At 70.4% G+C, this 230,686-nt stretch carries 208 protein-coding genes, 10 tRNA genes, 1 other RNA gene and 1 riboswitch (1 of these 220 running past the window's edge); of the genes, 150 read left to right on the top strand and 69 right to left on the bottom strand.

Annotated elements, in window-relative coordinates:
- The first annotated feature begins 235 nt into the window (after nt 1-235).
- The 19 genes from rho (at nt 236) to IE231_RS05310 (ending at nt 21,129) form a co-directional block, all read left to right on the top strand.
- Nucleotides 236-2,356 (top strand): transcription termination factor Rho, encoded by a 2,121-nt coding sequence (rho, locus tag IE231_RS05400; RefSeq protein ID WP_189692905.1) that lies wholly within the window; start codon nt 236-238, stop codon nt 2,354-2,356.
- A 97-nt stretch (nt 2,357-2,453) separates the two neighbouring features.
- Nucleotides 2,454-3,527 (top strand): peptide chain release factor 1, encoded by a 1,074-nt coding sequence (gene prfA / locus IE231_RS05395; RefSeq protein WP_189692904.1) that lies wholly within the window; start codon nt 2,454-2,456, stop codon nt 3,525-3,527.
- Nucleotides 3,524-4,513, top strand: a complete 990-nt coding sequence (locus tag IE231_RS05390; protein ID WP_189692903.1) for a N5-glutamine methyltransferase family protein — start codon at nt 3,524-3,526, stop codon at nt 4,511-4,513. The genes prfA and IE231_RS05390 overlap by 4 nt, the downstream gene beginning before the upstream one ends.
- Before the next feature lie 54 nt (nt 4,514-4,567).
- Nucleotides 4,568-5,323, top strand: coding sequence for an L-threonylcarbamoyladenylate synthase (locus IE231_RS05385; protein ID WP_374189409.1), 756 nt, complete (start codon nt 4,568-4,570; stop codon nt 5,321-5,323).
- A gap of 68 nt (nt 5,324-5,391) precedes the next feature.
- A complete protein-coding gene (locus IE231_RS05380; RefSeq protein WP_189692901.1) occupies nt 5,392-7,323 on the top strand; it encodes a glycosyltransferase in 1,932 nt (643 codons plus the stop codon).
- Nucleotides 7,324-7,326: 3 nt separating this feature from the next.
- A complete protein-coding gene (locus IE231_RS05375) occupies nt 7,327-8,862 on the top strand; it encodes an MraY family glycosyltransferase (protein ID WP_189692900.1) in 1,536 nt (511 codons plus the stop codon).
- A gap of 111 nt (nt 8,863-8,973) precedes the next feature.
- Nucleotides 8,974-9,453 carry a hypothetical protein gene (locus tag IE231_RS05370; RefSeq protein WP_189692899.1) on the top strand — a complete coding sequence of 160 codons (480 nt, stop codon included), beginning with the start codon at nt 8,974-8,976 and terminating at the stop codon, nt 9,451-9,453.
- A complete protein-coding gene (locus IE231_RS05365) occupies nt 9,446-9,736 on the top strand; it encodes an AtpZ/AtpI family protein (protein ID WP_189692898.1) in 291 nt (96 codons plus the stop codon). Before IE231_RS05370 ends, IE231_RS05365 begins: the two co-directional genes overlap by 8 nt.
- A gap of 88 nt (nt 9,737-9,824) precedes the next feature.
- On the top strand, nt 9,825-10,625 hold the full coding sequence (atpB, locus tag IE231_RS05360) for a F0F1 ATP synthase subunit A (protein ID WP_189692897.1): 801 nt from the start codon (nt 9,825-9,827) through the stop codon (nt 10,623-10,625).
- Nucleotides 10,626-10,708: 83 nt separating this feature from the next.
- Complete coding sequence (atpE, locus tag IE231_RS05355) at nt 10,709-10,912, top strand: ATP synthase F0 subunit C (RefSeq protein ID WP_066498570.1); 204 nt, start codon at nt 10,709-10,711, stop codon at nt 10,910-10,912.
- A gap of 55 nt (nt 10,913-10,967) precedes the next feature.
- Complete coding sequence (locus IE231_RS05350) at nt 10,968-11,516, top strand: F0F1 ATP synthase subunit B (RefSeq protein ID WP_189692896.1); 549 nt, start codon at nt 10,968-10,970, stop codon at nt 11,514-11,516.
- Nucleotides 11,516-12,337 carry a F0F1 ATP synthase subunit delta gene (locus IE231_RS05345; RefSeq protein WP_189692895.1) on the top strand — a complete coding sequence of 274 codons (822 nt, stop codon included), beginning with the start codon at nt 11,516-11,518 and terminating at the stop codon, nt 12,335-12,337. The genes IE231_RS05350 and IE231_RS05345 overlap by 1 nt, the downstream gene beginning before the upstream one ends.
- 109 nt (nt 12,338-12,446) lie before the next feature.
- Complete coding sequence (gene atpA, locus IE231_RS05340; protein WP_189692894.1) at nt 12,447-14,084, top strand: F0F1 ATP synthase subunit alpha; 1,638 nt, start codon at nt 12,447-12,449, stop codon at nt 14,082-14,084.
- Nucleotides 14,085-14,162: 78 nt separating this feature from the next.
- Nucleotides 14,163-15,053, top strand: a complete 891-nt coding sequence (locus IE231_RS05335; protein ID WP_189692893.1) for a F0F1 ATP synthase subunit gamma — start codon at nt 14,163-14,165, stop codon at nt 15,051-15,053.
- A gap of 68 nt (nt 15,054-15,121) precedes the next feature.
- Complete coding sequence (atpD, locus tag IE231_RS05330; protein ID WP_189692892.1) at nt 15,122-16,573, top strand: F0F1 ATP synthase subunit beta; 1,452 nt, start codon at nt 15,122-15,124, stop codon at nt 16,571-16,573.
- Between the two features lies 1 nt (nt 16,574).
- Nucleotides 16,575-16,856, top strand: coding sequence for a F0F1 ATP synthase subunit epsilon (locus IE231_RS05325; RefSeq protein WP_189692891.1), 282 nt, complete (start codon nt 16,575-16,577; stop codon nt 16,854-16,856).
- A 10-nt stretch (nt 16,857-16,866) separates the two neighbouring features.
- Entirely contained in the window at nt 16,867-17,298 is a 432-nt protein-coding gene (locus IE231_RS05320) for a DUF2550 domain-containing protein (RefSeq protein ID WP_189692890.1), read from the top strand.
- A gap of 7 nt (nt 17,299-17,305) precedes the next feature.
- Nucleotides 17,306-18,625 carry an alpha/beta hydrolase gene (locus IE231_RS05315; RefSeq protein WP_189692889.1) on the top strand — a complete coding sequence of 440 codons (1,320 nt, stop codon included), beginning with the start codon at nt 17,306-17,308 and terminating at the stop codon, nt 18,623-18,625.
- A complete protein-coding gene (locus tag IE231_RS05310) occupies nt 18,610-21,129 on the top strand; it encodes an MprF family protein (RefSeq protein WP_229866506.1) in 2,520 nt (839 codons plus the stop codon). The genes IE231_RS05315 and IE231_RS05310 overlap by 16 nt, the downstream gene beginning before the upstream one ends.
- Nucleotides 21,130-21,248: 119 nt before the next feature.
- On the opposite strand, the gene IE231_RS05305 is transcribed toward IE231_RS05310, so the two are convergent.
- The 3 genes from IE231_RS05305 to nucS form a co-directional block, all read right to left on the bottom strand.
- Nucleotides 21,249-21,452, bottom strand: coding sequence for a cold-shock protein (locus IE231_RS05305; protein ID WP_189692888.1), 204 nt, complete (start codon nt 21,450-21,452; stop codon nt 21,249-21,251).
- A gap of 301 nt (nt 21,453-21,753) precedes the next feature.
- Nucleotides 21,754-23,019: an N-acetylglucosamine-6-phosphate deacetylase gene (locus tag IE231_RS05300; protein ID WP_189692887.1), complete on the bottom strand. Its 1,266-nt coding sequence runs from the start codon at nt 23,017-23,019 to the stop codon at nt 21,754-21,756.
- A 50-nt stretch (nt 23,020-23,069) separates the two neighbouring features.
- A complete protein-coding gene (gene nucS, locus IE231_RS05295; protein ID WP_189692886.1) occupies nt 23,070-23,765 on the bottom strand; it encodes an endonuclease NucS in 696 nt (231 codons plus the stop codon).
- Between the two features lie 52 nt (nt 23,766-23,817).
- On the opposite strand from nucS, the gene IE231_RS05290 reads away from it, so the two are divergent.
- On the top strand, nt 23,818-24,162 hold the full coding sequence (locus IE231_RS05290; protein ID WP_189692885.1) for an Rv1322 family protein: 345 nt from the start codon (nt 23,818-23,820) through the stop codon (nt 24,160-24,162).
- A 30-nt stretch (nt 24,163-24,192) separates the two neighbouring features.
- Nucleotides 24,193-25,008, top strand: a complete 816-nt coding sequence (locus IE231_RS05285; RefSeq protein WP_189692884.1) for an alpha/beta hydrolase — start codon at nt 24,193-24,195, stop codon at nt 25,006-25,008.
- Between the two features lie 68 nt (nt 25,009-25,076).
- On the opposite strand, the gene IE231_RS05280 is transcribed toward IE231_RS05285, so the two are convergent.
- On the bottom strand, nt 25,077-26,393 hold the full coding sequence (locus tag IE231_RS05280) for an AI-2E family transporter (RefSeq protein ID WP_445977848.1): 1,317 nt from the start codon (nt 26,391-26,393) through the stop codon (nt 25,077-25,079).
- Between the two features lie 151 nt (nt 26,394-26,544).
- On the opposite strand from IE231_RS05280, the gene IE231_RS05275 reads away from it, so the two are divergent.
- From IE231_RS05275 to IE231_RS05240, 8 genes are all read left to right on the top strand, one after another.
- On the top strand, nt 26,545-28,326 hold the full coding sequence (locus tag IE231_RS05275; RefSeq protein ID WP_229866505.1) for a DUF8094 domain-containing protein: 1,782 nt from the start codon (nt 26,545-26,547) through the stop codon (nt 28,324-28,326).
- A 97-nt stretch (nt 28,327-28,423) separates the two neighbouring features.
- A complete protein-coding gene (locus IE231_RS05270) occupies nt 28,424-29,407 on the top strand; it encodes a tetratricopeptide repeat protein (RefSeq protein WP_189692882.1) in 984 nt (327 codons plus the stop codon).
- A gap of 115 nt (nt 29,408-29,522) precedes the next feature.
- Nucleotides 29,523-30,305: an ABC transporter ATP-binding protein gene (locus IE231_RS05265; RefSeq protein WP_189692881.1), complete on the top strand. Its 783-nt coding sequence runs from the start codon at nt 29,523-29,525 to the stop codon at nt 30,303-30,305.
- Nucleotides 30,290-31,912 (top strand): transporter, encoded by a 1,623-nt coding sequence (locus tag IE231_RS05260; protein WP_189692880.1) that lies wholly within the window; start codon nt 30,290-30,292, stop codon nt 31,910-31,912. Before IE231_RS05265 ends, IE231_RS05260 begins: the two co-directional genes overlap by 16 nt.
- Before the next feature lie 157 nt (nt 31,913-32,069).
- The gene (gene nagB, locus IE231_RS05255; protein WP_189692879.1) at nt 32,070-32,852 is read left to right on the top strand and encodes a glucosamine-6-phosphate deaminase; all 783 of its coding nucleotides are present in this window, start codon (nt 32,070-32,072) and stop codon (nt 32,850-32,852) included.
- Nucleotides 32,853-32,958: 106 nt separating this feature from the next.
- Entirely contained in the window at nt 32,959-33,267 is a 309-nt protein-coding gene (locus IE231_RS05250) for a DUF3039 domain-containing protein (RefSeq protein WP_229229450.1), read from the top strand.
- 8 nt (nt 33,268-33,275) lie between these two features.
- Entirely contained in the window at nt 33,276-34,730 is a 1,455-nt protein-coding gene (locus tag IE231_RS05245; protein ID WP_189692877.1) for an MFS transporter, read from the top strand.
- Complete coding sequence (locus IE231_RS05240; RefSeq protein WP_189692876.1) at nt 34,727-36,592, top strand: DEAD/DEAH box helicase; 1,866 nt, start codon at nt 34,727-34,729, stop codon at nt 36,590-36,592. The genes IE231_RS05245 and IE231_RS05240 overlap by 4 nt, the downstream gene beginning before the upstream one ends.
- A 62-nt stretch (nt 36,593-36,654) precedes the next feature.
- Here IE231_RS05240 and IE231_RS05235 read toward each other — a convergent pair whose 3' ends face one another.
- Together IE231_RS05235 and IE231_RS05230 are read right to left on the bottom strand one after the other, a co-directional pair.
- Entirely contained in the window at nt 36,655-37,245 is a 591-nt protein-coding gene (locus IE231_RS05235) for an isochorismatase family protein (RefSeq protein WP_189692875.1), read from the bottom strand.
- A gap of 57 nt (nt 37,246-37,302) precedes the next feature.
- Nucleotides 37,303-38,631, bottom strand: coding sequence for a nicotinate phosphoribosyltransferase (locus tag IE231_RS05230; protein ID WP_189692874.1), 1,329 nt, complete (start codon nt 38,629-38,631; stop codon nt 37,303-37,305).
- Nucleotides 38,632-38,702: 71 nt separating this feature from the next.
- Here IE231_RS05230 and clpS point away from each other — a divergent pair, with 71 nt between their 5' ends.
- Genes clpS through rdgB form a run of 6 tightly spaced genes read left to right on the top strand, consistent with a single transcriptional unit; the run spans nt 38,703 to nt 42,793 of the window.
- Nucleotides 38,703-39,020 carry an ATP-dependent Clp protease adapter ClpS gene (gene clpS, locus IE231_RS05225; RefSeq protein WP_189692873.1) on the top strand — a complete coding sequence of 106 codons (318 nt, stop codon included), beginning with the start codon at nt 38,703-38,705 and terminating at the stop codon, nt 39,018-39,020.
- Complete coding sequence (locus tag IE231_RS05220) at nt 39,013-39,600, top strand: DUF2017 domain-containing protein (protein ID WP_189692872.1); 588 nt, start codon at nt 39,013-39,015, stop codon at nt 39,598-39,600. Before clpS ends, IE231_RS05220 begins: the two co-directional genes overlap by 8 nt.
- On the top strand, nt 39,593-40,558 hold the full coding sequence (gene murI / locus IE231_RS05215; protein ID WP_189692871.1) for a glutamate racemase: 966 nt from the start codon (nt 39,593-39,595) through the stop codon (nt 40,556-40,558). Before IE231_RS05220 ends, murI begins: the two co-directional genes overlap by 8 nt.
- The gene (locus tag IE231_RS05210; RefSeq protein ID WP_189692870.1) at nt 40,555-41,352 is read left to right on the top strand and encodes an MBL fold metallo-hydrolase; all 798 of its coding nucleotides are present in this window, start codon (nt 40,555-40,557) and stop codon (nt 41,350-41,352) included. The genes murI and IE231_RS05210 overlap by 4 nt, the downstream gene beginning before the upstream one ends.
- 53 nt (nt 41,353-41,405) lie before the next feature.
- Nucleotides 41,406-42,170, top strand: a complete 765-nt coding sequence (rph, locus tag IE231_RS05205) for a ribonuclease PH (RefSeq protein ID WP_236663159.1) — start codon at nt 41,406-41,408, stop codon at nt 42,168-42,170.
- Complete coding sequence (gene rdgB / locus IE231_RS05200; protein ID WP_189692869.1) at nt 42,167-42,793, top strand: RdgB/HAM1 family non-canonical purine NTP pyrophosphatase; 627 nt, start codon at nt 42,167-42,169, stop codon at nt 42,791-42,793. Before rph ends, rdgB begins: the two co-directional genes overlap by 4 nt.
- Nucleotides 42,794-42,902: 109 nt before the next feature.
- Here the strand turns inward: rdgB and IE231_RS05195 are convergent, their stop codons facing one another.
- Nucleotides 42,903-43,682 carry a DedA family protein gene (locus IE231_RS05195; RefSeq protein WP_229866529.1) on the bottom strand — a complete coding sequence of 260 codons (780 nt, stop codon included), beginning with the start codon at nt 43,680-43,682 and terminating at the stop codon, nt 42,903-42,905.
- Nucleotides 43,683-43,751: 69 nt separating this feature from the next.
- Between IE231_RS05195 and IE231_RS05190 the strand changes: the two genes are divergently transcribed.
- Together IE231_RS05190 and IE231_RS05185 are read left to right on the top strand one after the other, a co-directional pair.
- Nucleotides 43,752-44,813, top strand: a complete 1,062-nt coding sequence (locus IE231_RS05190) for an exonuclease domain-containing protein (RefSeq protein WP_189692867.1) — start codon at nt 43,752-43,754, stop codon at nt 44,811-44,813.
- Nucleotides 44,814-44,965: 152 nt separating this feature from the next.
- Nucleotides 44,966-45,565, top strand: coding sequence for a DUF4395 domain-containing protein (locus tag IE231_RS05185; RefSeq protein ID WP_189692866.1), 600 nt, complete (start codon nt 44,966-44,968; stop codon nt 45,563-45,565).
- 60 nt (nt 45,566-45,625) lie between these two features.
- Here IE231_RS05185 and IE231_RS05180 read toward each other — a convergent pair whose 3' ends face one another.
- Nucleotides 45,626-46,636 (bottom strand): ADP-ribosylglycohydrolase family protein, encoded by a 1,011-nt coding sequence (locus IE231_RS05180; RefSeq protein WP_189692865.1) that lies wholly within the window; start codon nt 46,634-46,636, stop codon nt 45,626-45,628.
- A 152-nt stretch (nt 46,637-46,788) separates the two neighbouring features.
- Here IE231_RS05180 and IE231_RS05175 point away from each other — a divergent pair, with 152 nt between their 5' ends.
- On the top strand, nt 46,789-48,039 hold the full coding sequence (locus IE231_RS05175) for a chloride channel protein (RefSeq protein ID WP_229866504.1): 1,251 nt from the start codon (nt 46,789-46,791) through the stop codon (nt 48,037-48,039).
- A gap of 9 nt (nt 48,040-48,048) precedes the next feature.
- On the opposite strand, the gene IE231_RS05170 is transcribed toward IE231_RS05175, so the two are convergent.
- The gene (locus IE231_RS05170) at nt 48,049-48,522 is read right to left on the bottom strand and encodes a MarR family winged helix-turn-helix transcriptional regulator (protein WP_189692864.1); all 474 of its coding nucleotides are present in this window, start codon (nt 48,520-48,522) and stop codon (nt 48,049-48,051) included.
- A 176-nt stretch (nt 48,523-48,698) separates the two neighbouring features.
- Here IE231_RS05170 and IE231_RS05165 point away from each other — a divergent pair, with 176 nt between their 5' ends.
- The 3 genes from IE231_RS05165 (at nt 48,699) to IE231_RS05155 (ending at nt 54,098) form a co-directional block, all read left to right on the top strand.
- Nucleotides 48,699-49,742: an MIP/aquaporin family protein gene (locus tag IE231_RS05165; protein ID WP_189692863.1), complete on the top strand. Its 1,044-nt coding sequence runs from the start codon at nt 48,699-48,701 to the stop codon at nt 49,740-49,742.
- A 61-nt stretch (nt 49,743-49,803) separates the two neighbouring features.
- A complete protein-coding gene (locus IE231_RS05160) occupies nt 49,804-50,967 on the top strand; it encodes an exonuclease SbcCD subunit D (RefSeq protein WP_189692862.1) in 1,164 nt (387 codons plus the stop codon).
- A complete protein-coding gene (locus IE231_RS05155; RefSeq protein WP_189692861.1) occupies nt 50,964-54,098 on the top strand; it encodes an AAA family ATPase in 3,135 nt (1,044 codons plus the stop codon). Before IE231_RS05160 ends, IE231_RS05155 begins: the two co-directional genes overlap by 4 nt.
- A gap of 60 nt (nt 54,099-54,158) precedes the next feature.
- Here the strand turns inward: IE231_RS05155 and IE231_RS05150 are convergent, their stop codons facing one another.
- Complete coding sequence (locus tag IE231_RS05150; protein ID WP_189692860.1) at nt 54,159-54,875, bottom strand: IclR family transcriptional regulator; 717 nt, start codon at nt 54,873-54,875, stop codon at nt 54,159-54,161.
- Between the two features lie 301 nt (nt 54,876-55,176).
- Here IE231_RS05150 and IE231_RS05145 point away from each other — a divergent pair, with 301 nt between their 5' ends.
- The 3 genes from IE231_RS05145 (at nt 55,177) to IE231_RS05135 (ending at nt 58,069) form a co-directional block, all read left to right on the top strand.
- The gene (locus IE231_RS05145) at nt 55,177-56,541 is read left to right on the top strand and encodes an MFS transporter (protein WP_189692859.1); all 1,365 of its coding nucleotides are present in this window, start codon (nt 55,177-55,179) and stop codon (nt 56,539-56,541) included.
- 214 nt (nt 56,542-56,755) lie between these two features.
- Nucleotides 56,756-57,229 (top strand): hypothetical protein, encoded by a 474-nt coding sequence (locus tag IE231_RS05140; RefSeq protein WP_189692858.1) that lies wholly within the window; start codon nt 56,756-56,758, stop codon nt 57,227-57,229.
- Between the two features lie 54 nt (nt 57,230-57,283).
- A complete protein-coding gene (locus tag IE231_RS05135; protein ID WP_189692857.1) occupies nt 57,284-58,069 on the top strand; it encodes an alpha/beta fold hydrolase in 786 nt (261 codons plus the stop codon).
- Nucleotides 58,070-58,108: 39 nt separating this feature from the next.
- Here the strand turns inward: IE231_RS05135 and IE231_RS05130 are convergent, their stop codons facing one another.
- Nucleotides 58,109-59,095: an AraC-like ligand-binding domain-containing protein gene (locus IE231_RS05130; RefSeq protein WP_189692856.1), complete on the bottom strand. Its 987-nt coding sequence runs from the start codon at nt 59,093-59,095 to the stop codon at nt 58,109-58,111.
- The gene (locus IE231_RS05125) at nt 59,092-59,781 is read right to left on the bottom strand and encodes a TetR/AcrR family transcriptional regulator (protein WP_189692855.1); all 690 of its coding nucleotides are present in this window, start codon (nt 59,779-59,781) and stop codon (nt 59,092-59,094) included. Before IE231_RS05125 ends, IE231_RS05130 begins: the two co-directional genes overlap by 4 nt.
- Before the next feature lie 101 nt (nt 59,782-59,882).
- On the opposite strand from IE231_RS05125, the gene IE231_RS05120 reads away from it, so the two are divergent.
- The 3 genes from IE231_RS05120 to IE231_RS05110 all read left to right on the top strand — a co-directional run bounded on the left by IE231_RS05120 (nt 59,883) and on the right by IE231_RS05110 (nt 64,365).
- Nucleotides 59,883-61,910, top strand: a complete 2,028-nt coding sequence (locus IE231_RS05120) for a primary-amine oxidase (RefSeq protein WP_189692854.1) — start codon at nt 59,883-59,885, stop codon at nt 61,908-61,910.
- A 201-nt stretch (nt 61,911-62,111) separates the two neighbouring features.
- Nucleotides 62,112-63,638: an APC family permease gene (locus tag IE231_RS05115; protein WP_189692853.1), complete on the top strand. Its 1,527-nt coding sequence runs from the start codon at nt 62,112-62,114 to the stop codon at nt 63,636-63,638.
- Between the two features lie 118 nt (nt 63,639-63,756).
- On the top strand, nt 63,757-64,365 hold the full coding sequence (locus IE231_RS05110) for a DnaJ family domain-containing protein (RefSeq protein WP_189692852.1): 609 nt from the start codon (nt 63,757-63,759) through the stop codon (nt 64,363-64,365).
- A gap of 109 nt (nt 64,366-64,474) precedes the next feature.
- Here the strand turns inward: IE231_RS05110 and IE231_RS05105 are convergent, their stop codons facing one another.
- The 6 genes from IE231_RS05105 to IE231_RS05080 are packed head-to-tail and all read right to left on the bottom strand — an operon-like array spanning nt 64,475 to nt 71,203.
- Nucleotides 64,475-65,314, bottom strand: coding sequence for an HpcH/HpaI aldolase family protein (locus IE231_RS05105; protein ID WP_189692851.1), 840 nt, complete (start codon nt 65,312-65,314; stop codon nt 64,475-64,477).
- The gene (gene hpaH, locus IE231_RS05100; protein WP_189692850.1) at nt 65,299-66,084 is read right to left on the bottom strand and encodes a 2-oxo-hept-4-ene-1,7-dioate hydratase; all 786 of its coding nucleotides are present in this window, start codon (nt 66,082-66,084) and stop codon (nt 65,299-65,301) included. Before hpaH ends, IE231_RS05105 begins: the two co-directional genes overlap by 16 nt.
- A gap of 4 nt (nt 66,085-66,088) precedes the next feature.
- A complete protein-coding gene (gene hpaD / locus IE231_RS05095; protein WP_189692849.1) occupies nt 66,089-67,255 on the bottom strand; it encodes a 3,4-dihydroxyphenylacetate 2,3-dioxygenase in 1,167 nt (388 codons plus the stop codon).
- 49 nt (nt 67,256-67,304) lie between these two features.
- On the bottom strand, nt 67,305-68,855 hold the full coding sequence (gene hpaE / locus IE231_RS05090) for a 5-carboxymethyl-2-hydroxymuconate semialdehyde dehydrogenase (RefSeq protein ID WP_189692848.1): 1,551 nt from the start codon (nt 68,853-68,855) through the stop codon (nt 67,305-67,307).
- 60 nt (nt 68,856-68,915) lie between these two features.
- The gene (locus tag IE231_RS05085; protein ID WP_189692847.1) at nt 68,916-69,638 is read right to left on the bottom strand and encodes a GntR family transcriptional regulator; all 723 of its coding nucleotides are present in this window, start codon (nt 69,636-69,638) and stop codon (nt 68,916-68,918) included.
- Entirely contained in the window at nt 69,635-71,203 is a 1,569-nt protein-coding gene (locus tag IE231_RS05080; protein ID WP_189692846.1) for a fumarylacetoacetate hydrolase family protein, read from the bottom strand. Before IE231_RS05080 ends, IE231_RS05085 begins: the two co-directional genes overlap by 4 nt.
- Nucleotides 71,204-71,385: 182 nt before the next feature.
- Between IE231_RS05080 and IE231_RS05075 the strand changes: the two genes are divergently transcribed.
- A complete protein-coding gene (locus IE231_RS05075; RefSeq protein WP_189692845.1) occupies nt 71,386-71,901 on the top strand; it encodes a hypothetical protein in 516 nt (171 codons plus the stop codon).
- A 30-nt stretch (nt 71,902-71,931) separates the two neighbouring features.
- On the opposite strand, the gene IE231_RS05070 is transcribed toward IE231_RS05075, so the two are convergent.
- From IE231_RS05070 to IE231_RS05050, 5 genes are all read right to left on the bottom strand, one after another.
- A complete protein-coding gene (locus IE231_RS05070; RefSeq protein ID WP_189692844.1) occupies nt 71,932-72,750 on the bottom strand; it encodes an alpha/beta fold hydrolase in 819 nt (272 codons plus the stop codon).
- A gap of 15 nt (nt 72,751-72,765) precedes the next feature.
- Nucleotides 72,766-73,095, bottom strand: coding sequence for a biotin/lipoyl-containing protein (locus IE231_RS05065; RefSeq protein WP_189692843.1), 330 nt, complete (start codon nt 73,093-73,095; stop codon nt 72,766-72,768).
- Complete coding sequence (locus tag IE231_RS05060) at nt 73,088-74,152, bottom strand: alpha-ketoacid dehydrogenase subunit beta (protein WP_189692842.1); 1,065 nt, start codon at nt 74,150-74,152, stop codon at nt 73,088-73,090. The genes IE231_RS05065 and IE231_RS05060 overlap by 8 nt, the downstream gene beginning before the upstream one ends.
- On the bottom strand, nt 74,145-75,284 hold the full coding sequence (locus tag IE231_RS05055; protein ID WP_374189408.1) for a thiamine pyrophosphate-dependent enzyme: 1,140 nt from the start codon (nt 75,282-75,284) through the stop codon (nt 74,145-74,147). The genes IE231_RS05060 and IE231_RS05055 overlap by 8 nt, the downstream gene beginning before the upstream one ends.
- Before the next feature lie 206 nt (nt 75,285-75,490).
- Nucleotides 75,491-76,828: an amino acid permease gene (locus tag IE231_RS05050; RefSeq protein ID WP_229866503.1), complete on the bottom strand. Its 1,338-nt coding sequence runs from the start codon at nt 76,826-76,828 to the stop codon at nt 75,491-75,493.
- Between the two features lie 322 nt (nt 76,829-77,150).
- Between IE231_RS05050 and IE231_RS05045 the strand changes: the two genes are divergently transcribed.
- The 6 genes from IE231_RS05045 to IE231_RS05020 all read left to right on the top strand — a co-directional run bounded on the left by IE231_RS05045 (nt 77,151) and on the right by IE231_RS05020 (nt 83,749).
- Nucleotides 77,151-77,621 (top strand): Lrp/AsnC family transcriptional regulator, encoded by a 471-nt coding sequence (locus tag IE231_RS05045; protein ID WP_189692840.1) that lies wholly within the window; start codon nt 77,151-77,153, stop codon nt 77,619-77,621.
- Between the two features lie 153 nt (nt 77,622-77,774).
- A complete protein-coding gene (locus IE231_RS05040) occupies nt 77,775-78,659 on the top strand; it encodes an NUDIX hydrolase (RefSeq protein WP_189692839.1) in 885 nt (294 codons plus the stop codon).
- Nucleotides 78,656-79,957, top strand: a complete 1,302-nt coding sequence (gene nadA, locus IE231_RS05035) for a quinolinate synthase NadA (RefSeq protein ID WP_189692838.1) — start codon at nt 78,656-78,658, stop codon at nt 79,955-79,957. The genes IE231_RS05040 and nadA overlap by 4 nt, the downstream gene beginning before the upstream one ends.
- A complete protein-coding gene (gene nadB / locus IE231_RS05030; RefSeq protein ID WP_229866502.1) occupies nt 79,954-81,660 on the top strand; it encodes an L-aspartate oxidase in 1,707 nt (568 codons plus the stop codon). Before nadA ends, nadB begins: the two co-directional genes overlap by 4 nt.
- On the top strand, nt 81,657-82,583 hold the full coding sequence (nadC, locus tag IE231_RS05025; RefSeq protein WP_189692837.1) for a carboxylating nicotinate-nucleotide diphosphorylase: 927 nt from the start codon (nt 81,657-81,659) through the stop codon (nt 82,581-82,583). Before nadB ends, nadC begins: the two co-directional genes overlap by 4 nt.
- Entirely contained in the window at nt 82,580-83,749 is a 1,170-nt protein-coding gene (locus IE231_RS05020) for a cysteine desulfurase family protein (protein ID WP_189692836.1), read from the top strand. The genes nadC and IE231_RS05020 overlap by 4 nt, the downstream gene beginning before the upstream one ends.
- A 53-nt stretch (nt 83,750-83,802) precedes the next feature.
- Here IE231_RS05020 and IE231_RS05015 read toward each other — a convergent pair whose 3' ends face one another.
- The 6 genes from IE231_RS05015 to IE231_RS04990 form a co-directional block, all read right to left on the bottom strand.
- Complete coding sequence (locus IE231_RS05015; RefSeq protein WP_189692835.1) at nt 83,803-84,324, bottom strand: GtrA family protein; 522 nt, start codon at nt 84,322-84,324, stop codon at nt 83,803-83,805.
- 72 nt (nt 84,325-84,396) lie between these two features.
- Complete coding sequence (locus IE231_RS05010; protein WP_189692834.1) at nt 84,397-85,926, bottom strand: amino acid permease; 1,530 nt, start codon at nt 85,924-85,926, stop codon at nt 84,397-84,399.
- 84 nt (nt 85,927-86,010) lie between these two features.
- A complete protein-coding gene (aspA, locus tag IE231_RS05005; RefSeq protein ID WP_189692833.1) occupies nt 86,011-87,486 on the bottom strand; it encodes an aspartate ammonia-lyase in 1,476 nt (491 codons plus the stop codon).
- 77 nt (nt 87,487-87,563) lie between these two features.
- A complete protein-coding gene (locus IE231_RS05000) occupies nt 87,564-88,622 on the bottom strand; it encodes an asparaginase (protein ID WP_189692832.1) in 1,059 nt (352 codons plus the stop codon).
- A 109-nt stretch (nt 88,623-88,731) separates the two neighbouring features.
- On the bottom strand, nt 88,732-89,478 hold the full coding sequence (locus IE231_RS04995) for a FadR/GntR family transcriptional regulator (RefSeq protein ID WP_374189407.1): 747 nt from the start codon (nt 89,476-89,478) through the stop codon (nt 88,732-88,734).
- 67 nt (nt 89,479-89,545) lie between these two features.
- On the bottom strand, nt 89,546-90,256 hold the full coding sequence (locus tag IE231_RS04990) for a DUF1684 domain-containing protein (RefSeq protein WP_189692989.1): 711 nt from the start codon (nt 90,254-90,256) through the stop codon (nt 89,546-89,548).
- Nucleotides 90,257-90,324: 68 nt separating this feature from the next.
- On the opposite strand from IE231_RS04990, the gene IE231_RS04985 reads away from it, so the two are divergent.
- Together IE231_RS04985 and IE231_RS04980 are read left to right on the top strand one after the other, a co-directional pair.
- Nucleotides 90,325-91,182 carry a hypothetical protein gene (locus tag IE231_RS04985; protein ID WP_229866500.1) on the top strand — a complete coding sequence of 286 codons (858 nt, stop codon included), beginning with the start codon at nt 90,325-90,327 and terminating at the stop codon, nt 91,180-91,182.
- A gap of 23 nt (nt 91,183-91,205) precedes the next feature.
- Nucleotides 91,206-92,009 (top strand): transglutaminase-like domain-containing protein, encoded by an 804-nt coding sequence (locus IE231_RS04980; protein WP_189692831.1) that lies wholly within the window; start codon nt 91,206-91,208, stop codon nt 92,007-92,009.
- A 12-nt stretch (nt 92,010-92,021) separates the two neighbouring features.
- On the opposite strand, the gene IE231_RS04975 is transcribed toward IE231_RS04980, so the two are convergent.
- From IE231_RS04975 to bcp, 7 genes are all read right to left on the bottom strand, one after another.
- Nucleotides 92,022-92,501: a MarR family winged helix-turn-helix transcriptional regulator gene (locus IE231_RS04975; protein ID WP_229866499.1), complete on the bottom strand. Its 480-nt coding sequence runs from the start codon at nt 92,499-92,501 to the stop codon at nt 92,022-92,024.
- Nucleotides 92,498-93,601 (bottom strand): LLM class flavin-dependent oxidoreductase, encoded by a 1,104-nt coding sequence (locus tag IE231_RS04970; RefSeq protein ID WP_189692830.1) that lies wholly within the window; start codon nt 93,599-93,601, stop codon nt 92,498-92,500. Before IE231_RS04970 ends, IE231_RS04975 begins: the two co-directional genes overlap by 4 nt.
- A 102-nt stretch (nt 93,602-93,703) precedes the next feature.
- On the bottom strand, nt 93,704-96,892 hold the full coding sequence (locus IE231_RS04965) for an efflux RND transporter permease subunit (RefSeq protein ID WP_189692829.1): 3,189 nt from the start codon (nt 96,890-96,892) through the stop codon (nt 93,704-93,706).
- 85 nt (nt 96,893-96,977) lie between these two features.
- Complete coding sequence (locus tag IE231_RS04960) at nt 96,978-98,468, bottom strand: malate:quinone oxidoreductase (RefSeq protein WP_189692828.1); 1,491 nt, start codon at nt 98,466-98,468, stop codon at nt 96,978-96,980.
- Between the two features lie 123 nt (nt 98,469-98,591).
- Entirely contained in the window at nt 98,592-100,256 is a 1,665-nt protein-coding gene (locus IE231_RS04955; protein WP_189692827.1) for an ABC transporter substrate-binding protein, read from the bottom strand.
- Nucleotides 100,257-100,280: 24 nt separating this feature from the next.
- Nucleotides 100,281-100,362, bottom strand: a tRNA-Leu gene (locus tag IE231_RS04950).
- Between the two features lie 42 nt (nt 100,363-100,404).
- Nucleotides 100,405-100,899, bottom strand: a complete 495-nt coding sequence (bcp, locus tag IE231_RS04945; RefSeq protein ID WP_189692826.1) for a thioredoxin-dependent thiol peroxidase — start codon at nt 100,897-100,899, stop codon at nt 100,405-100,407.
- 179 nt (nt 100,900-101,078) lie between these two features.
- On the opposite strand from bcp, the gene IE231_RS04940 reads away from it, so the two are divergent.
- Nucleotides 101,079-101,151 (top strand) — tRNA-Lys (locus tag IE231_RS04940).
- Nucleotides 101,152-101,334: 183 nt separating this feature from the next.
- Here the strand turns inward: IE231_RS04940 and IE231_RS18415 are convergent.
- Together IE231_RS18415 and IE231_RS04935 are read right to left on the bottom strand one after the other, a co-directional pair.
- Nucleotides 101,335-101,466 carry a hypothetical protein gene (locus IE231_RS18415; RefSeq protein WP_255429900.1) on the bottom strand — a complete coding sequence of 44 codons (132 nt, stop codon included), beginning with the start codon at nt 101,464-101,466 and terminating at the stop codon, nt 101,335-101,337.
- Between the two features lie 73 nt (nt 101,467-101,539).
- Nucleotides 101,540-102,001, bottom strand: a complete 462-nt coding sequence (locus IE231_RS04935) for a hypothetical protein (protein WP_189692825.1) — start codon at nt 101,999-102,001, stop codon at nt 101,540-101,542.
- A gap of 178 nt (nt 102,002-102,179) precedes the next feature.
- Between IE231_RS04935 and ilvD the strand changes: the two genes are divergently transcribed.
- From ilvD to IE231_RS04840, 19 genes are all read left to right on the top strand, one after another.
- The gene (gene ilvD, locus IE231_RS04930; RefSeq protein ID WP_229866498.1) at nt 102,180-103,964 is read left to right on the top strand and encodes a dihydroxy-acid dehydratase; all 1,785 of its coding nucleotides are present in this window, start codon (nt 102,180-102,182) and stop codon (nt 103,962-103,964) included.
- A 326-nt stretch (nt 103,965-104,290) separates the two neighbouring features.
- Nucleotides 104,291-106,165, top strand: coding sequence for an acetolactate synthase large subunit (locus tag IE231_RS04925; RefSeq protein ID WP_189692824.1), 1,875 nt, complete (start codon nt 104,291-104,293; stop codon nt 106,163-106,165).
- Between the two features lie 2 nt (nt 106,166-106,167).
- A complete protein-coding gene (gene ilvN / locus IE231_RS04920; RefSeq protein ID WP_189692823.1) occupies nt 106,168-106,680 on the top strand; it encodes an acetolactate synthase small subunit in 513 nt (170 codons plus the stop codon).
- 48 nt (nt 106,681-106,728) lie between these two features.
- Nucleotides 106,729-107,754, top strand: coding sequence for a ketol-acid reductoisomerase (gene ilvC / locus IE231_RS04915; protein ID WP_189692822.1), 1,026 nt, complete (start codon nt 106,729-106,731; stop codon nt 107,752-107,754).
- A gap of 151 nt (nt 107,755-107,905) precedes the next feature.
- A complete protein-coding gene (gene serA, locus IE231_RS04910) occupies nt 107,906-109,495 on the top strand; it encodes a phosphoglycerate dehydrogenase (RefSeq protein WP_189692821.1) in 1,590 nt (529 codons plus the stop codon).
- Between the two features lie 153 nt (nt 109,496-109,648).
- Nucleotides 109,649-111,208, top strand: coding sequence for a methionine--tRNA ligase (metG, locus tag IE231_RS04905; RefSeq protein ID WP_189692820.1), 1,560 nt, complete (start codon nt 109,649-109,651; stop codon nt 111,206-111,208).
- A 52-nt stretch (nt 111,209-111,260) separates the two neighbouring features.
- Nucleotides 111,261-112,310, top strand: coding sequence for an acyl-CoA dehydrogenase family protein (locus IE231_RS04900; protein ID WP_189692819.1), 1,050 nt, complete (start codon nt 111,261-111,263; stop codon nt 112,308-112,310).
- The gene (locus tag IE231_RS04895; protein WP_189692818.1) at nt 112,304-113,683 is read left to right on the top strand and encodes a PIG-L family deacetylase; all 1,380 of its coding nucleotides are present in this window, start codon (nt 112,304-112,306) and stop codon (nt 113,681-113,683) included. The genes IE231_RS04900 and IE231_RS04895 overlap by 7 nt, the downstream gene beginning before the upstream one ends.
- Before the next feature lie 13 nt (nt 113,684-113,696).
- Nucleotides 113,697-114,413 (top strand): glycosyltransferase family 2 protein, encoded by a 717-nt coding sequence (locus tag IE231_RS04890; protein WP_229866497.1) that lies wholly within the window; start codon nt 113,697-113,699, stop codon nt 114,411-114,413.
- Between the two features lie 97 nt (nt 114,414-114,510).
- Entirely contained in the window at nt 114,511-115,563 is a 1,053-nt protein-coding gene (locus tag IE231_RS04885; protein WP_189692817.1) for a 3-isopropylmalate dehydrogenase, read from the top strand.
- 120 nt (nt 115,564-115,683) lie between these two features.
- Nucleotides 115,684-116,796, top strand: coding sequence for a branched-chain amino acid aminotransferase (locus tag IE231_RS04880; protein ID WP_189692816.1), 1,113 nt, complete (start codon nt 115,684-115,686; stop codon nt 116,794-116,796).
- 63 nt (nt 116,797-116,859) lie between these two features.
- Nucleotides 116,860-117,648, top strand: coding sequence for a fumarylacetoacetate hydrolase family protein (locus IE231_RS04875; RefSeq protein WP_189692815.1), 789 nt, complete (start codon nt 116,860-116,862; stop codon nt 117,646-117,648).
- Between the two features lie 116 nt (nt 117,649-117,764).
- The gene (gene gltX, locus IE231_RS04870) at nt 117,765-119,288 is read left to right on the top strand and encodes a glutamate--tRNA ligase (protein WP_189692814.1); all 1,524 of its coding nucleotides are present in this window, start codon (nt 117,765-117,767) and stop codon (nt 119,286-119,288) included.
- Entirely contained in the window at nt 119,281-120,111 is an 831-nt protein-coding gene (locus IE231_RS04865; RefSeq protein ID WP_229866496.1) for an HAD family hydrolase, read from the top strand. Before gltX ends, IE231_RS04865 begins: the two co-directional genes overlap by 8 nt.
- Before the next feature lie 119 nt (nt 120,112-120,230).
- A tRNA-Gln gene (locus IE231_RS04860) sits at nt 120,231-120,302 on the top strand.
- Between the two features lie 61 nt (nt 120,303-120,363).
- Nucleotides 120,364-120,436: transfer RNA gene (locus IE231_RS04855), tRNA-Glu, on the top strand.
- A gap of 56 nt (nt 120,437-120,492) precedes the next feature.
- Nucleotides 120,493-120,565, top strand: a tRNA-Glu gene (locus tag IE231_RS04850).
- A gap of 162 nt (nt 120,566-120,727) precedes the next feature.
- Nucleotides 120,728-122,506: a dynamin family protein gene (locus tag IE231_RS04845; RefSeq protein WP_374189414.1), complete on the top strand. Its 1,779-nt coding sequence runs from the start codon at nt 120,728-120,730 to the stop codon at nt 122,504-122,506.
- Complete coding sequence (locus IE231_RS04840; protein ID WP_189692813.1) at nt 122,503-124,119, top strand: GTPase; 1,617 nt, start codon at nt 122,503-122,505, stop codon at nt 124,117-124,119. The genes IE231_RS04845 and IE231_RS04840 overlap by 4 nt, the downstream gene beginning before the upstream one ends.
- Before the next feature lie 111 nt (nt 124,120-124,230).
- On the opposite strand, the gene IE231_RS04835 is transcribed toward IE231_RS04840, so the two are convergent.
- Together IE231_RS04835 and IE231_RS04830 are read right to left on the bottom strand one after the other, a co-directional pair.
- A complete protein-coding gene (locus IE231_RS04835) occupies nt 124,231-124,758 on the bottom strand; it encodes a DUF1697 domain-containing protein (RefSeq protein ID WP_189692812.1) in 528 nt (175 codons plus the stop codon).
- An 18-nt stretch (nt 124,759-124,776) separates the two neighbouring features.
- Nucleotides 124,777-125,496: an IclR family transcriptional regulator gene (locus IE231_RS04830; RefSeq protein WP_189692811.1), complete on the bottom strand. Its 720-nt coding sequence runs from the start codon at nt 125,494-125,496 to the stop codon at nt 124,777-124,779.
- Nucleotides 125,497-125,655: 159 nt separating this feature from the next.
- On the opposite strand from IE231_RS04830, the gene leuC reads away from it, so the two are divergent.
- From leuC to IE231_RS04800, 6 genes are all read left to right on the top strand, one after another.
- Nucleotides 125,656-127,095 carry a 3-isopropylmalate dehydratase large subunit gene (gene leuC, locus IE231_RS04825; protein WP_189692810.1) on the top strand — a complete coding sequence of 480 codons (1,440 nt, stop codon included), beginning with the start codon at nt 125,656-125,658 and terminating at the stop codon, nt 127,093-127,095.
- A gap of 15 nt (nt 127,096-127,110) precedes the next feature.
- Nucleotides 127,111-127,710: a 3-isopropylmalate dehydratase small subunit gene (gene leuD, locus IE231_RS04820; protein WP_189692809.1), complete on the top strand. Its 600-nt coding sequence runs from the start codon at nt 127,111-127,113 to the stop codon at nt 127,708-127,710.
- 164 nt (nt 127,711-127,874) lie between these two features.
- The gene (gene murA, locus IE231_RS04815) at nt 127,875-129,200 is read left to right on the top strand and encodes a UDP-N-acetylglucosamine 1-carboxyvinyltransferase (protein ID WP_189692808.1); all 1,326 of its coding nucleotides are present in this window, start codon (nt 127,875-127,877) and stop codon (nt 129,198-129,200) included.
- A gap of 83 nt (nt 129,201-129,283) precedes the next feature.
- Complete coding sequence (locus IE231_RS04810; RefSeq protein WP_189692982.1) at nt 129,284-130,003, top strand: lysophospholipid acyltransferase family protein; 720 nt, start codon at nt 129,284-129,286, stop codon at nt 130,001-130,003.
- A gap of 92 nt (nt 130,004-130,095) precedes the next feature.
- Nucleotides 130,096-131,094, top strand: a complete 999-nt coding sequence (locus tag IE231_RS04805; RefSeq protein WP_189692981.1) for an NAD(P)H-dependent glycerol-3-phosphate dehydrogenase — start codon at nt 130,096-130,098, stop codon at nt 131,092-131,094.
- Between the two features lie 4 nt (nt 131,095-131,098).
- Entirely contained in the window at nt 131,099-132,223 is a 1,125-nt protein-coding gene (locus IE231_RS04800) for a D-alanine--D-alanine ligase family protein (protein ID WP_189692807.1), read from the top strand.
- 45 nt (nt 132,224-132,268) lie between these two features.
- Here IE231_RS04800 and IE231_RS04795 read toward each other — a convergent pair whose 3' ends face one another.
- Nucleotides 132,269-132,850, bottom strand: a complete 582-nt coding sequence (locus IE231_RS04795; protein WP_189692806.1) for a DUF3515 family protein — start codon at nt 132,848-132,850, stop codon at nt 132,269-132,271.
- An 89-nt stretch (nt 132,851-132,939) separates the two neighbouring features.
- On the opposite strand from IE231_RS04795, the gene IE231_RS04790 reads away from it, so the two are divergent.
- The 6 genes from IE231_RS04790 to IE231_RS04765 all read left to right on the top strand — a co-directional run bounded on the left by IE231_RS04790 (nt 132,940) and on the right by IE231_RS04765 (nt 138,516).
- On the top strand, nt 132,940-133,959 hold the full coding sequence (locus tag IE231_RS04790) for a thiamine-phosphate kinase (RefSeq protein ID WP_189692805.1): 1,020 nt from the start codon (nt 132,940-132,942) through the stop codon (nt 133,957-133,959).
- A gap of 22 nt (nt 133,960-133,981) precedes the next feature.
- Nucleotides 133,982-134,965, top strand: a complete 984-nt coding sequence (locus IE231_RS04785; protein WP_189692980.1) for a DAK2 domain-containing protein — start codon at nt 133,982-133,984, stop codon at nt 134,963-134,965.
- Nucleotides 134,966-134,969: 4 nt separating this feature from the next.
- Nucleotides 134,970-137,180, top strand: coding sequence for an ATP-dependent DNA helicase RecG (locus IE231_RS04780; RefSeq protein WP_189692979.1), 2,211 nt, complete (start codon nt 134,970-134,972; stop codon nt 137,178-137,180).
- Between the two features lie 18 nt (nt 137,181-137,198).
- Entirely contained in the window at nt 137,199-137,795 is a 597-nt protein-coding gene (gene rsmD / locus IE231_RS04775; protein WP_189692804.1) for a 16S rRNA (guanine(966)-N(2))-methyltransferase RsmD, read from the top strand.
- On the top strand, nt 137,792-138,247 hold the full coding sequence (locus tag IE231_RS04770; RefSeq protein WP_189692803.1) for a hypothetical protein: 456 nt from the start codon (nt 137,792-137,794) through the stop codon (nt 138,245-138,247). The genes rsmD and IE231_RS04770 overlap by 4 nt, the downstream gene beginning before the upstream one ends.
- A gap of 77 nt (nt 138,248-138,324) precedes the next feature.
- Complete coding sequence (locus IE231_RS04765; protein WP_189692802.1) at nt 138,325-138,516, top strand: hypothetical protein; 192 nt, start codon at nt 138,325-138,327, stop codon at nt 138,514-138,516.
- Between the two features lie 14 nt (nt 138,517-138,530).
- Here IE231_RS04765 and IE231_RS04760 read toward each other — a convergent pair whose 3' ends face one another.
- Together IE231_RS04760 and IE231_RS04755 are read right to left on the bottom strand one after the other, a co-directional pair.
- A complete protein-coding gene (locus IE231_RS04760) occupies nt 138,531-139,343 on the bottom strand; it encodes a spermidine synthase (protein ID WP_189692801.1) in 813 nt (270 codons plus the stop codon).
- A complete protein-coding gene (locus IE231_RS04755; protein ID WP_189692800.1) occupies nt 139,340-140,551 on the bottom strand; it encodes an aminotransferase class I/II-fold pyridoxal phosphate-dependent enzyme in 1,212 nt (403 codons plus the stop codon). The genes IE231_RS04760 and IE231_RS04755 overlap by 4 nt, the downstream gene beginning before the upstream one ends.
- A gap of 67 nt (nt 140,552-140,618) precedes the next feature.
- Here IE231_RS04755 and coaD point away from each other — a divergent pair, with 67 nt between their 5' ends.
- The 7 genes from coaD to ftsY all read left to right on the top strand — a co-directional run bounded on the left by coaD (nt 140,619) and on the right by ftsY (nt 148,716).
- Nucleotides 140,619-141,101 carry a pantetheine-phosphate adenylyltransferase gene (gene coaD / locus IE231_RS04750; protein ID WP_189692799.1) on the top strand — a complete coding sequence of 161 codons (483 nt, stop codon included), beginning with the start codon at nt 140,619-140,621 and terminating at the stop codon, nt 141,099-141,101.
- A gap of 171 nt (nt 141,102-141,272) precedes the next feature.
- Complete coding sequence (locus IE231_RS04745) at nt 141,273-141,803, top strand: YceD family protein (RefSeq protein WP_189692798.1); 531 nt, start codon at nt 141,273-141,275, stop codon at nt 141,801-141,803.
- 30 nt (nt 141,804-141,833) lie between these two features.
- Complete coding sequence (rpmF, locus tag IE231_RS04740) at nt 141,834-142,037, top strand: 50S ribosomal protein L32 (protein WP_066498296.1); 204 nt, start codon at nt 141,834-141,836, stop codon at nt 142,035-142,037.
- 17 nt (nt 142,038-142,054) lie between these two features.
- The gene (gene rnc / locus IE231_RS04735; protein WP_189692797.1) at nt 142,055-142,786 is read left to right on the top strand and encodes a ribonuclease III; all 732 of its coding nucleotides are present in this window, start codon (nt 142,055-142,057) and stop codon (nt 142,784-142,786) included.
- A gap of 1 nt (nt 142,787) precedes the next feature.
- Nucleotides 142,788-143,747, top strand: coding sequence for a bifunctional DNA-formamidopyrimidine glycosylase/DNA-(apurinic or apyrimidinic site) lyase (gene mutM, locus IE231_RS04730; protein WP_189692796.1), 960 nt, complete (start codon nt 142,788-142,790; stop codon nt 143,745-143,747).
- Between the two features lie 60 nt (nt 143,748-143,807).
- Complete coding sequence (gene smc / locus IE231_RS04725; RefSeq protein ID WP_189692795.1) at nt 143,808-147,434, top strand: chromosome segregation protein SMC; 3,627 nt, start codon at nt 143,808-143,810, stop codon at nt 147,432-147,434.
- Between the two features lie 52 nt (nt 147,435-147,486).
- A complete protein-coding gene (ftsY, locus tag IE231_RS04720; protein WP_189692794.1) occupies nt 147,487-148,716 on the top strand; it encodes a signal recognition particle-docking protein FtsY in 1,230 nt (409 codons plus the stop codon).
- Between the two features lie 48 nt (nt 148,717-148,764).
- Here ftsY and IE231_RS04715 read toward each other — a convergent pair whose 3' ends face one another.
- Nucleotides 148,765-149,997, bottom strand: coding sequence for an MFS transporter (locus IE231_RS04715; protein ID WP_189692793.1), 1,233 nt, complete (start codon nt 149,995-149,997; stop codon nt 148,765-148,767).
- 161 nt (nt 149,998-150,158) lie between these two features.
- Between IE231_RS04715 and IE231_RS04710 the strand changes: the two genes are divergently transcribed.
- From IE231_RS04710 to IE231_RS04695, 4 genes are all read left to right on the top strand, one after another.
- A complete protein-coding gene (locus IE231_RS04710; RefSeq protein WP_189692792.1) occupies nt 150,159-151,550 on the top strand; it encodes an ammonium transporter in 1,392 nt (463 codons plus the stop codon).
- Complete coding sequence (locus IE231_RS04705) at nt 151,547-151,885, top strand: P-II family nitrogen regulator (RefSeq protein ID WP_189692791.1); 339 nt, start codon at nt 151,547-151,549, stop codon at nt 151,883-151,885. Before IE231_RS04710 ends, IE231_RS04705 begins: the two co-directional genes overlap by 4 nt.
- A 208-nt stretch (nt 151,886-152,093) precedes the next feature.
- On the top strand, nt 152,094-153,518 hold the full coding sequence (locus IE231_RS04700; protein WP_189692790.1) for an ammonium transporter: 1,425 nt from the start codon (nt 152,094-152,096) through the stop codon (nt 153,516-153,518).
- Entirely contained in the window at nt 153,515-153,853 is a 339-nt protein-coding gene (locus IE231_RS04695; RefSeq protein WP_189692789.1) for a P-II family nitrogen regulator, read from the top strand. The genes IE231_RS04700 and IE231_RS04695 overlap by 4 nt, the downstream gene beginning before the upstream one ends.
- 39 nt (nt 153,854-153,892) lie before the next feature.
- Here the strand turns inward: IE231_RS04695 and IE231_RS04690 are convergent, their stop codons facing one another.
- Nucleotides 153,893-155,419 (bottom strand): glucose-6-phosphate dehydrogenase, encoded by a 1,527-nt coding sequence (locus IE231_RS04690; protein WP_189692788.1) that lies wholly within the window; start codon nt 155,417-155,419, stop codon nt 153,893-153,895.
- A gap of 141 nt (nt 155,420-155,560) precedes the next feature.
- Here IE231_RS04690 and ffh point away from each other — a divergent pair, with 141 nt between their 5' ends.
- Nucleotides 155,561-157,141, top strand: a complete 1,581-nt coding sequence (gene ffh, locus IE231_RS04685; protein ID WP_189692787.1) for a signal recognition particle protein — start codon at nt 155,561-155,563, stop codon at nt 157,139-157,141.
- Nucleotides 157,142-157,257: 116 nt separating this feature from the next.
- On the opposite strand, the gene thiC is transcribed toward ffh, so the two are convergent.
- On the bottom strand, nt 157,258-159,021 hold the full coding sequence (gene thiC, locus IE231_RS04680; protein WP_189692786.1) for a phosphomethylpyrimidine synthase ThiC: 1,764 nt from the start codon (nt 159,019-159,021) through the stop codon (nt 157,258-157,260).
- Nucleotides 159,020-159,127, bottom strand: a riboswitch (TPP riboswitch). It overlaps the preceding gene by 2 nt.
- A 31-nt stretch (nt 159,128-159,158) precedes the next feature.
- On the opposite strand from thiC, the gene IE231_RS04675 reads away from it, so the two are divergent.
- From IE231_RS04675 to IE231_RS04595, 17 genes are all read left to right on the top strand, one after another.
- A complete protein-coding gene (locus tag IE231_RS04675) occupies nt 159,159-160,319 on the top strand; it encodes an amidohydrolase family protein (RefSeq protein ID WP_189692785.1) in 1,161 nt (386 codons plus the stop codon).
- Complete coding sequence (locus IE231_RS04670) at nt 160,316-161,200, top strand: VOC family protein (protein WP_189692784.1); 885 nt, start codon at nt 160,316-160,318, stop codon at nt 161,198-161,200. The genes IE231_RS04675 and IE231_RS04670 overlap by 4 nt, the downstream gene beginning before the upstream one ends.
- A gap of 94 nt (nt 161,201-161,294) precedes the next feature.
- The gene (locus tag IE231_RS04665) at nt 161,295-161,756 is read left to right on the top strand and encodes a hypothetical protein (RefSeq protein ID WP_189692783.1); all 462 of its coding nucleotides are present in this window, start codon (nt 161,295-161,297) and stop codon (nt 161,754-161,756) included.
- 162 nt (nt 161,757-161,918) lie between these two features.
- Nucleotides 161,919-162,341, top strand: coding sequence for a 30S ribosomal protein S16 (gene rpsP, locus IE231_RS04660; protein WP_189692782.1), 423 nt, complete (start codon nt 161,919-161,921; stop codon nt 162,339-162,341).
- 1 nt (nt 162,342) lies between these two features.
- Entirely contained in the window at nt 162,343-162,585 is a 243-nt protein-coding gene (locus IE231_RS04655) for an RNA-binding protein (protein WP_189692781.1), read from the top strand.
- A gap of 122 nt (nt 162,586-162,707) precedes the next feature.
- The gene (gene rimM / locus IE231_RS04650; RefSeq protein WP_189692780.1) at nt 162,708-163,217 is read left to right on the top strand and encodes a ribosome maturation factor RimM; all 510 of its coding nucleotides are present in this window, start codon (nt 162,708-162,710) and stop codon (nt 163,215-163,217) included.
- Complete coding sequence (gene trmD / locus IE231_RS04645; protein ID WP_189692779.1) at nt 163,218-164,042, top strand: tRNA (guanosine(37)-N1)-methyltransferase TrmD; 825 nt, start codon at nt 163,218-163,220, stop codon at nt 164,040-164,042.
- Between the two features lie 231 nt (nt 164,043-164,273).
- Entirely contained in the window at nt 164,274-164,633 is a 360-nt protein-coding gene (rplS, locus tag IE231_RS04640) for a 50S ribosomal protein L19 (RefSeq protein WP_189692778.1), read from the top strand.
- Nucleotides 164,634-164,676: 43 nt separating this feature from the next.
- A complete protein-coding gene (lepB, locus tag IE231_RS04635; RefSeq protein ID WP_189692777.1) occupies nt 164,677-165,342 on the top strand; it encodes a signal peptidase I in 666 nt (221 codons plus the stop codon).
- A 98-nt stretch (nt 165,343-165,440) separates the two neighbouring features.
- Nucleotides 165,441-166,094: a signal peptidase I gene (lepB, locus tag IE231_RS04630; protein WP_306341557.1), complete on the top strand. Its 654-nt coding sequence runs from the start codon at nt 165,441-165,443 to the stop codon at nt 166,092-166,094.
- Nucleotides 166,095-166,171: 77 nt separating this feature from the next.
- Complete coding sequence (rnhB, locus tag IE231_RS04625; RefSeq protein WP_229866494.1) at nt 166,172-166,825, top strand: ribonuclease HII; 654 nt, start codon at nt 166,172-166,174, stop codon at nt 166,823-166,825.
- A gap of 4 nt (nt 166,826-166,829) precedes the next feature.
- Nucleotides 166,830-167,150 (top strand): DUF2469 domain-containing protein, encoded by a 321-nt coding sequence (locus tag IE231_RS04620; protein ID WP_189692774.1) that lies wholly within the window; start codon nt 166,830-166,832, stop codon nt 167,148-167,150.
- Between the two features lie 154 nt (nt 167,151-167,304).
- Nucleotides 167,305-167,661, top strand: coding sequence for a YraN family protein (locus IE231_RS04615; protein ID WP_189692773.1), 357 nt, complete (start codon nt 167,305-167,307; stop codon nt 167,659-167,661).
- Entirely contained in the window at nt 167,661-169,229 is a 1,569-nt protein-coding gene (locus tag IE231_RS04610; RefSeq protein WP_189692772.1) for a YifB family Mg chelatase-like AAA ATPase, read from the top strand. The genes IE231_RS04615 and IE231_RS04610 overlap by 1 nt, the downstream gene beginning before the upstream one ends.
- 53 nt (nt 169,230-169,282) lie before the next feature.
- Nucleotides 169,283-170,476: a DNA-processing protein DprA gene (gene dprA, locus IE231_RS04605; protein ID WP_189692771.1), complete on the top strand. Its 1,194-nt coding sequence runs from the start codon at nt 169,283-169,285 to the stop codon at nt 170,474-170,476.
- Between the two features lie 175 nt (nt 170,477-170,651).
- The gene (locus IE231_RS04600) at nt 170,652-171,548 is read left to right on the top strand and encodes a tyrosine recombinase XerC (RefSeq protein WP_189692978.1); all 897 of its coding nucleotides are present in this window, start codon (nt 170,652-170,654) and stop codon (nt 171,546-171,548) included.
- Nucleotides 171,549-171,729: 181 nt separating this feature from the next.
- Nucleotides 171,730-172,233 (top strand): DUF3145 domain-containing protein, encoded by a 504-nt coding sequence (locus IE231_RS04595; RefSeq protein WP_189692770.1) that lies wholly within the window; start codon nt 171,730-171,732, stop codon nt 172,231-172,233.
- Between the two features lie 92 nt (nt 172,234-172,325).
- Here IE231_RS04595 and fabF read toward each other — a convergent pair whose 3' ends face one another.
- From fabF to aceE, 6 genes are all read right to left on the bottom strand, one after another.
- Nucleotides 172,326-173,561 (bottom strand): beta-ketoacyl-ACP synthase II, encoded by a 1,236-nt coding sequence (gene fabF / locus IE231_RS04590; RefSeq protein WP_189692769.1) that lies wholly within the window; start codon nt 173,559-173,561, stop codon nt 172,326-172,328.
- Nucleotides 173,562-173,656: 95 nt separating this feature from the next.
- The gene (locus IE231_RS04585) at nt 173,657-173,902 is read right to left on the bottom strand and encodes an acyl carrier protein (protein WP_189692768.1); all 246 of its coding nucleotides are present in this window, start codon (nt 173,900-173,902) and stop codon (nt 173,657-173,659) included.
- Nucleotides 173,903-174,006: 104 nt separating this feature from the next.
- A complete protein-coding gene (locus IE231_RS04580) occupies nt 174,007-175,068 on the bottom strand; it encodes a beta-ketoacyl-ACP synthase III (protein ID WP_189692767.1) in 1,062 nt (353 codons plus the stop codon).
- Nucleotides 175,065-176,018, bottom strand: coding sequence for an ACP S-malonyltransferase (locus IE231_RS04575; protein WP_189692766.1), 954 nt, complete (start codon nt 176,016-176,018; stop codon nt 175,065-175,067). The genes IE231_RS04580 and IE231_RS04575 overlap by 4 nt, the downstream gene beginning before the upstream one ends.
- Before the next feature lie 109 nt (nt 176,019-176,127).
- Nucleotides 176,128-177,366: a PucR family transcriptional regulator gene (locus IE231_RS04570; RefSeq protein ID WP_189692765.1), complete on the bottom strand. Its 1,239-nt coding sequence runs from the start codon at nt 177,364-177,366 to the stop codon at nt 176,128-176,130.
- Between the two features lie 188 nt (nt 177,367-177,554).
- On the bottom strand, nt 177,555-180,296 hold the full coding sequence (aceE, locus tag IE231_RS04565) for a pyruvate dehydrogenase (acetyl-transferring), homodimeric type (protein WP_189692764.1): 2,742 nt from the start codon (nt 180,294-180,296) through the stop codon (nt 177,555-177,557).
- A 442-nt stretch (nt 180,297-180,738) separates the two neighbouring features.
- On the opposite strand from aceE, the gene IE231_RS04560 reads away from it, so the two are divergent.
- The 4 genes from IE231_RS04560 (at nt 180,739) to gnd (ending at nt 183,657) form a co-directional block, all read left to right on the top strand.
- Nucleotides 180,739-181,155, top strand: a complete 417-nt coding sequence (locus IE231_RS04560; protein ID WP_189692763.1) for a DUF3052 domain-containing protein — start codon at nt 180,739-180,741, stop codon at nt 181,153-181,155.
- Nucleotides 181,152-181,655 carry a peroxiredoxin gene (locus IE231_RS04555; RefSeq protein WP_189692762.1) on the top strand — a complete coding sequence of 168 codons (504 nt, stop codon included), beginning with the start codon at nt 181,152-181,154 and terminating at the stop codon, nt 181,653-181,655. The genes IE231_RS04560 and IE231_RS04555 overlap by 4 nt, the downstream gene beginning before the upstream one ends.
- Nucleotides 181,656-181,759: 104 nt before the next feature.
- Nucleotides 181,760-181,832: transfer RNA gene (locus IE231_RS04550), tRNA-Val, on the top strand.
- 385 nt (nt 181,833-182,217) lie between these two features.
- Nucleotides 182,218-183,657, top strand: coding sequence for an NADP-dependent phosphogluconate dehydrogenase (gnd, locus tag IE231_RS04545; protein ID WP_189692761.1), 1,440 nt, complete (start codon nt 182,218-182,220; stop codon nt 183,655-183,657).
- A 78-nt stretch (nt 183,658-183,735) separates the two neighbouring features.
- On the opposite strand, the gene IE231_RS04540 is transcribed toward gnd, so the two are convergent.
- The 4 genes from IE231_RS04540 to msrA form a co-directional block, all read right to left on the bottom strand.
- Nucleotides 183,736-185,376 (bottom strand): purple acid phosphatase family protein, encoded by a 1,641-nt coding sequence (locus IE231_RS04540; protein WP_189692760.1) that lies wholly within the window; start codon nt 185,374-185,376, stop codon nt 183,736-183,738.
- Between the two features lie 200 nt (nt 185,377-185,576).
- On the bottom strand, nt 185,577-186,155 hold the full coding sequence (epsC, locus tag IE231_RS04535; RefSeq protein WP_229866525.1) for a serine O-acetyltransferase EpsC: 579 nt from the start codon (nt 186,153-186,155) through the stop codon (nt 185,577-185,579).
- Between the two features lie 42 nt (nt 186,156-186,197).
- Nucleotides 186,198-187,133, bottom strand: a complete 936-nt coding sequence (gene cysK / locus IE231_RS04530) for a cysteine synthase A (protein ID WP_189692759.1) — start codon at nt 187,131-187,133, stop codon at nt 186,198-186,200.
- 88 nt (nt 187,134-187,221) lie between these two features.
- Entirely contained in the window at nt 187,222-187,746 is a 525-nt protein-coding gene (gene msrA / locus IE231_RS04525) for a peptide-methionine (S)-S-oxide reductase MsrA (RefSeq protein ID WP_189692758.1), read from the bottom strand.
- Nucleotides 187,747-187,800: 54 nt separating this feature from the next.
- On the opposite strand from msrA, the gene IE231_RS04520 reads away from it, so the two are divergent.
- Nucleotides 187,801-188,775: a Nif3-like dinuclear metal center hexameric protein gene (locus tag IE231_RS04520; RefSeq protein WP_229866493.1), complete on the top strand. Its 975-nt coding sequence runs from the start codon at nt 187,801-187,803 to the stop codon at nt 188,773-188,775.
- A gap of 21 nt (nt 188,776-188,796) precedes the next feature.
- Nucleotides 188,797-189,531 (top strand): zinc ribbon domain-containing protein, encoded by a 735-nt coding sequence (locus tag IE231_RS04515; RefSeq protein ID WP_189692757.1) that lies wholly within the window; start codon nt 188,797-188,799, stop codon nt 189,529-189,531.
- Between the two features lie 21 nt (nt 189,532-189,552).
- Here IE231_RS04515 and IE231_RS04510 read toward each other — a convergent pair whose 3' ends face one another.
- Nucleotides 189,553-190,317, bottom strand: a complete 765-nt coding sequence (locus IE231_RS04510; RefSeq protein ID WP_189692756.1) for a YaaA family protein — start codon at nt 190,315-190,317, stop codon at nt 189,553-189,555.
- A 60-nt stretch (nt 190,318-190,377) separates the two neighbouring features.
- On the opposite strand from IE231_RS04510, the gene rnpB reads away from it, so the two are divergent.
- The 3 genes from rnpB (at nt 190,378) to IE231_RS04495 (ending at nt 192,709) form a co-directional block, all read left to right on the top strand.
- Nucleotides 190,378-190,761, top strand: an RNA gene (gene rnpB / locus IE231_RS04505) — RNase P RNA component class A.
- Between the two features lie 213 nt (nt 190,762-190,974).
- On the top strand, nt 190,975-192,456 hold the full coding sequence (locus tag IE231_RS04500) for a glyceraldehyde-3-phosphate dehydrogenase (RefSeq protein WP_189692755.1): 1,482 nt from the start codon (nt 190,975-190,977) through the stop codon (nt 192,454-192,456).
- Between the two features lie 52 nt (nt 192,457-192,508).
- Nucleotides 192,509-192,709: a hypothetical protein gene (locus IE231_RS04495; protein WP_189692754.1), complete on the top strand. Its 201-nt coding sequence runs from the start codon at nt 192,509-192,511 to the stop codon at nt 192,707-192,709.
- A gap of 83 nt (nt 192,710-192,792) precedes the next feature.
- Here IE231_RS04495 and def read toward each other — a convergent pair whose 3' ends face one another.
- The 3 genes from def to orn all read right to left on the bottom strand — a co-directional run bounded on the left by def (nt 192,793) and on the right by orn (nt 194,398).
- Nucleotides 192,793-193,473 (bottom strand): peptide deformylase, encoded by a 681-nt coding sequence (gene def / locus IE231_RS04490; protein ID WP_189692753.1) that lies wholly within the window; start codon nt 193,471-193,473, stop codon nt 192,793-192,795.
- A 100-nt stretch (nt 193,474-193,573) separates the two neighbouring features.
- A tRNA-His gene (locus tag IE231_RS04485) sits at nt 193,574-193,646 on the bottom strand.
- A gap of 116 nt (nt 193,647-193,762) precedes the next feature.
- Nucleotides 193,763-194,398, bottom strand: a complete 636-nt coding sequence (gene orn / locus IE231_RS04480) for an oligoribonuclease (RefSeq protein ID WP_189692752.1) — start codon at nt 194,396-194,398, stop codon at nt 193,763-193,765.
- A gap of 105 nt (nt 194,399-194,503) precedes the next feature.
- Between orn and mptB (IE231_RS04475) the strand changes: the two genes are divergently transcribed.
- Nucleotides 194,504-196,069 carry a polyprenol phosphomannose-dependent alpha 1,6 mannosyltransferase MptB gene (gene mptB / locus IE231_RS04475; RefSeq protein ID WP_189692751.1) on the top strand — a complete coding sequence of 522 codons (1,566 nt, stop codon included), beginning with the start codon at nt 194,504-194,506 and terminating at the stop codon, nt 196,067-196,069.
- An 18-nt stretch (nt 196,070-196,087) separates the two neighbouring features.
- Here the strand turns inward: mptB (IE231_RS04475) and IE231_RS04470 are convergent, their stop codons facing one another.
- Nucleotides 196,088-197,305 carry a glycosyltransferase 87 family protein gene (locus tag IE231_RS04470; protein ID WP_189692750.1) on the bottom strand — a complete coding sequence of 406 codons (1,218 nt, stop codon included), beginning with the start codon at nt 197,303-197,305 and terminating at the stop codon, nt 196,088-196,090.
- Between the two features lie 263 nt (nt 197,306-197,568).
- Between IE231_RS04470 and mptB (IE231_RS04465) the strand changes: the two genes are divergently transcribed.
- Both mptB (IE231_RS04465) and IE231_RS04460 read left to right on the top strand, forming a co-directional pair.
- Entirely contained in the window at nt 197,569-199,092 is a 1,524-nt protein-coding gene (gene mptB, locus IE231_RS04465) for a polyprenol phosphomannose-dependent alpha 1,6 mannosyltransferase MptB (RefSeq protein ID WP_189692749.1), read from the top strand.
- Nucleotides 199,089-201,872 carry a beta-galactosidase small subunit-related protein gene (locus IE231_RS04460; protein ID WP_189692748.1) on the top strand — a complete coding sequence of 928 codons (2,784 nt, stop codon included), beginning with the start codon at nt 199,089-199,091 and terminating at the stop codon, nt 201,870-201,872. The genes mptB (IE231_RS04465) and IE231_RS04460 overlap by 4 nt, the downstream gene beginning before the upstream one ends.
- Here IE231_RS04460 and IE231_RS04455 read toward each other — a convergent pair.
- Nucleotides 201,873-201,945, bottom strand: a tRNA-Arg gene (locus IE231_RS04455).
- 185 nt (nt 201,946-202,130) lie between these two features.
- Here IE231_RS04455 and IE231_RS04450 point away from each other — a divergent pair.
- Both IE231_RS04450 and ettA read left to right on the top strand, forming a co-directional pair.
- Entirely contained in the window at nt 202,131-202,766 is a 636-nt protein-coding gene (locus IE231_RS04450; protein ID WP_189692747.1) for a single-stranded DNA-binding protein, read from the top strand.
- 118 nt (nt 202,767-202,884) lie between these two features.
- Complete coding sequence (gene ettA, locus IE231_RS04445; RefSeq protein ID WP_189692746.1) at nt 202,885-204,567, top strand: energy-dependent translational throttle protein EttA; 1,683 nt, start codon at nt 202,885-202,887, stop codon at nt 204,565-204,567.
- A gap of 71 nt (nt 204,568-204,638) precedes the next feature.
- Here ettA and IE231_RS04440 read toward each other — a convergent pair whose 3' ends face one another.
- Entirely contained in the window at nt 204,639-205,535 is an 897-nt protein-coding gene (locus IE231_RS04440) for an acyl-CoA thioesterase (RefSeq protein ID WP_189692745.1), read from the bottom strand.
- A 71-nt stretch (nt 205,536-205,606) separates the two neighbouring features.
- Here IE231_RS04440 and IE231_RS04435 point away from each other — a divergent pair, with 71 nt between their 5' ends.
- Together IE231_RS04435 and IE231_RS04430 are read left to right on the top strand one after the other, a co-directional pair.
- On the top strand, nt 205,607-206,107 hold the full coding sequence (locus IE231_RS04435; protein ID WP_189692744.1) for an acyl-CoA thioesterase: 501 nt from the start codon (nt 205,607-205,609) through the stop codon (nt 206,105-206,107).
- A complete protein-coding gene (locus tag IE231_RS04430; RefSeq protein ID WP_189692743.1) occupies nt 206,104-206,775 on the top strand; it encodes a DUF8185 domain-containing protein in 672 nt (223 codons plus the stop codon). The genes IE231_RS04435 and IE231_RS04430 overlap by 4 nt, the downstream gene beginning before the upstream one ends.
- Nucleotides 206,776-206,826: 51 nt before the next feature.
- On the opposite strand, the gene IE231_RS04425 is transcribed toward IE231_RS04430, so the two are convergent.
- The 4 genes from IE231_RS04425 to pepN form a co-directional block, all read right to left on the bottom strand.
- Nucleotides 206,827-207,219, bottom strand: a complete 393-nt coding sequence (locus tag IE231_RS04425; RefSeq protein WP_229866492.1) for a globin — start codon at nt 207,217-207,219, stop codon at nt 206,827-206,829.
- Nucleotides 207,212-207,883, bottom strand: coding sequence for a mechanosensitive ion channel family protein (locus IE231_RS04420; RefSeq protein ID WP_229866523.1), 672 nt, complete (start codon nt 207,881-207,883; stop codon nt 207,212-207,214). The genes IE231_RS04425 and IE231_RS04420 overlap by 8 nt, the downstream gene beginning before the upstream one ends.
- A 151-nt stretch (nt 207,884-208,034) precedes the next feature.
- On the bottom strand, nt 208,035-208,505 hold the full coding sequence (locus IE231_RS04415; protein ID WP_189692741.1) for an OsmC family protein: 471 nt from the start codon (nt 208,503-208,505) through the stop codon (nt 208,035-208,037).
- A gap of 39 nt (nt 208,506-208,544) precedes the next feature.
- Nucleotides 208,545-211,100 carry an aminopeptidase N gene (gene pepN, locus IE231_RS04410; RefSeq protein ID WP_189692740.1) on the bottom strand — a complete coding sequence of 852 codons (2,556 nt, stop codon included), beginning with the start codon at nt 211,098-211,100 and terminating at the stop codon, nt 208,545-208,547.
- Nucleotides 211,101-211,237: 137 nt separating this feature from the next.
- On the opposite strand from pepN, the gene IE231_RS04405 reads away from it, so the two are divergent.
- From IE231_RS04405 to IE231_RS04360, 10 genes are all read left to right on the top strand, one after another.
- Nucleotides 211,238-212,209: a hypothetical protein gene (locus IE231_RS04405; RefSeq protein ID WP_189692739.1), complete on the top strand. Its 972-nt coding sequence runs from the start codon at nt 211,238-211,240 to the stop codon at nt 212,207-212,209.
- A 39-nt stretch (nt 212,210-212,248) separates the two neighbouring features.
- Nucleotides 212,249-212,731 carry a ribose-5-phosphate isomerase gene (locus IE231_RS04400; RefSeq protein WP_189692738.1) on the top strand — a complete coding sequence of 161 codons (483 nt, stop codon included), beginning with the start codon at nt 212,249-212,251 and terminating at the stop codon, nt 212,729-212,731.
- Between the two features lie 6 nt (nt 212,732-212,737).
- Entirely contained in the window at nt 212,738-213,652 is a 915-nt protein-coding gene (locus tag IE231_RS04395) for an Fpg/Nei family DNA glycosylase (protein ID WP_189692737.1), read from the top strand.
- Nucleotides 213,653-213,688: 36 nt separating this feature from the next.
- Nucleotides 213,689-213,759: transfer RNA gene (locus tag IE231_RS04390), tRNA-Gly, on the top strand.
- Nucleotides 213,760-213,866: 107 nt separating this feature from the next.
- Nucleotides 213,867-213,941 (top strand) — tRNA-Pro (locus IE231_RS04385).
- 66 nt (nt 213,942-214,007) lie between these two features.
- Complete coding sequence (gene tig, locus IE231_RS04380; protein ID WP_189692974.1) at nt 214,008-215,393, top strand: trigger factor; 1,386 nt, start codon at nt 214,008-214,010, stop codon at nt 215,391-215,393.
- A gap of 230 nt (nt 215,394-215,623) precedes the next feature.
- On the top strand, nt 215,624-216,244 hold the full coding sequence (locus tag IE231_RS04375; protein WP_189692736.1) for an ATP-dependent Clp protease proteolytic subunit: 621 nt from the start codon (nt 215,624-215,626) through the stop codon (nt 216,242-216,244).
- Between the two features lie 36 nt (nt 216,245-216,280).
- Nucleotides 216,281-216,940 (top strand): ATP-dependent Clp protease proteolytic subunit, encoded by a 660-nt coding sequence (locus IE231_RS04370; RefSeq protein WP_189692735.1) that lies wholly within the window; start codon nt 216,281-216,283, stop codon nt 216,938-216,940.
- A gap of 138 nt (nt 216,941-217,078) precedes the next feature.
- Complete coding sequence (clpX, locus tag IE231_RS04365) at nt 217,079-218,362, top strand: ATP-dependent Clp protease ATP-binding subunit ClpX (RefSeq protein ID WP_189692734.1); 1,284 nt, start codon at nt 217,079-217,081, stop codon at nt 218,360-218,362.
- Between the two features lie 29 nt (nt 218,363-218,391).
- Entirely contained in the window at nt 218,392-218,997 is a 606-nt protein-coding gene (locus tag IE231_RS04360) for a mycothiol-dependent nitroreductase Rv2466c family protein (RefSeq protein WP_189692733.1), read from the top strand.
- Between the two features lie 322 nt (nt 218,998-219,319).
- On the opposite strand, the gene valS is transcribed toward IE231_RS04360, so the two are convergent.
- The gene (gene valS, locus IE231_RS04355) at nt 219,320-221,935 is read right to left on the bottom strand and encodes a valine--tRNA ligase (RefSeq protein ID WP_189692732.1); all 2,616 of its coding nucleotides are present in this window, start codon (nt 221,933-221,935) and stop codon (nt 219,320-219,322) included.
- Nucleotides 221,936-222,024: 89 nt separating this feature from the next.
- On the opposite strand from valS, the gene IE231_RS04350 reads away from it, so the two are divergent.
- The 6 genes from IE231_RS04350 to ndk all read left to right on the top strand — a co-directional run bounded on the left by IE231_RS04350 (nt 222,025) and on the right by ndk (nt 229,109).
- Nucleotides 222,025-222,375 carry a DUF488 domain-containing protein gene (locus IE231_RS04350; protein ID WP_189692731.1) on the top strand — a complete coding sequence of 117 codons (351 nt, stop codon included), beginning with the start codon at nt 222,025-222,027 and terminating at the stop codon, nt 222,373-222,375.
- Nucleotides 222,376-222,384: 9 nt separating this feature from the next.
- Nucleotides 222,385-223,170, top strand: a complete 786-nt coding sequence (locus IE231_RS04345) for an SDR family oxidoreductase (protein WP_189692730.1) — start codon at nt 222,385-222,387, stop codon at nt 223,168-223,170.
- A 285-nt stretch (nt 223,171-223,455) separates the two neighbouring features.
- Nucleotides 223,456-226,845 carry an isoleucine--tRNA ligase gene (gene ileS, locus IE231_RS04340; RefSeq protein ID WP_374189405.1) on the top strand — a complete coding sequence of 1,130 codons (3,390 nt, stop codon included), beginning with the start codon at nt 223,456-223,458 and terminating at the stop codon, nt 226,843-226,845.
- Entirely contained in the window at nt 226,842-228,206 is a 1,365-nt protein-coding gene (locus tag IE231_RS04335) for a bifunctional folylpolyglutamate synthase/dihydrofolate synthase (RefSeq protein WP_189692729.1), read from the top strand. The genes ileS and IE231_RS04335 overlap by 4 nt, the downstream gene beginning before the upstream one ends.
- Nucleotides 228,206-228,643 (top strand): DUF4233 domain-containing protein, encoded by a 438-nt coding sequence (locus IE231_RS04330; RefSeq protein WP_189692728.1) that lies wholly within the window; start codon nt 228,206-228,208, stop codon nt 228,641-228,643. Before IE231_RS04335 ends, IE231_RS04330 begins: the two co-directional genes overlap by 1 nt.
- 46 nt (nt 228,644-228,689) lie before the next feature.
- On the top strand, nt 228,690-229,109 hold the full coding sequence (ndk, locus tag IE231_RS04325; RefSeq protein WP_189692727.1) for a nucleoside-diphosphate kinase: 420 nt from the start codon (nt 228,690-228,692) through the stop codon (nt 229,107-229,109).
- Nucleotides 229,110-229,221: 112 nt separating this feature from the next.
- Here the strand turns inward: ndk and IE231_RS04320 are convergent, their stop codons facing one another.
- The gene (locus IE231_RS04320; RefSeq protein WP_189692726.1) at nt 229,222-229,881 is read right to left on the bottom strand and encodes a vitamin K epoxide reductase family protein; all 660 of its coding nucleotides are present in this window, start codon (nt 229,879-229,881) and stop codon (nt 229,222-229,224) included.
- 469 nt (nt 229,882-230,350) lie between these two features.
- Here IE231_RS04320 and IE231_RS04315 point away from each other — a divergent pair, with 469 nt between their 5' ends.
- Nucleotides 230,351-230,686 carry the beginning of a ribonuclease E/G gene (locus IE231_RS04315; RefSeq protein WP_189692725.1) on the top strand. Its footprint extends 3,147 nt past the window's final position, so 336 of the gene's 3,483 nt are visible here — the first part of the coding sequence; its start codon is at nt 230,351-230,353; its stop codon lies beyond the right edge, outside the window.

Genomic DNA, 230,686 nt, shown 5'->3' with positions numbered 1-230,686 from the left:
ATCCAGCTTCCCGGTCTGGGTGCCGCCCCTCCAGCTCTGCAGCCGGTCTCGCTGTTCACGGCTGTCCCGTAGACAGCACCCAAGACCCCGCACGCTCGGGGCGGGCTGAATGATTACAGCCCTGCCCGGCCATCTGGCCCCGCAGTGCACCAGCCTGGCCGCTGCTCTAGCCGGCGGCCACGACCACGATGCGTCGGCCACGAGTGCCGTCGCATCGATTCCGGAAGGACCGTCCGTGACACAGACCACTGAGCTGAACCCAGCAGTGGAAGCCTCCTCCGCGTCGGAGTCCAAGGGGATCGCCGGCCTCAAGCTTGCGCAGTTGCAGGCCCTGGCGTCCCAGCTGGGCATCACCGGTGGCTCCCGCATGCGCAAGGGTGACCTCGTCGCAGCGATTACCGCACACCAGAAGGGCGAGCCCGTGGGCCGCCCGTCCCAGCAGCGCCGCAGCGCTGCCGAGGCTCCGGTCCAGGGCGCGCTGCCCGAGACCCAGGCCGTGGACGCCCAGACCGCTCCCGCTCCGGCGTCCGCTCCCGCTCCTGCGGCCGCTTCCGCCCCGGCGCCTGCTGAGCCCGAGGCTGCCCCCCGTGCACGCCGCACGCGCCGCCGCGCCGGCAGCGACGGGATCGTGACCCCGGCCGCTGGTCCGGTTGCCGAGGAGACCGCTCCGGCGGCAACGGCTCCGGCAGCGACTGAGGCGCCCGCGCCCGTCCAGCACGAGGAGCCCACGGCGCAGCCGCAGGCAGCGGCAGGCGAGCAGGCCTCCGAGCAGGCGACCCGTCCGAGCCGCACGCGCAACCGCAACCGCCGCGCCGAAGCCTCCGAGGCGACCGCCGAGGCCCCTGCCTCCCGCGAGGAGCGCAGCGAGTCGGCCGAGCAGGCCCCCAAGGAGCAGGCCGAGGCGCCGGCTCGCCATGACCAGTCCGGCGAGGGCCGCGGGCGCCGTGGCCAGCAGGAGCACGGCCAGCAGGAGCGCCGCCGCGACGAGGGCGACGGCGAGGAGGGCGGCTCGCGCCGGTCGCGCCGTAACCGCCGTGGCCGCGACCGCGACGACTCCCAGCAGGCCCACCAGGGCGGCCGCAACGAGCGCTTCCGTGACCGCAACGAGCGCCGCCGCGGCCGCAATGCGGGCCCCGAGGTCGACGAGACCGAGGTGAGCGAGGACGACGTCCTCCTTCCCGTGGCCGGCATCCTCGACGTCCTCGAGAACTACGCCTTCATCCGCACCTCGGGCTACCTCCCGGGCCCGAACGACGTCTACGTCCCGCTCACCCAGGTCAAGAAGCACGGCCTGCGCAAGGGCGACGCGGTCGTGGGCGCGATCCGCGCCCCCCGCGAGGGCGAGGACAGCCAGGGCGGGGGCCAGGGCGGCCGCCAGGGCCATGGCAACCGCCAGAAGTTCAACGCCCTCGTGCGCGTCACGAGCGTCAACGGCAAGAGCCCCGAGGAGATGAAGGGCCGCGTCGAGTTCACCAAGCTCGTCCCCCTCTATCCCTCCGAACGCCTGCGCCTCGAGACCGACCCGAAGAAGATCGGGCCCCGCGTGATCGACCTCGTGGCCCCGATCGGCAAGGGCCAGCGCGGCCTGATCGTCTCCCCGCCCAAGGCCGGCAAGACGCTCATCCTGCAGTCCATCGCGAACGCGATCACCACGAACAACCCCGAGGTGCACCTCATGATGGTGCTCGTGGACGAGCGCCCCGAAGAGGTCACGGACATGCAGCGCTCGGTGAAGGGCGAGGTCATCGCCTCGACCTTCGACCGTCCCGCCGATGACCACACCACGGTCGCCGAGCTCGCGATCGAGCGCGCCAAGCGCCTCGTGGAGATGGGCATGGACGTCGTGGTGCTCCTGGACTCGATGACCCGTCTGGGCCGCGCGTACAACCTCGCGGCGCCCGCCTCGGGCCGCATCCTCTCCGGCGGCGTCGACTCGGCCGCGCTCTACCCGCCGAAGCGCTTCTTCGGCGCGGCGCGCAACATCGAGAACGGCGGCTCGCTGACGATCCTCGCCACCGCGCTCGTCGAGACGGGCTCCAAGATGGACGAGGTCATCTTCGAGGAGTTCAAGGGCACCGGCAACATGGAGCTCCGCCTCTCCCGCGCCCTGGCAGACAAGCGCATCTTCCCGGCCGTGGACGTCAACGCGTCCGGCACGCGCCGTGAGGAGAATCTGCTCTCCCCGGAGGAGGTCAAGATCATGTGGCGCCTGCGCCGCGTGCTCTCCGGCCTCGACACGCAGCAGGCCCTCGAGCTGCTCACCACGAAGATCCGGGACACGAGCTCGAACGCCGAGTTCCTCCTCCAGGTGCAGAAGACGACGCTCGCCGGCAAGGGCGAGAACGACCGCCACTAGCGCCCCAGACGGCGGCCGGCGCCCGTGACCACGGGCGCCGGCCGCCGTCGTCGTGCTGCATCCCTCTCCCTCCCACCCCTTCGAAAGGCCCCCAGACATGTTCGAGTCCGTGCACGGGCTTCTGGACGAGCACGCCGAGCTCCAGAAGCGCCTCAGCGACCCCGCGGTCTACCAGGACCAGGCGCTCGCGCGGAAGCTCGGCCGGCGCTCCGCGGAGCTCAACGGCATCGTCGAGGCCTACAACCGCTGGAAGCAGCTCGGCGACGATCTCGACGCCGCCAGGGAGATGGCCGCGGAGGATCCTGACTTCGCCGCCGAGGTGCCGGACCTCGAGGCAACGCACGAGGCGGCGCAGGAGAAGCTGCGCCGCCTCCTCATCCCGCGTGACCCCAACGACGCCCGCAACGTGATCCTCGAGGTCAAGGGCGGCGAGGGCGGCGACGAGGCCGCGCTGTTCGCCGCGGACCTGACGCGCATGTACACGCGGTACGCGGAGTCGAAGGGCTGGAAGACCGAGGTGCTCTCCTCCACCGAGTCGGATCTCGGCGGGTACAAGGACATCCAGATCGCCGTCAAGGGCTCGTCCAACGACCCGGCGGAGGGGGTGTTCGCGCACCTGAAGTACGAGGGAGGCGTGCACCGCGTCCAGCGCGTGCCCGTGACGGAGTCGCAGGGCCGCATCCACACTTCCGCGGCGGGCGTGCTCGTCTTCCCCGAGGTCGATGAGCCCGAGGAGATCGAGATCGGCGCCAACGACCTCAAGATCGACGTCTACCGCTCCTCCGGCCCCGGCGGCCAGAGCGTCAACACGACGGACTCGGCCGTGCGCATCACCCACCTCCCCACGGGCATCGTCGTGGCCATGCAGAACGAGAAGTCGCAGCTGCAGAACCGTGAGGCGGCCATGCGCGTGCTCCGCTCGCGCCTCCTCGCGCACCAGCAGGAGCAGATCGACGCCGAGAACGCCGAGGCCCGCAAGTCCCAGGTGCGCACGATGGACCGCTCGGAGCGCATCCGCACGTACAACTACCCCGAGAACCGGATCGCCGACCACCGCACCGGATACAAGGCGTACAACCTGGACGCCGTGATGGACGGCGACCTGGGCCCGGTCATCCAGTCCTGCATCGACATGGACGAGCAGCACCGCCTCGAGGCGCTCGGCGAGTGACCGACCGGGACGGTCCCGGGTCAGAGGACCTGGGCGCACTCGTGCGCCGCGCCGCCGCACTCCTCGCCGAGGCCGGATGCCCGAGCCCCCGCGTGGACGCGGAGATCCTCGCCGAGCACGTGCTCGCCCGGAGCCCCAGGAACCCCCTCGGCGACGGCGGACTCGGCCGCCTCCGGGCCCTCGCCATGGCCGGCTCGTGCGTTCCGGAGCCCGTCGTGGCGGAGTTCTGGGAGCTCGTCTCCGAGCGGGCCCGCCGCGTCCCGCTGCAGCACCTCACGGGCACCGCCCACTTCCGCCACCTCGCCCTGGCCGTGGGCCCCGGGGTGTTCGTGCCCAGACCCGAGACGGAGGGCGTGGTCCAGATTGCGCTCGACTGGATCGCCGAGCACTTCCCGCACGCGGCGCACCTCCCGCAGGCGGCGCACGACGGCGCCGGCGCGCCGTCCGCCGATCGCGCCCCGCGCGCCCGGCCGGTCGTCGTCGACCTCGGGACCGGCTCAGGAGCGATCGCGGCGTCGATCGCGCACGAGGTGCCCGGCGCCGTCGTGCACGCCGTGGAGCTCTCCGAACTCGCGCACGCGTGGGCGTCGCGCAACGTCGCGCTGCCGGAGGTCGGCGGTCGCGTGCACCTCGTCCTCGGTGACCTCCGCACGGCGTTCCCCGAGCTCGAGGGGACGGTCGACGTCGTCGTCTCGAACCCTCCGTACATTCCGCCGGGCATGGTCCCGCGGGAACCCGAGGCGGCCCTGCACGACCCCGAGATGGCGCTGTACGGCGGAGCCGAGGGCGGCCTCGAGCTCCCCCTGGCGGCGGCGGCCCGCGCCGCCCGCCTCCTGCACCGTGGCGGCTTCTTCGTCATGGAGCACGCCGAAGTCCAGGCCGAGCGGATCGCCCAGCTGCTGTCTGCGGACCCAGCATGGTCCAGAGTCCGTTCCCATCGGGACCTCAACGGCCTCCCACGCGCCACGAGCGCCGTCCGGGCCTGACCGACGGGCCCCCGCTGGCCGGCCGACCACGCCGCGCGTGGAAGAATGGAGGCCGTGACAACCGCGACCTACAACTGCACCGACCCTGAACAGCGCGCCGAAGGCCTCGCCCACGCCCAGCGCGCGATCGCCCAGAAGCAGTGCGTCGTGATGCCCACCGACACGGTCTATGGCATCGCCGCGGACGCCTTCTCGGCGCAGGCAGTCGCCACGCTCCTGGCCGCGAAGGGCCGCGGCAGGTCCATGCCGCCGCCCGTCCTCATCCCGCGCCTGCAGACCATGGACGGCCTCGCCACCGAGGTCCCCGCCGCCGGAAGGGCCTTGGCCGAGAAGTTCTGGCCCGGCCCCCTCACGCTCATCCTGCACGCGCAGCCGTCGCTCACGTGGGATCTGGGGGAGACGAAAGGCACCGTGGCGCTGCGCATCCCCGACGACGAGCTCGCGCAGGCCCTCCTCACCATCACGGGGCCGCTCGCCGTATCGAGCGCCAACCGCACCGGCCATGCCGCTGCCCAGACGGCCTCCGAGGCCCGCGAGCAGCTTGCCGAGAGCGTCGAGGTGTACCTCGAGGAGGGGTTCCGGCCGGTCAACGGCTCAGGACCGGGGGGAGCGGCCGGGCTCCCGTCCACCATCGTGGACTGCACGGCCGATCGGCTGCGCGTGGTGCGCCAGGGCGCGCTGAGCCTCGAGGCCCTCCGCGAGGTGGTCCCGGACGTGCTGGGCCTGGGCGAGGAGCCCGAGACATCCGAGGAGCCCGAGACATCCGAGGAGCCGGAGGCGCCCGCTGGCGACACCGCACCGAACGCCTAGTCCGCCTCCTGCCATTCGGTAGGGTCGTACTGCCACCCCAGATTCCTTCCCCAGAGGTCGCCTCCAGCATGAGCACACTTCCCCCCGGCGGTACCGGCGCGGGCGCCGACGCCGCGGCGACGGCGGACAGGCCCCGCGTCGTCGCCGTCGTTGTCAGCTACAACCGCCGTGAGCTCCTCGCCCGTTCGCTCGAGGCTCTCGCGGCGGGGGAGCGGCTGCCGGAGGCGCTGGTCGTGGTCGACAACGCCTCCACCGACGGCTCAGCCGAGTACCTCGCCGGGCTCGAGTTCCCGTTCGACTACGAGCTCGTGCGGCTCGGCGCCAACACAGGCGGCGCAGGCGGCTTCGCTGCCGGGATGGCGGCGGCACTCGCGCACCACAGCCCCGACCTCCTCTGGGTCATGGACGACGACACCGTGGCCCAGCGCGGAACCCTCGCCGCGGCGGTGCGCCTCTGGAGCGCCTACCCTGCGACCGACCGCCCGGCGTTCATCGCCAGCCGCGTCGTCTGGACCGACGGCCGGGACCATCCGATGAACACGATGCGCGACCGCTGGGACGCGACGGACGAGGACCGCGCGTTCGCTGCCGCCCATCACGCACGGGTGATCCGGTCTGCCTCCTTCGTCTCGCTGTTCGTCGACGCGGACGCCGTGCGCGCCCAGGGCCTGCCCGTTGCCGACTACTTCCTGTGGAACGACGACTTCGAGTTCACCATGCGCCTCGGGCGTCGCCGGTTGGCGCTCGCGAGCCTCGACTCCGTGGTGGAGCACCACACGAGGATCTTCGACTCGTTCACGGTCGACGTGGGGGAGCGGTTCCGCTTCGAGGTGCGCAACAAGGTCTGGACATTCTTCCGGTCGCCGGCACTCGCTCCGGCCGAGAAGGCCCTCTACGGCGCCTCGACGGTGCGCCGCTGGGGCCGCATGGTGCTCGGAAGCCCACGGCCTCAGGTCGTGCTCCGCGCGGGGCTCGCGGGGCTGCGCGAGGCGGTGGACCACCCCCCGCGTCCCACGCGTGAGGTCCTGGCCGGCGCGGGCGGACTCCCGGCAGACGCGCTCCAGCCCCGTCCGACGGCCTCACGTGCGGTCAAGCCCGTGCCCGGCCCGACAGACTCCGACCCGGGCCACCCGCCCTTCTCAGTCCTGCTGCCCGTCTACGCGGGAGACGCGGCGGAGCGCGTCCGCCGAGCGATCCAGTCCGTGACCGTCGACCAGACTGTGGCACCTGACGAACTCGTGATCGTCCGCGACGGCCCGGTCGGGACGGAGATCGAGCGCGTGATCACGGAGGCCGAGAGCTCCGCCGAGCACCCCGCCGTCGTGCTCCGGCTCCCCAGCGGCGTGGGGCTCGCCGAGGCGCTCGACACGGGACTCGCGCACTGCCGCCACGAGATTGTGGCGCGCATGGACGCGGACGACGTCGCCCTGCCGGAGCGCTTCGAGCGGCAGCTGGCGCTCCTGTCGCAGGGGTACGACATTGTCGGCTCGGCGATCGCCGAGATCGGCGACGACGAGTCGCTGCCCCTGGCCAGCCGGCCGGTCCCCGTCTCGCATCGCGAGGTCATGGCGCAGCTGGGCCTGCGCACTCCGTTCAACCACCCGAGCGTCATGTACAGGGCCACGGCGGTACGGGCCGCCGGCGGCTACGCGGGCGCCGAGGGCATGGAGGACTACTGGCTCTGGGCCCGCATGCTCAACAGCGGCAGCCGTGGGGCGAATGTCCCCGAGGCGCTCGTGCTGTACCGGGTCAGCGACGGCGCCTACTCGCGCCGTGGCGGGATCCGCATGCTCGAGGCCGAGCTGCGCCTCCAGCGCCGACTGCTCGACGCCGGATATGTCGGTCCCGCCACGTTCGCCCGCAACGTCCTCGTCCGCGGCGCATACCGGCTCGTGCCGACCCAGCTGCGCAAGCGCAGCTACCGCAAGGCATTCACCGAGCAGCCGGCGCAGCCTGGGGCCGGAGCGGCCCCCGCAGCCCGCGGAGAGACCGTCGGCTGACGCATGTTCCTCTATGTCCTCATAGCGATGCTGGCTGCGGTCGTCACCTACGCCTTGACGGGGGTCGTCCGCGTCCTCGCGCTCCGCTGGGGCATCGTCTCTCCCGTGCGGGAGCGTGACGTCCACACGCGCACGGTGCCGAGGCTCGGCGGCCTCGCCATGCTCGCAGGATTCGCCGTCGCGTTCTGGGCCGCCTCGCAGACGCTGTGGGTGCGCCAGATCTTCATGGACACGGCACAGCCGTGGGCCGTCCTCGGGGGCGCGGCGCTGATCGTCGCGGTGGGGGCTGTCGACGACGTGGTGGACCTGAACAGCTGGGTCAAGCTCGTGGGCCAGATCGCCGCCGCCATGGTGGTTGCCGTGTGGGGACCGCGCATGACGTTCCTGCCCTTGGGTTCGATCCCCCTGGACCCGCCCTGGCTCCAGATCGGCCTGACCGTGTTCGTCATCGTGCTCACGGTCAACGCGATCAACTTCGTCGACGGCCTGGACGGCCTTGCCGCGGGCGTCGCGGCGATCGGGGGCGTGGCGTTCTTCCTGACCGCGTACTGGGTCCACCGCAATGCCGTGCTGCCCAACTACACGGACCTGGCGACCCTGCTCATGGCGCTCCTGGTCGGCATCTGCCTCGGGTTCCTGCCGCACAACGCCCACCCCGCCAAGATCTTCATGGGGGACTCCGGGTCCATGCTCCTGGGCCTGCTGATGGCCACGGGGGCCGTGGTCGCGACGGGGCAGGTCGCCTCGGGCCTGTACGACCGAGCCGAGGGCATCCCCACGTTCATCCCGGTGGTCCTGCCGATCGTGGTGCTCGTGCTTCCCTTCCTCGACCTCGTCCTGGCCGTCCTGCGGCGCACCGCGAGCGGACGCTCGCCGTTCTCGGCGGACCGTGGCCACATGCACCACAAGCTCCTCGACCTCGGCTACACCCACCGGCAGGCCGTCGCGGTGATGTACCTGTGGACCACGTTCGTCGCGTTCGGCGGAGTCGCCTACGCCTTCGTGCCCTGGGCGCCGCTCACGGTCGCGAATGCCATCGTCCTGCCCGCGCTGGCCTTCCTCACGCTTCACCCCTGGGCCCGCGACACGGTGGGGGCCGCCCAGAGCCGGCCAGCGTGGATGCGACCGAGTGCCTGGCTCCGGCGGTTCACCCTGCCCTTCGCTGCGTCGGCGGCAGCGAGCACCGGGCTCGGCTTCGCCGGGATCGCCTCGGGCGGAGTACCGATGGTCTATCCGACCTTCCTCGGGCTCGCCGTCGTCATCGCGTGCTGCGGGCTGTCCGTGCTCATCCTGCACTTCGCGGCGCCGTCCCTTCCGTTCGGCCGCCGCACGCTCGTCGCCGACGTGCTGATGAAGGTCATCGCCTTCGCGGTCGTGCTCCTCGCCGTCAGCCGCAACCCCTGGACGGCCGAGCCGTGGTTCTGGACGGTGCTGGTGGTGTGCGCGGGCGTCTGGGTGCTCGCGCAGGCAGCGGTGGCGGCGTCGCAGTGGCGGGGCGTGGCCCAGCGCTGGCGGTCGACGGCGCGGCGGCGCGCCTGAAGCGGCCGGCACCCGCGCGTCGTCGGGCCCGTCTTCTATGCCGTGTAGAATAGAACCGCACCCCCTCCCGACCGGCCTCCTGATAGCAGGAGACTGACGAATTGGCATGACATGAACCCTGTGACGCACGGCCCCCAAGGGTCTTCCGGCGTCGGCGGTTCCGGTCAGGGCGGCACGCCGTGGCTCTCCCTCGCGTGGAAATGCTCGACCGCCGCGGCAGCGGCTGCGGTGGTCCTGTCCGGAGCGGGACTCATCGTCTCGGGCGCGCCCGCCGCAGGGAGTTCGCTGTTCGCCGCGGCCATCGTGGTCGCGTTCTTCGCCCTCAGCCTGATCGCGGGCCACTTCGCAGGCCGCCGCAATCCGTCGGGCGCGATCGGCGTCTTCGCCGTCGTCTACGTCCTGAAGATCGTCGGCTTCGCCGCGCTGCTGCTGTGGCTCGGCAGGCCCGCGGGGATTGTGGGACCGTGGTTCGGAGCATCCGGCATTGTCACCGTGGTGGTCTGGCAGGCTGTCGAGCTGTTCGCCTTCAGCCGGCTCCGTCTCCAGATCTTCGACGACGCGCCGGCCGAGAAGGAGGGCCCGCATGCCTGAGAACACGTCCCCCCGCCGTCCCGCACCCCAGCCCGAGGGTGACGGCGGCTACAACTCCGGGATGGCCGTCTTCAGCTACGTGATTGGCGGGATCGTTGTCTGGAGTTTGATAGGGTGGGGGCTGGACAATCTCCTGAAAACGCGCTGGCTCGTGCTCGCCGGCGCTCTGGTGGGGATTGCCGGCGGCATCTACCTGACCATGAAGCATGGGCTCTTCACGCACCGGACGGGCCCGCAGAAGACTTCGCATCCAGGCGACGACGCCGAGAGGGACCGCCGCTGATGGAGCACCCGAAAATTTCACATGTGGGGGTCGAAAGCTACTCGCCCCAGCATCTGCCCGACGATGGACACTGCAGAGAGGAATCGCGTTGACCCCGCTCACGCTTCCGGCCGGAGACTCCGGCGCCTTCACCCCACCCACCCTCGAGGACATGCACCTCCCGGCGATCATCCCGTGGGGCGCCGGTGAAGGCTTCTCGAAGCAGATGCTGATGGTCCTGCTGTCCGTCGTCTTCATCGCCTGGTTCTTCGTTGCGGCGTCGCGCAAGGGCCAGCTCGTCCCGGGCAAGCTCCAGTTCGCCGGCGAGTTCCTCTACGGGTTCGTCCGCAACTCGATCGGCAAGGACATCATCGGCGGCCGCGACTTCATGAAGTTCGTGCCCCTGCTGTTCGCGCTCTTCTTCTTCATCCTCGTGAACAACATCTACGGTGCCATCCCGTTCTTCCAGCTGCCGACCATGTCCCATGTCGGCGGCGCGTACTTCCTCGCAGGGCTCGTGTACGTGATCTGGATCGGGGTCGGCCTGCGGAAGTTCGGCCCGCGCTTCCTCAAGCTCACGGTCGTCCCGGCCGGGGTGCCGTGGTTCATCATGCCGATCGTCGTGCCGATCGAGATCATCTCGAACTTCATCGTCCGCCCGATGACGCACAGCCTCCGTCTCTTCGCGACCATGCTCGCCGGCCACCTCGTGGTGGCGCTGGCCGGCTCGGGCATCGCATTCCTCATCGCCCAGGAGAGCGTGCTCCTCAAGGGCACCTCGATCCTCGTCCTCGCGGGTGCCACGGCCATGTACATGCTCGAGGCCCTGATCATGGTGCTCCAGGCCTACGTCTTCACCCTGCTCACCGCGATCTACATCCAGGGTGCGCTCCACGCGGACGCCCACTGAGACTTCCGTCCACCTAAGAATTCCCCTCCCGGGGATGAACCGAACACGAAAACTGCCCGCCTGGGCAACCTGAAAGGAATACAATGACCGGCAACCTCAACCTCGTCGGCTACGGTCTCTCCGCCATCGGCGGTGCCATCGGCGTGGGTCTCGTCTTCGCGGCCTACATCAACGGCGTGGCCCGCCAGCCTGAGGCGCAGCGTGTGCTCCAGCCCATCGCGTTCCTCGGCCTCGCACTCACCGAGGCGCTCGCGATCCTCGGCCTCGTGTTCGCCTTCGTGCTCTGATCCTTTCCCCACGAGGCACACAGCCAGAACCGAGTAGATAGGAGGGGTGCAACACATGCATCAGTTCATTGTTCGCGCCGCCACCGAGGGCGCGAACCCGCTCATGCCGAACTGGTGGGAGATCCTGGTCGTCGCCGTCGGCTTCGCCGTCCTGCTCTGGATCGTCGTCAAGTTCGTCGTCCCGGCGTTCGAGAAGACGTTCGCCGAGCGTGCCGAAGCCATCGAGGGCGGAATCGCCAAGGCCGAGAAGGCTCAGGCCGAGGCGTCCGCCGCCCTTGAGGAATACAAGCAGCAGCTCACCGACGCCCGCACCGAGGCCAACCGCATCCGCGAGGAGGCGCGCGCCGAGGGTGCTCAGATCCTCGCCGAGCTCAAGGAGAAGGCCGCCGCCGAGGCGGCCCGCATCACCGAGCAGGCCCACGTCCAGATCGAGGCCGAGCGCCAGCAGGCTGTCTCCTCGCTGCGCTCGGAAGTCGGCTCGATGGCCACGACCCTCGCGGGTCGGATCGTCGGAGAGTCGCTCGACGACGATGCGCGCGCCGCGCGCGTGGTGGACCGCTTCCTCGCTGACCTGGAGTCCCAGAACGCAGGTGCGGCGAAGTAATGGCAGGAGTATCGAGCGAATCGCTGTCCGCGGCCCTGCAGGATCTGGAGACGAAGCTGCCGACGGCGCCGCTGTCGCTGGCGGGCGAGCTCTTCAGCATCCTCGGCGTCCTTGATGGCTCCGCCGGCCTTCGCCGGGCGCTGACCGATCCGACCCGTGAGGGGAACGAGAAGTCGGCGCTCGTGCACAGCCTGCTGGACGGCAAGGCGTCCTCGGACGCGGTTGAGATCACGGCGAATCTCGCGACGCTGCGCTGGGCGGACGCCCGGGACATCAGCGATGCACTCGAGACCCTCGCCTCGACCGTGGCCATCGCGGTCGCGGAGCAGGGCACCGGCGGCGTTGGCGGGCTCGAGAAGCTGGAGAACGATCTCTTTGCCTTCAAGGGCACCGTTGACTCCAACCACGAGCTCCAGGCGGCGCTGACGGACCCCCAGGCCACCGTCGCGGCCAAGCGGACGCTTGCACTGCGGCTCGTCCCGAACGCCTCGGCGGAGGCCCAGCTCCTCATCAGCCAGGCCGCCACGGCCCCCCGCGGGCTCAAGCCGACTGCGCTGGTCGAGAAGTTCGCGGAGCTTGCCGCCGGACGCCAGAAGCGCTGGATCGCCGAGGTCGCCTCCGCCCGCCCGCTCAGCGGCGAGCAGACGGAACGGCTCCGGTCGGGACTGAACCGTCTCTACGGGCGCGAGCTCAAGCTCAACACGAGCGTGGACCCGTCCCTCATCGGCGGGCTCCGTGTGACTGTCGGCGACGAGGTGATCGACGCTTCGACTGAGACGCGGCTCGGTGATCTGCGCCGGCAGTTCGCAACGCAGGCGTAGCTGAGGGTCAGCAGACTCCGCATCAGCACACTTCGCATCAGACAACCAGGTCATCGCAGGCAGCACGCCTCTTCGATGACCACGAGAATCAAGAGAGCAGGACTGCAAGATGGCCGAATTGACCATCAATGCCGACGACGTCCGCAGCGCGCTGAACGACTTCGCGGCTTCCTACGAGCCGGGCGCCGCTGAGCGCGTCGAGGTCGGCCGTGTGACCACCGCCGGCGACGGCATTGCCCGTGTCGAGGGCCTCCCCTCGGTCATGGCGAACGAGCTCCTCCGCTTCGAGGACGGCACCTTGGGCCTTGCCCAGAACCTGGACGTCCGCGAGATCGGCGTCATCATCCTCGGCGACTACGGAGGCATCGAGGAGGGGATGGAGGTGCACCGCACCGGCCAGATCCTCTCCGTCCCCGTGGGTGACGCGTTCCTCGGCCGTGTGGTCGACCCGCTCGGCGCCCCCATCGACGACCTCGGGCCGATCAACGCCGAGGGTACCCGGGCACTCGAGCTCCAGGCTCCCGGCGTGACCCAGCGCAAGTCGGTCCACGAGCCGATGCAGACGGGCCTGAAGGCCATCGACGCGATGATCCCGATCGGCCGCGGCCAGCGCCAGCTGATCATCGGCGACCGCCAGACGGGCAAGACCGCGATCGCGGTGGACACGATCATCAACCAGAAGGCCAACTGGGCCTCGGGCGATGTGACCAAGCAGGTCCGCTGCATCTACGTCGCCATCGGGCAGAAGGCGTCCACCATCGCGGCTGTCCGCCAGACCCTCGAGGACCACGGCGCCCTCGAGTACACGACGATCGTGGCCTCCCCGGCGTCCGACCCGGCCGGCTTCAAGTACCTCGCGCCGTACGCGGGCTCGGCCATCGGCCAGCACTGGATGTACGGCGGCAAGCACGTCCTGATCATCTTCGACGACCTCTCGAAGCAGGCCGAGGCCTACCGCGCCGTCTCCCTCCTCCTCCGCCGCCCGCCGGGCCGAGAGGCGTACCCGGGCGACGTCTTCTACCTCCACTCCCGTCTCCTCGAGCGCTGCGCCAAGCTCTCGGACGAGCTCGGTGCGGGGTCGATGACCGGCCTGCCGATCATCGAGACGAAGGCGAACGACGTTTCGGCCTACATCCCGACCAACGTCATCTCGATCACCGACGGCCAGATCTTCCTGCAGTCGGACCTGTTCAACGCCAACCAGCGTCCCGCGGTCGACGTCGGCATCTCGGTCTCCCGCGTCGGCGGCGCCGCCCAGGTGAAGTCGATGAAGGCGGTCTCCGGCACGCTCAAGCTCGATCTCGCGCAGTACCGCGACATGCAGGCCTTCGCGATGTTCGCGTCGGACCTCGACGCCGCCTCGCGCCAGCAGCTCACCCGTGGCGCCCGCCTCATGGAGCTGCTCAAGCAGGGCCAGTACTCGCCGTTCCCGGTCGAGGAGCAGGTCGTCTCGATCTGGGCCGGCACCCGCGGCTACCTGGATGACGTTCCCGTCGAGGATGTGCGCCGCTTCGAGGCCGACTTCCTCGACTACGTCAAGCGCAGGACGTCGATCCTGACGACGCTTGCCCAGACCAACAAGCTCGAGGACGACACGGTCGAGGCTCTCAAGACCGCCGTGGCGGACTTCAAGAAGGGCTTCTTCGGCGAAGGCGACAACCAGCTGGTGGGCGCGGGCCACGAGGAGCACGACGCGCTCCCCGAGGGTGACGTCAACCAGGAAAAGATCGTCAAGCAGAAGCGCTGATTCCCTGCGGTTCCTGCTGGCAGGCCGCGGCACCGGCCGCGGCCTGCCAGCAGGAACGAGGGTGAGGAAAGGACAAGAATGGGAGCCCAGATCCGGGTCTACCGCCAGAAGATTGCCTCGACGTCGTCGATGCGCAAGATGTTCAAGGCGATGGAACTGATTGCCACCTCCCGCATCGGCAAGGCCCGGGCCCGCGTGGCCGCGTCCCTGCCGTACGCGAATGCCATTACCCGCGCCGTTTCTGCTGTCTCCTCTTCGTCCGAGATCGACCACCCGCTGACCACAGAGCCCACTCAGGTGCGCCGCGCGGCAGTGCTGGTCCTCACGGCAGACCGAGGCCAGGCCGGCGCCTACTCGGCCAGCATCATGAAGCAGGCAGAGGCCCTCGTCGAGCTCCTCCGCGCGGAGGGCAAGGAGGTGGCCACCTACCTCGTCGGCCGCAAGGGCCAGGCCTACTTCGACTTCCGCAACCGCGCCTACGTGCGGGTGTGGACCGGCGGAACCGACAACCCCGAGTTCGCGACGGCGAGGGAGATCAGCAAGGTCCTCCTCGATGCCTTCGCCGAGCGCTACGAGGACGGCGGGGTCGACGAGATCCACGTCGTCTACACCCAGTTCAAGTCGATGGTGGTGCAGGAGCCCACCGTGATCCGCCTTCTTCCCCTCGAGGTCGTCGAGGAGAAGGTCACGGATCCGAACGAGATCCTGCCGCTCTACGAGTACGAGCCGGAGCCCGAGCAGGTGCTCGATGCGCTCCTGCCGCGCTACATCGAATCGCGCGTCTTCGCAGCCATGCTGCAGGCGGCCGCGAGCGAGCTGGCCTCGCGGCAGCGTGCGATGAAGAACGCAGGCGACAACGCGACCGAGCTGATCAAGAAGTACACGCGACTGCGAAACACCGCCCGCCAGGCGGAGATCACGCAGGAGCTGACGGAGATCATCGCCGGCGCCGACGCCCTCAACGCCTGAGCGCACGGTTCGCACGAGCCCCCACCGAATAGACTGATTCCACGCCATCTACTGAAGAAGTGAGAGAGATGACTGCCACTGCCTCTGAAGCGGTTGCCACCGCTGGCGCGACGGGCCGCATTGCCCGCGTGATCGGGCCGGTTGTCGACGTCGAGTTCCCTGCCGACGCCATTCCGGAGATCTACAACGCGCTGACCACGACGATCACGCTCGGCGACCACACCCGCGAGATCACGTTCGAGACCGCCCAGCACCTCGGTGACAACCTGGTGCGTGCCATTTCGCTGCAGGCCACCGACGGCCTCGTCCGCGGCACCAAGGTCGTCGACTCCGGCGCGCCGATCTCCGTCCCCGTCGGCGACGGCGTCAAGGGCCACATCTTCAACGTCCTCGGCAAGCCCCTGGACGTCGCCGAGTCGGAGATCCAGGCGTCCGACTACTGGCCGATCCACCGCAAGGCCCCGTCCTTCGCCCAGCTCGAGGGCTCCACCGAGATGCTCGAGACCGGCATCAAGGTCATCGACCTCCTCACCCCGTACATCAAGGGCGGCAAGATCGGCCTGTTCGGGGGCGCGGGCGTCGGCAAGACGGTGCTCATCCAGGAGATGATCACCCGTGTTGCCCGCAACTTCGGCGGTACGTCCGTGTTCGCCGGCGTCGGCGAGCGCACCCGCGAGGGCAACGACCTCTGGGTCGAGATGGACGAGGCAGGCGTCCTCAAGGACACCGCCCTCGTGTTCGGCCAGATGGACGAGCCGCCGGGCACGCGCCTGCGCGTGGCGCTCACGGCCCTGACCATGGCGGAGTACTTCCGCGATGTCCAGAACCAGGACGTGCTGCTCTTCATCGACAACATCTTCCGGTTCACCCAGGCCGGCTCCGAGGTCTCGACGCTTCTGGGCCGCATGCCCTCGGCCGTCGGCTACCAGCCGAACCTCGCCGACGAGATGGGCCTCCTCCAGGAGCGCATCACCTCGACCCGCGGCCACTCGATCACCTCGATGCAGGCCATCTACGTCCCCGCCGACGACTACACGGACCCGGCACCGGCAACGACGTTCGCACACCTCGACGCGACGACCGAGCTCTCCCGTGAGATCGCCTCGCGTGGTCTGTACCCGGCCGTCGACCCGCTGACGTCGACCTCGCGCATCCTCGATCCGCAGTACATCGGCCAGGACCACTACGACACCGCCGTGCGCGTCAAGCAGATCCTCCAGAAGAACAAGGAGCTGCAGGACATCATCGCGATCCTCGGTGTCGACGAGCTCTCCGAAGAGGACAAGATCGTCGTGGCCCGAGCCCGCCGCATCCAGCAGTTCCTCTCGCAGAACACCTACACCGCCAAGCAGTTCACCGGCGTCGAGGGCTCGACGGTGTCGATCAAGGACACGATCGAGGGCTTCAAGGCCATCTGCGACGGCGAGCTCGACCACGTGGCCGAGCAGGCGTTCTTCAACGTCGGCGGCCTCGACGACGTCGAGCGCGCGTGGGCGAAGATCCAGGAGCAGACCAAGTAGCATGGCTGAGCTCGAGGTCGAGATCGTCGCGGCGGACCACTTCGTGTGGTCCGGCCCGGCGAAGATGGTCCAGGCCCGCACAGCGGACGGCGAGATCGGGATCCTTCCCGGGCACACCCCGGTTCTCGCGATCATGTACGCGGGTGACATTGTGATCGAGCCGGTCTCCGGTTCGAGGATCACGGCGACGGTCGACGGCGGGTTCTTCTCCGTCGACTCGGACCGGGTCGTGATCGTCGCCGACAACGCCCAGATCGGCGAATCGGCCGCGGGGACCCGTTAGCAAGACCTCCATGGACGATTCCGCTCTTCCGTTCATCGTCCTGGCAGCGGTCTTCCTGCTCCTCGCAGCCATGCTCTGCGCCTTGGGGGTGCGTCGCTTTGTCCTGCGGCGCACCCTCGGCACTGTCGACGCCTCCATCTCCATGGCCTCCGGGCCGTGGCGGATGGGGGTTTGTCGTTATCAGGACTCCGAACTCGAGTGGTTCAACCTGCTCTCCCTCAGCCCCGTGGCCCGCTATCGATTCACGCGGAGCTCGCTTGAGCTCCTCGGGCGCCGTGCCCCCACGGAGGCGGAGCGCACGCGGGTGCAGGCCGACGTCGTGATCGTCGAGCTGGGCTACCTCGGCGAGAGCGTGCGGCTCGCGATGGACTTCAGCGCGTACGCGGGGCTCGCGTCCTGGCTCGAGGCCGGTCCCGTCATCGGCGTCGGAACCTGGCGCTGAGCGGGCCATGGACTGGCTCTACGGCCTGAGGGTCGTCGACGGCCCCCTCGCGGTGGCGTGTCTGGTCCTCGGCGTCCTCGGCGCGGCGTTCCTCGTGTGGACCGTGCTGTCCCGGAGGCCGCGGCTGAGGGGAGCGCTGCTCTTCGTGGGCTCCCTGGTGCTCACGGCGGCGCTGACTCTGGCCGGCCACTGGCTCCTCGTCGACATCCTGAACGTGTTCCCGGAGGATCTGCCGGGCGAGGTGCTCTCGTGGTCCGGCGTCGGCGTGGCCGGTGTGGTGCTCGGGGCGGTCGGGCTCGTCCGGCTCGGCCTCTCGCGGAGAGCGTGGGGCCGGCGCGTGGCGGCGGTCCTCTCGTCGCTGGCCTTGGTGCTCGTGGCTGCGCAGCAGATCAACGCCTACTTCGGCCTCTACCTCACGGTTGCGGACCTCGCCGGGGTATCGGTCAGCAGGATCCAGCAGTTCGGCCCCGAGCTCGACCGGAGCGCGGCCGGGTCGGTTCCCCTGATGGCTTGGGAGCATCCCGCGGGCCTGCCCGCCAATGGCGAGCTGCGCAAGGTGCACCTGCCCAACACGAACTCAGGATTCGCCGCCCGTGATGCCTACGTGTACCTGCCCCCCGCGTACTTCGCCTCCACGAGGCCCGAGCTCCCGGTCCTGCTCCTCATGGCAGGCCAGCCGGGGAATCCTTCCGACTGGCTCTCCGGTGGCCAGCTCCGGGTGACAATGGACCGGTTCGCTGCGAAGCACGACGGCGTGGCGCCGGTCGCCGTCGTCGTCGATCCGATCGGGACCCCCAGCAGCAACACCCTGTGCATGGACACGCGGCTGGGCAAGGCCGAGACGTACCTGATCGACGACGCCGTGCCGTGGATCAAGCAGCACCTCACCGTGGCGGCCGACGCCCGGAAGTGGGCGGCAGGCGGGTTCTCCTTCGGCGGCACGTGCGCCGTGCAGCTCCTCGCCAAGCACCCCGAGCTCTTCAGCTCCGCTCTCGGCTTCGCCCCCGAGAAGGAGCCCTCACTCGCCAAGGAGCGCCGCAAGACCATCGAGGTCGCGTTCGGCGGCGACGAGGCCGCCTTCGAGGCGAACATTCCCGAGCACTTCTTCCGAGTGGGAGACCATACCGGCCAGTTCCTGTTCCTCGCAGCGGGCGACCGGGACACTGACTTCATGGCACAGGCAGACGTGGTCGCTGCGCAGGCCCACGCGGGAGGCGTGGAGGTGCAGGAGCAGTTCGTCCCGGGTGAGGGGCATTCGTGGGACATGATCTCTCGCTCCATGCCCACGGGACTGGACGCGTTGGCGGAGCGGTGGCAGCTTCCGTGATCGGCGTGCGTTCGTGGGGCCAGATGGCACGCGCCGCCCTGCGGGGAGCCCGGCGGATACCGTTCACGCTCTCCGTCATCGCCGCCATGTGGATCGCCGGGAGCGTGACGGGCAGCATCCTCGCCGGGCCGCATCCGGACGTGCTGGAGGTGGTCGGAGGCAGCATCGACTCCCTCCGCTCGGGGCATTGGTGGGCAGCCCTCACGTCGATCTTCTTCGTCACCAATCCGCTCGCCTACATCGCGGCGACGGTCGTGGTGGGCGTGCTGGTCCCGGTCGCCGAGACGGCCTACGGGTCTCTCAGGGCCGCAGCACTCTTCCTGGTCGGGGACTTCGCCTCCGTGACGGTGTTCTTCGCCCTCACGCAGCTGGCCCGGTTCGGCGGGGACGGGTGGCTCGGGTCGATGGTGGACGACCCGGTGCTGGGCCCATACCCGGCGGCCCTGTTCACGGCGATGGCGGCGAGCCGTTCCCTGGGCATCCTGTGGCGCCGCCGGCTGCGGACTGCGGTGGTCGGGATCGCGCTGATGCTCACCCTCTACGTGGGGCACTCGGAGACGGTCCTCGGCCTCATCGGAGCGCTGCTGGGCATCGTCGCCTCATGGTGGGCTGCCGGGCGCCGCCCCGAAGCCCACGTTCTGGTGCCCTCCGTGCGCGAGCGGCGCAACATCCTGGTGTTCCTCGTGGCGCTTGCCGCTGTCGGGCCGGTCCTTGCGGCACTCACCCGGAGCCCGTCCGGCCCCTTGGCCCTCGTGCGCGAGATGGTCCTGAATCCCATGCCGGTGCTCGCGCAGCTCCAGCAGGACTGCGGGGGAAGCGTGGACTCCGCCTGCCTTCAGGCCGCCCAGCCGACCGCACTCTCGGCCGAGGGGTACGTGACCTCGCTCGTGCCGATGGCGATCCTGCTGATCTGCGCGGAGGGCATGAGGCGCGGCCGGAAAGTGGCCCTCCGCCTGGCGATCATGCTGCAGGTGGCGGTCGGAGCGCTTGCCGTCGGCTATCTCGCGCTGTTCCTGCGTATCCCCATGTCACCCCGCCGTCCGCGCTTCTCCGTCATGGCATCCGGTTTCGTGCACATCCTTCCGATCGCCCTCACCGCGGTGGCGCTCGTCGTCGTGCTGTGGCTGAACCGCGAGCTCTTCCCGGTGGAGACCGCCACCCGGATGCGGCGGCGCCTCGGCATCGCTGCGGGGGCCGTGGGCGGGGGGCTCCTGACGGCCTACACCGTCCTGTGGTGGCAGGGGGGCGGGCTGTCGCGCCGCGACTCCGTGTGGGGCCTGGCCGTCGAGCTCGTGCGCCAGTACCTGCCCTCTCCCATCCCGAGCAGCTACGAGGCCGCCTTCAGGAACCGCAGTGCCGCCGAGCTCTGGCTCTTCACCCACAGCGGCCTCATCGCGTGGCTCGTAGCCCTCGTTCTCACTGCCGTGGTGGTGCTCCGGGGGAGGCAGTCTCTCGGCGCGCGGAACAACAGCCTCGAGCTTGCCCGCCGGCTCGTCCGGCGCGGCGGGGGATCCCTCTCGTGGATGACCCTCTGGCCGCCCAACCGGTTCTGGTTCGACAGCCATGCGACCGCCGGGCTCGCCTTCCAGGTGCACGGCCGCGTGGCCCTCTCGGTGGCGGGTCCGATCGGTGCATCGGGCCGCGCCCCGGCCGCCGTCGGCGAATTCATCGGCCACTGTGCGCGCAACGCGCTCGTCCCCTGTTTCTACTCGCTCAGCTCGGACCTGTGGCCGGTGCTCCAGGCCCGCGGCTTCCACCGGGTGGAGGTTGCACAGGAGACACGGCTGAAGGTCCGGGAGCTCGAGTTCGTGGGCAAGGAGTGGCAGAACGTCCGGACCGCCGTCAACAAGGCACGTAAGCTCGGCGTCGAGGCCGTGTGGACGCGGTACCACCTGCTCTCGCCCTCCCGGCGCCAGCAGTTGAGCGCACTGTCGGAGGAATGGTCCGCCCAGAAGGCGCTCCCCGAAATGGGGTTCACCCTCGGAGGACTGGACGAGCTGAACGACCCCGAGGTCCTCTTGGGCCTGGCCGTGGACGGCGACGGCAGGATCCAGGGGGTCACGAGCTGGCTGCCGGTCTTCGAGGACTCCACCGTGGTGGGCTGGACCCTGGACTTCATGCGCCGGGCGCCTGAGTCCTTCCCCGGCGTCATGGAGTTCCTCATCGCCTCGGCCGTCGAGGAACTGCGCCGGAGCGTCGAATGGATCTCGCTCTCGGGCTCGCCGCTCGCGGCCGATCCGACAGGGGAGCGGGCCGAACTCGATGCCGGCGACGAACTCCTCTCACGGCTCCTCAATGCCGTGGGACACGCACTCGAACCGGTCTACGGATTCCGCTCCCTGGCCAAGTTCAAGTCGCGATTCCAGCCGGAATACCATGCCCTCTACATGTACTATCAGGACCCGCTGCAATTGCCCGCCATCGGTCGGGCTCTCGCACAGGCCTATCTCCCTGGGCTCACGATGCGGCACCGCATGAGAATCCTCCGGCAGATGGTCGCCTAATCCCGCATCGCGAATAACTCTTTAGTTTTCAAGCAATTGAATCGGCGGCGAAAAGTGCGGAGAAAAGGGAAGGGGCCCCGGTAAACCGGGGCCCCTCCGGCGCTAGGCCGGTCAGACGCTCAGAGGGCAGTGACGCCCGTGGCCTGCGGGCCCTTTGCGCCCTGGCCGATCTCGAACTCCACCCGCTGGTTCTCCTCCAGCGTGCGGAAGCCGCTGGACTTGATCTCCGAGTAGTGGACGAAGACGTCCGACTCGGCGTTGTCCGGAGTGATGAAGCCGAAGCCCTTCTCAGCGTTGAACCACTTGACGGTCCCCTGTGCCATGTCCTGCATTCTCCTGTGGATTTCATCGTGACGCCGGCACTTGTGTGACGGCCGAGTTACTCCGCGGGAGCCCACTAATGCCGGAACTCCACGCTCGCAACGGTCTTGCGAGCATGCATTGCATGAAAAACACTGCTACCTACATCAAGACTGGCACTAGCCAATCACGCCCCGCATGCACGGTCAACGGCCGCCCGCGGATTTGTTGCCAACGGTGGAGAAATTCCGGGCGAACGACAGGAGAACCGCACTCTGACGCGGTAGCCACGTGCCTCATCCCGGCCTCTTGATCCCGGCCTGCTCAGCCTTGGCTGGGTGACCCTGCCGCGCCGAGCACGCGGCCCCCGCGCACGACCGCGACGAGTCCCAGATCCGGGTCGGTCGCCACCACGTCGGCCCGCAGCCCCCTGCGGAGACTGCCGAACTCGTCCGCGCGCCCGAGCACCCCGGCCGGCACGGCGGTCGCGGAGAAGACCGCGTCCGGCAGGGGCACGCCCGCCGCCGCTGTCCTGGCCACGACTTCAAGGAGCGTGGCAGTGCCGCCGGCGATCGAGCCGGTCGAATCGAGGGTGGCCACGCCGCCCGCGACCGTCACCCGCGAGGGCCCCAGGGTGTAGCTCCCGTCGCCCAGCCCGGCGGCGGCCATCGAGTCCGTGACGAGGGCGATATTCGCCCCTCCGACGAGCCTGAAGACGGTCTGGACGATGGCGGGGGCCAGATGCACGCCGTCGGCCACGAGCTCGACGACCGCACCGCCGTCCGCCGCCGTGCGCAGGCACGCCGCGACGGGCCCGGGGGAGCGGTGGTGCATCGGCGGCATGGCGTTGAACAGGTGGGTCACCGTCGGCAGGCCCTCCGCGCCGTCGAACCCGGCGGCGCTCAGGCCGTCGCGGGCCTGCTCGAGCGAGGCCTGTGCAGTGGCGTCGTCGCAGTCGGTGTGGCCGAGCGACGGCGTGACCCCGTGGACCGTGAGGAGGTCCACGAGGCTTGAGGCGCCGGGCAGCTCGGGCGCGTAGGTCATGGTTGCGAGCGCACCGCCCGCCGTCTCGATGAGCTCCATGGCGAAGTCCACGTCGGGCTCGAGGAGGAAGTCCGGATCCTGGGCCCCGCAGCGTGCGTGCGAAAGGAACGGCCCCTCCGCATGAATCCCGGCGATGAGGTCCTCGGCGTCCAGCCGGGCGAACAGCTCGGCGGCGCGCAGCAGTTCCTCCCTGGAGGCCGTGACGAGGCTCGCGAGCAGCATCGTGGTGCCCTGGGCGTGGAGGAACTCGAGCGCCTGCCGGGCGCCGGCCTCCTCGGCGGTGGGGAAGTCGACGCCGCCCGCGCCGTGGCAGTGCAGGTCCACGAGCCCGGGAAGCAGCAGGGCGCCCTCGGGCGTGGGCACCTCGGTCCCGCCGAAGGCCGCCGCGTCGAAGCCGCTCGCCGGCCCGGCGTACTCGATGCGGTCATCCTCGACGGCGATGAGGCCGTCCGGGGTCTCGACGCCGTCGCTCACGATCCGCCCCCGGAGGATGAGGCGGGACGCCGTGGCCGGGGAGTCCGGTGTGGGGGTGTCGGGGGAGGTCATGTGACTACCTTAGGCGAGGGCCGCCGTCGTGCGTCCGGAGGCGGTGGGCGTCAGAAGAGGCGTGACTCGACGTCGTCGACCCCGCGCATCGCGTCGTAGTCCAGCGTCACGCAGTCGATCCCGCGGTCTGCCGCGAGGACGCGCGCCTGGGGCTTGATCTGCTGCGCTGCGAAGATGCCGCGCACCGGTGCGAGGAGCGGGTCGCGGTTGAGCAGTTCGAGGTAGCGGGTGAGCTGCTCGACGCCGTCGATGTCGCCCCGCCGCTTGAGCTCGACCGCCACCGTGGTCCCCGATGCGTCCCGCGCGAGGATGTCCACGGGCCCGATCGCCGTGTAGTACTCCCGGCGGATGAGGGAGTAGCCGGTGCCGAGGGTCTCGATCTGCTCCGCGAGCAGGCGCTGCAGGTCCGACTCGACGCCGTCCTTGACCAGCCCGGGATCCACGCCGAGCTCGTGGGACGAATCGTGAAGGATCTGATGCACGTTCACAATGAGCCGGTCGTCGGTCTTGGCCGACTGCACCGTCCACTGCTCGGCGACGCCCTCCTCGAGCTCGGCCTCCACGGCGGCAGCAACCCGCATCGTCGCCGGCGGGCTCATCCAGTTCAGCGGCTTGTACGACCCGCCGTCCGAGTGGACCAGGACGGAGCCGTCCGCCTTGACGACGAGGAGCCGCGTGGCGAGGGGGAGATGGGCCTTGAGCCGCCCCACGTAGTCCACGGAGCAGCGGGCAATGACGAGTCGCACCCGAGAACTCTACCGAATCGCCCCGACCCGGACCGGAGGGCAGAATGGGAGCATGCCCCGCTCGAACCGCCCCCGACGGCGCCCTGCCGTCCCCCGGTCGCAGCGGGACGCGGCACAGGCGCGCGAGGAGCTCGACGACTTCAGCCCCGAACGCGTGCTCGCGGGCTTCGCCCGGCTCGAGTCCGCGCCCGACGGCGAGTGGCGCGTCCGGCAGGTGACCACGAGGAACGCGGCCAAGGACTACACGTGCCCCGGCTGTTCCCGGGTCATCCCTCCCGGGACCGCGCACCTCGTGGTGTGGGCCGACGACCACCTGTTCGGCGAGGCCGCCGGGATCGCCGAGCGCCGCCACTGGCACACGCACTGCTGGCGTACCCGCACGTACCGCTACCGCTGAGCCCACGGGGGTTGTCGCTACTGTGGGCGCATGAGCTTCGATCCCGCGTCCTACGTGTTCACCGAGTCCGACGGCCCCGCGCCGATCCGCGCCAACACGGTCCTCCCGGCGCGCCGGGAGAACATCGAGCTGCGCACCTCGGACGGGCTGACGCTCGTGGGCGAGATCGCCCTGCCGGTGGACCGTGAGCCAGCGGCGACCCTCGTGACCCTCCATCCTCTCCCCACGCACGGCGGCTTCATGGATTCCCACGTGTTCAGGAAGGCATCGTTCCGCCTTCCTGCGCTCGCCGGGCTCGCGGTGCTGCGGTTCAACACGAGGGGCACCTCGAGCCCCCGCGGGACGAGCGAGGGCCGGTTCGAGGACGGCGGCGGCGAGCGGGCCGACGTCGAGGCAGCGGTCCAGTGGGCCGCCGATCGCGCCCTGCCCCACCGCTGGCTCGTGGGCTGGTCCTTCGGGACCGAGCTCGCGCTCAAGTACGGGGCCCGGCCGCCGGTCGCGGCCGAGACCGAGGGCGCCGTGCTGCTCTCCCCGCCGCTGCATCGTGCCGACGACGCTGACCTCGACGCGTGGGCTGCCTCCGGGCGGCCGCTCACGGCGCTGGTGCCGGAGTTCGACGACTACCTCCGCCCGGCCGAGGCCAGCGAGCGGTTCGCCCGCGTGCCGCAGGCGCGTGTGGTCGGCGTGGAAGGGGCGAAGCACCTGTGGGTGGGCGAGAAGTACGTCCATCGGGTGCTGAGCGAGATCGTGGCCGAGGTCATCGGCGGTGCCGGCGCCGCTGGCGGGACTGCCGGCGCGGCTGAGCTTCCGACCGAGTGGGAGGGCCCCACGGCGCTCGCGGCCTGAACCCGCGGCCCGGCGAGGGCGGTCTCGCCACCGCGTGGACGCGGACGCCCCCGCCGGGGGGGCTGGTGCTAGTGCTTGTCCTGGCGGGCGATGAACACTTCTTTGATCAGCAGCAGCGCGGAGGCCGCCGTGGGGATGGCGATGAGCGCTCCGAGCACCCCGAGCAGGCTGCCGCCGGCGATCACGGAGATGACGGCCACCGGCCCCGGGACGGCCACGGCGCGCTGCATGATGCGGGGCGAGACGAAGTAGGCCTCGAACTGCAGGTAGGCGAAGTACGCGATCGCCATGACGATCCCCGTCTGCCACCCGGCGGAGAGTGCGACGAGCGAGATGATGGTCCCGGCCACCACCCCGCCCACAAGGGGGATGAACGCGAGGAAGCCGACCACGAAGGCCAGCAGGGCCGCGAAGGGGACGTTCAGGATGCTCATCACGATGAAGGCGAACGTGGCGTTGAGCACGGCCACGCAGACCTGCCCGATCACGTAGTTGCCCACGGAGCGGGTGATCTCCTCGCTGAGGGCCTCGACGCGCCGGCGGCGCGAGCGCGGCGCGAGCCGGTAGGCCCACACCTTCATCGCGGGCATTGCGGCGAGGAAGTAGAGGCTGAGCACGACGACGATCAGCACGCCGAAGATCGAGTTGGCGATGGTCGTCCCGACGCCGAGGACACCGCCGAAGATGTTGCTGATCGCCGTGGAGTCCTGGCCGAACTTCTGGAGTTCCTCGGTGACGCGGGTCTTGATGCCGAACTGCTCGTCGATGCTCCGGTAGAAGTCGGACTGGAGGAAGTCCTGGATCCAGACGGGCACGTTGTTCACGAGCTGGGTGATCTGCTCCACCATGGTGGGGATGAGGGTGCCGAAGAACGCGCCCAGCACCCCCAGGAGTGCCAGGATCGTGACGGCGATGCCGAGTGCCCGCGGCACGCGGTGGGACTCGAGCCAGCGCACCACGGGTTCGAGGCCCAGCGCGATGAACAGCGCGGCCAGGATCCACAGGAGCAGCTGGGTCGTGTGGGAGGCGACGTAGTACAGCGCGAGGGCGATGCCGACGCCGACCGTCCCCATGAAGCCCAGATACACAGGATTGCGCGCGGAGACCCGCGGTCCCGGTTCGCCGAACTCGCCTGAGGGGCCGATCCCGCCGTCGAGCTCCACCTCAGCGATGCTTTCCTCCTCCTGCAGCGGGGGCATCTCGAAGCGCACGCGCGGCTGCGCGCCCGGCAGGGGAGTGCGCAGGCGCTGCACGACCCGGCGGAGCACCTGTCCGACCCCGTGGCGTGCCCGGGGCTGGTCCGCGCCGATCACCGGCTGGTCTACGGGGCGGGCGACTTCGTCTGCGCCGGACTCCGGGTCGATGGGTCCGGTGTTCTCTGCCACGGGCGGAAGCCTTGTCTCTTGAGGTCGATGCGCTCTCATCCAGCGCCTGTCGGGCGGTCTGCGCACACGCTATCAGCCGGCCGGATGCGGCCCATGATCACGATTTGGTTACCATGGAAGGGTCCCCTTTCCCCGACGTGAGGTAATTCCTGTGCGATTGAAGACCGCAGCTGCGCTCCTGCTGCTCGGCCTTGTAGCCCTTGTGGCCGGAGTCGGCCAGCTGACGTGGTGGGCGCCAGACGAGCAGGTGACTGCTTCGCTCCCCGCCGACACGCCCGCTGCTCCGCTGACGGTCATCGATACCAAGCTGCGTGACCTCCGTGGGGGAGAGGCGACCCTGACGATCCGAGGCGAGGGCAACTTCTCCCTCTCGGCCGGTCGCCCGGACGACGTCGCGGCCTGGGTCGGCAAGACGGCCCACACGACCATCGACGGGGCCTCCTCCGACGGCAAGGTGCTCTCCGCTGCCCACGCCGACGGCGACCCCAGCTCGCCCAATCCGGCCGGCGCCGATGTGTTCGCCACGACCCAGAATGCCTCTGGCACCCTCGAGTACCACTGGGACGTGCCCGACAACGGGGACTGGCAGCTCCTCCTCGCCACCGACGGCAAGGCTCCCGCCCCGCAGGACGTGACCATCACGTGGCCCAGCAATGCCACGACGCCGTGGGCCGTGCCGCTCATCGTGATCGGCGCCCTCCTGCTCGCCGGAGGGATCGTGCTGGCGATCCTGGACCGTCGCCGGGGCAGCCGCCCAGGTGGTCCCGGTGTCCCCGGCCATACCCAGCCGGCTGACGCCACGAGCGCCATTCCCGAGGTTCCGCGCCGCGCACCGGGGAGCGGCCAGGGAACGGCCGTGAGGGCCGTGCACGACGCCGGGCAGGGCCGTCAGCGCACCGCTCGCCGCACCGTCCCCGGCGCGGCAGCCACCGCCCTGGCGGTGCTGCTGGCCGCCGCCGGCCTCGGTGCCGCGCCTGCCCAGGCGACCACGGCGCCGTCGCCCTCAGGCACGGGCTCCCCGAGCGCCAGCGCGTCGGGCAGCCCGACCGAGGCGCCCAAGGAACGCGTGCTCCTCGAGGACCAGCTCTCCCGCATCCTGAACCAGACGGCCAGCGCCGTGCAGGCGGGCGACGACGCGAAGGACGCGGGCAAGCTCAGCCCCCGGGTCGATGGTTCGGCGCTCCTGGCACGCACCCAGAACTACAAGGTGCGCGCCGCCGTCGCGAGCGCACCCGCCGTGGCGCCCGTCCGCGCCTCGAAGCTCCTGACCAGTGTCGTGACAACCCAGCGCTCGTGGCCCCGCACCGTCATCGCGGTGACCCAGGGCGAGGGGAACACGACCCCGCAGCTGCTCACCCTGCGCCAGGCCACCGCGCGCGACAACTACAAGCTCATCGAAGCAGCGCCCCTGCTGCCCGGCGCGACGTTCCCCGGCACGGCCAAGTCCGGTGCCGACCAGCTCCCGCTCGATGCGAAGGACGGCCTGAGCTACAGCCCGGCCGACGCGATCGGCGGAGTTTCCGACCGCCTGACGCACGCGGACAGCTCCTGGAAGGACCGCATCGCCGACAACGCCTACATCAACGACACGATCGGCTACCAGGCCGACATCGTCGCGAAGGGCCCCAACGGCAACTTCACCGCCAAGCACACGCTCGTCGGCGGTGAGGCCACGGCCTTCCGCACGGCGGACGGCGGTGCGCTCGTCATGGCGCCCCTGGACTTCGTGCTGGAAGGCACGCCAAAGGAGTCCGGCGACAAGCTGACGCTGGCCGACGACGCTGCCGCCCTGGCGGGCGGCAAGGAGGCGACGACGAAGATGACTCTGACCTTCCGGGAGTCGCTCATGATCTACGTCCCCAAGGACGGGGCAACGGCCCAGATGACGGTCATCGGCGCGACCCGGAACCTCTCCGCCGCCAGCGTGAGCTGACGCGGCCTCTCGCGCTCAGTGCCAGCGCAGGTGGGGGCGGGGCCGCATGCGCGGTCCCGCCCCCACCTGCATCGGGCCCCTTCGCTAAGCTGGGGGCATGAGTGTTCCCGGTTCCCGCCAGCCCGAGCCGCAGCTGAACTTCCGCGGCGCCGTCGACCTCTCCGCCCTCAAGGCGCGCGCGACGGCGACGCCGCCCGCCTCGACCGCCCCGCACCCAGCGGCGGCTTCGCCGGGTCCGGGGTCGACGGACGGCGGCGCCGCGCCGGAGACCGGCAGGATCGACCTCGACGAAGCGACATTCGGCGCGGTCGTGCAGCGTTCGGCGACGGTCCCCGTCGTCGTGCTGCTGTGGGCGTCCTACTCGCCCGAGTCGCAGCGCCTGCGTGACGAACTGGGCGCCGTCGTCGGCTCCTACGGCGGACGCCTGCTGTACGCGGCCGCGGACGTGGACGCCTTCCCCCAGCTGGCCGAGGCGTTCGGCGTCCAGGCCGTTCCCACCGCCGTGGCCATCCTCAAGGGCCAGCCCATCCCGCTGTTCCAGGGCGCTGCCGCGGAGCAGCAGTCCCGCCAGCTCTTCGACGAGCTCCTCCGGGTCGCCGAGGCCAACGGCGTGACCGGGACCGTGGGCGGGGAGCCTGCGCCGGCCCAGGAGCCCGAGCTGCCGCCGCTGCACCAGGAGGCCTTCGACGCGATTGACCGGGGCGACTTCGCCGCCGCGGAAGAAGCCTACCGGAGGGCACTCGCTGATCATCCGGCCGATCGCGAGGCGAAGGCGGGCCTCGCGCAGGTCCAGCTCATGGCGCGCGTCGCCGGAATCGACCAGCCAGCGGCCGAGCAGGCCCGGTCCGCGGCGGCGGCCGCCCCTGACGACCTGGCCGCGCAGCTTGCAGTGGCCGACCTCGACGTCGTCGGGGGCCACGTGGAGGACGGCTTCTCACGGCTCGTGGCCTTCATCTCCCGCAGCAGTGGAGAGGAACGCGAGGCGGCCCGGGTGCGACTGCTGGAGCTGTTCGAGGTCATCGGCGCGGCCGACCCGAGAGTGAGCGCAGCCCGGGCACAGCTCGCGCGTGCCCTCTTCTGACCGTCCACTCGAGGGGGTCGGGAGCCTCCTGATCCTCCGTCATCCCCATGACGGATCGTCGTGATCATCCTTGGGGCCGATCCCCGGCGGGGACACCGATTGCTAGCGTGGAGGCATGGACCGCCCGCACCCCACCCCGTCCCCCGGGCCCTCAGCCCTCTCGCTGCGCGGCCTCGTCAAGGCCTTCGACGGCAAGCTGGCCGTCAATGGCATCAGCCTCGAGGTGCCGACCGGCTCCTTCTATGGTCTCGTGGGCCCGAACGGCGCCGGGAAGACCACGACGCTCTCCATGGCGACCGGACTTCTCCGCCCGGACGCGGGCAGCGCCGCGGTGCTCGGCGTGGACGTCTGGGCCGATCCCCTCGCCGCGAAGCGGCTGCTCGGGGTTCTCCCGGACGGCGTCCGGCTCTTCGACCGGCTCAGCGGCGAACAGCTGCTGACCTACTCGGGCCTGCTGCGCGGGCTCGACCGCGCCACCGTCGCCCAGCGCACCCGGGACCTCCTCGAGGCCTTCGACCTCGCCGCGGACGCGCGCACCCTCGTGGTGGACTACTCGGCCGGCATGACGAAGAAGATCGCCCTCGCAGCCTCGCTCGTCCACGCGCCGAAGGTCCTGGTCCTCGACGAGCCCTTCGAATCGGTGGACCCGGTCTCCGCCGCGAGCATCCGGGCCATCCTGTCCGGCTTCGTCCGCTCGGGAGGCACGGTGGTTGTCTCGAGCCATGTCATGGACCTCGTGCAGCGGATGTGCGACCACGTCGCCGTCGTGGCGCAGGGGAGAGTCCTCGCCGCGGGCACGGTCGACGGCGTGCGCGCGGGCGCCTCCCTCGAGGAGCGGTTCGTGGAACTCGTGGGCGGTCCCGGCCGCACGGAGGGGCTGACGTGGTTGCACACCTGATCCGCCTCAAGCTCCTCCTGCTGCGCAACGGGCTGCGCCGGAGCCCGTGGCAGCTCGTCGGCATCGTGGTGGGCGGCCTGTACGGCCTCTGGATGCTGTTCCTCGCGGTCGTGGGCCTGATCCTGCTCCGCACCCTGCCGACCGACGTGGCCGAGACGGTCCTCGTTCTCGGCGGCACTCTGCTGCTTCTGGGGTGGACGCTCACGCCGGTGATCTTCGCTGGGATCGACCTGACCCTCGAGCCGGCCAGGTTCGCCCTGTTCCCCATCCCGCTGCGCCAGCTCCTGCTCGGACAGGCCGTCGCAGGCCTCATCGGCGTCCCCGGCGTGTGTACGCTGCTCGCGCTGGCCGCCACGACCGTCACCTGGGCGCGCGGTCCCCTTCCCTTCGCCATCGCGGTCGTGAGCGCCGTGCTCGCCCTCGGGCTGTGCGTGGTCCTGAGCAGGCTCGTGGCGAGCGCCGCCTCCGAGCTGGCCACGTCCCGCCGGTTCCGGGACGTGAGCAGGATCCTGCTCATCGTTCCCCTCGTGCTCCTCGGGCCCGGCATCTCCCTCCTGGCGCAGGGCATCGGGGACAGCGGTGCCCCCGGGATCAGTGCTGCGGCGGCGGTCCTCGGGTGGACGCCTCTCGGCGCTCCCTTCTCCGCTCCGGCTGAGGCGGCGGACGGGCAGCTGCCCGTGGCGGTCGCCAAGCTCATCATCGCCGCTGCCGGACTCGGCCTTGCGGCCTGGGGATGGTCGAGGACGCTCTCCCGCGCGCTCGAGAGTCCCGGGAGCCGCTCCGGGAGCCGCTCCGGAGGACGCGGTCGAGGCCTATCCCGTGCCGAGGGGAGGGGGCTGGGCGCCTTCCGGTGGATGCCTCCCACCCCTGCCGGGGCGGTGGCGGCACGTGCCCTCACGTACTGGATCCGCGACCCGCGCTACACGGCGGGCCTCATCGTCGTCCCGCTGCTGCCCGTGATCATGTACGTCTCCACCGTGACCGGACGCCGGGGCCACGGCTCGCTGCTCGAGGGGCCCTTCGCCTTCTCGGGCGTCCTCGCGGCCTTCATCCTCGCATGGTCCATCTCGGCGGACGTCTCCTACGATTCGACCGCGTTCTCACTGCACGTCGCGGCGGGGGTCCGGGGGCGCTCCGACCGGCTCGGACGGGCCGCGGCACTGCTGCTGTTCGCGTTCCCCACCATCGTCGTCCTGACCCTGCTGCCGTTCCTGCTCGCGGGGGACTGGAGCCTCGCGCCGGCCTTTTTGGGCCTCTCGCTCGGCGTGCTGCTCTCCGGCGTGGGCCTGTCCTCCCTCGTCTCGGCGCGCTACACGGTCGTGGTGCCCCTTCCGGGCGAGAGCCCCTTCAAGCGGCCCGCCGGCAACAGTGCGCAGACGCTCCTCGTGCAGTTCGGGGGGACCTTGGCGCTCGGGATCCTCGCCTCGCCCGAGATCGTTCTGCTCGTCCTTGCCCTGGTGACGCGTTCGCCGGGCTACGCGTGGGGCGCCCTGGGCGTGGGGGTGGCGCTCGGGACGGGGCTCCTGATCGCAGGGATCCTGCTGGGCGGGCTGACGATGGACCGCCGCGCCCCCGAGCTGTACGCGAGCCTGACCCGGGTGCGGTGACCGCAAGCGCCCGGCATCTGGGCCAGTGGACGCACGACGGCGCGCGGTCGCCGTCGTCGGGTCTGGCCCTGCGGCGGTCATGGGACGTAGGATATCTCCGATGCCGGGCCGCGTGGACGGGCCAGCGGATATGCAGCCACACGATGGGAGCACCCTCATGGAAGTTGTCATCCTCAAGGACGCCCGCGAGGTCGGGCGGGCCGCCGCCGCAGCCTTTGCCGCTACGCTGCGCCGCAAGCCGGACGCGGTCCTCGGGCTCGCCACCGGATCCTCGCCGCTTCCGGTCTACGACGAGCTCGCCCGCCTGCACGCCGAGGAGGGCCTCGACTTCTCCAAGGCCTCAGGCTTTGCCCTCGACGAGTACGTGGGGCTGCCCGAGGACCATCCCGAGTCCTACGCCTCGGTGATCCGGCGGGACTTCGCCTCCCGGGTGAACATCGATCAAGCGAAGGTGCACAGTCCCGACGGCCGGGCCGAGGACCTCGAGGCCGCCTGCGCGGCGTACGAGGCCGCGATCGAGGCCGCCGGCGGGGTGGACATCCAGATCCTGGGCATCGGCACCGACGGGCACATCGGCTTCAACGAGCCCGCCTCCTCCCTCGCGTCGCGCACCCGCATCAAGACCCTCCTCGAGCAGACCCGCAAGGACAACGCCCGGTTCTTCGATTCCATCGACGAGGTGCCCCACCATGTGCTGACCCAGGGTGTGGGCACAATCATGCAGGCGCGCCACGTGGTGCTCGTCGCCACCGGCGCGACGAAGGCCGAGGCGGTCCACGGCCTCGTCGAGGGACCGGTCACCGCGATGTGCGTGGCCTCGGTCCTCCAGTTCCACCCTCGCGCGACCATCATCGTCGACGAGGCCGCGGCCTCGTCGCTCCGCCTCGCCGACTACTACCGCCACGTCCACGACAACAAGCCGGCCTGGCAGCAGTACTGACTGGCAGTACTGACTGGCAGCAGCACCGGTGCCAGCAGCACAGGGCCGGGACGGGACGTCCAGGACGCCGGGTGCGCCCAGTGCGCCGGGGTCTAGCATGGAACCCATGACCACGATGCCTCCGGACCCGTTCAGCTCAGACCCGGACCCGCGCGACCCCTCGCGCGGCGGCTCCACCGCGACGATCGAGCGCGAGGAACTCCGCGAGGAGCTTGAGCCGGGCGACCGCGAACGCTTCTCGCACTACGTCCGCAAGGAGAAGATCATGGAGTCCGCCCTGACCGGCGAGCCCGTGATCGCCCTCTGCGGCAAGGTGTGGACCCCGGGCCGCGACCCCAAGAAGTTCCCCGTCTGCCCCACGTGCAAGGAGATCTACGAGGGTCTGCGCCCCGGCGGCGACGACAAGAAGCCCTGACCGGGCGCGTGGCCCGGGAGTCCGGCGAGCGTCTCATGGCGCCCGCGTACCGCGGGCTCGTGATCGGGCTGCTTGCCACCACCGTGTGCTTCGCCTTCGAGGCCATGGCGGTCACGACGGCCATGCCCGTCGTCGCCGCAGCCCTCGGCGGCGAGCACACCTACGGCCTCGCCTTCTCCCTGTACCTCACGGGTTCCCTCGCCGCGACGGCGACCGCCGGCCCCTGGTGCGATGCTGCCGGACCGCGTCCCGCGCTCCTGACGGGCCTCGGCCTCATGGTCGTCGGGCTGTGCTTGTGCGGGGGCGCCTGGGACTTCGGCGTCTTCACGCTCGGACGCGCCGTGTCCGGGGCGGGCGCGGGCTTCCTCATCGTCCCCGTCTACGTCATCATCGGCAAGGTCCTGCCCTCGGCCCTCCAGCCCGTCATGTTCGGCTGGTTCTCCGCGGGCTGGGTGGTCCCGTCGCTCGTGGGCCCTTACGTGTCCGGGCTCCTCGCCCAGCACGCGAGCTGGCGCTGGCCGTTCGTCGGCGTGGCTCCCATCGTGCTCGTCGCCGTTGCGCTGACATGGCCGCGGGTGCGCCACCTCGGGGCGCCCGTTCCCGGGCCCGAGGATCCGGCTGCGCCCTCCGCCGCCTCGGCCCGCGACGGGCGACGGCGGGCCCTCCTCGGCGCGGCACTCGCCGCAGGCGTGGCCGCGGCACAATGGGCCGCCCAGGCCTGGGGCGACCCGGACACGAGGAGCGCCGTCCCGCCCGCGGCGATCGGCGCCGTCGTGCTCGCCGGGGTGGTCACGGCCGCCGTGACCGCACCCCGGCTCATGCCGCGCGGCGTCGTGCGGGCGGCACGCGGTCTCCCGGCCGTCATCGTGGTGCGAGGACTGCTGACGCTCGCCTTCTTCGGTGCCGAGGCGTTCATCCCCCTGATGCTCGTGGACCGGTACGGCCTGGAGCCCTCGATCGCGGGGCTCGCCCTCACCGCCGGCGCGCTCGGCTGGACCGCCGGCTCGTTCGCCCAAGCCCGCGGCTGGCTCACGAAGCCAGGGTTCCTCGTCACGGGGTCCGCCCTGCTCGTCGCCTGCATGGCGGGCATCGCGGCCGTCGTGAGCCTCGCTGCAACACCGTGGCTGCTCGCCACGGCATGGGCGCTCGCCGGTGCGGGCATGGGCATGGCCCTCTCCACGACGTCGGTTCTGGTCCTCGACTACAGCGACGACGCCACACGGGGGAGGAATTCGGCCTCCCTCCAGATGGCCGATATGCTCGGTGGAGTGATTGGAACCGCCGGAGCTGGAACCCTGTACTCCCTGCTGCTGACCCCGGAGCGGACTCCCGGGCCCGGCGTGTTCGCCCTCCTGACGGCTTCCCTCGCGGTGTCGGCGCTGCTCGCGGTCTTCGCCGGCACCCGGACCGGGGAGCGGCCCGCGCCTGCGGCGGCCTCGCCGGCGCAGGGGGAGCGCGCGTGACGGACACCCTCTTCGGTGACTCCTCGTCGTCGGACGCCGGGGGCGGTCATCACCCCGGTGCCTCTCCCGCCCTCCCCGGCGCTTCTCCCGCCCTCCCCGGTGCCTCTCCCGCCCTCCCCCCTGCTTTTCCCGACCGCGCCGCCTGGGGCACCGCACCCAAGCTCCGCGCCTGGCAGCAGGAGGCGCTCGAGAAGTACCTGGCCCTTGCGCCGCGCGACTTCCTCGCGGTGGCCACCCCGGGCGCCGGAAAGACGACGTTCGCCCTGCGCGTGGCCTCAATGCTGATCGAGCGCGGCGTGATCAACCGGGTCACCGTCGTCGCGCCGACCGACCACCTCAAGCGGCAGTGGGCCGACGCCGCGGCCCGCGTGGGAATCGCGATCGACCCGAACTTCAAGAACGCCGACGGGGCACATGGGCGCGGCTTCATGGGGGTGGCGGTGACCTACGCCCAGGTCGCGAGCAAGCCGCTCCTGCACCGCGCCAAGACCGAGGCGGCCCGGACCCTCGTGATCCTCGACGAGATCCACCACGGCGGGGAGTCCCTCTCGTGGGGCGACGGGCTCCGCGAGGCCTTCGACCCCGCCGTGCGCCGCCTCGCCCTCACGGGCACCCCGTTCCGTTCTGACACCTCGCCGATCCCGTTCGTCGAGTACGCCGAGGACAAGGACGGCATCCGCCGCTCGAGGGCCGACTACACGTACGGCTACGGCCAGGCGCTGCGCGACCACGTGGTCCGCCCGGTCATCTTCATGGCCTACTCGGGCCAGATGCGCTGGCGCACGAGCGGCGGCGAGGAGATGGCTGCCTCCCTCGGCGAGGCCGCGGTGACCAAGGACGTCACCGCCCAGGCCTGGCGCACGGCCCTGAACCCCCAGGGCGAATGGATCCCCGCCGTCCTCGCCGGCGCGGACAAGCGGCTTACCGAGGTCCGGCGCGCCGTGCCGGACGCCGGAGGGCTCGTCATCGCCACCGACCACGAGGACGCGCGTGCCTACGCGGGCCTGCTGAAGAAGATCACGGGAGAGTCGCCGTCCGTCATCCTCTCCGATGACGCCAAGGCATCGGCCAAGATCGAGGAGTTCTCCGACAGCCACAAGCGCTGGATGGTCGCCGTGCGCATGGTGTCCGAGGGCGTCGACGTGCCCAGGCTTGCGGTAGGCGTGTACGCGACGTCGACGTCGACTCCGCTGTTCTTCGCCCAGGCCGTGGGGCGCTTCGTGCGCGCCCGACGCCGCGGGGAGACGGCCTCGGTCTTCCTCCCGTCGGTGCCGCAGCTGACCCTCCTGGCCAACTCCATGGAGGCCGAGCGGGACCACGCCCTCGACCGCCCGTCCAAGGACGAGGACGGGCTGATGGACCTCGAGGAATCGCTCATGGACGAGGCGAACCGCGAGGAGAAGGCGTCCGACACCCTCACCAAGGGCAAATATGAGGCGCTCGAGTCCCAGGCCGCCTTCGACCGCGTGCTCTTCGACGGCGGCGAGTTCGGCACCGGCGGCGAGGTGGGTTCCGACGAGGAGCTCGACTTCCTCGGCATCCCGGGCCTGCTCGACGCCGACCAGGTCGCCACGCTGCTCAGGCAGCGCCAGCAGGAACAGGTGTCTCGGCGCCGCTCCCGGCCCGCGTCTTCCGCAGACTCCGGTGCCGCGGGCATTCCCGACCACCGCCGGCTCATGGACCTGCGCCACGAGCTCGCCAAGAACGTCTCGGCGTGGAGCGCGCGCACCGGCACGCCCCACGGGATGGTTCACAACAAGCTGCGGGACCTGTGCGGCGGCCCCGCCGTGGCCCAGGCGAGCGAGGAACAGCTGCGTGCGCGGCTGGCCAAGCTCGCGGACTGGTTCGTCGGCCGCCACTGACTGGCGGAACCGTCCCGCGTCTGCAGCGGGTCGGCGCCGCGGATGGGCGGCGGCAACGAGGATCAGGCGACCGAGACGCCGGCCCGCTCGAGGTCCCGGTAGGTGGGCGCGAGGTCGTCCGCGATGCCAGCCGTGAGGCGGCTCAGGACCCGTGTTCGGTACCCAGCGCGGGCGGCGTCGAGGGCGGTGGCCCTCACGCAGTAGTCGGTGGCGATGCCGGCGACGTCCACGGAGTCGATGTGGTGTGCGCGCAGCCAGCCGTCCAGGCTCTGCGAGTCGTCCGAGGGGCCCTCTGCGTCGCCGTACTGGGCCAGATGCCCCTCGAACCCCGAGTAGGCGGCCGCGTACTGCCCCTTCCGGAACATCGCGTCCACACTCGCGACGTCGAGATCCGGGTGGAAGTCGGCGCCCCTCGTGCCCGCGACGCAGTGCGGGGGCCAGGAGTCGATGAAGTCGGGGGACTCGGAGAAGTGGGCGCCCGGCTCGATGTGCCAGTCCTGGGTGGTGACGACCGCGGCGTACTCCCCGCCGTGACTCTCGAGGAAGTCGGTGAGCCGAGAGGCGACGCCGGCCCCGCCCGCCACCGCGAGCGAGCCCCCCTCGCAGAAGTCGTTCTGAACGTCGACGATCACCAGTGCTCGGGATTCTGCCATGCTCCATTGTCCCGCATCCGCCCGAGGAGGCGGGGTTCCCCCTCAGCCGGTCGGGCGTCAGTTCTCCTCATACACCGTGGGGATGGCGGGCTCACCGCGGTGCATGCGCTGCACGGAGGACGGCAGCTCGGCGATCGAGGCCGCATGGCGTTCCCGGGCCCGGGTCACTCCCTCGGGGCCGGTCCAGCCGGGCTTGAGCTCGCCGTCGGCGATGAAGTGCTCGAGCAGCGGCCGGTCGTTGCCGTCGTCGTGGGGGCGTCGCCCGATGCCCACCACCTCGTGGGTTGCGCGCCCGTGCTCGTCGAGACGCCGGAGGGCGTACTTGCGCCCGCCCAGACTCGCCTTGTTCTTGGCCGCCTTCGCGACCGAGACGAAGCTGCCGTCGTCGTCGGTCCGGCTCACGAGCTTGTACACCATCGAGGCGGTCGGGGCGCCGGAGCCCGTCACGAGCGCCGTTCCCACGCCGTAGGCGTCCACGGGCGCCGACTGGAGTGCCGCTATCGCGTACTCGTCCAGATCCGAGGTCACCATGATCCGCGTGTTCGCGTTTCCGAGCTCGTCGAGGAGGCGGCGCACCCAGTGCGCCTGTTCGATGAGGTCGCCCGAGTCGAGACGGACGGCCCCGAGCCTGTCCCCGGCGATCTCGACCGCGGTCCGTACGGCCTTCTCGACGTCGTAGGTGTCCACGAGCAGGGAGGTCGAGGCGCCCATGGAGGCCACCTGTGCCTCGAAGGCCTCCCGCTCGGTGTCGTGCAGGAGGGTGAACGAGTGCGCCGCCGTCCCGACGGTCGGGATGCCGAACCGCAGCCCCGCCTCGAGGTTCGAGGTGCTCGCGAAGCCCGCGATCACGGCTGCTCGGGCCGCCGCGACCGCCGACTCCTCGTGGGTGCGGCGGGAGCCCATCTCGATGCACGGGCGGCCATGCGCCGCCGTCGTCATGCGGGATGCGGCCGAGGCGATCGCAGAGTCGTGGTTGAGCACCGAGAGGACGTAGGTCTCGAGGATGCAGGCCTCGGCGAAGGTCGACTCGACGATGAGGATGGGGGAGTTGGGGAAGTAGGCCTCGCCTTCGGCGTAGCCGTAAATGTTGCCGGAGAAGCGGTACCCGGCAAGGTAGTCGAGGGTCTCCCGGTTGACCACCTTGGTGCGCTCGAGGAAGCTGAGCTCCTCCTCGCCGAAGCGGAACGCCATGATCCCCTCCAGCAGGCGACCCGTTCCGCCGACGACGCCGTAGCGCCGGCCGTCCGGGAGCCTGCGCGAGAACGCCTCGAACACGCAGCGGCGGTGGGCTGCGCCGGAGTGCAGCGCCGCCTGGAGCATGGTCAGCTCGTAGTGGTCGGTGAACAAGGACGTGCGGGGCTGGGCCCACGGACTCGTGTCGGTCACGCAGTCACCTTATCCAACGGCTCCCGGGACCCGCGCGGGGAGCGCTCTCTCGCCTGCCTAGAATGGAGCGCATGAGCATCAGCGTCGCTACCGAGCCCTCCCAGGAGGTCGCCGGACAGACGGAGGTGCGGGATGAGGCCGCGCCGCTGACCCCGTGGAACCTCGTCGTCTGGAATGACCCGGTCAACCTGATGAGCTACGTCAGCTACGTCTTCCAGTCGTACTTCGGCTACTCCGAGACCAAGGCGGACGCCCTCATGATGCAGGTGCACACCGAGGGGCGGTCCATCGTGAGCCACGGCTCGAAGGAGACGGTCGAGCAGCACGCGGTCGCAATGCACACGTTCGGGCTGTGGGCCACCGTCGAAAGGGCCGGGCAGCATGGCTGAGCCGTTCACGTACGGCCGGCGGGGCATCACCGGCCGGCTCGAGGACCCCGAGCGCGAGCTCCTGCGCGGTCTCTTCAACGACGTCGTCAGCATGCTCGATCCCGGCGTGGCCACCGAGGATCCGCTCGAGGCGCTCGTGGGCTTCAACCCCCACGCGACCGAACCGGAGGACCCTGCGCTCGCCCGGCTCCTCCCCAACGCGTACAAGGGCGACGCCGCGTCCTCCCTGGACTTCCGGCGTCTCACCGAGCGCTCGCTCCGGGAGGGGAAGGCCGGTGCCCTCCGCGCCGCGGCGCTGTCCCTCGAGTCGTCGCACCTCCTCCTCGATGACGCGGCGGCCAGGCACTGGTCGACGGCGCTCAACGACGTCCGCCTCGTCCTGGCCGAGCGTCTCGGGATCCGCAGCGAGGAGGACGCGGAGAAGGTCCACGCCGTGACGGACTGGGCCGAGGCGGAGGATGTCGACGCGTACCTGGCCCTCGTCTACAACTTCGTCACGTGGCTCCAGACGACCCTCGTGGACGCCATGCTCGATGCCCACCGGGTCCGCTCGCACGGTGGCGGGAGCGGCGATGAGTGAGGTCCACGGGGGCGAGCTGCCACGGTCCGAGCGGCCGATCGGCATCTTCGATTCGGGCGTGGGCGGCCTTACAGTGGCCCGTGCCGTCATCGACCAGCTGCCGCAGGAGTCGGTGGTCTACGTCGGCGACACGGCCCACGGGCCCTACGGGCCCCTGCCGATCGCCGAGGTGCGCGCCTACGCCCTCGGGGTCATGGACGAGCTCGTCGATTCGGGCGTCAAGGCCCTCACCATTGCCTGCAACTCGGCCTCGGCCGCGGTCCTGCGGGACGCGCGGGAGCGCTACACGGCCCGGTACGGCATCCCGGTGATCGAGGTCATCCAGCCCGCGGTGCGCCGCGCCGTCGCCGCCACCCGGAACGGCAGGGTGGGGGTGATCGGCACGAGCGCCACGGTGGGCTCGCGGGCCTACGAGGACACCTTCGCGGCCGCACCGGACCTGGACATCATGTCGGTCGCATGCCCCGAGTTCGTGCCGTTCGTGGAGGCCGGGATCACCACGGGGCCGGAGCTTCTCGGGGTCGCCGAGGGCTACCTCGCGCCGCTGAGGGAGGCGGGCGTGGACACCCTCGTGCTCGGCTGCACCCACTATCCGCTCCTGACCGGCGTGATCTCCTACGTGATGGGAGAAGGGGTCACGCTCGTCTCGAGCGCGGAGGAGACGGCGAAGGACGTCTACCGGGCCCTCATGCGCAACGGGCTGGTCCGGGCCGGCTCCACGCCGCCCGTCCACAGCTTCGTCGCCACGGGAGATCCCGCCCACTTCGAAGCCCTCGCACGGCGGTTCCTGGGCCCGGAGGTGCAGGGCGTCCAGCACGCGGAGCACGTCGCCGCGAGGTATCCGACGGCAAGCCTGGCCACCATCACCCCCGAGATGATCGCCGAGGCCCGCGCCCGCGGCGGGTCGAGCCGGATCTCCCACTTCGCGGCTCAGGATACGGGCAGGATGGCACCGTGAAACTGACTATCGTCGGCTGTTCGGGCTCGTTCCCGGGGCCGAGCTCGCCCGCGTCGTGCTATCTGGTGACGGCCCACGACGGCGAGCGTCCCTGGCGCATCCTGCTCGACCTGGGCTCGGGTGCCCTCGGCGTGCTCATGCGCTACGCGGATCTCAGGGACATCGACGGCGTGCTTCTGAGCCACCTCCACCCGGACCACTGCATGGACCTCACCGGCCTGCACGTGGCGGTGCACTGGGACCCGTCCGGCTGGTCAGCGGGCCGCGTACCGGTCTGGGGCCCTGCGGCGACGAAGGCGCGGATCACGACCGCCTTGGACATGCAGCCCGAGATGGACCTGGACGAGGACTTCGAGTTCCACCACTGGACAGCCGGCGAGCCCGTCGAGCTCGGGCCATTCCGCTTCACCGCCTACGAGGTGCGCCATCCGATCGCGGAGCCGTACGCCCTGCGGATCGAGTGCGCCGAGCCCGACGGCGCGGGCGGCGTGACGCGCAGGGTCCTCGCCTACTCGGGGGACACCGACGCGTGCCCTTCCCTCGTCGAGGCAGCTCGCGATGCTGACCTCTTCCTGTGCGAGGCGGCGTACCACGAGGGCCGAGACGACGCGATCGAGGGCGTGCACCTCACGGGTCTGAGGGCGGGGCAGGCCGCGAACGACGCCGGGGCGAAGCGCCTGCTGCTCACGCACCTTCCGGTGTGGAACGACGCCAACCGGTCCGTGGCCGAGGCGGAGAAGGCCTACGACGGCCCTATCGCCGTGGCGGTGGCCGGCGTCCACTACACCGTCTGAGTGTGTGGGCCAGTGCGGGCTTCCGACGGCGCACGATTCTATAAGCTGGGGGCATGACCCCGAGCACCCCTGGAATCCCTACCGTTGTGCGCGCGGACGGCCGCGCACCCGACCAGCTCCGCCCCATCTCGATCACGCGCGGCTGGTCCAAGCAGGCAGAGGGCTCGGCACTCATCGAGTTCGGCAACACCCGCGTGCTGTGCACCGCATCCTTCACAGAGGGCGTCCCGCGCTGGCTCAAGGGGGAGGGCCGCGGCTGGGTCACGGCCGAGTACGCGATGCTCCCGCGGGCCACCAACACCCGGTCCGACCGCGAGTCCGTGAAGGGCCGCATCGGCGGCCGAACCCACGAGATCTCCCGTCTCATCGGACGCTCCCTGCGCTCGATCATCGACACGCACGCTCTGGGCGAGAACACCATTGTCCTGGACTGCGACGTCCTCCAGGCCGACGGCGGCACGCGCACCGCCGCGATCACCGGCGCTTTCGTGGCGCTCGCCGAGGCGATCCGCTGGGCCAAGGAGAAGGACCTCGTCGAGGCCGGGGCCGAGCCGCTCGTGGACACTGTCTCCGCGGTGTCGGTCGGCATCATCGACGGTGTGCCGATGCTGGATCTGCCCTATGTGGAGGACGTGCGCGCCGAGACGGACATGAACGTCGTCGTGACCGGCTCGGGCAAATTCGTCGAGGTGCAGGGCACGGCAGAGGGCGCCCCCTTCGACCGCGAGGAGCTGGACAGCCTCCTCGACCTCGCCCTCCTCGGCACCGCGCAGCTGGCGGACATCCAGCGAGAGACCCTGGCAGAGGCGCTGCGGTGAGCGCTCCCCGGCTGGTGCTTGCCTCGCACAATCAGGGCAAGCTCGTGGAGCTGCGCGACCTGCTGCGCGGACAGGTGCCCGGCCTCGATGTGGACACCCAGGTGGTGGACGCGGGGGCAGTGGGGGGCCCGGACGTGCTCGAGGACGGCGTGACCTTCGCCGAGAACGCCCTGAAGAAGGCCCACGCGGTCGCGGAGGCGACGGGGCTCGCGGCGATCGCCGACGACTCGGGCCTCTCGGTCGAGGTCCTCGGCGGTGCTCCGGGGATCTTCTCCGCCCGGTGGGCCGGGCGCCACGGCGACGACCGTGCAAACCTCGAGCTCCTCCTCGCGCAGCTGGGGGACGTCAAGGACGAGCATCGTCAGGCGGCGTTCGTGTGCGCGGCGGCACTCGTAGTGCCGGGGGAGGGCGCGTCCGAGTCGGTGGAGCTGGGCATGATGCGCGGAACCCTCCTGCGCGAGCCCCGCGGCGACGGCGGGTTCGGGTACGACCCGATCCTCCAGCCCGAGGGGCTGTCGGTGAGCGTCGCAGAGCTCACACGCGAGGAGAAGAACGCGATCAGCCACCGCGGACGAGCATTCCGGGCACTGCTCCCGGCGGTCGTCGAGGCCCTGCGCGTCTGAGGGAGTGGGCGCCCGAGGGCCTGGACGCCTGAGGGCCTGGATGCCTGAGGAGCTGACCGCCCGAGGGGCTGCGCGGCTGCGGCCCCTAACCCCCGGCTTCGGTCGGGCGCTACTTCCAGTCGGGGTTGGTCTTGCGTTCCTCGATCGGCTCGTGCTCCTCGATGAACTCGTCGATCGGCTCGGTTCCGAACTCCGCCGCCTGCCGCCGCGCAGAGCGCCCCCGGAGGAACTCGACGACGATCGGCACTACGGAGAGGAGCACGATGGCGACGAAGATGAGGTCGATGTTCTTCCCGACCCACTCGTACTGCCCGAGCCACGCGCCCAGGAGCGTCACCCCGCCGCCCCACAGGACGGCACCGATCACGTTGTACAGGAAGAACTTGGCGCGGTTCATGCCGGCGACGCCGACGATCACCGGAACGAAGGTGCGGATGATCGGCACGAAACGGGCCAGGATCAGGGCCTTGCCGCCGTGCTTCTCGAAGAAGGCGTGCGCCTTGTCCACATTCTCGCGCTTGAACAGGCGGGAGTCGGGGCGATTGAAGATCGCGGGGCCGGCCTTGGAACCGATGAGGTAGCCGCACTGGTTCCCCACCACGGCAGCAACGACGACGAGCGCCGCCATGAGCAACAGGTTGATCTTGATCGCTCCGGTCGCCACGAGCAGGCCCGCGGTGAACAGCATGGAGTCGCCCGGCAGGAAGAACCCGACGAGCAGGCCGGTCTCGGCGAAGATGATCCCGCACACGACGAGCACGACCCACGGGCCCAGCGGCGAGTCACGCAGGAACACGTCGGGGTTGAGCCAGTCGGGCAGGAACGAGGCGGTCTTGGGCTGGACGGCCAGCGCGAGGACGGAGAAGGGGTCGGCCAGGGCTGCGGAGATCACCCTCCAAGGGTACCGGCCCGCGCGGCGCTGCACGGACCCGACCGATCCCAGCGCTAGGCTCATCGCGTGGCTCTGGACTTCACCGCAATCGACTTCGAGACGGCGAACGGGTTCCGGGGCTCCCCCTGCTCCGTGGGCCTGATCCGGGTCCGGGGAGGCCGGACGGTTGAGCGCGCATCGTGGCTCATGCGGCCGCCGGTTGGCCACGACCACTTCGATCCGCGCAACGTCGCCATCCACGGGATCACACCTCAGGATGTCGCCGAGGAGCCCCGGTTCGGTGAGCTCTTCGCGGAGATCGGGGGCTTCATCGGAGACGACGTCCTGGTGGCGCACAACGCGGCCTTCGACCTCGGGGTGATCCGCTCGGCCCTTGAAGTCAGCGGACTGTCCGCGCCCGCCTACGACTACGCCTGTACCGTGGTCCTGGCCCGCAGGACGTACCGCCTCGTCTCGCACTCACTTCCGTTCGCGGCACGCGAGGCCGGAGTCCGGCTCGAGCACCACCACGATGCGACCGAGGACGCCGCCGCGTGCGCTGGCATCCTCGTCGACATCGCCCGTCGGCTCGGCGTCGATCCGGCGGCCGGCAGCATTGCGGACGTGTACAGCGCCGTTGGCCTCCCGCTGCCGCGGCAGGACGGCTTCACGCCTGGTGACGACCTCTCGGCCGCCACTGTCCGAGCGCTCGAACGCGCCACCTCCCACGCTTCGGAGGAGGCGGGTCGCACGGCCCGGACTACGTCGCCGCGGGGCGCAGGCGCCCGGCGGAGCTGGGCTCCCTGGCCGGACGAGGGTGCCAACCCTGCGCCGAATCCCGCCGCTGACCCGCACCACCCTCTGTTCGGGCAGCGCATCGTGTTCACCGGTTCCCTCGGCATGAGCCGGAGCGAAGCCAAATCCCGTGCGGCGCAGCTGGGCGCGCAGCCGGCGAGCTCGGTGACCCGCGCGACCACCGTCCTCGTGGTCGGGGACGGTTTCGTGGCCGCGGACCTCATGTCCGGCCGGGTGACCACCAAGGCGCGCCGCGCCATGGCACTTCGGGAACGGGGCCAACGCGTTGAGGTGCTCTCGGAAGGCGAATTCCTCCAGATGCTCGGAGGCCACTGGGCCGCCGCGAGCGTCTGAGGCTTGCCGGCTGCGAGCGCCTGAGAGGGCTCAGCGGCACGCGCGTCGTGCGCCTCCCGCAGGCAGCCGCCGACGCCCACTGTGCCTGACCGACCGTCATGCGGCGCAATGTTCCTTCCGACGCGGGCAGCCATGTTCCTACCATGGTCGGCATGCTGCCGCACGCACCCCTCGGTACCCACTCCGACACCGACACGCTCTTCCGCGCTGCACCCGGGGCCGCTGTGGCGCCCGTTGCGCCGCGCCGCAGCCTCCTCTCGCGTGTCTTCCCCTTCCCCGACCCGGTCAACGAGTTCGCGGCCCGGTCGACCGCAGGGATCATCGTGGTGCTCAGCGGCGCCGTCCTCGCCCTCGGGCTGGCGACCGGAGCAGGCTGGGGACTCTGGGTCATCGCCGCGGGATTCTGGCTGCGGCTCGCGTGGGGGCCGCGCTTCTCGCCGGCGGGACGCCTCGCGGTCCATGTGATCGCTCCGCGGCTGGGAGCAGCGCGGCTCGTCGCCGGCGCACCGAAGCGATTCGCCCAGGGGATTGGCGCGGCGGTCTCGACCGCCGCGGCCCTGTTCTTCACCGCCGGCCTCCCGGGAGCGGCCTGGGCTGCTCTCGCGGTGCTGATTGCGGCCGCCTCGCTCGAGGCCTTCGCCGGGTTCTGCCTCGGCTGCTGGATCTTCGGCCGGCTCCAGCTCGCCGGTTGGGTCCCCGCTTCAGCCTGCGAGGCGTGCAGCAACATCGCCCTGCGCCGCAAGGAGCGGTGAGGGCGCCCAGCAGCGGGTTGCGGCCGTCCGGTCGGCCGACGACTCAGTCTGCCGAGCCGTTCAGGGCCCCGTGACGTCGGCGAGGCGATCGGCGATGCCGAGTGCCGCCGTCGTGCCCGCCGTGCTGGCGGCCCACGCCGAGGGGACCGACTCGCGGCCCCAGCGGACGCCGAGGAGGGCGCCGGCGATGGCCGCGGCATCGGATCCCTCTGCGGCGGCGAGGGCGACCGCGGCGGCGAAGGCCGCCTCCGGCGAGTCCCCCGATTCCCGGGCGCTCTCTCCCGCGAGGATCGCGCCCACCGCAGCAGCCAGCGTGTACGCTGCGTCTGCCGCTCGGCGGTCTGGGCGGTGTTCCGCACCCGGAAGCTCCGGAGCCCCCCCGTCCTGCCGGTCCAAGGCGGTGAGCACCCGCGCGTCGGGGGATCGCAGGGAGGCGATCTGGGCACGCGCGGACTCCGCAGCGGTCCTGCAGTCGGCCCCGAGCACCAGATAGTGGGCCAGCGCGGACACCGCTACCGCGGCTTGAACGGCGACCGGGGCACCATGGGTCAGCGACGCTCCGTCCGCGCTCATCCTGACCACTGCGGACGCCGGAACGTGCGGAATGAGGCCGTACGGGGCGGCATGGGCCGCGGCGCCGCCGTCCGTGAACTCCATGCCGAGGGGGCGTGAGGGAGAGCCCATCTCGCCGCCGGCGAGCGAGCGGATCCACGAAGGCCGGACGGCGGCAGGGACGTCCACGCCGTCCTGCGCATCGAGCCAGCGGGGCTGTCCCGCGGGGGCCGATGGCGACATGGGGACGCCTTGGGCGGACGCCCATCGCAGCGATGCGAGCCACACGCAGGCCGCCTCGTCCGCGTGCACTCCGCTGTTGGCCCACTCGATCGCCTCTGTCAGCGCGTCGGCCGTGAAGAGCGTCAGCTGTCCCGCGGGGCCCAGGGGGCGGGGTGCGCCGTCCGGCATCTCCGCCGCAGATGGCGAATCGACGACGCCGGCGAGGGCAGCTGCTTCCGCCACGGCTGCTCCGAGGAGGGAGCCGCGGATCCGGGACAGGGGAGAGGGCGCGTCCATAGGGCAAATGTAGCCAATGGCAAACAAGTTCTGACCAGCAAACAAGTTCTGACATAGAATGGTTCTATGTCAGAACTACTTTGCGCGGCAGTGTGCAGCCCGCTCCCGCACGTCAGGGTAGCGCAGAGGGGCCGCGAGGAGGATCGGCCGCTGTGATCGCGATCGTGCGTCGCCAGAGCGGCTGGCTTGTCCGTCTCGCGCTCGTGATCCTCGCCGTCGGGCTCGGCGCGGGCGGCATCGGCATTGCCGTGGACCTCGCCCTCCAGGCCCTCGAGCATCTTGCCTTCGGCTATGTGAACGGCTCCCTCCTCGAGGGTGCGAGGGGGGCTCCCCCCTTGCGCAGACTGGCCGCACTGCTCGCTGCGGGCATTCTGGGGGCCGTCGGCTGGTGGGCGCTCCGTCGGTGGGCCAAGCCCGTGGTCTCGGTCGAACAGGCATCTGCAGGAATCTCCATGCCCTGGTTCACTGCCGTAACGAACGCGGCGCTCCAGATCGGCATCGTCGGCCTCGGCGCCTCGATCGGCCGCGAGGCCGCGCCCCGGGAGCTGGGGGCACTGCTGGCAGACAAGGTCGCGAGGGCGGCTGGGCTCTCGCGGCGCGAGGTCGGAGTCCTCGTCGCCTGCGGCGCCGGCGCGGGCCTCGCCGCCGTGTACAACGTGCCCTTCGGCGGCGCACTCTTCGCCGTCGAGGTGCTCCTCGCCGAGGTGAGCTTCGCTGTGCTCCTCCCTGCCTTCGCGACCTCCGCCATTGCGGCCTCCGTTGCCCGCCTCGTGGTGCCGACGGACCCCATGTACGCCCTGCCGCCGGTCGGGCTCACGCCCCAGCTCGTCGTGTGGTCGATCCTGGCCGGTCCCGTGATCGGACTCGGCGCTGCCGCCTTCACGAATGCGACCCGGTGGGCATCGGCAACGAGGCCGAAGGGGGCGGACATCCTCTGGGTGATGCCGGCGCTGTTCGCCGGCGTGGGCGCAGTCGCCATGGTTCTGCCCGATGTGGTCGGCAACGGCAAGGCGGCCGCGCAGACCGCGTTCTCCGCAACTGCACCGCTCGTGCTCGTGGCGCTGCTCCTGGTGGCCAAGGCAGCGACGACGCTGGCCACGATCAGGGCCGGGGCCGCCGGCGGAACGCTCACCCCCTCCGTCGCCATCGGCGCAATGCTCGGGATAGCCCTCGGAACCATTGTCAACGGCATCGCACCCGGCACCTCCGTGGCGGCCTTCGCGTTCGTCGGCGCCGCAGCCTTTTTGGCGAGCACCATGAGGGCACCGATGACAGGCCTCATTCTGGCCTCCGAGTTCACCGGCACGGGCCCGGAAATGCTCGTCCCCGCGATGCTCGCCACGGCGGGTGCGCTCGGCGTCGTGCACTTCCTCGAGCGGACCAGGCTTTCGGACATCCCCTAGGCCGGCCGCTCAGACTCCCCGCGAGCCTTCCTCGCCCTCCATCTTCGCCGCCAGTGCCTGGAGCGCCGGCAGGGCGCGATTGATCACGTCCTGGTCCGCGGGTTCGAGCGCAACGAAGGCGCGCCGGATCCTGCGTTCGTTCGCCGTGCGCCAATGGTGCAGCCGGTCCATGCCCTCCCGTGTGAGGTGCAGGAGGAACGCGCGCCTGTCCGTCGTGCTCGATTCGCGCTCGAGCAGGCCCGAGAGGACCATCTGCTGGACGAGGTTGCTGACCGTGTTCTTCGCGAGGCTCTGGCGCTGGGCGAGCTCGCTGACCGTGAGCCCCGGTTCGTCGGCAAGCCGCTGGAGGAGCTCGACCTGGGCCATCGGCAGCGATTCCCAGGGCAGTTCGTCGCGCACGCCCGCACGCAGCGACCTCCGCAGGCGCGTGATCACGTCGGTCAGGCCCCAGGCGTCGCCGGGGCCACTCTCGTGCGCGTCCATGGCCCCAGCCTAGTGCGCGGCCACTGGATGGCTCCGCGGCCGGGATCCGGCCGTTACGGTCCGTGACGGTTCGGAGGCGCCTCAAGAAGGCGATAACCTTCTGGGGGTTCTTCCGTCGGGGCGGCCCTCTCGCCACCCGAACGGCCAGCAGGCATTCCATGAAACGAGGATTCGTCATGACAACAGGGATCGCGGTGCCGCCCGCAGCGGTGAAGCCGGCGGAGTTCGGGGTCGTCGCCAAACTCGTCGCCGAGGCGTTCGGAACGTTCCTCCTGACGTTCGGCGGGCTAGGCGTCGCGCTGTTCAGCAACCCGTCGTCCGCGCCGATTCCGACGCCGTTCGCCGTGGGCCTGAGCATCGCTGTGGGCATTGCCGCCGTCGGGCACATCTCAGGCGGACACTTCAACCCTGCCGTCACCCTCGGCCTTGCCGTGGCTGGACGCACCAACTGGCGCCTCGTGCCGGGCTACATCGCGTCCCAGCTCGTCGGCGGCGTGGTCGGCACCCTCCTCCTCTGGGTCACGGTGCGCACACTGCCGAGCCTGGGCAGCGGCAACAACGTGCAGACCATCTTCACGCAGCTTTCCAACGGGGTGGACGACCTCTCGCCGAGCAAGTTCCCCATGGCAGGCGGTCTCATCGCCGAGATCATCGCGACCGCCGCGTTCGTGGCAATCATCCTGTTCGTCACGAGCAAGCGCGCGGTCAAGGGCATGGCCCCCTGGGCGATCGGCCTGGGCCTGGCCGTCCTCGTGCAGGCCATTGCCCCTATCACCAACGCCTCCCTGAACCCGGCCCGCTCCACGGCGACCGCGGTCTTCGCCGAGGGCTCCGCTATCGGCCAGCTCTGGATCTTCTGGGCCGCTCCGATCCTTGGCGCCGTCATCACCGGCCTCATCTTCCGCGGCTTCGGTTCACCGGACGAGCTGCACAGCGCAACGGCCGGCGGCGTCGCCGATATCACGGCGGAGGCTACCCGTGACGACGGGGTGCGCGTCTCCGAGGTCGCCGACGCAGGCGTGGCCGGGGCCGAGCTCGCGGGCGGCAAGCCGCTGGCGTCGGATGCTTCGGCAGACTCCGACGCAGTGGACGCCTCCGGGGACGAGACGATCGGAACGGGAACCATCGCCGCCGCGGGCCCGGGAACCGCTTCTGAGGACACCGCTCCCGCGCGTACGGCGGACGACGACGCGCGCGACTTCTTCGACAAGAAGCGCTGATCCAGCCGACCCGGCCGGTGGTGCCCGAGAAATGTCGGGGCCACCGGCTAGCGTCGTGGGCATGAAGATCCTGCACACCTCCGACTGGCACCTCGGGCGGTCGTTCCACGGGGTCGGCATGCTCCCCGCGCAGGCCGAGTGGCTGGACCGCCTGGTCGAGGTGGTGGCGGCAGAAGGTGTCGGCGCCGTTCTGGTGGCGGGCGATGTGTATGACCGCGCGCTTCCGGCCGTGGACGTGGTCGAGCTCCTGGACCGCACCCTTGTGCGCCTCACGGAGGCCGGTGCCCAGGTCGTCATCACGAGCGGCAACCACGACTCGGCCGTCCGCCTCGGATTCGCCTCGGCCCTGCTCGAGCACGGAGGCGTGCACCTGAGGACACGGGTCGAGGACCTGGCGAGGCCGGTGCTGCTGCCGCTGGGGGATGGGGCCCAGATTGCCGTCTACGGCCTGCCCTACCTTGAGCCGCGTCTCGTGGCGGAGTCCCTCGCGGCCCAGGGTCCGGGCCACATCCCCGTCACGTCTGCGGCCCTCGGACGCATCCGCGCGGACCTCGCCCGCCGCAGGAGCGAAGCGCCCCTCCGCTCCATAGTCATGGCGCATACCTTTGCCGGCGGAGGTGCCTCGAGCGACAGCGAGCGCTCTCTCTCCGTCGGCGGTCTGGACGTCGTCCCGCTCGATCTGTTCGAGGGCTTCGACTACGTCGCGCTGGGCCATCTGCACGGCCGGCAGGAGCTCGCTCCGTCCATCCGCTACTCGGGATCGCCCCTCGCCTACTCCTTCTCAGAAGCCACGCAGGCCAAGGGAGCGTGGCTGCTCGACGTGACCGGGAACGGCATCGCCTCCGTCGAGCCGCTTGGATGGGCAACGTCACACCGCCTCGCTGTACTCCGGGGGCCGATCGAAGCGCTCCTGACCGCGCCCGAGCACGTCTGGGCGGAGACCGCGTACTGCCACGTCACGCTTACAGACATGGAGCGCCCCCAGAGGGCCATGGAGCGTCTTCGGGGCAGGTTCCCCCTGGCCGTGGCCCTGGCGTTCGAACCTGAGGGGGGCGCCCGGGAGGCCGTCGCGAGCTACAGCGAGCGGTTGGCCTCCGCCCGCAGCGACCTCGACCTGTGCTGCGGATTCCTCGAACACGTCCGCGGCCGGGAGCCAGCGGAACCTGAACGGTCGGCGCTGGTTGAGGCGCTCGAGGCCGTGCGTCTCGCGGAGGTGTCGCGATGAGACTCCACTCGCTGCGGATCGCCGCCTTCGGCCCCTTTGCCGGCGAGGAGAGCATCGATTTCGACGCCCTCGCCGAACATGGCCTGTTCCTCCTCAACGGGCCTACGGGCTCGGGCAAGACGAGCATTCTCGATGCCGTGTGCTATGCCCTGTACGGCTCGCTGCCGGGCGCACGGCAGGGCACCAAGTCGCTCAAGAGCCACCACGCTCCCGGTGAGGCGGAGCCCGCGGTCCTCTTGGAGTTCAGCGCTCGGGGACGCCGGTTCGAGGTGCGGCGCACGCCCGAATGGTCCAGGCCGAGCGTTCGCTCGTCTGCGGGGTGGGTGACCCAGAAGGCGTCAACCCATGTCCGCGAGCTCGTCGACGGCGAGTGGCGAGCCCTCACCTCGCGCAATGACGAGGCAGGCGCGCTCCTGGCCGAGGTCGTGGGCATGGCACGCGAGCAGTTCACCCGGGTGGTGCTGCTGCCGCAGGGAGAGTTCGCGTCCTTCCTCCGCGCGAAGGCCTCGGAACGGGTCGACCTTCTCGAGCGGCTGTTCGGCACTCAGCGGTTCGCCGATGTCGAAGCCGAGCTCGCCGCCCTGGCGCAGGCCGCCCGGGCCCGTGAGGAGAAGGCAGAGCGGGCCGTCGCGATGCCGGTCGCGAGACTTGAGGCCGAGGTCGCCGCTGCGCCTGACCAGCAGGAAGCGGATCCCGCTGCGGGGGGAGACGACGAGGACGCTGCCCCCCCGCCCGATCCTGACGGCCCCATCGACGTCCGCGCGGCAGAGGCGCGATTCCACTGGGCGGACGCGGCCTTCGCGCGGCGCCAGGAGCGCGCCCTCGCGGCACGTGGACCGGCCGAGCGTGCGCTGGCGGATTCCCGCGCGGCCGCCGCGGCTCTTCTCCGCGCACTGGAGGATGCGGGAGAACTCGCGCAGGCACGGGCGCGCCGGCAGGCGTGGGAGTCGCAGGGCGACGCCCACAGGGCCCGCTGCGAACGCCTCGTGCGCCATGCGGCCGCACGCGGTCTGAGGGGACCGCTCGACGATGCCCGCGCTGCCGCTCGGCAAGCCGCAGCAGCGCGTGCCGCAGCGGTCGCCGATGTGGAGGGTGCCGTGGCGGCGGGCTGGGACCGCGGCCGCACGGAGCAGGCACCGGAGCCGCTGAGCCGAACGGGTGCCGCGACCGGTGGGGCTGGACTGCCCGGCATGGACGAGGTGCGCAATGCCGCTCTCTCGGCCTCCACGGAGGAGGCGATCCTTTCTGAGCATGCCGCTGCCGAACATGAGCTGGCCGCGCGGGAGACTGCGCTCGGCGCCGCGCGCAGGGCCCTCGCCGACGCTGAGTCCCGAGTAGGCCGGCTGGCCCTGGAAGCCGAGGATCTCGCCCGTGAGCTCAGCGACCTCGCCGCGGAGCAGGAGCGCCTCGAACCCGTGGCAGCGACGCTTGCGGCAGCACGGCTCGAAGCCGAGGCCGCCGAGGCCGTGGTCGCCGCCGTCCAAGATCACGCAGGTGCGGTCGGCCATCTCGCTGACTGCGCCGAGCAGCTCGAGCGGTACCGAGGCGCAGCTCTGGACGCCCGGCAGTCATGGCTCGACCTGAGGGAACGCCGGCTGCAGCACAGTGCCGCCGAGCTCGCAGCCCAGCTCGCCGACGCCGAGCCCTGCCCCGTCTGCGGTTCCGCGGAGCACCCGGCGCCTGCGGTCGGTGCCGAGGATCCGCTGGCCCTCGTCGACGCCGAGCGCCGGGCGGCCCAGGAGTACGAGGCCGCGCGTGGGCGCGAGGACCGGGCGAAGGAGTCGGTGGCTGCCGCGAGGGAGGCGCTGGCAGCAATCGAGGCGCGCGGCGGGGCGACCGATCCGGACAAAGCAGTCCGCCTGAGGGAGGACAGGCTGAGTGCCGTCGCGGCTGCGGAAGAGGCCGACGACCGCCTTCGCCTCGTGACCGAGCGCACCGGCGCCCTCGGCCGTCAGCGCGACCGCGCGCTCGATGCACGCGATGCCGCGGCAGAGTCGAGGATCCGGGCCGAGGCTGCAGCAGTCCAAGGGGCAGAGGACGTTGGCCGGCTCCGTGCCGAGGTAGAGGCGTGGCGTGCCGGATTCGCCACCGTGGACGCCCGGCGTCTGCACGTGGCTGCGCTCGCCCGGACGCTCAGTGCCCTCGAAGACTCCCTCCTGCGCTGCCATACGGCCAGCGCGGAGGAGAGGCGAGCCGCCACGGCGCTTGAGCAGGCACTCGGCGGGACCGATTTCACGGACGAGGCCGCCGCCCGCGCCGCACTCCTGGACGACGGCGCTGCCGCGCTCGAGGAGGCGCGGGCGCGCGCCCACGAGGCTGAGGGCCAGCAGCTGGAAGGCCTGTTCGCCTCCGCTGCTGTCCGGCGGGCTATCGAGGCCGAGGGCGAGGCCGGCCCGCCATCGACGGAAGAGCTCGAGTCGCTCAGGGCCGCCGAGGCGGCGGCCGAGCGCCGCCTGCGCGCCGTGGAGGCGGCGGCCCAGGCCGCGGCGGCCGCACGGGTGCGAGCCGCGGCGCTCCGGGAGGACTTCGAGGCCCGGGTACCTGCGCTCGAGGACGCCCGGGAGAGGTCCACGATGCTGACGGAGCTGGCGCGCACTGTCCGCGGGCAGGGTGAGAACGAGCGCCGGATGTCGCTCCACAGCTATGTGCTCGCCGCGCGGCTCGAACAGGTGGCACTCGCCGCCACGGAGCGCCTGCTGGCCATGAGCGATGGCCGCTTCAGTCTCGAGCACAGTGACGCCCTTGCTGCTCGCGGCGCAGCCTCCGGCCTCGGCCTCGACATCGTCGATGCATGGACCGGACAGCGGCGCGATCCCTCGACACTGTCCGGAGGGGAGTCCTTCATGGCCGCACTGTCGCTGGCTCTCGGACTGGCCGACGTCGTCCAGCACGAGTCGGGAGGCATCGACATCGAGACCCTCTTCGTCGATGAGGGCTTCGGAAGCCTGGACGAGCAGGCGCTCGAACAGGTCATGGACGCGATCGAGGGGCTGCGGGCCGGCGGCCGCGTCGTGGGACTCGTCAGCCACGTCTCCGAGCTCAAGCAGCGGATCCCTGCCCAGATCGTCGTCGCGAAAGGCAGGACCGGCTCCCACATCGCCTCGGTGGGGGTTGTGGCCGAGAAGCCCTAGGCGAAGAAGCCGCTCCTCCGTCGCCTCTGGGTCCCCTCCTCGGCCCTGGCGACACCGCGGTCAGCCGACGGCGCGCGCGATCCTTTTGGCGGCCGCGATCAGCGCGGCGCCGATCGCCTCCGTGTCCACCGCATCCGCGCTGAGATAGACCACGGCCAGGGCTGCCGGCCGGTGGTGGGGAAGCAGCAGAGGCACCGCGACCGAGGCCGTCCCGGGAATCACCTCGTCGTGGCTCAGCGCATAGCCCCGGGTCCGGGATTCGTCCGCCTCCGTACGGTACCGCACGCCGGGAGCGCGCACGGCCCACTCCTTCTGGCCGAGGGCGGACTGGATCGCGATGCCGGGGCCGCCTCTGTCGAGCGGGTGGCGCGTCCCTGGGTGCTGTGCGAGGGTCGCACCACTGTGCTGGGGCTCCACCGTGGCGAGCGTGATGCAGTCGGAGCGGTCCCATACCGCGACGAAGGCCGTCATATGGAGCTCGGCCGCGAGCCGCCCCAGCTCCGGCAGCGCAGCCGCCTGGAGATCCCGGGAGACGGAGCGGGCCAGGACAGCGAGACCGGCTCCGGGCTGCAGCCGCCCCGAGTCGTCGCGGGTCACGAGGGCGTGGTCCTCGAGCGTGCGCACTATTCGGTAGGCGATCGAGCGGTGGACCTCCAAAGCGGTGGAGAGCTCGGCAATCGTGAGGGGGGTCCGCGCCTCGGCGAGCACTTCGAGTGCGCGGATCCCGCGGGAGAGGGTCTGCGAATGCGGCCCGGTCTCGGCGGCGGTACGTGGCATGGGGTCCTCAAAGGTGGGAGTAGCACTGGCTCACATGTTCTGTTCCATATCAGCACATCTTGCTCAATTATCGAACGCGAATGCCGCGGGTCAAGCCGCCCCGCCGCTCAGCGCGCGCACGATACCGTTCGGCGACGCCTCTCCGCTAGGGCCGTCGGCACGTGTGTGATGCCTCACAGTTCAGGTATGCTCCTCTTTATTGACCGACCAATCGGTAAGTAAACCGAGGGGGCGCCCCCACCCGGAGGCGCGGTCATGATTCGGGCCCACCGCCCTCGCACCCTATTTCCACGGAGTTCGAATGTCCCAGGCAGTCAACACCGGCAAGCCCGCCTCCGCGATGTCGCGTGAGGAGCGTCGGGTCCTCGCCGGCACGCTCGTCGGCACCACCATCGAGTGGTACGACTTCTTCATCTATGCCCAAGCGGCCGGCGTCGTGCTCGGCCCGCTCTTCCTGGCCCCCGTCGCGAAGGAGAACCCCGGCCTCTCCCAGGTCATCGCGTTCGCGACCATCGGCATCTCCTTCCTCTTCCGTCCGCTCGGGGCGATCGTGGCGGGCCATCTCGGCGACCGCCTCGGCCGCAAGAAGATGCTGGTGTTCACCCTGATCATGATGGGCGCGTCCACGTCCCTCATCGGCGTGCTGCCCACGTACGCGCAGGTCGGTGCACTCGCCCCGGTCCTGCTGATCCTGCTGCGCGTGCTCCAGGGCTTCTCCGCCGGCGGCGAGTGGGGCGGTGCCGCCCTCATGTCCGTCGAGCACGCTCCGAAGGACAAGCGCGGCTACTTCGGTGCCTACCCCCAGATCGGCGTGCCGATCGGCATGATCCTTGCGACCTTCACCCTGTGGCTGCTCACCACGGTCATGGGCCCCGCGTTCGGCGAGTGGGGGTGGCGCCTGCCCTTCCTGTTCTCGATCGTGCTGATCGTGGTCGGCTACATGATCCGCCGCGCCGTCGAGGAGAGCCCGGTTTTCAGGGAGCTCCAGGAGCGCCAGAAGGAGTCGTCGGCACCGCTCGGCCAGCTCTTCCGCTACAACTGGAAGGAAGTCATCCTCACCGCGGTGATCTTCATCGCGAACAACGCCGCGGGATACCTCCTCATCGCCTACTTCGCGACCTACGCGGTGAAGGTGCTGAAGATGGACCAGCCCACCGTGCTGCTCGCGACCACGCTCGCCTCGTTCGGGTGGCTCGTCTTCACCCTCTGGGGCGGCATGATCTCGGACCGGCTCGGCCGCGTGCGCACGTTCCAGATCGGCTATGCGTTCCTGGCCCTCTGGGCGGTGCCGATGTGGTTCCTCATCGACACCAAGAACATCGTCTGGTATTTCGTGGCCATCTTCGTCATGACGCTCGGCCTCGGCCTGTCGTACGGCCCGCAGTCGGCCCTCTACGCAGAGATGTTCCCGGCGAAGGTGCGCTACTCCGGCGTGTCGATCGGCTACGCGCTCGGCGCGATCCTCGGCGGCGCCTTCGCCCCGATGATCGCCGAGATGCTCATGAACGAGTTCAAGATGTCGTGGACGATCGGCCTGTACATCGCCGTTGCCGCGGTCATCTCGCTCATCGGCGTCTCCCTCGTCAAGGAGACCAAGGGTGTTGACCTCCATGTGGCGGAGGCCCACGCGGAGTACGTCCGCGAGCACCCCGATGCGGTGCGCTGACGCACCGCTGAGCGGGCTCGGCTGAGAGCCTGCAGCGCACGACGGCGGGTCCTCCCCTTCGGGGGCGGGCCCGCTGTTGCGCTGTGGGGCGCCTCGCTGTGGACCGGGCTGCATGTACGGGGCGCCCGAGGCTCTCCGGATCCGTGCGCTGGACGGCAAGCGCTGTGCACTGCAGTCGGTGACCGGGCTGAGGCGACGCCGGGACCATGGCTTCATGGCACAGGCGATGTCACCACAGGTGATCCCGGCGCACGTCCCGGGATCGAAGGGCACGGGCAGATGGGCCGCCGCGGCCGCGACGGCGGGCGGCGCAGCCCACCTCGCCATGGTGCCCGGGGGCGGCTGGATGGCCGTCCTCGCGCTCGCCATGGCTGCGGCCTGCGCTCCGTGCGCATGGCACCTCTGGCGTCGGCCCAGCACCCGGGCGGCGCGCGCCCTCATCGCCATGTCCTTGGCCATGGTCGCCGTCCACTCTGCCCTCGTGCTCGGAGCCTTCGGGGGGAACACCGGGGCGGGTTCGCACGCGCACGGCATGCACGGCTCGGCCCGTGCCGGCGCGGTCGAGGCGATGGTGTGGGGTCACGGCACGATGCTGGCCGTCATCGCGGTCGAGCTCGTCACCGCCCTGTCTGCTGCCGCGTGGGTGGGCCGGCAGCGCAAGGTGCGTGCCGGCGTCGTGCGTGCCTGATCGCTGCATCACACCCTGAACCCGCCGAGACCCGGCCGCTGTAGGGTGTGGCGGGTGAGCATTGCCCTGAACCCCGCCGACGGCACTGAAGTCGCCTACGATGCGGCAGGGGAGGGGCCTGCCGTTGTCCTGCTCCACGGCTCCGCCCTGTCCAAGGCCATCTGGCGCGGGCTCGGCTACGTGAGGGCGCTGGAGGGCTTCCGCGTCGTGCGGGTCGACCTGCGTGGCCATGGCCGCAGCGGCAAGCCAGAAGACGCCCGGGCCTACCGGATGGCCCGGCACACCGGGGACGTCCTCGCCGTCCTCGACGCCGAGGGCATCGCCGAGGCGCACGCCGTCGGCTATTCCCTGGGCTCGCGAGTCGCCTTCTCCCTCGCTGCCACGGCCCCCGACCGCATCGCATCGCTCACCTCGCTGGGGGGCACGTTCCGGCCCCAGCGTGGAGAAGTGGAGAAGGTGTTCTTCCCTGGGTACCTCGAGGCCCTGCAGACGGGGCGCATTGAGGCGTTCGTCGAGGGGCTCGAGGCGGCCGGGAGGGCCGTTGATCCCGCGACGCGCCAGGCCTTCCTCGCGAATGACCCCGCGGCTCTGGCTGCGTGCTTCACCGGCACCGAGGAGGATCCCGGCCTGCCCGAGGCCGTGGTTGCGCAGCTGTCGCTGCCAGCCCTCCTCATGGCCGGCACGCGCGACCCGCAGCGGCTCGCCGACTCGCGGCGTGCCGCAGAGCTCATGCCGAACGCCCGTTTCGTGGAACTGCCCGGACGGACGCATGCCGGAACTCTGGCCCCTGCCGGGCCAATCCTGGACGAGCTGATCCCGTTCCTGCGCTCGGCCTCCTAGTCCGTCGGGGTGCGCGGCATTGGCGTCGAGCCGGTGCTGTTAGCGGGCGCCCGCGCGGTAGGCCGTCGGAGGCTCCCCGTACGCCGCCCGGAAGATCCGGCTGAAGTGCGCCGAGTCGGTGAAGCCCCACCGTGAGGCGATTGCCGTGACGGGTCGGTCGGCGAGGACAGGATCCCGCAGGTCGCGGCGGCAGCGCTCGAGCCGGCGCTCGCGGATCGAGGCCGAGACCGTCGTGCCGAGCTCGCGGAAGAGGTCGTGGAGGTGGCGGGTCGAGATGAAGTGGGCTGCGGCGATGGCGGCCGGCCCCAGCTCCGAATCCGGCAGCGTCGCCTCGATGTAGTCGTGGATCCGCGCGAGCAGCATCTGGTGCGGATCGCGTGACGCGGCGGAGCGCGCGTCGAGCTCGCCGTTGAACAGGGTCGTCACGAGGTCCAGAGCATTGTTCACGAGCCTGACCCCGTTGGGGCCCGCGATCGTCTCGAGGTTCTCCGAGAGGCGCACGAGGAAGGGGGCGACGAGGCCGCCGAGACCCTCCGTGCCGCTGATGCCTGTTGCGGTCACCTGCGCCATCGCCTCCGCGGGCAGGTCGAGCGCCGCGTGGGGGAACATGAGCACGAGCGAGCGGAAGTCACCGTCGAAGGCGAGCGTGTAGGGCCGGTCCGTCGAGTAGACCGCGAGGTTGCCGGGCGTCAGCACGGCCTCACGGCCGTCCTGCAGCAGGAGACCGGTGCCGGAGAGCTGGATGCTGAGCTTGAAGTACCTGCGCTCCGAGGCGGCCACGAGCTCCGGCGTGCGTAGCACGGTGTGGCGGCTCGCGGCGACCTCGATGATGGTCAGGTCCTGCGCGGCGAGGTGAGCACCGCGCATGCTGCCCGAGAAGGACGCCCGGCGGTCCGCGTCGACGGCGAGCGGCACGAAGGAGGCCGAGACGGCGCGCCGCCACGAGTCGAAGTCCCTGGCAATTGTCACGTCCAGGCTGGGGGCCCGAGAGGCCTTGACGGCGCTCGGCGCGAGGACGGTGCTCATACCCGGGCCCCCGCGAGGACGGCGTCGAGGAGCAGGTCGAGCTGGGCGACGAGCTGGTCGGGGTCGTGGCTGCCGGGGGAGAGCGTCGCGGTGATCTGCGCCCCCAGGACGAGGTCCATGATGGCACCGACGGCGGTGGCCATCCGGCTGATCGCCGTTTCGCTGGGCGCAGGGCTGCCGGACTCAGGCCCGCCGGCCCCAGGTGCGCCGGACTCAGTCGCATGGCTGTCAGGTCCGCTGGCGCCCGGCCCGTCGTCGAGCCCTGATTCGGAGAGGAAGCCCGCGAGGGCGCGGCGCCACTGGTCCATGGACCGCTCGTGGAGCGCGGCCTTGGCGGGATCCCGCACGGCCCTGTTCCAGAAGGCGATGGCCACGCGTGCTTCGGCGAGGCGCTCGTCGTCGAGGGGGAGGATCTCGTGGCAGTAGGCGCGGAGCGCCTCGCGGCCGGCCAGCCCCGCGGTGGCTGCCTGCATGCGCCGGTTGGTCTGGTCGAAGATGTGCTCGAAGGCGAAGTCCAGGAGCCGGTCCTTCGAGTCGAAGTAGGGCTTGAGGGCTCCGTTCGTGAAGCCGGCGGCTGCGGCGATCTCGCGCATGGTCGCTGCGTCGATGCCCCGCTCGGCGATGATGCGCCACGTCGCGTCGACGAGCTCGAGCCGCCTCTGGTGGTGGTCGACGATCTTCGGCACCAGGACTCCCGTCTGTTTTTCTCCAGCTGTTGTGATTCAGGTTACATCCCGTTATTCTCTACGTCCATAGAAAAAACGCAGCGCTACCCAGGAGACCCGCCATGACCGCTGAGACAGCCACCACCACCCACGCCTGCCACGCGGCCCCGGACGCCACCGGCACCGAACAGGGCCACCCCGACCCCCAGTACGCCCTTGCGACGGCCGAGGAGATCACCGCCGTGCGCTCGGCCCTGCTGCAGGCCGGACTCTGGGGCGAGACCACGCGCATCGCCTACCTCGGCCTCGTCGAGCCGCCCCGCGGCTCGCGCCGGGCAGCCGAAGGGGACCAGGCCGGCTTCGTGCTTCCGGAAGCGGACCGCCGCTTCCGCGTGTTCCTGCACGACGTCGCCGGCGCACGCCCGCGCGACGTCACCGTCTCGGTCACCCGCGGCGAGGTCGACGCCGACGTCGAGCTCGACACCGCCGTCACCGGCGAGCTGCCAGTGCTCGAGGAGGAGTTCGAGGCCGTCGAGCAGATCCTCAACGCCGACGAGCGCTGGCTCGCCGCGCTCGCAGCCCGCGATCTCGACCCTGCGACGGTCCGCGTCGCCCCGCTGTCCGCCGGCGTGTTCGGGTACCCCGAGGAGAAGGGCCGCCGCATCCTCCGCGGGCTTGCGTTCGTCCAGCAGCATGAGACGGACAGCCCGTGGGCGCACCCCGTCGACGGGCTGGTCGCCTACGTCGACGTGGTCAACCGCTCCGTGGACCAGGTCCTCGACTTCGGCGTGGTCCCTGTGCCCGCCGAGCACGGCAACTTCACGGACCCCGAGCTGACCGGTCCGATCCGCACGACCCAGAAGCCCATCGAGATCACGCAGCCGGAGGGCCCGAGCTTCACGGTCGCGGGGGGCAACCACGTCGAGTGGGAGCGGTGGAGCCTTGACGTCGGGTTCGACGTGCGGGAGGGCCTCGTGCTGCACAACATCTCGTTCGATGACTCGTCTGCGGGAGACCCGGGCGACCGCAGGCCTACGCGCCGCCGCCGGATCCTGGACCGCGCCTCGATCGCCGAGATGGTGGTCCCCTACGGCGACCCGTCGCCCGTGCGCTCGTGGCAGAACTACTTCGACACCGGCGAGTACCTCGTGGGCCAGTACGCGAACTCCCTCGAGCTCGGCTGCGACTGCCTCGGCGAGATCACCTACCTGAGCCCGGTGGTGAGCGACGCGTTCGGCAACCCCCGCACCATCACCAACGGCATCTGCATGCACGAGGAGGACTGGTCGATCCTCTCGAAGCACTCCGACCTGTGGACCGGGATCAGCTACGTGCGGCGCAACCGGCGCCTCGTGATCAGCTTCTTCACCACGATCGGCAACTACGACTACGGCTTCTACTGGTACCTCTACCTCGACGGCACGATCGAGTTCGAGGCCAAGGCCACCGGCATCGTGTTCACGAGCGCCCAGCCGTCGAAGGACTACCCCTACTCCTCCGAGATGGCCCCGGGCCTCGGCGCGCCGTTCCACCAGCACCTCTTCAGCGCCCGCCTCGACTTCGCGCTCGACGGCGGCCCGAACCGCGTCGAGGAGGAGGACGCCGTGCGCGTGCCGATGGGGCCGGGCAACGAGCGCGGCAACGCGTTCACGCGCAGGCGCACGCTCATCGCCCGTGAATCCGAGGCCGCCCGGGAGAACAACACGGCGGCGGGCCGCTCGTGGGTCGTCTCCAACCCCGAGTCCCTCAACCGGCTGGGCGATCCGGTCGCGTACAAGATCCACACTCAGGGGATGCCCACGCTCCTGGCGGACCCGGGCTCGTCCGTCGCGGCGCGCGCGGCGTTCGCGACGAAGGCCCTCTGGGTGACCCGCTACGACGAGTCCGAGCGCTACCCGACCGGGGACTTCGTCAACCAGCATCCGGGCGGGGCGGGACTCCCCGCCTTCCAGAGCCAGGACCGCGACCTGGACGGCACGGACCTCGTCGTGTGGCACACGTTCGGCCTCACGCACTTCCCGCGGCCCGAGGACTGGCCCATGATGCCCGTGGACCACGTGGGCTTCAAGATCCGCCCCGAGGGCTTCTTCGACCGCAGCCCGGTCCTCGACGTGCCGGCCCCAGCGGCGGGCGGCCACTGCCACCTGTAGCACACGGCTCAAGCGCACGACGGCGCGCGCTCGCCACTCGCGGTGAGCGCGCGCCGTCGTGCGTCACGCCGCCAGTCGAGCGGCCGCGCTCCGGAGGACAACAAGCGTTCGCTGTGCGACAAGTCACAGCACGCGCTGCGGCGGCATCCTGAATCAGCATCGCCGCACCCGCCAGCCCACCCCGACATACTTGGAGGACCCATGAGCACCTCGACGAGCTCCCAGCGCAGAGTGAAGGAGGCAGCAGTGGCCCAGGCCACCGCCCACGGGCGCGTGCGCCGCCTCGGGGTCGCGTCCGTGACCCTCATGATCATCGCGGCGTCCGCGCCGCTGACCGTCCTGGCCGGAGGCGTGACGACGACGTTCGCCGTGACCGGGATCCTGGGCGTTCCGCTCTCCTATCTCATCCTCGGCGCCATCCTGGCCGTCTTCGCCGTTGGGTACGCCGCGATGAGCCGCCACGTGACCAACGCCGGCGCCTTCTACGCGTACGTCTCCCAGGGCATCTCCCGGCCCGCTGGCGTCGGGGCGTCCCTCACCGCCCTCATGGCCTACAACCTCATGCAGGTGGGCATCTACGGGATCTTCGGCTTCACCGTCTCCTCGCTCCTGTCCGAGCGGTTCGGGATCGACGTGCCGTGGTGGGTGCCGATCCTCGTGTGCATCGCCGTCGTCGCGCTCCTCGGCGTGAACCGGGTCGACCTCTCCGCGAAGGTCCTCGGCGTGCTCGTGGCCCTCGAGTTCCTCGTGGTGATCGTGTACGACGTCGCCTCGTTCGCCGTCGCCCCCGAGGGCGTCACCGCCGCGCCGCTGGCGCCGTCGAGCCTCTTCGTGCCCGGCCTCGGCGCCGTGCTCTCCTTCGGCATCGCGGCCTTCATGGGCTTCGAGTCCGCGGCCATCTACGGCGAGGAGGCCAAGGAGCCGCACCGGACCATACCGCGCGCCACGTACACCGCTGTGGGCATCATCGCCGTCTTTTACGCGGTGTCCGCGTGGGCCATGGCCGTGGGCACGGGCCCGTCGCAGCTGTTCGACGCGGCAGGGCAGCAGGGGCCGGACCTCGTCTTCATGTTCCTCGGCACCCACGTGGGGCAGATCGCCGCCGACATCGCCCAGGTCCTGTTCATCACGAGCCTCTTCGCCGCGCTCGTGAGCTTCCACAACGCCGTGGCCCGGTACTTCTTCTCCCTCGGCCGCGAACGGGTCCTGCCCGGCTGGCTCGAGGCCACGAGCCACCACGGCGCTCCCAAGGCCGGTTCCCTCGTGCAGACCGGTATCGCAGTCCTCGTCACCATCGGCTTCGCGATTGCGGGCAACGGCTCCGAGCTCGGTCCGCTCTACCCGGTCCTGACGATGTTCACATGGCTCACCAACGCCGGCGCCATGGGCCTCGTGCTGCTCATGGCCGTCGTCTCCGTCGCTGTGATCGGCTTCTTCCGACGCCGCCGGAACCTGCGAGTCGGCGCGTGGACCTCCGTGATCGCCCCGGCCGTCGGGGCGGTAGCGCTCGCCGTCGTCTTCGGCCTCATCGTGGCGAATTTCGACGTGCTGCTGGGCCTGACCGAGCCGAGCGCGCTGAGCTGGGTGCTCCCGGCGATCGTGGTGGTGCCGGGCATTGGAGGCGTCTTCTGGGCGCTCCGGCTCCGCCGCACCGACCCCGCGCTGTACGCCCGGATCGGCCACGGCGAGGAGGGCGCGAAGGCGCACCACCTCGGCGACGACGACTGAGGAGACCCGCTCGCATCGCTGTGCCGTCACGTCCTACGGTGGATGTGGCGGCACAGCGCCTGCGGCCATCGTGGCCGAGGGAAGTGGCCCGGTCAGCGGGCGGGGGAAGGAGGACGGCGTGGCGGCAGGCCGACGCGAGGACGAGCTCCGGCGCCGCCTCGAGCGCGCCGCCGAGCTCCGGGCGGGCGGCCTCGCCCACTCCCAGGAGGAGGCCGACGAGCTCGCACGCGAAGAGGAGCTCAACCGGAAGCGCCGGGAGGTCGATACTGCCCGCCGCGCCGACTACCTCATCCGCGACGCCATCTCCCGCGGCGAGTTCGACCACCTCAAGTACGCCGGCAAGCCCATCCCGAACCTCGACAACGCCAACGATCCGGACTGGTGGATCAAGGGCCTCATCGAGCGGGAGCAGCTCACGGGACTCGGCCCCGAGGCGCTCGTCCTCCGGGTCGAGGATGCCGGGCTCCCCGAGACCCTCGATGCGCTGCACACCGAGAAGCAGGTCCGCGACGCCCTCGAGTCGTTCAATCGACGGGTCATCGAGGCGCGGCGGCAGCTCCTCGGCGGCCCGCCGGTGATCACGAAGCTGCGCGACATCGAGGCCGAGGTGGCGGCGTGGCACGCGCGCCGGTCTGCCGCGGAGGCGGCCCGAGCCGAGGCCGAGGCGCACGACGCCGATGGCCGCCCGCCGTCGTTCTGGCGCCGGCTGTTCCGCCGCGGCGGGTGACGCCTCGTCCACGGGCACAGCGAAGCGGAGCCGGAACCCTCAGGATCCGGCTCCGCCTCGCTGGCGGCGCTGTGAGGCCTACTGCGCCAACCACCAGCGGGTGATGGGGTCAGTAGCTCGCCGGCTGCCCGCCGTCGTCCGCCGCGCCCGCAGCGAAGCGGGAGGCGAGCTCCTCGCTCGAGCGGGCCAGGATGGCCACGTCGGCGCCGACGAGCACGAACCGCGCGCCGTGCTCGATGTAGTGCCGCGCGGTCGCCTCGACGAACGCGTTCACCCCAGCGGGCTTGCCCGCCGCGGCCGCCGCCGCGAGGCAGCGCTCGACGGCGGCCCGCACCTCGGGGTGCTCCTGCTGGCCGAGGAAGCCCATCGAGGCGGCGAGGTCGGAGGGGCCGATGAAGATCGCGTCCACGCCGTCGACCGCGAGGATATCCTCGACGTTCGAGACGGCCTCCGCCGTCTCGATCTGGACCGCGAGGGAGATCGTCTCGTCGGCGCGGGCCAGGTAGTCCGGGATGCGGTTCCACCGTGCGGCCCGGGCGAGCGCGGAACCCACCCCGCGGACGCCGTGCGGCGGGTACCGTACGGCCGCAACGGCCGCCCTGGCCTGTTCGGCGTCGTTGACCATGGGGATCAGCAGGTTCTGGGCCCCGAGGTCCAGATACTGCTTGATGAGCACCACATCGTTCCACGGCAGGCGCACCATGGGCAGCACGGGGTACCCGTGCACGGCGTGGAGCTGGGCGAGGACCGACTCGAGCGAGTTGGGGCTGTGCTCCGTGTCGATCAGGAGCCAGTCCGCGCCGGAGCCGGCCATGATCTCGGCGACGAGCGGGCTGCCTGAGCAGACCCACAGTCCGATCTGCGCGGCAGGCCGGTCCTGGCCCGCAGCGGCCTCTGCCGCCGCCAGCGCGTGGCGGAACGTCCGCTCGGGCTCTAGACGAAACGGCATGTCACCGTCCCCAGGGGTCCGTAGTCCGCGTATACGGTGTCGCCCTCGTAGACCCACATGGGCCGCGTGAAGGAGCCCGCGAGGATGATGTCCCCGGCACGCAGGTCCTGGCCGTGCTGGGCGAGCTTGTCCGCGAGCCACGCCACACCGGTGGCCGGGTGGTTGAGCACGCCGGCCGCGACGCCCGTCTCGACGATCTCCTGGTTGCGGTACAGGAGCGAGGCGACCCAGCGGAGGTCGGTCTCGTGCGGCCGCACCGGGCGTCCGCCCACCACCATGGCGCCCAGCGCCGCGTTGTCCGAGATGGTGTCCACGATGGTGCGGCCCTCCATCTCGATCCTCGAGTCGAGGATCTCGAGGGCGGGCACCACGTAGTCGGTGGCGTCGAGGACGTCGAACACGGTCACGCCTGGGCCCTTGAGGTCGCGCCCGAGCTTGAACGCGAGCTCGACCTCGATGCGCGGGTGCGTGTAGCGCTTCCACTCGACGACCGCGCCGTTCTCGAGCACCTGGTCGTCGAAGATGACGCCGTAGTCCGGCTCCGTGATGCCCGTGGCCGCCTGCATGGCCTTGGACGTGAGGCCGATCTTGCGTCCGGCCACCCGCCGCCCCTCCGCCTCGAGCCGGCTGGCCCAGAGCTTCTGGACGGCATAGGCGTCTTCGACGTCCATGCCCTCGTAGCGTGTGTGGAGCAGCGGGACGGGCGTGCGCGTCCGCCCCGCCTCCACGAGCTCGTCGGCGATTGCCGCGATGGTCTCCTCGTTCAGCATGGCGCTAGAGCTGGTTGCCGATCTTGAAGCCCTTCGAGGCTTCACCACGGTACGAGCCGTTCTCGTCGTCCGCGCGGGTGTAGGAGAACCCGTCGGCGCCGATCGTCACGTCCATCTCGGAGGACTCGGTGCGCTCGACGACGGGCTGCGGGTTGCCGTCGAGGTCGAGGACGAGCGAGGCCTCCGTGTACCAGGACGGGACGACGGGGTTGCCCCACCAGTCGCGGCGCTGGTTGTCGTGGACGTCCCACGTGACGACGGGGTTGTCCGGGTCACCCGTGTAGTAGTCCTGGGTGTAGATCTCGACGCGGTGGCCGTCCGGGTCACGCAGGTAGAGGTAGAAGGCGTTGGAGACGCCGTGGCGGCCCGGACCGCGCTCGATCGCGTCGGACATGCGCAGCGCGCCGAGCTTGTCGCAGATCGCGAGGATGTTGTGCTTCTCGTGGGTCGAGAACGCGACGTGGTGCATGCGCGGGCCGTTGCCGCCGGTCATCGCGGTGTCGTGGACGGTCGGCTTGCGGCGCATCCACGCGGCGTAGACCGTGCCCTCCTCGTCCTGGATGTCCTCGGTGACGCGGAAGCCGAGGTCCTGCATGAACTTGGTCGCGCGCGGCACGTCCGGGGTGACCTGGTTGAAGTGGTCGAGGCGGACGAGGGCGCCCGGCGTGTAGAGGTCGTAGCGCCATGCGAGGCGCTCGACGTGCTCCACGTCGTGGAAGAACTCGTACGGGAAGCCCAGCGGGTCGGTGACCCGCACCGAATCGCCGATGCCCTTCGTGAAGCCCTCCTTGCGGCGCTCCACGCGGCAGCCGAGCTCGGTGTAGAACGCCATGGCCCTCTCGAGGTCCTCCGGCGTGCGGACGCGGTAGGAGAACGCCGCGACGGCTGCTACGGGGCCCTGGCGGAGCACGAGGTTGTGGTGGATGAACTCCTCGAGGGAGCGCAGGTAGACCGCGTTCTCGTCCTCCTCGGTCACGGTGAGGCCGAGCACGTCGACGTAGAAGTCGCGTGAGCGCGCCAGGTCGGTCACCACGAGCTCCATGTAGGCGCAGCGCAGGATGTCGGGCGCGGGCACCGACGGGGTCGGGACGGGGTTGTCGGTGCGGATGGGTGCTTCCTGCGACACGTAGAACCCTGAGGAGGTGAGGGTCATGTCTTCACGGTTGGTCATGGCAGCGTCCTTGCTCTTCCTGATGAGGGGTGGTTGGTGGGGCGGGGGATCAGCGGGGATCCGGGTCCTCGAGGTCGGTGGGCCTGTTCTCCTCCGCGGCTGGATCCTGCTTGCCGAACGTCGGGTTGTGGACCTTGCCGAGGGTGATGTGCACGGCCTGCTGGTCGGTGTAGAAGTCGATCGAGCGGTAGCCGCCCTCGTGGCCGAGGCCGGAGGCCTTCACCCCGCCGAACGGGGTCCGGAGGTCGCGGACGTTGTTCGAGTTGAGCCACACCATGCCGGCTTCGACCGACTGCGCGAAGTTGTGGGCGCGCTTGAGGTCCGAGGTCCACACGTAGGCGGCCAGGCCGTACTTGGTGTTGTTCGCGAGCTCGAGCGCCTCCTCGTCCGTGTCGAACGGCGTGATCGCGACGACGGGGCCGAAGATCTCCTCCTGGAAGATGCGGGCATCGGGCTTGACGTCCGCGAACACGGTCGGGGCCACGAAGTTGCCGAACTCGAAGCCCTCGGGCTGGCCGCCACCGGCCACGAGGCGCCCCTCGTCCTTGCCGATCTCGACGTAGCCCATGACCTTCGCAAAGTGCTCCGGGTGGACCAGCGAGCCGACCTCGGTCTCGGGATCGTGCGGGTACCCGACCTTGACGCGCTTGGCCTGCGCCGCGTAGCGCTCCACGAACTCGTCGTAGATGTCCCGCTGGACCAGGATGCGGGAGCCCGCGGTGCAGCGCTCGCCGTTGAGCGAGAAGACGCCGAAGATCGTGGCGTCGATGGCCGCGTCCAGATCAGCATCGGCGAAGACGATCGCGGGGCTCTTGCCGCCCAGCTCCATCGAGAGGCCCTTGAGGTACGGGGCCGCGTTGCCGAAGATGATCTGGCCGGTGCGGCTCTCGCCCGTGAATGAGATGAGGGGGACGTCGGGGTGCTTCACGAGGGCGTCCCCCGCGTCCTCGCCGAGGCCGTTGACGAGGTTGAAGACGCCCTGGGGGAGGCCGGCCTCCTCGAAGATCCCGGCCCACAGGGAGGCGGAGAGCGGGGTGAACTCCGCGGGCTTGAGGACCACGGTGTTGCCCGTGGCGAGTGCGGGGCCCAGCTTCCAGGACTCGAGCATGAAGGGCGTGTTCCACGGCGTGATGAGGCCGGCGACGCCGATCGGCTTGCGGTTGACGTAGTTGATCTGGCGGCCCGGCACCTTGAACGTGTCGTCCGCCTGGGCCACGATCAGGTCCGCGAAGAAGCGGAAGTTCTCGGCGGCGCGGCGGGCCTGGCCGAGGGCCTGGGTGATCGGCAGGCCGGAGTCGAATGACTCGAGCTCGGCGAGGCGGGCATCGCGGGACTCGACAATGTCCGCGATGCGGTGGAGCACCCGGGAACGCTCGCGGGGGAGCATCTTCGGCCACGGGCCCTCCTGGAAGGCCCGCGTCGCCGCGGCCACCGCGAGGTCGATGTCCGCCTTCTTGCCGGCGGCCGCCTTGACGTAGACCTCGTTGGAGACGGGCTCGAGGACGTCGAACGTGTCGCCGTCGATTGAGTCGACGAACTTGCCGTCGATGTAGTGCTGGATCCGGGTGGGGAGGTCCTGGGGGACCGGATGGCTGCTCATGCGAGGAATCCTTCCGCTGGTGTTCAGGTCAAGGGTGGGACAGGAGGTCTGGTCGGGCGGCTAGAGGGTGGGGAAGCCGGGGTTCTCGCCGGTGTGGGCGAGGTAGGCGTCGAGCGTGGCCGATCGGTGGCGCCTGGCGGCGAGCTCGATCTCGGCCGTGGGCGCTCCGGACTCGATGAGGGCCAGGAGAGCCTCGTGCTCGGCGATGGATTCGGTGGCCCGTTCGGGGACGTAGCTGAAGGTGGAGCCGCGCAGCGCCTTGAGGCGGTTCCACCCCCGGTGCACGAGGTCGAGGATGTGCGGGTTCGGGCAGCGCTCGAACAGGACGGAGTGGAATTCGCGGTTGAGGGCTGTGAACTCCACCGGGTCGAAGTGGAGCGGGTCGGGCTCGAGGAAGACCCGCATGCGCTCGTTGACCTCGCGGGCCGCGGCGATGTCCTCCGCGGTGATCGAGGGTGCTGAGAGTGCGGTCGCCGCCCCCTCGACGAGGCTGAGGGTCTGCATCGTGTAGAGGTATTCGGTGGGGTCGATTCCAGCGACCGTGGCCCCGATGTTCCTCTCGAACGTCACGAGCCCCTCGGCCTCGAGCCGGCGCACGGCCTCGCGGACCGGGACGACGGAGACGTCGAGCTTGTCCGCGACCTGCGAGAGCACGAGGCGGGCGCCGGGCTCGAGGGCCCCGGCCACGATCTGCTCGTGGAGCCACTCGTAGGCCAGCTGGGACTTGCTCGCGGTCCGCTCGCCGCCCGGGGGCGCCGCGAGGCCATGGGCTGCGGCGCTCACGGCTGCTCGGTGCCCGTCTCAGTCTGCGACTGGCCTGCGAGGTACGCCTCGTACTTCGCCTTCCACTCGGCGTTCATCGGGAAGAGGCCGTCCACAGGGTGGCCCTCGGTGACGCGGTCCGCGACCCAGGCCTCCATGCGCTCCTGGACCACGGCGTCCTCGGCAACCTCGGCGGCGAGCGCGGGCGGGATGACGACGATCCCGTCCTCGTCGCCCACGATCACGTCGCCCGGCACCACGGCGGCGCCGCCGCACGCGATCGTGTCGTCGACGCTCCACGGGACGTGGCGCCGGCCGAGGACTGCGGGGTGCGGATTGGCGCCCCAGGCCGGGATGTCCATGCCGGAGACGGGGCCGAAGTCGCGGATGCCGCCGTCCGTGATCACGGCCGCTGCGCCGAGCACCTGGGCGCGCAGCGCGAGGACGTCGCCGAGGGTCCCGGTGCCCTTCTCGCCGCGCGCGTCCATGACGAGGATGTCGCCGGGACGGAGCGAGTCGACGGCGCGCTTCTGCGCGTTGTAGCCGCCGCCGAACTCCTTGAAGAGGTCCTCGCGTGCGGGGATGTAGCGCAGCGTGCGCGCCGTGCCGACGACCTTGGCGCCGGGGTGGGTGGGGGTGAGGCCCTCGATGTGGCAGTTCTGCATGCCGCGCTTGCGCAGCTGCACGCTCAGGGTCGCCGTGCCGACGCTCTTGAGCTTCTCGGTGAGCTCGGGGGTCAGGACGCTCGCCGGGCGGTTGTCGCCGGCGGCCGCGGTCGCAGCGGACGACGGCGAGGACTCGCCTGCCGCTGGGATGCCCGCGGCCTCGGCGGAGCCCCATGCATCAATCCTGTCGGCGTCGGTCAGCTTCGGCAGGGCCCCGTAGGGCTCGAGGACCAGGCCGGAGTCGACGACCTTGTTGGCGAGGCGCCCGGTGGTGAGCGCCGCGCCGTCGGACGCGACGCCGTCGACCTCCACCTCGACCACGTCACCGGGCTGGGCGACCGTGGCGCCGGCCGGGGTGCCGGTGAGGATCACGTCACCGGGCTCGAGGGTCATGAGGCGGGAGAGGTCGGCGACGAGCTGGGAGAAGGGGAACAGGAGCGTCGCGGTCGTGTCCTCCTGGATCAGGCTGCCGTTGATCCACATCCGGACCCGCAGCGCCGCCGGGTCGAGCTCCTGGGCGGGGAGCAGCACGGGGCCGATCGGGGCGATGCCGTCGCCGCCCTTGGAGCGGAGGTTGGAGCCCTTGTCGGGCCAGCGGAGGTCCGCAAACCCTGCGTCGTTGGCTGCGGTCACGTAGCCCACGTGCGCCCACGCGTCCTCGGGGGAGACGTTCCGTGAGCGGGCGCCGATGATGAGGGCCACCTCGCCCTCGACGGTGAGGAGCTCGACGCCCTGCGGGCGGGCCAGCTCGGCGCCGTCGAGCGCAAGCGAGGTAGCAGGCTTGAGGAAGTACGAGGGGATCGACGGGGTGCGGCCGCGCTGGGCGGCGCGGCTCCGGTAGTTGAGGTGCACGGCGATGACTTTGCCCGCCCCGCTGATGGTGTCCTGGCGCAGCTGCTCGTACTGGTCTGCTCGCTCCACGGTTCCCTCTCCCTCGAGTGTCAGCCTCGGTCATGCCGGGCTGGATCGTATACGATCATCGTATACGATCCAGTGTGCCGTGGAACACTGGAGCCGTCAAGCCCTTGGGCGGAATACCCGGAAACGGGACTCGGGACCTCCTCCTCTACGGAGGATCGGCCGGGCGTCCCTAGTCTGTGGACATGACCGAGAAGATGGCGACCCGCAAGCGGCCGGACCTTCCGGCGCCGGTCACGGCGTCGGTCTGGATCCTCGCCGCCCTCGGGTCAGCGGCCCTGCTCACCAACGGCCCAACACTCGTAATGCTGGCCGGCATGAGCGGCATGGTGACTCCCAGGACCGCCCTGCCGGCGATGACGCTCTACTCCGTCGCGGTCGTCGCGGGCATCGTCGACATCGCCTGCGCGGTCGCGCTGCACCGGGGGCGTCGATGGCCGCGTCTCGTCGTCACCCTCGTCCCTCCGGTGGGGATCGCCCTGATGGGCGCCGCCATGGCGCTGGGGCTCGCCGACTCGGCGCGTGGCTCCTTCGGACCGGTCTCGGTCTGGATGATGGTCCAGGGGGCGCTCGCCACTCTGCTCATGCAGGGGCTCACCGTCATCCTCGTCCTCATCCCCGTGGGGCTGCTGTGGAGCCGGGGTGCCCGTGCGCATTTCGCGGCATCCCCCCAGGACGATCCCGCCGAGCCCGCCGCCTGAGCCCCGCAAGGCCGGGGCCCCTCGTCGCCCCTACGGGCGGGAGAGGAAGTCGATCGCGGCCTCCTTGAACGCCCGGGCCGTCACCACGTTGACGTGGTTGCGCCCGGGGATCACCACGGACTCGGCGCCGCGACAGAGCCCCTTGAGCACCTCGAGCGCAGCGACGCGCTCGTCCTTCTCACCAGCGACCATGAGCAACGGCTGCTGCGGCACCGCCTCCGCGGCGTCGAACGGCTCCTCCTTGATGCCCTCCACGAGGGCCAGGAGCGCGTACATGTCCGAGCCGGGGGAGGCCTGCGCCATGGTGACGAGGCGCGCGGTCGACGGGTCGTCAATCGCCGTCCCATCGGCCAGGAACTGCTGCGCCGCCGGCAGGTCGAACTCGGCCAGCGGGTCGCGGCTGCTGGGGCCGCCGAGCACGAGCCGCCGCACGAGTGCCGGCTGCGTCGCACCGAACTCCCACGCGAGGCGCGCGCCGAGCGAGTACCCGATCACGTCGAGGCCGCTGTCCGGATGCCCCTGGGCGATCGGCCGCGCCCCGGCATCGGTGGCGATCTGGAGAAGGTCCGCCCGGATCCGGCTCGGCGTGTACGAGTCGACGTCCTCAGGTGCCTCGCTCAGCCCATGGCCCGGCAGGTCGACGGCGATCACGCGCCGCCCCGCCGCCGAGAGCGCCGAGATCCACCCGCTCTGCTCCCAGTTGAGCGCCACAGAGGAGGCGAAGCCGTGGATGAGGAGCACCGGCGGGAGGGATGCCGGACTCTCCGGCTCGCTCACCACGACGTTGAGTCCGGGATCGGTGCCCTCGACCGTGTGATGCGCGGCGGTCCCCGCGTGCTGCCCAGCCATCGCGCCGGCCACCCCTCAGTCCTCGTCGAGGTTCGCCGAGAGCCGGACCCGCCGCTTCGGCGCTCCCTCCGACGGGACGGTGCCGACGATCCCCGCCGTGTCGTCCGCGACCTCGAAGACGATCAGCGGCTCGCCGACCTTGATGACCGCGCCCGGATCTCCGTAGACCTTCTTGACGACGCCCGCCTGGGGGCTGGGGAGCTCGAGGGCGGACTTCGTGGTCTCGACCTCGACCATCGGCTGGTTGCGTTCGACCTGGTCGCCCTCGGCGACGAGCCATTCGAGGACGGTCGCCTCGATGAGGCCCTCGCCGAGGTCGGGGAGGGGGAAGGAAATCTCAGCCACGCTTGTACTCCAATACTCGCTGGATGCCGAACAGGATGCGGTCGATATTCGGGATGTACTCGTCCTCCAGGTCACCTGAGGGATACGGTACGTCGAAGCCGGTGACCCGCTCAACGGGCGCCTTCAGCGTTCCGAAGCACCTCTCGGTGATGAGCTGGGCCACCTCCGCCCCGAGGCCGGCCGTGAGCGGTGCCTCGTGCACGACGACGGCGCGGCGCGTCTTTGCCACGGACGCGGCCAGGGTCTCGGTGTCGATCGGCTTGAGCCAGCGCAGGTCGACGACCTCGACGTCGATGCCGTCCTCGGCGGCCAGCTCGGCGACCTGGAGGCAGCGGGCCACCATCGCGCCCCACGCGACGAGGGTCAGGTGCCGGCCCTCGCGGGCGATGCGTGCCCCGGTCGCCTTCTGCGCCGAAGGCGAGGCGCCGCCGACGTGCGCTGTTCCGTTCGCGGCGGTGGCGGCCGCGTCCGCCTCGGTGACGACCTCGCCCTTCTGCCAGTACCGGGACTTGGGCTCCATGAACATCACGGGATCGTTGAGTCGCACTGCCGCCTTGAGGAGGCTGTAGCCCTGCTGCGGGTCGGCCGGGGAGACGACCTTGAGCCCGGGGACGTGCGCGAAGACTGCCTCGAGGCTCTCGCCGTGGTGCTCGGGCGCGCGGATGCCGCCGAAGCTGGGCACGCGCAGCGTCACGGGCATGGGCAGCGTGCCGCGCGAGCGGTAGTGCATGCGGCCCAGCTGCGTGACGATCTGGTTCATCGCCGGGTAGGCGAAGCCGTCGAACTGAACCTCGGGGACCGGCCGGAAGCCGGCCATGGCCAGTCCGATCGACATGCCCAGGATGCCGGACTCGGCCAGCGGGGTGTCGAAGACCCGCTGCGCGCCGTGGGCGGCGGCCAGGCCATTGGTGACGCGGAACACGCCGCCGAGCGTGCCGACGTCCTCGCCGAGGACGAGGACCTTCGGGTCCTCCGCGAGGAGCTCGTCGAGGGCGAGGTTGAGCGCGCCCTGGAGCGAGAGGGTGCGGGTCTGGGGTGCGGCGAGCGCCTCAGGCATGCTCGGACTCCTCACGCCACTGCTCCTTCTGGCGCAGCAGCTCGTCGGTGGGCTCGGTGAAGACGTAGTCGAACATCTCGGCGCCGGGTCGCGGGCCGAGGGCGAGCACGCCGGCGCGGACCTCCTCGGCCTCGTGCGCGGCCTCGGCGTCGAGGGCGTCGAGGGCTGCCGCGTCGGCGAGATGCTCCGCGAGGATCCGTTCGCGCAGTCGCGCCAGCGGGTCGGCGCCGGCGTCAGCACGCTCCTGCTCGAGGGTCCGGTAGCGGCCGGGGTCGTCGCTCGTGGCGTGCGGGCCCCGGCGGTACGTCATCGCCTCGATGACCACCGGGCCGTTGCCTCCGCGCGCATGGGCCACGGCGCGTCGGGTGGCCTCGAGCACGGCCGCGGCGTCGTTGCCGTCGACCTGCAGGCCCGGGATCCCGTAGCCGGCGCCGCGCGCCGCCACGCTTCCGCCCGCCACCTGCCGCTCGGTGGGGACGGAGATGGCCCAGCCGTTGTTCTGGACGAAGAAGACCACGGGTGCCTTGAAGACGGCCGCGAAGTTCATGGCCTCGTGGACGTCGCCCTGGCTCGAGGCGCCGTCCCCGAGATAGGTGATCGCGACGTTCAGCCCTGCGCCGGCCTCCCGGCCCGTCGAGGGGCCGGCGGTGCCGGCGGAGAGGGTCTGGCCGTGGGCCCAGCCGACCGCGTGGAGCACGGACCCGGCCACGACGGCCTGGATCGGTGCGACGTGGGTCGCGGCGGCGTCCCAGAGCCCGCCGTGCCACGTGGCCAGGTGGGTGGACATGTACTGCACCATGTCCACTCCGGCCGCGCGGGCAACGCCCAGCTCGCGGTAGGTCGGGAAGATGAAGTCGCGGGTGGTGTCCACGGCGAGGGCGGATCCGACCTGCGCCGCCTCCTGCCCGAGCTCTGGGGCGTAGGCGGGGAGGATGCCCTGGCGCTGCCACGCGATGGCCGCCTGGTCGAGGTGACGGACCGCCGTCATGAGCCGGTAGAGCTTGAGGAGTTCGGCGTCGGTGACTGCGGCGCCGACCGCTGCGGCGGCCGGGAGCTCCGCGGCGAGCTTCCGCGGGGTGCCGGCCAGACCCGCGCGGCCTGGCGAGGCCGTCATGGTTGCTGAAGTCTGCATACCTCGACGCTAGATTCGGGGAGCACTGTGTGCAACGCAGAGGATTCTGATCTAACAATTTGTCGACTCTGAGGCTTGATGTGTGGTGGATCACTGGACACTGTGTCCACCCCCACGGATGCGGCAAGGGCCCGGGCCGCCCGCGGCGGTCCGGGCCCTCGCCGGGTGCCTCGCGCCAGAGCGTCGGGCGTCGGGGCCTGAGAATGTCAGATCGTCGGTGCAGTCTGCGCGCGGAGCGAGCGGCGGCGGAGCCAGCAGCCGAGGGCGATGACGGCCACAAGCGCGAAGGTGCTCAGCAGCTGCACGCGGCTGTCGGCGCCGGTGAGGCCGACGGCGAAGATCGCGGCCAGGAGTGCGATCCCGAATCCGGAGAGCCAGGGGAACCCGGCCATGCGCAGGGGCAGCGGCGAGCCCTCGGCATCGGCGCGGCGGCGCAGCACGATCTGGGAGACGAGGGCCGAGCCCCACACGATGAGGCAGGTCGAGCCGACGAAGTTCAGCAGGAGCGGCAGCACGTGGTCTGGGAAGAGCAGTTCCAGCACGGTGGCGACGAAGCCGAAGGCGACTGAGGAGGCTACGGCAACGGCTGGCACCCTGGCCTTGGTCAGCGCGGTGAGTGCAAGCGGCGCCTCGCGGCGCTCGGCCAGGGAGAAGATCATGCGGGAGGCGCCGTAGAGGTTCGCGTTGAGCGCCGAGAGGAGGGCGACGACGGCCACGAGGGTGATCACGGCCGCGGCGCCGGGGAGCCCGGCGATGTCCAGGACCCCGGCGAAGGGGCTCTTGAGCTCGGGGGAGTCGGCGGGGATCACGGCGGCGATGACGAAGATCGAGCCGATGTAGAACACGAGGATGCGCCACACGACCGTGCGCACCGCCCTGGCCACGCTGCGCTCCGGGTCGCGGGTCTCCGCCGCGGCGACCGAGACGATCTCGGTGCCGCCGAAGGCGAAGGCCACGACGAACAGCCCGGTGGCGATGCCGGCCATGCCGTGGGGGGCGAACCCCGTGCCGAGGGCGAAGTGGGCCAGCCCGGGCGAGGTGACGCCCGGGATCCAGCCGAGCAGGAGTGCGGCGCCGACGAGGAGGAACGCCACGATTGCGGCGACCTTCAGGAGCGCGAACCAGAACTCGAACTCGCCGAAGTTCCTCACCCCGGTGAGGTTGATGGCGGTGAAGAGGGCCATGAAGACCAGGGCCATGAGCCAGACCGGCAGGACCGGGAAGACGGTGGCCAGGAGGCCTGCCGCTCCGAGGGCCTCCGCCGCGATGACCACGACGAGCTGGGCCCACCAGAGCCAGCCGACGGTGGCGCCGGCAACGCCTCCGAGGGCCTTGCCGGTGTAGACCGAGAACGCGCCGCTGTTGGGATTGGCGGCGGCCATCTCGCCGAGGGCCCACATCACGATGATGATGAGGGTCCCGGCCACGAGGTAGGAGATGAGGACCGCCGGGCCGGCGGCCTGGATGCCTGCGCCGGAGCCGATGAACAGGCCGGCGCCGATCGCGCTGCCGAGGCCCATCATGGTGAGCTGGCGCGGCGACATGGAATGTCCCAGCCGCGGCGCGGGCGTCGTCGTCGACGCGGTGCCGGTGCTGTCTGACGTGTGCATAGCTGTCATTTCCGTCTTTCGGATGCTGCGGTGGCGGCGCGTTCGGGTGGCGCTTCGCCAGAGGACGTGACGACCATAGCGCCTTTGCCGCACCCGTGTGTGGTGCACCTCACGGCCCTGTGCATGCTGTGCAGTAGCGACGCCGCGTGCGCCCTCCGTGCTGGCAGATTGCGCAGTGCATGCGCAGGCGGACATCAATCTGTGTACCATTCGTTCCACCCGATCGTGGGCACCGATACCCCCTCTGGAGGTGTGCATGAAGGTCGACGAGCTCGACGCCAGGATCGTCCGCCTGTTCACGGACGAGGCCCGCATGAATGTGCTCGAGGCCTCCCGCATCCTCAAGGTGGCGCGGGCCACCGTGCAGGCGCGGCTCGACCGGATGATCGCCAACGGGGTGATCGGCCGATGGGCGCCCCACGCGGAGCCTAGGGCCTTCGGGTTCCCGGTCGTGGCCTTCTGCTCCCTCACGATCAACCAGGACTCGGGGCACGATGCGGTCGCGGAGGCCCTCGCACGCATTCCGGAGGTGCTCGAAGTGCACACCGTCTCGGGGGACAGCGACCTCATGGCGCGGGTCGCGGCGCGGTCCAACTCCGACCTGCAGCGCGTCCTCGACGCCGTGACCGCGACCAAGTCGGTGGTCCGGTCATCCTCGGTCATCGTGCTGAACACGCACTTCGAGGGCAGGACGCTGCCGCTGCTCGAGGCGGCTGCCAAGGCCTGAGCGCAACGTCGGCGCGACGTCATTGTTTGGCCCGGGGGGCCAGTGCGCGTATCATGACTTAGAGTCAATCTGACTTTAACAGATGGCCCGAAGCAGGAAACGTGACGTGGCGGGACGGTGAACGCCGCCCGGCCCGCTGGAGGGAGGGGCTGCATGAGCGGAATCTTCCCGCCGGCTGCGCCCGCCGGGCGGCGTCTGTCCCGACGTCCCGGCGCCCTCCTGGCCGGCGCCAACGTCTCCGAGCGGGCGCAGCTGCCGCCGTCGCTGGCCATCTCCACGGTGATCTTCGCGCTCACCCCCGACGGCGTCGGCGCGGAGACGAGGGGATCGGCCGCTCCGGGGCTGCCCACGCTCTGGCTGCCCCTCGTGCGGCGGGTCAAGGAGCCCTTCAAGGGCCAGTGGGCGCTGCCCGGGGGTCCGCTCGCGTCCGACGAGTCGCTCGAGGACGCGGCCCGCAGGAACCTCGAGGAGACCACGGGCCTGGCGCCCGAGTACCTCGAGCAGCTGTACGCGTTCGGCGGCCTCAACCGCTCGAGCAGGCCCGAGCACGGCAGCCAGAGAGTCGTCTCGATCGTCTACTGGGCGCTTGTGCGCCCTACCGAGGCAGAGCTGCTCCGCGCCGCGGACGGCATGGAGAACGTCGCATGGCACCGGGCGGACACCGCCGGTGCTGCCGAGGGCGGCCTCGCCTTCGACCACCGCGAGATCGTCGACTACGCCCTCTGGCGCCTGCGCAGCAAGCTGGAGTACGCCCAGATCGCGTACCACTTCCTGGGCGAGACCTTCACCCTCGCCCAGCTGCGCGAAGTGTACGAGGCAGTCCTCGGCCGCCGCCTCGACCCCGCCAACTTCCGCCGCCAGCTCAAGGCCGTGGCGGAGATCGAGCCCACGGACATGTTCCTCGAGGGCGGCCGGCACCGGCCTCCTCGGCTCTACCGCTACACCGGCGCGCGCGTCGGGCTGGACCCCACCACCGCCCCGCCCGGGGCCACGGCCCCCACCACAGACCCAGCAGGACCCACCAGGAGCACGCCATGACCTCTGTCGCCACCGCCATCAGCCTCATCCCCCGCAGCCAGCCGGGCACCGGCCGGGCCAGCGCAAGCAGCTGCAGCCCGGACCTCGCCAAGGGCCCGTGGGAGTTCGACGCGGCCGAGGCCCTCGCCGGCGTGCCAGCGTACGGTCCGGGCGCCTCGAGCGGGGACCGCGCGCCGTCGTCCACTCCACGGCAGGGCCAGCTCCCCCAGGAGTACAGGGACGCCACCGAGGCCGAGCTGCACGAGCGCATCGTCGCGGCCAAGGGCAAGCTCGGCGAGAGGGTCGTGGTGCTCGGCCACTTCTACCAGCGCGACGAGGTGGTCCAGCACGCCGACTTCGTGGGGGACTCGTTCCAGCTCGCCAACGCCGCGCTCACCCGGCCGGACGCCGAGGCGATCGTCTTCTGCGGCGTGCACTTCATGGCGGAGACCGCGGACATCCTCTCCCGCCGGGACCAGGCCGTGATCCTTCCCAACCTCGCCGCCGGCTGCTCGATGGCGGACATGGCGGACATCAGCTCGGTCGAGCAGGCCTGGGCCCAGCTCGAGGAGCTGTTCGGCACGGAGCCGGACGCGGAGGGCCGGGTGCCTGTCATCCCGGTGACCTACATGAACTCCTCGGCCGCGCTCAAGGGCTTCTGCGGCGAGCACGGCGGGATCGTCTGCACGTCCTCGAACGCCGCCGCCGTCCTCGAGTGGGCGTTCGCCCGCGCCCAGCGGGTGCTGTTCTTCCCCGACCAGCACCTCGGCCGCAACACCGCGAAGGCCATGGGCGTGCCCCTCGAGCAGATGCCGATGTGGAGCCCGCGCAAGCCCCTCGGCGGAAACGACGCCGAGACGCTCCTCGACTCCCGCGTGATCCTCTGGCACGGCTTCTGCTCAGTGCACAAGCGCTTCACGGTCGCCCAGATCGAGCAGGCCCGTGCCGAGTACCCGGGGGTGCGCGTGATCGTCCACCCCGAGTGCCCCATGGAGGTCGTCGACGCGGCGGACGAGTACGGCTCGACGGACTACATCCGCAAGGCCATCGCCGCCGCCACCGAGCCCACGGTCTTCGCCATCGGTACGGAGGTGAACCTCGTCAACCGCCTCGCTGCCGAATACCCGCAGCACACGGTCTTCTGCCTCGACCCGGTGATCTGCCCGTGCTCGACGATGTACCGCATCCACCCCGGCTACCTCGCCTGGGTGCTCGAGGGCCTCGTCGACGGCGAGGTGCGCAACCGCATCGAGGTGCCCGAGGACGTGGCCCCGCACGCGCGCGTGGCCCTCGAGCGCATGCTGGCGGCTCGGCCGTGACGACCGCCGGTCCCGGCGCGGGCGGCACTGTGCCCGGCGCGCGCCGCACGACGGCGGCCCCTCGCCTCGCCGTCGTCGGCAGCGGCGCCGCCGGGCTGACGGCAGCGATCTCCGCCGCCGAGCAGGGGAGCGCTGTCGTGCTCCTGACCAAGGCCGCGCTCGAGGACAGCAACAGCATGCTGGCCCAGGGCGGGTACTCCGCGGTCCTGCCCGAGGGCCAGCGGGCCCCCGGGGACAGCGTGGCGAGCCACGTCGCGGACACCGTTGCCGCCGGCTCGGGGCTCGGGACCCGCACCGCGATCGAGCGGATGTGCGCCGCGGCCGCGGGCTCGGTGGCCGAGCTCGCGGGGCGCGGCGTGGCCTTCGACCGGAGCGCGGAGGGCCGGCTCCTGCTCGGGCTCGAGGCCGCCCACTCCTTCCCCCGCATCCTCCATGCGGGCGGCGACGCGAGCGGTGCCGGGATCACGCGGGCGCTCATCGCCCGCGTGCGCCGGCTCGAGGCGGAGGGCCGCGTCGCGCTCATCGAGCATGCCACCGTGACCCGCATCCTCGTCGAGGCGGGGGAGGCGGTGGGCCTCGAGTACGGGACGGCGGGCTCCGCGCGCGAGCGGATCGACGCGGACGCCGTCGTCCTCGCCACCGGCGGCGCCGGGCAGCTCTACGCCCAGACGACCAACCCGCTCGTGGCAACTGGCGACGGCGTGGCCCTCGCGTTCGAGGCCGGTGCCGTGCTGCGGGACCTCGAGTTCTACCAGTTCCATCCGACCGCCCTCCAGGTCACCGCGCCCGACGGTACGGTCCGCTCCTCGCTCATCTCGGAGGCCGTGCGCGGCGAGGGCGCCGTGATCCGGGACGCGGCCGGGCGGCGGTTCGTGCGCGACTACCACCCGCTCGGCGAGCTCGCCCCCCGGGACGCCGTCTCCCGGGCGCTCGCGCAGCACGCCCGTGCGGGAGGAGGCCAGGCCTACCTCGACGCGACCGCCCTCGAGTCCGAGCACGGCGAGGGCTTCCTCGCGCGCCGCTTCCCGACCCTCGATGCGATGGTGCGCGCCGCCGGCTTCGACTGGCGCCGGGAGCCGCTGCCCATCGCCCCCGCAGCCCACTACTGGATGGGAGGCATCGCCACAGACCCGGACGGCGCCACGAGCGTCCCCGGCCTCTACGCGGTCGGCGAGGCCGCCTGCACAGGAGTCCACGGAGCCAACCGTCTCGCGTCCAATTCGCTGCTCGAGGGAGTCGTCTTCGCCGGGCGGGCCGTGCGGCATGCGCACTCCCGCGCGCTCGCCGGGGTCGCCCCGTGGGCCGGCCCGCGGCCCTCGGCCCTGCGCCTCGAGCTGGGCGGAACCGGCGCCGAGCCCGGCCGCCGCACGGCCACGCGGGCCGAGGTCGCCACGGCGATGCAGGCGGACGCCGGTGTGATCCGCGACGGCGCTGGCCTCGCCCGCCTGTCCCAGACGCTCACCGGGTGGGAGTCGGGCCACACCGAGACCTGCCACCTGATCCTCCTCGGCCGCCTGCTCGCCGCGGCCGCGGCAGCACGCGAGGAGTCGGTGGGGGCACACTTCCGGCTCGACTTCCCCCAGCGGCCGCTGCCCGCGCCCGGCACGACCGCAGCGGACCGCCACATCGACGTCGTCCGCGACAGCCACCACAGCGCCGCCCTGGCCCCCGAACTCGTCCTCACCGGAAGGAATCCCTCATGACCTCCGACGTGCTCGCGCAGACCCAGGCTCTGGCACGCGTGGCGCCGATCCCGCTCGCCCCCGCGGCGCTCCGGCGCGTCCTCGACGCCGCCTACGCCGAGGACGCGCCGAGCGGGGACCTCACCTCGCTCCTTCTCATCCCTGCGGAGGCCGAGGCGACGGCGGAGCTGCGCGCCCGGGTGCCGGGCGTCTTCTCGGGCGGTCCCGTCATCGAGGCCGGCTTCCGGTTCCACGACGAGGACGCCCGGGTCGACCTGCTCGCCGCCGAGGGCGAGCCCTTCGATGCGGGTGCGGTGCTCGCCCGGGTGAGGGGGCGGGCGCAGGCCCTCCTCACGGCCGAGCGGGTGGTGCTCAACCTCGTCCAGAGGATGAGCGCCATTGCGGCACTCACGGCCCGCTACGTCGCGCTCACCGAGGGAACCAAGGCGCGGATCGTGGACACCCGCAAGACGACGCCGGGCCTGCGCGAGCTCGAGCGCTATGCCGTGCGCTGCGGCGGCGGCCGCAACCACCGGTTCAGCCTCTCCGACGCGGTCATGGCCAAGGACAACCACCTCGCCGTCCTCGCCGGGGGAGATCCGGCCCGACTGACGGACGTGCTGCGCGCGGCGCGCGCGCGGCTCGGCCACACGGCGCACTTCGAGGTCGAGGTGGACCGCCTCGACCAGATCGAGCCCGTTCTGGCCGCAGGCGTGGACACCATCATGCTGGACAACTTCAGCCTCGAGGACCTGCAGGCCGGCGTTGCCCTCGTCGCGGGCCGTGCCATCGTCGAGGCCAGCGGTGGAGTGAACCTCGGTACCGTGGCCGCGATCGCCGCCACCGGCGTCGACGTCATCTCCGTGGGCGCCCTGACCCACTCCGTGGTCAACCTCGACCTCGGTCTCGACGTCGTGATCGGGCAGGGGACGGGAGCCGCGTGATCTACCTCGACGCCGCCGCCACCGGGCCCGTGCGCCGCGAGGTGCTCGAGGCGATGTGGCCCTACCTCGCCGGCGAGTTCGGCAACGCCTCCAGCCACCACGAGCTCGGCGCCCGCGCGCGCGACGGGCTTGAGGCCGCGCGCGCCGAGGTCGCGGACGTCCTGGGCTGCCGGCCCTCGGAGGTCACCTTCACCTCGGGTGGCACGGAGGCGGACAATCTGGCCGTCAAGGGCATCGCGCTGGGCCAGAGGACGGCCCGCCGCCCGGGCCTTCCCGTCCCCGACCGGGTCGCGGTCAGCGCCATCGAGCATCCCGCGGTGCTCGAGTCGGCCCGCGCGCTGGCCAGGCTCCATGGCATGTGGGTGGATGAGGTTCCCGTCGACGGCACCGGACGCGTCGCGCCCGAGGCCCTCGCCGCCGTCGTGCGTCCCGAGACCGCGCTCGTCTCGGTGATGTACGCCAACAATGAGGTGGGTACCGTCCAGCCGGTGCGGGAGCTCGTGGCGGCGGCGCATGCGGCCGGCGTGCCGTTCCACACCGACGCCGTCCAGGCCGCCGGGTGGCTGCCCCTGGCGGTGCGCGAGCTCGGCGTCGATGCGCTGTCCGTCTCGGGCCACAAGATCGGTGCGCCCAAGGGCGTCGGCGCGCTCTACGTCGCGGGCCGGCTCACGCTCGAACCGGTGCTCGACGGCGGCGGGCAGGAGCGCGGGCAGCGCTCCGGCACCGAGAACGTCGCCGGCGCCGTCGCACTCGCCACCGCACTGCGCCTCGCCGAGGCGGAGCGCACGACGGCGGCCGCTCGCCTCGCCTCGCTGCGCGACGCGTTCGTGGAGCGCGTCCTCGAGCTCGTCCCGGACGCCCTGGTCACCGGGCACCCCACCGAGCGGCTGCCGGGCAGCGCGTCCTTCTGCTTCCCCCGGGTGAGCGGCGAGTCCGTGCTGCTCGAGCTCGAGCGGCGCGGCGTGGTGTGCTCCTCGGGGTCGGCGTGCGCTGCGGGCTCGAGCGATCCCTCGCACGTGCTGCTCGCGATGGGAATCGAGCCGGAGGTGGCTCAGACCGCCGTCCGGTTCACCCTGCCGCCGTCCATCACGGCCGACGACCTGGGGCAGGCCGCCGAGGCGCTCGGCGAGGCCTACGCCGCCGTGACCGGCATCGCGCGCCGCTAGGGCGCCTGCCCACCGGCCGCCCGCGGCCGCGCGTGCTGGTGGGGGCTTGGCGGCTACGCGTCCCGGGCGCGGCGGAAGATCCAGTGGCGCAGCAGCGAGAACCGGACGGCGGTCGCCACCCAGCCGGCCACGGTGGTGGTCCACAGCTCCGCCGTGACGTCCGCCGAGGGGTTGGCCCAGTGGAGCGCCTCGAGGCTCCCGCCCGTCAGGACGAGGGCCACGGCGAGCGCGACGAGCCCGTTGACGTGGTCCTGGGCCAGCCGTCCGGGTCCGCGCACCTTGAACGTGTAGCGGCGGTTGAGTGCGGTGTTCATGAGCGACGTGACGATGAGGGCGACGGCGTTCGCCGACTGCGCCCCGAGGAAGGGCCGGCACAGCGCGTAGAGCGCGAGCGAGCTCAGCGTGCACACGATGCCCACCCCGGTGAACCGCGTCAGCTGGCGCAGGACGGGGGCGCCCCACGCGCTCCTCAGCCCGCGGACCGCGCGCAGCCGCACACCGCCGAGGCCCGCCCGGTCAGGCTCCAGGAGAGCACTGTCCGGGCGGGCCTCGGGCGGGGTGAACGGGTTGTCCATGCCTCCTAGGCTCTCACGGCCCGCTGTGGCACCGCTGTGCCGGAGGCATGAGCGGCCCCGCGGACGGGAGGGCTAGCGGCGCCCGGCCGGTCGGTTCGCAATGACCGGCGCGGCCCCCGTGAAGCCGTCCCGCTCGGCGGCGATCGCATGGATCCGCTCCCGGACGGCGTACCAGCCGATCACCATGAGGACGCAGGCCGCCGCCGTGGCCGCGAGCGTCCAGGGCGAGTCGACCAGCACGAGGACGAACACGACCGCGAGGAAGACGAGCGTGACGTAGCCGGTGTACGGGGCGCCGGGCATCCGGAACGCCGGCCGCTGGGTCCAGCCCCTCTTGGCCCAGCGCTGGAGCTGGATCTGGCAGAGGACGATCGTGGCCCACGTGGACAGGATGCCCACCGAGGCGACGTTGAGGACGATCTCGAAGGCGTCCGAGGGGACGAGGTAGTTCAGCGGAACGCCGAGGAGGGAGACCACGGCGGTGATCGCGATGCCGCCGTACGGGACGCCCGCCTTGTTCATCCGCAGCGCGAACTTGGGCGCGGAGCCGGCGGCCGCCATCGAGCGCAGGATGCGTCCGGTCGAGTAGAGGCCGGCGTTGAGCGAGGAGAGTGCGGCGGTGAGGACGACGAGGTTCATGATGACGTCCATGCCCTGGACCCCGATGGATCCGAAGAACGTCACGAAGGGGCTCACGCCCTTCTGGTACGCGGTGTACGGCAGCAGGAGGGAGAGCAGGACCACGGAGCCGACGTAGAACACGGCGATGCGGACCACGACCGAGTTGATCGCCTTGGGCATGATCTTCTCGGGGTTCTGCGTCTCGCCCGCCGCGGTGCCCACGAGCTCCACCGAGGCGTACGCGAACACGACGCCCTGCATGAGCAGGATCATCGGGGCGATGCCCATCGGGAAGATGCCGCCGTGGTCCGAGATGAGCGAGAACCCGGTTGCCGCGCCGGTGGGCGTGCCGACGACGACGAAGTAGATGCCCACGAGCAGGAAGACCACGAGCGCCGCGACCTTGATGAGGGCGAACCAGAACTCCATCTCGCCGAACACCTTGACGGAGACGAGGTTGAGCGTGAGGACGACGAGCAGGGCGATGAGGGCCCACGTCCACTGCGGGACGGCAGAGATCCATGGCACGTAGCGGCCGAAGAAGTGCATGTACAGCGCCGCTGCGGTGGTGTCCACGATCGTCGTCATGGCCCAGTTGATCCAGTAGAACCAGCCGGAGACGTAGGCCGCCTTCTCGCCGAAGAACTCACGGGCGTAGGAGACGAACGAGCCTGACGAGGGCCGGTGCAGCACGAGCTCGCCCAGGGCCCGCAGGATCAGGAACACGAAGGCTCCGCAGATCGCGTAGGCGAACACGAGGGACGGGCCGGCCGCCGCGAGGCGGCCGCCAGCGCCGAGGAACAGGCCGGTGCCGATGGCGCCGCCGATCGCGATCATCTGGATCTGCCGAGCCTTGAGGCCCTTGTGGTAGCCGGCGTCCTCGGCGTGGATGACGTGGTCCGCGACGTGCGCGTGGCCGTGGTCTTCGAGGTGGTCGGGGACTTCAGCGATGCCTGGAGGCTGGGGGTCTGAGGAGGACATGGGTCTCTTTCGGTGTCAGGGGGACGTTCCGGGTGAGGGGGTGCGAGGGGGTCTGGTGGCGGGCAGCGAGCCCGGGGTGCGCCGCTAGGCGCCGAGGTTGGCGAGCCGTTCGGGACGGAGGAGCTCTTCGAGCCGGTCGGCTGTGAGCAGGCCCCGCTCGAGGACGAGCTCGGCGACCCCGCGGCCGCTCGCGAGGGCCTCCTGCGCGATCGCGGTGGCCTCCGCGTACCCCAGGTACGGGTTCAGCGCTGTGACCAGGCCGATCGACCGTTCCACGCTCTCGCGCAGGCGGGCGGTGTTGGCGGTGATGCCGTTGACGCATCGCTCGGCGAGCGTCTGGCAGGCGGCCGTGAGGTGCGTGATGCTCTCGTGCAGGCTGTGCACGATGATGGGCTCGAACGCGTTCAGCTGCAGCTGGCCGCCCTCGGCCGCCATGGTGATGGTGACGTCGTGCCCGATCACCTCGAACGCCACCTGGTTCACCACCTCGGGGATGACGGGGTTGATCTTCCCCGGCATGATCGAGGACCCGGACTGCACGGCCGGCAGGTTGATCTCGGCAAGGCCGGCGCGCGGCCCGGACGAGAGCAGGCGCAGGTCGTTGCAGATCTTGGACAGCTTCACCGCTACGCGCTTCAGGACGCCCGAGAGGTGCACGAACGCCCCCATGTCCTGGGTTGCCTCGATGAGGTCGACGGCGGTCACGAGCGGCAGGCGGGTGACCTCGCCGAGGTGACGGCAGGCCGCCTCCGCGTAACCGGCAGGAGCATTCAGGCCCGTGCCGATCGCCGTCGCGCCGAGGTTGATCTCGTGGATCAGGCCGGACGCCTCGCGGAGGCGCTCGCGGTCCTCGCCGATGGTCACCGCGTACGTGGCGAACTCCTGGCCGAGCGTCATCGGAACGGCGTCCTGCAGCTGGGTGCGCCCCATCTTGACCACGGTGCGGAACTCCGTGGCCTTCGCGGCGAAGCTGTCCTCGAGCGCCGTCAGCGCGGTGAGGAGCTCCTCGATGCCCATGATCGTCGCGATGCGGACGGCCGTCGGGTACACGTCATTGGTCGACTGGCTGAGGTTGACGTGGTCGTTGGGATGGAGGGCGCCGTACTCGCCCTTGGAGTGGCCGAGGAGCTCGAGCGCCCGGTTGGCGATCACCTCGTTGGCATTCATGTTCGACGACGTCCCCGCGCCGCCCTGGACGACGTCCACGACGAACTCCCCGTGCAGGCGGCCTTCGAGGATCTCACGGCACGCGGCCTGGATCGCAGCGCTGCGCTCCGCATCGAGCAGCCCGTGCTCACGGTTGGCCAGGGCCGCTGCAAGCTTGACGGCGGCGAGCCCGCGGACCAGGTGCGGGTTGCTCGAGAGCGGGCGTCCTGTGATCGGGAAGTTCTCCACGGCCCGGAGCGTGTGGACGCCCCAGTAGGCGTCCTCGGGGATGAGGCGGTCGCCGAGGAGGTCGTGTTCCGACCGGGTGACCTCCGGGGCGGTGCTCGTGGTGGATTCCGTCGGTGCAGAGGCATCGTCGCGGGCAACGGCGGTCGCGGTGGTGGGAAAGCCCATGGGGGGCCCTTTCGTCGGGGTGGGGACAGGAGGTGGACAGGGTGGGACCGCCCTGCGGGGAGCAGAGCGTGCGGCGGTCAGGAAGCGGCCGGCGGCAGGGCGGCGTCGTACGCCACGAGCGCCCCGATGCGGCGGCCGCCGCCGAGGACGGGCACGGACGCGATCGGCCCGAGGGCGCCGTCCGCGAGCGCTTCGGGGACTCCGAGCGCAGCGAGGGCCCGGATGGCCACGGGCATGCGGGCCCGGTCGCCGCCATCGGAGACCTTGACGGCGACCGCCCGGCCGTCGGGGAGGCCAACGAGCTGGACTCCCTCGAAGCCATCCTTTGCCACAGCGCCGGGCAGGCCCCGCATGAGTGCGGTGACGTCGCGGTCGTCGCCAGCTACCATCTCGGGGTGGCGCACCATCGCACGGGCGACGGCGGCCTCGGCCCCGGCCTCGGAGCTCGCCCCGGCGAGGGCGAGCCGTCCGTAGGCGCGTGCCATCCCGATCAGGCTCACCGCGGGAAGGGGCGTTCCGCAGCCGTCCGTGGACCACACGGTGGCCTCTTCACCCGTCAGTTCGGCGACCGTCGCGGCGATGAGGCGCTGGAGCGGGTGCGACGGTTCGAGGTAGCCGCGCACGGGCCAGCCGTTGAGCGTGCAGACCGCCGCCATGGCCGCGTGCTTCCCCGAGCAGTTCTGGCACACGTGGTCGGCCGCGCCGCCCGCGGCGAGCCATTCCTCGCGCTCGCGGACACCGTACGGGAGGTCGGTGGTGTTCGCGAGCACTGATTCGTCCAGACCGTGCAGGGCCAGGATGCGGCGCGTCCCCTCGCGATGCATGGCGGCGCCGGAGTGGCTCGCGGCGGCCAGAGCCAGCAGATCGTCCGGAAGGGAGAGACCTGCGCGGACCATCGCGACCGCCTGGAGCGGCTTGAGGGCCGAGCGCGGGAAGGACGGCGCCGAGGCCTCACCGGCGCTGAAGAGGACGCTGCCGTCGGCGTCGGTCGCCGCGAGGCTTCCGTAGTGCACGCCCTCGACGGCGCCGCCGCGGATCTGGAGGGCCAGCGGGACGTGGGCGGGCAGCGGGACGTGGGCGGGCAGCGGGACGGCGGAGCGGGCCGGTGGGTTCAGGGAGGGAGCAGATGAGGTCATGACTCGCTTGGGGGTTCGGTGGCGGTGTGGAGCGTCAGGGGTGGCGTGGAGCGCCCGCGGAGAACGCCGGTGCGGTGCGGGGCCGTTGGTGCAGTGCGGGGCCGCAGGGTCAGGGGTGGCCTAGCCGCTCGACGGCTTCGTCGACGGCGGCAAGGTGGTGGGCCATGGCGGCGCTGGCCCGCTCCGAGTCGCCGGCCTCGATGGCGGCGAGGATCTCGTCGTGCTCGCGGTCGGAGGCTTCCTGCCGGTCCGCGAGGAGGTTGAGCGTTTCCGACTGGTGGGCGAGTGCCTCGCGGAGGTCCGCCAGGACGTCCTCGAACACCCGGTTGCCGCTGGCCTTCGCGATGGTGCCGTGGAAGGCGGCCTCAAGCGCGACGCGCGCCGCCGGATCGTCCTCGAGGGCGGTCTCGGCGACGATTCCTTTGAGGGTGGCAAGGTCCTCGTCCGTACGACGGCGTGCGGCGAGGCCCGCTGCGGGCACCTCGATGTGGGGGCGCGCCTCGGTGAGGTCGCGGGCCGAGTACCTGCCGAGCACGAGGTCGCCTGAGACGCGGCCGGCGACGACGAAGGTGCCCTTGCCGGTCTGCGTCTCCGTCAGCCCCAGGGCGGCACACGAGCGGAGGGCCTCGCGGACCACCGAGCGGCTCACGCCGTACCGCGTGGCGAGGGCTGCCTCGGAGGGCAGCTTCGAGCCCACGGGTGCCGCCCCCGTCTCGATGTCCCGCCGGAGGTCGGCGAGCACTGCTTCCGCTGCGCTCACGCGGGCCAGCGTGCGGCGCTCCGCTCGGGCGTGGGCGCCGGAGGCGGCGGTCAGCTTGTCTTGCTGTCCACCTATCCGGCTGTCTGACAGGTTCACGCCGACGACTATGTCACAGGTCACAGGCGCCTGTCAACGAGCTGCGGTGAGCAGGGGATCACGCGCGTCAGCCAGCGGATGTCCGCGGCTCCTCGTGAGGGACGTACCGTTCGCCGACCGGGACGGCAGCCGCGAGCCTGTTCTCGGGACCGGGCAGGGGGCAGGCCCACGCCTCGTTGTAGGCGCAGCTGGGGTTGTAGGCGAAGTTGAAGTCGAGAAGGTACCGCACTCCGTGCCCAGTCGTCCCCGACGTTCCGAGGTAGGCGCCCTTGATGGTGTCGATGAGATACCGGCCTGCACCGTACGAGCCCCCGGGGCCGCCCGCGCCGGCCGTCGCATCCCGGAACGGGACGAAGATCCCGCCGCCGTAGCCCCCGTGCCGCCACGCGGCCAGCGCGCCGAGCCCAGGGACCTCGAACGTGCCCAGCCGCACGAACGGCACCACGCCGTCCGTGCCCGTGGTCACCGGCCTCTCCTGGCCCTCGCCGTCCGGCAGGAGGGGCAGCTCGAACCGGTAGGCGGGGTCGTAGGGCGCCACGGGCAGGCCGCGGAAGCCTTCCCGGTCGCGGGGCAGCAGCGGCGAGGCCGGATGCCTCGCGGCCAGTTCGTCCCGGGTGCGTCTCCACAGGGCGTGGCCCTCGGCCGGGGTGCTCGCGGCCCGGACGCGCTCGTACAGGGCGAAGACGCGCACGCGCCAGTCGGCGACCTGGAACGCGGGGATGCGCAGGGCGGACTCTGCCTCCTCCCAGTCGGGGTCGTCCGGAGGGAGATCGGCCATCGGGTCCTGGGGCACGTCGTCGGGCATGGCGACAGGGTACGCCAGCCCTGCTTCGCTAGGGTGAGACCATGATCCTCCGTTCCCGCCGCGGCGATCGCAGCCACCTCCCCAGGCGCGGGCGTCGCGCGTGCTGGCCGGCCGTCCCGGCAGTGGCCCTGGCAGCACTCCTGACGGGCTGCGGCTCGGGCGCGCCGGCACCCGTCTGGACTGGTGTCACCGGACCGTCGTCGTCCGTGGCTCCGGGCGGCCCCGCGGCCCCCGGATCGGCCCAAGGCGGCTCAGCCGGGCCGTCAGGCTCGGCGGGCGCGTCCGCGAGCGGCTCCCCTACGCCGTCCGTCGGTGCCACGAGTGCCACATGGAAGAAGTACACCGATCCCGCCAAGAAGGTGTCCTTCGACCTGCCCGCCTCGTGGATCGTGCAGTCCACCGACCCTGCTCCCGGAGCCGCGCCGGGTTCGCTGCGGCTCGAGGTCAAGAAGGGCGACGGGACCTTCATCGCCGCACTGGCTACCGGGCTCCCGGTGCCCGCCGCCCAGCCGTGCGATCCGGCGCAGGCCAAGCCGTATTCCGTGCTGAACAGCGTGCCCGTCAAGGTCCCCTTCGCGGACGGCCCAGACGTCATTGCCCCGCGATTCGTGTTCAGGGTGATCCAGGGCTACAAGTTCTTCGGCTCCTTCGGCCTGACCGGCATCCCGACGGCCGCTGCGGACGGCAAGGCGTGCCGGCTGGCCAATATCGTGCCCGGACCCTCAGGGATTGGCGGCTACTCCTTCGCGGACACGGTCGAGGTGACGCCTCCCGCAGCAGACGCCAAGGTTGCGCCGCTCAAATCATTCGATAGCCTTGCTCAGGCGTCGGCCTATGTCCGCGACTCCGGTGACTTCGCCGACGCCCAGCGGATGATCATGTCGCTGGCCTTCAGCTGAGAATCCACCCTCCCGGGAGCCCCATGCAGCGCACCGTCGGTGCACACCTGACCTTCACCACCGTGCCCCACACCAGAGTGGCGATGGCGATCGCCGTCGCCCGCAACCCGGGGTTCGAGACCTTCGAGGAGGAGCTCGTGGTGACCGCCGACGGCGAGCGCCTCGCACCGCGTGAGCTCCTCGACGGCCACGGTGGGCGATTCCACACCCTCGAGCTGGAGGAGCCGGCCCACGTGGAGGTCAGCTACTCGGCCCGCGTGGAGGGCCGAGGGGAGCCCGAGCCGGTGGATGAGATGGAGCTCATCCGCTACGTCCGTCCCAGCCGCTACGCCGAGAGCGACCGCCTGCTGCCCAGCTCCTACGCCACGTTCGGCACGCTCGGAGGGCTGGAGCTCGTGCGCGCGGTGCGCGACTGGGTGAGCAGCCACCTCTCGTATGTCAGCGGTTCCTCGCGCGGCACCGATGGAGCGGTGGAGACGCTGCTGCACCGCCGTGGCGTGTGCCGCGACTTCGCGCACCTCGCGATCGCCCTCCTGCGCGCAAAGGACGTCCCGGCCCGGCTCGCGGCGGTCTACGCGCCGGGCCTCGAGCCCATGGACTTCCACGCCGTGGCGGAGGCGTACGTGGAGGGGGAGTGGCACGTGATCGACCCGACCGGACTGGCGCCGCGCGCCTCCATGCTCCGCATCACCGCCGGGCGCGACTCTGCGGACACCGCGTTCCTGTCCACCGTGGGCGGCCGGCTCACGCTCAAACGGCTGTCCGTCTCTGCCGAGGCCGACTCGCTTCCCTCAGAGGACCCGGCAGGCCTCGTGCGCCTGGCCTGAGACGCACCGGCGTCAGAGCGGGTGCCGGGAGGCCACGTGCTCACGGAGGCGCCCGGTGAGGGCACGCAGCTGGGCAAGCTCGTCGGAGTCCAGTGCGCCGTCCATGATCCGGGCGATCTCGCGCACGTGCGCGCGTCCCACCTCGCGCTGGACCCGGGCGCCCTCTTCAGTGAGCCGCACCACGACGCCCCGGCCGTCCTCCGGAGCGCTCCCGCGTGCTACGAGGCCCTGCTTCTCGAGCCGCTCGACGAGGCGGGAGAGGCTGGACTGGGCGAGCAGCACGTGGTCGTTGAGCTCATTGAGCCGCAGTCCAGTCCCCTCGCATCTGCTGAGCGTGAAGAGCACGTCGTAGCCGTTGATCCCGAGTGTGCGGAAGGCGGGGTCGCGCTGGAGGCGGCGCATGACCGCCACCTGGGTGCGGAACAGCGACTCCCACGTCTCCGAGAGCTCCCGCACTGACGGCGCGGTGCGGGGGGCAGACTGGCCGTTCACTGGGCCACGGCCTCCTGCGCAGTCTCGGCCGCGTGCTTCGCCGCGACGAGGGACGCGTGGGTGGGCCCTTCCGGGACATCGGCCGGCCGGCGCTCTGCGAAGCCGGCCTTGAGCTCGGGAAGCACCTCGCCGAGGAGGTCGAGCTGCTCCAGCACGGTCTTCAGCGGCAGCCCGGCATGGTCGATGAGGAAGAGCTGGCGCTGGTAGTCCCCGAAGTAGTCGCGGAACGCCAGGGTCTTCTCGACGAACTCCGCGGGGCTGCCCACGGTGAGAGGCGTCTGGGCTGTGAAGTCCTCCATGGAGGGACCGTGGCCGTAGACGGGCGCATTGTCGAAGTACGGCCGGAACTCGCGCTTGGCATCCTGGGAGTTCTTCCGCATGAAGAACTGTCCGCCGAGGCCCACGATGGCCTGGTGCGCCTTGCCGTGGCCGTAGTGCTCGAAGCGCTCCCGGTAGAGGTTGATGAGCCGGATGTAGTGCTCCTTGGGCCAGAAGATGTTGTTGGCGAAGAAGCCGTCCCCGTAGTACGCCGCGAGCTCGGCGATCTGGGGGGTGCGGATCGAGCCGTGCCACACGAAGGGTGCCACGCCGTCGAGCGGGCGGGGTGTGACCGTGAAGTTGTGCAGCGGGGTGCGGAACTTGCCGCTCCACGTCACGGTCTCCTCGTCCCAGAGGCGCCGCAGGAGCGCGTAGTTCTCGATCGTCAGCTCGAGGGAGTCCTGCGGGTTCTTCCCGAACCACGGGTACACGGGCGCGGTGTTGCCCCGGCCCAGGACTAGGTCGGTGCGGCCGCCGGTGAGGTGCTGGAGCATGCCGAAGTCCTCGGCGATCTTCACCGGGTCATTGGTCGTGATCAGCGTGGTGGTGGTGGAGAGGATGAGCTTCTCGGTCTGGGCGCCGATGTAGCCCAGCAGCGTCGTGGGGGAGCTCGGGTAGAACGGCGGGTTGTGGTGCTCGCCGGTGGCGAAGACGTCCAGGCCCACCTCCTCGGCGTGCTTGGCGATCTTCACGATCGCCTGGATGCGCTCGCCCTCCGTGGGCATGTGGCCGGTCGTGGGATCGAGCGTGACGTCGCCGACGCTGAAGATGCCGAACTGCATGGAACGACCTTTCCTGGGCTGCCCTAGAGCCGCCACTGGGGGAGATGAATGCATTTGCATCTATCTCAACGGGTGGGCCGCCCGGTTCATTCCCGCTCGCGCTCAGGCCTTCGCCGCGCGCCGGCCGGTCACCTTCGGCACGGCGCCCGTCGTCCAGTCGCCGTCCGCATCCTCCTCGGCCTCGGGGGGAAGCTCAGGGGTCCGCTTGAGGTCCCGCAGGAGACGCCGCCGCTCGAGCCGGCCCTCCACGAGCCGGTAGAGGACGGGGACGAGGACGAGGGTGAGCGCCGTCGAGGACACGAGGCCGCCGATCACCACGACCGCGAGGGGCTGCGAGATGAACCCGCCCCCGCCGGTGAGCCCGAGTGCCATCGGGGTGAGCGCGAAGATCGTCGCAAGCGCGGTCATGAGGATCGGGCGGAGGCGCTGGCGTGCCCCCTGCTCGATCGCCTCCGCGAGCGGCAGCGCAGCCCGGCCAAGATGGGGGCGACGGTACTGGTTGATCAGGTCGATGAGCACAATCGCGTTGGTGACCACGATGCCGACGAGCATGAGCAGCCCGATGAGGGAGGGCAGCCCGAGCGGTATCCGAGTGATGAGCAGGAGCAGGATCGCGCCCGTCGCGGCGAAGGGGACCGAGATGAGCAGCACGAGCGGCTGCACGAGGCTCTTGAAGGCCGCGACCATGATGACGTAGACGATCGCGATGGCCGCGAGCAGTGCCAGGCCGAGCTGCTGGAACGACTGGGCCTGCTGGCTCGCGGCGCCGCCCACGGAAGCCGTCGCGCCGCCGTCGAGCGTCAGCCCCGCAATGCGCTTGGTGACCTCGCCGCTGACCGAGCCGAGGTTCGTGTCCCCGGGCGTCACGGAGACCGTTGCGGTGCGCTGCCCCGAGGTGCTGGTCACGGTGACGGGGACGTCGACGGCGGTCACTGACGCGATCTGCCCGAGCTTGAGCCCGCCCGGCGCACCGGGGAGGGGGATCGAGCGGACGGCGTCGATGCTCTGGAACTGGGTGCCCTTGCCGATCCGGACCGGATAGTCGGTCGTGTCGATGCGGACGGTCCCCGCCGGGATCGGGCTCACCGTCGAGGCGAGGGCCGTGCTGATCTGCTGCTCGTTGAGCCCCGCGGCGGCGGCCTTCGCCCGATCCACCTTCACCTGCACCACGGGCTGGGAGGCCGCGAGGTTGCTCGCCACCCCGGTGGCACCGGGGACGTCCTGGAGGGCGCCAACGACGGCGTCGTTGGCCTTCGCGAGCGATGCCGAGTCCGGGGCCTTCACGGTCACGTCGACGGTCGAGGCGGTGCCGAAGCCGCTCTGCTGGGTTCCCACGGACACCGTCCCGACGCCGGTGAGGCGGCCGACGGCGTCGCGCACCTGCTGCTGGAGCGCGACCTGGTCCTTGGACTCGTCGGTGATGACGGTGAAGGTGGCGTTCGAGGCGCCTGAGGAGAGGAAGGCGCTGAAGCCGGTCGTCGAGTTGCCGATCGTCACCTGCACGGTCTGGATCCCGTCGATGCCCTTCAGCGCATCCTCGACCTTGGCGGCCGCGTCGCTCGTCGCGTCGAGGCTCGTGCCCGGGGTGAGCTTCTGGGTGATCGTGAAGTTGTTCTGGCCCGTGTTGCCCAGGAGGTTGGTCGGCAGGAACGGCGTGAGGGCCAGCGTGCCGACGAGGATGAGCGCACCGGCCACGATCGTGAGGACGGGGTGGCGCTGCGTGCCGCGCAGGATCGGCAGGTAGCCGCGCTGGAGCGGGCTGCGCCGCTCCTTCTCGTGGGCCTCGGCCTCGACCTCGGCCCGGTTCGCCGCGCCCGGGGCCTTGTGGCCCAGGAACCAGTAGGCGAGGACCGGCACGATGGTGAGGGCCACCACGAGTGAGGCTAGGAGCGCGATGGTGACGGTGAGGGCGAAGGGCCGGAACAGCTCGCCCGCCAGGTTCCCCACGAACGCGATCGGCAGGAACACCGCCACGGTTGTCAGGGTGGAGGCGGTCACGGCGCCGGCGACCTCGCCCACGGCGTTCAGGATCGCCGTCGTCTTCTCCTCGCCGTAGCTCAAGTGCCGCTTGATGTTCTCGATGACCACGATCGAGTCGTCCACGACGCGCCCGATCGCGATCGTGAGCGCGCCGAGCGTGAGGATATTCAGCGAGTAGTGGGCCGCGAACAGTCCGATGAACGTGATGAGGAGCGAGAGCGGGATCGAGACGGCGGTGACGAGCGTCGAACGCACCGAGAGCAGGAACACGAGGATGGTCAGGACGGCGAATCCGAGGCCGAGTGCGCCCTCGGTCGTGAGGTCCCGGATCGACTTCTCGATGAACGGCGCCTGGTCGAACACGGTCGTGAGCTTCGCGTTGGAGCCCAGGTCGGAGGCCAGCTGGGGGAGGGCGGCGCGCACGGCGTGCGAGATCGCCACCGTGTCACCCTCGGGCTTCTTGGTCACCGACAGCGCGAGCGTCGGCTTGCCGTCGGTGCGGGTGATGGACGTCGCGGCGTCGTCCTCGATGGCGACGGCGGCGACGTCGCCGATCGTCGTGGGCTGCTTGGCCCCCGCCAGCGGCAGTCCCTTGACGGCGTCCGTCGAGTCGACGGGGCTGCCCGCCTGGAGGGAGAGCGTCTTGCCCTGCTCGGTCACCGTGCCGATCGGCACAAGGGCGCCGTTGTTCTGCAGGGCGGTGCGGATGGCGCCCACGTCGACCCCGCGCGCGGCCATGGCGGCGGGATCCGGCTGGATCTGGAGGTGCTGGGTGGCTCCGCCGGTCACGTCGACGCCGCGCACACCGTCGATCTTGGCCAGCTTCGGGACGGCCTGCTGGATGAGCTGGGTGTCCAGCTCGCTGAGCGGCTTGTCGGAGGAGGCGGCGATGAAGACGATCGGGAAGTCGCTGATGCTTCCCGCGAGTGTGTTGGGCTGGGCGTCTGCCGGCAGCTGGGACTTGACGTTCGAGATGGCCCGGTCGATCTGGTTCCGTGCCCTGTCCAGGTTGGTCCCGTACTGAAAGGAGAGGCGGATCGTGGACACCCCCGTGCGCGAGGTGGAGGCACTGCTCTCGAGGCCTTCCACCGCCTGCAGCGCCTTCTCGAGGGGCTGCCCGATCTGCTTGTCGACCACGTCGGGGGAGGCGCCCGCCATGGCGGTGACCACGGTCAGCTGCGGGAACTCGATCGAGGGGATGAGCTCCTGTTTGAGGCTTCCCGCCGTGATCACTCCGAAGACCGAGGCGAACACCATGATGAGCGCGATGAGCGCCCTGTTCGCCATGGACAGGCGGGCGAGCCGGAACATCGGTGGCCCTTTCGCGTGGGAGGTGGATGGGTAGCGAAGGGCCCGCGTCCTCAGGCGAGGACGCGGGCCGAGGGCAGGCCGGGCGTCAGTGCGCGGCGGCGGCGAGGCCCAGGGACGCGGCGGTGCTCGCGGCGACCTCGGCCGCGAGTTCCGGATGGTCGTTGAGCTTGACGCCGTAGCCGGGCATCATCTCGGTCAGCTTCGGCTCCCAGCCCTTGAAGTCCTTCGGGAAGCAGCGCTGCATGAGCTCGAGCATGATGGGCACGGCCGTGGAGGCGCCGGGGGAGGCTCCGAGGAGGGCGCCGATCGAGCCGTCACGGGAGGTGATGACCTCCGTGCCGAACTGCAGGACGCCGCCCTTGGACGCATCCTTCTTGATGATCTGGACCCGCTGGCCCGCGGTGATGAGGTCCCAGCCCTCGCCCGCAGCTTCGGGGAAGTACTCCCGCAGCGCGTCGAGCTTCTTCCCGCGGCTCTTCGCGACCTCCTTGATGAGGTACGCGGTGAGGTCCATGTTGTCCTTCGCGACGGCCAGCATCGGGATGATGTTGCTGGGCCGGATGGAGAGCGGCAGGTCCAGGAGGGAGCCGTGCTTGAGGAAGTTCGTGGAGAAGCCGGCGTACGGGCCGAACAGCAGGGACCGCTTGCCGTCCACGTACCGCGTGTCGAGGTGCGGGACGGACATGGGGGGCGCACCCACCGACGCCTGCCCGTAGACCTTGGCGTTGTGCTGGTCGACGACGGACTCGACGGTGCTGCGCAGGAACTGGCCCGAGACGGGGAACCCGCCGTAGCCCTTGCTCTCGGCGATGCCGGACGCCTGGAGCAGGTGCAGGGCGCCGCCGCCCGCGCCGACGAACACAAACTTGGCGTGGATGCCGCCTCGCTCGCCCGAGTCGCCGTGCTTGGTGGCGACGCTCCATCCGCCGCGGGTGCGCTGGAGGTTGGTCACGTCGGTGCCGTAGTTGACCTCGACGCCATTGCGCCCGAGGTACCCGACGAGTTCCTTGGACAGGCGCCCGAAGTCGACGTCGGTGCCCTCGGCCACGCGGGTCGCCGCGACGCGGCCGGCGCCGCGGCCGTTCATCACGAGCGGTGCCCACTCGGCGATCTGGGCCGGGTCCTCGCTGTACTCCATCGTCGAGAACAGGGTGTTGGGGTGGAGGGCCTCGTAGCGGGCCCGGAGGAAGTCCGCATGGGCATCGCCGATGACGAAGCTCATGTGGGGGACGTTGTGGATGAAGCCCGTGGGATCGCCGATGCTGCCGTCGTCGACCAGATGGGACCAGAACTGGCGCGAGAGCTGGTAGCCCTCGTTGATGCCCAGTGCCTTGGCCGGATTGACCGACCCGTCCTTGGCCTGGGGCGTGTAGTTGAGCTCGCAGTATGCGGCGTGCCCCGTCCCCGCGTTGTTCCAAGGGCCGGAGCTCTCGAGCCCCACTTCGTCGAGGCGCTCGAAGAGCACGATGCTCCAGCTCGGCTCGAGCTTCTTGAGGAATGCGCCGAGGGTGGCGCTCATGATGCCCCCGCCGATCAGGACGACATCGGCAGATCGGGTGGTGGAAATGAAGGTCACTGATCGTCTCCCTGCACAAATGGACCAGTGGCAGAATATCCCTCGGCTCCCCGGATCGCTAAATCCTTGCTCCCCGATGAGTCAAGACCCGTAGCCCGTCTTTTTTTGATCCGTTGCCGGCGGTCAGCTTCCGCTGAGCGTCACGTGGTTGAAGGTCTCGTTCAGCACGGGCGACGTCGGGTAGGTCGCCACACGCGCGGAGACCGCCACCGCGGAGATGGGGAAGGCGATGGGGACAGCCGGCGCGGCCGACCCGAGCTGGGCGTTGATGTTCTGGTACGCCTGGGTGCGCTCGGTCCCGTCGGGAAGGCCACGGGCCCGTTCGATCTTGCTGAAGATCTGGGCGTCGAAGAAGCCGAATTCGCCGTTCTTCGCGCCGAACAGGGGTGAGAGGAAGTCGTCGGGGTCGCCATAGGATCCGTAGCGGCCGAGCAGGTGGAAGGCATGGTCTCCCGGTGCCGTGACCTTCTGGAGATAGCCGTCCGACCATTCCACGGGGACCGGCTTGATGTTGAGCCCGATCAGGGTCAGCTGCGCGGAGAGGTCCGCGTAGACCTTCTCGGGGCTGGGCAGGTACAGCCGGGTGACGTTGCGGGGGTAGTAGAACGGTAGTTCTTCGCCCTTGTACCCGGCCTCGCTCAGGAGCCGCTTGGCCTTCTCGGGGTCGTAGCCGGGAAAACCGCCGGGGGTGTTGAACCCGCTGAGCTTCGGGGGAAGGAACTGGAAGGCGGACTTGGTGTCCTCGAGGAAGTAGGCCTTGACGACGGCGTCCTTGTTGATGGCCATCGAGATGGCCAGCCGCACTTTGTCGTTCTGCAGGAGGGGCACGGACTGGTTCATTCCGAGGTACATGACGGAGAACGGGTCGCGGCGCACCACCTGGAAGCCCTTGCGGACGAGGCTCTCGATGTTCTCGGTCGTCACGCCGTCGTACCCGTCGACCGTTCCCGCCACGAGGGCCTGGAGCCGGCTCTGCGGCGTGTCGTAGACGACGAACGAGAGGTGGCCGATCTGCCCCCGGGGTCCCCAGTAGTCCGGCGACGCTTCGAGGACTACGGAGCCTCCCGTCCACGAGCGGAACCGGAACGGCCCCGTTCCCACGGGGTGCTGGGCGTAGCGGGAGATCATGGTCCCGGACGAGACCTGGTCCTCGACGTCCGCCGTGCCGGAGGTGAGCGCCGCCGGCGAGGAGATCGCGAAGGCGGGAGCGGTCATCGCCGAGAGGAAGCTCGTGAGCGGCTGCGAGAGGTCGATCCTGACCTCGTGCTCTCCCACCACGGTGCAGCCCTTGTAGAGCGAGAGCGACGCCTGGTCCGCATGCGCCCGGAAGACCGCAGTGAAGGCCAGGCCCGGATGGCTTGCACGGAACTGCGGGGAGAAGGCGAACCAGCGGTCGAAGTTGGCCTTCACGGCGGCAGCGTTGAAGGGCGTGCCGTCGTGGAACGTGAGGCCCTCGCGCAGCGTGAACGTCCAGGACAGGCGGTCGGAGCTCTGGCTCCACTTTGTGGCGAGCGCGGGGACGGGGGCACCCGTCTCGGGGTCGGTGCCCACGAGGCACTCCAGCACCTGCCGCGTGACACGCCACGACTCGATGTCCGAAGTCACCGCGGGGTCGAGAGCGATCGGCGGTGCGGGGGTGGCGAAGGTGAAGCTCGCAGTGGGGTCCCCGGTGCCGCTCGAGGTGAGGGAAGGGCTGGGGGAGGGCGACGGCGTGCAGCCGGCGAGGAGGAGTGCCGTCGCCGCTGCCTGGAGCAGCTCCCGGCGCCTGATCGTCCGCGAACTCGTCACGACGTCTTCATGCCTTTCGTTCTGTGCGCGAGGAGGGACTTGAACCCTCACGTCCTAGGACACAGGAACCTAAATCCTGCGTGTCTGCCAATTCCACCACTCGCGCGGAACCCCGCAGCGGCGGGAGAATGCCCGCGGGGCAACCCGATCAGTCTAGCGGGAGGATCTTGAGGTCACGGCGGAGCTTGGCGACGTGGCCCTTCGCGCGGACGTTGTACTGCGCGAGCTCGATCCGGCCGTCTGCGCCGATAACGAAGGTCGAGCGGATGAGCCCCTCGTACGTGCGGCCGTAGTTCACCTTCTCGCCCCACGCTCCGTAGGCCTCGGCGACGCGGTGGTCCTCGTCCGCGAGGACTCGGAAGCCGAGGTCGTGCTTGGCGGCGAACGCGGCCCCGCGCGCCGCGGGGTCGGGGGAGACGCCGAGCACTCTCAGCCCCGCGCCGGCCAGGCCGGCGAGGCTGTCCCGGAAGTCGCAGGCTTCCTGGGTGCAGCCCGGGGTATCGGCCTTCGGGAAGAAGTACAGGATCGTGCGCGTGCCCGCGAGGTCTGCGAGCGAGGTCGTCCCGCCCGTGGAGTCGGGGAGGGAGAAGTCGGGGGCGGCGTCGCCCACGGCAAGCCGGCGAGCGGGAGTCGGAGTCGTCACGAGCACGAGCCTAGCGGCCCCGCGCCTGCTGGGTCCCGCGCCGCCCGAGGGGGTTCGTCGAGGGTGACCGACCTCACTCCGGCGGCGCCCTGTGCCGATTTCGCATTTCCCCGGAACTCCGGTAGAGTTTCATGTCGTTGCGGGGCACGGAGATGTTCGAGACCGGCCCGCAGCGGAACGCGCCTCTAGCTCAACTGGCAGAGCAATTGACTCTTAATCAATGGGTTCCGGGTTCGAGTCCCGGGGGGCGCACCGATAACCCCTTCCGGCAGTGCGACAAGCATTGCGGAAGGGGTTTTTTCGTCCCTGTCAGATCCGTCTCCTGCACAGAACTATTCCGTCCGCGCAAATATCTGAGGGGTCCGTACCCACCGGCTAAGCAACGCCGCCGTCCTTGGGGCCGTACCTGGTCGGTGTCGCGAGCAGGCTCGGGTGTCAGCGTGCTATGAGCCGGCTGGGGCCGCGGTGCCTCCCGCGCAGTTCGGTCGAGGAATCCTCCCGGACCACGGTCCACACGCCGAGGGCGAGCGCGATCATGCTCGAGATGCCGATGAGCACAGCGTCCATGGGAGCCTCCTGCGGAAACCGCCGCTGGGACGGATTTGCCTATTGAACGACCCGCAGGCGCCGTCGTCCAGAGTCAGAGCCCGGCGAGCTCGCGGAGGAACTCGGCGAGGTCGTCTGCATCGTCTTCCTGGTCCAGGGCCCCCGAGCCGCCCGGGCCCAGGGTGCACGAGCGCCGCAGCGCGAAGGTGATGACGCGGCCCGTGCTGGTGGCCACGTCGAACGCGTTCGGCGCTGGCTCGCTGATGTACGCGAGATTGGTGATGTCGATCGTGGCAGGCTGTCCGAGGGGTGCGAGCGTTTCCCGGTGGAAGGGCACGGCAACCAGTTCGAGAGGGCGTCGGCGGTATCCCAGGAGGAGGCCCGACGGCGGGGGCGCACCGCGCCGTTCGTCTCTCACCGTGCCGCCGCACTCCGTGACGCAGACGAGGTTGTAGTCGCCGTAGTTGGGGATCTGGCTGTCGAAGACCCGGTGGAGGGCCGCCTTCAGCGCGGTGTCGGACCCGGGCACAGGCGCGCCCGCGGATGTGCTGCTCACGGCTGATCCTCCTTGCATCGCCCGGCCAGTCTACGTACCTCTCCCGGAATCCCGGTGTCCCTCTGTCGGAACCCGGAGCCGCGGCGTGGTCGACGGCGCCGGGCGGCACGGGCGCCCGGCATTCCCAGAGCGAGCCCGGCCGTGATCTCCATCACTCCTCGGTCTTAGACTGTCCCGCATGACCGAGCGCAGCGGGATGGACGGCACAGGAACAGCGACGGGCACGGGTACCGCGACGGGCACGGGTGCCGCGACGGGAGCCGCATCCGCGGACGGGGTTGACCCGAAGCCGCGCAGCCGGGTGGTGACCGACGGCATCCATGCCGCTCCCGCCCGGGGGATGCTGCGCGCCGTCGGCTTCGGAGACGAGGACTTCGCCAAGCCGCAGGTAGGGATCGCGAGCTCGTGGAACGAGATCACGCCCTGCAACCTCTCGCTCGACCGTCTTGCCATCGCGGCCAAGGAGGGGGTCCACGCCGCGGGCGGGTTCCCGATGCAGTTCGGCACCATCTCCGTTTCGGACGGCATCTCCATGGGCCACGTGGGCATGCATTTCTCCCTGGTGTCCCGCGAGATCATTGCCGACTCGGTCGAGACGGTGATGCAGGCCGAGCGGATGGACGGCCAGGTCCTGCTTGCGGGCTGTGACAAGTCCCTGCCGGGCATGCTCATGGCGGCGGCCCGTCTGGACGTGGCCAGTGTGTTCCTCTACGCCGGCTCGATCATGCCCGGGTGGGTCAAGCTCGAGGACGGCACGGAGAAGGACGTCACGCTCATCGACGCGTTCGAGGCCGTGGGAGCCTGCGCGGCCGGCAGGATGTCCCGCGGAGACCTGGACCGGATCGAGCGCGCGATCTGCCCGGGGGAGGGCGCGTGCGGGGGGATGTACACCGCCAACACCATGGCGAGTGCCGCCGAGGCCCTCGGCATGTCGCTGCCCGGCTCCGCTGCGCCGCCCTCCGCGGACAGGCGCCGCGACATGTTCGCCCACCGCTCCGGTGAGGCGGTGGTGAACCTCCTGCGCCAGGGCATCACGGCCAGGGACATCCTGACCCGCGAAGCGTTCGAGAACGCCATCGCGGTGGTCATGGCCTTCGGCGGCTCGACCAATTCGGTGCTGCACCTGCTGGCGATCGCCCGAGAAGCGGAGGTGGAGCTCGGCCTGGCGGACTTCAACCGGATCGGCGACCGCGTCCCCCACCTGGGCGACCTCAAGCCTTTCGGCAGGTACGTCATGTACGACCTGGACCGGGTCGGGGGAGTGCCCGTCGTCATGCGCGCCCTGCTCGATGCAGGGCTCCTGCACGGCGACGCGCTCACCGTCACGGGCCGAACGGTCGCCGAGAACCTGGCCGACATCGCGCCGCCGGACCCCGACGGCAGGATCGTGCGGGCCATGGACAACCCCATCCACCGCACGGGCGGGCTCTCCATCCTGCATGGCTCGCTCGCCCCGGAGGGCGCGGTGGTGAAGACTGCAGGCTTCGACGCGGACGTGTTCGAGGGGCGCGCGCGGGTCTTCGAGCGCGAGCAGGCCGCCCTCGACGCGCTCGACGCCGGGCAGATCGCCGCCGGGGACGTCGTCGTGATCCGGTACGAGGGCCCCAAGGGCGGCCCCGGCATGCGGGAGATGCTCGCGATCACGGGCGCCATCAAGGGCGCCGGGCTGGGCAAGGACGTCCTCCTGCTCACCGACGGACGGTTCTCGGGCGGCACAACCGGCCTGTGCATCGGGCACGTCGCGCCGGAGGCGGTCGACGCCGGTCCGATCGCCCTCGTGCGGGACGGGGACCGGGTCCGCGCCGACATCCCGAACCGCACCCTGGACCTCCTGGTCGACGAGGCGGAGCTCGCCTCCCGCGCGGAAGGCTGGGCGCCGCTTCCGGCGCGCTTCACCCGCGGGGTCCTGTCCAAGTACGCCAAGCTCGTGCACTCGGCGAGCGAGGGCGCCGTCCTCTCCTGATCTGCAGGGGATGCGGAGTGCGGATCGCGTCTGACGCGGACCGGACCCGACCTCGGATCGAAGTCTCACGTGGTGGATGTGCGTCCGCATCCTGAGACGGGTAGGGGCCAGATTGACACTCCAGAGCCCAATTGGCAAGACTGTGGGCATGCAGATCGTCTCGGCGAGCATGGTGCTCGATGTCGTCGTCCTTGTCCAGCGCGTGGCTCACTGAGCACGTCTGGCACGATCTGTCACGCGCAAACCCCTCGAGACGCCAGGCGGCCGGGGGGTTTTTCGTTTCTGAGCACAAAACCTTCGCCACGAAGATCCTAAGGAAGAGACTGATGAGCAAAGGAACGCCGATCAGCCCATCGCTGATGGCTTCGAAGCCGTCCGCGGCCAAGGCCGCGGATCCTGTCGACACTGTCGACTCTGCCTCTGCCGTCCTGGGGCCCAACCGTGTTGTTGAGCCCACAGAGATGACTGGATCTGAAGCAATTGTCCGCTCGCTCGAGGAACTGGGCGTGGACGATGTCTTTGGTCTCCCGGGCGGCGCGATCCTGCCGACCTACGACCCTCTGATGGCTTCGAAGATCAACCACGTGCTGGTGCGCCACGAGCAGGGCGCGGGCCACGCTGCCCAGGGGTATGCGATGGTCACCGGACGTGTGGGAGTCTGCATCGCGACCTCGGGTCCGGGCGCCACCAACCTGGTGACCGCGATCGCGGACGCGCACATGGACTCCGTCCCCCTCGTCGCGATCACGGGCCAGGTCTCGAGCAGCGTCATCGGCTCGGACGCGTTCCAGGAAGCCGACATCGTGGGCATCACCATGCCCATCACGAAGCACTCCTTCCTCGTGACACGCGCCGAGGACATCCCGCAGACCCTCGCCGAGGCGTTCCACCTCGCCTCGACCGGACGCCCCGGTCCCGTCCTGGTCGACGTCACCAAGGACGCCCAGCAGGCCAAGACGATGTTCAGCTGGCCCCCCAGGATCGACCTGCCCGGCTACCGGCCCGTCACCCGCGGCCACAGCAAGCAGGTCCGGGAGGCCGCGCGCCTCATCGCCGGCGCCTCCAAGCCCGTCCTCTACGTGGGCGGCGGCGTCGTCAAGGCGCACGCCTCCCAGGAGCTGCTCGCCCTCGCCGAGCTCACGGGCGCGCCGGTCGTCACGACGCTGACGGCGCGCGGCGCATTCCCCGACTCGCACCCGCAGCATCTGGGGATGCCGGGCATGCATGGCGGCGTGGCCGCGGTCACCGCCCTTCAGCAGGCCGATCTCCTCGTCACCCTCGGAGCGCGGTTCGACGACCGCGTCACCGGCGTCCTGAGCACGTTCGCGCCCAACGCCAAGGTCATCCACGCGGACATCGACCCTGCCGAGATCTCCAAGAACCGGACGGCGGACGTGCCGATCGTCGGCTCGGTCAAGGAGATCCTGCCCGAGCTCACGGAGGCCGTGAGGGCCAGCCGTGAGAAGGACGGCGCGCCGGACCTCACGGCGTGGTGGTCCTTCCTGGACAAGCTGCGCGAGGACTATCCCCTCGGCTGGACGGAGCCCGACGACGGACTGCTCTCCCCCCAGCGGGTGATCCAGCGCATCGGCGAACTCACCGGACCCGAGGGCGTCTACGTCGCGGGGGTCGGCCAGCACCAGATGTGGGCCGCGCAGTTCATCAAGTACGAGCGGCCGCATGCATGGCTCAACTCGGCCGGCCTGGGGACCATGGGGTACTCGGTTCCCGCGGCCATGGGCGCCAAGGTCGGCAACCCGGACCGCGTGGTCTGGGCCATCGACGGCGACGGCTGCTTCCAGATGACCAACCAGGAGCTGGCCACCTGCGCCCTGAACAACATCCCGATCAAGGTCGCGGTCATCAACAACTCCTCCCTCGGCATGGTGCGCCAGTGGCAGACGCTCTTCTACGACGGCCGCTACTCCAACACCGACCTGCAGACCGGCGCGGACACGGTGCGGATCCCGGACTTCGTCAAGCTCGGGGAGGCCTACGGCTGCGCCTCGTTCCGCGTGGAGCGCGAGGAAGACGTCGACACGGTGATCGCCAAGGCCCTCGAGATCAACGACCGCCCCGTCGTCATCGACTTCGTGGTCAGCCCCAACGCGATGGTCTGGCCCATGGTGCCCTCGGGCGTCAGCAATGACCTCATCCAGGTCGCCCGCAATTCCACCCCCGACTGGGAAGAGGAGGACTGAGCATGTCGCGCCACACCCTGTCCGTGCTGGTCGAGGACAAGCCCGGCGTGCTGACCCGCGTCGCGGGCCTCTTCGCGCGCCGCGCCTTCAACATCCACTCCCTCGCGGTCGGCCCCACCGAGGTCGACGGCGTCTCGCGGGTGACCGTGGTCGTCGACGCCGAGGGCGATCTCCTCGAGCAGGTCACCAAGCAGCTGAACAAGCTCGTGAACGTGATCAAGATCGTCGAGCTCCTCCCGGAGAACTCGGTCCAGCGCGACCACCTCCTCATCAAAGTCCGGGCGGACGCCGCGGCACGCCTCCAGGTCACCCAGGCCGTGGAGCTGTTCCGCGCCTCGATCGTCGACGTGTCCACGGACTCGCTCGTGGTGGAGGCCACCGGCACGAGCGAGAAGATCCAGGCGCTGCTTGCGGTGCTCGAGCCGTTCGGCGTGCGCGAGATCGTCCAGTCCGGCACCCTCGCGATCGGACGCGGCTCGCGCTCCATGAGCGACCGCGCCCTCCGCGCCAGCTAGCCAGCCCACCGGGCACCCCATACCTGAACAGAAAGTCAAGGAGACAAAGTGACCGAGCTGTACTACGACGACGACGCAGACCTGTCGATCATCCAGGGCCGCAAGGTGGCCGTGATCGGCTACGGCAGCCAGGGCCACGCGCACGCGCTCAACCTGCGCGACTCGGGAGTCGACGTCCGCGTGGGCCTCCAGGAGGGCTCCAAGAGCCGTGCCAAGGCCGAGGAGCAGGGCCTTCGCGTCCTGACCCCGCGGGAGGCCGCGGAGGAGGCCGACGTCGTCGTGATCCTCGCGCCCGACCAGGTCCAGCGCCACCTCTACGCCGACGACATCGCCCCGGCCCTGAAGGAGGGCGACGCCCTCGTGTTCGGCCACGGCTTCAACATCCGCTTCGGCTACATCCAGCCGCCGGCCGGCGTCGACGTCATCCTCGTGGCGCCCAAGGCCCCCGGCCACACCGTCCGCCGCGAGTTCGTGGCCGGCCGCGGCATCCCGGACATCATCGCGGTCGAGCAGGACGCCACCGGCAAGGCCTGGGACCTCGCCAAGGCCTACGCCAAGGGCATCGGCGGCACGCGCGCCGGGGTCATCAAGACCACCTTCACCGAGGAGACCGAGACCGATCTCTTCGGCGAGCAGGCCGTGCTGTGCGGCGGCGTGTCGCACCTCGTCCAGGCCGGGTTCGAGACCCTCACCGAAGCCGGCTACCAGCCGGAGATCGCCTACTTCGAGGTCCTCCACGAGCTCAAGCTCATCGTGGACCTCATGTGGGAGGGCGGCATCGCGAAGCAGCGCTGGAGCATCTCCGACACCGCCGAGTACGGCGACTACGTCTCCGGCCCGCGCATCATCACCCCTGCGGTCAAGGAGGCGATGAAGGAGGTCCTCGCGGACATCCAGTCCGGGGCGTTCGCGAAGCGGTTCATCGACGACCAGGACAACGGCGCCAAGGAGTTCCTCGCCCTCCGGGAGAAGGAAGCCGGGCACCCGATCGAGGCGACCGGCAAGGCGCTGCGGTCGCACTTCTCGTGGCAGCAGCAGGACGCCGACTACACCGAGGGCTCGGCCGCGCGCTGACCCCACCGCAGCGGCGGGCGCCCACGGCGTCCGCCGCTGTCCGTCCCACGAGGCGCGTGAACGCCGTCGTCTGTCCCACCCCGAAACCGCACCCCGTCCCGACTACACCGCTTCCGCTGATTTCCGCTCTTTCTGGAGAGGCACCACCCCCGTGACCAAGCCCGTCGTCCTCCTCGCCGAGGAACTCTCTCCCGCCACCATCGCCGCCCTCGGGCCGGACTTCGAGATCCGCCACACCGACGGCGCCGACCGCGCGCAGCTCCTGCCCGCGATCGCCGACGTCGACGCGATCCTCGTCCGCTCCGCCACCCAGCTCGACGCCGAGGCCATCGCCGCTGCGAAGAACCTCAAGGTCATCGCCCGCGCCGGCGTCGGCCTCGACAACGTCGACATCAAGGCCGCCACCCAGGCCGGCGTCATGGTCGTCAACGCCCCGACCTCCAACATCGTCTCGGCGGCCGAGCTCACGTGCGGGCACATCCTCTCGCTCGCGCGCAACATCCCGGCGGCGAACGTCTCCCTCAAGGGCGGGGCGTGGAAGCGCTCCAAGTACTCGGGCACCGAGCTGCTGGACAAGAAGCTCGGCGTGATCGGGCTCGGGCGCATCGGAGCGCTCGTCGCGGCGCGCATGCAGGCGTTCGAGATGGAGGTCCTCGCCTACGACCCCTACGTGACGGCGGCCCGCGCGGCACAGCTGAACGTCAAGCTCGTCACGCTCGACGAGCTGCTCGCCCAGAGCGACTTCATCACGATCCACATGCCCAAGACGCCCGAGACCGTGGGCATGCTGGGCAAGGACGCGTTCGCGAAGATGAAGCCCACCGCGTACGTGGTCAACGTGGCCCGCGGTGGCCTCGTGGACGAGGAGGCCCTCGCACAGGCCCTCGACGACGGCCAGATCGCCGGTGCCGGCATCGACGTCTTCGCCAAGGAGCCGAGCACCGACCTGCCGTTCTTCGAGCACGAGAACGTCGTCGTCACCCCGCACCTGGGCGCCTCCACCGATGAGGCCCAGGAGAAGGCCGGCGTCTCCGTGGCCAAGAGCGTCCGCCTGGCCCTCGCCGGAGAGCTCGTTCCCGACGCCGTCAACGTCGCCGGTGGCGTCATTGCCCCGGACGTGCGCCCGGGCATCCCGCTCATCGAGAAGCTCGGCCGCATCTTCACGGCCCTCGCCCACGACTCGGTCACGCAGATCGACGTCGAGGTGGCCGGCGAGATCGCGAGCCTGGACGTGAAGTCCCTCGAGCTCGCCGCGCTCAAGGGCGTGTTCATGGACGTCGTCTCCGAGCAGGTCTCCTACGTCAACGCGCCGGTCCTCGCCGAGCAGCGCGGCGTCGCCGTCCGCCTCCTGACCACGACCGACGCCGAGGACTACCGCAACGTGCTCACGATCCGCGGGCTCCTCCAGGACGGGACGCAGGTCTCGGTCGCGGGCACCCTGACCGGCCCGAAGCAGGTCCAGAAGATCGTCGGGATCAACGGCTACGACGTCGAGATCCCGATCTCCGAGCACCTCGTGGTGATGTTCTACTCCGACCGCCCGGGCGTGATCGGCACCATCGGCCACATCCTCGGCATGAACGAGATCAACATTGCCGGCATGCAGGTGGCACGCGCCGATGCCACCGGCACCGCGATGGCCCTGCTGACTGTGGATTCCGCGATCCCCACCACGGTCCTCGAGACCGTCAAGGGCGAGATCGGGGCGACCGTGCTCCGCGAGGTCGACCTGGCCGACTAACGGCCGGGCAGTGACGGCCGGGCAGTGACCCTCTCCGCGGCCAGCCCAGCCGCCCACGACGGCGACCCCCACCGAGTGCGGTGGGGGTCGCCGTCGTCCGTGGCCCCGGCCGGCGCTTTCGCGAGCAGCCGCCTCTTCCGGTAATTTCTAAGGGTGACGTCCGCATCCGGGAAGACTCCCTTCTACCTCACCACCGCCATCACCTACCCGAACGGTGCCCCGCATATCGGGCATGCGTACGAGTACATCTCGGCGGATGCGATGGCCCGCTTCAAGCGGCTCGACGGCTACAACGTCTTCTTCCTCACGGGCACCGACGAGCACGGGCTCAAGATCGCCCAGACCGCCGAGAAGGAGGGCATCACGCCCAAGGAGTTCGTGGACCGGCAGGCAGACGTCTACCGCGACGTCCACGAACTGCTGGGCACGAGCTACGACAGGCTCATCCGCACCACCGACTCCGACCACTACGCCGCAGCGCAGGACATCTGGAAGCGCATGGAGGCCAACGGCGACATCTACCTCGGCAAGTACGAGGGGTGGTACTCGGTGCGGGACGAGGCGTTCTACCCCGAGGACGAGACGGTGGTGCGCGACGGCGTGCGCTACTCGAGGGAGACCGACACCGAGCTGACGTGGACGGCCGAGGAGAGCTACTTCTTCCGCCTGTCCGCCTATCAGGACAAGCTCCTCGCGTACTACGAGTCGCACCCCGAGTTCGGCGCTCCGCAGTACCGGTTCAACGAGGTCATCTCGTTTGTGAAGCATGGCCTCGAGGACCTGTCGATCTCCCGGACGTCGTTCGACTGGGGCGTCCCCGTCCCCGACGCCCCGGGCCACGTGATGTACGTGTGGGTCGACGCGCTGACCAACTACCTCACCGGCGTCGGGTATCCGGACACCGAGTCCGAGCAGTTCCGCACCTTCTGGCCTGCCGACGTGCACATCATCGGCAAGGACATCTCCCGCTTCCACGCGGTCTACTGGCCCGCCTTCCTCATGAGCGCCGGCCTCGAGCTCCCTCGGCGCGTCATGATCCACGGGTTCCTGCAGAACAACGGCGTGAAGATGTCCAAGTCCCTCGGCAACGTCGTGGCGCCCGCGGACATGATCGCCCAGTACGGGCTCGATTCCGTGCGGTACTTCTTCCTGCGCGAAGTGCCCTACGGCGCGGACGGCAGCTACAGCCACGAGGCGATCGTGGGCCGCATGAACGCGGACCTGGCCAACAACCTCGGCAACCTCGCCCAGCGGTCCCTCTCGATGGTCGCCAAGAACCTCGACGGTGTGGTGCCGGAGCCCGGCGAGTTCGCCGAGGCGGACCGTGCCGTCCTCGCCGCCGCCGCCGGGCTTCTCCCGGCCGTCCGGGGCTTCTTCGACCGTCAGGAGTTCTCGCGCGCTCTCGAGGCCGTCTGGGCCGTGCTCGGCGATACCAACGCGTACTTCGCGGACCAGGCTCCGTGGGTGCTGCGGAAGACCGATCCGGACCGGATGGCGACCGTGCTGTACGTGACGCTCGAGGTGGTCCGGCAGGTCGCCGTGCTCGTCCAGCCGGTGATGCCAGAGTCCGCCGGGAAGCTGCTCGACGTCCTGGGCCAGCCTGAGGGGGAGGCGCGCCAGTTCGCGGCGCTCGACACGCCCATCGCCCCCGGCACCCAGCTTCCCGCACCGGCTCCGGTCTTCCCGCGGTACGAAGAGCCCAAGGACGTGTGACGCCGCGCGCGGCCGCCGATTCACGCCCGGCCGCGTGGGGTACGTTCCTGACATGGTGTCACTCGGATCCCCACGGGGCCTGCCAGCGGATGCTCCTGGGGAATCCCGTGCGGGGGCCGGCTTCGAGCAGGCTGCGCGCGAGGCTGCCGCCGAGTGGCCCGAGCACGCGCTGGAGTTTGCGCGAACGCTCGGCACCGCGGCTCCCTTCCCGGGCGAGGGCAGGACGCGGGAGCTGTGGGAGCTTCTGGCCGAACTCGGGGCCGCGGACCTCTCCGTCGCGCGGGTCGTTGAGCCCCACCTCGACGCCCTCGCCATCCTCCGGCAGGCGGGCCTCGGCCCACCCGAAGCTGGGAGCGTGTGGGGCGTCTTCGCGGCCGAGGCCCCGGGAGCCCGTCTCGAGGTCCGCCGGACGGGCGACGGGTGGCAGCTGCTCGGCACCAAGCCCTGGTGCTCCCTCGCGGGCGCGCTGAGCCACGCCGTCGTCACGGCGCACACCGGGCCGACCACGAGACGCGCCTTCGCCGTAGCGCTGGGGCAACCGGGGATCACGGTCCGTGAAGGTGGCTGGCATGCACTCGGGCTCCCCGGCATCCCGAGCGGCCCCGTCGAGTTCGACGCCGTGCCGGCGGAGCCGGTGGGCCCGGACGGCTGGTACCTCGAGCGGCCGGGCTTCGCGTGGGGCGGGATCGGCGTGGCCGCCGTCTGGCACGGCGGCGCCCTTGGGGTGGCCAGGCGGCTGTGGGCTGCTGCCTCCGAACGGACCCCTGACCAGCTTGCCCTCGCACACTTCGGCTCGGCCGACCTCGCCCTCGGTGCGGCCCATGCCGTCCTCGCCGCGGCCGCCGGAGCAGTGGACAGCGGCCAGGCCGAGGCGGAAGCCGGGGCGCGCCTCGCCCTACGGGTCCGCGGAACTGTCGCCGCTGCCGCCGAGCACGTCCTGACGATCGTCGACCACGCACTCGGGCCCGCGCCGCTCGCCTTCGAGGCCGAGCACGCACAGCGGGTCGCGGACCTGAGGCTCTACCTGCGCCAGCACCACGCCGAACGCGACGCCGCCGCCCTCGGCCGCGCCCTGCTCGAGGCGGGGGAGCAGCCATGGTGACCTTCAACCACCTCGACACCGGCACCCCCGAGGACTCCTGGCGCATGGACCGGACTCTTGCGACAGCGCCGCCGCCGGACCTCACCGGGCTGCGGGCCCTCGTCGTCCTCGCCGCACACCCCGACGACGAGACGCTCGGCGCGGGCGGCCTCATCGCCCACGCCGCCCGGTCCGGCGCCGCGGTCCACGTGATCGTCGCCACCGACGGAGAGGCATCCCACCCCGACTCGCCCACGCTCACCCCTGCGCGGCTCGCCGAGGTCCGGCGCCGGGAGGTCAAGGCCGCGCTGGCAGCGCTCGACCCCTCTGCAGCCCTCCGCTTCCTCGGCCTGCCCGACGGCAGCCTCGCGGAGCAGGGCGGGGAGCTTGAGCGCGAGCTCGGAATGGCCCTCGGCGACGCCGTCGGTGGCCCGGGCGCCTCCGGCGAGGGGACCGGCGTCGTGCTCGCCGCGCCCTGGCGGGGCGACGCGCACACGGACCACGACGCGGCGGGGGCAGCGGCGGCGCGCGCGGCGAGGAACGCCTCCGTGACGCTCCTGGAGTACCCGGTGTGGATGTGGCACTGGGCCGAACCGGGAGATCCGCGCGTTCCGTGGGCCGACGCCCGGCGGCTCGAGCTCGACGCCTCCCTCAGGAGCGCCAAGGAGCAGGCCCTCGCGATGCACGCGAGCCAGACAGCCCCCCTCTCCGTCCACCGCGGGGACGAGGCCCTGCTCAGCCCAGGCATGCAGGAGCACTTCGAACGGGACTACGAGATCTACTTCGCCACGCCCCCGCGCAGCGCCCGGGCGACCTTCGACGCGGTGCATGCGGCGAGCCCCGACCCCTGGAACTTCACCACGAGCTGGTACGAGCGGCGCAAGCGGGCCGTCACCCTCGCCGCACTTCCGGCGCCACGCTACCGGCGCGCGCTCGAGGTGGGCTGCTCCATCGGTGTGCTCACCGGCGAGCTCGCCCAACGCGCCGACGAGGTCGTGGCGACAGACGTGAGCCCGCTCGCCCTCGAGCGGGCTGCCGAGCGGCTGCCGCATGCCGCGATCCGCTGGGAGAACCGCCGCCTGCCGCAGGACTGGCCCGAGGGCGCCTTCGACCTCATTGTCGCCTCCGAGGTCGGCTACTACTTCAGCCCGCCGGAGCTGGACGAGTTCGTGCAGCGCTGCCTCGAGAGCCTCACGGACGACGGCGCGCTGGTCGCCTGCCACTGGCTCGGCGCCATCGACGGCTGGCAGCTCAACGGCGAGGACGTCCACGCCCGGCTGCGCGCCGAGGGCGCCCTGGACACCATGGTGCACCACCGGGAACGGGACTTCCTCCTCGAGGTGTACGCCAAGGCGCCAGCGGCATCCGTCGCCCAGCGCGAGGGCCTGCCATGACGCGGGGCACCTGGTGCTAGCGCGTTCGGTCATCTCGGAGGTCGTCGTCGTGGTCCCGGCCAAGGACGAGGAGGACCTGCTGCCTGCGTGCCTCGAGTCGGTCCTGCGGGCCGCCCGGGTTCTGGCCGAGGAGGCGCCCGCCGTCGGCGTCGGGGTGACCCTGCTGCTCGATGGCTGCACCGATGGGTCGGCTGGCGTCGCTGCCCGGTGGCCCCAGGTCCGCGCAGTCCATGCCGAGGCCGGGGGCGCCGGTGCGGCGCGGCGCCTGGCCGTGGAGCATGCCCTCGTCCAGGCTGCCTCCCGCGCGGAGCGCGTCTGGATCGCCACGACGGATGCGGACAGCCGCGTACCGCGGGACTGGCTCGTCGAGCATCTCGCTCTCGCGGAGTCCGGCGTCGGACTCGTGCTCGGCACGGTCGAGCCAGACCCGGCCGATCTGGACGCGGAACGCCTCGCCGCATGGCACGCTGCCCATCGGCTCGCCGACGGCCACGGGCATGTCTTCGGCGCGAACCTCGGCGTGCGGGCAGACGCCTACCTCGCGGCGGGCGGATTCCCCGTGCGGTCCTCGGGCGAGGACACGGCGCTCGCCCTCGCCGTCAAGGCCCTCGGCGTCCGCTGGCGTGCGACCGACGGGTGCCGGGTCGTCACGTCCGGACGCCTGCGAGGGCGGGCTCGGGGAGGGTTCGCCGACTACCTGACCGCCTCGGCTCCGCTCCCCAGCGCGTAGGCGCACGGCAGTCGGCTGGCCGGCGGGCGCGCCGTCCTTCGTCCGTATTCCGAGACCGATGTGACCAGCATATGGATGCCGAGATTAGGCTTGACCCATGACGCAGACGCAGCTTGACCTCGCAGTGATCCCCGGAGACGGCATCGGCCCCGAAGTGACGGCGGAGGCGCTCAAGGTGCTCCATGCGGCCCTCGCCGGCACAGGCCTCGAGGTCAAGGAGACGCGCTACAGCCTGGGCGCTGAGCACTGGCTCGCCACGGGGGAGACCCTCGGCGAGGAGACGCTCGCGGACATCCGGGGGCGCGACGCGATCCTGTTCGGCGCCGTGGGTGCTGCCCCCGGGGACGCACGCATCCCGTCGGGGATCCTCGAGCGGGAGGTCCTGCTCAAGCTGCGCTTCAGCCTGGACCACTGCGTGAACCTGCGGCCGTCCCGCCTGTACGCGGGCGTGCCGAGCCCGCTGGCGAACCCGGGCGAGATCGATTTCGTCGTGGTCCGCGAGGGGACAGAGGGCCCCTACACCGGCAATGGCGGCGCCCTGCGGGTGGGCACCCCCCACGAGATCGCCACCGAGGTCTCGGTCAACACGGCGTTCGGTGTGGAGCGTGTGGTTCGTGACGCGTTCCGCCGGGCGGCAGGCCGCCGCAACAGGCTCACGCTCGTCCACAAGCACAACGTCCTCGTCAACGCCGGCCATCTGTGGCGCCGCACCGTCGAGGCCGTCGCGGCCGAGTTCCCCGGCGTCGAGCACGACTACCTGCACGTCGACGCCGCGACCATCTTCCTCGTCACCGACCCGTCCCGCTTCGACGTCATCGTCACCGACAACCTGTTCGGCGACATCCTCACGGACCTCGCCGGTGCGGTCACCGGCGGCATCGGACTGGCCGCCTCGGGCAACATCAACCTCGACGGGACCGCGCCGTCCATGTTCGAGCCGGTGCACGGCTCGGCCCCCGACATCGCGGGCCAGCAGAAAGCTGACCCCACGGCGGCGATCCTCTCGGCCGCGCTCCTGCTCGAGCACATCGGCCAGCCGGAAGCGGCCGCCCGCGTGCAGGCCGCGGTCAAGGCGGACGTCGAGGCGCGCACGCCCGGCGAGTCCCGCACGACGGCCGCCGTCGGCGATGCGATCGCGTCCCGCCTCTAAGGCCCCTGACCCCTTGAGGAGCCCCGCTTCCCGGCGGTGGCGCAGGCGTAAGCTGGTGGCACTGGCAGGCCCCGGGCCTCGCGGCAGTGGCGCTGCGCGCCCGAACGATGTGGAGGAATCATGACTCAGAACGCCCTCGGCGTTGAATTCACACGGAGGCTCTCGGAGAACCCGAAGACCGCCGAGGAGCGTGCGGCTGTCCTGGCGAACCCGGGATTCGGCGACTACTTCACCGACCACACGGCCGTGATCGACTGGAAGGTCGATGCCGAGGGCAACGGCGGCTGGTCGAACGCCCGGATCGAGCCGTACGGCCCCATCGCCATGGACCCCGCAGCGGCCGTCCTGCACTACGGCCAGGAGATCTTCGAGGGACTCAAGGCCTACCGCCACGCCGACGGCACGGTCTGGACGTTCCGCCCCGAGGCCAACGCCCGCCGCTTCAACAAGTCGGCCAAGCGCCTCGCGCTGCCGGAGCTTCCCCCGGAGGCGTTCATCGAGTCGCTGCGGCAGCTCGTCTCGGTGGACAAGGACTGGGTCCCCGACGGCGACGGGGAGTCCCTCTACCTGCGCCCGTTCATGATCGCCATGGAGGCGTTCCTCGGCGTGCGTCCGGCCCGCGAGGTCTCATACCGCGTCATCGCCTCCCCGGCCGGAAACTACTTCGGCGGCGAGCTCAAGCCCGTCTCCATCTGGCTCTCCGAGAACTACGCGCGCGCCGGGCACGGCGGCACGGGCGAGGCGAAGTGCGGGGGCAACTACGCGGCGTCGCTCGCAGCACAGATCGAGGCGGAGGAGAACGGCTGCAAGCAGGTCCTGTTCCTCGATCCGACCAACGACAACGCCGTGGACGAGCTCGGCGGCATGAACGTGTTCTTCGTCTTCACGGACGGCACCGTCGTCACGCCGGCGCTCAACGGCAACATCCTGCACGGAGTCACGCGCGACTCGGTCCTCCAGCTCGCCTCCGACCGCGGGCTCACCGTCCAGGAGCGCAAGATCACCATCGACGAGTGGCGCCAGGCCGTCGCCGACGGCACGCTCGCCGAGGTGTTCGCGTGCGGCACGGCCGCCGTGATCACGCCGATCGGGGAGCTCAAGACCAAGGACGGCTCGCTCGTCACCCCGCCCCTCCCGGCGGACTCCGTCGCCATGAGCATCCGGGAGCAGCTCCTGGGCATCCAGACCGGCACGGTCGAGGACCTGCACGGCTGGCTCACCCAGCTCGCGTAGTCCGCGCTGGAGGGGCGGGGGCGGGGTCTCCGCCCCCGCCCCGCCCGCGATAGGGTGATGCCCATGCGCATTGCCCGTTGTGTCACCATTTCCGGCTCCGATCCGGCCCCCTTCTACGGAGTGGTCCAGGGGGAGCCCGGCCGGGAGAAGGTCGCGGTCATCAAGGGCGACCCGTTCTTCAACGGCGTCGAGCCCACCGGCGAGACCCACCCCCTCGACGACGTCCGGCTCCTCGCCCCGATCATCCCGCGCAGCAAGGTCGTGGGGATCGGGCGCAACTACGCGGACCACGCGAAGGAGATGGGCAACCAGCTGCCCACCGAGCCGTCCATGTTCCTCGTGGCCAACACGGCCGTGGTGGGCCCCGGGGACCCGGTGGTGCTGCCCGAGTGGACCGAGGAGGTCTCCTACGAGGGCGAGCTGTGCGTGGTGATCGGCCGGATCTGCAAGGACGTCCCCGCCGAGAAGGCCGCGGAGGTGATCTTCGGCTACACGGTCGGCAACGACCTCACCGCCCGCGACAAGCAGCGCACCGACCTCCAGTGGGCCCGTGCCAAGTCCTTCGACACCTCCAAGCCGCTCGGTCCGTGGATCGAGACCGACCTCGACGTCGAGGACCTCCGGCTCACCACCACGGTGAACGGCCAGACCAAGCAGGCCGGCACCACGGCGGACATGGTGTTCGGCGTCAACGAGCTGGTCGCGGCCGTGTCCTCGGCCTTCACGCTCCTGCCTGGAGACGTCATCATGACAGGCACCCCTGCCGGCGTCGGCCTCATCCAGGACGGCGACCGCATCGAGGTCGAGATCGAGGGCATCGGCACGCTCGCCAACCCCATCGTGCGCCGGTAGGGGCCGCTGGGCGCGCGCACGACGCCGGGTGGGCGCCGAGCGCGTCGTCGTGCCTCCGGCGCCCACTCGCCGTCGTGCTCGCCGCGGAAGTGAGCGCCCCTAGAATGGGAGGCACTATGACTTCCTCGCCCGCAGCCCCCCTGCTCGACCCCGCCTCCATCCCGACCGTCACGCCGGACACCCCCGTGCGTGTGCGGTTCTGCCCGTCGCCGACGGGCACGCCCCACGTGGGGATGGTCCGCACTGCCCTGTTCAACTGGGCCTACGCGCGCCACACGGGGGGTACGTTCGTATTCCGGATCGAGGACACGGACGCGCAGCGGGACACGGAAGAGAGCTACGAGCAGATCGTGGAGGCGCTGCGCTGGCTCGGCCTGACGTGGGACGAGGGCATCGACGTGGGCGGCCCGCACGAGCCGTATCGCCAGTCCCGTCGGCTCGACCTCTATAAGGACGTCGCCGGGAAGCTCAAAGACGCAGGCTTCCTCTACGAGTCCTTCTCGAGCCCGGCGGAGATCGAGGCCCGGCACGTCGCGGCCGGCCGCGACCCCAAGCTCGGCTACGACAACTCGGACCGGGACCTCACGGACGAGCAGAAGGCTGCGTTCCGCGCCGAGGGCCGGGAGCCCGTGCTCCGCTTCCGCATGCCGGACGAGGACGTGGTCTTCAACGACCTCATCCGCGGCGAGATCACCTTCCGGGCCGGAACGGTGCCTGACTTCGTGGTGGTGCGCGCGGACGGCTCGCCGCTCTACACGCTGGTGAACCCCGTGGACGACGCCCTCATGGGGATCACCCACGTGCTCCGCGGCGAGGACCTGCTGTCCTCGACCCCGCGGCAGGTCGCCCTGTACTACGCGCTCCACGCGGTGGGCGTGGCCCAGTACATGCCGCTGTTCGGCCACCTGCCGTACGTGATGGGCGAGGGCAACAAGAAGCTGTCCAAGCGGGACCCCGAGTCGAACCTGTTCCACCACCGCGAGCGCGGCTTCATCCGCGAGGGCCTCCTGAACTACCTCGCACTTCTCGGCTGGTCCCTCTCCGCGGACGAGGACATCTTCAGCGTGGAGCAGCTCGTGGAGCACTTCGACATCGTGGACGTGCTGCCCAACCCCGCGCGCTTCGACGTGAAGAAGGCCGAGGCGATCAACGGCACCCACGTCCGCATGCTCGAGGCCGAGGACTTCCGTGCCCGACTCGTGCCGTACCTGCGCGAGGCCGGCATGGTGGGAGAGGCCCTGACGCCGCGGCAGGAGGAGATCCTCGCCGAGGGCGCGCCGCTCGTCCAGGAACGCATCGCCCTCCTGGGAGAGGCGCCCGAAATGCTCGGCTTCCTCTTCGCCGACGACTCGGCGATCGAGATCGCCGACGACGCCCGCAAGGGCATGCCGGCCAACCTCGCCGAAGTGCTCGACGCCGCCCTCGCGGCCCTCGAGCCGCTCACCGACTGGAGCGCTGACGCCATCCAGAGCGCGCTCCGCAGCGCCCTGGTCGACGGGCTCGGGATCAAGCCGCGCCTCGCGTTCGGCCCCGTCCGCACGGCGGTCTCGGGACGCAGGATCTCCCCGCCGCTCTTCGAGTCCATGGTGATCCTGGGCAAGGAGTCCTCGCTCGCGCGCATCAAGGCCTTCCGTGGCTGAGCTGCTCGCCTCGGCCGAGGCGGCGGAAACTCGGCCAGCCCACGACGGCGACCGCTCCGGCACGCAGTCGGCCGGCACCGCTCCTGCCCAGAACCCTGGCAGCACCGCGCGGGTAGCTGGCGTCCTGCTCGACATCGACGAGACGCTCGTGGACCTCGAGGGCGCCATGGACCGGGCGCTGCGGGAGGTGAGCGCGCCGCTCCTGCCGCATCTGGGCGAGGACGAGTGGGTGGCGTTCTGCCGGATCTTCACCCGGGGCTCGGACGACATCTACGACCGCTACATCGCCGGCGAGATCACCTTCGCCCAGCAGCGCGTCCTGCGTGCCGAGCGGTGCCTGGCCCACTTCGGCTCGGCCTTCGATTCCGGGGCACAGGCGGCGGGGTGGCTCGAGGCGTACGAGACGGCGCAGCCCTCTTACGTCCGGGCGTTCGCGGACGTCATGCCGTTCCTCGATGCCCTCGAGGCCTCAGGGGTGGCCTACGGCGCCGTGAGCAACAACGTGCATGACTACCAGCGGGCGAAGCTGGACACGGCCGGCCTGCAGCGCATCGGCGTTCTCGTGGGCATCGACGCCGTGGGGGCTGCGAAGCCGGACCCGGCGATCTTCCGCGAGGGCCTGCGGCAGCTGGGCACGAGCGCGGGGGAGACTGTGTACATCGGGGACAATCCGGCCCACGACGTCGTCGGGGCCGCGGGCGCCGGAATCCGCGGCATCTGGCTCAATCGGCGCGCCGCCGTACTGGAGGATGAGATGGCTGCCCTCGTCCGGGATGAGGTCTCTAGCCTGGCGGAGATCCCGGCGCTCCTCGGCCTCACCTGACGTTTCAGGACCGGCGCCGTCGATTTGGCGGGTGCCGGAGCATCGGGTACAGTAATTACTCGTGCTGAGGGGCACGGAGCGGGTCGCAGAGACGCGCAGAACCGGCCCGGAACGCGCTGTGGGATATGGTGTAATTGGCAACACTACGGTTTCTGGTACCGTCATTCTAGGTTCGAGTCCTGGTATCCCAGCTCCTGATCGCCGCTCTGCGGACGGACGGAATGCTCATGCACGAGCACGGTAAAGTACCACGGCCCCATCGTATAGCGGCCTAGTACGCCGCCCTCTCACGGCGGTAACGCGGGTTCGAATCCCGCTGGGGTCACGGAATGGGTTATCGGCAGTTGTCCGGACCCATCCCTTTGGATAGAAGCAGTGTGAGGCCCCATCGTATAGCGGCCTAGTACGTCGCCCTCTCACGGCGGTAACGCGGGTTCGAATCCCGCTGGGGTCACCTCGAGGAGGGCCCGGTCTTCGGACCGGGCCCTCCTGTTTTTCCCCTCAGCCGCTCCCGCTTTTCCCCTCAGCCGCTCCCGACGCCCGGTCCCCCGTGGCCGAACGGCCGTCCCCCGCCTGGGCCGCGGCGTCGTCCGTCCGGGCGGCCCTGGCTGGCATGATGGGGCTCGTGACCTCTCCTCTTCCCGCCGCTTCCTCCGACGCACTCACCGTCCTTGAGGGCGTCCGGGGACGTCTGGGGGAGGTGCGCCTGCCGCTGCCGATCGCGGGCGCTGAGGAGGCGCGTGCCGCCGTCGCCGGAGCGGTCGCCCAGCTCGACGACTACGTGCTGCCGCGGTACCGGAGCCTGGACGCGCCCCTGCTTGCGGTGGTGGGGGGTTCGACCGGCGCGGGGAAGTCCACGCTCGTGAACGCGCTGATCGGACACCCCGTGGCCCGAGCCGGAGCGGTGCGTCCCACGACGCGCCGCCCCCTGCTGCTGCATCATCCGGATGATGGCACATGGTTCGAGGACGCCCGCATCCTCCCCGGGCTCGCGAGGGTCCGTGCTGCGACGGGTTCTCCGGCGACGAGTGCACGGGAGGCTGGACCGGCGCCGGAGGCGGCGAACTCCATCGTGCTCTTGGCCGACGCGGCCGTACCCCGGGGGCTCGCGCTCCTGGACGCGCCGGACGTGGACTCGGTGGCGGACGAGAACCGGCGGCTCGCCGGCCAGCTGCTCGCCGCCGCGGACCTGTGGGTCTTCGTCACCACGGCCAACAGGTACGCCGACGCCGTACCGTGGAAGCTGCTCTCCGAGGCTGCCTCGAGGGACATCCTCGTCGCCGTCGTGCTGGACAGGGTGCCCGCCGAGGCCGAGGCGGAGGTGTCTGCCGATCTCTCCGCCATGCTCGGACGCGAGGGCCTCGCCTCTGCGCGTCTCTTCGTGGTGCAGGAGCACCGCCTTGACTCCCTCGGGATGCTCCCCGGCGCCGCGGTTGAACCACTGCGCGGATGGCTCACGGGCCTCGCCGCGGACGCGGCAGCACGCTCGGCGGTGGCCCGCAGGACCCTGGACGGCGCGGTGCGGGCCCTCGCGGGCAGAGTCGCCCGGACGGCGGACGCCCTGGACGCCCAGCACAGCGCCGCGGCGCAGCTCGCCGCCGACGCGGAGGCCGCCTACCGGGAGGCCCTCGCGCGCATCACGGCATCGACGCAGGACGGCGCACTCCTGCGGGGGGAAGTCCTCGCCCGGTGGCAGGACTTCGTCGGCACCGGGGAGCTCGTCCGCGGGATCGAGCAGGGCGTCGGACGGTTCCGAGACCGTGTCGGGGCGTTCTTCCGCGGGGAGCCGCCACCCGCGGCGAGGGTCGAGACGGCTATCGAGAGCGGGCTGCTCGCGGTGATCACCGATGAAGCCGGCACTGCTGCCGAGGACACCGACCGGAGGTGGCGGGCCGATCCGGCCGGCCGCGCCCTGCTGGGCGCCGACGACCTCTCCACCGCCACGGCAGGCTTCGAGGACCGCGCGGCGCGCGAGATCCGCGACTGGCAGGGCGCCCTCATCGACCTCATCCGCGCCGAGGGCGCGGACAAGCGCAGCAGGGCACGCTGGATCTCGTTCGGGGTCAACGGGCTCGGGGCGGCGCTCATGATCGTCGTGTTCTCGATGACCGGCGGCCTCACCCTCGCCGAGGGCGGGATCGCGGCGGGCACCGCGGTGATCGGCCAGAAGGTGCTCGAGGCCGTCTTCGGCGAGGATGCCGTGAGGCGCCTGGCCAAGACCGCTCGGGCAGACCTCACGGCTCGCTGCGGACGACTCCTCGACCAGGAGCGGGCGCGCTTCGACGAACGGCTCGCCGGCATTGCTGAGGACGGCGCCGCCGTCGCCGCCCTCAGGGCCGACGCTTCGCGCCTCGCGCAGCTCGGTGCCGGCACTGCCGAAGGCAAGGGCCTATGAGCCGGCACCGCGGGAAGGGCAGCGCGACCCGCCTCGATGCGCGCCTCGAGGCGCTCGACACGGCCCGGAGCCTCGCCGAGGGAGTCCTGCCGCAGGAGGACCTCGAGTTCGCCTACCGGACCCTCGACCGCGCGTCCTCGCGGCGGTCCCTCTCCGGCGACCACACCGTCGTCGGCTTCTTCGGCGCGACGGGCAGCGGCAAGTCCTCGCTCTTCAACGCAGTGCTGGGGGAGTCGGTGGCGCGGACGGCGGCCATCCGGCCGACCACGAGCGAGCCCCTCGCAGCGGTGTGGGGGACGGGCGGCAGCGGTCCGCTCCTGGACTGGCTCGAGGTGTCCCGCCGCCATGAGGCAGCCCCCGTGGAGGGGTTCGCGGACGAGGCCAGCGGGGTCATCATCCTGGACCTTCCAGACTTCGACTCGACCGAGTCCGCGCACCGCGCCGTCGTCGAGCGGCTCGTCGGCATGGTCGATGTCCTGGTCTGGGTCCTCGACCCGCAGAAGTACGCGGACCACGCGCTGCATTCGGGCTTCCTCGCGCCGCTGCGCCGGCAGGACGGCGTCACGATCGCCGTCCTGAATCAGGTCGACAGGCTCACGGCCGCCGACCGCGGCGACGTGCTCGAGTCCCTCCGCGGGCTGCTCGCCGCGGAGGGGCTGGGAGGCGTCCAGGTGCTTGAGGCCTCCGCGCGCACGGGCGAGGGCGTGCCGGCGGTGCGGGCCGTGCTGAGGAAGGTCGCCGCCGGGCATCGGGCCGCCTCGGAGCGCCTCTCCGGGGATGTTGCGGACGCGGCCGCCCGGCTGGCAGCGGCCTCGGGGGAAGGCGAGCCGGCAGGGGTCCGGCCTGCGGCATTCCGCAGGCTCGCCGAGGAACTCGCCGCCGCGGCGAACGTGCCCCTCGTGGTCGAGGCCGTGCGCGTCCACACGCGACGGGCAGCCGCCGCTCGCACCGGCTGGCCGCTCACGCGGTGGGTGAGGCGGCTCGGGAGGGACCCGCTCGTCCGGCTCGGTCTCGCGCGGCCTGACGCCGCGCCGCGGGTCAACCGCACATCCATGCCCGCGCCGTCGGCCGCTGAGCGCGCCCGGACGGACGCCGCGGTCCGCGCCTTTGCGGACGGCGCGAGCGAGGGGGCTCCCGGTCCATGGCGGGCTTTGGTCCGCGCCGCCGGACGGGAGGGCCGCGAGCGTCTGCCCGACGCGCTCGACCAGGCGGTGGCCGGAGCCGACCTCGGCGCAGACCGCCGATCGTGGTGGTGGTTCCCTGCGAATGCCCTGCAGTGGCTCGCGCTCCTCACTGCACTGGCAGGGGCGGCCTGGCTCCTCGTCCTCGCCGTGGTCGGCTATCTCCAGTTGCCCGTCCCGGAGGTCCCCCGCGCCCAGGGCTGGCCGCTTCCCACCCTCCTGCTGGTGGGAGGGATGCTCCTCGGCATCGTGCTTGCGCTCGTCCTCGCTCCCGTCGCGGCCCTGAGCGCACGACGGCGGGCGGCCAGGGCACGCCGCAGGCTCACCGCGGCGGTGCGCGCCGTAGCGGACGCCGAGGTGGTGGCCCCCGTCCAGGAGGCGATCGAGCGGTACGCGAGGTTTGCCGCCGCGGTCGGGCAGGCGCGCGGCTGACTGGTGCCGGCCTTGCTTCCGTCGGATTCCCGGGACGGTTGGTGCTTGGTCGGGACGGTCGGGACGGTCCGTGCTTGGTTGGGACGGCCGGTGCTTGGTCGGGACGGCCGGTCAGGCGAAGGCGTCGCGTACCTTGATCAGGGTCCGGAGGTTCCGGGTCGTCGTGGCCGCTTTGAACCTCGGCCTGGCCGTGGCCTTGGACATCGCCGAGTCCAGAGTGGCGCCCTTCGGGCTCAGCCATGCTGTCGCATACGGTGCGAGGCGCGTGCGCTCCGTCCCTGCCTCGGAGGTGGCCTCCCACAGCTCGTCCAGGGCATCGGGGGACGAGGAGAGCGTGATGTAGGAGTGGACGTCGGCGTTGTCGGGCGGGTAGGGGCAGTCCCTCACGAGGGACTCGACCTGGGTGCGCGTCAGGACAACGACCCAGGCGTCGTAGCCGAAGGCCCGGCGGAGGGCGTCTTCGACCTGGGCCTTGAGCTCCTCGCGGCTCAGATCGCTTGTGAGGACGGCGTTGCCGCTGGCCAGCAGGGTCTTGACGCCCGTGATCGCGAGCCCGGAGAGGGCGTCGCGGAGGTCTGCCATCCTGATGGTGATGCCCGCGACGTTGACGCCGCGCAGGAACACCGCGAATTCACCCATGGACGCGCCCCCGTCGTGCTAGTCGTTGCCCTTCCGCAGGGCCTCGGTGAGCAGCCGGGCCGCGTTGCAGACCACCTCAGCATGCTGACGCCCGGGTTGGCGGGTCAAGCGCTCGATCGGCCCCGAGATGGAGACGGCGGCGATCACGCGGCCAGAGGGTCCGCGCACGGGTGCCGAGACTGAGGCGACTCCCGGCTCGCGCTCGCCGAGCGATTGGGCCCAGCCGCGCCGTCGCACGCCGGCGAGCACGGTGGGCGTGAAGCGGGCGTGGTTGAGGCCCTCGAGGAGCCGGTCGTGGTCCTCCCACGCGACCAGGATCTGCGCCGCGGAGCCGGCCTTCATGCTCAGCTGCGTTCCCACCGGGATGGTGTCCCGCAGGCCGACCGGCCGCTCGGCGGAGGCGACGCACACGCGCCAGTCGCCCTGGCGCCGGAAGATCTGCGCGCTCTCGCCGGTGGCGTCCCTCAGCTGGACGAGAATGGGACCCGCCGCCGCTATGAGGCGGTCCTCGCCAGCGGCCGAGGCCAGCTCGACGAGACGCGAGCCGAGGACGAACCGGCCCTGCATGTCTCGCGCCACCAGGCGGTGGTGGACAAGGGCGAGAGCAAGCCGGTGGACGGTCGGACGGGCGAGGCCGGTAGCGGCGACGAGCTGTGCGAGCGTTGTCGGTCCGGCCTCGAGCGCATCAAGCACCAGCGCGGCCTTGTCGATCACACCCACGCCACTAGAATTGTCCATAACTTGATATTGACGTCTCAAAATCTGAGATGCAAGTCAACGGAGTGGCCAGCGGCATGCCCGCGCTGGTCCACTGGTACATAGGCAGCCACACCGCCTGCCGAGCCGGCACAGGCCCGGCGTCGGCGCACGTCTGGCACGAATCGGAGGGAGCAGGCCGTGGGACGCACACTGGCCGAGAAGGTCTGGGATGCGCACGTGGTGCGCAAGGGCGAGGACGGGCAGCCCGATCTGCTCTACATCGACCTCCACCTCGTGCATGAGGTGACCTCGCCCCAGGCATTCGAGGGCCTCCGGCTCGCAGGCCGCCCGGTGCGCCGTCCGGACCTGACGATCGCGACCGAGGACCACAACACCCCGACGGTCGACATCGACAAGCCGATCGCCGATCCCACGAGCCGGACCCAGATCGAGACCCTGCGGGCCAACTGCGCCGAGTTCGGGGTGCGCCTGCACTCGCTCGGCGACAAGGAACAGGGCATCGTCCACGTCGTGGGCCCCCAGCTCGGCCTGACCCAGCCCGGCATGACGGTCGTCTGCGGCGACTCGCACACCTCCACCCACGGGGCCTTCGGCGCCCTTGCCATGGGCATCGGCACGAGCGAGGTCGAGCACGTGATGGCCACGCAGACGCTCTCGCTCAAGCCGTTCAAGACGATGGCGATCACCGTCGAGGGGACGCTCAAGCCCGGGGTCAGCAGCAAGGACATCATCCTCGCGGTCATCGCCAAGATCGGCACGGGCGGTGGCCAGGGATACGTGCTGGAGTACCGAGGCTCGGCGATCCGCGCCCTCTCGATGGAGGCGCGGATGACCATCTGCAACATGTCGATCGAGGCCGGGGCCCGCGCCGGAATGGTCGCGCCCGACGAGACCACCTACGAGTTCGTCAAGGGCCGTCCGCATGCCCCTCAGGGCGCGGACTGGGACGCAGCCGTCGAGTACTGGGAGACGCTGCGCACCGACGACGACGCGGTGTTCGACGCCGAGGTCTTCCTCGACGCCGACGAGCTCGAGCCCTTCGTCACGTGGGGCACCAACCCCGGGCAGGGAGTCTCGCTCTCGGAGCGGGTCCCCGACCCCGACGGCTTCGCCGACGAGAACGCCAAGGCCGCGGGGCGCCGCGCCCTCGAGTACATGGGGCTCGAGGCCGGAACGCCGATGAAGGACATCCGCGTCGACACCGTCTTCCTGGGCTCGTGCACCAACTCCCGTCTTGAGGACCTGCGCGCCGCCGCCGAGATCGTCCGCGGACGCACCAAGGACCCGAACGTGCGCATGATGGTGGTCCCCGGATCCGCGAGGGTCCGCCTCGAGGCTGAGGCCGAGGGCCTCGACAAGGTCTTCACCGACTTCGGCGCCGAATGGCGCTTCGCCGGATGCTCCATGTGCCTCGGCATGAACCCCGACCAGCTGGCGCCGGGGGAGCGGTGCGCCTCGACCTCGAACCGCAACTTCGAGGGGCGCCAGGGCAAGGGCGGACGCACCCACCTGGTCTCTCCGGTGGTGGCGGCCGCGACCGCTGTGCGGGGGACCCTGTCCTCGCCCTCGGACCTCGCCCCCGTCACGGACCCCGCCGCGGCCGGCGCCGCTGCCTAAGGAAGGATTCGAGCCATGGAGAAGTTCACCACCCACACCGGCATCGGCGTCCCGCTGCGCCAGTCGAACGTGGACACCGACCAGATCATCCCCGCCGTCTTCCTCAAGCGGATCACCCGCACCGGGTTCGAGGATGCGCTCTTCTCGAGCTGGCGGAAGGATCCCTCGTTCATCCTCAACCAGGAGCCGTTCGATCGCGGCTCCGTGCTCGTGGCCGGCCCCGACTTCGGCACCGGCTCGTCCCGCGAGCACGCCGTGTGGGCCCTCAAGGACTACGGCTTCAGGGTGGTCCTTTCCTCGAGGTTCGCCGACATCTTCCGCGGCAACTCCGGCAAGCAGGGCCTGCTCGCCGCCGTGGTCGCGCAGGACGACATCGAGCTGATCTGGAAGGAGCTCGAGAACCACCCGGGCACGCAGATCACCGTTGACCTGGGCTCCAAGACTGTTGCCTGCGGGAACCTCGTTGCCCCCTTCGAGATCGACGACTACACGCGCTGGCGCCTGCTCGAGGGGCTCGACGACATCGGACTCACCCTCCAGCACGAGGACGAGATCAGCGCCTACGAGAAGACACGCCCTTCCTTCAAGCCGACGACCCTCCCGGCACGCAGCTGACGCGGGGCCGCCGGCGCGCCGGCCACGCGGCCGCGGGCGGGACTCGCCGATGGGGCTCGCGCGAGGGGTTTTCATCTCCCCACGCGCGAGCCCCTATGCTTAGCTGGGTCCCTGACCGGCGGGTCCGGAGTCGGCTCAGGGGACCAGTGAGGAAATAGGTGCAGATGAGCAGTGTCCTGACCATTCGCGGCGGCATCCCCCTGTCGGGGCGCGTGCGGGTCCGCGGCGCCAAGAACCTCGTGCCCAAGGCCATGGTGGCGGCCCTCCTGGGGAATGAGCCCTCCACCCTGCGCAATGTGCCGGACATCAAGGACGTCTCGGTCGTCACGAGCCTCCTGCAGCTCCACGGCGTGAGCGTTGAGGCGGACCCGGCTACGGGGGACCTGACCCTCGACCCCCAGTACGTGCGGACCGCGGCCGTCAAGGACATCGACGCCCATGCCGGCGACTCGCGCATCCCCATCCTCCTGTGCGGTCCGCTCATCCACACGATCGGGGAGGCCTTCATCCCCGACCTGGGCGGCTGCCGCATCGGCGACCGGCCCATTGACTACCACCTTGCAGTCCTGCGCCAGTTCGGGGCCGTCGTCGACAAGCGGCCCGGCGGCATCAGCATCTCGGCGCCGACCGGTCTCAAGGGCGCCAAGATCTCCCTCCCGTACCCGAGCGTGGGTGCCACGGAGCAGGTCCTGCTCGCGGCCACGCGGGCCGAGGGCATCACCGAGCTGTCAGGGGCCGCCATCGAGCCCGAGGTCATCGACCTGATTGCCGTGCTGCAGAAGATGGGCGCTCTCATCAGCGTCATGTCCGACCGCACCATCCGCATCGAGGGGGTGCCCGAGCTCGGCGGCTACACCCACCGGGCCCTCCCCGACCGCAACGAGGCGGCCTCGTGGGCCTCCGCCGCCCTCGTCACCGGGGGCGACATCTTCGTGGAGGGGGCCAGCCAGCGCGACATGGTCACGTTCCTGAACGTGTTCCGCAAGATCGGCGGCGGCCTGTCCATCGAGGACGAGGGGATCCGGTTCTACCACAAGGGCGGCAAGCTCTTACCGCAGGTGCTGGAGACCGACGTCCACCCCGGCTTCATGACCGACTGGCAGCAGCCGCTCGTCGTCGCGCTGACCCAGGCGGACGGCGTCTCGATCGTGCACGAGACCGTCTACGAGAACCGTTTCGGCTTCACAGAGGCGCTCGTCCGCATGGGAGCCACGATCCAGCTCCACCGCGAGTGCCTGGGCAGCGTGCCATGCCGGTTCGGCCAGCGCAACTTCCTCCACTCCGCCGTGATCTCCGGGCCGACTCCGCTCCACGGGGCGGACTTCAACGTCCCGGACCTGCGCGGGGGCTTCAGCCACGTCATCGCGGCGCTGGCGGCCGACGGCGTCTCCCGCGCCACCGGGGTCGACGTGATCCGCCGCGGCTACGAGCACTTCACCGACAAGCTCGAGGGGCTTGGCGCGGACTTCGACGTCGAGGAGGCCCAGTGACCGCCCCAGCCGCCCAGAAGCGGACCGAGAGCACCGGCGAGAAGATCGCGTTCGGCATCGCCGCCGCCATCGTGCGCCCGCTCATGAACCTCCTGATGGCCAAGGAGTGGCGCGGCACGGAGAAGCTGGACAGCCTGCCCGGGACGGGAGGCTTCATTGCCTGCCCCAACCACTGCACGGAACTGGACCCCCTCACGGTGGGGCACATGCTCTTCAACCAGGGGCGGCCGCCGCACTTCCTGGCCAAGGCCGGGCTCTTCAGGCCGCCCGTCCTGGGCCAGATCATGCGCGGAACCAAGCAGATCCCCGTGGATCGCGGCGGCGCCGGGGCCGGCACCTCGCTCAAGGTGGCCCGAGAGGTGGTCGAGGAGGGCGGTGCGATCATCGTCTACCCCGAGGGAACCCTGACCCGCGACCCGGACCTGTGGCCCATGAAGGGGCACACCGGCGCCGCGCGGCTCGCGCTCAAGACGGGTGCGCCCGTCGTCCCCATCGCCCATTGGGGTGACCACGAGCTGTTCCCGCGCTACTCGAAACGCCTCTACCCCTTCCCCCGGAAGAAGGCGGTCGTGTCCGTGGGGGATCCCGTGGACCTCAGCGACCTGCGCGACCGGCCCTTGGACAAGACGACGCTCGTCGAGGCGACCGAGCGCATCATGGCCGCCATCACCGCTCTGCTGGCGGAGCTGCGCGGCGAGGAGCCCCCCGCTGCGCGGTGGGACCCGTCCGAGCACGAGCAGCCCGCGTTCGGCCACGGCCGAGACCGCGGCAGGGACACCGAGCGCGGCGGAACCCAGGCGTGAGCGCTGAGGCCATCGCCGGGGACGTCCCCCAGACCGCGGCCGCCGTCTCCGGCGCGCCCGCGGGCCGTGGCGCACTCCGGAGGGTCGCCGTCATGGGAGCGGGAAGCTGGGGGACCACGTTCGCGAAGGTCCTGGGAGACGCCGCGGCGAGCCACGACGCCGAGCGCATCATCCGCGTGTGGGGCCGCAGCCCCGAGGTGGTCGCTGACATCGCTGGCCACCGGAACACGAAGTACCTCGACGACGCCGTGCTGCCCGAGTGCATCACCGCCACTACCGACCCGGCAGAGGCCCTTGAGGGCGCCCAGCTGGTCGTGCTGGCCGTTCCGGCCCAGTCGCTGCGCGGACAGCTGGCCGCATGGGGCGCGCACGTGCCGCGCGACGCCGTCGTGCTCTCCCTCATGAAGGGCCTCGAGATCGGCACCGACAAGACGATGAGCGAGGTCATCGCCGAGCTCACCGGGCTCCCGCGGCGCCAGATCGCGGTGCTCTCGGGGCCCAACCTCGCGATGGAGATCGCCCGGTCCCAGCCCACGGGCGCCGTCGTGGCCTGCTCCGACCACGAGACCGCGCAGTGGATCGCCGAGTCCTCCACCGCCCCGTACTTCCGCCCCTACATGAGCACGGACGTGATCGGCGTCGAGATCGGCGGGATCGTGAAGAACGTGATCGCGCTGGCCGTCGGCATGTGCGAGGGCAAGGAGATGGGCGACAACACGAAGGCCACCGTCATCACCCGCGGCCTCGCTGAGACCACGCGGCTCGCGATTGCGCTTGGCGGCGACCTCACCACCATGTCCGGCCTCGCGGGCCTCGGCGACCTGGTGGCCACCTGCTCGTCCAAGCTCTCCCGCAACCACACGGCGGGCCGGCTCCTCGGCCAGGGTCTCTCGGTGGACGAGGTGGGGGAGCGCATGACCCAGACGGCCGAGGGCATCAAGTCCGCGGCCGTCGTCCTGGAGCTGGCCAAGCGGCATGGCGTGGACATGCCGATCACCGCGGGCGTTGTGGCCGTCCTGAGGGGCCAGCTCCCGGTAGACCAGCTCGAACCCCTGCTGCTCGCGCGGCAGCTCAAATCAGAAGGCGACTAGAAGCGTGACAGACACCTCGAACCGCAAGACGCGTGTGGCCCTCCTCTTCGGCGGGCGCTCGAGCGAGCACGCCGTGAGCTGCGTGACCGCCGCGGGCGTCATGGGTGCGATCGATCCCGAGAAGTACGAGGTGGTGCCCATCGGGATCACCCGCGATGGCCAGTGGGTCCTCTCCCAAGGCGACTGGCACCAGTGGGCGCTCAACACAGGGCACCAGCCGCGGGTCGAGCCGAGTGAGGCCACGGTGCGCCTTGCGGAGTCCGACGGTGCCGCACGCCTCGTGGTCACCGAGCCCAACCAGGTCCCGCGCGAGCTCGGTGACGTCGACGTCGTCTTCCCGCTCCTGCACGGTGCCTTCGGGGAGGACGGCACGGTGCAGGGCCTCCTCGAGCTCGCGGATGTGAGGTATGTGGGTGCGGGTGTGCTCGCCTCGGCCGTGGGCATGGACAAGCACTTCATGAAGGTCGCATTCGAGGCCGCCGGGCTCGCCGTCGGCCCCTACGTCACGGTGACCGACAAGGAGTGGCGCCGTGATCCCCAGGCGGTGCGCGACGCCGTCGGCCGTCTCGGGTACCCGGTATTCGTCAAGCCGTGCCGCGCCGGCTCGTCAGTCGGCATCACGAGGGTCGATGGCCCGGAAGGGCTGGACGCCGCGGTCGCGGAGGCTCGCCGGCACGACCTCCGGCTGGTCATCGAGGCTGCGATCGTGGGCCGCGAGATCGAGTGCGGCGTGCTCGAGGGCCGTGGCTGCGATGCCCCGCGGACCTCGCTGCCCGGCGAGATCGTGGTCCAGGGCGGCACCCACACCTTCTACGACTTCGAGGCGAAGTACGTCGAGAACGACGCCGCCTCGCTCTCGTGCCCGGCCGACCTCCCGCAGGAGGCCATCGACCGCGTCCGGGCCCTCGCGGCCACAGCGTTTGACGCCGTCTCGGCCGAGGGCCTCTCCCGGGTGGACTTCTTCTACACGCCCGAGGGCGAGTTCGTGATCAACGAGATCAACACCATGCCCGGATTCACCCCGATCAGCATGTACCCGGCGATGTGGGCGGCCACGGGGATCGGCTACCGCGAGCTCATCGACGAGCTCATCCAGCTCGCCCTGGCCCGGCCCACCGGCCTGCGCTAGAGGGACGCCGGGCCCACGGGCACCGCGGGGCAGGAGGCCGGGAGGTCAGCCCCCCGCGCCCAGTGTCGCGAGGTCAGCCTGCCCGACGCAGTGGCGCGTGGCGGGGATCTTCGAGACTGCAGGCGAGAGGCTCGCGAGCACCGTCGCGGAGCTGATCCGCCCGGCATCCAGCAGCAGCTCGACGGCCGGCGAGCGGCCGAACGTCGTGAGCGTGTACGTGCCGCTGTCCTGCTGGGCGCCCGTCTGGCCCGAGGGTTCGCCTGAGGGTTGCGGGGCGGGCGTCGTCGCCCCGTCGGAGGACGGCCCGTCCTCCTTGATCACCCAGTCCACGCCATTGACGCTCACGCACCGGTCGGTGGTAGGGCCGGGGGACGCGACGCCGCAGCGGAGCACGACCGCGGAGGGGTCGCCCCACGCGGCGGTGGCCTGGCTCGTGGTGGTGCGGATGGCGGCGTCGCCAAGCGTGTCCGGCAGGGCGAGCATCACGGGCGCGCAGGCCGGGTTCGCGGCATCCGCGGCCGGCTGGACGGTGACGGCCGAGGAGCACCCGGCCAGGAGCGTGGCGACGGCCACCGCGGCCGTTGGGGCAAGGAGGCGGGAGACGGGGTGCTGACGGCGTGCGGGCATGCTTCTCTTCTCCGGGGGAGGGGGCCGTTCCAGCCTACCCCTGCAGGACGGGCCTCTTCGCGGGCGTGGGGGCGGATACGCTTGGGCCTGTGACCGATTCCCCACGACTCCAGCCCCGCGTGGGCGACCTGAGCGAGGGAGAACTCCTCGACCGCATCTTCCCCCGGCTGGCAGGGCTCGGCGATCCGATCCTCGGTCCCGGCGACGACGCCGCGGTGATCGCCGCGCCCGACGGCCGGGTCGTCGTGAGCACGGACACCCAGACCGAGGGCCAGGACTTCCGGCTCCTCTGGCCCAACGGCTACCGGAGCAGCGGCGCGGACGTCGGGTGGAAGGCCGCGGCCCAGAACCTCAGCGACATCAACGCCATGGGTGCTGTCGCGACGGGCATGGTCGTGAGCCTGACGCTCCCGCCGCAGACCGAGGCGGTCTGGGTCGATGACCTGGCCGATGGTCTCGTCGAGGCGATCCGCGCGCTCGGAGCGCCCGGCTGCACCGTGGCCGGAGGCGACCTCGGGCGCGGCAGCGAGCTGTCCGTGACCGTTACCGTGCTGGGGTCGCTCGAGGGGCGGCCGCCGGTGCTGCGTTCTGGCGCACGTCCTGGGGACACGGTGGCGATCGCCGGCCGGCTCGGAACGGCGGCCGCCGGGCTCTCCCTCCTCGAGCACGGGCCGCGGTACGGCGACCTCGGACCGGCCCTGCGCGAGGCGGTGCGCTTCCATTGCCGCCCGTGGCCCCCGCTCGCTGCCGGGCCTGCGGCGGCCAAGGCCGGCGCCAGCGCGCTCATGGACCTCTCGGATGGGCTCCTGAAGGACGGGGACCGCCTGGGCCGGGCCAGCGGCGTCGTTCTCGACCTCGACGAGCCCTCCCTGCGGGCGCGCGCGGCGCTCCTGTCCGAGCCGGCCGGAGTCCTCGGCGCGGACCCGCTCGCCTGGGTGCTCGGCGGGGGAGAGGACCACGGACTCCTTGCCGCCTTTCCACCCGCCTCACAGCTGCCGCGGGGGTTCGCTGCGATAGGCTCGGTGGTGCCGGCGGCGGGCGGCCCGGGCGGGGTAGCCGTCGCCGGGCGGCCTGCGCAACCGAGTGGATGGGATCACTTTGCACGTTAAGATCGCCTCGAACGCCGCCGCGATGCGCCGCTGGCTCGGCGACGCCGAGACGGCGCTGGCCAACCACAGCGACCGTCTCAACGCGATCAACATCTTCCCCGTCGCGGACGGGGACACCGGCACGAACCTCTACCACACGGTGCGGGTCGCGGCCACAGCGGCGGCGGCGACCGAGGGCACTGACCTCGGAGAGGTGCTGGGTGCGGCAGGCCAGGCTGCCATGGAAGAGGCATGGGGCAATTCGGGAACGCTCTTCGCCGTGTTCCTCGATGCCTTCGCCGCCGCGCTCGCGGGCCATCCCCGACTCAGCGGCCCTCTGCTCGCCCGGGCCCTCCACCGCGCCCAGATCCGGGCCTGGTCCGCGCTCAGCGAGCCCGTGGGCGGCACGATGCTCTCCGTTCTGGAGGCGGCTGCGGACGGCGCGGCGAGCGCCTGCGGGGCAGCAGGGAATGATGACAGCAACGTCGCTCTGCGTGCGGCCCTGGACGGAGCGCTCGAGGCCGCCGCTGGTGCTGTGGTGGCGACCGAGGGCCAGCTCGGGGTGCTCGCGTCGGCACGGGTGGTCGACGCCGGCGGTGTGGGCCTGCTGCTGGTGCTCGCGGCACTCCGGGGGGCCGTCCTGGGCGACGGGATCGCGGAGGAGGCCCTCGAGGCGCTCCACGGATTCAGGATCCAGGACCCCTACATCACCGCGGACCAGCCCGAGGCCGAGGGCGTCGAGATCATGTGCACGATCCAGCTCAGCCCGCTGGACGCGGCGAGCCTGCGCCAGCGCCTCGATGAGGTGGGGGAGTCGGTCATCATGAGCCCCGTCGGAGCCTTCGACGACGCGGCCGGCCTGTGCAGGTGGAGGGTGCACGTCCATGTCACAGACCCGGACGCTGCCCTCGAGCTGATCCGTGGGGTCGGCGAGCCCGAGCGGGTTGCGCTCACGGAGCTCCGTTCGGAAGACGCACCCGCAGGCGGTGCGGGCGACTTCGCGCAGGAGAACCGGCGTGCCCGCTGACCGTATGACCGATCTGGCCCGGCTCCTCGGAGGGGCCTCGGCCAAGAAGCTCAAGGACCACCTGGGGATCACCCTCGCCGGCGAGCTCCTCGACTACTTCCCCCGCCGCTACGCAGAACGCGGCGAACTGACCCGCATCGCCGAGCTGCCGATCGACACGGACGTGACACTGCTGGCCCGTGTTGTGAAGGTGACGAGCCGCGCCATGGCGACCCGGAAGGGCCGCATCACGGAGGTCATCGTCAGCGACGGGCTCGACGGGGCGCTGGACACGATCAGCCTGACGTTCTTCAACAGCTTCGCCGCGGCCAGGCAGCTCACTCCGGGCACGGTCGCCATGTTCTCGGGCCGGGTCGGCGCGTATCGCGGCCGCCTGCAGCTGACCAATCCCGACTATGTCCTCCTCGACGAGGCCTCCGGCACGGACGCGAGCGCGGAGGAGCTCGCGGACCGGCCCATCCCCGTCTACCCTGCCACCGCCAAGCTGCCGAGCTGGAAGATCGCCCAGTCCGTCGCCACCCTCCTGGGACAGCTGGACCTCGAGGCATTGACGGACCCGCTGCCCGCGTCGCTGCGGGCCCAGTACCGGCTTCCCGGGATCGCGGAGGCGTACCGGATGATCCACATTCCCGCCACGGCGCAGGAGTGGGCAGCGGCGCGTCGGCGGTTCCAGTACGAGGAGGCCCTCGTCCTGCAGACAGCCCTCGCGCGCCGGAAGGCACAGCACTCACTGCTGCCCTCGCGGCCCAGCCCGGCCCGGCGCGGCGGCCTGCTCGAAGCGTTCGACGCGCGGCTGCCGTTCACGCTCACGGACGGGCAGAGGCAGGTGGGGGAGACGCTTGCGGCCGAGCTCGCCGCCGACCATCCCATGAACCGGCTCCTGCAGGGAGAGGTCGGCTCGGGCAAGACGGTCGTGGCCCTGCGCGCGATGCTCCAGGTGGTCGATGACGGCGGCCAGGCGGCGCTCCTCGCCCCCACCGAGGTGCTCGCGGCCCAGCACTTCGAGTCCATTCGGCGCACGCTCGGTCCCCTCGCGCGCGAGGGGCTCCTCGGAGCAGACGACGGCGTCGAGGTAGTCCTGCTCACGGGCGGGCAGAGCGGTGGCGAACGCCGGCGTTCCCTCCTCGCGGCCGCGAGCGGTGAGGCCGGAATCGTTGTGGGCACTCACGCGCTCCTGTCGGAGAACGTCCAGTTCGCCGACCTCGGCCTCGTGGTGGTGGACGAGCAGCACCGTTTCGGGGTCGAGCAGCGCGACGCCCTGCGCGCCAAGAGCCTAGCCACCCCGCACCTGCTGGTCATGACGGCCACGCCCATACCGCGCACTGTGGCGATGACTGTATTCGGCGATCTTGAGACCTCTCTGCTCCGGGAGCTTCCGGCGGGCCGGGCGCCGATCGCCACCCACGTGGTGGGCCTGCTCGAGAACCCGTCGTGGGCGCGGCGCATCTGGGAACGGGCTCGGGAGGAGATCGACGCCGGGCGGCAGGTGTACGTCGTATGCCCCACCATCGGCGAGTCCGGCGAGGATGAGGGCGACCTCGAGCCGCTCGACGAGGCACCGCCGGGCGGGTCCGCCTCCGGCGCCGGGCAGGAACGGCGCCCCGCCGCCTCGGTCACTGCGGTGCTCGCCCAGCTCACGGGGGAGCACGCTCTGGATGGGACGCGCCTCGGCGTGCTCCACGGACGCCTGGACTCGGCTGAGAAGAGCGCGGCGATGGACGCCTTCGCCTCCGGTGCGACCGACCTGCTCGTTGCGACGACGGTCGTCGAGGTCGGGGTGGACGTGCCGAACGCCACGCTCATGGTGATCCTCGACGCGGACCGCTTCGGGATCGCCCAGCTGCATCAGCTCCGAGGGCGGGTGGGCCGCGGTGGCCACCCCGGGACATGCCTCCTCGTGACCTCGCTCGAGCCTGGGCACCCGAGCAGGGCCCGCCTGGACGCTGTGGCCGCGAGCACCGACGGATTCGTCCTCGCGCAGAAGGACCTCGAAAACCGCCGCGAAGGGGACATCCTCGGTGCGACGCAGTCCGGCCGCCGCTCCACACTGCGGCTGCTGCGCGTGCTGCGCGACGCGGACGTCATCGAGCGTGCCCGGGGGGACGCCCTCGCGATCGTCGCGGAGGATCCCGGACTGGAGAGCCACCCCGCCCTGCGGGATGCCATCGACGCGTACCTCGAACCCGAGAAGGAGGTGTTCCTCGAGCGTGGCTGAGACAGTTCGGGTGGCCCTGTGAGCAGGATCATCGCCGGGATCTGCGGCGGAACACCCCTTGCCTCGGTGCCCGGCTCGGGGACCCGCCCCACGACCGACCGGGTCAAGGAAGCGCTGTTCTCCCGCCTCGAGGCACTCGGGATGCTCTCGCGCGCGCGGGTCCTGGACCTCTACGCCGGCTCGGGTGCGCTGGGGGTCGAGGCGGTGAGCCGGGGAGCCTCGACTGCCGAGCTCGTCGAAGCGGACGCGAAGGCGGTGGGGGTGTGCCAGCGCAATGCACGCACTGTCAACGACGCGGTGGGACGCCGGGCGGTGACGGTGCACCGGGGCAAGGTCGGCTCGTTCCTCGACTCGACGATTGAGGGCAGGCACTGGGACCTCGTGTTCATGGATCCGCCATACCCCTTGGGGGAGGAGCAGCTGTCCCGCGTGCTCGAGGCACTGGCTCCCCATCTGGCCGGGGACGCGCTCGTCGTCGTGGAGCGCTCCGCCCGCTCGCCCGAGCCCGCCTGGCCGCGCGGCCTCACGCACTATGCGGACCGCAAGTACGGCGAGACCCGCCTGTGGTTCGCGGAGCCTGAAGTGTCGGAGGCCGACGGTAGCGTGGCCTCATGACGTTCTCAGGGGCGATTCCGGGACTGCTCCTTGCGGCGCAGCCGCCGGCGGTGCTCCGGACAGCGGCCGACGCGGTGGCCCCGGACCCACACTGGTGGGAAATCGTGGCCGCGCTCGCCCCCGTGGGCACGCTCGCGGCCGCGGTCGTCGCGGCGATCGTGGGCCTGCGCACCCTCCGCCAGCGGTCCTACTCGGACCGGCGGGCAGAGTTCTGGCGCCGTGCTGAATGGGCCCTCGAGGCGTCGGTGTCCCAGGACGCCCAGCTGGCCGTGATGGGCACAATGGTGCTCGCGAGCCTCGCGAAGAGCGACCTCATCGCGAGCGACGAAGAGCTCGAGCTCCTGGACTCCGTCTGGGTCGAGCCCATCGCCGAGGCGGAGGAGGCCGGGCTCGACGAGGAGCTCGGCGACGATGCAGGCCCGGACGACGACGGCGCTTGGCACCCGCGATGACGGCGCGAGGCGTTCATGGACTGGGCGGCCCGCTCGGCGTGATACTGGAGGGGTACCCCTTGGGAGAGGAGACGCTGGTGAGCAAGCACGAGGCCGTCCCCGGAGACGCCGAGCAGCTTCCCGAAGAGCCGGCGCCGGAGCGGCGGTCGGCCTCGGACCGGCGCGTCCAGATCGCCGCCGCCAAGCTCCGTGTGGTGCTGGACGAGCGGCTCAAGCGGCCCACGCCCGAATGGGTCAAGCGGCTGGCGGAGCAGAAGCTCGCGAGCTGAGCTCCACCGTCCCGTCAGCCGGCCAGCGCATCGAGATCCGTCCCCCTCGCCAGGAGGGTCGGGTGCGGCCCGGCCGCGGTCAGGGCCGCGGTCCACTCCTGCGGCCACGGCTGCTGCAGGCCGACAGCCACGATGTTGCCGGGGAACCGGCCCGTGAACATCTCGGGCTCGGCGAGGGCGGCGACCTCGGTGAAGACCGACCGCATCGCTGCCAGCTGCGAGCGCACGAGGCTCAAGGGAGGGTCGTCGCCGATGTTGACCAGAAGTGCTCCGCGGTCGGACAGGAGTCCGGCGGCCTCGGCGTAGAAGTCGCGGTGGGCGATGTGCTCCGGCGCGGCAGGCCCGGAGAAGATGTCGAGCACCACGGCGTCGAACGGTCCGCGGGCGGCCACCTCAGGCAGCGCCCAGCGCGCGTCCCCGAGATGCACCGACAGGTCCGTGCCGGGGGCCAGGGGAAGCCTCTCGAGGACGAAGTCCGCGAGCTCCCGCTCGAGCTCGACGGCGGCCTGCACCGAGCCGGGCCGCGTCGCCTCGATGTACCGCGCAAGGGTGAGCGCGCCCGCCCCGAGGTGCAGGGCGCGGATCGGCTCGCCAGGAGGCGCCACCATGTCCACGACGTTCGCGATGCGGCGCAGGTACGCGTAGAACACGTGGGTCGGGTCCCCGAGGTCGACATGCGACTGCTCGGCACCCCCGATGGCGAGGACGTAGGCGCCGTCGACATGCTCGTCCGGCGCGACGCCCGCATGTGCCCCGATGCCCCGCAGGTAGCGCGTGCCCCCGGGCCCTTGGCCGCCGGCCCCGGACGGCCGCCTGGAGCTGCTCACACGAGGTCCGAGAGCCGGGAGAGCCGTGCGGCCGCCTCGGCCAGGAGCGGCTCCTTCTTGCAGAACGCGAACCGGAGCAGCGAGCGCGTGCGGCGCGCGCCGTCGTCGTGGCAGAACACGGAGACCGGGATCGCCGCCACCCCGATGAGCTCTGGGAGCCTGCGCGCGAGGTCCAGCGCGTCGTCGAACCCCAGCGGAGCCGTGTCCGCGGTGATGAAGTACGTGCCTTCCGGGACGTACACCTCCAGGCCGGCGGACCGCAGGCCCTCGGCGAGGATGTCCCGTTTGGCGGCGAGGGCGCGGGCGATCCCGTGGAAGAACTCGTCCGGATAGCCGAGTCCGAGGGCCACGGCCTCCTGGAACGGCGTGCCCGAACTGTAGGTGAGGAACTGCTTGATCGTCCGCACCCTCGCCACGAGTTCCTCGGGGCCCGCGACCCAGCCGACCTTCCAGCCGGTGAAGGAAAAGGTCTTCCCCGCCGAGGAGACGGTGAGCGTGCGCTCCGCCGCTCTCGGAAGAGAAGCGACGGGCACATGGGGTGCGCCGAAGACGAGGTGCTCGTACACCTCATCGGTGACGATCACGGCGTCGTGCGCCTCGGCGAGCTCGACGATCCGGCCGAGCACCTGTGGACCGAACACCGCACCGGTCGGATTGTGCGGGTTGTTCACGATGACGAGCCGCGTCCTCGGGCCGAAGGCGGCCTCGAGCTCAGCCAGGTCGGGCTGGAAGTGCGGCGCGTGGAGTGGGACGGTCACGTGCTCGGCGCCGGCGAGGGCGATCATGGCCCCGTAGGAGTCGTAGAACGGCTCGAAGGTGAGGACTTCGTCGCCAGGACCGGCGAGGGCCAGGACGGCCGCCGCGATGCCTTCGGTCGCGCCGGTGGTGACGATGACCTCGCGCCAGGGGTCCACCGCGATCCCGTAGAAGCGCTCCTGGTGTGCGGCGACGGCTTCCCGCAGCCGCGGGATGCCCTGGCCGGGCGCGTACTGGTTGGCGCCCCCGAGGATCGCCGCACGGGCGGCCTCGGCCATCTCTGCCGGACCGTCCTCGTCCGGGAACCCCTGGCCCAGGTTGATGGCGCCGTGGCGCACCGCAAGGGCGGTCATCTCCTCGAAGATCGTCACGCCCAGGGTGCCGTCCGGGCCGAGGAGGTTGGCTCCGGCAGCCGTGCGCCGCCACGCCGAGTGCTGCTCTCGGGTACTCATCCGCCCATGCTAGCCGCGCCCGGCGTCGGGACCCGCCAGCCCTGAGGGCATGCAGTATGTTGGCCGTATGCGACGCGCGGTGTGCCCTGGCTCCTTCGATCCCATCCACAATGGGCACCTCGAGGTGATCGCGCGCGCCGCCAACCTCTTCGACGAGGTCATCGTTGCCGTCTCGACCAACTACGCGAAGAAGTACAGGTTCGGGCTCGAGGAGCGCCTCACCATGGCGCGGCGGACCCTCGGGGCGATCAGCGGGATCCTTGTCGAGCCGATGGGGGAAGGACTCCTCGCCGAGTACTGCCGCGAGCGCGGAGCCAGCGCGATCGTCAAGGGGCTCCGCTCCTCCTCGGACTTCGACTACGAGCTGCCCATGGCGATCATGAACCGGCAGCTCACGGGCGTCGAGACGGTGTTCCTCCCCGCGGAGGCCCACTACGTGCACTTGTCCTCGACCCTCATCAAGGAGGTCCACGACCTCGGCGGCGACGTGTCGGAGTACGTTCCGCGGTCGGTTCTCGTCCGGCTCGCCGAGACGCGCCCCGAGCGCTGAGGTCCCGGTCCGCACGCCGGCAAGGGCATAGAATGGACGGGCACAGCCAGCAGCACGCCGTCGGCCCGAGGCTGGGGCGCTCCGTTTTGGGGCTTGCCGCCACAGCGGCTACGATGGTGTGTCGGTCTATGTTCTACAGGAGTTCTCATTAAGCGCGAAGCACGTTCGCCTTTGATGTTCGACGTCAAGGACCTCGGGCGGAGCCCGGGGACTATGCGGACCCTTGAAGAGCATGTACCAGCACCGAGGGACCTCGGTGTGGCGCTGATCGGAGTCAGGGAAGGATCCCCCGTGGATCTGGACCTGAAGTTCGAGTCGGTGCACGAGGGGATCCTGGTCTCGGGGACAGCGCACGTCATGGTGACGGGCGAGTGTGGCCGGTGCCTGGATCCCATCGAGTACGGACTCGACACCGAGGTGCAAGAGCTTTTCTTCTTCGAGGGCATGGGCTTCTCGGATGGAGAAGACGATGAAGAGCAACGTCGAGTCGAGCACGATTCCATCGATCTTGAGCCGGTGTTGCGGGACGCAGTAGTACCCCTGCTGCCGTTCCAGCCGGTGTGCCGGGACGACTGCGAAGGCCTGTGCTCCGAATGCGGAGTGCGCCTCGCGGACGAGCCGGGGCACCACCATGAGGTCGTCGACCCCCGGTGGGCTGCCTTGGCAGATCTGGCAAAGCCAGACCGGCGTGACGATGAGTAAGTGTTGGCACTTTAGAGAAATGAGTTAGTCGTGGCTGTTCCCAAGCGGAAGATGTCTCGCTCGAATACCCGCGCCCGCCGCTCGCAGTGGAAGGCCTCGGTTCCGACCCTGGTCAAGACTGTCGAGAACGGCCGCGTGACCTACAGCCTGCCGCACCAGGCCAAGGTTGTCACCGACTCCGCCGGTACCGAGCTCTTCCTTGAGTACAAGGGCCGCAAGGTCGCCGACGTCTGATCCGGCAGTCCTCGCGCATGAATCCTCATGACGAGCTTCTGAAGCGTCTCGGCGTCGACATCGACGCCGAGACGCTTCGTCTTGCCCTGACACACCGCTCCTACGCCTACGAGAACGGCGGAATCCCGACCAACGAGCGCCTCGAGTTCCTCGGCGACTCGATCCTCGGCTTCTCCGTGACCGAGCTGCTCTACCGGGAGTACCCCGACCTGAGCGAGGGCGACCTCGCCAAGCGCCGTGCCGCCGTCGTCAGCACGAGGGCCCTGGCCTCGATTGCCCGCCGCCTCGGCGTGGGGGACTTCATCCTCCTCGGCCAGGGCGAGAAGGTGACCGGAGGGAAGAACAAGTCCTCGATCCTCGCGGACACCATGGAAGCGCTCATCGGTGCGTCCTTCCTCTCGGGCGGTCTCGAGGCGGCGCGGCAGTTCGTCGTCGGGCTCGTCTCGCCGCTCCTCGCGGACGCCGCGGTCCTCGGTGCCGGCACCGACTGGAAGACGCACATCCAGGAACTCGCTGCGGCGCGCCAGCTCGGCGCCATCCACTACGCCGTGGTGGGTGAGGGGCCGGACCACGCCCGGGTCTACACGGCCACGCTGCTCATCGGCGGCACCCCGTACGGCACTGGAACAGGCAACTCCAAGAAGGAAGCCGAGCAGCAGTCCGCCGCGAACGCGTGGAGGGTTCTCGTACCCGTTCCCGACGGCACGGGGCCGCAGACTGCCGGATCCGCCCCCCTGCAGCTCGGCTGAGATGCCCGAACTCCCCGAGGTCGAGGTGGTCCGCCGTGGGCTCGCCGCCTGGGTCGCCGGGCGCAGCATCGAGTCCGTGCGCGTCCTCGACCCCCGCTCCGTGCGCCGCCATCTCCTCGGCCCCCAGGACTTCGCTGGACAGCTCGAGGGAGCACTCGTCCTGGACGCCGTGCGGCGCGGCAAGTACCTGTGGATGCCCCTCGCGGGCCCGGACGACCAGCCCGCGTGCCCCGAGTACGTGCCGCACACCGCGCTCCTGGCGCACCTCGGCATGAGCGGCCAGCTCCTTGTCGAGGACGCGGGGCAGCCGGTGGAGAAGCACCTCAAGGTCCGGCTTTCCCTCAGCGAGGCTGACGGCATGCCCGGTGAACTCCGCTTCGTGGACCAGCGCATCTTCGGCGGCCTCGCGGTGGTGCCTCTTGTCCCGACGCACGACGGCGGCCCGGGCGGCCGCTCGGAATCCCCCCGCCCGCTCGTCCCCGCAGAGGTAGCGCACATTGCCCGCGATCCTCTGGATCCGCTGTTCGACGTGGACCAGTTCCACGCCCGGCTGCGGTCGCGGCGCACGGGGATCAAGCGCGCCCTGCTTGACCAGGGACTCGTCTCCGGGATCGGCAACATCTATGCGGACGAGGCCCTCTGGGGCGCGGGGCTCCACTACGCCCGGCCCACCGACACGCTGCGCCGGCCCGAGACGGCCCGCCTGGTCGGCGCCGTGCGGGACGTCATGGACCGAGCGCTCGAGGCGGGGGGCACAAGCTTCGACTCGCTGTATGTGAACGTCAACGGCGCCTCCGGCTACTTCTCCCGTTCCCTCGACGCCTACGGCCGTGCGGGCCAGCCGTGCCGCCGGTGCGCCGCGGAGGGCAGAGCGGGCGTCATCGTGCGGGAGCAGTTCATGAACCGGTCCTCGTACCGCTGCACCCGCTGCCAGCCCGTTCCGCGCAACGCCCGCTGGTAGCGCCGGTTCTGTCGGTGCCCGGTGGCACAATGAGCGACACGAGAGGAGGCCGGCGGACCCTTGCACCTTAAGACGCTGACGATCCGGGGCTTCAAGTCCTTCGCCTCGGCCACCACCTTCGAGTTCGAGCCGGGGGTGACGGCCGTCGTCGGCCCGAACGGCTCCGGCAAGTCCAACGTGGTGGACGCGCTCGCGTGGGTCATGGGCGAGCAGGGCGCCAAGACGCTGCGCGGCGGCAAGATGGAGGACGTCATCTTCGCCGGGACGGCCGGCCGCCCTCCGCTGGGGCGCGCGCACGTCTCCCTCACGATCGACAACGCGGACGGCGCGCTCCCCATCGAGTACGCGGAGGTGACGATATCCCGCACGCTCTTCCGTGCCGGGGGCTCCGAGTACGCCATCAACGGCAGCCCGTGCCGCCTCCTGGACATCCAGGAACTCCTGTCCGACTCGGGCCTGGGCCGCGAGATGCATGTGATCGTGGGCCAGGGCCAGCTCGACCGCGTCCTCCACGCCACCCCTGAGGACCGCCGCGGCTTCATCGAGGAGGCTGCGGGCATCCTCAAGCACCGGCGCCGCAAGGAGCGCACCGTCCGCAAGCTCGAGGCCATGCAGGCCAACCTGTCGCGCCTCGGAGACCTCACCGCGGAGCTGCGCCGGCAGCTGGGCCCCCTCGGCAGGCAGGCCCGGGTCGCGCGGCGCGCACAGACCATCCAGGCCGACGTCCGCGATGCGCGGGCACGGCTCCTCGCAGACGACCTGGTGACGCTCCGCACGGCGATGGAGCAGGAGGAAGCGGACCACGGCGCCCTGGACGCGCGCCGGAAGGCGGTGCAGGCCGAGCTCGACGCCGGCCAGCGCGACCAGGCCGAGGCCGAGCGCTCCGCCGCCGCGGCCACCCCCCGCGTGAACTCCGCCCGCGAGACGTGGTATCGGCTCTCGCAGGGCCGGGAGCGCCTCCGGGCCCTCGGCTCGCTCGCCGAGGAACGCCGGCGGCTCCTGGGGTCCTCGGAAGCACCGATGCGCGGCAGGGACCCCGAGGCGCTCCAGCGACAGGCCGACGACCTCAGGCTCGAGCTCGAGGCCACGGCCGACACCGTCGAGATGAGGGCCGAGGCCCTGGCCGAGGCCGAGGAGGCGCGGGTCGCGGCGGAGGGGGCGGCCACCGCCGAGGACCGCAGGCACACGGCGCTTTTGAGGGCGCAGGCGGACCGCCGCGAGGGCCTCGCGCGCCTGGCGGGCCAGGTTGCTGCGGTGCGGAGCCGCGTGGAGGCCGCCGAGGGTGAGATCGGGCGGCTGCGCGAGAATCTCGCGGGCGCCGCGGAGCGCCAGCGGGCGGCCGAGAGCGACTACACCGCCCTCGAGAACCAGATCGCCGGCGTCGAGGCGGGCGAGGAAGACCTCGACACCGCGTATGAGGAGGCTGCCGCGCAGCTCGCCGAGGCCGAGGCAGAGCGTGAGGCGCTGCTCGAGCGCCGGCGCAGGGCTGCCGCGGCGAAGCAGGCGCAGGAGGCCCGGATCGAGGCACTGCAGGCTGGCTTCAAGGACCGCGACGCCACCGGAACGGTCGCGGCCTCGGCGCGTGGCGTCCTGGGCAGGGTGTCCGATCTCGTGCGGGTGGAGCCCGGCTTCGAGGCCGCTGCCGCCGCCGTGCTCGGCCCGTTCGCCGAGGGCCTTGCCATGGACGGGCCGGATGCGGCGCGGGACGCGCTCGAGTCGCTCCGGACGGAGGAGGGCGGCCAAGCTGCCCTGCTCCACCCCGTCTCTGGCGCGGACCCTGCGCCCGCGCCAGCAGGTCCCCACCAGGCCGGCGCTATTGCTGGGCCCGAGCGCAACGCGCTCCCTGAGGGGGCGTCCTGGCTCGTCGAGGCCGTCACCCCCGACCCGCGTGTCCGGGGGGCGCTCGCGCACCTGCTGCGGCAGGCCGTCGTCGTGCGCACGCTCGCCGAGGCGGCGGCGCTCACCGCCGAGCACCCCGAGCTCGTGGCGGTGACGTACGACGGCGATCTGGTCACCGCGGCGGGCATGCGCGGCGGATCGTCGTCGGCCCCCTCGACGATCGAGCTTCAGGGGCTGCTCGAGGCCGCGCGCGAGGCGCTGGCGGCCGCTCAGGCAGAGTATGAGCGCTGCGGGTTCGCGCTCTCCGGTGCCCAGGAGCGGGAGCGGGAGGCCCGCGAGCGCGCGGACGCCGCCCTGTCCGCCCTCAACGACTCGGACGCGCGGTTCGCCGCCGTCGCCGAGAAGCTCGCCGCCCTCGGCACCCAGCTGCGCGGCACCGCAGCCGAGGAGGAGAGGCAGCGGGCCGCCCTCGCGGCCGCGCAGGCCCAGTTGGACGTGGAGCAGGTCGCGCTCGAGGCGGCGGTCGAGCGGCTCGAGCTGGCCGAGGACTCGCAGGACGCGCAGGAGCCGGATTCGGGCGACCGCGACCGCCTCCAGACTGAAGCCGCGGCCTCCCGCGCGCGGGAGCTCGAGGCCCGCCTGGCACTGAGGGCCGCAGAGGAGCAGCACCGGTCGCTTCAGGCCCGCGTCCAGTCCCTCGAGCGTGCCGCCGAGTCCGAGCGAAGGGCGGCCGAGGAGGCGAGGCGGCGCGCGGAGCGCCGCGCACGGGAGGCGGCTCAAGCCGGGTCCGTGGCCGAGGCCGCGCGGAGGGGGCTGTCCCGCATGGACCGCGCTGTGGACGAGGCGGCCGGGACCCGGGACGAGGCCGAGGCGGCGCGTGCCGAGCTGGATGCACGGCTCGCCTCGCTGCGCGCCCGCAATGCCGAGCTCACCCGTGAACTCGCTGGCCTCAACGATGCAGCCCATCGCGACGAGCTCGCGAGGGCGGAGCAGCGGCTCCGCCTCGAGGCCCTCGCGGAGCGTGCCGTGGACGAGCTCGGCCTCGGCGCCGAGGAGCTCATCCGCGACTTCGGGCCCCACCGCTCCGTCCCCGTCCCCCAGGAGGACGGCGGGGACAAGTGGGCAGCCCTGCGCGTCGAGGTCGACGGCGAAGGCGAGCCCGTAGAGGCCGGTGTGCCGTTCGTGCGGGCCGAGCAGGAGAAGCGGCTGAAGAAGGCGGAGCGGGATCTCGCCGCGCTCGGCAAGGTCAACCCGCTCGCGCTCGAGGAGTTCGCGGCCCTCGAGGAACGGCACCGCTTCCTCGCGACCCAGCTCGACGACCTCCAGAAGAGCCGCAAGGACCTCCTGCAGATCATCGCCGAGGTGGACGAGCGTGTGCAGCGGGTCTTCGCGGAGGCGTTCGCGGACACGTCGGTGCAGTTCGAGAGGGTGTTCGGTCGCCTCTTCCCGGGAGGGGAGGGGCGGCTCGTGCTCACGGACCCCGACGACCTCCTCTCAACCGGCATCGAGGTCGAGGCCAGGCCCGCCGGGAAGAAGATCAAGCGGCTCTCCCTGCTCTCCGGAGGGGAGCGCTCCTTGACCGCCGTGGCCCTGCTCGTGGCGATCTTCAAGGCGCGCCCCTCGCCCTTCTACGTCATGGACGAGGTGGAAGCCGCGCTCGACGACACGAACCTGGGCCGCCTCATCACGATCTTCGAGGAACTGCGCGAGTCGAGCCAGCTGATCGTGATCACGCACCAGAAGCGCACCATGGAGGTCGCGGACGCGCTCTACGGGGTCTCGATGCGCGGCGACGGCGTCTCGACGGTGATCAGCCAGAAGCTCGATCGGGTCGCGGCCGACGCCTGAGCCGCGCCCGAGGCCCGGGGGTGCCCGGCGGGGCTATGAGAAGCTAGGAACCGTGACAGACCTATCCGCCCTGCTGCCCATCATCATCGTCGTCATCGTGGTCCTGATCGTCGCCGGGAGCGTCATCGGCCTCGTCAGCGGCCGCCGGAAGAAGATCGACTACACCGGTCCCCGCGACGCCAACGACCCGGTCATCACCCCCGGCCAGCCGAGCGTCCTCGACGCCGACCACGCCGCGCCCGGAGGCGTGGGCACCCTGCCGGCCCCGGCCGAGCCCGAGGGGGAGGTGCCGGCCGGCCAGGACACTGCCGACGTGCTCGACGAGGCCGTCACCGAGACGGTCCCCACCGAGACCCCCGCGCCGGTGGCGGGGCGCCTCCAGCGCCTGCGCGAACGGCTGGTCAAGAGCAACACCCTCTTCGGCAGGGGGCTCCTGGCCCTGTTGTCGAGCGACAGCATCGACGAGAACGTGTGGGACGAGGTTGAGGAGACCCTCCTGCTCGCGGACATCGGCACCGACGCGAGCCTGGCGCTCGTGGACACGCTCCGCGACCGGGTCAAGGTCATGGGCACGCGGAGCCCCGAGCAGGTCAAGGCCATGCTCCGCGAGGAGCTGGTGAGGCTGGTCGACCCGACCATGGACCGCTCGCTCAAGGTCTCCCGTGTTGACGGCAAGCCCGCGGTCGTGCTCGTGGTGGGCGTCAACGGCGTGGGAAAGACCACAACCGTGGGCAAGCTCGCCCGCGTCCTCGTGGCCGAGGACAAGGACGTGATCCTCGGGGCGGCGGACACCTTCCGTGCCGCCGCAGCCCAGCAGCTCGCGACGTGGGGCGCCCGGGTGGGCGTGCCCACCGTGAAGTCGGACGTCGACGGCGCTGACCCCGCCTCGGTGGCCTTCGAGGCCGTCAAGGCGGGCATCGAGCAGGAGTCCGACGTTGTCATGGTCGACACGGCGGGCCGCCTGCAGAACAAGGTGGGCCTCATGGACGAGCTCGGCAAGGTCAAGCGCGTCATCGAGAAGCAGGCCGAGGTGGACGAGGTCCTCCTCGTCCTGGACGCGACGACGGGCCAGAACGGCCTCACGCAGGCCAAGGTCTTCGGCGAGGTCGTGGACATCACGGGCATCGTGCTGACCAAGCTCGACGGCACTGCGAAGGGCGGCATCGTCGTGGCGATCCAGAAGCAGCTGGGCGTGCCGGTCAAGCTCGTGGGCCTGGGCGAGGGCCCGGACGACCTCGCCCCGTTCGATGCCGAGGCATTCGTCGACGCGATCCTCGCCTGACGTCGACCCGGACCCGCCGCGCCGGACGCGCGGCATCGGGACACACCGTCATTCCTCCCGGACGGCAGCGTGCCCCGGCGCGGCGTCCGTGTCGGGACGGAGCCGGTGGCGCCGGCCAGCCCACAGTGGCACCGCCGCGAGGAGGGATGCCCCGGACACGGCGAACGCCCACCCATAGCCGACCCTGTCTGCGAGGGCCCCGGCGACGAGCGGGCCCAGGATGCTGCCCACGTCCGAGGCCATCTGGAACACCGCGAGGGGCCGGCCGCCGCTGCGGTCCGAGCCGATGGTGTCCGCCACCGTGGCCTGGAGGGACGGGCCGAGGAAGCCGGCCCCGAAGCCGGCGGCAACTGAGAGCGCGAAGAACACCGGCTCCGAACCGCTCACCCCGAGGAAGGCGGTGGGAACGGCCGTCCACACGAGACCGACCAGGGCGACGGGCCGCCGGCCGAAGCGGTCGGACAGCCGGCCGGTGAAGGTGAGGGCGGCGGCCGTCCCGGCGGCGTAGAGGGCGAGCGCGATCCCAGCGGCCTGGGGGCCCGCACCGAGCGCGGCTGAGGCGAAGAGCGGTACGAGCGCCATCCGGATGCCGAAGGCCGCCCAGCCGTTGGCGAAGTTCGAGCCCACGGCCGCCCGGTACGGCGCCTCGCGCAGCGCCTCGGAGAGCTGTAGCGCGGGGCGGCCGCCCGACGTCGTGCGCCGGTGCGGCATGCTGCCGCGCCCCAGCAGCGCCTGGACCACGGCAGCCGCCACGACGAGCGCGGCCGCGTAGACGAGGAACGGCACCCGCAGGCCGAAGACGGCGAGGAGGCCGCCGAGCACGGGACCCGCGATGCTGCCCATGAGGAACGACGCCGCGTACAGCCCGCTCACGCGGCCGCGCGCCTCGGGCGGGGCGAGGCGCACGATCAGGCCCGAGGCCGAGATGGTGAACATGGTGGAGCCGATGCCGCCGAGCCCGCGCACCGCCAGGAGGGTCCAATAGTCCGGCGCGAAGGCGCAGGCCGCGCTCGAGGCGGCCACGAGCAGCAGGCCTGTGACGTACACGGGCCGTTCGCCGAGGCGGTCCACGAGGGAGCCTGCGGCCGGGGCGAGGAGGAGCCTGGACAGGGCGAACGCGCTGACGATCACCGAGGCCGCAGTCGCGCCCACCCCGAAGCTCGTCGCCAGCTGCGGCAGCACGGGAGCGACGAGGCCGAAGCCCACCGCGATGACGAAGGCCGCGGCGACCAGCACCCAGACGTCGCGGGGCACAGGGGTGCGCGGGGTGGTGCGGGGCATGGACCAACCCTAGCGAAACAGCCGCGAAACACCCCCGTGATCCAGCCTTAACGCGCAGGAGCGAGTTGTAACGGCGGTGCAATGTGGCCCGCGATCCGGCGAAACACCGGGGGAGGAATCTAGTGGCGAAAGGTCCCTCCACCGCTCGAAAGGCAGATGCCATGACCCCCACCCTCAGCGCGGGAGACACCGCCTGGGTGCTCGCCTCCGCAGCGCTCGTGCTGCTCATGACACCCGGGCTCGCGTTCTTCTACGGCGGTATGACGCGCGCAAAGAGCGTGCTGAACATGATGATGATGAGCTTCGGTGCGATTGCCCTCGTGGGCGTGCTCTGGGTCCTCGTCGGCTACTCGATGTCCTTCGGCACCGACGCGGCCGCCGGCCTTGTCGGGAACCTGGACAAGATCGCCCTCCACGGGGTCCTCTCCACTGGGGACGACATGCCGCTGGCCGGCACCATCCCAGAGCTCGCGTTCGTGGGCTTCCAGGGAGTGTTCGCGATCATCACCGTTGCACTCATCTCGGGATCGATCGCGGACCGTGCCAAGTTCGGCGCTTGGATGGTGTTCGCCTTCTTCTTCTCCATCCTTGTGTACTTCCCCGTGGCCCACTGGGTCTTCGACGCAAACAAGGACGCCAACGGCACCTTCATCGGCGGCTGGCTCAACGGCCTCGGCGTGATCGACTTCGCTGGCGGCACCGCGGTTCACATCAACGCCGGCGCGGCCGGCCTGGCGCTCGCCCTGATCCTGGGCAAGCGCCGTGGTTTCGGCAAGGATCCCAGCCACCGTCCCCACAACCTCCCCTTCGTGATGCTCGGCGCGGGCCTGCTGTGGTTCGGCTGGTTCGGCTTCAACGCCGGCTCCGCCCTCGGCGCCAACGGCGTCGCGGCCTTCGCCTGGATCAACACCCTCGTCGCCCCCTGCGCCGCGGTGCTCGGATGGCTCATCGTGGAGAAGCTGCGCGATGGCCACGCGACGTCCCTCGGCGCGGCCTCGGGTGCCGTTGCCGGCCTCGTGGCCATCACCCCCGCGTGTGCCGCGATCTCCCCGCTGTGGGCCATCATGCTCGGCCTCCTCGCCGGGGCGGTCTGCGCCCTCGCCGTCGGCCTGAAGTACCGCTTCGGGTACGACGACTCGCTCGATGTGGTCGGCGTCCACCTCGTCGGCGGCATCGTCGGAACGCTCTTCATCGGCCTCGCGGCGGGGCCCGGCGCGCCGTCCAAGGGCCAGGGCCTGTTCTACGGCGGCGGCTTCGAGCTCCTCGGCAAGCAGGCGCTCGGCGCGGGCTCGGTGCTGGTCTACTCCTTCGTCATCTCGCTGGTGATCGGCTGGATCATCTCCAAGACCATGGGCTTCCGGGTCTCGACCGAGGCCGAGGAGGCCGGCGTCGACATCGCGCTCCATGCGGAGACCGCCTACTCGAGCACATCGGGCGGTTCGGGCTTCCACCCGCTGGGCGCCAAGGCCGAGGCCGACGTCGCCGCATTCAACGCTGACGACCTCCTCGCGGCACCGCTGGAGAAGAACACCGAGAAGAAGGTCAAGGCATGAAGCTCATCACCGCGATCGTCCGCCCGGAGAAGCTCGATGCCATCCGCGAGGGCCTCGAGGCCTACGGCGTCCAGGGCCTCACCGTGAGCGCCGCGAGCGGCTACGGCCGACAGCGCGGGTACACCGAGGTCTACCGCGGCGCCGAGTACAGCGTCGACCTGCTGCCCAAGCTGCGGATCGAGGTGCTCGCCACCGACGAGCAGGCAGACGACATCCTCGACGTCATCATCACCACCTCCAACACCGGCCGCGCCGGGGACGGCAAGGTCTGGACGGTCGACGTCCACGAGGCCATCCGGGTGAGGACGGGGGAGCGGGGGGCCGCGGCGGTATAGCGGCCTCACGGCCAGTGCAGCGGACGACGGCGGCCCCACCCGCCGTCGTCCGCTCTCCGCGCGAAACACGGCGTTAACGCGCCGGTGACGCGCCTTAAACGCTGGGGAGAGTTCTGTAACAGGGCCGCAACACGCGCGGCGCGACGCCGAAACACCGGAACGGGATTCTTGAGGGGAACCGCGACACCGTCCCCGAAAGGCCTCACCCATGAACACTGGCGACACCGCCTGGGTCCTCGTCTCGGCTGCGCTCGTCCTCCTCATGTCACCCGGCCTCGCCATCTTCTACGGGGGCATGACACGCGTGAAGTCGATGCTGAACATGATGATGATGAGCTTCGGGGCCCTCGCGCTCGTCGGCATCCTGTGGGTGCTGTTCGGCTACTCGATGGCCTTCGGCACTGACGCCGGGGACGGTCTCATGGGCAACCCGTTCGAGGACTTCGGGCTGCACAACCTCCTCGCGACGGGGTCCGACATGCCCCTCGTGGGCACGATCCCGGAGATCGTGTTCGTCGGCTTCCAAGGCGTCTTCGCGACCGTGACGGTGGCCCTCGTCTCCGGCGCGATCGCGGACCGCGCCAAGTTCGGTTCCTGGATGGTCTTCGCCGGGGCGTTCGCGGTGCTCGTCTACTTCCCCGTCGCCCACTGGGTGTTCGATTCCAAGAAGGACGCGCACGGGGTGTTCATCGGGGGCTGGCTGAACCACCTCGGCCTCATCGACTTCGCCGGCGGCACGGCGGTCGAGGTCCTCGCCGGCGCCGCGGGCCTGGCCCTCGCACTGGTCCTGGGCAAGCGGATCGGGTTCGGCAAGGATCCCGACCACCGTCCGCACAACCTCCCCCTCGTGATGCTGGGTGCCGGCCTGCTGTGGTTCGGCTGGTTCGGCTTCAACGCCGGCTCCGCGCTCGGCGCGAACGGCACGGCCGGCATCGCCTGGATCAACACGCTCATCGCGCCCTGCGCGGCGATCCTGTCCTGGCTCCTGGTCGAGAAGGTCCGTGACGGGCACGCCACCTCGTTCGGCGCAGCCTCGGGCGCCGTCGCCGGCCTCGTGGCCATCACGCCGTCGTGCGCTTCGATCGACCCGGTCGCCGCGATCGTCCTGGGCCTCCTGGCTGGCGCGATCTGCGCTCTCGCCGTGGGCCTGAAGTACCGCTTCGGCTTCGACGACTCCCTCGACGTGGTCGGTGTCCACCTCGTGGGCGGCGTCGTGGGCACCCTGTTCATCGGGCTCGCCGCGGATCCCGCGGCTCCGGTGCCGGGCCGCGGACTGCTCTTCGGCGGTGGATTCACCCTGCTGGGCGTCCAGGCGCTCGGCGTCGTCGCGGTGCTGGGCTACTCGTTCGCCATCGCACTCGGCCTCGGGCTCGCCATCAAGGCCGTCATGGGCTTCCGCGTCGCACAGGACGTCGAGGAGACCGGCGTGGACCTCGTCATCCACGCCGAGACCGCCTATGCCGCACTCGCCATGCCGTCCTCCGGAGGCGCCGGGTTCCATCCCCTCGGCGTCAAGCACACTGTGGAGGCGCTGCTCGAGCAGCACCTCGACCGTCTGGGCCAGCCCTCCCACTCCGGCCACGCCGGGGAGGTGCGAGCGAACGCGGTCTCCGCGGGTACTGTGGGCAGGTGAAGCTCATCACCGCGATCGTGCGCCCCGAACGGCTCGATGACATCCGTGAACGCCTCGAGGCCGAAGGCGTCCAAGGCCTCACGGTGAGCGCCGCGAGCGGCTACGGCCGCCAGCGCGGATACGTGCAGGTCTACCGGGGGGCCGAATACAGCGTGGACCTCATCCCCAAGATCCGCATCGAGGTCCTGACCACGGACGAGCAGGCGGACGAGATCCTCGACTCGATCGTGATCGCCGCCTCCACCGGCACCCAAGGGGACGGGAAGGTGTGGATCATGGACGTGCAGGACGCCGTCCGGGTCCGCACCGGGGAGCGCGGCGCCGCGGCCATCTGAGCCAGCGGCTAGAGCCGCAGCGGCTCGAGCCCGCAATCCTCAGCCGTTCCCGGCCGCGCCTCCGCGCCGGTCACCTTCGCCCTCGGTCGTGCCCTCGGCCTCGCCCTCGGTCGTGCCCTCGGCCTCGGCCGAGGTCGGCCAATCAGAGGGGCCCAGGCTGCCCGCCGCGTAGGTCTCCATCGGAACCCCGTCCGCGGCCCACGCGTCCAGGACTGGCTGGACAATGCGCCAGCAGCTCTCGGCCGTATCGCCGCGGACGGAGAGCAGGGGATCGCCGTTGAGCACGCCGTCGAGCACCTCCCCGTAGGGCAGCAGGTCGGTCTCCGCGAGATCGGCATCGAGGGTGACCCGATTGAGGCTCAGCACGTCGCCGGGGCCGTTCACGTCGACGTCCAGCTGGAGGATGTCCGGGCCGAACCCGATGCGGAGCTGGTTCGGCTCGTCCACGCCGCTGAAGCCGATGGGCAGGTGCGGGACCGGCTTGAAGGTGATGACGGCTTCCTTGCGCCTGGCCCCGAGGGCCTTGCCCGACCGGAGGATGAACGGCACGCCGGCCCAGCGCCAGCTCTGGAGCGTGACCGTGATCTCGGCGAGGGTCTCGGTGCCGCGGGACGGGTCCACTCCGGGCTCTGCGGTGTAGTCCGGCACCTCCCGACCGGCAATGCTGCCGGCTGTGTAGCGCGCGCGCCGTGTGGACGAGGTGAACGGCTCCTCCACCAGCGCCGAGCGCAGCACGGTGCTGATCCGGTCGCGGAGGTCGCGCTCATCCAGGTGTGCCGGGGCGTCCATGGCCAGGATGGCGAGGATCTCGAGGAGGTGGCTCTGGATCATGTCACGCAGGGCCCCCGCCCTGTCGTAGTAGCGGGCGCGGCCCTCGAGCGCGAGGTCCTCGTCGAAGATGATCTCCACCTTCTGGATGTGGTCCCGGTTCCACACGGGCTCGAGGAAATTGTTGGCAAAGCGCAGGCCCAGGATGTTCAGGACCGTACCCTTGCCGAGGAAGTGGTCCACCCGGTGGATCTGGCTCTCGGGGACCAGCTGCCGCAGCGTGTCGTTGAGCTGCGCCGCTGAGGCCTCGGAGGAGCCGAACGGCTTCTCCAGGACCAGGCGCGTCCCCGGAGGGAGGTCCGAGGCCTTCAGAAGGCTGCACGCCTTCTGGCTGACGGCCGGAGGGAGCGCGAAGTAGACGGCCACCGGCGCGGGAAGCTGAGCGAGCACGTCGGCCAGAGCCCCGGGGGCGGTGACGTCCACCTGCTCGTAAATCGACTCGCGGCGGATGCGCTCCAGTTCCCGGCGGCCCACGTCCGTCGCGTGCTCGAGCGCCTCTTCGGTGGCGTCGTGGACGCGCTCGCTCCACTGCTCGGGCGTCCACGGATCCGAGCCTGCCCCCACCACGGTCAGGCCGGCGTGCCGGCCCGACGCCAGCAGCCGAGCGAGGCCGGGGAACAGGAGCCGGCCCGTGAGGTCACCGGAGGCGCCGAGGATGAGGAGGCTCCTGACAGCGTCCGCTGAGCGCTCCGGAGAGGTCTGGGCGGCCTGCGCTGTATCCGTTGTGTGCGTCGTCACGACCCCAGCATGCCACCCCCCAGCCGGTTGGTAACCTTAAGGATGGCCGTGGCCCGTCTCTCGGCGGGTCGGCCGCCGCTGCCGGTCCACGCGGACTGGAAGGCGGCCTCATCGAACCTCGACTGAAAGCGACTGGGGCACGTGTTCAACTCCCTCTCGGACCGTCTGACTGCGACGTTCAAGAATCTCCGCGGCAAGGGCCGCCTGAGCGAGGCGGATGTCGACGCCACCGTCCGTGAGATCCGGCGTGCGCTCCTCGACGCCGATGTGGCGGTGCCGGTGGTCCGCGACTTCGCGGCACGGATCCGCGAGCGCGCACTCGGCGCGGAGGTCTCCGGTGCGCTGAATCCGAGCCAGCAGGTCGTCAAGATCGTCAACGAGGAGCTCCAGGCGATCCTCGGCGGCGAGACCCGGCGCCTTCGGCTGGCCAAGAACCCGCCCACGGTGATCATGCTCGCGGGCCTCCAGGGTGCGGGCAAGACGACCCTGGCCGGCAAGCTCGGCAAGTGGCTCAAGGGCCAGGGGCATTCCCCGATCCTCGTGGCTGCCGACCTCCAGCGCCCCAATGCGGTCACCCAGCTTCAAGTGGTCGGCCAGCGCGCCGGCGTGGCCGTGTTCGCCCCGCATCCCGGCATCCAGTCCGAGTTCGAGGCACCCACCGGCGACCCGGTCGCCGTCGCCCGCGACGGCGTGGCCGAGGCCCGCGCGAAGCTCCACGACATCGTGATCGTCGACACGGCCGGCCGCCTCGGCGTGGACGCCGAGCTGATGCGGCAGGCCGCCGACATCCGGGCCGCGGTCAACCCGGACGAGGTCCTGTTCGTCATCGACGCGATGATCGGCCAGGACGCGGTCAACACCGCCAAGGCCTTCGAGGAGGGCGTGGACTTCACCGGCGTCGTGCTCTCGAAGCTCGACGGCGACGCGCGCGGCGGCGCGGCACTCTCCGTCGCGTCCGTCACGGGACGCCCGGTCATGTTCGCCTCCACGGGCGAGGGCCTCGACGACTTCGAGCTGTTCCACCCCGACCGCATGGCCTCGCGCATCCTGGACATGGGCGACGTCCTGACGCTCATCGAGCAGGCCGAGAAGAACTGGGACAAGGACGAAGCCGCCCGGATGGCGAAGAAGTTCGCCGACCAGGAGGACTTCACCCTCGAGGACTTCCTCTCCCAGATGCAGCAGATCCGCAAGATGGGCTCGATGAAGAAGATGCTCATGATGATGCCGGGAGCCCAGAACTTCCGGCAGCAGCTCGAGCAGTTCGACGAGCGCGAGATCGACCGCGTCGAGGCCATCGTCCGGTCCATGACCCCGCACGAGCGCGTCGCACCGAAGATCATCAACGGCTCGCGCCGTGCCCGCATCGCGAAGGGCTCGGGCGTGCACGTCTCCGAGGTCAACGGCCTCCTCGAGCGGTTCGGCCAGGCCCAGAAGATGATGCGCAAGATGGCGCAGGGCGGCGGGATCCCGGGGATGCCCGGCATGCCCGGGATGGGCGGCTCGAAGAAGGGCCCGGCCAAGGGCAAGAAGAAGGCGAAGTCGGGCAACCCGGCCAAGGCGGCGCAGCAGCAGCGCGAGGCCGAGGCGCGGCGGGCCGCCGGGGCGTCGAAGGCGCTCGACGCCGCGCAGGGCTCCTCCTTCGGCGGGGCGCAGGCCAAGGACTTCGACCCGTCCTCGCTCAACCTGCCCAAGGGCTTCGAGAAGTACCTCGGCAGGTAGCGCCTCTGAGCGCACGACGGCGGAAGGGGCACCTCCGAAAGCGGAGGTGCCCCTTCCGCCGTCGCCTGCCCGCACCCCGCCGCTGCATCCTGGCCGCGGGCGCGGAGGGATCCGGCCTACGGCGCCGACGGCTCCGGCGAACCGACCGAGATGGTCTCCGGCAGGTAGACCTTCCCGCCCGACGCGATGAACTCCTCGGACTTGGAGGCCATTCCAGCGATCGCCTCCTGCGCCTCCTTGGACCCGAACTCGTTCCGGATGTCCTGGGAGATGCGCATCGAGCAGAACTTCGGCCCGCACATCGAACAGAAGTGCGCGGTCTTGGCCGGCTCCGCGGGGAGCGTCTCGTCGTGGAATGCCTCCGCGGTGGCGGGGTCGAGGGAGAGCGAGAACTGGTCGCGCCAGCGGAACTCGAAGCGGGCCCTCGAGAGGGCGTCGTCGCGCTCGTGCGCTCCCGGATGGCCCTTGGCGAGGTCGGCGGCGTGGGCGGCGATCTTGTACGTGATCACGCCCGTCTTCACGTCGTCCTTGTCGGGAAGCCCCAGGTGCTCCTTGGGCGTGACGTAGCACAGCATCGCCGTGCCGTACCGGGCGATCTCGGTGGCGCCGATGGCCGAGGTGATGTGGTCGTATCCGGGCGCGACGTCGGTCACGAGGGGGCCGAGCGTGTAGAAGGGCGCGCCGTCGCATAGCTCCTGCTGCCGCTCGACGTTCTCCCGGACTAGGTGGAACGGGATGTGGCCCGGCCCCTCGACCATCACCTGCACGTCGTACTGCCAGGCACGCTTGGTCAGCTCGGCGAGCGTGTCGAGTTCGGCGAACTGCGCGGCGTCGTTCGCATCCGCGGTCGAGCCCGGGCGCAGCCCGTCGCCGAGGGAGAACGCGACGTCGTACTGCGCGAAGATCTCGCACAGTTCGTCGAAGTGCGTGTACAGGAAGTTCTCCTGGTGGTGTGCGAGGCACCAGCCGGCCATGATCGAGCCGCCGCGCGAGACGATGCCCGTGACGCGGTCCGCCGTGAGCGGGACGTAGCGCAGGAGCACGCCGGCGTGGATGGTCATATAGTCGACGCCCTGCTCGCACTGCTCGATCACGGTGTCCCGGAAGACGTCCCATGTGAGCTTGGCCGCGTCGCCGTTGACCTTCTCGAGGGCCTGGTAGATCGGCACGGTGCCGATCGGCACGGGGGAGTTGCGCACGATCCACTCGCGGGTGGTGTGGATGTCGTCGCCGGTGGAGAGGTCCATGACCGTGTCTGCGCCCCACTTGGTGGCCCACTGGAGCTTGTCGACCTCCTCGGTGATGGAGGAGGTCACGGCCGAGTTGCCGATGTTCGCGTTGATCTTCACGAGGAAGGCCTTGCCGATGATCATCGGCTCAGACTCGGGATGGTTGATGTTGCTCGGGATGATGGCCCGTCCCGCCGCGACTTCGGACCGGACCAGCTCGACGTCGCAGTTCTCCCGGAGCGCCACGAAGCGCATCTCAGGGGTGACGAGGCCGTGGCGCGCGTAGTGCATCTGCGTCACGCGCTGGCCGCGCTTGGCCCGGAGCGGGACGGGCTTGGCGCCCTTCCACTCCTCGGACGCCGCGCCGCGGCGCACGGCCGAGCGGCCGTCGTCGAGGAGGTTCCTCTCGCGGCCGTCGTAGGCCTCGGTGTCGCCGCGCTCGGCGATCCAGGCAGCCCTGAACGGCGGCAGTCCCACCACGGGATCGCTGCCGGGTCCGGAGGTCCGGTACACGCGCAGCGGCCTGTTCGCCTCTCCGCTGGGCGAGTCGTCGAGCGCGATCTCCGTGACGGGAACCCGGATTCCGTGCTCCTCGTCGGTAACGAATGCGAGCGAGTGGGCGGGGTGCTGTTCCATTTCAGATGTGCTCATGTGCTGAGCCCTCACTTCCTACGCCGGCATGACCCGGACAGGTTCGACGGTCGCAGGCCGCGTCAGCCTGATCTCAGCCCTTGCGAGGGCACCCGTGTGGACGCGTTGGACCCTAGCACGATCTATAGGCTGGACGCGTGCAGAGCGTCCTCCATCTGACCGGTCCCGTGCTGCTCGGTCCCTTTCAGGAGTGCGCCGAGGCGTGGATCGTCGACGGCCGGATCACGTATACCCAACCGCCGGGTCCGGCCGTGCAGCTCGCGGGCTGGGTCCTCCCGGGCCTGGTCGACGCGCACTGCCACATCGGGCTCGTGGCCGGCGGTGCGCCGGACCGCGACGCGGCCCTCGCCCACGCGCGCGCCGAGGCCGCCGCGGGTGTGCTGCTCGTTCGCGACTGCGGCAGCCCCACCGACACGCGCTTCCTCCGGACGCACGACGCCGTTCCGCGCCTCGTGCGCGCCGGGCGGCACCTCGCGAGGTCCCGCCGCTACCTGCGCGGCCTCGCGCTCGAGGTCGATCCCGAGGGCCTCGTCGACGCGGTACGCGCCGAGGCGCGTGCGGGGGACGGCTGGGTCAAGATCGTCGCGGACTGGATCGACCGGGACGCCGGCGATCTGGCACCCGCGTTCCCGCCCGCCGTCGTGCGCGAGGCCGTTGCCGCCGCGCATGGGGAAGGTGCGCGTGTCACGGCGCACACGTTCGCCGAGGAGACGATCGACCACCTCCTCGACGCCGGCATCGACTGCCTCGAGCACGCGACCGGCCTCCAGGTACGCCACATCCCACGTCTCGCGGAGTCGCGGATCCCGATCGTCCCGACGCTCGTGAACATCGCTACCTTCCCCGGCATCGCGGACCGCGGCGAGGCAAAGTTCCCGCGCTACGCGGCGCACATGCGCGCGCTGTGGGAGGGCAGGCATGAGCGGATCGCCGCGGCGCACGCCGCCGGGGTCCCGATCTACGCGGGCACGGACGCCGGCACCGTGATCGCCCACGGACGGATCGCCGACGAGGTCGCCGAGCTCGCGCGCGCGATCGGGGTGCCGGCCGCACTCGATGCCGCCGCGTGGGCTGCCCGTGACTGGCTGGGAGCCGCGGGGATCGCCGAAGGCGACCCGGCCGACGTCGTGCTCTACGCCGAGGATCCCCGGCGCGAGGCGGCGACGCTCGCCTCGCCGCTCCACGTGCTGCGCGACGGCGTGCGGATCGCAGGGGAGGGAAGGAATAAAGGGGCTTGCTTGAAGCTTCAAGTAAACGTACACTTGATGCCAGACCCCAGCAGTAGGAGAACACGATGACTTCCCCCGCCGTCCACACCCAAGACCTCCTTCCCGCCGACCTCAGCATGGGCACCGTCATGCTCAAGGTCGGCGACATGAAGCTCATGCTCGACTACTACCAGCGTGCGCTCGGCCTCGTTCCGATCAGCGAATCGCTCGGTGGTGTCTACCTCGGCCGTCGAGGCGTGCCGGTCATCCACCTCAGCCCCGCCGCTGGCCTCCAGATCCCCGGCCGGGGCGAGGCGGGCCTGTTCCACACCGCGATCCTCTTCGACAACCGTGCAGACCTGGCCGCGACTGTCGCCACGGCCGCGCAGTACGATCCCCGGCTGTTCGCCGGCAGTGCCGACCACCTCGTCTCCGAGGCGTTCTACTTCACCGACCCGGAGGGCAACGGCGTCGAGCTCTACTTCGACAAGCCCCGTGACACGTGGCAGTGGAACGGGGGCCAGGTCGTCATGGACAGCCTTCCCCTTCCGCCCCAGGCCTTCCTCAACCAGAACCTCACGGAGGCCTCGCTCGGCGGCCAGCAGGAGTCGTCGGCCGGAGTCGGCCACGTCCACCTCCAGGTCGGCGACATCGAGACGGCGCAGAAGTTCTACGTCGACACCCTCGGGTTCGAACGGACGGCGGGCTGGCACGGCCAGGCGCTCTTCGTCTCCGCCGGTGGCTACCACCACCACATGGCCATGAATGTGTGGAACTCCCGCGGCGCCGGACCCCGCAAGGACACCCTCGGCCTCGGCGAGGTCCTGATCGGTGTTCCCGGACAGGACGACATCCTGGCCGCGGCCGACCGTCTCAAGGCCGCAGGGATCACCACTGCGCACACGGGCGCGGAACTCCGCTTCGAGGACCCGTGGCGCAACCGCCTCCGCATGGCCGTCGTGGAAGCCTGAGTCCTGCTGCGCTACGCTCATCGTGTCCGCGCATGCGCGGCACGATGAGCCGCTGATCAGGGCGAGCCGCCCAGAGCCCGTAGAGGGGGAAGAAGTGTCCGCTCCCAGTCCCTTCGCCGAGATCTTCGTCGCCACCCATCCCGAGGCGATCAGCCGCGCCGCGGAACTGGACGGGGGCGCCGCCGCCGCCGAGGACAACGGCGGGCTCCGCATCCCCGGCGTCTCCGACTATGAGATAGAGCAGCTCGGAACGCTCGTCGGCGCCGCAGTGCACGCGGCGGGAGCCGACTACGAGCTGACCATGGTCGACGTCGGCTCCGACAGCCTTCTCGCTGTCCCCACCACCATGGTCCGTGCCCTGGCGGAGCTCCTCGCCTACGAGTCGGAGGAGGGCGAGGCGGACGCGGTCGAGCGCGTCGCTGCCGCCTGGGTCGACCAGGAAGACCTCCCGTTCGACGCCCAGGAGGCCTACGGGTACGTCGAACAGCTCGCCAAGCTGGCCGCCGACGTCGACGATTCCGACAAGCAGGAGCTCTACGTCTGGGCAGGCTCCTGACCAGCCCGCCATCTGTGGCACAATAGTCAGGTACTCGATGTGCCCGGCCCCCTCTCTCCGTGCCCATTGCGTCCATCTGAGCCCTGGCAAAGTACGGCCCGCCCCACGGGAGCGGAAAAGTCCGGGCTCGCCTCATGTTCAGATACAGGAGTGACCACAACAGTGGCCGTTAAGATTCGTCTCAAGCGCTTCGGCAAGATGCGCGCCCCGTACTACCGCATCGTCGTCGCCGACTCGCGCACCAAGCGCGATGGCCGTGCGATCGAGGAGATCGGCAAGTACCACCCCACCGAGGAGCCCTCGTTCATCGAGGTCAACTCGGAGCGTGCCCAGTACTGGCTCGGTGTCGGCGCCCAGCCGACCGAGCAGGTTGCGGCGATCCTCAAGATCACGGGTGACTGGCAGAAGTTCAAGGGCCTTCCGGGCACCGAGGGCACGCTGAGGACCCCGAAGGGCAAGGAGGCCTTCGTGGCCCCCGAGAAGGGTTCCGTGATCCTTCCCGAGGCGCCGAAGTCCGCCAAGGAAGAGGCTCCGGCCGAGACCCCTGCTGGAGCTGACGCTCCCGCCGAGGCTGAGGCTGAGTAGATTGCTCGCCGAGGCACTCGAGCACCTTGTCCGCGGCATCGTGGACAACCCGGATGATGTAGCGGTCCAGGCGAAGTCCACCCGCCGCGGCGACATCCTCGAAGTGCGCGTCCACCAAGACGACCTGGGCCGTGTCATCGGCCGCCAGGGACGCACCGCCCGCGCGCTGCGCACGGTGGTCGCTGCCCTCGCGGACGGCGAGCAGGTCCGTGTCGACGTCGTGGACACCGACCGCCGCCGGTAGGCGACACGCCGCCAGCAAGGCCAATCCGGCCCCTCTCCCCGCCGGGGTGGAGGGGCCGGAGCCGTTTTCACCGATGTCCGTCCCCTGGGTGGACTGCCACAGAGTCAGGAGCCCGAACAGCCATGCACGTCCAGGTCGCCAGGATCGGCAAGCCGCACGGCATCCGCGGGGAGGTCACGGCCCAGGTCTTCACCGACGCCCCGGAAGACCGGTTCGTGCCGGGGACCCAGTTCACGGTCGAGCCCGCGTCCCACGGACCTCTGACGCTGCGCGCGGCGCGGTGGAACAAGGACATCCTCCTCCTCTCCTTCTCCGAGGTCCCGGACCGCAACCGCGCCGAGGAGCTGCGCGGCGCGAAGCTGTTCCTGGACTCCGATGAGCTCGAGGACGACGACGAGGGCTGGTACGAGCACGAGCTCGTGGGTCTGGCCGTCCGCGTGGATGGGCGCGACGTGGGCACGGTGTCCGCGCTGCAGACCATGCCGGTCCAGGACCTCCTCGTTGTGGACACTCCCGACGGCGAGGTGCTCGTGCCGTTCGTCGAGGAGATCGTGCCCGAGGTGGACCTCGAGGGCGGATTCGTGGTCGTGGTGCCCCCGCCCGGGCTGTTCGAGCTCAACCGGGAGGCATAGGTGCGGATCGACGTCGTCAGCATCTTCCCGGACTATCTGGCACCGCTGCGGCTCTCGCTGCTCGGCCGCGCCCAGGAGGACGGCCTCCTGAGCCTGGCCGTGCACGATCTGCGTGACTTCACCTTCGACCGGCACCACACCGTGGACGACACGCCCTACGGCGGCGGCGCCGGCATGGTGATGAAGCCGGAGCCGTGGGGGCTCGCCCTCGAGAAGGTGCTCGCCGAACAGTCGCGGATGTCCGCAGCGGAGGGGACGCGCGACGACGCCGCCGTCGCCCCCCGCCGTCCGGTCCTGATCGTGCCGTCCCCAGCAGGGGCGGTCTTCACCCAGGCGATGGCCTACGAGCTGGCCGAGGAGCCCACGCTCGCCTTCGCGTGCGGCCGCTACGAGGGGATCGACGAAAGAGTCCTCCAGTGGGCCGCTGAGGGCTTCGACGTGCGCCCCGTGAGCATCGGGGACTACGTCCTCAACGGGGGAGAGGTGGCCGTCATGGCGATGGTCGAGGCCGTCGGCAGGCTCATTCCCGGTGTGGTGGGCAACCCTGAGTCCCTCGTGGAGGAGTCCCACGCCGACGGGCTCCTCGAGTACCCGGTCTACACCAAGCCCTCGTCCTGGCGAGGGCTCGAGGTGCCCGAGGTCCTGCTCTCGGGCAACCACGGGAGGATCGCGTCGTGGCGGCTCGAGCAGCAGCTGCGCCGCACGGCGGCCCGGCGCCCCGAGCTGCTCGACGGGGCGGACGCTGCGCCGTACGGGAAGGCCGAGCGGTCGGTGCTGCGCGAGCTCGGCTACGAGGTCGCCGACGGGAAGCTGCGCCGGGCCTGAGAGCCGCGCCTGCCCGCGTCTCAAGATGCGCCGCACGGCTGCCCTGTGGCACAATGGATCGTTGTGTCTGCCGGGCACGGGACCTGCCACAGGGGGCCCTGGCCAACGGAACGGACACGCCGCCTCGCCGGGGCTTTCGGCTGGCGGTCAAGGATTCGGGCTCTGCCGCCTCAGTGCGGTGTGGGCCGCACACCAAAGCAGGTGGCCTGTGGCATCTGCCAGGAGAAGATCATGAACATTCTCGACGCCGTTGACGCCGCTTCGCTGCGCTCCGACATCCCGGAGTTCGCTCCCGGTGACACCCTCAAGGTGCACGTGAACATCATCGAGGGCAAGAACTCCCGCGTCCAGGTCTTCCAGGGGTTCGTCGTCGGCCGTCAGGGCCACGGCGTGCGCGAGACCTTCACGGTCCGCAAGGTCTCCTTCGGTGTCGGCGTGGAGCGTACCTTCCCGGTGCACTCGCCGATCATCGAGAAGATCGAGGTCGTGACCAAGGGCGACGTGCGTCGCGCGAAGCTCTACTACATGCGCGAGCTCCGCGGCAAGGCCGCGAAGATCAAGGAGAAGCGCGACTACAGCAACGCCAAGTAGTCCGCGCGCCATCCGGGTGCTCCGCGCCACCATGGCTGAAACCGTGGCACGAACCGAACGCCAGTCCCGTCTGCGGGGCTGGCGTTCGGCCGTTGTGGCCGTCGTCCTCGCCCTGGTCGTCTGGGGCGTGGTCAGGGCGGCGCTCCTGGACGTCTTCTACATCCCCTCCGCCTCGATGGAGCCGCTCCTCGAACCGGGCGACCGGATCGCCGTCGTGCGCTCCTTCGCCGACCAGGAGCCCATCCGCCGCGGTGACGTCGTTGTCTTCGACGGGCGCGGCTCCTTCGCTCCGTTGAATTCCGGACGAGGGTGGGCGGGCGATCTCGTCCAGGGGATCGGCGAGTGGTTCGGCCTTCTTCCCAACGACACCGTGTACGTCAAGCGCGTCGTCGGGGTGGGGGGAGACCACGTGCGCTGCTGCACCGCCGCAGGGAAGCTCGAGGTGAACGGGCAGCCGCTTGACGAGCCCTATGTGTACCCGGGCGACGCTCCGAGCGCGCAGCCGTTCGACGTCGTCGTGCCTGCCGGGCGGCTCTGGCTCCTGGGGGACCACCGCTCGGTCTCCGCCGACTCGCGGAGCCTCCTCGGCGCGCCGGGCGGCGGCCTCGTGCGGGCGGACAAGGTGATCGGCCGGCCGGTGGCGATCCTCTGGCCACTTGATAGATTGGGCGGGTTGACCACCCACGCGACGGAACAGGACACCCACTGATGCGCAGCCGACATGCCGGACCCGAGTCAGCGGGCGCGGACCCGGAGCCGGCCGGTTCGGACCACACGGGGCGTGGGGGGCGGAAGCACAGCGGCCTGATGGCCTGGCTCCGGGAGATCGCGATCATCCTCGGCGTCGCCATCGTGCTGTCCTTCCTCATCAAGACCTTCCTCTTCAAGGCGTTCTACATTCCTTCCGAGTCGATGGTGCCGACCCTCGAGGAGAACGACCGCATCTTCGTGAACCTCTTCATCCCGCGGAACTTCCCCCTGCACCGCGGTGACGTCGTGGTGTTCAAGGACACGAAGGGCTGGCTGCCGCCCGCGCCGCCCGCGTCCACGAACCCGGTCACGGATGTCCTCGAGTTCATCGGGCTCCTGCCTGACACGTCCCAGCAGCACCTCATCAAGAGGGTCATCGGGCTGCCGGGGGACCATGTCGTCTGCTGCGACGCCGGCGGCCACCTCACCGTGAACGGACAGGCCCTCACCGAGCCCTACGTCAACCCGGCGGAGGTTCCCCGTGTCGTCCCATTTGACGTCACGGTCCCCGAGGGGGATATCTGGGTCATGGGCGACAACCGTAACCACTCCGCCGACTCGCGGTACCATGAAGCGCTCCAGCCGGGTTCGGGCTTCGTCTCCCTCGGAGACGTCGAGGGCCAGGCCGCCGTCATCGCCTGGCCGCTCAACCGCATCCGCACGCTCGACAGCTACCCCGACACGTTCAAGAACGTGCCTGCACCGAAATGACACCGCGCTCACCGCTTCCGGCGGCGCTCACAGCGCCGGCCGTTCCGCGACGCTCGACGGCGCCTACGCTGCGCTTCGTGAACCGCCTCGCCTCCTCCTACGGTCCCCTTGTGGCAGGGTGCGACGAGGTGGGCCGCGGTGCGCTGGCCGGACCGGTCTCGGTGGGGGTCGTGGTCGTGGATGCGCGCACGGTCGTGACGCGGACCGTGCTGCGCGACAGCAAGCTCCTCACGCCCGAGCGCCGGGTGGAACTCGTCCCGCTGATCCGCCGCTGGGCCGTGGGGGCCGCCGTCGGACACGCGAGCGCCGAGGAGATCGACGAGGTGGGGATCATGGAGGCGCTGCGGCTGGCGGGGCTCAGGGCCCTCGAGCAGATCGCCGCAGACGGCGTCGTCCCCGACGCGGTGCACCTTGACGGCAACTACGACTGGCTCACCCGGGGTGGCCAGGGTTCGCTCTTCGACGGGCCGCCGCGCACACCGATCGCACCCGTGACGACGACCATCAAGGCGGATCTCTCGTGCCAGGCCGTCGCCGCCGCGAGCATCGTGGCGAAGGTGGAGCGGGACTCCCTCATGGTGGGCTACGGCACGGAGGACCCGCGGTTCGGCTGGGCAGTGAACAAGGGGTACGCGACCCCGGAGCACCGCGCTGCGATCCTCGAGCACGGACCCACGCCGCTGCACCGCCGTTCGTGGCACCTCGCCACGGCCGGCGAGCTGGAAGGATAGGACTATGAGCGCCGAAGACCTTGAGAACTACGAGACGGACATGGAGCTCCAGCTCTACCGCGAGTACCGGGACGTCGTCTCGCTGTTCAGCTACGTGGTGGAGACCGAACGGCGGTTCTACCTCGCCAACCATGTTGACCTCCAGGCGCGCTCGGCCGACGGCGAGGTCTACTTCGACCTGACCCTCCAGGACGCGTGGGTCTGGGACGTCTACCGGACCGCCCGGTTCGTCAAGAGCGTCCGGGTCATCACCTTCAAGGACGTCAACGTCGAGGAGCTGCCAAAGGTCGAGGACCTGGGGCTGCCGAAGGGCGGCCTCGGCTAAGCGCTCCGAGAGGTCAGCTGTCTGGCTATCGTCCTGCCGTCCGGTAGAGCTGGAGTCGGTGTCTTTGCCCTCAACAGGGGCAGGTGTGGGCGTGTTGTCCACATAGGGTCTGGGGCCGCTTCCTTGGCCGGCTGGACCACGCGAGCGTGGTCGTATGAGAGCCAAGGACAGATTGGGCCAGCGCGGCGAGCAGCTCGCGCAAGACTATCTCCAGCGGGCGGGTGCGGCGGTGCTGGACCGCAACTGGCGGTGCCGCGAGGGTGAGCTGGACATTGTTGCCGCTGATGGGGGAACGCTTGTCGCGGTGGAGGTGAAGTCCCGCGGCTCGTGGGACTTAGGGCATCCCTTCGAAGCGGTGGACGCGGCCAAGCTGGGCCGGCTGGTGCGGCTCTTGGGGGCGTGGGCATCGGCGCACGGCATGGCGAGCTGTCCGCGCCGGGTGGATGTCGTGGCGGTGACGGGACCGATGGGGTCGCAGCCTGTCATCGAGCACCTCCGGGGCGTGGCGTGATGCCGGGGGTCGGGAGGGCGCTGGGCGTGGCGCTGGTGGGCCTGAACGGCTACCTCGTGGAGGTCGAGGCCGACATCGGCCAGACTCTGCCCAATTTCGTTCTCCTCGGGCTGCCGGACTCCGCGCTCAGCGAGGCCCGGGAGCGAATCCGCAGCGCAGCGAAGAACAGTGGCCTCCCTCTGAGCAGGCGCAAGATCACGGTCAACCTCATTCCCGCGTCTTTGCCGAAGCGGGGGACGGGGTTTGACCTCGCGATTGCCGTGGCCTCCCTGGCGGCTGCCGGTGACCTCAGGCCGCCAGCGGGCGTCGTGTTCCTCGCCGAGCTCGGCCTCGACGGCCAGCTGCGCCCTGTGCGGGGTGTGCTGCCCGCGGTGATGGCGGCGGTCCGGGCGGGGCGGGCGGACGTTGTGGTCGCCCCCGCGAACGCGCACGAGGCTTCCCTCGTCCCTGGGGCGCGGGTGCATGCCTACCAGTCCCTCGGGCATCTTGCGCTCGATCTCGGGGCGGATCCGGAGGCCGTCTCTGTTGCGCCGGCCCAGGATGGAGTGGGCGAAGCCTCGACGGCCGACGCTGGGGACCGCTCACGGCCGGGTGGCGCGCTTGGGGAGCCTGATCTGCGGGATGTGGCCGGCCAGTCCGAGGCTCGTGCAGCGGTCGAAGTCGCCGCAGCCGGGGGCCACCATCTGCTCCTCGTCGGTCCGCCGGGCGCGGGGAAGACGATGCTCGCCGAGCGGCTCCCGGGCATCCTGCCGGATCTGGACGACGAGGCGGCCATGGAGGTCACGGCGATCCACTCCCTCTCGGGCCTCGCAGGGAGCAGGGAGGATCTCGTCCGTCGGCCGCCGTTCGAGAGCCCCCACCACACGGCCAGCGCGCCCGCCATCATCGGCGGCGGATCGGGACTGCCGCGGCCCGGGGCTGCCTCGAGGGCCCACCGCGGGGTGCTGTTCCTTGACGAGGCGCCCGAGTACGATCGACGCGTCCTCGACTCGCTGCGGGAGCCGCTCGAGAGCGGCGAGCTCGTGATCCACCGGATGGCCGGCGCAGCAGCCTACCCCGCACGCTTCCAGCTCGTGCTCGCGGCCAACCCTTGCCCCTGTGGCAAGGGCATCGGGAAGGCGCTTGACTGCACGTGCACCGCCCAGGCCAAGAGGCGCTATTTCGGCAGGATCTCCGGGCCCCTTCTGGACCGGGTAGACATCCAGCTTCCGATCAGCAGGGTCTCGGCCGTCGATTTCGGCGGCGGCGGCGCGGCCGGCGAGGCCTCGGCCGATGTAGCTCTCCGCGTTCTCGAAGCCCGACGACGGCAGGCCGAGCGACTTCGCCCCTTCGGCCTTGAGACCAACGCCCAGGTGCCCGGGCGGGTGCTCCGCGGCCAGCTCCGGCTCGATCCGGCAGCCACCGGACTCCTGGACCGCGCCATGATGACGAACACGCTCACCGCGCGCGGCTTCGACAGGGTGCTGCGACTGGCCTGGTCCGTGGCTGATCTTGCCGGACTGGACCGACCGGGCAGCGACGAAGTGGGGCAGGCCCTCACGCTCAGGCAGGCGGTGATGGCGGCGTGACGGCCCCGCACCAGACACGAGGCGGCTGGCTTGGCGCCGCGGACGGGGGAACCATGGACCAGACACGCATCGCACGGGCGGCGCTCTCACGACTGTTCGAACCCTTGGACCCCATGGGGACGCTCCTCGTTGAGGCATTCGGACCGGAGCAGGCCCTTCGGATCGCCTGCGGCGGCGCGGGGTCCGACGAGGTCGCTGAGATCAGTGCGGTCCTCGACCCGGCCGGGGATACCCGGAAGCGGTCCCAAGCGGTGGCCCCTCTGGGTACCCTGCCAGCGGCCCTCGAGAGATGGCGTCCCCGTGTGGCCCAGCTGGCACCCGAGCGCGACCTCGAGACGATCGCCCGGTTTGGCGGTCGGCTCGTGACGCCTGAGGACGATGAGTGGCCACCGGGTCTCGAAGACCTCGGCGCCGAGTCTCCCCTGTGCCTATGGGTCCGCGGAGAGGAGCCGCTTCCGACCACTGGTCAGAGCGCGGCCGTGGTCGGCTCTCGGGATGCCACCGGATATGGGCTGTCGGTCTCAGGCGACATTGCCCGGGGGCTCGTCGACGTGGGCGTGACAGTCGTCAGCGGCGGGGCCTACGGCATCGACGGTCAGGCGCATCGGGCGGCTCTGACCTCGTCGGGGCCGTCCGTGCCCACGGTTGCCGTTCTCGCCGGGGGAGTGGACCGCTACTATCCGTCTGGGCACGAGGACCTCCTCCGCGAGGTGGCCAGGCGCGGCCATCTTGTCTCGGAACTTCCGCCCGGTGCCTCTCCGTCCAAGCACCGCTTCCTGAAAAGGAACCGGTTGATCGCGGCGATGTCGGCGGTCACCGTCGTCGTCGAGGCCCGCTGGAGATCGGGTGCGCTGAGCACCGCCCGTCGAGCGGTGGAGCTCGGGCGCCACGTCGCCGCCGTCCCGGGCTCGGTGTACAGCGCCAATTCTGCCGGCTGCCACAGGCTCCTCAGAGACGGGGCGACGTGCGTGACCGAAGCGAAGGAAGTCTTCGAGCTCATAGCACCCGCAGGGGAAGGCCTCGCGGAGGAGCCTGCGACGCCGGCACGGCCCCATGATGGCCTGTCACTGGTCGACCTCATGGTTCTCGAGGCCCTCCCCGTGCGGCGTGGTTCCGAAGTGGAACAGCTCGCGGTGGTGGCGGGACTCAGTGAAGCAGAGGTCCGTTCTGGGCTCGGGCGATTGTCGCTGCTCGGATTGGCCGAACGCACCGAGGGGGGCTGGCGGCGGGTCCGGGGTGCCGCCTAGAGGTGTCCCACGTGGAGAGGAAGCGATATCTGGACAATGGCGCTCCGAGAGGTGCACGGCGTGCCATGGGCGGTGGGCGGAGGCAGGTGGGAGACGATGGCCGAAGGGATAGCGAAGGAGGCAATCGGTGGGAGAGGGGACATCGTCCGCGGTCGGCTCCGGTGTGTCCGGACCCATGGCCCAACCACTCAACGCCTTCCTGCGCTATCTGGACTTGGAGAGGTCGCGTTCCATCCATACCGTCCGCGCCTACGAGTCCGACCTCCGGTCGATGCTCACCTCGGCAGCGGAGGACGGCGCCGTGGACCTGCGGAGCGTCGATCTCGCCATGCTGCGCCGGTGGCTGGGCCGGCAGAGCGAGTCAGGCCTGTCGAGGTCCACGTTGGCGCGCCGTGCTGCTGCTGCGCGGTCGTTCATGGCGTGGGCCGCGCGCGAGGGTCACGTGGACGCCGACCCCTCACTGCGCCTCGCCTCGCCCAAGCGCCAGCAGCATCTCCCCGAGGTACTGCACCAGGACCAGGCCGAGCGTCTCGTCCAGGACGCTGCGGTCGCCGCTGGGGAAGGCGAGCCGCTGGCCGTGCGCGACGTGGCAGTCCTCGAGCTGCTTTACGCAACGGGGATACGTGTCGGCGAACTCGTCGGCCTGGATGCCGACGATGTCGACCTCGAACGGAGAACGGTCCGCGTCCTGGGCAAGGGCAACAAGGAACGTACGGTCCCCTTCGGCGTCCCGGCGGCCGATGCCCTCGTGCGCTGGTTCGGGGTGCGCAACGCCCTCGTGACGGCCGGCAGCGGCCCGGCCCTCTTCCTGGGAAAGCGGGGAGGCCGCCTCGGGCAGCGGCAGGCACGCGAGGTGGTAGACCGTGCGCTGGCGGCCCTCGGGGACACCTCGGCCCGTGGACCCCATGCCCTCAGGCACACCGCGGCGACCCATCTCCTCGACGGCGGGGCTGACCTCCGCAGCGTGCAGGAGCTCCTCGGCCACGCGAGCCTCGCGACGACCCAGCTCTACACCCACGTTTCCGTTGAACGGCTCAGGGCAAGCTACACAGCGTCCCATCCTCGCGCGTAGGAGGTCGCGCCAGCAGGTGAGGCGCACTGGCGCATCGTGACCTCGTCGGGCAGAATGGTCGCGACAAGGCCTCCGGCGCATCGTCGCCGGGTCTGTGACAACTTCATCACCGCAGGATGCCGGCGCCACCGCCAGGCTGACGGTCGTAGGGGAAGACGTACCGACAGCGATGGAGGATGGAATGTCTGCAGTGAAGACCCGCGGTCTGCTGTTCGTGCACTCGGCACCGAGCGCGCTGTGCCCCCACGTCGAGTGGGCCATCGGCTCGGTGGTCGACAAGCGCACGGACCTCGACTGGACGGCTCAGCCAGCCGCTCCGGGGATGTTCCGTGCCGAATTCTCCTGGGTTGGGGCACCTGGAACGGGCGCCCAGCTCGCTTCCGCGCTCCGCGGCTGGGCGCATCTGCGCTACGAGGTCACGGAAGAGGCGAGCCCGGGAGTGGACGGGGCGCGCTGGTCCCACACCCCCGAGCTCGGCATCTTCCACGGCATGACCGACGTCCACGGGAACATCGTGGTCTCCGAGGACCGCATCCGCTACGCGTACGAGGCCGGGGCAGGTGATCCCACGGTCGTCTACCACGAGCTCTCCCTCGCGCTCGGCGAGGCTTGGGACGAGGAACTCGAGCCCTTCCGCCATGCCGCCGAGGGCGCCCCCGTCCGCTGGCTGCACCGGGTCGGCTAGAACCGCCGTATTCCTCCGTCGGCTTCTCCTGCGAGACGCGAGAGGGCCCGCCGTCGGCACGGCGGGCCCTCTCGCGTCTCGCGAAGCGTGGGTCAGTGGTTGCGGACCACGATGACCGCGTTGTGGCCACCGAAGCCGAAGGAGTTGCTCAGGGCGACGATGTCGCCCTGAGGCAGGTCCCGCGCGGTCGTCACGACGTCGAGAGGGATCTCCGGGTCCTGGTGGTCGAGGTTGATCGTGGCGGGCGCACGGCGCTCCTTGACGGCGAGGACGGTCAGGACCGCCTCGACGGCGCCGGATGCGCCGAGCAGGTGCCCCATCTGCGACTTCGTGGCCGAGACGGCGACGTTGTCGACGTGATTGCCGAGGGCCGCCTTCAGCGCCGTGTACTCGGGCTTGTCGCCCACTGGGGTGGAGGTGGCGTGGGCGTTGACGTGGACAACGTCCTCGGGCTGGACCCGGGCGTCGAACATTGCGGCCTTGAGTGCGCGGGTTGCCCCGAGGCCCTCGGGATCCGGAGCGGTGATGTGGTAGGCATCGGCGGTGACGGACGTCCCGGCAAGCTCCGCGTAGATCCGCGCGCCACGGGCCAGCGCATGGTCCTCCGCCTCGAGCACGAGGGCACCCGCGCCCTCGCCCATGACGAAGCCATCACGGTCAATGTCGTACGGGCGCGAGGCGTGCTCCGGATCGTCGTTGCGCTTGGAGAGCGCCTGCATGGCAGCGAACGAGGCGAGCGGCATGGGATGGATGGCGGCCTCTGCGCCGCCCACCACCACGACATCAGCCTTTCCAGAGCGGATGAGCTCCTGCCCCACGGCCATGGCCTCGGTACCCGAGGCGCAGGCGGAGACAGGGGTGTGCGCACCGGCCCGCGCGCCGAGGTCGAGGCTCACTGCAGCGGCCACGCCGTTGGGCATGAGCATCGGTACGGTCATCGGCAGGACGCGGCGGGGCCCCTTCTCCTTGAGGGTGTCCCAGCCGTTGAGCAGGGTCCAGACGCCGCCGATGCCCGTGGCGAAGGCTACGGCGAGGCGGTCGTGGTCGATCTCCTCGATGCCGGAGTCCTTCCACGCTTCCCGTGCGGCGATGACGCCGTACTGGGTGGAGGGATCCATGCGCTTCATCTCAACGCGGCTGAGGACTTCCTCAGCAGGGTTGGACAGCTTGGCGGCAATCTTGACCGGCAGCTCGTACTGCTCCACCCAGTCGTCGGTGAGCCTGCGGACACCGGAGACGCCCTTGAGGGCGTTCTGCCACAGCGTCGGGACATCGCCGCCGATTGGCGTCGTGGCACCGAGGCCGGTCACAACAACTTTGCGCGCCATGCTTCGCTACTTTCGTCTGTGCTCGTCGTGCCAGCGGGGCTGGCGGAAACAGTCGGCGGCCGGCGCGTGGGCGCCGGCCGCCGTGGAGGCCGCGACTAGGCCTGGGCCTTGGCGATGAAGTCGACCGCGTCGCCCACGGTGGTGAGGTTCTTGACTTCCTCATCCGGGATGCGGACGCCGAACTTCTCCTCGGCGTTGACCACGATGGTCATCATCGAGATCGAGTCGATGTCGAGGTCGTCGGTGAAGGACTTGTCCATCTGGACCGCGTCCGTGGCCAGGCCCGTCTCCTCGTTGACGATCTCGGCCAGACCGGCGAGGATCTCTTCGTTCGTTGCCATGTCGGCTCCTTCTCTTGGTTCCCGGCGGTCCGCCGGATCAGGGGTCCAGCCGCGTGATCCGCGGCCTGGTCGCGGCCCTCCCGGTTCCGGGTGGGCCATGGTCATCAGGGGAGGGTCACAACCTGCGCGCCGAAGACGAGCCCGGCGCCGAATCCGATCTGCAGGGCCAGCTTGCCGTGGAGCTCGGGGTGCTCTTCGAGCAGGCGGATCGTGGCAAGCGGAATGGATGCCGCGGAAGTGTTCCCGGACTCGGCGATGTCGCGGCCGACGAGCACGGTCTCGGGCAGCTTCAGCTGCTTGACCATCTCGTCGATGATCCGCATGTTCGCCTGGTGCGGGATGAAGGCTCCGAGGTCCTCCGGCTCGATCCCGGCGGCCTCGAGGGCCCGCTTGGCCACCTTCGCCATCTCCCACACGGCCCAGCGGAACACGCTCTGCCCGTCCTGGCGCAGGGTCGGCCAGATCTTGGCCTCGGTCCCGAGGACCGCGGCGGCGTTGCTCGCGCCGTTGCGCTCGGCTTCCTCAGAGAGGTCCCGCACGTCGAGGAGCGAATGGGTCATGCCGATCGTGCTCCACTTGCTGCCGTCGGAGCCCCACACCGACCGGCCGATGCCCGGCGTGTCGGAGGGGCCGATCACGACGGCGCCCGCGCCGTCGCCGAGCAGGAACGAGATGCTGCGCTCGGTGTTGTCGATGAAGTCGCTGAGCTTCTCGGCACCGACCACGAGGACGTAGTCGGCAGTGCCGGCACGCACGAGGGCGTCGCCCTGGGCGATCCCATAGCAGTAGCCGGCGCAGGCGGCCGAGATGTCGTAGGCGGGCGCGGGGGTCGCTCCGAGGCGGTCGGCAAGCGCGGCGGCCGCAGAGGGGGTCGCGTAGGGGTGCGAGACGGTCGAGACGATGACGGCGCCCAGCTGGGAGGCGTCGATCCCGGCTGACGCGAGCGCCTCGCGCGAGGCGCCTTCGGCCATGTCCAGCACGCTGACGTCCTCGGGGGCGCGGCGACGGGTCACGATTCCCGTGCGCTGCCGGATCCACTCGTCGGACGAGTCGATCCACTGGCACACGTCGTCGTTCGTGACGATGACGGAGGGGCGGTAGCCGCCGATCCCGAGGATGCGCGCGTGCTCGTGGGCCTCATGCTGCTTGATGGTCGGGGTGCTCACACCGTCTCCTTGGTGGTCTCGGCGTCGCCCTCTGCGTCGGCGGCGAACAGTTCGAGGGCGGCATCGACGTCCGCAGGGGTCTTGACGGCAACGGTCTTCACGCCCGGCATGCCCCTTTTGGCCAGGCCAACCAGCGTTCCCGCCGGGGCCAGCTCGATCACTCCGGTGACGCCCTGCGACACGAGGGTCTCCATGCAGAGGTCCCAGCGGACCGGCCGCGAGACCTGCGCGATGAGGCTCGCGACGGCGGCCTCGCCCGAGGCGACCGGCGCGCCGTCGTGGTTCGACAGCAGCGGCACCGTCGGGTCTCCGACCGTCAGCTCCGGCCGGAGCGCTTCGAGGTCCGCGACGGCGGGGGCCATGTGCTGCGTGTGGAAGGCGCCCGCGACCTTGAGGGGGATCACGCGGGCCTTGGCGGGGGGATTCTCAGCGAGGGCCTTGAGCTGCTCGAAGGTGCCGGCTGCGACGATCTGGCCGCCGCCGTTGACGTTGGCGGGTTCGGCGCCCGCCGCTGCGATCGCGGCGAGGACCTCGTCCCGGTCGCCGCCCACGACGGCGCTCATGCCGGTCGGTGTGACGGCGGCGGCGCGCGCCATGGCCCGGGCCCGCACGCCCACGAAGCGCATAGCATCCTCGGCGCTGAGCACTCCGGCGAGGGCGGAGGCCGTGATCTCACCGACGGAGTGCCCGGCGAGGACCACCGGCAGGTCGGACAGCGCGGCGTCGAACATCGACTCCGCGGTCACCAGGCCGGCAGCGACGATGAGCGGCTGGGCGACGGCGGTGTCCTTGATCGTCTCCTCATCCGAGGTGGTCCCATGGGCCACGAGGTCGAGACCGACCGCCTCGCCGAGTGCGCCGAGCCGATCGGCGACAGCGGGCAGATCGAGCCACGGCGCGAGGAACCCCGGGGTCTGCGAGCCCTGTCCAGGGCAGACAATTGCTAGCACGTGACCAAGCTTTCCAAATCGGGGCGCGTGGGAGCGGAGGGTGCGCACACCAACCTCCCGAGCGCCGTTTGTAGGAAGTCTACAACCACGTCAGGTAAGGACCTTGCCATTACGGGCGCTGCGGGTGCCGCTCCGGCGGCTGCTTGGGCGGAGCCGCCAAGCGTCCCACGACGAGCGCCGTCTGGAGGACGAAGGCCTCGCGGGGGATCAGCGGGTCCCAGCCCGTGACGTCGCAGACCCGGCGCAGGCGGTAGCGCACTGTGTTGGCGTGGACGAAGAGCTCACGGGCCGTCGCCTCGAGGGAGTGGCCGAGCTCGATGTACGCGCTGAGGGTCTCCACGAGCCCATTCGAAGCGGCCGCGAGGGGGCGGTAGATCTTCTGGATCAGGGCCCTCCGCGCGGCATCGTCCCCTGCGACGACGCGTTCGGGGAGCAGGTCGTCCGCTGAGACGGGCCGGGGTGCATTGGGCCAGGCGCGTGCGGCGGAGAGTCCGGCGAAGGCCGCCTGGGCGGACGCGCTCGCGTCGGTGAGCGTCGCCGCTTCGGGGCCGTACACCACCGGACCGGGCGCGAACAGCTCGGCGAGCCGCGTCACGGCCTGCTGCGCGTCGTGCAGCCCGCCGAGGATGAGGATGAGGCGGTCGCCTTGGATCCCCACGAGCGCGTCCTGCGCGTACCGCCCGGCCGCCCGCCGCAGCTCGCCCACATAGGTGGGGCTCGGCTCCAGCGGCGAAGAGCCGACCACGACCATGAAGCGCTCCTGTGCGCGCCAGCCGAGGGCCGCGATGCGGGAGCGCAGGGCGTCGGTGTTCTCGGCGCGCAGGATGGCGTCGACGATCAGGGCTTCGAGCCGCGTGTCCCACGAGCCCCGCGTCTCCGCGGCGCGCGCGTACACGTCCGCGGCCGCGAAGGCCACCTCCCGGGAGTAGCGCAGCACGGCCTCGCGGAGGGCCGGCTGGTCCTCCTCCGGCGCGAGGTGGGGGACCTGGTCCTCGACCGTCTCCACCACGATCCTGATGAGCTGGAGGGCCTTCTGCAGGCTGATCGAACGGGTCAGCTCGGTGGGCGCGGCACCGAAGACGTCCGAGAGGATCCAGGTGGGCAGCGTGGGCCGCTCGTACCACGTGACGAACGCGGCAATCCCGTTCTGCGCCACGAGGCCCAGTGCCGAACGCTCGTCCGCGCTGAGGCGGGAGTACCACGGCAGCGAGCGGTCGAGCTCGCGCATGGTCGTCGTGGAGAGCTGGCCGACGTTGGCGCGGAGCTTCTTGACGGTCTCCGCCTTCGCCGGGGAGATGGTGAGCTTGCCGGTGGCCGCACCGCCGGGGGACTTCTGTGGCTGTGCCATGGACATGAGCATAGCGAGCCGGACCAGCGGCTTTTGTGTGAAGGCTACAAGGGCCCGTGGGCTGGGCCACACGCGCGGCGCCGGGGGAAGCGCAGAAAGCGCGACGGCGGCGCCTCCCTGAGTGGGACGCGCCGCCGTCTCATGCGGTGGCGGGCGGGACGGCGGCCTCCGTCGTCCTGCTGCGGGGACTAGCTCTCGCCGCCCGCGTTTCCGGTTGTTCCCGCGTTGACGTCCAGGAGCTGGTACCGCTCGAACGCCTGCCGCGGGGCATCGGCGTCGACCTCGCCCCGCCGCGCGAGCATCTGCAGCGCCCGCACGACGACCGAGTGGGCGTCGATGTGGAAGTACCTGCGTGCGGCCGCGCGGGTGTCGGCGAATCCGAAGTCGTCGGCACCGAGCGTGGCGAACTCGTTCGGCAGGAACTGGCGGATCTGGTCCGGCACGGCCTTCATGTAGTCCGTGACAGCCACGATCGGCCCGGTGGCACCCGCCATCTGCTGGGTGACGAAGGGCACGCGCGGCTCCTGGCCGGGGTTGAGGAACGCCTCCTCCTCGGCGGCCAGACCGTCGCGGCGCAGCTCGGTCCAGGACGTCACGCTCCACACATCGGCCGAGACGCCCCACTCCTCGGCGAGGATCTGCTGGGCCTCGAGTGCCCACGGCACGGCCACGCCGGACGCGAGCAGCTGCGTCCGCGGTCCGTCGATCTTCGCGGGGGCGAGCAGGTAGATGCCCTTCAGCACGCCCTCGACGTCGAGCTCCTCGGGCTCCGCGGGCTGGACGATCGGCTCGTTGTACACCGTGAGGTAGTACATGACGTTCGGATCCGGGTGCTTCCCGCCGTACATGCGCTCGAGGCCGTCCTTGACGATGTGGCCGATCTCGTAGCCGTAGGCCGGGTCGTAGCTGACGACCGCGGGGTTCGTCGAGGCGAGGATGGGCGAGTGGCCGTCCGCGTGCTGCGTGCCCTCACCGGTCAGGGTTGTCCGTCCCGCCGTGGCGCCGATCACGAAGCCGCGGGCCATCTGGTCCGCCGCGGCCCAGAGGCCGTCGCCGGTGCGCTGGAAGCCGAACATCGAGTAGAACACGTACACCGGCACGAGGGTCTCGCCGTGGGTCGCGTAGGACGTGCCCGCGGCGGTGAACGCAGCGACGGACCCGGCCTCGTTGATCCCCGCGTGCAGGATCTGCCCCTCCGGGGACTCCTTGTAGGCCAGGACCAGGTCCCGGTCCACCGAGAGGTAGTTCTGGCCCTTGGGGTTGTAGATCTTGGCGGTCGGGAAGAACGCGTCCATGCCGAACGTCCGTGCCTCGTCCGGGACGATCGGGACAACCCGCTTGCCGAACTCCTTGTCCCGCATGAGGTCCTTCAGCAGCCGTACGAACGCCATCGTCGTCGCCGCCTGCTGCTTGCCCGAGCCGCGCTTGGCCACCTCGAAGGACTTCTCCGCCGGCAGCGTGATCGCCTCGGGCTGGACGCGCCGCTCGGGGAGGAACCCGCCCAGCTCCTTGCGCCGCTGCATCATGTACTGGATCTCCGGGGCGTCGAACCCGGGGTGGTAGTACGGGGGCTGGTACGGGTCGGCCTCGAGCTGCTCGTCGCTGATCGGGATGCGCAGGTGGTCGCGGAAGTCCTTGAGGTCCTGCAGCGTCATCTTCTTCATCTGGTGGGTCGCATTGCGGCCCTCGAAGTGCGTCCCGAGCCCGTAGCCCTTGACAGTCATCGCGAGCACGACCGACGGCTTGCCCTTGAACTCGGTGGCGGCCTTGTAGGCGGCGTAGACCTTCCAGTAGTCGTGGCCGCCGCGCTTGAGGTTCCAGATCTGCTCGTCCGTCAGGTCCGCGACGAGCTCCTTGGTCTCGGGCGTCTTGCCGAAGAAGTGGTCCCGGACAAACCCGCCGGACTCGGCCTTATAGGTCTGGTAGTCGCCGTCCAGGGTCTCGTTCATGATCTTCACAAGCTGGTTGTTGTCATCGCGTGCGAGCAGGTCATCCCACTCGCGGCCCCAGATGACCTTGATGACGTTCCAGCCCGCGCCGCGGAAGAACGCCTCGAGCTCCTGGATGATCTTGCCGTTGCCGCGGACCGGGCCGTCGAGGCGCTGGAGGTTGCAGTTGATGACGAACGTGAGGTTGTCCAGGTTCTCGTTCGCGGCGAGCTGGAGCAGGCCGCGGCTCTCGGGCTCGTCCATCTCGCCGTCACCGAGGAAGGCCCACACGTGCTGGTCCGAGGTGTCCTTGATTCCGCGGTTGTGCAGGTACCGGTTCGTCTGGGCCTGGTAGATCGCGTTCATCGGGCCGATCCCCATCGAGACCGTGGGGAACTCCCAGAACTCCGGCATCATCCGGGGGTGGGGGTAGGAGGAGAGGGCGTGGCCCTCGCGGGACTTCTCCTGGCGGAACCCGTCGAGGTCCTCCTCGCCCAGACGCCCTTCCATGAACGCGCGCGCGTACATGCCGGGGGAGGCGTGGCCCTGGAAGAACACCTGGTCGCCGCCGCCCGGGTGGTCCTTGCCCCGGAAGAAATTGTTGAAGCCCACTTCGTAGAGCGTCGCCGCACCGGCGTAGGTGGAGATGTGCCCGCCCACGCCCACGCCGGGCCTCTGCGCCCGGTGGACCATGATGGCGGCATTCCAGCGCATGTAGGCGCGGTACCGCCGCTCGAACTCCTCGTTGCCGGGGTACTCCGGCTCCTGGTCCGCGGGGATGGTGTTCACGAAGTCAGTCGTCGTGACCATGGGGACGCCGACGCTTCTCGAACCCGCGCGCTGGAGGAGGCTGCGCATGATGTACTGCGCGCGCTCCGTGCCCTGCTCTTCGATCAGGGAGTCAAGAGACTCAACCCACTCGCTCGTCTCTTCGGGATCGCGGTCCGGCAGCTGATTCGTCAGGCCACTGAGGATGTGCGAGGTTTCCTCTCCTACAGACACGTCCAACCTCTCTTCGAGCCCGGAGGCCGGAGCTGGTGGCAGCCGGCAGCGGGCAGTCTCGTCACGGTGCCCTGCGTGCAGGGCCGTTGGTGCTGCGAGGGCCGGGCAGGTCCAGGGTTCTTCTGGCCAGCTGGCACTCACACGCCACTCTAGCCGCGTGCGGGCGGGGGTAGTTAGCCGATGGCCGCTGTGTGACTGCTCTCATGGCGGGGAGAAAACCGCCGTACGTCCCCGGTATCGGGCCGTCCGTGCCGTTCCTGCTTGAAGCGGCGCCGCAAACGTAGTTGGCTTATAGCTACAGTGCGCCTCAGTAATTCGGCGCCAGACGGAGCCTCAGTCGACTCGAGCCCAGGCCGCCGTCCTGAAGGAGCTCCCGGAAGGGGGCGCCGGCAGGGCGCCGGACGCGGCCCTCCGACGGGGGCATACACGAGGAGGAGAGGACGTGGGCGAGACCGACACCGCCGCGGACAGCAACGTGGCGGCGCGACTGGGTTTCAAGGACGGAGACCTGATCCAGGAATTCGGGTACGACGAGGATGTGGACTTCGGACTGCGGGACGCCATCGAGGAGGCTGTCGGCTCCGAACTTCTCGACGAAGAGGACCACGACGTCGTCGACGGGGTGATCGTGTGGTGGCGCGACGACGACGGCGACCTGGTCGACATGCTCGTGGATGCCCAGACGACCCTCAATGAATCCGGTGTCCTGTGGCTCCTGACGCCCAAGCAGGGGCGCGAGGGCCATGTGCGGCCCGTGGATGTGCAGGAGTCCGCGCCCACCGCCGGTCTGCATTCGACTTCATCGGTCGGCGTCTCGAAGGACTGGAGCGCCACCCGCCTCGTCCGGAAGAAGCAGTGACGGCCCCTCTGGGCGCTGCCTCGCCGGCCGTCGGCGAGCTCGCCCCGGACTTCGAGCTGCCCAACCAGTTCGGAGAGCCTGTGCGGCTCTCGGCGTTCCGGGGGCGGCCCGTCGTCGTCATCTTCTTCCCCTTCGCGTTCTCGGGAATCTGCACCGGCGAGCTGTGCGAGATCCGGGACGGATGGGACGCCTTCGCCGATGTGGAGGCCGAGGTCCTGGCGGTCTCTGTGGACAGCAAGTTCGCCCAGCGCGCCTACGCCGCCGCTGAGGGCTACGAGTTCTCCCTTCTCGCTGACTTCTGGCCCCACGGAGAGGTGGCCCGCAGGTACGGCGTCTTCGACGAGGCCAGCGGCATGGCCCTGCGCGGTACCTTCATCCTCGATGCCGAGGGTGTGGTCCGCTACCGGGTGGTGAACCCGCGCGGGCAGGCCCGCGACATGCAGGAATACCGCGCGGCGCTGGCAGAGATCAGCGCGCAGGCCCCGCATACGTCCGCCTGAGCGCGCTCTGCCTTCCCGGGACCTGGGCAGTCGGCACCCGGTTCGCCGTGCGCTCGACCCTGGGGTACTGTTGGAGCTCGTCGGAGCGCGCTGCGCGCCGACGAGGGTCTTTAGCTCAGCTGGTAGAGCGCCACGCTTACACCGTGGATGTCATCGGTTCGATCCCGGTAGGACCCACCGTCTTCGCCCTCCCGTGGCCCGGCAGCGAACAGTGCCGCACCCGTCTCTCAGGTACCCTGCCGCAAGCAGGCATGGAGTGAGCCCCCCGCCGCGGCCATTGGGGGGTTTGCCGCGGCGGGGGGCTCTGCAGATGAATATAGGGTGAACTGGACCCGAATCAAAATCGGAGCCGCGGCGCGAGGCTCGTCGGTCCCCGGGGTGCTCGACGACGAGCCTCACCCTCCCTCACGCTGTCCGGCGGTGTGAGGCAGGCAGGACGGCCGAGCCCCACGGCAAGCAGACCCAGCGCGTGAGGTGTATCGAAATACCTTGTCAAAAGCGCCATGAGGGGCCTATGGCTCAACTAGCCTTGACGGGAACCCAGCGAAGAGACGGAGAGTACATGTCTGCACAGATCGGCGTCACCGGCCTTGCGGTGATGGGCGCCAACCTTGCCCGCAACCTCGCGCGCAACGGCTTCACCGTGGCGCTGCACAACCGCTCGGTGGCGAAGACGGACGCCCTGCTCGCCAAGCACGGCGACGAGGGCGACTTCGTGCGCACCGAGACGCTCCAGGAACTCGTCGACGCCCTGGAGAAGCCGCGCCGTGTGCTCATCATGGTCAAGGCCGGCGCCCCGGTCGACGCCGTCGTGGACCAGCTCGTGCCCCTCCTGGAGGAGGGCGACATCGTCATCGACGGCGGCAACTCCCACTACCAGGACACCCGCCGTCGCGAGGCCGCCCTCGCGGAGAAGGGCCTGCACTTCGTGGGCATCGGCGTCTCCGGCGGCGAGGAGGGCGCCCTCAACGGCCCCTCCATCATGCCCGGCGGCTCCAAGGAGTCCTACCAAGCGCTCGGTCCCCTTCTCGAGAAGATCGCCGCGAAGGCCGACGACGGCGCGCCCTGCTGCGCCTGGATCGGCACCGACGGCGCGGGGCACTTCGTGAAGATGGTGCACAACGGCATCGAGTATGCGGACATGCAGGTCATCGGCGAGGCCTACAACCTCCTCCGCAGCGCCGCCGGCATCGAGCCCGCGGAGCAGGCAGCCATCTTCGAGGAATGGAACAAGGGCGACCTCTCCTCGTTCCTCATTGAGATCACGGCCAAGGTCCTGAAGCATGTCGATGCCGAGACCGGCAAGCCGTTCGTCGACGTCGTGGTGGACTCGGCGGGGCAGAAGGGCACCGGCCGGTGGACGGTCCAGTCCGCCCTCGACCTCGGATCCCCGGTCTCCGGCATCGCCGAGTCCGTGTTCGCCCGCGGCATCTCCTCCCAGCGGGACCAGCGGGCGATCGCCCAGACGACCCTCGCGGCCCACGAGGCGGACATCGATGTGCCCCAGGACTTCGTGGAGGACGTCCGCCAGGCGCTCTACGCGTCCAAGCTCGTCTCCTATGCCCAGGGCCTCGACATGCTCGCGTCCGCAGCGAAGGAATACGGCTGGAACCTCAAACTGGACGAGATCGCTTCGCTGTGGCGCGCCGGCTGCATCATCAGGGCGGACCTGCTCAAGGTGATCATGGAGGCCTACAAGGGTGACAAGGCTCCCGCGAACCTCCTGTTCGCGCCCGCATTCGTCGAATCGGTCGGGAAGGCCGTCCCGGCGTGGCGGCGCGTGGTCGCGACGGCGGTGCAGCTCGGCATCCCGGTCCCGGTGTTCTCGTCCTCGCTCGCCTACTACGACGCGCTGCGCGCCAAGCGGCTCCCGGCCGCCCTGATCCAGGGCCAGCGTGACCTCTTCGGCGCGCACACCTACCAGCGCGTGGACCGCGAGGGCACCTTCCACACCCTGTGGGGCGAGGACGGCTCGGAGGTCTCGGCGGTCGACACGCACTGACCGCCGTCTGGCCCGAGGAACGCGACGGCGCCGCCCACCGGAAGGGTGGGCGGCGCCGTCGTCCTGCGGCCCAGTGGCCTAGCCTTGGCCGTCCTGACGGCTCTGGCCCGTCGCCCCGGCGCCCTTCGCGTCCGAGCGCGGACGGTGCAGCGCGAACGACTCGAAGGCCTCGAGCCCGCCGCCCACGCCCGTGACGTTGTAGTAGGTGACCTTGATCGTCGTGTCTCCTCCGGGCTGTCCGGGATCCACCTCGAATGCGCCGAAGCCGTAGGAGTTGGCGGCATCGCGCACCGCCGACCATGCGGCCGGCTCCTTGACGTACACCGGGGCGCGCTTGCCGGTGGCCGCATCGGGCGTGGGCGCCACGGACACGATCACGCGGCATTCCGGCGGCGTGAAGAGGAGCTGATTCGAGGGCACCGAGGTTCCGCCTCCGCCGAGGACCATGTGCACGGTCCCCTTGGTCGTGTCGATCGCCTGGATGTCTGTGGCCGTCGGCACCGGCGTCAGGGTCTGGTTCTGCTGCTGGCCTCGGATCGGGTGCGATCGCTCGTAGTGGTGCTCATGGCCGCAGACCACGAGGTCCACGCCGTACCGGTCGAACAGCGGCACCCACTCCTGGCGGACGCCGAGGTCCGCACCGTTGAAGTTGTTCGCCGTGCTGATCGCCACCTGGTGCATGCAGACCACGATCCAGTCAATGTCCTCGTTCCCGCGCGCGGCGGCGAGCTCCTTCTCGAGCCATGCCTTCTGTGCGCCGTCGGAGTAGCCCCGCACGTAGGAGTTGCCGCCGTCCTGGTAGCAGACGTCGTCGTTCGCGAGGGAGATGATCCGGACGGATCCGACGGTGAAGCTGTACCAGAGTCCGCGGGTCACATCAGTCTGCCCCGAGGCCTCAGGGACCTCGAAGTAGGTCTGGTACGCCGCGTAGCCGATGGGGCCGTTGCCCTTCTCGTTCTCGTGGTTTCCGGCGGAGGGCATCCACGGGCGGTTCCGCGCGCTTCGGGAGTTGTTGGACCAGAAGTCCCACCAGGTGCGGATGCGGTCCTGCGCGAGGTTCGCGTAGCAGAGGTCTCCGTTGAAGAGGTGGAACATGGGCTGCACTCGTTCGACGCCGCCCGTCGTATCTCCGGCCGAGGGGGAGCCGAGGTTGTCGTTGACCCACGAGGTGCCCTGCTTCTTGCCGAGGGTCGGTGTGCCCTGGTCTCCGAAGCTCGTGAACGTGACGCGGGCCCGGCCCCTCGGGCCCGTCGTGAAGGTCCCGAACTCGGGCGTCGCTCCCGCATGGACCGCGGCGTAGAGGTAGCCTGCCTCCGCGTCGAGGCCCGTGAGCAGGGCGTGGTGGGCGTACACCGTTCTGCCGGACTTCGCGTCCACGTAGCTGCGCGTCGCGGCGCCGACGGCTTTGGCGAAGGTACCGTGCGCATCGCCGAGCAGCACGCGTGGCTCCGTGACGGGCTGGAGCGTGTGCCACGAGACGACCATTTCCCGCGAGGCGTCGGCACCGAACTGGAGGTGCAGGCCGTCCACGGTCGGCACCGAGAGAGGATCGGTCGCGGACAGGGAACCGGGGAGGTCTTTCCCCGACTCGGGATTCGGGCCGCTGGGCGCGGCGTTGGCCGGTGAACCAGCGAGGGCGGGCACTGCGACGGCGGCCAGACCGGCCCCGATGAGGAGGCGGCGGCGGGTGACTGGTGAGTTCTCGGGCTGAGGCGTCATGCGGCGAGCATGCCCGTCGGACCTCGGAGCGAGGACAATCCCGGGTGAATGTGCGACGAAAGTTCGGTGACCTCACGGTCAACATCGGCACGCGGGGCCGCCCGCTTCTGCATCCGCTCTCTGCTCTGCACGGCGGCGCCTCCGGCCCCGCGGGGCCGGACGGCGTCGTCGTGAGCGTCCTGACAGTCAGACGTAGCCGGTCAGATGTAGTAGTACTCCGCGGGGTCCACTGCGGGCTTGGTCTCCTTGGCGGCGTCGCGGTGGCGCCAGGTGGCGGGCACGCCCGTGACGATGGAGTTCGGCGGTGCGTCCTTGACGACCACGGCGTTCGCGCCGACGGCACTCCCGGCCCCGATCGTGATGGGGCCGAGGACCTTCGCGCCCGCGCCGATCGTGACGCCGTCGCCGATCGTGGGGTGGCGCTTGACCTTGGCGAGGGAACGGCCGCCGAGGGTCACGCCGTGGTACAGGAACACGTCGTCCCCGATCTCGGCGGTCTCGCCGATCACCACTCCCATCCCATGGTCGATGAAGAACCGCCGCCCGATGGTGGCCCCCGGGTGGATCTCGATCCCCGTCAGGAACCGGGCAGCCTGGGAGATCAGGCGGGCGGGGAAGCGGAGGTCCTCCCGCTGCCACATCGCGTGGGTCAGGCGGTGGACCCAGATGGCGTGCAGCCCGGAGTAGGCGAGGAAGTTCTCGACGTGGCCGCGCGCGGCCGGGTCATGCGCTGCCGCGGCCTCGAGGTCCTCGCGGAGCCGCGCCACCGTGCGTTTGATCAGAGACACAGGTTTCCTTCTGCCGAGCCCGGAGCCCGGCCCTTAGCCGCGGATGTCGTCGTACAGGACGGTGGAGATGTAGCGCTCACCGAAGTCGCACACGACCGCCACGATCAGCTTGCCCTTGTTCTCGGGGCGCTTGGCGAGCTCGAGCGCGCCCCAGACGATGGCTCCGGAGGAGATGCCCCCGAGGATGCCTTCCTCGGAGGCGAGCGCCCTGGCAACCGCCACCGAGTCCTCGAGGCTCGCGTCGAGCACCTCATCGTACACGTTCGTGTCGAGGATCTCGGGCACGAAGTTGGCGCCGAGGCCCTGGATCTTGTGGGGGCCGGCCGGACCTCCATTGAGGATGGGGGAGTCCTTCGGCTCGACGGCCACGATCTGCACACCGGGCTTGCGCTCCTTCAGCACCTGGCCGACGCCGGTGATGGTGCCGCCCGTGCCGACGCCGCTGACGAAGATGTCGACGCCGCCGTCGGTGTCGTTCCAGACCTCCTCCGCGGTGGTGGCGCGGTGCACCTCCGGGTTGGCCGCGTTGGCGAACTGCTGGGCCCAGATGGAGTTCTCGGTGTTGGCAACGATCTCCTGGGCCTTCTCGACCGCGCCGCGCATGCCGTCGGAGCCCGGCGTGAGGACGATCTCCGCACCGTAGGCGCGCAGGAGCACCCGGCGCTCGGTGGACATGGTCTCGGGCATCGTGAGGATGACCTTGTATCCCCGGGCTGCGCCCACCATGGCCAGGGCGATGCCCGTGTTCCCCGACGTGCCCTCGACGATCGTCCCGCCCGGCTTGAGCGCCCCCGCCTTCTCTGCGGCATCGATGATGGCCACGCCGATGCGGTCCTTCACGCTGTTGGCCGGGTTGTAGAACTCGAGCTTGACGGCGACTTGCGCCTCGAGGCCCTCGGTGAGCCGGTTGAGCCGGACGAGAGGGGTGTTGCCGACCAGCTGGGTGACGTCATCGTAGATGCGGGCCATGATTCCTTAGCTTTCTGGAAGTGGGCGTGACGGAGCGTAACCGGGGCGCCGGCTGCGGCTTCAGCCTAGCCAGCGACCATGGAGGCGGCTAGGAGGCCAGCCACTCCGAGTAATATTTGCGGGCCTTGGCGAGCTTCGGGTTGATGATCACGTGGCAGTACCCGGCGTCCTGGTTGTTCGCGTAGTAGTCCTGATGGAACGCCTCCGCCGGATAGAACGTACTGGCCCGGGTCACTTCCGTGACGATGGGATCCCTCCAGAGTGACTGGTTGCGGCTGATCGCCTCTTCGAAGAGGACCTTCTCCTCGTCAGTGCGGTAGAACATCGACGACCTGTACTGCGTGCCCACGTCGTACCCCTGGCGGTTGAGCGTGGTCGGATCGTGGATCGCGAAGAACATGTCCAGGACCGTGTCGGCCGGGATCACTTCCTCGTCGAACGTCACGGCCACGACCTCCGCGTGGCCCGTCATGCCGCTGCACACGCTGTAGTAGTCCGGGTCCGGGAAGTGGCCGCCGATGTAGCCCGAGACCACCGAGGCGACGCCCCGCGTCTTCTGGTACACCGCGTCGAGACACCAGAAGCAGCCGCCGCCCAGAATGAATGTCCTCATGCTGCCTACAATGTCCGAAGCCCGCGGAAGATTCCCGAGAGAGGACCGCACTTCGTGTCAGAGCAGACAGGCCCCGCCACGTCAGAGCCCGCCGTGCCAGAGAACGAGCAGCCGTCCCGCCAGCCCGGGCCCGAGGGAACCGGACGTGAAGAGACGAGTGAGGAGTCCCGCGACGGCGGCGCCTCCAACGGCGTCTCCCTCGCCGACATCCTCGTGGCCGTCGAGGAGCTCTGGCCCGAATCCCTTGCGGAGGAGTGGGATGCGGTGGGCCTCGTGTCCGGCCGTCCGTCCCAGCCGGTCCGCAGGATCCTGTTCTGCGTCGATCCCGTGCTGGAGGTCATCGAGGAAGCCGTGACGTGGGGCGCAGACCTCATCGTGGCGCATCACCCGCTGCTCCTGCGCGGCGTCACGAGCGTCGCCGCGAACACGCCCAAGGGCCGGGCCGTGCATCGGCTCATCGAGTCCGGGATCGCCCTCGTGACGGTCCACACCAACGGCGACTCGGCCGTCGGGGGCGTGTCCGACGTGCTCGCGGACGCGCTGGGCCTTGAGGCGGTGGGCCCGCTCACCAAGGCCGCCAACGGCCTGCCCGAGGAGGGGATCGGCCGCGTGGGCGACCTCGCCGAGGTCACGAGCCTCGGCGCCCTCGCCGAGCGGCTCTTTGCGATCCTGCCCGCGGTGGCCGGCGGGGTCCGCGTCTCCGGGGACCGCGACGGCCTTGTGCGGCGCGTGGCGGTGTGCGGCGGTGCGGGCGACAGCCTGTTCGACGCCGTGCGTGCGGCGGAGGCGGACGTGTACGTGACGGCGGACCTGCGCCACCACCCGGCCTCCGAGGCCCGTGAGTCCTCAGTGGACGGGCGCCCGTACCTGGTCGATGTCAGCCACTTCGCGAGCGAATGGCTGTGGCTCCCCACGGCGGCCCAGGCCCTGGACAATGTGCTCACGGACCAGGGCCACTCCCTGGACATCCGGGTCTCGACCACCAACACCGACCCGTGGGATTTCATCCTCACCCCCGGTGAGGACTAGCCCACCTGCAGGAGGTAGACCATGCCCAAGGCCCCCGCTGCTGAGCAGCTCAAGCTGCTCGGCCTCCAGGCCCTCGATGCGAAGCTGCGCGCCCTCGACGTGCGGCGCACCGCCCTCGACACCGACCCACGGCTGGCCCCGGCCGCGGCCGAGCTCAAGGCTGCGAGCCTCGCTGCCCGTGCCGCCGACGACGCGGTCGCGGCGGCGGACGGTGAGCTCGTAGCGTCCGAGGCGAAGGTCGCCGAGGTGTCGGCCCGGATTGCCAAGGACGAGCAGCGGCTCTACGCCGGCGGACTCTCAAAGGACCTCGAGGCCCTGCAGAAGGACATCGCTGGCCTCACGGCGCGCAAGGGCGACCTCGAGGATGCCGAACTCGAGATTCTGGAGCGGCTCGATGGCCTCCGGGAGGCGCAGGCCTCCGCGGGGCAGCGGCTCGCTGCCGCCCAAGCGGCCAGCGATGCGCTCCGCGCGGAGCTCGATGCCCAGATCGCGGAGGTGGCGGGGGAGAGGGCGGCTGTGGCCGCCGAGCGCGCGGACTACGCCTCCGCCGTCGACCCGGGTCTCGTCGCCGTGTACGAGAAGACCCTTGCCAAGCGCGGGGTCGGTGCGGCACGGCTCTTCCACGGGACCTCCGAGGGCTCGGGCATGGCCCTGAGCCCTGGCGACCTCGCGGCCATCCGGGCCGCGGCGGAGGACGAGGTCGTGTTCTGCCCGGACTCCGGCTGCATCCTGGTCCGCTCGGCTGAGTGGAGCTGACGGTCGTAGCGCCGCCCGCGGTCAGTCCCGCAGGATGAGCGCCAGGGAGTGGGGCCGCCTGGCGGTTCCCTCGCGCAGTTCGGCCTCCCAGTGCTCCCGGGCGACGGCGAGCAGCGCCTCCGGCGTGGCCGGTGCCTTGCCGCGACGGGTGAGCAGGTGGCGCACGAAGTCGCCGCGGTGGTGCTTGGCGAAGTGGCTCACCACGCTGCGCCTGCCGTCGCGCTCCCGGAAGACGTCGACCGTCACCGTCGTGGCGGCGGGTGGGGCGTACGCGGCGGCGTAGGTGCTCGAGCGGCAGTCCACGACCAGTCCCTCGGCGGAACGCGGTGCGAGCGCCTCGGCGAGGCGGGGCTTCCAGTAGGCCGCCATCCGGCCCACGCCCGGCAGGGACGTCGACATGGAGAGCCGATAGGCGGGGACCGGGTCACCGAACCCCACCGCTCCCCAGAGCGCCGAGACCACGACGATCCACTCGAGCGCGCGTCGCCGCTGCGCGGGGGTGAGGGTCTCGTAGCCGAGCGCCTCGTACAGGACGCCGGAGTAGACGGCGTGCGCCGGCGCCGCCGGTTCCGCGTGAAGCCGCCGGTTCCGGTCGACGTCGTGCGCGAGCGATGCGCCCACGCCGAGCAGCTCGAGGGCGTCCCTCCTGCCGCTTGCCTCCGCGAGGTGCGCCATGACCTCCTTCCGCGCCACCTCGAGCTCGGGGAAGCTCAGCGAGGCGAGGTCGACGGCGGGCCCCGCCGCGGCGGGTGTCTTGCCCTCGGAGGGCGGGAGCAGGATCAGCACCCGACGAATCGTACCGGTGCGGCCGCATCTGGTCCTCCGGGCTAGACTTTCCCCCGAGGACAGGTCGGCCGGGCGACCGCGGGGCCGCTCCTCTCGGGGCGGCCGCGAGGAAAGTCCGGGCTCCGCAGGGCAGGGTGGTGGGTAACGCCCACTCGGGGAAACCCGCAGGCCAGTGCCACAGAGAACAGACCGCCGGCACGTCCGCGTGCCGGTAAGGGTGAAACGGCGGTGTAAGAGACCACCAGCTCCCCGGGCGACCGGGGAGGCTCGGTAAACCCCACCCGGAGCAAGGCCAGACAGGACGCGCTACCAGGGCTGCCCGCCCGAGCGTCCGGGTAGGCCGCTCGAGGCCGTCGGCAACGGCGGTCCTAGATGGATGGTCGCCTCCCGCGCCGGGGCAACCCGGCGCGGAGACAGAACCCGGCTCACAGGCCGGCCTGTCCTCACCTGAACTGAGAGCATGTGAGTGACTTCACAGGGTGCTCCCGCCCTGCCTGTGGCTGCCTCACGTACACTTGATGGTGAACGTAGATGTTCTCCTGAGCCGGGCTCTGCGATCGCAGGACCGGCTCCTTCCATGCTCGGCGGCCAATCCCGGCGTCAGCTCGGGCATGCGCACGACGGCGTGCGCGCGAGACCCGTAAGAAAGGCACCACTGTGAGCACAACGACGGAATCCGCCCTGGGCACCTGGATCGGACGCGAGGCCGCCGCGGAGGAGATGATCCCGATCATCGGGCGGCTGTACCGCCAGAACAATGTGGTGACCTCGGTCCACGGCCGCAGCCTCATCAACCAGTCCGTGGTCGGCCTGCTCAAGGCCCACCGCTGGGCGCGCCAGATCGACAGCGAAGAGCTGGCGCTCGAGGAGACCCTCCCCATCCTGAAGGTGCTCGACACCCTCGAGCTCGGCGCGGCCTCGATCGACCTCGCCCGCCTCAACGAGGCATTCCGTGCTGAGGGCCAGGACCTCGGCCTCGAGGACTTCCTCCGCCGCGAGCTGGCCCCCGTGGTGGGCAAGCACGGCGCCGACCCGCGCAAGGCCCAGGACGTCGTGCTGTACGGCTTCGGGCGCATCGGCCGCCTCGTGGCCCGCATCCTCATCGAGCACGCCGGCGGCGGCGACGGCCTCCGCCTCCGCGCCATCGTGGTGCGGAAGGGCTCCGACCAAGACCTCGTCAAGCGGGCGAGCCTGCTCCGCCGCGACTCTGTCCACGGCGCCTTCGAGGGCACTATCACGGTGGACCCGGAGAACAACACGATCCTGGCCAACGGCACGCTCATCCAGGTCATCTACTCGGACAGCCCCGCCTCCGTCGACTACACCCAGTACGGGATCCACGACGCGATCGTGGTGGACAACACGGGCAAGTGGCGCGACGCTGAGGGCCTGTCCCAGCACCTGCAGAGCAAGGGCGTCTCCCGCGTCCTGCTCACCGCCCCGGGCAAGGGCAACCTCCCGAACATCGTCCACGGCATCAACCACACCTCGATCTCCGAGAACGACAAGATCGTCACGGCGGCCTCCTGCACGACCAACGCGATCACGCCCGTGCTCAAGGCGGTCAACGACAAGTACGGCGTGGTCCACGGCCACGTCGAGACCGTCCACTCGTTCACGAACGACCAGAACCTCATCGACAACTTCCACAAGGGCAACCGCCGCGGTCGCGCGGCCGGGCTCAACATGGTCCTCACTGAGACCGGCGCGGCGAAGGCTGTGGCCAAGGCGCTCCCCGAGCTGGCCGGCAAGCTGACCGGAAACGCAATCCGCGTGCCCACCCCAGACGTCTCGATGGCCGTGCTGAACCTCAGCCTCGAGACGGAGACCACCAAGGACGAGGTCAACGCGTACCTGCGTGAGATGTCGCTGCACTCGGATCTGCGCAAGCAGATCGACTACATCGATTCGCCTGAGGTCGTCTCGAGCGACTTCGTGGGGTCGCGCCGTGCGGGCATCGTCGACGGTCTGGCCACGATCTCGTCCGGGAAGAACCTCGTGCTCTACGTCTGGTACGACAACGAGTTCGGCTACTCGACCCAGGTGGTGCGCGTCCTCGAGGACATGGCCGGCGACCACGCACCGACCTTCCCCGTCCAGACCGCCGCTGACGAGTACGAGCTCGCAACGACTCGGTAGCGATTGCCCGAGGGTGCTGGATTCGCGGCGGGGGCAGAGGCAAGATGCAGCTATGGAACCTACCGAGCATGACAGCACTCTCGAGCACGCACTCGATGTGGCCAGGGCCAATGCCAAGCAGGCCAAGCTCCTCGTGGACCACGCAAAGGCCGCCCTCGCCCGAGGGGACGTGACGCCGGAGCGTGTCGCCCAGCTCGAGGCGCTCCGGCAGGCTGCCGACGAGGACCTCGTCCGCGTGACGCGAGAGCAGTAGAAGCCCCAACGCGAAGGGCGCCGCACCCAGTCGGGTGCGGCGCCCTTCGCCGTCTCAGCGCTCAGCGCGAGGCCGGGAAGCCGTCAGAGGCCGTGTTCCGCCGGCCCGTGCCCGGCGCGGTCATGCTCGGCATGCTCGTGTGATGCGTGATCGTGCGCCGCGTGCTCGTGGTCCTCGTCGTGGTCGTGGTCGTCGTGGCCGAAGGGGTCCGGGTCGACCCCCGGCATCCACGTGAGGCCCGGGACGCCCCATCCGTGCTTCCGCGCGGCCCTGCGCGCCTTCTTGGCGTACTTGTCGATCAGCCGGTCGACGTAGAGCTTCCCGTCGAGATGGTCGTACTCGTGCTGCATGACGCGGCCGAACCAGCCGGTGGCGACGAATTCAAGAGGATTGCCGTCGCCGTCGAACCCCTCAACCTTGACCCACTCCGCCCGACGCAGCGGGTAGCCCTCGCCGGGGAAGGAGAGGCAGCCCTCCTCGTCCTCCTCCGGATCCGGCGCCGCGCCGGAGACCTTGGAGAGCGTGAGCCTCGGATTCACGACGGCGCCGCGCGGGGGCACGCCGTCGTCGTTGGGGTGCTTGTACACGAACACGCGCAGGCCTACGCCGATCTGCGGGGCCGCCAGGCCGGCCCCGTGGGCCGCGTCGTTGGTCTCGTGCATGTCGGCGATGAGAGTGCGCAGCGCGTCGTCGAACTCCGTGATCTCGGCTGCCCTGCGGTGCAGCACGGGCTCGCCCCAGATGGTGATCGGATGGACAGTCACGGTACGGCTCCTGCACTAGGTGGGCGTCGGGGAAACGGAACGAGGCCGCCGGGGGACTCCCTGGCGGCCTCGTGATGACCGGGGAACCCGGTCTCTTCGGGGTGAGTAACGGGGCTCGAACCCGCGACCTTCTGGACCACAACCAGACGCTCTGCCAACTGAGCTATACCCACCGCGCACACTTCCCGGGACTGCCAGACCGACTGATCCAGCATTATTCCCCGTGAAGGCAACGAGAAATAGTCTACCTGCTCACGGGAGTGCTCATGACCAAAACGGCCGCTGGGCGCTAACTTTTTTCGGCAGCTGCGTCAGGATCCGCTCCCGCCGTGATGCGCGCCGCGACTGCTTTCGCCGAGGCCGAGTCGGGGCCGGGCGCGGGCACGAAGACCGTCTCTCGGTAGTAGCGCAGTTCGTCGATGGAATCGCGGATGTCGCCGAGCGCACGGTGGTTCCCGGTCTTCGCCGGCGCCTGGAAGTAGGCGCGCGGGTACCAGCGCCGGGCAAGCTCCTTGATGGTGGAGACGTCGATGACCCTGTAGTGGAGGTGCTTGATGACCTCCGGCATGTCACGGGCCAGGAACAGACGGTCGGTCCCGACCGAGTTTCCACCGAGCTGGGCCTTGTTCGGCTCCCTGACCCACTCGAGGATGTACGCCATCACTTCGGCCTGGGCCGCCTCGAGCGTCATCCCATGCGGCAGCTCGTCGATCAGCTTCGAGTCCGTGTGCATCGTGCGCACGAAGTCGTTCATTCCTGCCAGCGACTCGTCGCTGGGCTTGATCACGACGTCGACGCCGTCGCCGAGGATGTTGAGCTCTGAATCAGTCACGAGGACCGCGACCTCGATGAGGGCGTCGGCGACCGGGTCGAGGCCGGTCATCTCGCAGTCGATCCAGACAATGTGTTCGTTGCTGATGGGCACCTGCCAAGACTACCGCCAGCCCCGGGGGCCTCCGCCCGAGAGCCGCCGCCACCATCCGGCCCGGTGATAAAGTGAGGCTCTCCCACACTGAACGAAGGGTGACCCATGTCCTCACAGCGCCCGGGCCCGCCCGGGGGGCCTCTCGGGTGGCTTCGCTCCCTGTGGACATCTGTGCCGCCTGCTGGTGTCAACCAGCCCGCCCACTGGGCCCTCGGCCAGGGATTCGTCGGCTCCCTCCTGATGGTCTTCGGATCCTTCGGCGTGGGCTGGCTGGCGGACGCCTCGCTGTTCACGCGCAACCCCGTGTTCATCACCCTCCGCACTGAGGCGTGGGGTGTGACCTCATGCATCATTGCGCTGGTTGCCGGTGCCATGCTGCTGACGAGGTCGTGGCTCCGGTTCGGCCAGCGTCTGCGCCACTGGGGGCCGGGAACGCTGCGGCCCACAGTGCTGGCAGTCGTCCTCTGGGGGCTGCCTCTCGTGTTCACCTTCCCGATCTACTCGCGTGACATCTACGCGTACGTGGGGCAGGGGCGCCTCATGGCTGCGGGCCTCAATCCGTACACCAACGGCATCTCGAGCCTGAACAACTGGCTCGAGCTCGGCACCGATCCGTCGTGGGCGTCCACCCGCACGCCCTATGGCCCATACTTCCTGTGGCTCGAGCGCTGGGTGGTCCAGGCCACCGGAGGGCAGCCGGACGCCTCCGTCCTGCTGTTCCGTGTGATCGCGCTCGTCGGGGTGGCACTGAGCGCCTACTACGGCTACCGCCTCGCGCAGCTGCATGGGGTGGACGGCGCACGCACCGTCTGGCTCAGCGTCGCCAACCCGCTCTTCCTCATCTCCTGCATCGCGAGCGCCCACAATGAGGCGCTCATGATCGGCCTCGCCGTCGCCGGCGTGTACTACGCCTCCAAGGGGAACTGGTTCGCCGGGATCCTCCTCACGACCCTGTCGATCGGCATCAAGCCGATCACCGCCGTCGTCCTGCCCTTCATCGGCCTGCTGTGGGCCGGTCCCGGTTCGACATGGCTGCGGAAGTTCCTCTGCTGGGCGGGTACCGGCCTGATCAGCCTCGCCCTCTTCGCGGTCAGCGCGCTTGTGTACGGCCTCGGCTTCGGCTGGGTCAACGCCATTGTGGATCCGACACCGGGCTTCATCTCGTACACCCCGTCCGGATTCTCGAGCAACCTCCTCGCCACGGCCATGAGCACGCTGGGGCTCGACGGAGGGCAGATCGCCGAGGGGTACCGCGGCGTCCTCAAGTGGGTCGGCATCGCGATCGCCGTCCTGCTGATCTTCCGAGGGAATGACCGTCAGGTGGTGCGGCGGCTCGGACTGGCCTTCATGGCCATCGTGGTCCTCGGACCGATCATCCAGCCCTGGTACGTCCTCTGGTTCTTCCCGTTCCTTGCGGTGACCGGGATCAGGGACAACTGGGAGGTCAAGCTCTGGTACCTCACCGTGGTGTTCTTCGTGGTCTTCGGCGCGCAGGACCAGCTGCATGTCTTCGGCTTCGTGAACATCCCGATGCCGCCGGAGGCCCTCGCGGGCCTCGTGGCGCTCGCGTTCGTCGCCTACCTCGTCCTCATCGACCCCAAGACGCGCCGTATCGTGTTCGAGCGTCCGCGACGGGCGGCGCGCCCCGGGATCGCTGCCCGCGGTTCCTGACGGCGCGCCGCCAGGCTGCTAGGGCGCGTCGGTCTTCGCCGCTGCGGCACCCTTCCGGCCCAAGCGGACCAGACGGATCGCGGACCACACGAACAGGATGACGACGAGCACGTTCCGCAGCGTGAGGACGAGCGCCATGAGCGGGTTGTTGTGGCTCAGCGCATCGTAGAAGAGCGGGTAGATGAAGTAGGTGGCCGCGGCGATGCCGAGCAGGAGGCGGGCGGGCACGCGCCAGGCCGCCCGGTCCTGAGCAATGCCGAGGGCGACCACCGGGCCGAGCCACAGCATGAACTGCGGGGACCCGACCTTGTTGAACACGATGAAGGCGCTCACCATGGCGAGGGCGCCGGCCAGCAGGAGTTCCGAGCGGTCCTCGTGGCCTCGCTTCTTGCCCTCGTGGAGTGCCCAGAAGATCGTGCCCGCGATCGCAACTGCCACGACGATGAAGAGCGGCTGCATGAGGGCCGAGGCGACCGAGGAGCCCGGACCGTCCACCTGCATCGAGTTGATCTCGGTGTTCATGTACATGCGCGCCCCGCCGAGGCCCAGGACGGACATCCAGAGCCACGGCGTGGTGAAGGTCGCCTCAAGCTGCATTCCCCGCGACCCCTGGGTCGTGAGGAAGTCCAGGAGATGATGGAAGACGCCGAGTGCGGCAGCGATGGCGGCAACCGCAGCGGTGATCAGCACGGCGCCCCCGACCACCTTCCACCGCTCCCGCACGACGGTGAACAGGGGAAGCAGTGCGGCGGCCGGCCATACCTTCATCCACGTGGCGAACGCGAGGATCACAGAGGCCGCGAAGGGGCTCGCAACGCCGAGGCTGAGCCCCAGCAGCACGATCGGCGCCGTGACGCCGTCCACCCTCGCGAAGCCGAGGAGTCCCATGAGGGCAATGAAGACCAGCCACCACCACGAAGCGCGCACTCCCTCGCGCTTGGATCCCCAGCCGCTCAGCACGCCGATGGCTACGCCGTTGAGCACGGAGGTCAGCACGACCCAGAGGATGAGGAACGGCCCGGGCCCCGCGAGGCCTGAGATCCAGATGGGCAGCAGGCCGGCGATCGGGTAGACCCACGGCGAAGGCTGCACGTCCTGAGGGAAACCGGCGGCAGCCCAGTCCCGGTAGATATTGGTGTCGCTGAAGGCCTGGCCCTGGAACACGAAGATGGAGAGGTAGGCGAGATAGCCGAGGTGCACGAGGAGGAAGCCGGTCAGCAGCCCCTTCGGCGTCATGAGCCACGCCCCGAGAGGTCGTCGCTCTCCCGTCGGTGCTGTGTCCGTGGGGCGGGTGGGCTTGATGGAAATGGCGGCTCTCCTCGGGCTGGGTCGGCAGGCCGCAGGGGGGCTCGCGACCGCCCGACAGTCTACCAGCGGGGCGCATTCCGGGCCGGTCCGCCAACGCCTGCTGATAGCATCGAGAAGACTTCCATGCCGACACGGAGCGACCCGTCCGGGGGCGCACGCCGCTCGGCGCCTCCGCGACAGTTGGGACTCTGATGCCTCACACCCGGGAAGGCGGCAGCCTGAGCATTCCCCGGACCGTGCGGACTATCGCGTCCCTTCCCGGCGAGGGCAGCGTCGCCGTCTGGCAGGGCGCTGTCGCCTCGCTCTCGATGGCGGTCGGCGGACTCGGCGTGGGCTGGATGGCAAGCGGGTCCTCCCTCATCCGGGTGCCCTTCTTCATCGCGCTCCGAGACAGCCCTGTGCTCGTGGTCCTGTGCACCGTCCTCGTCGCGTTCGGCGGACTGTTTCTCGTGAGGGCCTGGCTCCGTCTGGGGCAGCGCGTTGATGACTGGAGCTCGGTCCACCCCATGGTGGCGGTCAAGGCAGCGGCCCTGTGGTGTGCGCCGTTCATGGTCACCTTCCCGATGCTCAGCCGCGACGTCTATTCCTACATCGGCCAGGGCCGGCTCATGGCCGCTGGCCTCGACCCCTACCTCAACGGCATTTCGGCGCTGAACAACTACCACAACCTCGGGCCCGACTCCCTGTGGACTGAGGCGCCGACGCCCTACGGGCCCTTGTTCCTCTGGATCGAACAGGCCGTCGTGGCAGTCAGCGGCGGCAGCCTCGAGATCGCGTTCGTCCTGTTCCGCATCGTCGCAGTGATCGGCGTCGCGCTGTGCGCGTTCTCGGTCGTCGGCCTCTCCGAGCATTTTGGCCTCGACCCGTCGAAGACGCTCTGGCTCACGGTCGCGAACCCGCTGTTCGTCATCAATTTCGTGGCAAGCATCCACAACGACGCGCTCATGCTCGGGTTCCTGCTCCTGGGGCTGCTGGCCGCGGTGAAGCGGCGCCCGGTGCTCGCCGCGGTCCTCGTGACCGCCTCGATCGGCGTCAAGCCGATCACCATCATCGCGTTGCCGTTCATCGGCCTGATCTGGGCCGGCAAGGGCGCCGGGTGGGGACGGCGGGTCGCCTGCTGGGCCGGGACCGGCGCAGCCTCGCTCGCACTCCTCACGGTGGCCGGCGCCGCGACCGGGTTCTGGTTCGGCTGGCTTCCGGCGATGGCCACTCCCGGAACCCTCTGGATCTGGTACGCGCCGTTCGGCCTCGCGTCCGAGATCGCGGGCAACGTCACCCGGGCGGTGGGCGGAGACCCGGAACTCGTGGCCGGGATCATCAAGGGCATCGGAACCGCGCTCGGTGCCCTCGGCGCACTGTGGTTCGTGCTGCGGGGAGGAACAGAGAGGATCTTCCTCCGCATGGCGCTGGCGTTCACGGCAGTGGTGCTCACTGCGTCCATGATCCAGCCCTGGTACATCACTTGGCTCATGGCCCTCTTCGCGCTCGTGGGCATCAGGGAGGGGTGGCCGCTGCTGACCTACTACGTCGCCACAGTGTTCTTCACCGTCATCGCCCTCACTGACCAACTGGACGTGTTCGAGTGGATCCCGCTGTGGGGGGTGCGGGCCGTGGCCATCGTGCTCAGCGTGGCGTTCGTGGCCTACATGGTGCTGTGGGACTGGAAGACACGCGTCCTGTTCGCCCCGCTCATCCCGAAGCGGAGCGGAGCATGACACTGGGCCGCCCGGGGCGCTCGTGGTTTGCCGAGACGGCACCCCACCACGCGCCGCTGCCCGCGCGGGCTGCCCTCGAGACGGACGCCGAGCGGGTGGCGCTCGACGGCGAGTGGTCCTTCCGCCTGCTGCCCCGCGGTCTGCGGTGTGGCCGCCCCGGATTCGAGGAGCCGGGGTACGACGACGCCGGCTGGGAGCGGGTGAACGTGCCGCACCGCTGGTCGCCGGAAGAGACCGGAACAGCAGTGCCGGCGGTCCCGCAAACCTCGTACCCCTTCCCGATCGACCCTCCTGAGGTCCCGGACGAGAACCCCGTGGGGGAGTACCGCCGCTGGTTCTCGGCCCCCCCTGTCGATAGCGGGGGCCGGTGGGCGCTGCGCTTCGAGGCCGCCGACTCCGCGCTCGAGGTGTTCGTCAACGGCACGCGCGTGGGGGACGCGATGGGCTCGGGGCTCGTGCACGAGTTCGACGTGACGGAGGAACTCACCGAGGATCGCAACCTCGTCGCCGTCCGGGTGTTCACCTGGTCCGCCGGCTCCTACCTTGAGGGCGGCACTGCCGGTTGGAGCCCCGGGCTCCGCGGCTCCGTGAGCCTGGTCCGAGGCCCCCACGGCGGGATCGAGGACCTGTTCGTCCATGCGGGATTCGATGCGTCCACAGGCGCCGGGCGGCTTTCCGTCGAGGGGCCGCCGGGCGCCGTCGTGCGTGTTGACGAGCTGGGCATCGAGGTCTGTGCCAACGAGGAGGTCTCGGTCCCGGATGTCGAGCCGTGGAGTGCTGAGCTCCCCAGGCTCTACCGCGGAACGGTGTCTGTCCGGGAGCCGTCGGCCGAGACCGTGCAGATCGCAGTCGGGTTCCGGTCGATCGCGATCCAGGACGCAACCCTCTTGGCCAACGGCGTGCCGCTGAGGCTCAGGGGCGTCGTCTGGTCGCCGAGTGCGGGCACGCCACTGGCCGACGTCGTACTGATGAAGCAGCAGGGGATGAATGCGGTCATGATCCGCGGAACAGTCCCCTCGCACGTCCTCGACCTGTGCGACGAGTACGGCCTGTGGGCCGTGGAAGAGTGCGGCGTCGATATCCGGGGCTTCGAGCACGTCGAGTGGCGCCGAAGCCCCGGTGCAGACCCGGCCTGGCATGACGCCCTGCTGGACCGGGTGAAGCGGACCGTTGAACGGGACAAGGGGCATCCCTGCATCATCGGCTGGTCCCTCGGCCGCGGACTTGCCAGAGGGGACAACGTCGACGCCATGGCCGCGTGGGCCCGTGCCCGTGATCCGGAACGGCTCCTCCTCGTTCCCGACGATCCTGACGCCTGCGCCGCTGACGTCTACGCGCGCCCGGGCATTGACTCCGCGGAGACCGAGCTGATCGGCAGGGCCGAGGAGCCGCCCTCTGCGGACCAGTCGGCGGACCGCCGGAGGCGGGCACTGCCGTTTGTCCTCGTCAATGACGCGGGTGCCCGGCAGCCGGGGACACGCGGATTAGCCCACTTCGTGGAACTGTTCGAAGAGTATCCGCGCCTGGCGGGGGGATTCGTCGGAGCATGGCAGGCCCTCGTGCTCCCAGACGGGACGGCCCTTCCGGGCCTCGCGGAGACGGCGCGGGCCTTCGCCCCGGTGACGGTCCGAGTGGACGCCCGCGACGGCGTGACCGTGCAGTCGCGGTACTCGCACCGCACCACGTCCCATCTTCGCTTTGCCTTCGTTGCCGAGGACGACGGCGTCCCGGTCGCCTCGGGCGCGCTCGAGGTCCCCCTGCTGGGGCCCGGGGAGAGCGCCACGGTGGCGCTTCCGCGCCTCCCGGATGTCGCGGCACCGACCCGTGCGGGGGAGCAGCCGCAGCGGTGGCTCACGGTGCGCGCGGAACTGGACCGCGCGCTGCCGTGGGCGCCGGCAGGCCATGTGATGGCCTGGGGGCAGGGCCGTCTGGACGCTTCTCAGGCCACCGCTCGGGGTGGGCGCGTCCCTGCCCGTCCGGCAGGGGACGCGCCCGCAGTCGCGCTTTCGGGTGGGGGGTGGGCGCTCGGCCAGGGACGATTCGACCGGGCGGGCTGGCTCGTGGCACTCGGCGGCGTCGCGGTTCTCGGTCCGCGCCTCGACCTGTGGCGGGCGCCGACAGTCCAGGACGAGAGCGGACCGGGGACCTCCCAGGCCGATGCGTGGCGTGCCCTCGGGCTGGACAGGCTGCTCCACCGGACCGTATCCGTTGCCGAGGAGGAGAACGCGCTCAGCGCGGTCGCCCATGTGCTGCCTGCCGGCACGGACACCGGGTATGAGGTCGAGTACCGCTGGAGGACGGACGACGGCGCTCTGCGGCTCGACGTTGTCGGCTCGCCGCTCGGATCGTGGAGCGTCCCGGTGCCTCGGCTGGGCATGCGCATGGCCGTCCCCCGCACGCTGGACACGGTGCGCTGGCTGGGACTCGGGCCTGGCGAGGCGTATCCGGACGCCGGCCTCGCTGTCAGGCAGGGTCTCTTCGTGTCCGAGGTGGCCTCCCTGCAGGCTCCCGGCCCCCGGGCCCAGGAGAACGGCGCCCGGCGTGAGGTGCGCTGGGCCGAGCTCTACGGTGAGGGGTCGCGGCTCACCGTCAGGGGCGATGGCTTCATCCTGACCGTGCGGCCTTGGACGTCGGAGGCTCTGGCTACAGCGGGCAGCGCCGCCGACCTCGCGGCCGATCCGGAGTGGCTGTGGGTCAACCTCGATGCGCAGCACGAGGCGGAGGCCCGCCGCTTCAAGCTCTCGCTCGCCCTGCGCATGGACGTCGCCGGCGACAAATAGCGCCCCAGGAGGGAATCGAACCCCCGACCAAGAGATTAGAAGGCTCCTGCTCTATCCTCTGAGCTACTGGGGCCGGACGGTGAAAGTCTATCCCGCCCGCGCGCATACCTCGTCATCCGGTTCTCCTCCACAGGTGCTTGAACGGGCGCGCCATCCACATAGGCCCTGAGGAGCCTTGGTTGCTGTTCCTGCCGCCAGAGAGGCTGGTCGCAGGCAGCCAGACGGCGGCCGGAGCGATTGGCAACAGGAGGTGGCGGCATGAGCGATTCGATCACGGTGCGCGGCTGGGTGGGAACTGAGCCGACCAAAGGTCTCACGCGGAACAACCGGCTCTACTCGAGGTTCAGGGTGTCGGTGACGGAGCGGTGGAGGGACCAGGAGCGGCAGGCCTGGGTCGACGGCCATACCAACTGGTTCACCGTCCAGTGCTACGGCGACATGGCGGAGAACGTCGCCGCGAGCGTGCGCAAGGGGCAGCGGATCATCGTTGTCGGGAAGCTGCAGCTGCGGACCTTCCAGCGCGCAGACGGGACGTTCGGCAGCGAGGCCGTGATCTCGGCGTCTTCGGTGGGGCAGGACCTCGCCATGGGCATGGGCACGTGGAACCGGCGCCGGGATGAGGAGGATTCCCGTCGCCTCGCGGACCGGCCCGCGTATCTGGAGGGCGTGGGGGCGGTGAACCTCGGCACCGGAGAGGTCACGGCCGAGGGCGCTGTGGAGGATCCGTTCGGTCCTGAATCGCTCGAGTTCGACGACGCCTTCCTTGATGTGGGTGGGGCACCGTACGGCGACGAGGAGCACTCAGCCACGGACTCCTTCGCCGGAGGCGCCGCGGGCACGGACAGTGCGCAGGCCGGCTCCCACCCGGAGGGAGAGAGCCTCAGGCCCGCATGAGGGCTGTCTCCCCAGAACGCGGAGCTTTACGGGGAGGGCGGTGCCCCTGCGCGCGCACCGCCCTCCTGGTCCAGGGCCGGATGTGTCATCGCTGCCCGGACACACTAGATTTAAGGCCATGGCGGAATTCATCTACACCATGACCAAGGCCCGTAAAGCGGTGGGCGACAAGGTCATCCTCGACGACGTGAGCATGTCCTTCTTCCCCGGCGCCAAGATCGGCGTCGTGGGTCCGAACGGCGCTGGCAAGTCGACCATCCTGAAGATCATGGCCGGGCTCGACACCCCGTCCAACGGGGAGGCCCGGCTCTCGCCCGGCTACACGGTCGGAATCCTTCTCCAGGAGCCCCCGCTGAACGAGGAGAAGACCGTTCTGGGCAACGTCCAGGAGGGCGTGGGTGAGATCTACGGCAAGATCCAGCGGTTCAACGAGATCTCCGAGGAGATGGCGAACCCGGACGCCGACTACGACGCGTTGCTCGAGGAGATGGGCAAGCTTCAGGAAGCCATCGACGCTGCGGACGCATGGGACCTCGACTCCCAGCTCGAGCAGGCCATGGATGCCCTTCGCTGCCCGCCGCCGGACGCAGACGTGAAGGTCCTGTCGGGGGGTGAGCGCCGCCGCGTAGCCCTCTGCAAGCTGCTGCTGCAGAAGCCGGATCTCCTGCTCCTCGACGAGCCGACCAACCATCTCGACGCCGAGAGCGTCCTCTGGCTCGAGCAGCACCTCTCGGCCTACCCGGGCGCTGTTCTGGCCGTGACCCACGACCGCTACTTCCTGGACCACGTCGCCGAGTGGATCTGTGAGGTCGACCGTGGCCGGCTGTACCCGTACGAGGGCAACTACTCGACCTACCTCGAGAAGAAGCGCGCCCGCCTCGAGGTCCAGGGGAAGAAGGACGCCAAGCTCGCCAAGCGCCTCGCCGACGAGCTCGACTGGGTCCGATCGAACGCGAAGGGCCGCCAGACCAAGTCCAAGGCCCGCCTCGCGCGGTACGAGGAGATGGCAGCCGAGGCCGAGCGTACCCGCAAGCTCGACTTCGAGGAGATCCAGATCCCGCCGGGCCCGCGCCTGGGCCAGCTCGTCATCGAGGCCAAGGACCTCAAGAAGGGCTTCGGCGACCGTGTGCTCATCGACGGGCTCTCCTTCTCGCTACCGCGCAACGGCATCGTGGGCGTCATCGGCCCGAACGGCGTGGGCAAGACCACCCTGTTCAAGACCCTTGTGGGCCTTGAGCCTCTCGACGGCGGTGACCTCAAGATCGGCGAGTCGGTCAAGATCTCCTACGTCGACCAGTCCCGCGGCGGCATCGATCCGAACAAGACGCTCTGGGAGGTCGTCTCCGACGGACTCGACCACATCCAGGTCGGCCAGGTCGAGATGCCCTCGCGCGCCTACGTCTCCGCGTTCGGCTTCAAGGGCCCGGACCAGCAGAAGAAGGCCGGCGTCCTCTCCGGCGGGGAGCGCAACCGCCTGAACCTCGCCCTGACGCTCAAGCAGGGCGGCAATCTCCTGCTTCTCGACGAGCCCACCAACGATCTTGACGTTGAGACGCTCTCGAGCCTCGAGAACGCCCTGCTCGAGTTCCCCGGCTGCGCGGTTGTGGTCTCCCACGACCGCTGGTTCCTCGACCGAGTCGCGACCCACATCCTCGCCTACGAGGGCACCGACGAGGACGAGGCCAACTGGTACTGGTTCGAGGGAAACTTCGAGTCGTACGAGGAGAACAAGGTCGAGCGCCTCGGGCCGGATGCCGCGAAGCCGCACCGGGTGACCCACCGCAAGCTCACCCGCGACTAGGAGCATTCCGCCCGCACGCCGCCGCGGCCGCCACCCTGTGACCTGCGAGGGTGGCGGCGGGCGGCTCCGGCTCAGGCCGGGCCCTCGAGATACGGCAGCCGCACCATCCCCTCCTGCGCAACGCTCGCCACGTGCACGCCCTGCCTGTTGAAGATCTTCCCCGTGCCGAGCCCGCGGGCGCCTTGGGCGCTCGGAGACTCCTGCACGTACAGGAGCCATTCGTCGACCCGCACCGGGCGGTGCCACCACATCGCATGGTCGAGGCTCGCCACGCTCATCCCGGGGGTGATCCACGAGAGCCCGTGGCGGCGCAGCACGGGCTCGAGCAGTGTGTAGTCGCTCGCGAAGGCGAGGGCCGCGCGGTGGAGGGTGTCGCCGTCGGGCATCGGATCCATGGTCTTCATCCAGACCACGTTCTTCGCCACATGGGAGCCGGTCGCTGAGACATACAGCGCGGGGTCGACGTGGCGGACGTCGAACGGCCTGTCGTAGGCCCAGTACTGGGCCACCGGGTGGTCGATCGAGCCGAGGAGGTCTGCCGTGCTCGGCAGCGATTCCGGGTCGGGGATTCCCGCCGGCATGGTGGACTGGTGGTCGATGCCCTCCGATTCCACTTGGAACGAGGCGATCATCGACAGGATCGGTGTGCCGTCCTGATACGCGTGGACCTGACGCGCGGAGAACGAGCGTCCGTCTCGCAGCCGCTCCACCCCGAAGGTGATCGGCTTGTCCGCATCCCCTGGCCGGAGGAAGTAGGCGTGCATCGAGTGGACTGCCCTGTCGTCGGTCACCGTGCGGGACGCCGCGATGAGGCTCTGGGCGAGCACCTGGCCTCCGAACACGCGATGCCGAGGCTGGCGTTCGCTGGGGCCGACGAACACGTCCTTGTCGGTGCGCGCACCGCCGAGGTCATCGAGGTCGAGCAGGGTCAGGAGCGTCGCGGTGGGCCCGGGGGGCAGGGATGTCATGGCACGACATTAGACGCCCGCCGACTCCCCGGGCCAGCAGGCCGTACGAGCCGTAGTGGCAAGATGGCTGTATGCCCTCTGCGTACCGTTTCCCCCTCCAGCTGCGCTTCGGCGACGTCGACTCGTACGGACATGTGAACAACGTGCGCTTCCTGCAGTTCCTCGAGGACGCCCGCGTCCACTGGCTCCGCGAACCCCTCAGGACCGGCGTCGCCCGCGAGGGCGGAGCGGCCACGCTCGCCGACCTCGTCACGCCGGAGAACTTCACGCTCGTGGGGCGCCACGAGATCGAGTACCTCGCCCCGCTGCTCTACCGCAAGGAGCCGGTGCACGTGGAGCTGTGGGTGACGCGGGTGGGCGGCTCCTCGTTCGACCTCGGCTACGCCGTGATCGACCCCGAGGACGGCGCGGTCTGCGCCAACTGTTCGACCTCCATGGTGCTCGTGAGCCGCGGGACCGGCCAGCCCGTGCGGCTCCCAGAGGGCATGCGAGCCGAGTTCGCCGAATTCGCCGGCCCGGGAGTCCCCTTCCGGCGGCGCCCGCCGCTGCCCGAGGGGAGCGTGCGCGCATGAGGGGTGCCAGCGGCGTCGTCCTTGATCTCGGTGACCCTGAGGGCGTCGCGGACCTGCGGACGTACCTCACCCGCGCCCGCGCCGTGGAGCACGGCTCCGTCCGCCTCCAGGCCGTGGGCAGCGTGCTCGCCGTCTACGTGTGCGTGATCGGCCCGCGGATCCTCGGCGAGCCCACTCCGACCGTCCTCGGGCTGCGCACCTTCGCCCTCGCGCAGGAGGCCCACATCGACGCGACGGTGCCGATGGCCGCGGTCTTCGACCGGCTCGCCAGACTGGGCGACGGCGGGACGGCCCTCGAGGTCCCGCCGACGCGCACCCGCGAGCCCTGGGCCTCCGTCAGCCCACCCCGCGGCCCGTGGGAGCCGCAGGGGTCGGTCGCAGGCGACGAGATGCTCTCTGCCGCCGCAGCGGGCATCGCCGAGGTCGCCCGCTCCGTCCCGCAGCAGCCCGGCGCCGCGATGGTCCACACCGTCCGCTCGGCCGTCTGGGGCAGGGACCTGCCCTCGGTCCCCGGCGTCCCGAGCGGGGCAGCCTTCGCTGCGCAGATGCTCGGCTTCGCGGCCTCTGGGACGGACCTGGGCCTCTTCGCCTGCGGCCCGTGGGTCCGGCTCTCCTCGCCGCGCGGCCACGTCCTGTGCCGCCGCCCGTCGGTTCTCGCGACCGTCTGACGGCGTGCCGCGGGTTGAGGCACGCCGTCAGAACGGCCCGTGCCGGCCGACTCAGTCCTCGAACGAGTTCACGAGGGAGTGCGCGGCCCGGTCGAGGTAGTCCCACAGGGTGGCCTCGTACACGGGCGGGAGTCCGAGCGCGTCGACCCCGGTGCGCATGTGGTGCAGCCAGCGGTCGCGCGCCGCGGGGTTGACCTTGAACGGCACGTGGCGCATCCGCAGGCGCGGATGGCCTCGCTCGGCACTGTACGTGCCGGGCCCACCCCAGTACTGCTCGAGGAACATCGTGAGCCGTCGACGCGCGGGTCCGAGGTCCTCCTCCGGGTACATCGGGCGCAGCAGCGGGTCGTCGGCAACACCCTCGTAGAAGACGTCGACGAGCTTCACGAACGTCTCGTGGCCACCGACGAGCTCGTAGAAGCTCTTCTGTCCTGTTTCAGTCACGGGAATGCTGGTCTCCATTGGTGTCCTGTGCAGTGCTGCCGTCCTCATTGTCCTCCGGCGGGCTGGCCGACGGCGCCGCGGCCGGCACGTAGGTGCCCTGCGACCGGTTCCCAACGCGGAGGATCTCGCCGTTGCGCAGGTACCAGATGGTTCCGTCCTCGGCGCGGACGCGCGTGATGCGCAGCCCCATCGACTCGACAGTCCCGGCGACCTCGCCCGCGCCGGTCTCGATGAAGTCGCCGATGCCGTATTGGTCCTCGAGCGTGATGAAGATGCCGGCGAGGAAATCGCGGATGAGCTGCTGGGCGCCGAAGCCGATCGCGACGCCGAGGATGCCGACGCTGGTCAGGACCGGCGCGAGGTCGACGCCCAGTGCCTTCAGGACGTACAGGACCACGAGCGTGGTGATGACCACCGCGACCACCGAGTTCAGGAGAGATCCGATGGTGCGGGCCCTCTGGGCCCTGCGTTCGGAATCCAGCGCCCGGAGCGCCGGGGCCGCCCACCTGAAGATCCGGTTCTGCGTGAGCGCGGTCCCGGCCAGGACCCTCTTGACCACTTGGCGGATCAGGAACGTGGCGACGAGCCAGATGACGAGGCCGACTCCGATCGCGATGGCGACCTGGATGAGCCTCTCGTTGAACGTCGACACGGCGCTGTCCAGCTGTGCGGGGGTGATCGCGATGGGTGAAGCGGGGGCCGGTGTGGGTGACGGGGTGGGCGTCGGGGTGGTGGACAGGGCGAACGGCACTGTCGAAGGCCTCCTTGGGTGGGGAACGTGGTCCCTTCACCCTACCGAGGATGGCTGTGCTGGTTCACAGCGGCGGCGGGACCGGCTCGTGGCGCACGGGGAAGTTCACCGAGCGCGCAATGAAGCACGTGTCGTGAGCGTCGTCGTGGAGCCTGTCGGCCAACTCGCGCTGCGACTCGTCCGCGAGCTCGACCCTCGGCCGCAGGACCACCTCGGCGAACTCCCCGGACGATCCGTGGACGCGCAGCGTGCCGGATGCCTCGTCGCTGTACCCGGTGACGACCACGTTGTGCCGCGCGGCCTCGAAGAGGTAGCTGAGCATGTGGCACTGGGCCAGCGCGGCCAGGAGCAGCTGCTCTGGGTTGTACCGGTCGGGGCTCCCCCGGAAGGCGGGGTCGGCGGTGCCCGGCAGCACCGGGACACCTGGCAGCGCGACGTCGTGCTCTCGCCCGAAGTCGCGCACGCCGGATGTCCCGGAGCCGCGGTTCCCCGTCCACGTGACTGTGACGCTGTAGTGGTGCTCGCCGATCGCCATGGACTGACCCTATCCGTCCGCGCCGCCGGTTCGCGCCGCCTATCTGTCGGCGGCCTGGGCGCGCAGGGCCCGCACGACGCCGTCGCGGTTCTCGAGCGTCATGCGGCGCAGCGCGGCCTGGTCGTCCCCGAGGGTGGCGAGGAACGCGTCGGTGCGGTCCACCGTTGCCTGCGTCGTCTGCCGCGCCGGATAGAGCCCGACGACGATCTGCTGGGCGAGCGCGTGCGTGCGGGACGCGACGATGCCCGGCACGGCCTCGAAGTACTTCTCCGCGTAAGGGGCGAGGAGCGCGGGATCGTGGGCGCGGACGAAACCGTTGACCGCCGCCTGCTGGATCGCGTTGGAGAGGTTCCCACGGACTACGATCGCCTCCCATGCCTCGGCCTTGGCTTCCGCTGTGGGAAGTGCCGCGGTGGCGAGAGCGGCCGAACATTGCCCTGTCGAGGTGTTGTCCCGGGTGAGCTCGTCGTCGATCTGGGCCTTCGAGAGCCTGCCGCCCGCCGCGAGGGAGGCGATGAGGTCCCAGCGGAGGTCTTGGTCCACGGCCAGGCCGTGAATGGACTCGGTCCCGTCGAGCAATGCCGCCACTGCGTCGAGGTGAGGCTCGGTGGCCGCGAGCGCGGCGAAGGCCTTCGCGAACTGCAGCTGCGAGTCCGAGCCGGCCGCGGACTCGCGGGTGAGCGCCCAGAGCCGCTCGGCCGCATCTCGCTTGGCCTCGCTCTGGGCCTGGGGCGCGACATAGAAGTCCAGGGCGGTGGCGAGCTGCCGCAGAAGCGTCTGCACCACCGAGGCGTCGGACTCAGAGCCGATGTTCCTCAGGACAAGGTCCACATAGGCACGGGCGGGGGTCTCGCCGTCGCGCGCGCCGTCCCATGCCGAGCCCCACACGAGGGCGCGGGGAAGGCTCTCCTCGATGTCCTTCAGGCTTGCCGTCGCCGTGGCCAGGGACACGGGATCGAGCCGGACCTTCGCGTAGGCGAGGTCGTCGTCGTTGAGGAGCACGAGCGCCGGGCGCTCCGTCCCAGCGAGCTGCGGGACTTCGGTCCGCTCCCCGTCCACGTCCAGCTCCTCGCGGTGGGTGCGCACGAGGGCGCCGGAGGCGTCGCGGTTGTAGAAGCCCACCGCGAGGCGGTGTGGGCGGATGGTGGGGTAGTCGGGCACGGCGCTCTGGCGGACGGCGAAGCTCAGGATCCGGCCGTCGTCGTCCGCCTCGATCTCGGGAGCGAGGGTGTTGACCCCGGCGGTCTCGAGCCAGGCGGTTCCCCACGCCGTGAGGTCGCGCCCGCTTGCGGCCTCGAGCTCGGCCACGAGGTCCGCAAGCACCGTGTTGCCCCACGCGTGCTTGGCGAAGTAGCGGCGGACTCCCTCCATGAAGTGCTCCTGGCCCACCCAGGCCACGAGCTGCTTGAGCACCGAGGCGCCCTTGGCGTAGGTGATCCCGTCGAAGTTCACCTCGACGTCGGCGAGGTCGGTGATGTCGGCGAAGATCGGGTGAGTCGTGGGCAGCTGGTCCTGACGGTAGGCCCAGGACTTCTCGACGGAGGCGAACGTGGTCCACGCGTGGCGGAAGTCAGTACCCTCTGCCGCGGCGAGGTGGGACATGAATTCGGCGAAGGACTCGTTGAGCCACAGGTCGTCCCACCAGCGCATCGTGACGAGGTCGCCGAACCACATGTGCGCGAGCTCGTGCAGGATCGTGATGGCCCGCCGCTCCACGGTGGCCTGCGTGGGCTTGGACCGGAACACGTAGCTCTCGAGGATGGTCACGGCTCCCGCGTTCTCCATGGCGCCCGCGTTGAACTCGGGGACGAAGAGCTGGTCGTACTTCTCGAAGGGGTACTCGCACCCGAATTCGCGCTCGTAGAATGCGAACCCTGCCTTGGTGAGGGCGAAGATGTTCTCTGCATCCAGGTACTGGATGAGGGACTTGCGGGCGAAGATCCCCAGCGGCACGGTGCGCCCGGCGGAGTTCACGAGCGCGTCGGTGACGCTCTGGTACGGGCCGGCCACGAGCGCCGTGATGTAGCTCGAGATCCGCGGGGTGGGCGCGAAGTCCCACACCGAGGCGGCGGTTTCCCCGGGCACGCGCTGCGGCGCCGGCGTGGGGGAGTTGGAGACGACCTCCCAGTGGGAGGGCGCGGTGACGGTGAACTGGAACGAGGCCTTTAGGTCTGGCTGCTCGAAGACGGCGAACATGCGCCTCGAGTCGGGCACCTCGAACTGGGTGTAGAGGTATACCTCGCCGTCGACGGGATCCACGAACCGATGGAGGCCTTCGCCGGTGTTCATGTACAGGGCATCAGCGTCGACGACGAGTTCGTTCTCGGCCGCGAGGTCCGGGAGCTGGATCCGCACGCCGTCGTTCACGCTGGCCACGTCCAGCGACGTGCCGTTGAGGGTCACGGAGCGCACGCTGTCGGTGATCGCATCGATGAACGACGACGCGCCCTCCATGGCGCTGAATCTCACCGTGGTGCGGGAGCCGAAGACGCGGTCGCCGCGCGTGAGGTCGAGCTCCACATGGTAGCTGTCCACGTGCAGGATGGCCCCAGCCCTCTCGACGGCTTCCGAGCGGGTGAGATTCGTCCCTGGCATGTGCCCTCCAAGCATCAGTTCCAGCAGCTCCGCGTGGTGCGGATCACTTTGAAGTTATTGTTTCATGTCCCCCGTGCGCCGGCCAGTGGAACACGTCCGAGGGGCCTGTGGGGCTGCTGTGCAGTAGCGTTGAGGTCATGGCGGGTTCGACCGAGCGCTCCGAGTCTAGATGGGACCGGAAGGCGCTGCGTTTCGCCGTAGGCTATCCGGTTCTCCTCGCGCTCGGGTTCGGGCTCGCCGCATTGACTTTCCGCAGCCGCGTCCCCGAGCCGGTCGCATGGCTCTGGGACGCCGCCGGAGGCCGCGCATTCGCCCCGTTCTTTGGCTACGTGGGGATCGGGGCGGCGCTCGTGGCGGTCGTCGGGGCCCTCCTGTGCCTCCAGGCCGCCCTGCTGTCCCGTCCCCCCATCTCGCGCAGGATCTTCATGGCGGGCGGTGTGGGAATGTCCATGTTCCTCACTACGGTGCTGGCCTCGGGGCTCCTCGGGCAGGACGGGGTCGCGGACGCCCGCGATTCCCATCCGGACACGATCGTGCTCGCGATGGGCTCGGGAGCGACGGTCGCGTTCGCCGTCGTCATGCTCTTCTCGTTCAAGCCGGACGAGCAGTGGGGGCCGCGCGACCAGGAGGCCCTCCTCGAGGAGCTGGAGCCCGAACGGGCGGCAGCGACGTTCGCCTACTGGGCCCACGCCCGCTCGTCGGTGTTCGTGATGCTCGGGATCATCGGCATCTCGGTCTCCCTCCTGCTCCTGGTCCTCTCGCCGTGGCTCTCGCTTACACTCACGCTCGGCGCGCTCCTTGCCGCGGGGTGCCTCGTGGTCCGCGTCCAGGTCAGCCCGGACGCCGTCCGGGTGTTCCTGGCCGGGATCGTGCCCGTGCTGCGGTTCGCGTCCCGCGACGTCCTGCGCGCCGGCGCCGAGACGGTCGCGGCGCGCTCCTTCGGGGGGTGGGGATTCCGCCGGAAGGGGCAGTCCGTCTCTGTGCTCGCCTCGAGCGGCGAGGCGGTCCAGGTCATCCTGGCCGACGGGCGCAGGGCCACCTTCTCCGGCCGCGACGGCGATACTGCGCGTAGGGTCGTGGACGTGCTCCGCGCGGCCTCCGGCGCGTAGGCTTGGGCCGCAACGAGCCGAACCACAGAGAGGGAACCCGTGCCCAAGCCGCGCGTCCACATTGCCACTGACCATGCCGGCATGCAGCTCTCCGCCCATCTTGTAAGCCACCTGGCGGCGCGCGGGTTCGACGTCGTGGACCATGGCCCTCGCGAGTACGACCCCCTCGACGACTACCCGGCCTTCTGCATCAGGGCGGCGCTCGCCGTCGTGGCGGACCAGGAGGCAGGGACGCCGGCCCTCGGCATCGTCCTCGGCGGATCCGGCAACGGCGAGCAGATCGCCGCGAACAAGGTCCGCGGGGTGCGCGCGGCACTCGCCTGGAACCTGGACACGGCCCGTCTCGCCCGAGAGCACAACGACGCGAACGTCGTCGCCGTCGGCGGCCGGCAGCACAGCATCGAGGAGGCCACCGCGCTCATCGAAGCATTCCTGGCCGAGCCCTTCAGCCACGACGAGCGGCACGTGCGGCGCATCGGCAAGATCGCCACGTACGAGTCGACCGGCGAGATCGTCGACTAGAGCGCCATGCCGGAGGGGCACTCCATCCATCGGCTCGCCCGGCAGTTCTCGGACGTCTTCGCGGGCGAGCGGCTCGCCGTCTCAAGCCCGCAGGGACGCTTCCACGAGGGAGCGGCCCTTCTTGACGGCCGTCTCCTGCTGCGGGCCTCAGCGCACGGGAAGCAGCTGTTCCTCGACTTCGAGGGAGGGGCGGTGCTGCGCGTCCATCTGGGCCTCTACGGCGCGTGGGAGTTCGGCGGCGACGAGACCTTCACGGGCGCGTCGAGCATCGGTGCCCCGCGGCGGGTGGGGGAGTCCGAGGTGGCGGCCGACGGCGTGGCGCGGCCGGGTGCCGCCCCTCCGCCCCCGCGCGGTGCGGTCAGGGTCAGGCTCGTGTCCGCCCACGGGTGGGCAGACCTGCGCGGGGCCAGCACCTGCACGGTCGAGACGGAAGCCGAGGCCCAGGCGGTGAGGGACCGGCTGGGACCGGACCCGCTCGCGGGCCATGCCGCCTCGGCGGCTGACTCGGCCTCCGGGGCTGAGGAGTTCGTGCGGCGGCTCACACGCCGGCGTACACCCATCTCCCGTCTCCTCATGGACCAGGAGGTCGTGGCAGGGATCGGGAACGTCTACCGGGCCGAGCTCCTCTTCCGGGCACGCCTCGCCCCGGCGCTGCCCGGCTCGGCCGTGCCGGGGGAGAAGGCGCTCGCGCTGTGGGCCGATGCTGTCGACGCCATGGGCCAAGGGGTGCGCGACGGGCGGATCATCACCACCCACCCTGCGTTGTGGCCGGAGGGGCCGGCGCGCCTGCCGCAGCCTGATCATGCGCACTACGTCTACCGGAGGCAGGGACAGCCGTGCAGGATCTGCGGAACGCCGGTCAGCCTGGCGGACGAGGCAGGGCGGAAGCTCTACTGGTGCACCGCCTGCCAGAGGATTTGACACCCGTTCCCGGATTCGATTTAGTGGGAGGGCTTCGCGGCCGTAGCTCAATGGTAGAGCGCTAGTCTTCCAAACTCGATACGCGGGTTCGATTCCCGTCGGCCGCTCCGCGAAGGCGGGCCCCTCCTGCTCAGGGAGGGGCCCGCTGTGCATTCACGTTCGACCGATGTGCGACGCCTTGGCGCCGCCCTGTATCGTGGTCTGTGCACTAGACCGGGGTGTAGCTCAGCTTGGCTAGAGCGCCTGCTTTGGGAGCAGGAAGTCGCAGGTTCAAATCCTGTCACCCCGACAGTCGCGTCCTGTGGTCCCCGCCCAGGGCGGCAACCCTAATCCGACCATCCAGGAGAGCCACGCTGTGAAGAGCGCTGCCGAGAACCTCAGCCCCACGCGGGCCAAGCTGAACGTCGAGGTGACCCTCGACGAGCTGAAGCCCAACATCGATGCCGCCTACAAGGCCGTCGCCGAGCAGATCCAGGTGCCGGGCTTCCGCAAGGGCAAGGTGCCGTCGCGCCTCATCGACCAGCGCGTGGGCCGCGGCTACGTGCTTGAGACGGCCATCAACGAGGGCCTCAACGACTGGTACCAGCAGGCCGTTGCCGAGACCGGGATCCGTCCGCTCTCGCGCCCCGAGGTCGAGATCACCGAGGTCCCGGATCCTTCGGCTGCCGAGGGAGAGCTCAAGTTCTCCGTCGAGGTTGATGTCCGTCCCGAGATCGAGCTCCCCGACTACGAGGGCCTCAAGATCGACGTCGAGGCTGCCGAGGCCGGCGACGCTGATGTCGAGAAGGCCCTCGACGAGCTGCGCGGCCGCTTCGGCACGCTCAAGCCGGTGGACCGCCCGGCCCAGGCCGACGACTTCCTGACCATCGACCTCACCGCCAAGGTGGGCGACGAGGAGGTCGACTCCGCCTCGGGCCTGTCCTACCAGGTCGGCTCGGGCACCATGCTCGAGGGCCTCGACGAGGCTGTCACGGGCCTCTCCGCCGGCGAGGAAGCAGTCTTCGAGACCAAGCTCGCGGGCGGCGACCACGCTGGCGAGGACGCCACCGTGACGGTCAAGGTGACCGCTGTGAAGGAGCGTGAGCTCCCCGAGGCCGACGACGACTTCGCCCAGCTCGCCTCAGAGTTCGACACGATCGGCGAGCTCCGCGAGGACCTCGCCAAGCAGGCTGCACAGTCCAAGGTCGTCTCACAGGGTGTCGAGGCCCGCGACAAGGTCCTCGACAAGCTCGTCGATCTTGTCGAGGTGCCGGTGCCGGAGGGCGTCGTGGCCGAGCAGGTCGAGGCTCACTTCAACCCGGCCAACGGCGGCCACGCGGCCGAGGACGAGCACGACACCGAGGAGCACCGCGCCGAGGTCAAGGCCAACACGGAGCGCGCGTTCAAGAACGAGGTCATCCTCGACGCCATCGCCGACAAGGAGGAGATCGGCGTCTCCCAGTCCGAGCTCATCGAGTACCTCGTGACCACCGCGAGCCAGTACGGCATGGACCCGAACCAGTTTGCGCAGATCATGGACCAGTCGGGCCAGGTGCCGATGATGGTCGGTGAGGTCCGCCGCCGCAAGGCGCTCGCCGTGGTGCTGGGCAAGGCCGAGGTCACGGACTCCGAGGGCAACGCCGTCGACCTCAGCGAATTCGTCCGGCCGCTTCCGGACGAGGAGGAGTCGCCCGAGGGTGCCGAGTCCGAGGCAGCGGCAGAGGTCATCCCGAGCGACGATCCCGCCGCCGCGAAGTTCTAGGCCCCCACGATCCAGACAGCACGATCTGGATAGACGGTCCTCCGGACCGACACGCGAGGCCGCTGCCTCCGCCCTCCCGGGCGGGGCGGCGGCCTCGCTGCGTGCCTGCACCGTGCCGTCATGCGCTGGAAGCGAACAGTGCCCGCACGCGGAACAATGCGTCGGCGAAAACGGCTACTGTCCCTGTAGTAGCCAACGCGCCCGCGCATCAGATCGAGAGGTATCGCAGCATGCACCAGCAGGAGAAGTCGCCGAGCATGGAAGGCCCGTCGGAGGGTGGCGGCCAGGACTTCATCTACCAGCGCCTCCTCAAGGAGCGCATCATCTGGCTCGGCTCTGAGGTCCGCGACGACAACGCGAACGCCATCTGCTCGCAGCTCCTCCTCCTCTCCGCCGAGGACCCGCAGAAGGACATCTACCTGTACATCAACTCGCCCGGCGGATCGGTGACCGCCGGCATGGCGATCTACGACACGATGCAGTTCATCCCGAACGACGTCGTCACGGTTGCCACCGGCCTCGCCGCGTCGATGGGGCAGTTCCTCCTGTCCTCCGGCACCAAGGGCAAGCGGTACGCGACCCCGCATGCCCGCATCCTCATGCACCAGCCGTCGGGCGGGATCGGCGGCACGGCCTCGGACATCAAGATCCAGGCCGAGCTGATTCTGCACATGAAGCGGGTCATGGCCGAGCTGACCGCCGAGCAGACGGGCCAGACGATCGACCAGATCCTCAAGGACAACGACCGTGACAAGTGGTTCACGGCCCAGGAAGCCCTTGAGTACGGGTTCTTCGACAAGATCGCCGCGCGCGCCGGCCACGTTGCCGGTGGCGGCGGGACCGACAAGTAGAGACGCCCTTCAGAGAGACGAACCAGGAGCAACCAGATGAACTACAGCATGGGCGTCAACCCGGCGAGCCTGCCCACGAACCGCTACGTCCTCCCGCAGTTCGAGGAGCGCACCCCGTACGGCTTCAAGCGCCAGGACCCCTACACCAAGCTGTTCGAGGACCGCATCATCTTCATGGGCGTCCAGGTCGACGACGCGTCGGCTGACGACATCATGGCGCAGCTGCTCGTCCTCGAGGCGAACGACCCTGACCGCGACATCACGATGTACATCAACTCGCCTGGCGGATCATTCACGGCGATGACTGCGATCTACGACACGATGCAGTTCATCCGCCCCGAGATCCAGACCGTCTGCCTCGGCATGGCGGCCTCGGCTGCGGCGGTCATCCTCGCCGCTGGCACTCCGGGCAAGCGGCTCGCGCTGCCGAACTCGACCGTGATGATCCATCAGCCGGCGCTGTCCGGCGGTTCCGGCGGCCAGGCCTCGGACCTCGAGATCCAGGCCCGCGAGGTCCTGCGGATGAGGGAGTGGCTTGAGCACACGTGGGCCAAGCACACGAACAAGACGCCCGAGGAGATCAGCATGGACATCGAGCGCGACAAGTTCCTCACCGCGCATGAGGCCAAGGAGTACGGCCTCGTCGACGAGGTCCTCGAGTCGCGCAAGATCCGCCCCAGCGCAATCACTCGCTGACGTCCACCCGTCAGACGGCGCCGGCGCCCGGGATTCCCGGGCGCCGGCGCCGTCTCTGCGTGGCGCGCCTGCGGCGGTTGTCACTCCGTTGGCCTACAGTGGGATGGTCAAAGCTTCTTCAGGAAGGGAAAACGACGAATGGCGCGCATTGGCGAGAGTGCAGACCTGCTGAAGTGCTCCTTCTGTGGCAAGAGCCAGAAGCAGGTCCGCAAGCTCATTGCCGGGCCCGGCGTGTACATCTGCGACGAGTGCATCGAGCTGTGCAACGAGATCATCGAGGAGGAACTCGCCGAGGTCTCGGACCTTGGCTCCTTCGAGCTGCCGAAGCCGCGCGAGATCTTCGACTTCCTCCAGGAGTACGTCATCGGGCAGGAGCCCGCCAAGCGCGCACTCGCCGTCGCGGTGTACAACCACTACAAGCGCATCCAGTCCGGCCATGCCACGAAGGGCGGCTCGCTCGCAGAGGCCCAGGACGACGTCGAGATCGCCAAGTCGAACATCCTGCTCATCGGGCCCACGGGATGCGGCAAGACCTACCTGGCCCAGACGCTTGCGCGGCGCCTCAACGTGCCCTTCGCGGTGGCGGACGCCACGGCACTCACCGAGGCGGGGTATGTCGGGGAAGACGTCGAGAATATCCTCCTCAAGCTCATCCAAGCCGCTGACTACGACGTCAAGAAGGCCGAACAGGGCATCATCTACATCGATGAGATCGACAAGATCTCCCGCAAGAGCGAGAACCCCTCCATCACCCGGGATGTCTCGGGCGAGGGCGTCCAGCAGGCGCTCCTGAAGATCCTCGAGGGCACGGTCGCTTCGGTCCCGCCACAGGGCGGCCGCAAGCATCCGCACCAGGAGTTCATCCAGATCGACACGACGAACGTGCTGTTCATCGTCGCCGGCGCGTTCGCGGGTCTCGAGGAGATCATCGGCCAGCGTGCGGGCAAGAAGGGGATCGGGTTCGGGGCACCGCTGAGCGCGCTCACGAGCAAGGAGGCGAGCTACGCGGACGTCATGCCCGAGGATCTGCTCAAGTTCGGCCTCATCCCTGAGTTCATCGGACGGCTCCCCGTCATCACGACGGTCGAGAACCTAGACCGCCCGGCGCTCATGCAGATCCTGACCGTCCCGAAGAACGCCCTCGTGAAGCAGTACGAGAAGATGTTCCAGCTCGACGGCGTCGAGCTCCACTTCGAGGAGGGCGCCCTCGAGGCAATCGCGGACCTCGCCCTCGAGCGCGGGACGGGCGCCCGCGGGCTGAGGGCCATCATGGAGGAGGTCCTCCTGCCGGTCATGTTCGACCTTCCGAGCCGCGAGGACATCGCGAGCGTGGTCATCACGCGCGGCGTGGTGGTGGGCGGCGAGGAGCCAACGCTGATTCCCCACAGCGTGATGGCCAAGCGCCGCAACAAGTCAGCCTGACGCTCTACGAGAAAGGGAGCCATCCCCGCATGCAGAAGCAGAAAGCCGATTTCTGGTTCGATCCCGCCTGCCCCTTCGCCTGGGTAACCTCGCGTTGGATCGGGGAAGTGGAGAAGGTCCGCGACCTCGAGACCGAGTGGCATGTGATGAGCCTGTCCGTCCTCAACGAGGCCAGGGAGCTCGACCATGACTACCAGCGGGCGATGGACGAGAACTGGGGTCCGGTCCGGGTCATCATTGCCGCGTCCGAGCTCCACGGTGCCGAGAACATCAAGCCCCTCTATGACGCGATGGGCACGCTGATCCACCAGGAGAAGGTCAGCGACCGGCCCGAGGTGATCCGGCGCGCGCTCGAGCAGGTCGGGCTTCCAGCAGACCTTGCCCAGTACGCCGATTCGGACGAGTACGACAAGCAGCTGAGGGCGAGCCACCGGGCCGGGATCGACCTGGTGGGCCAGGATGTCGGCACGCCCGTCGTCGCCATCAACGGAACGGCCTTCTTCGGCCCCGTCATCACTCGGGTTCCCCGTGGGGAAGAGGCCGGGATGCTGTGGGACTCTGCGGTGGGACTTGCGTCGTTCCCGCACTTCTTCGAGCTGAAGCGAAGCCGCACGGAGCAGCCCTCCGCGGTCTGAGGAACCAATCCGCGAACTACGCGTCTGTAGTTCGCCCACCCCCCTTGCAGGCGGATGTGCCCGAGATCACAATGGTTTTACCGCATCCGCAAGGATGAGGACGTGGAAACCGAAGATCCAGTGACAGTCGCATTCCGGCGCAGCCTTCGGCAAAGCCGGCGACTGGCCGCCAGTGGCGAGCGGCAAGACCTGGATGCCGAGGAGTCCACCAGACTGCGAGAACGCCACCGAGCAGCCGAAGAGTCGAAGCCCCACCAACGCGGAACACGCTGATGGGGCTTCCCCTTTGCCCGGACCGGCCGCCAGCCCAGGGCTGCTCCTGCTATTGGGCGTCGACCGCGGCGAGCTCCACGTCGCTCACAGTGACCTCCCCGGCACCGTCACGGAGCTCGATCGACCGAGCGTTCGCGGCCGCCTTGAGGTCGCCGAGACCGGCCTCGAGCTGGGCCAGCAGATCCGCCGGGGCGGACACGACGGCGGTCATCACCTCGGTGCGCTGCTTCACCTTCGCCTCGGACTTGGCCTTACGGAGGCCCGACAGCGCCTGACCGACGGTCGGCAGCATGCCGCGATCGCCGTCCACAGCCAGCGGGACGGGCCACGCCGCACGGTGGACCGACCCCGAGCGCCACCAGCTCCACACCTCGTCCGTGGCGAAGGGGAGGAACGGGGCGAACAGGCGGAGGATCGCGTCGAGCGTCGTGGCCAGGGCCGCGAGCACGGATGCCTTCTGGGCGTCTCCCTGAGCTCCGTAGGCGCGGTCCTTGACCAGCTCGACGTAGTCGTCAGTGAACTGCCAGAAGAACGACTCCGTCAGCTGCAGCGCGCGGGCAGGATCGTAGGCCGCGAAGGCGGCCCCCGCCTGCTGGACGACGTCTGCCAGCTGCGCCAGGAGGGCGCGGTCCAGCGGGTTGACCAGCACCGCGTCGTCGGGCGACGCGAGGACGGTGTCCGCCGTCGCGCCGAGGCCGAGGACGAACTTGGACGCGTTGAGGATCTTGATCGCGAGCCGGCGGCCGATCTTCATCTGGGCGACCTCGAACGCCGTATCGGCGCCGAGCTTCGCAGAGGCTGCCCAGTAGCGGACGGCATCCGCGCCGTACTCGTCGAGGATGTCCGTCGGGACCACGACGTTGCCCTTGGACTTCGACATCTTCTTCCGGTCCGGGTCGAGCACCCATCCGGAGATCGCTGCGTGCTTCCACGGCACGGTGCCATGGAGCTCCTCGCCCCGGACCACCGTGGAGAACAGCCAGGTGCGGATGATCTCGTGGGCCTGCGGGCGCAGATCGAACGGGAAGACGTTGGCGAAGAACGCGTCGTCCCGGCTCCACCGCCCCACAATCTGGGGCGTGAGCGAGGACGTGGCCCACGTGTCGAGCACGTCGGGATCACCCGTGAAGCCGCCCGCCACTCCGCGCTGCGATTCGTCGAAGCCCGGAGCCGGCTCGGCGGCCGGATCGACCGGGAGCGAGGCCTCGTCGGGGACGATCGGGTTCTCATAGTCCGGGTTGCCTTCGGCATCGAGGCGGTACCAGACGGGGATCGGCACGCCGAAGAAGCGCTGCCGGGAGACGAGCCAGTCGCCGTTGAGACCCTCGACCCAGTTCTCGTAGCGCGAGCGCATGAAGGCGGGGTGCCACTCGAGCTCGCGTCCCCGGGCGAGGAAGGTCGCGCGGCGGTCCTCGTCGCGTCCGCCGTTGCGGATGTACCACTGGCGGGAGGTGACCACCTCGAGGGGCTTGTCGCCCTTCTCGTAGAAGTTCACCGGGTGCAGGATCTTCTTGGGTTCGCCGTCGAGGAGCCCGCGCTCGGCGAGCATCTCCACCACGCCCTCCTTGGCCGAGAACGCGGTCTTGCCGGCGATCCGCGCGTAGGCGGCCCGGCCGTCCTCGCTCGTGATCCACTCGGGGGTCTCCTGGGCGAGGCGGCCGTCGCGGCCGATGATCGCCCGGGTGGGCAGCTGGAGCTCGCGCCACCACGTGACGTCGGTGAGGTCGCCGAACGTGCACACCATCGCGATGCCGGAGCCCTTGTCGGGCTTGGCGAGCGGATGGGCCCTGACCTCGACCTCGACGCCGAACAGCGGCGACGTCACCGTGGTGCCGAACAGGTGCTGGTAGCGCTCGTCGTCCGGGTGCGCCACGAGCGCGGCGCAGGCCGCCAGCAGCTCGGGGCGGGTCGTCTCGATGTGCACGGGCTCGCCGTCGTGCGTCGTGAAGGCGTAGCGGTAGTACGCGCCGGGGACCTCCCGGTCCTCGAGTTCGGCCTGGGCCACCGCGGTGCGGAATGTCACGTCCCACAGTGTGGGCGCCTCGGCGAGGTACGCGTCGCCGGCGGCGAAGTTCTTCAGGAAGGCCCGCTGGGCGACGCCGCGGGAAGCGTCGTCGATCGTGCGGTACGTCATGTCCCAGTCGACTGAGAGGCCGAGGGTCTTGAAGAGGTTCTCGAAGACCTTCTCGTCCTCGACGGCGAGCTCCTCGCAGAGTTGGATGAAGTTCCGCCGCGAGATGACGTCGAAGTCGCGCTGGTTCTTGGCGGGCTGCGCGGGCGGCCGGTAGCCGGCGTCGTACGGGATGGCCGGGTCGCAGCGGACCCCGTAGTAGTTCTGGACGCGGCGCTCAGTGGGCAGTCCGTTGTCGTCCCAGCCCATGGGGTAGAAGACGTTCTTGCCCGTCATGCGCTGATAGCGGGCGAGCAGGTCCGCCTGCGTGTACGAGAACATGTGGCCGACGTGGAGGGATCCGGAGGCAGTCGGCGGGGGAGTGTCGATCGAGTAGACGTCGCCGCGGGTGGTGTCCGGGTTGAACCGGTAGGTCCCCTCGGAGGCCCATCGCTCCGTGAGCTTGGCCTCGAGGCCCTCGAGGGCGGGCTTGTCGGGAACGTTGGTCGGGGTGCGCTCGGGCGTGTCTGTACCCGTGATGGCTGCTTCAGGCATGGCATTGATTGTTCCATGCTTTTGCGCGGCGGGCCGTGCTGGCCGGGCCGCCCGTAGCCCGGACCGTGACCCCGTCCTAGCATGGCGTCATGGGCACTGTGGCGATCCGACGCGTGTACGAGCCTTCCCCGGAAGGCACCTTCCGGATCCTGGTGGACCGGATCTGGCCCCGCGGGCTGAGCAAGGAGAAGGCGGCGGTAGACCTGTGGCTCAAGGAGGCCGGCCCCTCGACGGAGCTGCGGAAGTGGTTCGGGCACGAGCCCGAGCGCTTCGACGAGTTCGCCGAGAAGTACCGCGCCGAGCTCAAGGACTCCGAGGCGTATGCGGAGCTCACCGCGGCGGTGCGCGACCACGATCCGGTGGAGCTCGTCTATTCCGCGCATGACACCGAGCACAACCAGGCGGTGGTCCTCGCGTCGCTCCTCGAGGGGAAGCGGTAGGTTGGGCCCATGACGTCTGCTGCGACAACACCCGATCTCACTGCCGACGACCGCACCCGCTCCGCGGTGGTGACAGGCGCGAGCACAGGAATCGGCGAGGCCACCGTACGCGCCCTGACGGCAGAGGGCTGGCGCGTCTACGCCGTCGCCCGGCGCGCGGAGCGGCTGGAGGCGCTCTCCGCGGAGACGGGGGCTGTCGCGGTCCCTGCGGACATCGCTGAGGACGACGACGTTGCCCGCCTCGTCGCGGCCGTCACCGAGGGAGGCGGCATCGACACGCTCGTGAACATCGCCGGGGGTGCCCGCGGGACGGACTGGATCGCGGACGCCAAGAACGAGGACTGGGAATGGATGTTCCGCGCGAACGTGCTCGGCACGATGAAGATGACGCGGGCCTTCCTGCCGATGCTGCGTGAGTGCGGCCACGGGACCGTGCTCAACCTCACGTCGGTCGCGGCCCTGGTCTCCTACGAGGGCGGCGGCGGTTACAACGCGGCCAAGTTCGCCGAGCGCGGCATGACGCGGGCCCTCAGGCTTGAGGAGGCAGAGCACAACGTCCGGGTCATCGAGGTGCTCCCGGGCCTGGTCAAGACCGAGGAGTTCACGCTCATGCGCCTCGGTGGCGACGCGGAGGCGGCCCAGAAGGTTTACGAGGGCGTCAGGGAACCTCTCACCGCCGAGGACGTGGCCGACGTCGTGCGCTACGCCGTGACCGTGCCGCACCACATCAACCTCGACGAGATCGTGATCCGTCCGGTAGCCCAGGCCGCGGCGCACAAGCTCATCCGCGAGTAAGCAGCCCCCTGCTTCGACAGGGACGAGCCGCCGTGCGTAGACTTGGCTGCAAAGCGTCGACCCGGCCATCACCGGCGAGCTTCCGGAAGAACAGCGTGCACCTCGGCCACGGCCGTGGGGGCGCGCCCAGTAGAACCGGACGGGCAGGCCCGTTACAGCCGTCAACGAGAGGCCTGTGCCGGGCCCACGGGGACCGGCTGGGCAAGTGAGGTGGTACCGCGGTGCCGCCCGGCAGATCCGGGCGAACGCCGTCCTCGCATCCAGCCACAGCGAGCCAGGATCCGAGTGAGCGTGTACCCCAAGGCCACTTCAGAACCCGCACGGGACGGGATGTCCCCCGATCAGCCGGGCACGCCTGCCGCGAACGCGGTGCGCTTCCCCGAGCTCGAGGAGCGCATCCTCGCGTACTGGGAGCAGGACGGCACCTTCCAGGCCTCCATCGACAACCGGGATGCGGGCAGCAACGGCGTGAACGAGTTCGTCTTCTACGACGGCCCGCCCTTCGCCAACGGGCTGCCCCACTATGGGCACCTCCTCACCGGGTACGCCAAGGACCTCGTGGCCCGCTACCAGACCCAGCGCGGCAAGCGCGTCGAGCGCCGGTTCGGCTGGGACACCCACGGGCTCCCCGCCGAGCTCGAGGCCATGAAGCAGCTCGGCATGGCCCAGAAGTCCGAGATCGACGAGATGGGCATCGACAAGTTCAACGACGCATGCCGCGCCTCCGTGCTGAAGTACACCCACGAGTGGGAGGCGTACGTCAAGCGCCAGGCACGCTGGGTGGACTTCGAGAACGACTACAAGACGCTCAACGTCGAGTACATGGAGTCGGTCATCTGGGCCTTCAAGACCCTCCATGAGAAGGGCCTCACCTACAGCGGGTACCGGGTGCTGCCGTACTGCTGGAACGACGAGACGCCGCTGTCCAACCATGAGCTGCGCATGGACGACGACGTGTACAAGGACCGCCAGGACCAGACCGTCACCGTCACGTTCCCGCTCCTCCCCGGCGAGTCCGAGGTCTCCCGCGGACTCGCCGGCGTCCTCGCCCTCGCGTGGACGACCACCCCCTGGACGCTGCCGACCAACGAGGCGCTCGCCGTCGGGCCCGAGGTGCGCTACGCCGTCGTGCCTGCCGGGCCCCACGGGGTGAAGGCCTCCGAAATCCCCGGCGACGCGAAGTTCCTGCTCGCCGAGGACCTCCTCGGCTCCTACGCGAAGGACCTCGGGTACGACGACGCTGCTGCCGCCGCCGAGGCGGTGGAGCGCACCTACGCGGGCACGGAGCTCGAGGGCATCCGCTACGAGCCCCTCTGGGACTACTTCACGAACGCCGAGACCTACGGGACGGGCAAGGCCTGGCAGATCCTCGTCGACGACTACGTCACCACCACGGACGGCACCGGCATTGTCCACCAGGCGCCCGCCTACGGCGAGGACGACCAGCGGGTCTGCGAGGCCGCCGGCATCCCGGTGATCCTCTCCGTGGACGACGGCGCGCGCTTCCTGCCGCTCTTCGGCAGCGGTGAGGACGCGCCCCTGGCCGAGATCGTGGGCCTGCAGGTGTTCGAGGCCAACAAGCCGATCACCCGCGTGCTGCGCGAGCAGGGCCGCCTCGCCAAGCAGGCCAGCTACGTGCACAGCTACCCGCACTGCTGGCGCTGCCGCAACCCCCTGATCTACCGTGCCGTCTCGAGCTGGTTCGTGGAGGTCACCAAGATCAAGGACCGGATGCTCGAGCTCAACGAGCAGATCAACTGGATCCCGGGCAACGTCAAGCACGGCCAGTTCGGCAAGTGGCTCGAGAACGCGCGTGACTGGTCGATCAGCCGCAACCGCTACTGGGGCTCGCCGATCCCCGTGTGGGTCTCGGACAACCCCGAGTACCCGCGCACGGACGTCTACGGCTCCCTCGCCGAGCTCGAGGCGGACTTCGGCCGGCTGCCGCTGAACCACGAGGGCAGGCCGGACCTGCACCGGCCCTTCATCGACGAGCTCACGCGCCCGAACCCCGACGACCCCACCGGCCAGTCGACGATGCGCCGGGTCCCCGACGTCCTCGACGTGTGGTTCGACTCCGGGTCGATGCCGTACGCCCAGGTCCACTATCGGCACGAGAACCAGGAATGGTTCGAGACCCACAACCCCGGCGACTTCATCGTCGAGTACATCGGCCAGACCCGCGGCTGGTTCTACACCCTGCACATCCTGGCCACGGCGCTGTTCGACCGGCCGGCGTTCCGGAATGTCATCAGCCACGGGATCGTGCTGGGCTCGGACGGGCAGAAGATGTCCAAGAGCCTGCGCAACTACCCGGACGTCTCCGAGGTCCTCGACCGCGACGGCTCCGACGCGATGCGCTGGTTCCTCATGGCCAGCCCGATCCTGCGCGGCGGCAACCTCATCGTCACCGAGCAGGGCATCCGCGACGGCGTGCGCCAGGTCATCCTGCCGCTGTGGAACGTCTACAGCTTCTTCACGATGTACGCGAACGCGGCTCGGGGCGCGCAGGGCACCGTCGCGGAGAACGCCGCGCACGACGGCGGGGCTGCCGCCGGCTACGAGGCGACGCTGCGCTACGATGGCTACACCGACCCGCTCGACCGCTACCTCATGGCCGAGACGGGCCGCCTCGTGGCCCGCATGCAGGAGCACCTCGACGCGTACGACATCTCGAGCGCGTGCGATGCGCTCCGCGAGTATCTCGACATGCTCACCAACTGGTACGTGCGCCGTTCGCGCCAGCGGTTCTTCGACGAGGACCACGACGCCTTCGATGCCCTGTACACGGCGCTCGAGGCCGTATGCCGCGCTGCCGCACCGCTCCTGCCCCTCGTCGCCGAGGAGATCTGGCGCGGACTCACGGGCGGCCGCTCGGTCCACCTGACCGATTGGCCGGACGCCTCGCTGTTCGCGGACGACGCTGCGCTCGTGGCCCAGATGGACCGCACCCAGGCCGTGTGCTCGGCCGGTTCGTCCCTGCGGAAGGCCGCGAAGCTGAGGGTGCGGCTGCCGCTCAAGGCGCTCACCGTCGTCGTGCCCGGTGCCGCAGCGCTGGCGGGCACGGAGGCCGTCATTGCCGACGAGCTCAACCTCAAGGCCGTCCGCCTGCTCGACGCGGCAGAGGCGAGCGAGGAGGAGTTCGGGATCGAGCGCCGGCTCGTGGTGAATGCGCGTGCGGCGGGACCCCGGCTCGGCAAGGGCGTGCAGCAGGCCATCAAGGGCTCCAAATCCGGCGACTGGTCGGTTGCGGACGACGGCACGGTCACGGCTGGCGGGCTCGAGCTCGAGGAGGGCGAATACTCGCTCGAGACGGCTGTCGACCCGGCCCGGGCCGGCGAGCACGCCGCCGTCGCGATGCTTCCTGGCGGCGGGTTCGTGGTCCTGGACACCGAGGTGACCCCGGAGCTCGAGGCCGAGGGCCTGGCGCGTGACCTGGTCCGCACGGTGCAGCAGGCCCGCAAGGATGCCGATCTGGACGTGAGCGACCGCATCCGCACGAGCGTGACCGCCCGCAGACATGTGATCGACGCCGCCGAGGCGCACGCGGACCTCATCAAGGGGGAGACCCTCACCCTCGAGCTCGAACTGCTCGTGGCGGACGTCGATGCGACGGCGGTCGTGGACCGCGTGGAGGACGTGCATGAAAACGACGCGGCGGGGCAGAGCCGATGAGTGCTGAGCCGACCACGGTCGAGGAGGTCTACGGGATCCTCCTCGGCCGCGCCCCCGAGAACAAGATGGAGCCGCGCCTCGCGCCGCTGTTCCGGGCCATGGACGTCTTGGGCGAGCCGAACAGGGCCTTCCCGATCGTGCACATCACCGGCACCAACGGCAAGACCTCCACGGCCCGGATGATCGAGGCGGGGCTCCGCGCCCACGGGCTGAGGACGGGCCGCTACACGAGCCCCCACCTCAGCCGGGTCACGGAGCGCATCAGCATCGACGGCGCCCCGGTGCCGGACGCGACGTTCGTGCGGATCTGGAACGAGATCGCCCCGTACCTCGCCATCGTGGACGCGGAGCTCGAGGCCGCTGGGCAGCCGCGCCTGACGTACTTCGAGTGCGTCACGATCCTCGGCTTCGCGGTCTTCGCGGACGAGCCCGTGGACGTGGCCGTCATCGAGGTCGGGCTCGGCGGCGTCACGGATGCCACGAACGTGGGCGACGGAACCGTCTCCGTCGTCACGCCGATCTCCCTCGACCACACTGACCTCCTCGGAGACACCGTCGAGGAGATCGCGCAGGAGAAGGCCGGGATCATCAAGCCGGGGGGCTTCCTCGTCAGCGCCGCGCAGCCCGCGGGCGCCGCTCAGGTGCTCCTGGACCGGGCCCGCGAGGTCGGCGTGCCGTACCGCTTCGAAGGGATCGAGTTCGGCGTCGAGTCGCGCTCGCTCGCAGTCGGCGGCCAGCTCGTGACGGTCCAGGGCCTCGCCGGCCGCTACGAAGACCTCGCGGTCCCGCTGCACGGCGCCCACCAGGCCGAGAACGCCGCGGTCGCCGTCGCCGCGCTCGAGGCGTTCCTCGGCGGCGGAGAGCGGGAATTGAACGTCGAGCTCCTGCGGGAAGGCTTCGCCGAGGTCTCGTCGCCCGGCCGCCTCGAGGTGGTCCGCACGTCGCCGACCATCGTCGTGGACGCGGCGCACAACCCAGACGGCATCCGGGTGAGTGCACGCGCGCTCAAGGAGGCCTTCAGCTTCTCCGGGCTGACGGTGGTGCTCGGCGTGCTGCGGGAGAAGGATGCCGAGGAGATCCTGCGCACACTCCAGGAGGAGTTCGACGAGCTCCCTGTCGAGTACTGCTTCACCCAGTCCGCCTCCCCGCGGGCCATCCCCGCGGACGAGCTCGCCGAACTCGCACTCGACCTCGGCTTCCCCGAGGAGGCGGTCCACGTCGAGGAGAAGCTGGACTCAGCCATCGAGTATGCCGTGGAGCGCGCCGACTCGACCGGCGACTTCAGCGGCGGCGTGCTCATCACGGGCTCGATCACCGTGGTCGGCGAGGCCCGGACCCTGCTCGGGAAGGACGCCGCGTGATGGCCCGGCTCACCAGGGCCCAGCGCGAATGGCGGCCGGACATGCCGAAGAAGCGCCGCTCCGTGCGGGTCATGTTCGCCTCGATCCTGCTGCTCACCGAGGCGTTCGTGGTGTTCTTCGCGACCCTCGTGCTGTTCGGGCTCCGGGCCCGGGAGCTCGGCGCGGGCCCGGTGCTCGGTGGGGGACTGGGCCTCATGGCCGTCTTCGTCCTCGCGTGTGCGGTGGTCTCACGGCCATGGGGAATGTGGCTCGCGTGGGCGCTCCAGCTTGTGCTCGTCGCGCTCGGGTTCTTCGAGCCGATGATGTTCGTGGTCGGCGGTGCGCTGCTCATCACGTGGTTCTTCGCCGTCCGCACCGGCGCGCGGCTTGACCGGGAGAACGTCCACCGCGAGCGCGAGCAGGCCGAGTGGGATCGGACGCATCCCGACGACGCGTGATCAGTAGACTGGACCCCAGACCAGCCACCACCATCCAGGAGTACCTGTGACCACAGAACGCACCCTTGTCCTCGTCAAGCCGGACGGCGTCTCCCGCGGCCTCACCGGGGCGATCCTCGCCCGCGTAGAGGCCAAGGGCTACCGCATCGCCGCGTTGGCCCAGCTCACGCCCAGCCGTGACCTGCTCGCCAAGCACTACGCCGAGCACGAGGGGAAGCCCTTCTACGAGCCCCTTCTCGAGTTCATGGAGAGCGGGCCCGTGGTCGCGGCGGTCTTCGAGGGCGAACGCGTCATCGAGGGCTTCCGCTCGCTCGCCGGCGCCACGGATCCCACCGCGGCCGCTCCGGGCACCATCCGCGGTGACTTCGGCCGCGACTGGGGCCTCAAGGTCCAGCAGAACCTCGTCCACGGCTCCGACTCGGTGGAGTCGGCGGAGCGCGAGATCGGGATCTGGTTCCCCGCCTGATCCGCGCGCTGCGCCTAGTACGACGACGGCCGGTGGCTTCCGCGCGGAAGCCACCGGCCGTCGTCGTAGGCGCAGCGATTGCCGCTCGCTGCCTCCCGGCACCGGACGGGTGCTACATCGTCGAGGGGACGAACATCGGCAGGAAGCGGAAGAAGATCGAGGCGATGACCCCGATGTACAGGACCGCCACAATGGCCCAGCCCCAGTCCGCAAGGCTGCGCGAGAGCCCGGCCGGCGCGGGAATGACTCCGTGCTGGAGGTTGCGGATGGTGGTCCACACGAACATCGGGATCATCATGGCCCACACCACCATGCAGAGCGGGCACAGGATTCCGATGGCGTAGAGGGCCTGGCTCCAGAGCCAGACCACGAAGACGAACCCGAGCGTGACGCTGGCCTGGAGCCCGAGCCAGAACCACCTCGAGAAGGCAGCACCGGCGAACAGTGCCATCGCGACGGTCGTGGTGACGGCGAACGCGACGATGCCGATGAACATGTTCGGGAACCCGAACAGCGAGCTCTGCCACGTGCTCATGACCTCGCCGCACGAGACCCACGGGTTGAAGTCGCAGATCGTGGTGTGGGCCGGGTTGATGAGCTTCTCGAGCTTCTCGAGGACGAGTTCGCCCGAGGCGAACCAGCCGACCACACTCGTGACGAGCAGAAGCCAGGCGTAGGGCCGGGTCCGCGACATGGGATGGTGCGGCTGCGCCTCCGGAGTGGTCTCCGGGGAGGCTTCGGCGCGCCGACTCGCGCTGGTCTGGTGAGTCATGGAGGTCCTTCCTTGGCCGGATGCCTCCGATTCTAGGCCGCACGACTGGGCGTCCGCTGGCCGCCGGCTCCGTTCTCCTTCACTGGAGAGCATCGGCGAAGGGCCCGAATGAGAGGCCAGCCGGGACGACGCGGCGAACGTGCCGAGAGGCCGTGCGCGCAGCCCGTGTGAGAGAATGCCAGTGGCCGGACGCTGACCCACATGCAGTGCCCGGTCCGGTGCTCAGCGAGAAGACCGCCGGCCAAGGCTCCGTCCGGATCCACCGATCCCTGACAGACGCTCGGGCCAGAGCGGCACCTGCCCGGCTTCGACCGGCGGCGGGTTGTACGCGACACCGGCCAGTGCGGCGTGGCCGCGCGGGTACAGAACTGACTTTTTGTCGGCGCCTGCGGGTCCCGACACGTGGCGCCGCGGCGGCCGCCGGATGTGGGGGCGGCTCAAGCGGCTTTTGGAGTACGCACAGATGGATATGGAACAGCAGGCCCCAGGCACTGCCGGCGAGGCGGAACGCGATGCGGCGGCCCACGGTGCAGCGGAGCACGGCGACGCCGCCCAGGAGCCGGACGCCCAGCAGAAGGCCCCACGCCGCACTGCCCGCCGCAGGAGCGCTACGTCTCCGGCCGGTGCGCCGACCTCCGCGAGCGCCGTGACGGCCCCCGAGGCACCGGCGGCCCCCTCGTCCCTCCCCGACGCAGCCACCGCCTCGGACACCGCCGCGGCCAAGCCCGTGAAGGCCTCGCGCTCCCGCCGCAAGCCTGCGAAGGACGCAGCGCAGGCGGAGGCCGTTGAGACCATGCCGGCGTCC

The organism is Sinomonas cellulolyticus, assembly GCF_014656475.1.
Lineage (GTDB): Bacteria > Actinomycetota > Actinomycetes > Actinomycetales > Micrococcaceae > Sinomonas > Sinomonas cellulolyticus.
Note: the sequence above shows the minus strand (reverse complement) of the source record. Positions and strands in the feature narration are given on the sequence as shown.

Coding starts and splice junctions, on each gene's coding strand:
- prfA (WP_189692904.1), top strand. CDS start 2,454: ATGTTCGAGTCCGTGCACGGGCTTCTGGACGAGCACGCCGAGCTCCAG.
- IE231_RS05380 (WP_189692901.1), top strand. CDS start 5,392: ATGAGCACACTTCCCCCCGGCGGTACCGGCGCGGGCGCCGACGCCGCG.
- IE231_RS05375 (WP_189692900.1), top strand. CDS start 7,327: ATGTTCCTCTATGTCCTCATAGCGATGCTGGCTGCGGTCGTCACCTAC.
- IE231_RS05370 (WP_189692899.1), top strand. CDS start 8,974: ATGAACCCTGTGACGCACGGCCCCCAAGGGTCTTCCGGCGTCGGCGGT.
- IE231_RS05365 (WP_189692898.1), top strand. CDS start 9,446: ATGCCTGAGAACACGTCCCCCCGCCGTCCCGCACCCCAGCCCGAGGGT.
- atpE (WP_066498570.1), top strand. CDS start 10,709: ATGACCGGCAACCTCAACCTCGTCGGCTACGGTCTCTCCGCCATCGGC.
- IE231_RS05350 (WP_189692896.1), top strand. CDS start 10,968: ATGCATCAGTTCATTGTTCGCGCCGCCACCGAGGGCGCGAACCCGCTC.
- IE231_RS05345 (WP_189692895.1), top strand. CDS start 11,516: ATGGCAGGAGTATCGAGCGAATCGCTGTCCGCGGCCCTGCAGGATCTG.
- atpA (WP_189692894.1), top strand. CDS start 12,447: ATGGCCGAATTGACCATCAATGCCGACGACGTCCGCAGCGCGCTGAAC.
- IE231_RS05335 (WP_189692893.1), top strand. CDS start 14,163: ATGGGAGCCCAGATCCGGGTCTACCGCCAGAAGATTGCCTCGACGTCG.
- atpD (WP_189692892.1), top strand. CDS start 15,122: ATGACTGCCACTGCCTCTGAAGCGGTTGCCACCGCTGGCGCGACGGGC.
- IE231_RS05325 (WP_189692891.1), top strand. CDS start 16,575: ATGGCTGAGCTCGAGGTCGAGATCGTCGCGGCGGACCACTTCGTGTGG.
- IE231_RS05320 (WP_189692890.1), top strand. CDS start 16,867: ATGGACGATTCCGCTCTTCCGTTCATCGTCCTGGCAGCGGTCTTCCTG.
- IE231_RS05315 (WP_189692889.1), top strand. CDS start 17,306: ATGGACTGGCTCTACGGCCTGAGGGTCGTCGACGGCCCCCTCGCGGTG.
- IE231_RS05305 (WP_189692888.1), bottom strand. CDS start 21,452: ATGGCACAGGGGACCGTCAAGTGGTTCAACGCTGAGAAGGGCTTCGGC.
- IE231_RS05300 (WP_189692887.1), bottom strand. CDS start 23,019: ATGACCTCCCCCGACACCCCCACACCGGACTCCCCGGCCACGGCGTCC.
- IE231_RS05290 (WP_189692885.1), top strand. CDS start 23,818: ATGCCCCGCTCGAACCGCCCCCGACGGCGCCCTGCCGTCCCCCGGTCG.
- IE231_RS05285 (WP_189692884.1), top strand. CDS start 24,193: ATGAGCTTCGATCCCGCGTCCTACGTGTTCACCGAGTCCGACGGCCCC.
- IE231_RS05270 (WP_189692882.1), top strand. CDS start 28,424: ATGAGTGTTCCCGGTTCCCGCCAGCCCGAGCCGCAGCTGAACTTCCGC.
- IE231_RS05265 (WP_189692881.1), top strand. CDS start 29,523: ATGGACCGCCCGCACCCCACCCCGTCCCCCGGGCCCTCAGCCCTCTCG.
- nagB (WP_189692879.1), top strand. CDS start 32,070: ATGGAAGTTGTCATCCTCAAGGACGCCCGCGAGGTCGGGCGGGCCGCC.
- IE231_RS05250 (WP_229229450.1), top strand. CDS start 32,959: ATGACCACGATGCCTCCGGACCCGTTCAGCTCAGACCCGGACCCGCGC.
- IE231_RS05235 (WP_189692875.1), bottom strand. CDS start 37,245: ATGGCAGAATCCCGAGCACTGGTGATCGTCGACGTTCAGAACGACTTC.
- clpS (WP_189692873.1), top strand. CDS start 38,703: ATGAGCATCAGCGTCGCTACCGAGCCCTCCCAGGAGGTCGCCGGACAG.
- IE231_RS05220 (WP_189692872.1), top strand. CDS start 39,013: ATGGCTGAGCCGTTCACGTACGGCCGGCGGGGCATCACCGGCCGGCTC.
- murI (WP_189692871.1), top strand. CDS start 39,593: ATGAGTGAGGTCCACGGGGGCGAGCTGCCACGGTCCGAGCGGCCGATC.
- rph (WP_236663159.1), top strand. CDS start 41,406: ATGACCCCGAGCACCCCTGGAATCCCTACCGTTGTGCGCGCGGACGGC.
- IE231_RS05185 (WP_189692866.1), top strand. CDS start 44,966: ATGCTGCCGCACGCACCCCTCGGTACCCACTCCGACACCGACACGCTC.
- IE231_RS05180 (WP_189692865.1), bottom strand. CDS start 46,636: ATGGACGCGCCCTCTCCCCTGTCCCGGATCCGCGGCTCCCTCCTCGGA.
- IE231_RS05170 (WP_189692864.1), bottom strand. CDS start 48,522: ATGGACGCGCACGAGAGTGGCCCCGGCGACGCCTGGGGCCTGACCGAC.
- IE231_RS05165 (WP_189692863.1), top strand. CDS start 48,699: ATGACAACAGGGATCGCGGTGCCGCCCGCAGCGGTGAAGCCGGCGGAG.
- IE231_RS05160 (WP_189692862.1), top strand. CDS start 49,804: ATGAAGATCCTGCACACCTCCGACTGGCACCTCGGGCGGTCGTTCCAC.
- IE231_RS05155 (WP_189692861.1), top strand. CDS start 50,964: ATGAGACTCCACTCGCTGCGGATCGCCGCCTTCGGCCCCTTTGCCGGC.
- IE231_RS05150 (WP_189692860.1), bottom strand. CDS start 54,875: ATGCCACGTACCGCCGCCGAGACCGGGCCGCATTCGCAGACCCTCTCC.
- IE231_RS05145 (WP_189692859.1), top strand. CDS start 55,177: ATGTCCCAGGCAGTCAACACCGGCAAGCCCGCCTCCGCGATGTCGCGT.
- IE231_RS05140 (WP_189692858.1), top strand. CDS start 56,756: ATGGCACAGGCGATGTCACCACAGGTGATCCCGGCGCACGTCCCGGGA.
- IE231_RS05130 (WP_189692856.1), bottom strand. CDS start 59,095: ATGAGCACCGTCCTCGCGCCGAGCGCCGTCAAGGCCTCTCGGGCCCCC.
- IE231_RS05120 (WP_189692854.1), top strand. CDS start 59,883: ATGACCGCTGAGACAGCCACCACCACCCACGCCTGCCACGCGGCCCCG.
- IE231_RS05115 (WP_189692853.1), top strand. CDS start 62,112: ATGAGCACCTCGACGAGCTCCCAGCGCAGAGTGAAGGAGGCAGCAGTG.
- IE231_RS05105 (WP_189692851.1), bottom strand. CDS start 65,314: ATGCCGTTTCGTCTAGAGCCCGAGCGGACGTTCCGCCACGCGCTGGCG.
- hpaH (WP_189692850.1), bottom strand. CDS start 66,084: ATGCTGAACGAGGAGACCATCGCGGCAATCGCCGACGAGCTCGTGGAG.
- hpaD (WP_189692849.1), bottom strand. CDS start 67,255: ATGACCAACCGTGAAGACATGACCCTCACCTCCTCAGGGTTCTACGTG.
- hpaE (WP_189692848.1), bottom strand. CDS start 68,855: ATGAGCAGCCATCCGGTCCCCCAGGACCTCCCCACCCGGATCCAGCAC.
- IE231_RS05075 (WP_189692845.1), top strand. CDS start 71,386: ATGACCGAGAAGATGGCGACCCGCAAGCGGCCGGACCTTCCGGCGCCG.
- IE231_RS05070 (WP_189692844.1), bottom strand. CDS start 72,750: ATGGCTGGGCAGCACGCGGGGACCGCCGCGCATCACACGGTCGAGGGC.
- IE231_RS05060 (WP_189692842.1), bottom strand. CDS start 74,152: ATGCCTGAGGCGCTCGCCGCACCCCAGACCCGCACCCTCTCGCTCCAG.
- IE231_RS05055 (WP_374189408.1), bottom strand. CDS start 75,284: ATGCAGACTTCAGCAACCATGACGGCCTCGCCAGGCCGCGCGGGTCTG.
- IE231_RS05050 (WP_229866503.1), bottom strand. CDS start 76,828: ATGTCGCCGCGCCAGCTCACCATGATGGGCCTCGGCAGCGCGATCGGC.
- IE231_RS05045 (WP_189692840.1), top strand. CDS start 77,151: ATGAAGGTCGACGAGCTCGACGCCAGGATCGTCCGCCTGTTCACGGAC.
- IE231_RS05040 (WP_189692839.1), top strand. CDS start 77,775: ATGAGCGGAATCTTCCCGCCGGCTGCGCCCGCCGGGCGGCGTCTGTCC.
- nadA (WP_189692838.1), top strand. CDS start 78,656: ATGACCTCTGTCGCCACCGCCATCAGCCTCATCCCCCGCAGCCAGCCG.
- nadC (WP_189692837.1), top strand. CDS start 81,657: ATGACCTCCGACGTGCTCGCGCAGACCCAGGCTCTGGCACGCGTGGCG.
- IE231_RS05015 (WP_189692835.1), bottom strand. CDS start 84,324: ATGGACAACCCGTTCACCCCGCCCGAGGCCCGCCCGGACAGTGCTCTC.
- IE231_RS05010 (WP_189692834.1), bottom strand. CDS start 85,926: ATGTCCTCCTCAGACCCCCAGCCTCCAGGCATCGCTGAAGTCCCCGAC.
- aspA (WP_189692833.1), bottom strand. CDS start 87,486: ATGGGCTTTCCCACCACCGCGACCGCCGTTGCCCGCGACGATGCCTCT.
- IE231_RS05000 (WP_189692832.1), bottom strand. CDS start 88,622: ATGACCTCATCTGCTCCCTCCCTGAACCCACCGGCCCGCTCCGCCGTC.
- IE231_RS04990 (WP_189692989.1), bottom strand. CDS start 90,256: ATGGCCGATCTCCCTCCGGACGACCCCGACTGGGAGGAGGCAGAGTCC.
- IE231_RS04985 (WP_229866500.1), top strand. CDS start 90,325: ATGATCCTCCGTTCCCGCCGCGGCGATCGCAGCCACCTCCCCAGGCGC.
- IE231_RS04980 (WP_189692831.1), top strand. CDS start 91,206: ATGCAGCGCACCGTCGGTGCACACCTGACCTTCACCACCGTGCCCCAC.
- IE231_RS04970 (WP_189692830.1), bottom strand. CDS start 93,601: ATGCAGTTCGGCATCTTCAGCGTCGGCGACGTCACGCTCGATCCCACG.
- IE231_RS04965 (WP_189692829.1), bottom strand. CDS start 96,892: ATGTTCCGGCTCGCCCGCCTGTCCATGGCGAACAGGGCGCTCATCGCG.
- IE231_RS18415 (WP_255429900.1), bottom strand. CDS start 101,466: ATGGACGCTGTGCTCATCGGCATCTCGAGCATGATCGCGCTCGCCCTC.
- ilvD (WP_229866498.1), top strand. CDS start 102,180: ATGACCGAGCGCAGCGGGATGGACGGCACAGGAACAGCGACGGGCACG.
- IE231_RS04925 (WP_189692824.1), top strand. CDS start 104,291: ATGAGCAAAGGAACGCCGATCAGCCCATCGCTGATGGCTTCGAAGCCG.
- ilvN (WP_189692823.1), top strand. CDS start 106,168: ATGTCGCGCCACACCCTGTCCGTGCTGGTCGAGGACAAGCCCGGCGTG.
- IE231_RS04900 (WP_189692819.1), top strand. CDS start 111,261: ATGGTGTCACTCGGATCCCCACGGGGCCTGCCAGCGGATGCTCCTGGG.
- IE231_RS04895 (WP_189692818.1), top strand. CDS start 112,304: ATGGTGACCTTCAACCACCTCGACACCGGCACCCCCGAGGACTCCTGG.
- IE231_RS04885 (WP_189692817.1), top strand. CDS start 114,511: ATGACGCAGACGCAGCTTGACCTCGCAGTGATCCCCGGAGACGGCATC.
- IE231_RS04880 (WP_189692816.1), top strand. CDS start 115,684: ATGACTCAGAACGCCCTCGGCGTTGAATTCACACGGAGGCTCTCGGAG.
- IE231_RS04875 (WP_189692815.1), top strand. CDS start 116,860: ATGCGCATTGCCCGTTGTGTCACCATTTCCGGCTCCGATCCGGCCCCC.
- gltX (WP_189692814.1), top strand. CDS start 117,765: ATGACTTCCTCGCCCGCAGCCCCCCTGCTCGACCCCGCCTCCATCCCG.
- IE231_RS04845 (WP_374189414.1), top strand. CDS start 120,728: ATGGGGCTCGTGACCTCTCCTCTTCCCGCCGCTTCCTCCGACGCACTC.
- IE231_RS04840 (WP_189692813.1), top strand. CDS start 122,503: ATGAGCCGGCACCGCGGGAAGGGCAGCGCGACCCGCCTCGATGCGCGC.
- IE231_RS04835 (WP_189692812.1), bottom strand. CDS start 124,758: ATGGGTGAATTCGCGGTGTTCCTGCGCGGCGTCAACGTCGCGGGCATC.
- IE231_RS04830 (WP_189692811.1), bottom strand. CDS start 125,496: ATGGACAATTCTAGTGGCGTGGGTGTGATCGACAAGGCCGCGCTGGTG.
- leuD (WP_189692809.1), top strand. CDS start 127,111: ATGGAGAAGTTCACCACCCACACCGGCATCGGCGTCCCGCTGCGCCAG.
- murA (WP_189692808.1), top strand. CDS start 127,875: ATGAGCAGTGTCCTGACCATTCGCGGCGGCATCCCCCTGTCGGGGCGC.
- IE231_RS04810 (WP_189692982.1), top strand. CDS start 129,284: ATGAACCTCCTGATGGCCAAGGAGTGGCGCGGCACGGAGAAGCTGGAC.
- IE231_RS04805 (WP_189692981.1), top strand. CDS start 130,096: ATGGGAGCGGGAAGCTGGGGGACCACGTTCGCGAAGGTCCTGGGAGAC.
- IE231_RS04795 (WP_189692806.1), bottom strand. CDS start 132,850: ATGCCCGCACGCCGTCAGCACCCCGTCTCCCGCCTCCTTGCCCCAACG.
- IE231_RS04785 (WP_189692980.1), top strand. CDS start 133,982: ATGCGCCGCTGGCTCGGCGACGCCGAGACGGCGCTGGCCAACCACAGC.
- IE231_RS04780 (WP_189692979.1), top strand. CDS start 134,970: ATGACCGATCTGGCCCGGCTCCTCGGAGGGGCCTCGGCCAAGAAGCTC.
- IE231_RS04770 (WP_189692803.1), top strand. CDS start 137,792: ATGACGTTCTCAGGGGCGATTCCGGGACTGCTCCTTGCGGCGCAGCCG.
- IE231_RS04755 (WP_189692800.1), bottom strand. CDS start 140,551: ATGAGTACCCGAGAGCAGCACTCGGCGTGGCGGCGCACGGCTGCCGGA.
- coaD (WP_189692799.1), top strand. CDS start 140,619: ATGCGACGCGCGGTGTGCCCTGGCTCCTTCGATCCCATCCACAATGGG.
- rnc (WP_189692797.1), top strand. CDS start 142,055: ATGAATCCTCATGACGAGCTTCTGAAGCGTCTCGGCGTCGACATCGAC.
- mutM (WP_189692796.1), top strand. CDS start 142,788: ATGCCCGAACTCCCCGAGGTCGAGGTGGTCCGCCGTGGGCTCGCCGCC.
- IE231_RS04715 (WP_189692793.1), bottom strand. CDS start 149,997: ATGCCCCGCACCACCCCGCGCACCCCTGTGCCCCGCGACGTCTGGGTG.
- IE231_RS04710 (WP_189692792.1), top strand. CDS start 150,159: ATGACCCCCACCCTCAGCGCGGGAGACACCGCCTGGGTGCTCGCCTCC.
- IE231_RS04705 (WP_189692791.1), top strand. CDS start 151,547: ATGAAGCTCATCACCGCGATCGTCCGCCCGGAGAAGCTCGATGCCATC.
- IE231_RS04700 (WP_189692790.1), top strand. CDS start 152,094: ATGAACACTGGCGACACCGCCTGGGTCCTCGTCTCGGCTGCGCTCGTC.
- thiC (WP_189692786.1), bottom strand. CDS start 159,021: ATGAGCACATCTGAAATGGAACAGCACCCCGCCCACTCGCTCGCATTC.
- IE231_RS04670 (WP_189692784.1), top strand. CDS start 160,316: ATGACTTCCCCCGCCGTCCACACCCAAGACCTCCTTCCCGCCGACCTC.
- rimM (WP_189692780.1), top strand. CDS start 162,708: ATGCACGTCCAGGTCGCCAGGATCGGCAAGCCGCACGGCATCCGCGGG.
- rplS (WP_189692778.1), top strand. CDS start 164,274: ATGAACATTCTCGACGCCGTTGACGCCGCTTCGCTGCGCTCCGACATC.
- lepB (WP_306341557.1), top strand. CDS start 165,441: ATGGCCTGGCTCCGGGAGATCGCGATCATCCTCGGCGTCGCCATCGTG.
- IE231_RS04620 (WP_189692774.1), top strand. CDS start 166,830: ATGAGCGCCGAAGACCTTGAGAACTACGAGACGGACATGGAGCTCCAG.
- IE231_RS04615 (WP_189692773.1), top strand. CDS start 167,305: ATGAGAGCCAAGGACAGATTGGGCCAGCGCGGCGAGCAGCTCGCGCAA.
- IE231_RS04610 (WP_189692772.1), top strand. CDS start 167,661: ATGCCGGGGGTCGGGAGGGCGCTGGGCGTGGCGCTGGTGGGCCTGAAC.
- dprA (WP_189692771.1), top strand. CDS start 169,283: ATGGACCAGACACGCATCGCACGGGCGGCGCTCTCACGACTGTTCGAA.
- IE231_RS04600 (WP_189692978.1), top strand. CDS start 170,652: ATGGCCCAACCACTCAACGCCTTCCTGCGCTATCTGGACTTGGAGAGG.
- IE231_RS04595 (WP_189692770.1), top strand. CDS start 171,730: ATGTCTGCAGTGAAGACCCGCGGTCTGCTGTTCGTGCACTCGGCACCG.
- fabF (WP_189692769.1), bottom strand. CDS start 173,561: ATGGCGCGCAAAGTTGTTGTGACCGGCCTCGGTGCCACGACGCCAATC.
- IE231_RS04585 (WP_189692768.1), bottom strand. CDS start 173,902: ATGGCAACGAACGAAGAGATCCTCGCCGGTCTGGCCGAGATCGTCAAC.
- IE231_RS04570 (WP_189692765.1), bottom strand. CDS start 177,366: ATGGCACAGCCACAGAAGTCCCCCGGCGGTGCGGCCACCGGCAAGCTC.
- gnd (WP_189692761.1), top strand. CDS start 182,218: ATGTCTGCACAGATCGGCGTCACCGGCCTTGCGGTGATGGGCGCCAAC.
- IE231_RS04540 (WP_189692760.1), bottom strand. CDS start 185,376: ATGACGCCTCAGCCCGAGAACTCACCAGTCACCCGCCGCCGCCTCCTC.
- cysK (WP_189692759.1), bottom strand. CDS start 187,133: ATGGCCCGCATCTACGATGACGTCACCCAGCTGGTCGGCAACACCCCT.
- msrA (WP_189692758.1), bottom strand. CDS start 187,746: ATGAGGACATTCATTCTGGGCGGCGGCTGCTTCTGGTGTCTCGACGCG.
- IE231_RS04515 (WP_189692757.1), top strand. CDS start 188,797: ATGCCCAAGGCCCCCGCTGCTGAGCAGCTCAAGCTGCTCGGCCTCCAG.
- IE231_RS04495 (WP_189692754.1), top strand. CDS start 192,509: ATGGAACCTACCGAGCATGACAGCACTCTCGAGCACGCACTCGATGTG.
- mptB (WP_189692751.1), top strand. CDS start 194,504: ATGTCCTCACAGCGCCCGGGCCCGCCCGGGGGGCCTCTCGGGTGGCTT.
- IE231_RS04470 (WP_189692750.1), bottom strand. CDS start 197,305: ATGACGCCGAAGGGGCTGCTGACCGGCTTCCTCCTCGTGCACCTCGGC.
- mptB (WP_189692749.1), top strand. CDS start 197,569: ATGCCTCACACCCGGGAAGGCGGCAGCCTGAGCATTCCCCGGACCGTG.
- IE231_RS04460 (WP_189692748.1), top strand. CDS start 199,089: ATGACACTGGGCCGCCCGGGGCGCTCGTGGTTTGCCGAGACGGCACCC.
- IE231_RS04450 (WP_189692747.1), top strand. CDS start 202,131: ATGAGCGATTCGATCACGGTGCGCGGCTGGGTGGGAACTGAGCCGACC.
- ettA (WP_189692746.1), top strand. CDS start 202,885: ATGGCGGAATTCATCTACACCATGACCAAGGCCCGTAAAGCGGTGGGC.
- IE231_RS04440 (WP_189692745.1), bottom strand. CDS start 205,535: ATGACATCCCTGCCCCCCGGGCCCACCGCGACGCTCCTGACCCTGCTC.
- IE231_RS04435 (WP_189692744.1), top strand. CDS start 205,607: ATGCCCTCTGCGTACCGTTTCCCCCTCCAGCTGCGCTTCGGCGACGTC.
- IE231_RS04430 (WP_189692743.1), top strand. CDS start 206,104: ATGAGGGGTGCCAGCGGCGTCGTCCTTGATCTCGGTGACCCTGAGGGC.
- IE231_RS04415 (WP_189692741.1), bottom strand. CDS start 208,505: ATGGCGATCGGCGAGCACCACTACAGCGTCACAGTCACGTGGACGGGG.
- pepN (WP_189692740.1), bottom strand. CDS start 211,100: ATGCCAGGGACGAATCTCACCCGCTCGGAAGCCGTCGAGAGGGCTGGG.
- IE231_RS04405 (WP_189692739.1), top strand. CDS start 211,238: ATGGCGGGTTCGACCGAGCGCTCCGAGTCTAGATGGGACCGGAAGGCG.
- IE231_RS04395 (WP_189692737.1), top strand. CDS start 212,738: ATGCCGGAGGGGCACTCCATCCATCGGCTCGCCCGGCAGTTCTCGGAC.
- IE231_RS04375 (WP_189692736.1), top strand. CDS start 215,624: ATGCACCAGCAGGAGAAGTCGCCGAGCATGGAAGGCCCGTCGGAGGGT.
- IE231_RS04370 (WP_189692735.1), top strand. CDS start 216,281: ATGAACTACAGCATGGGCGTCAACCCGGCGAGCCTGCCCACGAACCGC.
- clpX (WP_189692734.1), top strand. CDS start 217,079: ATGGCGCGCATTGGCGAGAGTGCAGACCTGCTGAAGTGCTCCTTCTGT.
- IE231_RS04360 (WP_189692733.1), top strand. CDS start 218,392: ATGCAGAAGCAGAAAGCCGATTTCTGGTTCGATCCCGCCTGCCCCTTC.
- valS (WP_189692732.1), bottom strand. CDS start 221,935: ATGCCTGAAGCAGCCATCACGGGTACAGACACGCCCGAGCGCACCCCG.
- IE231_RS04350 (WP_189692731.1), top strand. CDS start 222,025: ATGGGCACTGTGGCGATCCGACGCGTGTACGAGCCTTCCCCGGAAGGC.
- IE231_RS04345 (WP_189692730.1), top strand. CDS start 222,385: ATGACGTCTGCTGCGACAACACCCGATCTCACTGCCGACGACCGCACC.
- IE231_RS04335 (WP_189692729.1), top strand. CDS start 226,842: ATGAGTGCTGAGCCGACCACGGTCGAGGAGGTCTACGGGATCCTCCTC.
- IE231_RS04330 (WP_189692728.1), top strand. CDS start 228,206: ATGGCCCGGCTCACCAGGGCCCAGCGCGAATGGCGGCCGGACATGCCG.
- IE231_RS04320 (WP_189692726.1), bottom strand. CDS start 229,881: ATGACTCACCAGACCAGCGCGAGTCGGCGCGCCGAAGCCTCCCCGGAG.